The sequence below is a fragment of the Cobetia sp. 1CM21F genome (genome assembly GCF_023161745.1).
Classification (GTDB): Bacteria; Pseudomonadota; Gammaproteobacteria; order Pseudomonadales; family Halomonadaceae; genus Cobetia; species Cobetia amphilecti.
Map to the genome: position 1 here is coordinate 812232 of NZ_JALNTQ010000001.1, position 230686 is coordinate 1042917.

General features: G+C 61.8%; 166 protein-coding genes and 1 pseudogene (1 of these 167 running past the window's edge). 92 read left to right on the plus strand and 75 right to left on the minus strand.

The window, feature by feature from the left end; all coding sequences use genetic code 11:
* Positions 1-992 carry the 3' portion of an NAD(P)-binding domain-containing protein gene (locus tag MSG32_RS03350; RefSeq protein ID WP_248377632.1) on the plus strand. The gene continues 262 nt to the left of window position 1, outside the view, so the window shows 992 of its 1254 coding nt (coding positions 263-1254); the start codon falls outside the window, past its left edge; the stop codon is at positions 990-992.
* A gap of 157 nt (positions 993-1149) precedes the next feature.
* Here MSG32_RS03350 and MSG32_RS03355 read toward each other — a convergent pair whose 3' ends face one another.
* The 4 genes from MSG32_RS03355 to MSG32_RS03370 all read right to left on the minus strand — a co-directional run bounded on the left by MSG32_RS03355 (position 1150) and on the right by MSG32_RS03370 (position 5378).
* Positions 1150-2694 (minus strand): tripartite tricarboxylate transporter permease, encoded by a 1545-nt coding sequence (locus tag MSG32_RS03355; protein ID WP_192839310.1) that lies wholly within the window; start codon positions 2692-2694, stop codon positions 1150-1152.
* Positions 2695-2697: 3 nt separating this feature from the next.
* Positions 2698-3282, minus strand: a complete 585-nt coding sequence (locus tag MSG32_RS03360; RefSeq protein ID WP_248377634.1) for a tripartite tricarboxylate transporter TctB family protein — start codon at positions 3280-3282, stop codon at positions 2698-2700.
* Positions 3283-3395: 113 nt separating this feature from the next.
* Positions 3396-4502, minus strand: coding sequence for a tripartite tricarboxylate transporter substrate binding protein (locus MSG32_RS03365; protein ID WP_248377636.1), 1107 nt, complete (start codon positions 4500-4502; stop codon positions 3396-3398).
* Positions 4503-4631: 129 nt separating this feature from the next.
* On the minus strand, positions 4632-5378 hold the full coding sequence (locus tag MSG32_RS03370) for a ribonuclease activity regulator RraA (RefSeq protein ID WP_248377637.1): 747 nt from the start codon (positions 5376-5378) through the stop codon (positions 4632-4634).
* Positions 5379-5880: 502 nt separating this feature from the next.
* On the opposite strand from MSG32_RS03370, the gene uxuA reads away from it, so the two are divergent.
* Complete coding sequence (gene uxuA, locus MSG32_RS03375) at positions 5881-7056, plus strand: mannonate dehydratase (RefSeq protein WP_248377644.1); 1176 nt, start codon at positions 5881-5883, stop codon at positions 7054-7056.
* A 168-nt stretch (positions 7057-7224) separates the two neighbouring features.
* On the opposite strand, the gene MSG32_RS03380 is transcribed toward uxuA, so the two are convergent.
* From MSG32_RS03380 to MSG32_RS03420, 9 genes are all read right to left on the minus strand, one after another.
* A complete protein-coding gene (locus tag MSG32_RS03380; RefSeq protein ID WP_248377646.1) occupies positions 7225-8094 on the minus strand; it encodes a DUF4437 domain-containing protein in 870 nt (289 codons plus the stop codon).
* 415 nt (positions 8095-8509) lie between these two features.
* Positions 8510-9817 (minus strand): TRAP transporter large permease, encoded by a 1308-nt coding sequence (locus MSG32_RS03385; protein WP_054557135.1) that lies wholly within the window; start codon positions 9815-9817, stop codon positions 8510-8512.
* Positions 9814-10431, minus strand: a complete 618-nt coding sequence (locus MSG32_RS03390) for a TRAP transporter small permease (protein ID WP_248377649.1) — start codon at positions 10429-10431, stop codon at positions 9814-9816. Before MSG32_RS03390 ends, MSG32_RS03385 begins: the two co-directional genes overlap by 4 nt.
* 118 nt (positions 10432-10549) lie before the next feature.
* Complete coding sequence (locus MSG32_RS03395) at positions 10550-11650, minus strand: TRAP transporter substrate-binding protein (RefSeq protein WP_248377651.1); 1101 nt, start codon at positions 11648-11650, stop codon at positions 10550-10552.
* Between the two features lie 174 nt (positions 11651-11824).
* On the minus strand, positions 11825-12997 hold the full coding sequence (locus tag MSG32_RS03400; RefSeq protein WP_248377653.1) for a LacI family DNA-binding transcriptional regulator: 1173 nt from the start codon (positions 12995-12997) through the stop codon (positions 11825-11827).
* Positions 12998-13142: 145 nt separating this feature from the next.
* Complete coding sequence (locus MSG32_RS03405) at positions 13143-14195, minus strand: D-glycerate dehydrogenase (RefSeq protein WP_248377655.1); 1053 nt, start codon at positions 14193-14195, stop codon at positions 13143-13145.
* A 61-nt stretch (positions 14196-14256) separates the two neighbouring features.
* Positions 14257-15285, minus strand: coding sequence for a sugar kinase (locus MSG32_RS03410; RefSeq protein WP_248377657.1), 1029 nt, complete (start codon positions 15283-15285; stop codon positions 14257-14259).
* Between the two features lie 107 nt (positions 15286-15392).
* Complete coding sequence (locus MSG32_RS03415) at positions 15393-16985, minus strand: aldehyde dehydrogenase (NADP(+)) (RefSeq protein ID WP_248377659.1); 1593 nt, start codon at positions 16983-16985, stop codon at positions 15393-15395.
* A 208-nt stretch (positions 16986-17193) separates the two neighbouring features.
* On the minus strand, positions 17194-17970 hold the full coding sequence (locus MSG32_RS03420; RefSeq protein ID WP_107334523.1) for an SDR family oxidoreductase: 777 nt from the start codon (positions 17968-17970) through the stop codon (positions 17194-17196).
* Positions 17971-18618: 648 nt separating this feature from the next.
* On the opposite strand from MSG32_RS03420, the gene MSG32_RS03425 reads away from it, so the two are divergent.
* From MSG32_RS03425 to MSG32_RS03440, 4 genes are all read left to right on the plus strand, one after another.
* Positions 18619-19584, plus strand: coding sequence for a tripartite tricarboxylate transporter substrate binding protein (locus MSG32_RS03425; protein ID WP_043334189.1), 966 nt, complete (start codon positions 18619-18621; stop codon positions 19582-19584).
* Positions 19585-19643: 59 nt separating this feature from the next.
* Positions 19644-20114, plus strand: coding sequence for a tripartite tricarboxylate transporter TctB family protein (locus tag MSG32_RS03430; RefSeq protein WP_107334525.1), 471 nt, complete (start codon positions 19644-19646; stop codon positions 20112-20114).
* Positions 20114-21634: a tripartite tricarboxylate transporter permease gene (locus tag MSG32_RS03435; RefSeq protein WP_248377661.1), complete on the plus strand. Its 1521-nt coding sequence runs from the start codon at positions 20114-20116 to the stop codon at positions 21632-21634. The genes MSG32_RS03430 and MSG32_RS03435 overlap by 1 nt, the downstream gene beginning before the upstream one ends.
* 114 nt (positions 21635-21748) lie before the next feature.
* The gene (locus MSG32_RS03440; protein WP_043334187.1) at positions 21749-22450 is read left to right on the plus strand and encodes a FadR/GntR family transcriptional regulator; all 702 of its coding nucleotides are present in this window, start codon (positions 21749-21751) and stop codon (positions 22448-22450) included.
* A gap of 206 nt (positions 22451-22656) precedes the next feature.
* Here MSG32_RS03440 and dauA read toward each other — a convergent pair whose 3' ends face one another.
* Entirely contained in the window at positions 22657-24408 is a 1752-nt protein-coding gene (gene dauA / locus MSG32_RS03445) for a C4-dicarboxylic acid transporter DauA (protein ID WP_248377671.1), read from the minus strand.
* Positions 24409-24722: 314 nt separating this feature from the next.
* On the opposite strand from dauA, the gene MSG32_RS03450 reads away from it, so the two are divergent.
* Positions 24723-24911, plus strand: a complete 189-nt coding sequence (locus MSG32_RS03450; protein WP_248377673.1) for a ribbon-helix-helix domain-containing protein — start codon at positions 24723-24725, stop codon at positions 24909-24911.
* Between the two features lie 165 nt (positions 24912-25076).
* Here MSG32_RS03450 and MSG32_RS03455 read toward each other — a convergent pair whose 3' ends face one another.
* Both MSG32_RS03455 and MSG32_RS03460 read right to left on the minus strand, forming a co-directional pair.
* A complete protein-coding gene (locus tag MSG32_RS03455) occupies positions 25077-26363 on the minus strand; it encodes an FAD-binding oxidoreductase (protein ID WP_248377675.1) in 1287 nt (428 codons plus the stop codon).
* A gap of 256 nt (positions 26364-26619) precedes the next feature.
* On the minus strand, positions 26620-28047 hold the full coding sequence (locus MSG32_RS03460) for a sodium:solute symporter family protein (RefSeq protein ID WP_248377677.1): 1428 nt from the start codon (positions 28045-28047) through the stop codon (positions 26620-26622).
* Between the two features lie 220 nt (positions 28048-28267).
* Here MSG32_RS03460 and MSG32_RS03465 point away from each other — a divergent pair, with 220 nt between their 5' ends.
* Positions 28268-29206, plus strand: coding sequence for a LysR family transcriptional regulator (locus MSG32_RS03465; RefSeq protein WP_248377679.1), 939 nt, complete (start codon positions 28268-28270; stop codon positions 29204-29206).
* A 9-nt stretch (positions 29207-29215) separates the two neighbouring features.
* Here MSG32_RS03465 and MSG32_RS03470 read toward each other — a convergent pair whose 3' ends face one another.
* Together MSG32_RS03470 and MSG32_RS03475 are read right to left on the minus strand one after the other, a co-directional pair.
* The gene (locus MSG32_RS03470; RefSeq protein ID WP_248377687.1) at positions 29216-31276 is read right to left on the minus strand and encodes a CocE/NonD family hydrolase; all 2061 of its coding nucleotides are present in this window, start codon (positions 31274-31276) and stop codon (positions 29216-29218) included.
* A 283-nt stretch (positions 31277-31559) separates the two neighbouring features.
* Positions 31560-32789: an aromatic ring-hydroxylating dioxygenase subunit alpha gene (locus tag MSG32_RS03475; RefSeq protein ID WP_248377689.1), complete on the minus strand. Its 1230-nt coding sequence runs from the start codon at positions 32787-32789 to the stop codon at positions 31560-31562.
* Positions 32790-32935: 146 nt separating this feature from the next.
* Between MSG32_RS03475 and MSG32_RS03480 the strand changes: the two genes are divergently transcribed.
* Complete coding sequence (locus MSG32_RS03480) at positions 32936-33805, plus strand: LysR family transcriptional regulator (protein WP_192839284.1); 870 nt, start codon at positions 32936-32938, stop codon at positions 33803-33805.
* Between the two features lie 60 nt (positions 33806-33865).
* On the opposite strand, the gene MSG32_RS03485 is transcribed toward MSG32_RS03480, so the two are convergent.
* Together MSG32_RS03485 and MSG32_RS03490 are read right to left on the minus strand one after the other, a co-directional pair.
* Positions 33866-35431 carry an aldehyde dehydrogenase family protein gene (locus tag MSG32_RS03485; RefSeq protein WP_248377691.1) on the minus strand — a complete coding sequence of 522 codons (1566 nt, stop codon included), beginning with the start codon at positions 35429-35431 and terminating at the stop codon, positions 33866-33868.
* Positions 35432-35434: 3 nt separating this feature from the next.
* Positions 35435-36460, minus strand: coding sequence for an NAD(P)-dependent oxidoreductase (locus tag MSG32_RS03490; RefSeq protein WP_348983951.1), 1026 nt, complete (start codon positions 36458-36460; stop codon positions 35435-35437).
* Positions 36461-36495: 35 nt separating this feature from the next.
* Here MSG32_RS03490 and MSG32_RS03495 point away from each other — a divergent pair, with 35 nt between their 5' ends.
* On the plus strand, positions 36496-37515 hold the full coding sequence (locus MSG32_RS03495) for a LysR family transcriptional regulator (protein WP_248377695.1): 1020 nt from the start codon (positions 36496-36498) through the stop codon (positions 37513-37515).
* Here the strand turns inward: MSG32_RS03495 and MSG32_RS03500 are convergent.
* The gene (locus MSG32_RS03500) at positions 37495-38418 is read right to left on the minus strand and encodes a LysR substrate-binding domain-containing protein (protein ID WP_248377696.1); all 924 of its coding nucleotides are present in this window, start codon (positions 38416-38418) and stop codon (positions 37495-37497) included. The two genes, MSG32_RS03495 and MSG32_RS03500, sit on opposite strands and share 21 nt — an antisense overlap.
* A 133-nt stretch (positions 38419-38551) precedes the next feature.
* Between MSG32_RS03500 and MSG32_RS03505 the strand changes: the two genes are divergently transcribed.
* The 5 genes from MSG32_RS03505 (at position 38552) to MSG32_RS18065 (ending at position 43407) form a co-directional block, all read left to right on the plus strand.
* Positions 38552-39028 (plus strand): nuclear transport factor 2 family protein, encoded by a 477-nt coding sequence (locus tag MSG32_RS03505; protein WP_192839278.1) that lies wholly within the window; start codon positions 38552-38554, stop codon positions 39026-39028.
* Between the two features lie 94 nt (positions 39029-39122).
* On the plus strand, positions 39123-39764 hold the full coding sequence (locus tag MSG32_RS03510; protein WP_248377698.1) for a glutathione S-transferase: 642 nt from the start codon (positions 39123-39125) through the stop codon (positions 39762-39764).
* Positions 39765-39792: 28 nt separating this feature from the next.
* On the plus strand, positions 39793-41946 hold the full coding sequence (locus MSG32_RS03515; protein ID WP_248377700.1) for a pyridoxamine 5'-phosphate oxidase family protein: 2154 nt from the start codon (positions 39793-39795) through the stop codon (positions 41944-41946).
* Between the two features lie 238 nt (positions 41947-42184).
* Entirely contained in the window at positions 42185-42742 is a 558-nt protein-coding gene (locus MSG32_RS03520) for a DUF2628 domain-containing protein (RefSeq protein ID WP_248377702.1), read from the plus strand.
* Positions 42743-42768: 26 nt separating this feature from the next.
* The gene (locus tag MSG32_RS18065) at positions 42769-43407 is read left to right on the plus strand and encodes a cold shock and DUF1294 domain-containing protein (protein ID WP_348983952.1); all 639 of its coding nucleotides are present in this window, start codon (positions 42769-42771) and stop codon (positions 43405-43407) included.
* Between the two features lie 94 nt (positions 43408-43501).
* On the opposite strand, the gene MSG32_RS03535 is transcribed toward MSG32_RS18065, so the two are convergent.
* Positions 43502-44443: a 2OG-Fe(II) oxygenase gene (locus MSG32_RS03535; protein WP_248377704.1), complete on the minus strand. Its 942-nt coding sequence runs from the start codon at positions 44441-44443 to the stop codon at positions 43502-43504.
* Positions 44444-44640: 197 nt separating this feature from the next.
* On the minus strand, positions 44641-46335 hold the full coding sequence (locus MSG32_RS03540; RefSeq protein WP_248377706.1) for an L-lactate permease: 1695 nt from the start codon (positions 46333-46335) through the stop codon (positions 44641-44643).
* Between the two features lie 774 nt (positions 46336-47109).
* Between MSG32_RS03540 and MSG32_RS03545 the strand changes: the two genes are divergently transcribed.
* Positions 47110-48072 (plus strand): DMT family transporter, encoded by a 963-nt coding sequence (locus MSG32_RS03545; RefSeq protein ID WP_082388906.1) that lies wholly within the window; start codon positions 47110-47112, stop codon positions 48070-48072.
* A 212-nt stretch (positions 48073-48284) separates the two neighbouring features.
* On the opposite strand, the gene MSG32_RS03550 is transcribed toward MSG32_RS03545, so the two are convergent.
* The 4 genes from MSG32_RS03550 to MSG32_RS03565 form a co-directional block, all read right to left on the minus strand.
* Positions 48285-48968 carry a hypothetical protein gene (locus tag MSG32_RS03550; RefSeq protein ID WP_153636009.1) on the minus strand — a complete coding sequence of 228 codons (684 nt, stop codon included), beginning with the start codon at positions 48966-48968 and terminating at the stop codon, positions 48285-48287.
* A gap of 175 nt (positions 48969-49143) precedes the next feature.
* Positions 49144-49584, minus strand: a complete 441-nt coding sequence (locus MSG32_RS03555) for a YkvA family protein (RefSeq protein ID WP_248377708.1) — start codon at positions 49582-49584, stop codon at positions 49144-49146.
* A 293-nt stretch (positions 49585-49877) separates the two neighbouring features.
* A complete protein-coding gene (locus MSG32_RS03560; RefSeq protein WP_248377716.1) occupies positions 49878-50603 on the minus strand; it encodes a pirin family protein in 726 nt (241 codons plus the stop codon).
* Positions 50604-50664: 61 nt separating this feature from the next.
* Positions 50665-51117, minus strand: a complete 453-nt coding sequence (locus tag MSG32_RS03565; RefSeq protein WP_054557158.1) for a DoxX family protein — start codon at positions 51115-51117, stop codon at positions 50665-50667.
* Positions 51118-51248: 131 nt separating this feature from the next.
* Between MSG32_RS03565 and MSG32_RS03570 the strand changes: the two genes are divergently transcribed.
* Positions 51249-52190 (plus strand): LysR substrate-binding domain-containing protein, encoded by a 942-nt coding sequence (locus MSG32_RS03570; protein ID WP_248377718.1) that lies wholly within the window; start codon positions 51249-51251, stop codon positions 52188-52190.
* A 15-nt stretch (positions 52191-52205) separates the two neighbouring features.
* Here MSG32_RS03570 and tdh read toward each other — a convergent pair whose 3' ends face one another.
* The 9 genes from tdh to MSG32_RS03615 form a co-directional block, all read right to left on the minus strand.
* Positions 52206-53231, minus strand: coding sequence for an L-threonine 3-dehydrogenase (tdh, locus tag MSG32_RS03575; protein WP_248377720.1), 1026 nt, complete (start codon positions 53229-53231; stop codon positions 52206-52208).
* Entirely contained in the window at positions 53228-54466 is a 1239-nt protein-coding gene (locus tag MSG32_RS03580) for a glycine C-acetyltransferase (protein ID WP_248377722.1), read from the minus strand. The genes tdh and MSG32_RS03580 overlap by 4 nt, the downstream gene beginning before the upstream one ends.
* Before the next feature lie 311 nt (positions 54467-54777).
* Positions 54778-56136 (minus strand): restriction endonuclease subunit S, encoded by a 1359-nt coding sequence (locus tag MSG32_RS18070; protein WP_248377724.1) that lies wholly within the window; start codon positions 56134-56136, stop codon positions 54778-54780.
* A complete protein-coding gene (locus MSG32_RS03590; RefSeq protein ID WP_248377726.1) occupies positions 56133-57728 on the minus strand; it encodes an N-6 DNA methylase in 1596 nt (531 codons plus the stop codon). Before MSG32_RS03590 ends, MSG32_RS18070 begins: the two co-directional genes overlap by 4 nt.
* A 34-nt stretch (positions 57729-57762) precedes the next feature.
* Positions 57763-61266: a type I restriction-modification system endonuclease gene (gene hsdR / locus MSG32_RS03595; protein WP_248377728.1), complete on the minus strand. Its 3504-nt coding sequence runs from the start codon at positions 61264-61266 to the stop codon at positions 57763-57765.
* 156 nt (positions 61267-61422) lie between these two features.
* Entirely contained in the window at positions 61423-66900 is a 5478-nt protein-coding gene (gene hhe / locus MSG32_RS03600) for a DUF4011 domain-containing anti-phage protein Hhe (protein WP_248377730.1), read from the minus strand.
* Between the two features lie 611 nt (positions 66901-67511).
* Positions 67512-69020 carry a BCCT family transporter gene (locus tag MSG32_RS03605; RefSeq protein ID WP_248377732.1) on the minus strand — a complete coding sequence of 503 codons (1509 nt, stop codon included), beginning with the start codon at positions 69018-69020 and terminating at the stop codon, positions 67512-67514.
* Positions 69021-69384: 364 nt separating this feature from the next.
* Positions 69385-71082 (minus strand): BCCT family transporter, encoded by a 1698-nt coding sequence (locus tag MSG32_RS03610; protein WP_248377737.1) that lies wholly within the window; start codon positions 71080-71082, stop codon positions 69385-69387.
* A 657-nt stretch (positions 71083-71739) separates the two neighbouring features.
* The gene (locus tag MSG32_RS03615; protein WP_248377739.1) at positions 71740-73560 is read right to left on the minus strand and encodes a BCCT family transporter; all 1821 of its coding nucleotides are present in this window, start codon (positions 73558-73560) and stop codon (positions 71740-71742) included.
* Between the two features lie 539 nt (positions 73561-74099).
* Between MSG32_RS03615 and MSG32_RS03620 the strand changes: the two genes are divergently transcribed.
* From MSG32_RS03620 to MSG32_RS03655, 8 genes are all read left to right on the plus strand, one after another.
* Complete coding sequence (locus MSG32_RS03620; protein ID WP_054557162.1) at positions 74100-75056, plus strand: GlxA family transcriptional regulator; 957 nt, start codon at positions 74100-74102, stop codon at positions 75054-75056.
* Between the two features lie 333 nt (positions 75057-75389).
* Positions 75390-76433 (plus strand): YHYH protein, encoded by a 1044-nt coding sequence (locus MSG32_RS03625; RefSeq protein WP_248377741.1) that lies wholly within the window; start codon positions 75390-75392, stop codon positions 76431-76433.
* A gap of 149 nt (positions 76434-76582) precedes the next feature.
* Positions 76583-76933, plus strand: coding sequence for a hypothetical protein (locus MSG32_RS03630; protein WP_248377749.1), 351 nt, complete (start codon positions 76583-76585; stop codon positions 76931-76933).
* Between the two features lie 228 nt (positions 76934-77161).
* On the plus strand, positions 77162-78262 hold the full coding sequence (locus MSG32_RS03635) for a YHYH protein (protein WP_248377751.1): 1101 nt from the start codon (positions 77162-77164) through the stop codon (positions 78260-78262).
* Between the two features lie 194 nt (positions 78263-78456).
* Positions 78457-79077, plus strand: coding sequence for a HupE/UreJ family protein (locus MSG32_RS03640; RefSeq protein WP_248377753.1), 621 nt, complete (start codon positions 78457-78459; stop codon positions 79075-79077).
* Positions 79074-79625 (plus strand): hypothetical protein, encoded by a 552-nt coding sequence (locus tag MSG32_RS03645; protein ID WP_248377755.1) that lies wholly within the window; start codon positions 79074-79076, stop codon positions 79623-79625. The genes MSG32_RS03640 and MSG32_RS03645 overlap by 4 nt, the downstream gene beginning before the upstream one ends.
* Before the next feature lie 364 nt (positions 79626-79989).
* Positions 79990-80598 (plus strand): hypothetical protein, encoded by a 609-nt coding sequence (locus tag MSG32_RS03650; protein ID WP_248377757.1) that lies wholly within the window; start codon positions 79990-79992, stop codon positions 80596-80598.
* A gap of 163 nt (positions 80599-80761) precedes the next feature.
* A complete protein-coding gene (locus MSG32_RS03655; protein ID WP_248377759.1) occupies positions 80762-81667 on the plus strand; it encodes a hypothetical protein in 906 nt (301 codons plus the stop codon).
* 140 nt (positions 81668-81807) lie between these two features.
* Here MSG32_RS03655 and MSG32_RS03660 read toward each other — a convergent pair whose 3' ends face one another.
* From MSG32_RS03660 to kdgR, 6 genes are all read right to left on the minus strand, one after another.
* A complete protein-coding gene (locus tag MSG32_RS03660) occupies positions 81808-82854 on the minus strand; it encodes an alpha/beta hydrolase (RefSeq protein ID WP_248377761.1) in 1047 nt (348 codons plus the stop codon).
* Positions 82855-82974: 120 nt separating this feature from the next.
* Positions 82975-83442 carry a thioesterase family protein gene (locus tag MSG32_RS03665; RefSeq protein WP_248377763.1) on the minus strand — a complete coding sequence of 156 codons (468 nt, stop codon included), beginning with the start codon at positions 83440-83442 and terminating at the stop codon, positions 82975-82977.
* Positions 83442-84395, minus strand: coding sequence for an L-carnitine dehydrogenase (locus tag MSG32_RS03670; protein WP_248377770.1), 954 nt, complete (start codon positions 84393-84395; stop codon positions 83442-83444). The genes MSG32_RS03665 and MSG32_RS03670 overlap by 1 nt, the downstream gene beginning before the upstream one ends.
* Positions 84392-85327 (minus strand): 3-keto-5-aminohexanoate cleavage protein, encoded by a 936-nt coding sequence (locus MSG32_RS03675; RefSeq protein ID WP_131432243.1) that lies wholly within the window; start codon positions 85325-85327, stop codon positions 84392-84394. Before MSG32_RS03675 ends, MSG32_RS03670 begins: the two co-directional genes overlap by 4 nt.
* 526 nt (positions 85328-85853) lie before the next feature.
* Positions 85854-86882, minus strand: a complete 1029-nt coding sequence (locus MSG32_RS03680; RefSeq protein ID WP_248377772.1) for a polysaccharide lyase family 7 protein — start codon at positions 86880-86882, stop codon at positions 85854-85856.
* 433 nt (positions 86883-87315) lie between these two features.
* Complete coding sequence (gene kdgR / locus MSG32_RS03685; RefSeq protein WP_248377774.1) at positions 87316-88131, minus strand: DNA-binding transcriptional regulator KdgR; 816 nt, start codon at positions 88129-88131, stop codon at positions 87316-87318.
* 400 nt (positions 88132-88531) lie between these two features.
* Here kdgR and MSG32_RS03690 point away from each other — a divergent pair, with 400 nt between their 5' ends.
* The 7 genes from MSG32_RS03690 to MSG32_RS03720 all read left to right on the plus strand — a co-directional run bounded on the left by MSG32_RS03690 (position 88532) and on the right by MSG32_RS03720 (position 99414).
* Positions 88532-88876, plus strand: a complete 345-nt coding sequence (locus tag MSG32_RS03690) for a cupin domain-containing protein (protein WP_107334567.1) — start codon at positions 88532-88534, stop codon at positions 88874-88876.
* 151 nt (positions 88877-89027) lie between these two features.
* Complete coding sequence (locus MSG32_RS03695) at positions 89028-89801, plus strand: SDR family oxidoreductase (protein ID WP_248377775.1); 774 nt, start codon at positions 89028-89030, stop codon at positions 89799-89801.
* Positions 89802-89872: 71 nt separating this feature from the next.
* Complete coding sequence (locus tag MSG32_RS03700) at positions 89873-92050, plus strand: heparinase II/III family protein (protein ID WP_248377777.1); 2178 nt, start codon at positions 89873-89875, stop codon at positions 92048-92050.
* 251 nt (positions 92051-92301) lie between these two features.
* Positions 92302-94395: a heparinase II/III family protein gene (locus MSG32_RS03705; protein ID WP_248377779.1), complete on the plus strand. Its 2094-nt coding sequence runs from the start codon at positions 92302-92304 to the stop codon at positions 94393-94395.
* Positions 94396-94702: 307 nt separating this feature from the next.
* Positions 94703-96490, plus strand: a complete 1788-nt coding sequence (locus tag MSG32_RS03710; RefSeq protein WP_248377781.1) for a transporter — start codon at positions 94703-94705, stop codon at positions 96488-96490.
* Positions 96491-96851: 361 nt separating this feature from the next.
* Positions 96852-97544, plus strand: coding sequence for an oligogalacturonate-specific porin KdgM family protein (locus tag MSG32_RS03715; protein ID WP_248377790.1), 693 nt, complete (start codon positions 96852-96854; stop codon positions 97542-97544).
* A 154-nt stretch (positions 97545-97698) separates the two neighbouring features.
* On the plus strand, positions 97699-99414 hold the full coding sequence (locus tag MSG32_RS03720; RefSeq protein WP_248377792.1) for a hypothetical protein: 1716 nt from the start codon (positions 97699-97701) through the stop codon (positions 99412-99414).
* Between the two features lie 61 nt (positions 99415-99475).
* Here MSG32_RS03720 and MSG32_RS03725 read toward each other — a convergent pair whose 3' ends face one another.
* Positions 99476-100513, minus strand: coding sequence for a LacI family DNA-binding transcriptional regulator (locus MSG32_RS03725; RefSeq protein ID WP_248377794.1), 1038 nt, complete (start codon positions 100511-100513; stop codon positions 99476-99478).
* A gap of 162 nt (positions 100514-100675) precedes the next feature.
* Between MSG32_RS03725 and ltnD the strand changes: the two genes are divergently transcribed.
* The 12 genes from ltnD (at position 100676) to MSG32_RS03785 (ending at position 116870) form a co-directional block, all read left to right on the plus strand.
* On the plus strand, positions 100676-101614 hold the full coding sequence (ltnD, locus tag MSG32_RS03730) for an L-threonate dehydrogenase (protein WP_248377796.1): 939 nt from the start codon (positions 100676-100678) through the stop codon (positions 101612-101614).
* Positions 101614-102966, plus strand: coding sequence for a 3-oxo-tetronate kinase (otnK, locus tag MSG32_RS03735; protein ID WP_248377797.1), 1353 nt, complete (start codon positions 101614-101616; stop codon positions 102964-102966). The genes ltnD and otnK overlap by 1 nt, the downstream gene beginning before the upstream one ends.
* Complete coding sequence (gene otnC, locus MSG32_RS03740) at positions 102963-103616, plus strand: 3-oxo-tetronate 4-phosphate decarboxylase (RefSeq protein WP_248377799.1); 654 nt, start codon at positions 102963-102965, stop codon at positions 103614-103616. The genes otnK and otnC overlap by 4 nt, the downstream gene beginning before the upstream one ends.
* 38 nt (positions 103617-103654) lie before the next feature.
* Positions 103655-104449: a 2-oxo-tetronate isomerase gene (gene otnI / locus MSG32_RS03745; protein WP_248377801.1), complete on the plus strand. Its 795-nt coding sequence runs from the start codon at positions 103655-103657 to the stop codon at positions 104447-104449.
* A 314-nt stretch (positions 104450-104763) separates the two neighbouring features.
* Positions 104764-105759, plus strand: a complete 996-nt coding sequence (gene denD, locus MSG32_RS03750) for a D-erythronate dehydrogenase (protein WP_248377803.1) — start codon at positions 104764-104766, stop codon at positions 105757-105759.
* 163 nt (positions 105760-105922) lie between these two features.
* On the plus strand, positions 105923-107299 hold the full coding sequence (locus tag MSG32_RS03755) for a gluconate:H+ symporter (RefSeq protein WP_248377805.1): 1377 nt from the start codon (positions 105923-105925) through the stop codon (positions 107297-107299).
* Positions 107300-107597: 298 nt separating this feature from the next.
* Entirely contained in the window at positions 107598-108971 is a 1374-nt protein-coding gene (locus MSG32_RS03760) for a GGDEF domain-containing protein (RefSeq protein WP_248377807.1), read from the plus strand.
* Positions 108968-110212 (plus strand): GGDEF domain-containing protein, encoded by a 1245-nt coding sequence (locus MSG32_RS03765; RefSeq protein ID WP_248377809.1) that lies wholly within the window; start codon positions 108968-108970, stop codon positions 110210-110212. Before MSG32_RS03760 ends, MSG32_RS03765 begins: the two co-directional genes overlap by 4 nt.
* A 615-nt stretch (positions 110213-110827) precedes the next feature.
* Positions 110828-112234, plus strand: coding sequence for a cytochrome ubiquinol oxidase subunit I (locus tag MSG32_RS03770; protein ID WP_248377811.1), 1407 nt, complete (start codon positions 110828-110830; stop codon positions 112232-112234).
* A 4-nt stretch (positions 112235-112238) separates the two neighbouring features.
* Positions 112239-113237: a cytochrome d ubiquinol oxidase subunit II gene (cydB, locus tag MSG32_RS03775; protein WP_215822960.1), complete on the plus strand. Its 999-nt coding sequence runs from the start codon at positions 112239-112241 to the stop codon at positions 113235-113237.
* Positions 113224-115071, plus strand: coding sequence for a thiol reductant ABC exporter subunit CydD (gene cydD / locus MSG32_RS03780; protein ID WP_248377819.1), 1848 nt, complete (start codon positions 113224-113226; stop codon positions 115069-115071). Before cydB ends, cydD begins: the two co-directional genes overlap by 14 nt.
* Positions 115068-116870 carry an ATP-binding cassette domain-containing protein gene (locus MSG32_RS03785; protein ID WP_248377828.1) on the plus strand — a complete coding sequence of 601 codons (1803 nt, stop codon included), beginning with the start codon at positions 115068-115070 and terminating at the stop codon, positions 116868-116870. The genes cydD and MSG32_RS03785 overlap by 4 nt, the downstream gene beginning before the upstream one ends.
* A 121-nt stretch (positions 116871-116991) precedes the next feature.
* On the opposite strand, the gene dkgB is transcribed toward MSG32_RS03785, so the two are convergent.
* From dkgB to MSG32_RS03805, 4 genes are all read right to left on the minus strand, one after another.
* Positions 116992-117798 carry a 2,5-didehydrogluconate reductase DkgB gene (gene dkgB / locus MSG32_RS03790; protein WP_054557189.1) on the minus strand — a complete coding sequence of 269 codons (807 nt, stop codon included), beginning with the start codon at positions 117796-117798 and terminating at the stop codon, positions 116992-116994.
* Between the two features lie 157 nt (positions 117799-117955).
* A complete protein-coding gene (locus tag MSG32_RS03795; RefSeq protein ID WP_248377830.1) occupies positions 117956-118963 on the minus strand; it encodes an alcohol dehydrogenase catalytic domain-containing protein in 1008 nt (335 codons plus the stop codon).
* A gap of 120 nt (positions 118964-119083) precedes the next feature.
* Positions 119084-119998 (minus strand): TIGR03571 family LLM class oxidoreductase, encoded by a 915-nt coding sequence (locus MSG32_RS03800; protein WP_248377832.1) that lies wholly within the window; start codon positions 119996-119998, stop codon positions 119084-119086.
* Positions 119999-120106: 108 nt separating this feature from the next.
* Positions 120107-121288 (minus strand): MFS transporter, encoded by a 1182-nt coding sequence (locus tag MSG32_RS03805; RefSeq protein ID WP_248377834.1) that lies wholly within the window; start codon positions 121286-121288, stop codon positions 120107-120109.
* 435 nt (positions 121289-121723) lie between these two features.
* Here MSG32_RS03805 and MSG32_RS03810 point away from each other — a divergent pair, with 435 nt between their 5' ends.
* The 3 genes from MSG32_RS03810 (at position 121724) to MSG32_RS03820 (ending at position 124939) form a co-directional block, all read left to right on the plus strand.
* Entirely contained in the window at positions 121724-121996 is a 273-nt protein-coding gene (locus tag MSG32_RS03810; RefSeq protein ID WP_248377836.1) for a hypothetical protein, read from the plus strand.
* Between the two features lie 74 nt (positions 121997-122070).
* Positions 122071-123492, plus strand: a complete 1422-nt coding sequence (locus tag MSG32_RS03815; protein WP_248378419.1) for a sodium:solute symporter family protein — start codon at positions 122071-122073, stop codon at positions 123490-123492.
* 217 nt (positions 123493-123709) lie between these two features.
* Entirely contained in the window at positions 123710-124939 is a 1230-nt protein-coding gene (locus MSG32_RS03820) for a diguanylate cyclase (protein ID WP_248377838.1), read from the plus strand.
* Between the two features lie 62 nt (positions 124940-125001).
* Here MSG32_RS03820 and MSG32_RS03825 read toward each other — a convergent pair whose 3' ends face one another.
* Positions 125002-126003 carry a LysR substrate-binding domain-containing protein gene (locus MSG32_RS03825; protein WP_248377840.1) on the minus strand — a complete coding sequence of 334 codons (1002 nt, stop codon included), beginning with the start codon at positions 126001-126003 and terminating at the stop codon, positions 125002-125004.
* Positions 126004-126300: 297 nt separating this feature from the next.
* Between MSG32_RS03825 and MSG32_RS03830 the strand changes: the two genes are divergently transcribed.
* From MSG32_RS03830 to MSG32_RS03850, 5 genes and pseudogenes are all read left to right on the plus strand, one after another.
* Entirely contained in the window at positions 126301-127284 is a 984-nt protein-coding gene (locus MSG32_RS03830) for a DMT family transporter (protein WP_248377842.1), read from the plus strand.
* 365 nt (positions 127285-127649) lie between these two features.
* Complete coding sequence (locus MSG32_RS03835; protein ID WP_248377850.1) at positions 127650-128711, plus strand: helix-turn-helix domain-containing protein; 1062 nt, start codon at positions 127650-127652, stop codon at positions 128709-128711.
* A gap of 205 nt (positions 128712-128916) precedes the next feature.
* Positions 128917-129537, plus strand: a pseudogene (locus tag MSG32_RS03840) (trimeric intracellular cation channel family protein); the annotation flags it as partial.
* Positions 129538-129952: 415 nt separating this feature from the next.
* Positions 129953-130843 carry a LysR family transcriptional regulator gene (locus MSG32_RS03845; protein WP_107334606.1) on the plus strand — a complete coding sequence of 297 codons (891 nt, stop codon included), beginning with the start codon at positions 129953-129955 and terminating at the stop codon, positions 130841-130843.
* Between the two features lie 248 nt (positions 130844-131091).
* A complete protein-coding gene (locus MSG32_RS03850) occupies positions 131092-132513 on the plus strand; it encodes a nuclease-related domain-containing protein (protein ID WP_248377852.1) in 1422 nt (473 codons plus the stop codon).
* A 110-nt stretch (positions 132514-132623) separates the two neighbouring features.
* On the opposite strand, the gene MSG32_RS03855 is transcribed toward MSG32_RS03850, so the two are convergent.
* Both MSG32_RS03855 and trxA read right to left on the minus strand, forming a co-directional pair.
* Positions 132624-133445 (minus strand): major royal jelly family protein, encoded by an 822-nt coding sequence (locus MSG32_RS03855; protein ID WP_248377854.1) that lies wholly within the window; start codon positions 133443-133445, stop codon positions 132624-132626.
* Between the two features lie 500 nt (positions 133446-133945).
* Positions 133946-134269, minus strand: coding sequence for a thioredoxin (gene trxA, locus MSG32_RS03860; RefSeq protein ID WP_248377856.1), 324 nt, complete (start codon positions 134267-134269; stop codon positions 133946-133948).
* A gap of 540 nt (positions 134270-134809) precedes the next feature.
* Here trxA and MSG32_RS03865 point away from each other — a divergent pair.
* From MSG32_RS03865 to chrA, 4 genes are all read left to right on the plus strand, one after another.
* The gene (locus MSG32_RS03865; RefSeq protein WP_342357201.1) at positions 134810-135160 is read left to right on the plus strand and encodes a metalloregulator ArsR/SmtB family transcription factor; all 351 of its coding nucleotides are present in this window, start codon (positions 134810-134812) and stop codon (positions 135158-135160) included.
* Between the two features lie 114 nt (positions 135161-135274).
* Positions 135275-136324, plus strand: coding sequence for an ArsJ-associated glyceraldehyde-3-phosphate dehydrogenase (locus tag MSG32_RS03870; RefSeq protein WP_248378421.1), 1050 nt, complete (start codon positions 135275-135277; stop codon positions 136322-136324).
* Between the two features lies 1 nt (position 136325).
* Positions 136326-137645 carry an organoarsenical effux MFS transporter ArsJ gene (gene arsJ, locus MSG32_RS03875; protein WP_248377858.1) on the plus strand — a complete coding sequence of 440 codons (1320 nt, stop codon included), beginning with the start codon at positions 136326-136328 and terminating at the stop codon, positions 137643-137645.
* Positions 137646-137906: 261 nt separating this feature from the next.
* Complete coding sequence (gene chrA, locus MSG32_RS03880; RefSeq protein ID WP_248377860.1) at positions 137907-139184, plus strand: chromate efflux transporter; 1278 nt, start codon at positions 137907-137909, stop codon at positions 139182-139184.
* A 133-nt stretch (positions 139185-139317) separates the two neighbouring features.
* Here the strand turns inward: chrA and MSG32_RS03885 are convergent, their stop codons facing one another.
* From MSG32_RS03885 to MSG32_RS03915, 7 genes are all read right to left on the minus strand, one after another.
* Positions 139318-140523: a GAK system CofD-like protein gene (locus MSG32_RS03885; protein WP_248377862.1), complete on the minus strand. Its 1206-nt coding sequence runs from the start codon at positions 140521-140523 to the stop codon at positions 139318-139320.
* A 194-nt stretch (positions 140524-140717) separates the two neighbouring features.
* The gene (locus MSG32_RS03890; protein ID WP_248377864.1) at positions 140718-141392 is read right to left on the minus strand and encodes an HAD-IB family hydrolase; all 675 of its coding nucleotides are present in this window, start codon (positions 141390-141392) and stop codon (positions 140718-140720) included.
* Positions 141385-142572 carry an ABC transporter ATP-binding protein gene (locus MSG32_RS03895; protein ID WP_248377866.1) on the minus strand — a complete coding sequence of 396 codons (1188 nt, stop codon included), beginning with the start codon at positions 142570-142572 and terminating at the stop codon, positions 141385-141387. Before MSG32_RS03895 ends, MSG32_RS03890 begins: the two co-directional genes overlap by 8 nt.
* Positions 142572-143552, minus strand: coding sequence for an ABC transporter permease (locus MSG32_RS03900; RefSeq protein WP_248377868.1), 981 nt, complete (start codon positions 143550-143552; stop codon positions 142572-142574). The genes MSG32_RS03895 and MSG32_RS03900 overlap by 1 nt, the downstream gene beginning before the upstream one ends.
* Positions 143536-144384: an ABC transporter permease subunit gene (locus MSG32_RS03905; protein WP_248377870.1), complete on the minus strand. Its 849-nt coding sequence runs from the start codon at positions 144382-144384 to the stop codon at positions 143536-143538. The genes MSG32_RS03900 and MSG32_RS03905 overlap by 17 nt, the downstream gene beginning before the upstream one ends.
* Positions 144384-145217: an alkaline phosphatase family protein gene (locus tag MSG32_RS03910; RefSeq protein ID WP_248377879.1), complete on the minus strand. Its 834-nt coding sequence runs from the start codon at positions 145215-145217 to the stop codon at positions 144384-144386. The genes MSG32_RS03905 and MSG32_RS03910 overlap by 1 nt, the downstream gene beginning before the upstream one ends.
* 92 nt (positions 145218-145309) lie before the next feature.
* The gene (locus tag MSG32_RS03915; protein ID WP_225996643.1) at positions 145310-146398 is read right to left on the minus strand and encodes an extracellular solute-binding protein; all 1089 of its coding nucleotides are present in this window, start codon (positions 146396-146398) and stop codon (positions 145310-145312) included.
* Positions 146399-147026: 628 nt separating this feature from the next.
* On the opposite strand from MSG32_RS03915, the gene MSG32_RS03920 reads away from it, so the two are divergent.
* Complete coding sequence (locus tag MSG32_RS03920; protein ID WP_248377881.1) at positions 147027-147797, plus strand: UTRA domain-containing protein; 771 nt, start codon at positions 147027-147029, stop codon at positions 147795-147797.
* A 151-nt stretch (positions 147798-147948) separates the two neighbouring features.
* Here the strand turns inward: MSG32_RS03920 and MSG32_RS03925 are convergent, their stop codons facing one another.
* Positions 147949-148506: an NYN domain-containing protein gene (locus tag MSG32_RS03925; protein WP_248377883.1), complete on the minus strand. Its 558-nt coding sequence runs from the start codon at positions 148504-148506 to the stop codon at positions 147949-147951.
* Positions 148507-148711: 205 nt separating this feature from the next.
* A complete protein-coding gene (locus MSG32_RS03930; RefSeq protein WP_084589604.1) occupies positions 148712-148900 on the minus strand; it encodes a hypothetical protein in 189 nt (62 codons plus the stop codon).
* A 330-nt stretch (positions 148901-149230) separates the two neighbouring features.
* On the opposite strand from MSG32_RS03930, the gene MSG32_RS03935 reads away from it, so the two are divergent.
* The 5 genes from MSG32_RS03935 to MSG32_RS03955 all read left to right on the plus strand — a co-directional run bounded on the left by MSG32_RS03935 (position 149231) and on the right by MSG32_RS03955 (position 153910).
* Positions 149231-150316 carry an NAD(P)-dependent alcohol dehydrogenase gene (locus tag MSG32_RS03935; protein ID WP_248377885.1) on the plus strand — a complete coding sequence of 362 codons (1086 nt, stop codon included), beginning with the start codon at positions 149231-149233 and terminating at the stop codon, positions 150314-150316.
* Between the two features lie 148 nt (positions 150317-150464).
* A complete protein-coding gene (locus MSG32_RS03940; RefSeq protein WP_248377887.1) occupies positions 150465-151328 on the plus strand; it encodes a PA4780 family RIO1-like protein kinase in 864 nt (287 codons plus the stop codon).
* Between the two features lie 503 nt (positions 151329-151831).
* A complete protein-coding gene (locus tag MSG32_RS03945; protein WP_248377889.1) occupies positions 151832-152848 on the plus strand; it encodes a substrate-binding domain-containing protein in 1017 nt (338 codons plus the stop codon).
* A gap of 285 nt (positions 152849-153133) precedes the next feature.
* A complete protein-coding gene (locus MSG32_RS03950; RefSeq protein WP_131432205.1) occupies positions 153134-153547 on the plus strand; it encodes an arsenate reductase ArsC in 414 nt (137 codons plus the stop codon).
* Between the two features lie 27 nt (positions 153548-153574).
* Complete coding sequence (locus MSG32_RS03955) at positions 153575-153910, plus strand: metalloregulator ArsR/SmtB family transcription factor (RefSeq protein WP_279833316.1); 336 nt, start codon at positions 153575-153577, stop codon at positions 153908-153910.
* Between the two features lie 89 nt (positions 153911-153999).
* On the opposite strand, the gene MSG32_RS03960 is transcribed toward MSG32_RS03955, so the two are convergent.
* The 4 genes from MSG32_RS03960 to MSG32_RS03975 form a co-directional block, all read right to left on the minus strand.
* Positions 154000-154500, minus strand: coding sequence for a DUF1456 family protein (locus MSG32_RS03960; RefSeq protein WP_054557257.1), 501 nt, complete (start codon positions 154498-154500; stop codon positions 154000-154002).
* A gap of 116 nt (positions 154501-154616) precedes the next feature.
* Positions 154617-155381 carry a YiiX/YebB-like N1pC/P60 family cysteine hydrolase gene (locus MSG32_RS03965; RefSeq protein ID WP_248377891.1) on the minus strand — a complete coding sequence of 255 codons (765 nt, stop codon included), beginning with the start codon at positions 155379-155381 and terminating at the stop codon, positions 154617-154619.
* Between the two features lie 87 nt (positions 155382-155468).
* Positions 155469-156575, minus strand: a complete 1107-nt coding sequence (locus MSG32_RS03970) for an endonuclease/exonuclease/phosphatase family protein (RefSeq protein WP_248377893.1) — start codon at positions 156573-156575, stop codon at positions 155469-155471.
* A gap of 95 nt (positions 156576-156670) precedes the next feature.
* Complete coding sequence (locus tag MSG32_RS03975) at positions 156671-157600, minus strand: EamA family transporter (RefSeq protein ID WP_131432204.1); 930 nt, start codon at positions 157598-157600, stop codon at positions 156671-156673.
* Between the two features lie 229 nt (positions 157601-157829).
* On the opposite strand from MSG32_RS03975, the gene MSG32_RS03980 reads away from it, so the two are divergent.
* Both MSG32_RS03980 and MSG32_RS03985 read left to right on the plus strand, forming a co-directional pair.
* Positions 157830-158000 carry a hypothetical protein gene (locus MSG32_RS03980; RefSeq protein WP_248377895.1) on the plus strand — a complete coding sequence of 57 codons (171 nt, stop codon included), beginning with the start codon at positions 157830-157832 and terminating at the stop codon, positions 157998-158000.
* The gene (locus MSG32_RS03985; RefSeq protein ID WP_248377897.1) at positions 157997-158863 is read left to right on the plus strand and encodes a cation diffusion facilitator family transporter; all 867 of its coding nucleotides are present in this window, start codon (positions 157997-157999) and stop codon (positions 158861-158863) included. Before MSG32_RS03980 ends, MSG32_RS03985 begins: the two co-directional genes overlap by 4 nt.
* A gap of 251 nt (positions 158864-159114) precedes the next feature.
* On the opposite strand, the gene MSG32_RS03990 is transcribed toward MSG32_RS03985, so the two are convergent.
* Positions 159115-160497: an NAD-dependent succinate-semialdehyde dehydrogenase gene (locus MSG32_RS03990; protein WP_248377899.1), complete on the minus strand. Its 1383-nt coding sequence runs from the start codon at positions 160495-160497 to the stop codon at positions 159115-159117.
* Positions 160498-160859: 362 nt separating this feature from the next.
* Here MSG32_RS03990 and MSG32_RS03995 point away from each other — a divergent pair, with 362 nt between their 5' ends.
* The 6 genes from MSG32_RS03995 to MSG32_RS04020 all read left to right on the plus strand — a co-directional run bounded on the left by MSG32_RS03995 (position 160860) and on the right by MSG32_RS04020 (position 190076).
* Positions 160860-161300, plus strand: a complete 441-nt coding sequence (locus MSG32_RS03995; RefSeq protein WP_248377901.1) for a low molecular weight phosphotyrosine protein phosphatase — start codon at positions 160860-160862, stop codon at positions 161298-161300.
* A 285-nt stretch (positions 161301-161585) separates the two neighbouring features.
* A complete protein-coding gene (locus MSG32_RS04000; RefSeq protein WP_248377904.1) occupies positions 161586-183989 on the plus strand; it encodes a VCBS domain-containing protein in 22404 nt (7467 codons plus the stop codon).
* 126 nt (positions 183990-184115) lie between these two features.
* Positions 184116-185747, plus strand: a complete 1632-nt coding sequence (locus MSG32_RS04005; RefSeq protein ID WP_248377906.1) for a TolC family protein — start codon at positions 184116-184118, stop codon at positions 185745-185747.
* A 37-nt stretch (positions 185748-185784) separates the two neighbouring features.
* Positions 185785-186597: an efflux RND transporter periplasmic adaptor subunit gene (locus MSG32_RS04010; protein WP_248377908.1), complete on the plus strand. Its 813-nt coding sequence runs from the start codon at positions 185785-185787 to the stop codon at positions 186595-186597.
* A 74-nt stretch (positions 186598-186671) separates the two neighbouring features.
* A complete protein-coding gene (locus tag MSG32_RS04015) occupies positions 186672-187970 on the plus strand; it encodes an HlyD family efflux transporter periplasmic adaptor subunit (RefSeq protein WP_248377910.1) in 1299 nt (432 codons plus the stop codon).
* A 3-nt stretch (positions 187971-187973) separates the two neighbouring features.
* On the plus strand, positions 187974-190076 hold the full coding sequence (locus MSG32_RS04020; protein WP_248377912.1) for an HlyD family efflux transporter periplasmic adaptor subunit: 2103 nt from the start codon (positions 187974-187976) through the stop codon (positions 190074-190076).
* Positions 190077-190254: 178 nt separating this feature from the next.
* Here the strand turns inward: MSG32_RS04020 and MSG32_RS04025 are convergent, their stop codons facing one another.
* On the minus strand, positions 190255-193440 hold the full coding sequence (locus MSG32_RS04025) for an EAL domain-containing protein (RefSeq protein WP_248377914.1): 3186 nt from the start codon (positions 193438-193440) through the stop codon (positions 190255-190257).
* Positions 193441-193761: 321 nt separating this feature from the next.
* Between MSG32_RS04025 and MSG32_RS04030 the strand changes: the two genes are divergently transcribed.
* From MSG32_RS04030 to MSG32_RS04055, 6 genes are all read left to right on the plus strand, one after another.
* On the plus strand, positions 193762-194283 hold the full coding sequence (locus MSG32_RS04030) for a CidA/LrgA family protein (RefSeq protein WP_248377916.1): 522 nt from the start codon (positions 193762-193764) through the stop codon (positions 194281-194283).
* The gene (locus MSG32_RS04035; protein ID WP_248377918.1) at positions 194280-195008 is read left to right on the plus strand and encodes an LrgB family protein; all 729 of its coding nucleotides are present in this window, start codon (positions 194280-194282) and stop codon (positions 195006-195008) included. The genes MSG32_RS04030 and MSG32_RS04035 overlap by 4 nt, the downstream gene beginning before the upstream one ends.
* Positions 195009-195330: 322 nt before the next feature.
* A complete protein-coding gene (locus MSG32_RS04040) occupies positions 195331-196221 on the plus strand; it encodes a hypothetical protein (RefSeq protein WP_248377920.1) in 891 nt (296 codons plus the stop codon).
* A gap of 147 nt (positions 196222-196368) precedes the next feature.
* The gene (locus MSG32_RS04045) at positions 196369-197031 is read left to right on the plus strand and encodes a response regulator (protein ID WP_107334631.1); all 663 of its coding nucleotides are present in this window, start codon (positions 196369-196371) and stop codon (positions 197029-197031) included.
* A complete protein-coding gene (locus MSG32_RS18075; RefSeq protein WP_248377922.1) occupies positions 197028-198446 on the plus strand; it encodes an ATP-binding protein in 1419 nt (472 codons plus the stop codon). The genes MSG32_RS04045 and MSG32_RS18075 overlap by 4 nt, the downstream gene beginning before the upstream one ends.
* A gap of 224 nt (positions 198447-198670) precedes the next feature.
* Entirely contained in the window at positions 198671-199444 is a 774-nt protein-coding gene (locus tag MSG32_RS04055; RefSeq protein WP_248377924.1) for a 3-hydroxybutyrate dehydrogenase, read from the plus strand.
* Positions 199445-199596: 152 nt separating this feature from the next.
* On the opposite strand, the gene MSG32_RS04060 is transcribed toward MSG32_RS04055, so the two are convergent.
* The 5 genes from MSG32_RS04060 to MSG32_RS04075 all read right to left on the minus strand — a co-directional run bounded on the left by MSG32_RS04060 (position 199597) and on the right by MSG32_RS04075 (position 203945).
* Positions 199597-200133 carry a response regulator transcription factor gene (locus MSG32_RS04060; RefSeq protein WP_043336058.1) on the minus strand — a complete coding sequence of 179 codons (537 nt, stop codon included), beginning with the start codon at positions 200131-200133 and terminating at the stop codon, positions 199597-199599.
* 32 nt (positions 200134-200165) lie between these two features.
* Positions 200166-201437 carry an ATP-binding protein gene (locus tag MSG32_RS04065; protein ID WP_176677262.1) on the minus strand — a complete coding sequence of 424 codons (1272 nt, stop codon included), beginning with the start codon at positions 201435-201437 and terminating at the stop codon, positions 200166-200168.
* A 168-nt stretch (positions 201438-201605) separates the two neighbouring features.
* Positions 201606-203153 carry a DASH family cryptochrome gene (locus tag MSG32_RS04070; RefSeq protein WP_248377926.1) on the minus strand — a complete coding sequence of 516 codons (1548 nt, stop codon included), beginning with the start codon at positions 203151-203153 and terminating at the stop codon, positions 201606-201608.
* Entirely contained in the window at positions 203140-203307 is a 168-nt protein-coding gene (locus MSG32_RS17975) for a DUF2256 domain-containing protein (RefSeq protein WP_084589600.1), read from the minus strand. Before MSG32_RS17975 ends, MSG32_RS04070 begins: the two co-directional genes overlap by 14 nt.
* A gap of 119 nt (positions 203308-203426) precedes the next feature.
* Positions 203427-203945 (minus strand): MarR family winged helix-turn-helix transcriptional regulator, encoded by a 519-nt coding sequence (locus MSG32_RS04075; RefSeq protein ID WP_248377928.1) that lies wholly within the window; start codon positions 203943-203945, stop codon positions 203427-203429.
* 248 nt (positions 203946-204193) lie between these two features.
* Between MSG32_RS04075 and hmgA the strand changes: the two genes are divergently transcribed.
* From hmgA to maiA, 3 genes are all read left to right on the plus strand, one after another.
* The gene (gene hmgA / locus MSG32_RS04080) at positions 204194-205522 is read left to right on the plus strand and encodes a homogentisate 1,2-dioxygenase (protein WP_248377930.1); all 1329 of its coding nucleotides are present in this window, start codon (positions 204194-204196) and stop codon (positions 205520-205522) included.
* Positions 205523-205631: 109 nt separating this feature from the next.
* Positions 205632-206651 (plus strand): fumarylacetoacetate hydrolase family protein, encoded by a 1020-nt coding sequence (locus MSG32_RS04085; protein WP_248377931.1) that lies wholly within the window; start codon positions 205632-205634, stop codon positions 206649-206651.
* A 145-nt stretch (positions 206652-206796) separates the two neighbouring features.
* A complete protein-coding gene (gene maiA / locus MSG32_RS04090) occupies positions 206797-207447 on the plus strand; it encodes a maleylacetoacetate isomerase (protein ID WP_248378423.1) in 651 nt (216 codons plus the stop codon).
* Positions 207448-207506: 59 nt separating this feature from the next.
* Here maiA and MSG32_RS04095 read toward each other — a convergent pair whose 3' ends face one another.
* Complete coding sequence (locus MSG32_RS04095) at positions 207507-208496, minus strand: LysR family transcriptional regulator (protein ID WP_248377940.1); 990 nt, start codon at positions 208494-208496, stop codon at positions 207507-207509.
* On the opposite strand from MSG32_RS04095, the gene MSG32_RS04100 reads away from it, so the two are divergent.
* Genes MSG32_RS04100 through MSG32_RS04110 form a run of 3 tightly spaced genes read left to right on the plus strand, consistent with a single transcriptional unit; the run spans position 208495 to position 213072 of the window.
* On the plus strand, positions 208495-209514 hold the full coding sequence (locus MSG32_RS04100; RefSeq protein ID WP_248377942.1) for a TAXI family TRAP transporter solute-binding subunit: 1020 nt from the start codon (positions 208495-208497) through the stop codon (positions 209512-209514). The genes MSG32_RS04095 and MSG32_RS04100 overlap by 2 nt on opposite strands.
* Positions 209515-209574: 60 nt before the next feature.
* Positions 209575-211497, plus strand: coding sequence for a TRAP transporter fused permease subunit (locus MSG32_RS04105; protein ID WP_248377950.1), 1923 nt, complete (start codon positions 209575-209577; stop codon positions 211495-211497).
* A 3-nt stretch (positions 211498-211500) separates the two neighbouring features.
* The gene (locus MSG32_RS04110) at positions 211501-213072 is read left to right on the plus strand and encodes a sulfatase-like hydrolase/transferase (RefSeq protein WP_248377952.1); all 1572 of its coding nucleotides are present in this window, start codon (positions 211501-211503) and stop codon (positions 213070-213072) included.
* Between the two features lie 242 nt (positions 213073-213314).
* Here MSG32_RS04110 and MSG32_RS04115 read toward each other — a convergent pair whose 3' ends face one another.
* A complete protein-coding gene (locus tag MSG32_RS04115) occupies positions 213315-214094 on the minus strand; it encodes a cation diffusion facilitator family transporter (RefSeq protein WP_248377954.1) in 780 nt (259 codons plus the stop codon).
* A 167-nt stretch (positions 214095-214261) separates the two neighbouring features.
* Here MSG32_RS04115 and MSG32_RS04120 point away from each other — a divergent pair, with 167 nt between their 5' ends.
* A complete protein-coding gene (locus tag MSG32_RS04120) occupies positions 214262-214657 on the plus strand; it encodes a helix-turn-helix domain-containing protein (RefSeq protein WP_215822912.1) in 396 nt (131 codons plus the stop codon).
* A gap of 81 nt (positions 214658-214738) precedes the next feature.
* Here the strand turns inward: MSG32_RS04120 and MSG32_RS04125 are convergent, their stop codons facing one another.
* Together MSG32_RS04125 and MSG32_RS04130 are read right to left on the minus strand one after the other, a co-directional pair.
* Positions 214739-215470, minus strand: coding sequence for an aspartate/glutamate racemase family protein (locus MSG32_RS04125; protein ID WP_248377956.1), 732 nt, complete (start codon positions 215468-215470; stop codon positions 214739-214741).
* 107 nt (positions 215471-215577) lie between these two features.
* Positions 215578-217053, minus strand: coding sequence for a Na+/H+ antiporter NhaC family protein (locus MSG32_RS04130; protein WP_248377958.1), 1476 nt, complete (start codon positions 217051-217053; stop codon positions 215578-215580).
* A 205-nt stretch (positions 217054-217258) separates the two neighbouring features.
* Between MSG32_RS04130 and MSG32_RS04135 the strand changes: the two genes are divergently transcribed.
* From MSG32_RS04135 to MSG32_RS04155, 5 genes are all read left to right on the plus strand, one after another.
* Positions 217259-218089, plus strand: a complete 831-nt coding sequence (locus tag MSG32_RS04135) for a helix-turn-helix transcriptional regulator (protein ID WP_248377960.1) — start codon at positions 217259-217261, stop codon at positions 218087-218089.
* A 132-nt stretch (positions 218090-218221) separates the two neighbouring features.
* On the plus strand, positions 218222-219811 hold the full coding sequence (locus MSG32_RS04140) for a peptide chain release factor 3 (protein WP_153635928.1): 1590 nt from the start codon (positions 218222-218224) through the stop codon (positions 219809-219811).
* Between the two features lie 443 nt (positions 219812-220254).
* On the plus strand, positions 220255-220737 hold the full coding sequence (mscL, locus tag MSG32_RS04145) for a large conductance mechanosensitive channel protein MscL (protein ID WP_054557004.1): 483 nt from the start codon (positions 220255-220257) through the stop codon (positions 220735-220737).
* 139 nt (positions 220738-220876) lie between these two features.
* Positions 220877-221644, plus strand: a complete 768-nt coding sequence (locus tag MSG32_RS04150) for a TatD family hydrolase (protein ID WP_248377962.1) — start codon at positions 220877-220879, stop codon at positions 221642-221644.
* A 74-nt stretch (positions 221645-221718) separates the two neighbouring features.
* Positions 221719-224562, plus strand: a complete 2844-nt coding sequence (locus tag MSG32_RS04155) for an EAL domain-containing protein (protein ID WP_248377964.1) — start codon at positions 221719-221721, stop codon at positions 224560-224562.
* Between the two features lie 141 nt (positions 224563-224703).
* On the opposite strand, the gene MSG32_RS04160 is transcribed toward MSG32_RS04155, so the two are convergent.
* Positions 224704-225840, minus strand: coding sequence for a folate-binding protein (locus MSG32_RS04160; protein WP_248377966.1), 1137 nt, complete (start codon positions 225838-225840; stop codon positions 224704-224706).
* A gap of 284 nt (positions 225841-226124) precedes the next feature.
* Here MSG32_RS04160 and MSG32_RS04165 point away from each other — a divergent pair, with 284 nt between their 5' ends.
* From MSG32_RS04165 to MSG32_RS04180, 4 genes are all read left to right on the plus strand, one after another.
* Entirely contained in the window at positions 226125-226316 is a 192-nt protein-coding gene (locus MSG32_RS04165) for a hypothetical protein (RefSeq protein WP_054557000.1), read from the plus strand.
* Between the two features lie 87 nt (positions 226317-226403).
* Positions 226404-226838, plus strand: coding sequence for an OsmC family protein (locus tag MSG32_RS04170; protein WP_054556999.1), 435 nt, complete (start codon positions 226404-226406; stop codon positions 226836-226838).
* Between the two features lie 66 nt (positions 226839-226904).
* Positions 226905-228932: an excinuclease ABC subunit UvrB gene (gene uvrB / locus MSG32_RS04175; RefSeq protein ID WP_192838931.1), complete on the plus strand. Its 2028-nt coding sequence runs from the start codon at positions 226905-226907 to the stop codon at positions 228930-228932.
* 649 nt (positions 228933-229581) lie between these two features.
* Complete coding sequence (locus tag MSG32_RS04180; protein ID WP_131432181.1) at positions 229582-230685, plus strand: branched-chain amino acid ABC transporter substrate-binding protein; 1104 nt, start codon at positions 229582-229584, stop codon at positions 230683-230685.
* Position 230686: the final 1 nt, after the last annotated feature.

Sequence of the window (230686 nt, forward strand, 5' to 3'; positions counted from 1 at the left end):
AGTTTCTTGACCGCTATGTCGCACCGCTCGCCGCGCACCCGTCGATCAGCTCGCGGCTGCATGTCGATAGCCGCGTCACCCATGTCAGTCGACAACAGCATGATGTGCTGCGCAGTGGCGGTCGCGATGAGGCGCCCTTCGTGCTGCGCGTCGAGGGTCCTGACGGCCCGCGAGATGTGCTGGCCCGCGCGGTGATCGACGCCTCCGGCACCTACCAGACCCCCAACTGGATCGGCGCGCATGGCATTCCCGCCATTGGTGAGCAAGCGGCGGCCGAAGTCATCGCCTATGGCGTGCCGGACATCCGCGGCACACAAGCGGCTGAGTATGCCGGCAAGTCGGTACTCGTGATCGGCAGCGGCCATTCGGCGCTGAATGCGTTGCAGGACCTGATCGCGCTGGCAGACCACGAAGAGGGGATGCGAATCGTCTGGGGTGTGCGCTCCGCCAATATCGATGAAGTCATCCGCCCGGCGCCCAATGATGAGCTGGAGGAGCGCAAGGCGCTCGAACTGCGCATCAAGGCGCTGCTCGAGGAAGGCCGGATCGAGGTAGTGACCGGGCTGGCCGTCGAGGCGATCGATCATCAAGCGGGGCGCTGGGTCGTACAGAGTGGCGAACACCGGCTGCCAGCGGTGGATCGCATCATCGCGGCCACCGGTTTCCGTCCCTCTCTGGGGCTGCTGTCTGAATTGCGTGTCTCGCTGGACCCCGCGACGCAGAGCCCTATCAAGCTTGCGCCGCTGATCGACCCCAACCAGCACAGCTGCGGGTCGGTGCCGGAACACGGCGCGGCCGAACTGCTGCATGCCGAGCCAGACTTGTTCATCCTCGGCATCAAGAGTTACGGCAGAGCGCCGACCTTCCTGATGCGCACCGGCTATCAGGAGGTCAGATCCGTGGTGGCCGCGCTGGCAGACCCCGCCTCCATTCGCCCGGCGCCTGTCTGCAATGCGGCGGCTACCCGCAACGCCTGCTCTGCACCCGCCTGATCGAGTGGTGGTGATCGGTTGGTCCGCGCGTCAGAGAGAACATGAAATGCCCGTTACCTTTCGGCACCGGGCATTTTTCGTTCAGGCATGGGGCTTTTAGGTGGGCTTATTCTCGGGAGCTTATGGATAGGCTCGTTCCCGGGGCCTTGTGGGAGGCTCAGCCCGTCGAACCTGCCTTCGCAGGGGCCGCCTGCTTCAGCTGCACCGGCTTGCGAATGCCGAGGAAGTAGACGAAGACCACCGTCAACACGACGAAGAACAGGCTGTCCGGCGTGGTGATGAAGGTCATCGGGTTGCCGTTGGACAGCGTCAGCGCGCGACGCAGGAATTCTTCCAGATTCGGGCCGAGGATGAAGCCGAGCAGCAGCGTGATCACCGGGTAATCATGTTTGCGCATCAGGTAGGCGACGATGCCCAGCACCAGCGTCATCATCATCTGGAACACGGAGTAGGTGGCCACGAAGCTGCCGACCACGGCCAGCAGAGCGATGGCGCCATAGAGCACGTCCTTGCGGATCGTGACGATGCGCAGAAAGTAGGGGCCCATCAGGTAGAGCGTGAGAGGAATCAGGATCAGCGCGCTGAACAGCAGCGAGGCCAGCATCGGTGCGATCAGTCCGGATTGCGAGGCCATCAGCTGCGGCCCCGGCTGGATACCGTTGATCACCAGTACCCCCAGCACGATGGCCGTCACCGGGTCGCCCGGAATCCCGAAGGTCAGCATTGGCACCAGGGCGCCACCACAGACGGCATTGTTGGCGCTTTCGGCGGCGGCGATGCCTTGGGGGTTGCCCTTGCCGAAGCTCTCCGGCTTCTTCGAGGTGCGCACGGTTTCCACGTAGGCGAGAAAACCACCCATCGAGCCCCCCGCGCCGGGCAGGGTGCCGACCATATAGCCGATCAAGGTCGATTTCAGATAGCAACCGAGGCCGATCTCGCGAATGGCACTCAGCGGCGGAATGAAATCACGTCGCTTGAGCTGCTTGCTGGCCTTGAGTTGCTGGCGGATGGCGGCGTCCTTCTTGCGGTTGCCGACCTGGATCAACAGCTCGCTGATGGCGAAGGTACCGATAATGACCGGCATCAGATCGATCCCGGCGGTCAGCTCACTGATGCCGAAGGTGAAGCGGGCCAGCGGCTGCATGGCGTCCAGCCCGACGGTCGCGAGCATCAGGCCCAGGCAGGCGGTGATGCCGGCCTTGCGGATATTGCCGCGTTGGGCGACCACGATCACGATCAGCGCGAAGGCGATCAGCGCGCACTTGCCCGTCGTCTTGACCAGCAGTGAGGCCTCGGCGATGAAGGGGGCCAGCACGATCAACAGCAGCGCGCCGAGGCTGCCGCCGATCATCGAGCCGAAGGAGGCATGGCCCAGCGCCAGCGCGCCTTCGCCACGCTGCTGCATGGGGTAGCCTTCCAGCGCTGTCATCATCGAGGACGGCGCGCCGGGGATATTGATGGTGGTGGCCGTGATGCTGCCGCCACACATGCCGGCCATGTAGATGCTGGCACACGCCATCAGGGCGGTGGTGACATCGAGGCTGTAGGTCAGCGGCAGCAGCAGGGCGAGTGCCAGCGTCGCGGTCAGACCCGGAATGGCCGAGAAGATGGTGCCGATCACGAAGCCGGCGACCACGTAGAACAGGATGACGGGGTCGAGCAGCAGGGCGAAGCTCGAGAATACCTGGGCGATGAATTCCATGGGTCAGCTCCCGTTGCCCAGGCCGAGCGCTGACAGATCCAGCGCAGGGAGATGGACGTTGAACAGTTGCTCGAAGAGCCCATAGCCCAGCGCGGAAATGGCGCAGGCGATCACTGCCTTGCTGACCCACTTGTCACGCCCTGCGAACAGCAGCATCACGGCGAAGACATACAGCGCTGACGACAGCAGGTAACCCAGATGCGAGAACGCCAGGATATAGAGCGCGGTCACCAGCATCAGGCGCAGCGCCGGCGAGAAGAGAGGCGAGCTTGCGTCGCTGTCCGCGCTGGAGGCGTCATCGTTGGCGGTCTCGGTGCTGGTGGACTCAGCGCTGTCGGACTCGCTGCTGCGGGAGCCACGGCTCGCCCGGTGTTGGCTCACCAGCTGCGCCACGCAGAGCACGAGCGCGATGCTGCCGATCAGAGCGGGGAAGAAGGAGGCCGTCAGACGGCCATTGTCCAATGGCGGCGCCATCTGGAAGGCACTGATCAGATAGAGGGCGCTGATGGCGGTCATGGCCAGCGTCAGCGGTGTCGCCCCGCTGAGCAGCCAGTGACGCCGGACGGGAGGAGAGGCGGAAGGAGACATGACAGAATTCCCTGGCGGCGCCCGTGGCCGAGCGCCGCTTGACGATGGAAGTGAAGGAGGACGGGGAGACGTGGGATTGCAGCGGCACTCAGAGGTGCCGCCTGCCAGCGCGTCTACAGGCCGAGTTCATCCATGGCAGTGAAGGTCTTCTGTTGGTAGTCCTCGATCCAGGCGTTGACCTCATCGGCCCCCAGCCAGCTGGGCGTGACGCCGACTCCCGTGATCCACTTCTGGAATTCTGGTGTCTCGTAGGCGCTGTGGTAGGCGCTTTCCAGGGTGCTGACCACATCCTCCGGGGTGCCCTTGGGCACGGCCAGCACGATGAAGCTGCCGGTCTCGAGATTGCCGCCCAGTTCGCTCATCGGCGGCACTTCCGGGTAGGCCGGATTCTGCTCGGAGGAGAACTCGACGAGGCCGTGGGCATCGCCGGAATCCAGAATGCCGGAGAAGTCTCCCAGACTCGAGATGGCGCCGTCGATCTCACCGGAGAGCAGGGCCTCGGCCTCGGCGGTGGAAGAGCCCGGGTAGGTGATGACATTGAATTCGACGCCCGCTGCCGCTTCCAGGCGGCGTACCGCCAGATAAGGGCCAGAGCCTTTAGGAGCGACGCCGATCCTCACGGTGCCGGGGTTTGCGCGTGCGGCCTCGATCAGTTGCTCATAATTCTCGTAACCGGACTGCCTGGAGACCACGATGGCATCCGCTTCCTTGGTGATGCGGGCGAAGGGAATCATCCGGTCCAGCGAATAGCCGGGCACCAGGTTGCCGCGGGGCAGGGTGATGATGCTGTCATAGGTCAGTACGCCGACGGTATGGCCATCGGGACGCGCCTTGCTGAGCTGCATCAGGCCGGTGGCGGTGATGGCGCCGCCGATGTTCTCGACGTAGATCGATTTCGGCAGGTCCTGCTCGGCGAGGTTGCTGATCTTGCGGCTGATGGCGTCGGCACCACCGCCGGCCGGCCATGGCACGATCAGGCGAATGTCACGCACGGGATAGTCGGCCTGCACGCCGCTGCTGACGAAGGGCGAGGCCGCCACCATGCCGGACAGGGCCAGCGGCGCGAGCAAGGCCAGCAGCGGACGACTGCGGCGCTTGCGGTCTGCGCGGGATTGCTGACTAGCATCAGAGCTGGGGTGCATGTTGGCGTGCACGTTGGCCTGACGGCTGTTGAGAAGGCTATTCAGATGGCTATTGAGACGGCTGTTCAGACGGGTCATGGCATGACTCCAGTGTTGTTATGGTTGTGGTCACTCGAGGCGCATTGAGGCAGGAGGGATGGCGGACGACAGGTCGGCGTGGCCTGTCGTCCGTGGCCGCCGTGGACAAGACGGCGGCTGGCGAGCCGATTACTGCTTGGCGGCCATATAGCGTTCGAATTCTGCGCGTGCTTCGTCGGTCGGCGGATACAGGCCGATCACCGGCGTGCCGTTGCGTACCTTTTCCAGCACGTAATCCTCGAAATCTTCCATCTGGCTGGCTTCCTCGGCGATCTCGTCGGCCAGTTCCAGCGGCACGACCATGACACCATCGGCATCGCCGACCAGCACATCGCCCGGGAAGATAGGCACACCACCGCAACCGATCGGCACCTGCAGTTCTACCGCGTGATGCTTGGTCAGGTTGGTCGGCGCGCTCGGCTTGGCGCAGAAGATCGGCAGGTTCATCTCGGCGGCGGCGCCTGAATCACGAATGCCGGCATCGGAGACGAAGCCCGCGCACTGACGATACTCCAGACGCGTCAGCAGAATGCTGCCGGCGCTGGCGGCCGAGGCATCCTGGCGGCAGTCAGACACCATCACGTGACCGGCCGGGACGGTTTCCACCGCCAGACGCTGCGGGTGCTTGGGGTCGCGGAAGGCGGCGACGGTATCGATGTCTTCCCGCGCCGGGATGTAACGCAGCGTGAAGGCCTGGCCCACCATCTGGGTGGTCCTGTTGTTCATCTGCACCACGTTCTGGATGAAGGTGTTGCGCAGACCGCGCTTGAACAGCAGGGTGTGCAGGGAGGCGGTGGAGGCGCGCATCAAACGCTCGCGGGTCACGGAGGAGAGCTCGGCGTAGCTGGGATGCTCTGTGGAGGTAATGGCAGTCATATGGCGTCCGTCGTCAGTATAGGTAAGGAGTCTCGGCTCTCGGCAACGTGCCTGGCCCAAGTGATCAGTCGACACGTGCGTCTGATGTGCTTTCGAGACTCACTATAGGGGGGAAGGGATGACTGATCAAACAAATATTGACAACTTTTGATGAGCAATAAGTCTAGTGTCATGACCCGAAAAGCGCGTCTTGGTGGCCGCCAACAGACATGTCACGAAAGGGGTGTGGCAGCGATTGCGCAAAGAGGAATGATGGTTAGCTATTGAATGATGATAGCAAGCTACTGATTGTAAGGGGTTTTTTATGAGGTGTGAGCGCGATGGGTATCTGATCGGCCTGGTATCTCAAGACGCGATCAAGGGTTGAGCCCATCTTCAAAGGGAAGGGCGCCGGGAGAGCCGCTCGCCGGCAGCGACATAGGTCGCATGGCAGCACCTGACACAAGTTGTCATATTTTGTCGGCAGGTGGCATTTGCCCCCTTTGACCGTCAAGGAGATGACATGGAAGCGACATGGCGCTGGTTCGGTCCCGCGGACCCCATCACGCTCGAGGAAATTCGCCAGACCGGCGCGACAGGTATCGTGACGGCGCTGCATGAGATTCCCAATGGCGAGGTCTGGCCGCTTGAGGCCATTCGTGAGCGCAAGGCACTGATCGAGGCGGCCGGCCTCCGGTGGTCGGTGGTCGAGAGCATTCCGGTGCATGAGAGCATCAAGCAGGCGGCGCCCGGCAGTGATCGCCATATCGCCAACTATCAGCAGTCGCTGCGCCACCTGGCGGAATGCGGGATCGGCACCGTGTGCTACAACTTCATGCCGGTGCTGGACTGGACGCGCACCGACCTCGCCTGGCAGCTGCCGGAGGGCGGCACTGCGTTGCGTTTTGATCAGGATGCCTTCGCGGCCTTTGATCTCTATCTGCTGGAGCGCCCCGGCGCCGAGCACGAGTACAGCAGCGCAGAGCAGCAGGCCGCGCGCAGGCATCTGGCGTCGCTCGATGATGCCGGACGCGAGACGTTGATCCGCACCATCATCGCGGGGCTGCCGGGGGCGGAAGAAGGCTACACGCTGGCCCAGTTCCGAGCGGCGCTGGCGGCCTATGACGGTATCGATGCCGCGCGACTGCGCCAGCATCTGGCCACTTTCCTCAAGGCCATCGTGCCGGTGGCGGAAGAGGTCGGCATTCGACTGGCCATTCACCCTGATGATCCGCCGCGGCCGATGTTTGGCCTGCCGCGCGTGGTCTCGAGCATGGTGGATGCCGACTGGCTGCTGGGCGTCGTGCCCAGCCCCGCCAATGGCCTGACGTTCTGTACCGGCTCCTACGGGGCCAATCCGGAGATCGACCTGTGCATCATGGCGCGGCGCTTCGCCCCTCATATCCACTTTGCCCATCTGCGGGCCACCGGGCGTGACAGCGAGGACAAGCGCTCCTTCCATGAGGCTGAACATCTCGAGGGTGACCTGGACATGGTGGACATCATCAGCGTGCTGGTCGCGGAGGAGCGTCGTCGCCTGGTATCGGGCGGCGCGCCCTTGCCGATGCGCCCGGATCATGGCCACCACATTCTGGATGATGCCCGGCGCGAGACCCGCCCGGGGTACCCGCTGTATGGGCGCATGAAGGGGCTGGCGGAAATCCGTGGCCTCGAAATGGCGGTCCAAAGACTGGCCTGACGGCGTCGCCTGATGGCGGGTACGCATACCAACGCAACACAAACACGAACGGCCACCCGCGGTCTTGAGACCGGGGTGGCCGTTCATGTTTGCTGCAGGTCGCGATGTCTGCTGATTCAGGGCTAAGAGCCAAGATCTCAGAGCTAAGAGTTCAGGCGACCTCAGGTCTCAGTCTTCGACGATGTCGAAATCACCATTGGTGCGCACGTAGAGCAGAGTCTCGCCGTCGGCACCGGTGGTGATGTCATGGGTGATCTCGCCCTGAGAACCGAAGTAGCTGCCGGTCGCCAGGCTCTGGCTGTCGTCCTTGCCTTCGGTCTCGTGGGTCAGGTCGCCCTTGATGACCACGGCGCGGAATTCGTCGGCGTGGCTTTTGATCTCGCCGGAGAAGTCGGCCGGCAGTTTCACCAGGCGGCCGCTCAGCTGGCCGACGTCCGGGTTGCCCCACAGGAAGGCGGTCTTCGGGCCTTGCTCGGCGTCGTCGCTGCCCGGCAGGTTGATCCAGCGGATGTCATTGGCATCCAGCCATACCATGTTGTTCTCTGCGACATTCAGCGGCTCTTCATCGTTGTGGAAGGCCTCGGATTCCGGCTGTACCAGGTAGGGCCCTTCATTGATCTCGATGTAGGCCATGTTGACCTTGTCTCTGGCCGCGGTGATGTGCGATTCCCCTGCCGGCTGGATCCAGAACGAGCCTGCGGGCAGCCACTGCTCATCGGCGTTCTTGTCATCGTTGTGGACCTCGCCCTGGATGACCACGCCACGGTAGGTGATGTTGTGGATGTGGGGCGGTGAGGAGAAGCCTTCGTTGAACTTCACCAGGAAGCCCGAAGCGCCATCCTTGGTGCGGTCGCCCCACAGGTCGCCGGCCGCCGGGCTCTGGTCACCGCGCAGCGGGTTCAGGTAGCCCCAGTCGATGTCGGACTGCTGGACGACTTCACTGGACGGTGTGAGCGTGGAGTGGTCATCGGCGTGGGCGGTCATGCTGGCGAAGGCGACCGAGAGGCCGAGAAGAGCAAGGGAGAAGGGACGTTTCATGGTGGCTGCCTGTCTGGTCATGGGAAGAAGGGGGACAATGCCGATGCGCTGGCAATCGACGCAGTGAATCTTGGAACGGGCAGGCGGCGGGATATAGCGGCAGATGGCGTAAAGACTTTCAATCAAAGCATGATAATCGGCCGTTCATCTTGGGCGTGTTATCGGCGCAAAGGCTCAAGACGATGCCAAGACCTGTGGCGTGACGATCACCCTGAGTCGAGGAGGATTTCTCGACAGATCACGACGTTGGCGAGCTTTTGGCGCGTGTTCGTGCCGCTGGTGCGGCCCGGCCCGCCGGGATGAGGCGGTCAAAAATGAGCCGCCAGGGGGAGGCAGGGAAGTGTGCGAGGACGAGGAATTGGCAGTTCCGGACATTCCTCAAACAGTTTTCGGAATGTCCGGATAATGCATCGGGTCAGACGAAGTCAGGGGCGATGAGGCGCGGAATGGTCAGCACGAATTCCGGGAACAGGATCATCAACAGGATCACGGCCAGCATCACGCCCAGATACAGCATGGTGGTCGCCATGGCCTTGAGCAGAGGAATGCCGCCTATCTTGGCGGATATCATCAGACACAGGCCGTAGGGCGGCGTGATCAGGCCCAGACCCAGCGCCATCACGCCGATGACACCGAACTGCACGGGGTGCACGCCTGCCGACATCGCCAGCGGATAGAAGATGGGCGCCATGATCGCCATCGCGGGCAGGGCATCCATGAAGGTGCCGATCACCAGCAGCACGATGGTCATCACGATCAACAGCACCGTCGGGTCGGTGATGCTGACGCCCGCCATCAGCTTGGGCGGAATCTGATAGAAGCTGATCAGATAGCCGAAGATGGCCGCGCCCACCAGGCTGAACAGCGACAGCGAACACAGCCTGACGGTGTCGGTGGAAGCATTGAGCAACTTGGTGAGATCCAGCTCGCGATAGACCACGAAGCCCAGCGCCAGCGCATAGACCACCGCGATCACCGCGGCCTCGGTGGGGGTCACGATGCCCAGGGTGATGCCACCGATGATGACGATCGGAATCCCGGCGGCCAGCAGGCCATCCTTGCCGGAGCTGGCCAGCTCCTTGAGGGTGGCGCGCTTGCGCACCGGCACATCATAGCGGCGGACATAGCGGGTATTGAGCAGCAGCTGAGCCACGCCGATCATCACGCCGGGCAGGATACCGCCCAGAAACAGGCCGGCGATCGAGGTATTGGTCAGCGCGCCCCACACGATCATGTTGATCGACGGCGGGATGATGGTGCCCATCACGGAGGAGGCCGCGGTGACCGCGACGGCGAAGCTGACTGGATAGCCTTCGCGTTTCATGGCCGGAATCAGCACCGTGCCCACGCCGGCACTGTCGGCGGTGGAGGAGCCGGACACCCCGGCAAACAGCATGCTGACCAGTACATTGACGTGGGCCAGCGCGCCACGGAAGTGGCCGACCAGGCGCATGCACAGCGTGATCAGACGATCGGTGATCCTGGCGGCATTCATCAGGTTGCCGGCCAGCAGGAACAGCGGCACGGCCAGCAGCACGAAGGAATCCATGCCGTTGTACATGCGCTGGAACATGATCCAGTAGGTCAGACGCGGGTCGAGCAGAATCAGTGTCGTCGCCGTCAGCACCAGCGCCATGGCGATGGGGATGCCGATCACGATCAACACGCCCAGCACGCCGAACAGCAACCAGGGCATCAGGTACAGCCAGTCCATTGGCATCATGACAGGGGCCTCCGATCAGTCGCGCCATGCGCATGGCTGGCGATGGCGGGAGACAGAACCGCTGCCGTCTCCTCCGGTGTTGCCAGCGCTTCCGCCTCATTGGGCGTATTGAGCGCCTTCTCCATGGCCTGCATGCCGTGCAGCCAGGCATGCAGCAGCCGTTGCAGGCTGAACAGCACGATGAAGATGCCGCTGACGGTGAACACCGAGTAGACGTAGATCATCGACAGTCCCGAGGCCATGGCACTGCGGCGCAGACCGGAAAGGGCGAAGTCCTTGCCGTGCACGATGAACAGTACCCCCAGCAACAGGCAGGCGAGATCACGGATCCAGCGCGTGACGAGATCGGCACGGCTGCCACGCGCAAAGGCTTCCAGCACGAAGTGATCGGCGTGCAGTACCCCGACCGCGGTGCCCAGCATCACCATCCACTGGAAGGCGAAGCGGCTGAATTCCTCGGTCCAGAACAGGCGCGGCAGGAAGGCCAGATTGCGACTGGCGATCTGATAGATGATGAAGACGATGAAGCTTGCCAGCAGCGCCAGCAAGACGAGATAGAGCAGACGTTCGAGCGTCCGGTTCAGGCGCGAAAGCCCTGAGAGCACAGGATGCATGGCACTGTCCTCAAGAAGAGTGCGATGGGGGAGGAGCTCGACGCAAGGCGGCGAGATCATTCAAGCCAACCTGAAGGCGGGGCAGCCAGACGCTGCAGGGCTGCCCCCCAGGCGTGGCTTACTTGACCGCACGCACCTTGTCGTAGATTTCCTTGAGGCCCATCTCGGCGATCACTTCCTTGAGCGGTTCGGCCACGATTTCCTGCATGCGCTCACGGTCGATCTCATGCAGCTTGGCGCCCTGCTTCTCGAGCTCGGCGAGGGCTGCCGCGTCCTGCTCCAGCTGCACCTTGCGGGCATAGGCCGCCGCATCATGGGCCGACTCCATCAGGGTCTTCTGCTGCTGCTCATCCAGATTGTCCCAAGACATCTTGGACATGGTCAGCAGGCGCACGGTGATGTCGTGCTCGGACAGCGCGATATTGGGCGCAACTTCGTGGAAGCGCATGCGCAGGGTCCATTCCGGCTCGTTGAGCAGGCCGTGGATCGCGCCCAGCTGGATGGCGGTGTAGATCTCCTTCCAGGCCACCACGCTCGGTTCGACCCCGAGTGCCTGCCAGGCGACGATCAGCGGCTTGGTCGGGTTGGTACGCAGCTTGAGGCCCTTGAGGTCATCGAGTGAGGTAACCTCGCGCGAGCTGACGATATGCCGCTTGCCGCCCCCGAAGTAGGCCAGCACCTTCACATCAGTCTCGTCACTGATCTTCTGGGCGATCTGCTGGCCGACATCGCCATCCAGCACCTTCTGCCAGTGATCGACATCGCGATACAGGAAGGGAATCGTGAACACGTTGGCGGTGGGCGAGAAGTCGGTGATCAGCCCGGGGCTTACGATGGACATGTCCAGCGCGCCGGCCATCTGTTGCTCGAACATCTCGGTCTCATGGCCCAGCACCGAGTTGCCCATGATGGTCATGGTGATGTCGCCATCGGTCTTCTCGGCGAGCAGGTCGCGCAGCCGCTCGGCGCCGAGTTGATAGGCGGTATCTTCGGTGCCGGCGTGGCCGAAGCGTAGCTCCATCGCCTGAGCGCTGGCAGAGACACCGAGCGTGGCGCCCAGCAGGGTGCCGGTGGTGGCCGCGACGGCCAGGCTCTTGCCTAGCCCCTTGCTCAGCCGGGCGCTCAAACGGGAGCCCAGAGGTGAGCGCTGGGAGGGAGAGGTGGGAACAGAGGTAGAGGTAGAGATAGAGGTATTGGTTGGATTGATCCAATTCAGCATGATGGCGTTTTCCTTGGCGTTGTTTGTTGTTGTGCCTTGCATCTTCTGGTCTTGCAGTCTTGCCGTGTTGCGCTTGCCAGACCGACAGTCTCCAGACTGCCGGTCCATGCTCGGGTGCTGCGCGGCTTGTCGATGCTCACAAGGCATGACGTGCCGTTCAGCTGAAGCTTGGTATCAGTGCTGCGGGGGCGTCGCGACGCTGGCGTCGTCAGGACTCCCGCAGGAGCGGCGTATCTTGAGTTCCGGCGGCATGATGACGCTTTCTCGCTCGCCGCCGGGATTGGCGATCCGGCGCAAGGCCAGGCGCGCCGCCTGCTCCCCGATGGCGTAGGGGTGCGTGGCGATACTGGTCAGGGGCGGGTCACCCAGTTCGGCTTCCTCGACGTCATCGGTGCCGATCACGGCGCAGTCGCGGCCGGGCTCGAGCCCCATCTGGCGCAAGCCCAGCATGGCGCCGAAGGCCACCAGGTCGTTGTGGCAGACCACCGCCGTCGGGCGCGGGCTTTCCTGCATCAGACTCTTGATCAATTCATGACCGACGCGTCGGGTCACGCCGTTGCCACGCACCAGGCGGCGATAGGCCAGGCCGTGGCGGTCCAGCGCGGCCTGATAGCCCAGCCAGCGGTCATGGCTGACCGAGTGATCCGCGCCGCCGATGAAGGCGATGCGCTGATGGCCCAGGCCGACGAGATGATTGACGGCCATCTCGGCCACGCGCCGGAAATCGGTGCCGGCGTAATCGAAGGGCGGCGCGTCCAGATAGCGCATCACTTGAATGCAGGGCATGCCCCAGTCGGCCAGTTGATGGATCAGGTTGGGGTCTGTGTGTTCGGCGGGGCACAGCAGCAGACCATCGACGCGATGTTCACGCATGCGCTCGATGAAGCGCTGCTGGCGCTCGGGGGAATCCTCGCTGTTGGCCAGGAATGATACATAGCCTTCCTGGTGCAGGGCGGCATCGATCCCCGCGACCATGGAGCCGAAGAAGGGGTTGGCGATGTCATAGACCACCACGCCCAGGGTGGCGGTGCGGCTGCCACGCATGGCGGCGGCGCCACGGTTGTAGACATAGCCCAGCGCCTTGATGGAGGCCTGGACCTTCTCGCGGGTGCGCTTCGCCACCAGTGGGCTTTCGCGCAGCACCAGCGAGACCGTGCTGCGCGAGACCTTGGCGTGGGCCGCGATATCCTGAAGCGTGATGCTGCTCGAGGCGCTCTGAGCCGAGAGGCCCTGAGCTGACGAGCCCTGTGGTGATGAGCCTTGTGATGATGAGCCTTGTGATGATGAGCCCTGAGCTGACAGGGCGGCATCTTCCCGAGCAGGGGGTGGCGTGATGGGCGCTTTCATGGCGTCGTTCCTGGGCGTTTTCTTGTTGTCATCCCAAGCCTGGGCTGGGGCGCTGGCGTTTTGGATTGTTCCAATTCCTTGTCGTCAGCATAGAGCAATCCCTCGGCTATCCCTTCAGCACTTTGGTCTGGCAGGCGGGCCCGTGCTAACGGCGCGACCAGTGGGCTTCATTGACCGCGCTCAAGGGGGATTCGCCTGCCAGCGCCAGCAGCAGGTTGTCCAGCGCACGCTGCGCCATGGCGCGCCGGGTCTCATGGGTCGCCGAGCCGATATGCGGCAGCGCCACGACCTGAGGCAGGCGCGTCAGCGGCGAGCTTGCCGGCAGCGGTTCCTGCTCGAAGACATCCAGCCCCGCCCCACGAATGCCGTCGCGCTCGAGACACTCGATCAAGGCGCCTTCATCGATGACGCGCCCGCGGGCGATGTTGATCAGAAAGGCGCTGGCGGGCATCAACTCCATTTCGCGCCTGCCGATCAGGCGTTCGGTCTGCTCGCTGAGCGGGACGGTGACGCACACGAAGTCGCTGGTCTCGAGCAGTGAATCCAGTTCGACGCGGGTCGCGCCAAGCTCGCTTTCCAGCTCAGGCTTGGGGGAGGCGTTCGAGTACTGGATGCGCATGTTGAAGCCGAGCGCGCCGCGCCGTGCGATCGCCGCGCCGATGCGTCCCATGCCGATCATCCCCAGCGTCTTGCCGTGCACATCCGTGCCGAAGTGGGACGGTGTGAGGCTCTCTGTCCATTGGCCATCGCGAACCTTGCAGGCCAGCTCCACCGCGCGCCGCGCCGTGGCCATGATCAACAGGAAGCCGGTGTCCGCCGTGGTCTCGGTCAGTACATCCGGGGTGTTGCACAACAGGATGCCGCGCGCGTTCATCGCCTCCAGCGGGTAGTTGTCATAGCCCACCGAGACCGAGCAGATCACGCGCAGTACAGGGGCGGCGTCCAGCAGCGATTGCGTGATCACATGGCCTGAACTGATCAGGCCGTGGGCATCTCGCAGGGCAACGCGCAGCGCGTCTTCCCGTGCCTGTGCGGACAGGCCATCCGGCAACACCACGACATCATGATGCTCGCGCAGGGTGCTCATCTGGTCATCGTCGAGTGCCTTGAGCACGACGACCTTGCGGCGGGGCAGGGGGTTGGCCGCGTCGCTGGCCATCTGGCTGGCACCCTGGGGCGAGTAGTGCTGTGCGTGCATGGAGGACTCCTTGAGTTCATGAGCGTTCGCCACGAACGGATCGACAGGATCGGATCGCGACTCAGGACACGAGACTGGCGGCCTCTCCGTTCTCGATCGCCGTGAGTGTCTGGCGATCCGGCAGGCCCTCCATGTCACCGCGCACCTGCACCGCACGACTGCCCAGCAGGTTGGCGCGCAGCATGGCAGCTTCAGGTGACAGTCCATCGAGCAAGGCGCTGATGGCACCCACCGCAAAGGCATCGCCGGCACCGACGGTATCGACGACCTGATCGACGCGCTGGCCGGGGACATTGAAGGCGGCTTCCTGGCCGCCGATCAGCCCACGGTAATAGCTGCCCTCAGGGCCGAGCTTGATGATGACGGCCTTGGCACCTTGTTCGAGGTAGTGGCCCGCGATGGCCTCGGGGGTCTTGTGGCCGGTCAGACGTTCGCCTTCCGCCAGTCCCGGCAGCACCCAGTCAGCGCGGCTTGCCAGCTGATTGAGGGTGTCGCGCATCTCACGCTCGCTCGACCACAGGGTGGGGCGCAGATTGGGGTCGAACGAGATGCTGGCGCCTGAGGCGCGGGCCTGCTCGAAGAGGTGGAAGGACAGCTCGCGGCAGCTGGGGGAGATGGCCGGCGGAATGCCGGTGGCATGCAGGTGGCGCAGGGCGCTGAAATCGATGCCATCGGCATCGCGTGCATTCATGCGGCTGGCGGCGCTGCCCTGGCGGAAGTACTCGACATGCGGGTCTTCGCCCTGACTGGCGCGCGCCTTGAACATCAGGCCGGTGGGCGCCTCACTGTCCCGAGTCAGATGGCGACAGTCCAGGCCATTGTCTTGCAGGGTCTGGCGCAGATAGCACCCGAGACTGTCGTCACCCACGCGGCTCAGCCAGCCGACATGAAAGCCCAGGCGGGCGAGGCCGATGGCGACGTTGGTGTCGGCCCCGGCGATACGGCGCTCGTAATGTGAGACGTGCGCAAGATCTCCCTCGCTCTCGGCGACCAGCATGGCCATGGCTTCGCCGAAGGCGAGGATTTCCAGTGGCGAGGAAGAAGGGGAAGAGGTGGGCGTCGAAGACGCGCTGGCTTGCTCAGACATCATGGCGTGTCCTTTGTCCTGGAGACATTCCTTGTATTTGTCAGGCATGACGGCGCGGCTGGCGAAGCCGCGCCGTCATGGTAGTGCTGTACCGATAGTGCTGGTGCGACTCAGTGCTGGCGCTTGCCGTCCACCAGGCGTGGCAGGTCCGCGTTGTCACGCAGGGTCGGGCTCAGCAGTGCTTCGGGCAGGTCCTGGTAGCACACCGGACGCAGGAAGCGTTCGATCGCCGCGCTGCCCACCGAGGTGGTGCGGCTGTCGGAGGTGGCAGGCCAGGGGCCGCCGTGGACCATCGCCTGGCAGACCTCGACACCGGTCGGCCAGCCATTGGCGAGAATGCGCCCCGCGCGACGCTCCAGTACCGGCATCAGGCTGCGTGCGGCATCGATATCGGCATCGTCCAGATGCAGGGTGGCGGTCAGCTGGCCTTCCAGGTGCTCGCAGACCGCACGCATCTCTTCCAGATCGCGACAGGCGATGACCAGCGAGCTGGCACCGAAGACCTCTTCCTGCAATGCGGCTTCACTCAGGAAGTCGCTGCCGGTGGTGCGGAACAGCGCGGTCTGACACGGGCTTGCGTTGTCACCATCCAGCGCACCGCGCGCGACTTCCTGTACCTGAGGCAGGGCAGAGAGTTTCTCCACGCCACCGCGGTAGGCGTCGTGAATGCCCGGCGTCAGCATCGTCTGGCAGGCACTGGCCGCGACATTGTCGGCGGCGGTGTTGAGGAAGCGCTCCAGCGCCTCACCTTCCAGCGCCAGCACCAGCCCCGGGTTGGTGCAGAACTGGCCGGCACCCATGTTGAGCGAGGCGATGAAGGCCTGTCCCAGCGCTTCGGCGCGGGCTTCCAGCGCGGCCGGCATCAGCAGTACCGGGTTGATGCTGCTCATCTCGGCGTAGACCGGAATCGGTTGCGGGCGGGCCTGAGCCGTCTTGAGCAGTGCCGTGCCGCCACTGCGCGACCCGGTGAAGCCCACGGCCTGGATGCGCGGGTCATTGACCAGTGCCTGGCCCAGGGTGTTGCCGTTGCCGTAGAGCAGCGAGAAGACGCCTTCCGGCAGGTTGCAGCGTTTCACGGCACGCTGGATGGCGCCGCCGACCAGCTCGGACGTGCCCGGGTGAGCGGAATGCGCCTTGACGATGACCGGGCAGCCCGCCGCGAGGGCCGAGGCGGTATCGCCACCGGCCACCGAGAAGGCCAGCGGGAAGTTGCTGGCCCCGAACACCGCCACAGGGCCGAGACCGATACGCCGCTGACGCAGGTCGGCACGTGGCATCGGGCTGCGTTCCGGCATGGCCGGGTCGATGCGCACATCCAGCCATTCCCCGGCGCGTACGACACCGGCGAACAGACGCAGCTGACCGCAGGTGCGTCCGCGTTCGCCTTCCAGACGTGCACGCGGCAGGCCGGTTTCCTGAAGGGCGCGTTCGGTGATCTGCTCGCCGATGGCCTCGATTTCCTCGGCGATGGTCTCGAGGAAGCCGGCGCGGGTCTCGGCGTCCGTCTCCCGGAAGCTGTCGAAGGCGTCATGCGCCAGCTGGCAGGCCAGCTCCACCTCGCGGGCACCACCGGCCGGATAGGCGGGGTCCAGTCGTTCGCCATTGGCAGGATTGATGGCATGAACCGGCTTGCCGTCAGCCAGCAGGCTCTGCTGGCCGATGAGCTGATGGCCGCGCAGTGTCGTCTGATCGGAAGGTGACATGAGGCGTCTCTCTTTTCGTTGGGCGTGCTGTGCGTGGGACGTACGGTGCGTGGGGCCTGGGGTGCGTGGTAGGTGCTGTGCGTAGGACGCGCAGTAGGCCAGGGGGGCAGCCACCTCGACAGGCCAGGCCGGTCGAGGCGTCACCGCCTTGGGGGTTGCGCGTCACTTCACGTCATTCCACCGCGCTGAGGGTCACAGGCGACATGCCTTACGGGCACATCTGGCCGCCGTTGATGTCGATCACCTGACCGGTGATGTAGCCACTGGTGGCGTGCGAGGCGAGGAACAGGAAGGTCGGCGCACATTCTTCTGAGGTGCCGAAACGGCCCATGGCGATGCTGCCGGCGATCTTGGTGCGCAGCTCTTCGCTCTTGTCGGCATGGAAGACGGTATCGATGGTGCCCGGCGACACGATGTTGAAGCGCACGTTGTCCTTGGTGAATTCCTTCACCCAGTTGCGATGCAGGTTGTGCAGCATGGCCTTGGTGCCGCCGTACAGGGAGGCGCCCAGACCGCCGCCTTCGCGACCCGCGATGGAGCCGGTGCTGATGACGCTGGCGGTGGTGCCGGAGTCCTTGGCGGAGGCCTTCAGGTGCGGCATCGCGTACTTGGTGGTCATGATCGCGGAGCGCAGGTTCAGGTCCATCACCAGGTCGAAGGCGGCATCGTCCAGACTCTCGAGTCCTGCTCGCACGCCCAGGCCACCGGCGTTGTTGACCAGCACGTCCATGCCGCCGAAGGCCTTGGTGAAGTCTTCCACCAGTGCGGCGCAGCCTTCGCTGGTGGACAGGTCACGTGCGAAATATTCAAAGCGCGCCCCGGTGGCTTCCAGCTGGGCGATGGCGTCACGCGCGGCGTCATCCTGCTGGCGGCTGTTGATGCCGACCACGGCACCCTCACGGGCGAAGGCGACAGCGGCTGCCAGACCAATGCCCTTGGTAGAGCCGGTGATGAGAACTTTCTTCTGCTTGAGATCGGTGAACATGTGGGATTCCTGACGGTGGAAAGCCGTACGCTCTTGGAGGCGGCATGGCGAATGAAAGGTGGAGGGGCCTGCGGCGAGCATCGGCTCCCTCTCGGCACGAGTCACCTTAGCCCAGACAAACAGGATCGACAAACAAATAATGACAACTAGCGAATAGTGCTTTAGTGCAGTCCCGCCGATCAAATGACATGAGAAGGATGTCCTGAGGCCTGGTTCGCGCGGTGCTGAGCGGGGCTGTAGGGAGAGGGGGCTGTGCTTATCAGGCAAGAGACTGAGTTGTCGTGAAATTCCTGTTAAAACCCATAAATCAAGGGTTTGTGGCTATTCAGGCGATGCTGCTCGGCCGACGAGCCGCAAGGCGTTGCGGCCATTGGATAAGGGTCGCAGGGGCCGGGGTCGGCTATCCTAGGGGTTGATCCGGCCAGCCCGTCACGACCTGCAACCCCCGCTCCCTCCCTGCCGTCCATTTTTGGATTGGTCTAAAGTTCAAGTTGTCATAACTTGTAAAATTCGTGCATCCCGCTGACACTGATCTGCGTATTCGGGGCAGTCATCGCCAACCCTCAAAGCGGCTGCCCCACGCTGCAACGCCACAATCGACACAGCCACGCAACGCCTCCATAACAAGACAACGAGAGAGTCTTCGCCATGCGTAAATTGTCACAAGTCCTCTGCGCCTCCGTGCTGACCCTGTCCGCTTCCGCGGTGATGGCAGCCGACTATCCCTACAAGCCCATCACGCTGATCGTGCCCTGGTCTGCCGGTGGCGGTACCGATGCGGTCGGTCGTCAGCTGGCGGCGGGCCTGCAGGAAGAGCTCGGTCAGCCGGTCAATGTGGTCAACAAGACCGGCGGTTCCGGGGTGGTGGGGCACATGGCCATGAAGATGGCGCGTCCCGACGGCTATACCCTGGGGCTTGGCACGGCAGAGATCGCCACCTATCAGCATATCGGCACCGCGCAACTGTCCTATGAGGACTTCACGCCGATCGCGCTGCTCAACCTGGACTACGCCTCCTTCACGGTGAATGCCGATTCCGAATGGAAGACGCTGGATGATGCCCTGTCGGCGCTGAAGGCCAACCCCAGTGACTACACCGTGTCCGGTTCTGCGCCGGGGGCGGCCTACCATCTGTCCTTCGCGGGCTTCCTGGATCAGCAGGGCATCAACCCGAATGACGTGACGCTGGTACCCAGCGAAGGCGCGGCACCGGGCCTGCAGGAACTGGCCGCCGGTGGCGTGGATATCGTGTTCTCCTCGCTGCCGGAAATCGAATCCATGCGCCAGTCGGGTCGCGTCAAGGCGCTGGCGGTACTCGCCAATGAGCGTGTCGATTCCTTCGAGGACATTCCGTCTGCCAAGGAGCTGACCGGTTCCGAGTGGAGCCAGGGTTCCTGGCGTGGTCTGGTCGGCCCTGAGGGTCTGCCGGAAGAGGTCACCGCGCGTCTGTCTGAAGCGACCGAGAAGGTCTGGAAGTCCGAGCAGTTCCAGGACTTCATGGCCAGTCGCGGTTACGGCACCGTGTGGGAAGATGCCGAAGGGTTCCGTGCCTTCATGAAAGATCAGGACGAAAAGAACGCTGCCACCATCGAAAAGCTGGGGCTGGCCAACTGAGCACGTCGCATCGCTTGGTGTTCGAACGTTTCCTCCTGAGTCTTCATGAGTAACCGCACATGCGTACCAACGACAAGGTAACGGGTGTGGTGACGGCAGCCTTCGGGGCTGCCGTCATATATGCCTCCCTCGACCTGAAGAACCTGCCGCGCCAGGAATATGGGGCCGGTACCTTTCCCACCGTCATCGGCGCACTGCTGATACTGTTCGGGGCCATCCTGCTCGTCCGTGGGCTGCGCAATCGTGAAGTCTGGTTTGCCTGGCAGCACCCCGTGCCGCTGATCACCTTCATTCTGACGCTGGTGGCCATCTGTGCCTCCATCATCGCCTACATCTATCTCACCCCGGTGGTCGGCTTCCCCGTGGTGTCCTTCGTATTGCTCACCTTGCTGCTCTACACCTTCCATCATCGTCGCTGGATGCCCGCTGCCGGCATCGCGGTGACGGCGACAGGGGTGATCTGGGGCGTGTTCGGCCAGTTGCTGCACGTGCCGCTCGAGCTGGGACTGCTGGAAAAGGTGATCTACTGATGAGTGACTTACTGCAAGCCGCCACGATGGTCTTCACCTGGGAAGTGATGCTGATCATCCTGGCCGCCTCCCTGTTCGGGCTGTTCATGGGCGCGATTCCGGGCCTGACCGCCACCATGGCCACGGCCCTGCTGGTGCCGGTCACTTTCTTCATGGACCCGCTGCCGGCCATCGCCGCCATCGTGTCCGCCACGGCCATGGCAATCGTGGCCGGGGACATTCCCGGGGCGCTGTTGCGAATCCCCGGTACGCCAGCCTCGGCGGTCTATACCGAGGAAGCCTATGCCATGGGCAAGCAGGGCAAGGTGGGCCTGGCACTGGGTCTCAACGTGACCTGCTCGATGATCGGCGGCGTGATCGGGGTGCTGATCCTGGCCTTATTCGCACCGCGTATTGCCGAGTTCGCCATCCAGTTCACCAGCGATGAGTACTTCTGGCTGGCACTGCTGGGGCTGTCCTGCGCGATCCTCGTCTCGGGGCGTGATCCGCTCAAGGGCGGCATCTCGATGCTGGCGGGTCTGGTCATCGCGATGGTGGGCATGGACAGTGTCTCCGGCCAGATGCGTTTCACCTTCGGCAACTACGACCTGCTGGCCGGTATCTCCATCCTGCCGGTGCTGATCGGCCTGTTCGCGATCTCCGAGCTGATTCGCCGCATGCCCGAGACGCGCAATCCGGCGCCAATCGTGCCGCCGGTCATCAAGCGTCCCTTCGAGGGCGTCGGCTCGACCCTGTGGAAGTACAAGGGCGGCGTGCTGCGCGGCGGGGCACTGGGAACCGTGATCGGCTCTCTGCCCGGCGCCGGTGCCGACATCGCCTCCTGGATCAGCTATGCCGTCAGCCGCAAGTTCTCCCGAACGCCGGAGAAGTTCGGCAAGGGCCATCCCGAAGGCCTGGTGTCGGCCAGTTCCGCCAACAATGCGTCGCTCTCCGGTGCCTACATTCCGGCGCTGGTGTTCGGTATCCCGGGCGATACGGTGACGGCGATCATCATCGGCGTCCTGATGACCAAGGGCATCACGCCGGGGCCGGACGTCTTCACCGACCAGGCACCGCTGGTGAACGCCATCTTCATGGTCTTCGTGCTGGCCAACCTGTTGCTGTTGCCGCTGGGCTTCATGGCGATCCGTGGGGCGCGTCACATCCTGTCGATTCCCACCGGCATCCTGTTCCCGCTGATCCTGATGTTCTGCATCGTCGGTGCCTTCGCGGCCAACAATGCCATGTTCGATATCTGGATCATGCTCGGCATCGGCCTGATGGGCTTCTTCATGGCCGAGAACGACTTCCCGGTCGGGCCGATGATTCTGGCAGTGATTCTCGGGCCGATCGTCGAGAGCAACTTCATGCGTTCGATTCTCAAGTCCAATGGCGACCTGACCGCCTTCGTGGACCGTCCCATCGCCATGGTGCTGGCCATCGCCGCGGTGGCGGTGTGGAGCATGATCATCGTCAACGGGGTGAAGGCAGGGCGCAAGGCACCGCAGGCAGAGGAAGCGACTCAGCCCCAGGATGCCTGAGCGGGCGTCAGCCGCGCGGCCTTTCCTCAACTGGCAGGGTTTCCGGTAGAATTGCACACCATCCGACATGCCTGAAGGTGGACCAAGAGTGATGAGAAAGGGCGACATGACACGATGAGTGACGCAGCCAAGCATTCACTGGCGCTGGTGGTCTACGAGAAGATTCTGGCGGCCATCATCAGCGGTGATTACCCCGTCAACAAGAAGCTGCCCACCGAGGCGCGCCTGTGCGAGCTGTATGAGGTGTCGCGTCCGGTGCTGCGTGATGCGCTGGCGCGGCTGCGCGAGGACAATCTCGTCGTCTCGCGGCGGGGCTCGGGCAGCTTCGTCATCAATCGACCCGACAGCGCCGTGCTCGAATTCGCGCGTATCTCCAGCATCGCCGACATCCAGCGTTGCTTCGAGTTTCGCACCAATGTCGAGGCCAGTGCGGCGGGCCTTGCCGCACTGCGGCGCACCCCGGAGCAGCTGGAGCACATTCGCCAGCGCTTCGAAGCCATCAACCAGGCCAATCTCAACCATGATCGCGCCTCGGATGAAGACTTCGAGTTCCATCTGGCGATCACCGAAGCGGCCAGCAATCACTACTACGCCACCGTGCTGCGCTCGCTCAACCAGAGCATCAAGGAGGGGATGAACCTGACACGCGGCCTGTCACTGCGCGCCTCGGAGGAACGCCTGCGCATCGTTCAGGATGAGCATCAGGCGATCATCGATGCGATTGCCGACAAGGACGCCACGGCGGCCGAAAGCGCGATGCGGGCGCATCTCGAAGGCGCGCGCCGACGCATGTTCGAAGGCGTTCATGCGCCTTAGCCTCTCAAGAAGTAAGCCCCACAACAGGCAAGCCCCTCCAGAGGTTAGTCCCTCGACAGGTAAGCGTTCCGCCGACACGTCATGACCCACGACAATGCCTCTGATCGTCACCGATCAGAGGCATTGTCGTATCAGGAGACGTGAAAACGCGGCCTGCAGGCGCGCAAGCAGCTTGTGAAGATAGGCCGAGCACGATGCCCGCAAGGCTAGTGTTCGCCCAGCCAGCGACGTGCCACGGCGACGGCGCGTGGCAGGCTGCGGCACCAGCTGAGCTTGTGCGCACGCGTGCGAATGCCGGCCCGACGCAGCTTGACGATCAGATGGCTCGGCAGCCCCGCCAGAATCAGCGCCACTCGCTGGTGATGCATGTCATCGATCAGGGATTTCAGGGCCACGATGGCCGTGCCATCCATGCTCGGCACATCGCTCATGTCGAGAATCACGACCCGGACCCTGTCATCGACCAGGCGCAGTGAGGTCAGCGCCTTCTCGGCCACGCCGAAAAACAGGGGGCCATCGATGTCGTAGAGCGCGATGGCGCTGCTGTCGCTTCCCTCGCACGGTGTCTGGCGAAGCGCCTCGCCCTTTTGCGTGTCGGTGATCTGGCGGGTCTGCGTCAGCTGCATCATGCGGCGTATGAACAGCGCCGCCGCCAGTCCGACGCCGACTGCCACCGCCAGCACCATGTTGAACAGCACGGTGAGGCCGAAGCAGATCAACAGGATCGCCACATCGCCTCCCGGGGCGGAACGCAGGCTATGCACGAAGTGGCGAGCCTCACTCATGTTCCAGGCGACGATGAACAGCAACGCCGCCAATGTCGCCATCGGCACCTTGCCCAGCAGATCCGCCAGTGCGATCACCGCAAGCAGTACCACCGCGGAATGCACCACTGCCGCCAGTGGTGAACGGGCTCCGCAGCGAATGTTGGTGGCGGTGCGTGCGATGGCGGCAGTGGCCGTGATGCCCGCGAACAACGGCGCTATCAGATTGCCCAGCCCCTGGCCGATCAACTCCGCATCCGGGTCATGGCGCGTTCGCGTCAGTCCATCGGATACCACCGAGCACAGCAGGGATTCAATCGCCCCCAGCATGGCAATGGCGATGGCGGGCCCCATCAATGCACGGATCAGCTCGAAATCCAGTGTCAGCGGCTGACCATCCGCGCCGGGCAGCTGCCAGGGAGCCACCAGTGTTGGGGCGATGGGCGGAATGCCCGTGCCGCTGCTGCCCGCCGCTTCCCAGCTGAATCGGGAGGCGATGGTTTCCACCAGCGGGCCCTGGGTGTCACCGCCGAAGGCGAGTTCGAGCGCATGGGCCGCCAGTGCGCCGCCGATCAAGCCGACCAGTGGCGCGGGGACGGGCAGATGCAGGCGTGGCCACAGCAGCATGACGGTCAGTGAAAAGACCCCGATGGAGAGCTCATGAGGGTTCAGCGTCGGCAGGGCGGCCAGAATATGCCCGACATTCTCGACGAAGTGCTCGCTGAGCTGGCCGACACTCAGGCCCAGAAAGTCAGGCACCTGCAGGACGGCGATCACCACGGCGATGCCGGCGGTAAAGCCGAGCACGACCGGATAGGGCACGAACTGGATCAGCCGCCCCATGTGCGTCAGCCCCAGCAGTATCAGAATCGCCCCCGCCATCATGGTGGCGATCAACAGGCCGCCGAGTCCGTACTGCTGAACGATGGGGAACAGGATCACCACGAAGGCCGCGGTGGGCCCGGAGACGTTGACGCGTGAGCCGCCCGTCATGGCGATGATTGCCCCCGCGACGATGGCCGTATAGAGGCCATGCTGTGGCGCGACCCCGGCCGCGATGGCCAGTGCCATGGACAGCGGCACTGCCACGGTGCCGATGGTCAACCCGGCCAGAATATCCTGACGCAGATCGGTGAGGCCGTAGCCTGAGTGCCATGCACTGCGCAGGCCGGTGGCAATCGGGGGGAGGCGCATGGGAGAGCGCTTGGAGGTCATCGGGGCGGGTCCTCGCGGAGGGAATCTCGACGCTGAACCTGGTGCTGGCCGTATCAGGGCATGGCGTGGCATGTCCGAACATGACACTGCGCCAGGCGACAGCAGGCCAGCCGTCTGTGACGGACTGCCCTGTCATGATCATATGATAATCACATGGTAAAAACATTAACATGTAATTATCATGATCGTCATTCGCTTGCCCAGAGGTTCGGCGCGGGGTCACAAGGATTGGCTTGTCGGTATCGGCGTCCCGGCATTACCATCTGATGTTAATGATTTCGGGAGAGCTGAAGATGGAAAAGAAGACCGCACGCCTGACCCTGATGATTGACCCGCACAAGAAGCAGGCCTTCGAGCAGCTGTGTGCCTCGCAGGATCAGACGCCGTCTCAGGTCGTCCGTCAGTTGATCCGCGACTATCTGCAGGCGCATGGCGTCGAGTACGCGTCCCAGCCCGGGCGTCCACAACCCCCATCTTCCTGAACGAGCGGGTTGGGTGGGGCGCTCTGACAAGCCCTGCGCTGATTAGCCTGCTCTGACGCAAGAGACAAGAAGCCCCTGACAGGTTCGCCTGTCAGGGGCTTTCGTCTTCAGGGGCTTTCGTCTTCAGGAGCCAGGGTGCCGTCCTGCTTGCTCAGGGGAGCGGGATCATTGGCAGAACCTGGCGGGCGACAGGCTGCGCGCGTATTCCGGCAGGGGCTCGTGCGCCACTGTGCGTGCCACCAGATCGCCCGTCTCCGCCGAGAGTGTCAGGCCCAGGTGGCCATGCCCGTAGGCGAGCAGCAGGCCGGGGCAGCCGGGCATTTCGCCTACTACCGGCAGGCCATCGGGAGTGGAGTGGCGCACGCCCATCCAGTGGCGGGCGACGTCGAGCGGCTGACCGAAGAGTGTCTCGCCCCATTGCTTGAGGGCTTGCCAACGCTGCTGCGAGGCGGGGCGCGATGGCGCGCAGAATTCGGTGGTGCCCGCCAGGCGTATGCCTGCGGCCATGGGCGAGGCGTAGAAGTGATGCGCCAGCCAGCCCACCGGGCGTGAGAGTGGCAGCGAGGTGGCGAGCTCGATGTGATAGCCGCGCTCGCTGACCACCGGCAGTCGCTTGCCGAGTCCTGCCAGCAGCGTATTGCTGGCGATACCGGCGCAGATCACCACATGCGAGACCTCCTGCGAGGTGGTGGCGGTGTCGATGCGCCAACCACCACTGGAAAGCGGTGTGAGGGCATCGACCTGCTGCGCCGTCCACTCAAGGCCGCCTTCTTCGAGCTGTGCGAAGAGCTGGCGGCTGAGTGACAGCGGACTGGTGAGATGGCGGGTATCAGGGAAGTAGAGGCCACCTGTTAGTCCCTTCGAGTTGAGCGACGGTTCCAGATCCCGCAGCTGGTTCGCGCCCAGTGCCTGACATTCGACTCCGTCATGGCGTTTCGCCCGGGCCATCTTCTCCAGCGCTGCCGGGGTGATGGCGGTGTCGCGCTGGATCTGCAGGCAACCTGTCTGGCTGGCCAGTGCAGTGGGCGCTCTGGTCTGCAGATCATCGATCAGAGCATGCTGTCGTTCGACGGCATTGGCCAGCAGGGCGATCAGGTCCGCCTTGTGGCGCTGGAAATTGGAGGGCGTTGCCGCCTTGAGGAAGCGCCAGCCGAAGTCCGTAAGGGCTGGGGTGTGGCGCAGAGCGATGGCAAGGGAGGGTTGCCTGCTCAGCAGGTGGCCCGGCAGCTGACGCAGGGTATCGCCGCTGGCCATCGGTGAGGTGGCGTAGTTGGCGATGAGGCCGGCGTTGCCGAAGGAGGTGCCTTCGCCGATGGGATTCGGGTCATACAGTCGAACGTGATAGCCACGTGCCTGCAAGGCGCGGCAGGTCGCCAGACCGATGATGCCGGCGCCAATGACGGCAATGCTGTCGTGACTCGCCGCTTCGGCGGCGGAGGATTGCGGGGTCATCGCGCGTACTCTCTTTGCCGGTCATGCCGGGCGGATTGCCCGACATGATCGGCGTGATGAAGACGGTGGCAGGGCCATGACAGAGCCATGACGGGCCATGACAGAGCCTTGGAAGACTCATGGTCGAGTAGCACAGGCCCTGCCGATGGCTCAGTTGTCGCGGTAGAACTTCCAGGAGGCGATGGCGATGCCCACGGCGGTGAGGATGCTCAGCAGGCAGATCACATACAGGGTCAGTCCGAACATGGTCAGGTCCTCAGGAGTGGGTGGGCTGGGATGGGGCGTTCTTGCCGTTGTGGTCCGGCGCCGCGTTCAAGAACTGGTAGACGAGGGTGAAGACCACGATATTGGCGATGACGCCGGCGATCAGCGGCGTGATACCACTCAATGCCTCAAGCTCCAGGCCGCTCCATTTCCAGACGCTGGTGGCCAGTGCCCCGGCGAGCATCGCGGCGATGCCGGCCCGCTTGCAGCGAACCTTGAACAGCACGGCGAAGATGAACGGCAGCAGGATGGTCGGCGCCCACAGCGCGTAGCTCAGCAGCAGCGCATCGATGATCGAGGTGGCGTAAAGCGCGAAGACGATGGCGCCCAGCCCGATGGCCAGATTGACACCGCGCTCGATCCACAGCTGCTGCTTGCCGGACATGGCGGGATTGATGAAGGGCTTGTAGATGTCGGTCACGAAGATGACCGCTGCCGAGTTCAGGTAGGAATCCGCCGTCGACATCACCACGGCCAGCAGTGAGGCGAGCACCAGACCGGTCAGACCCAGCGGCAGGGCGTCACGAATCAGTTCCGGCATGGCTTGATCCGGCGAGATCTGCGGATAGAGCACCAGCGCGATCAGGCCGATGGTGGAGCTGACGGCATAGAACAGCAGACCGAAGCCGCCGGCCAGCGAGTAGCCGATCTTGGCATGACGTGAATCCGGTGCCGACAGGGCGCGCTGGGTGTAGGGCGGGACGAGGGTCTCGCCGAGCAGGAAGGCGATGAAGATGCTGATGAACATCAGCGGCGTGTAATCACCCATGATGCTGAAGTGCTCGGTGGGCAGCGCGGCGATCAGGGCATCGGGGCCACCGATCTTGTCGAGCCCGACGATCATGGTGATGGGCAGGAAGACCGCGAGCATCACGAACTGCACCACGTCGGTCTGGATCACGGCCCACATGCCACCGGCCGTGGAGTACACCAATACCACTGCCATGCCGATCAGGATACCGGTGCTGATCTCGATGCCCAGGATGGCATTGAAGACGGTGCCGATGGCCAGCGCCTGAGCGCCGAGGATGCCGACGCAGAAGATCAGCGAGAAGATGCCGGTCAGCAGGCGAGCGCTGCGACCATAGTGATGCGCCATGATGTCACCGACCGTCTGGGCGCCCGCATAGCGCTTGAGGCGCGGTGCGATGTAGAGGCCTGCGATGATGGTGGCGATGGGGAAGGCGGAGGCCGCGAACATGAAGGCGTAGCCCTCATCGAAGGCCTTGCCGGCGCGGCCCATCGAGGCGCCCCCGCCGAGGAAGGAAGCGGCGAGCGTGGCGAACAGCACCGGCCAGATGATCTTGTTGCCGGCGACGGCGAAGTCGGCACTGCTGGAGGTCTTCTTGGCACTGCGGTAGCCGATGTAGAGCAGTATCGCGAAATACAGCAATAGCCCCATGAGGTCGATCATATGCATTGTCTGTGGCCCTTTGTTGTTGGTTATGAGGGTCTGGTCAGCTTCCTCCCGCAGGGGGTATAAGCACAACTAAAGGCTGTCTATTAAGTCATAAGAACAATTTAGAGTCTGCCCGAGAAAGGCTAGTCTCGAGAATCCGGACATGAGTGCCCCGCCGCGAGAGCTTTGCCACAAGAGCTCTGCCACGAGAGCCCAGCCACGAGATGAGAGCCCAGCCGTCATGAAACTCAGACACAACCTGCGTCAATTGCAGATCTTTCAGGAAGTGGTACGCACGGGCAGTCTCTCCCAGGCAGCGCGTCGCCTGGCCATCACCCAACCCGCGGTAAGCACGGCGATCACCAATCTGGAAAGCGAAGTCGGCTTTCTGCTTTTTCGCCGCAACCACTACGGCACCCAGTTGACGCCGGAAGCCGTCCATCTGGCCGAGGGGGTCGACAAGGTGCTGGCCTCGGTGGGCCACCTTGATGAGCTGACCGATGGGCTGCGTGACGGCCATGCCGGCAAGCTCACCGTGGCCTCGATGCCGGGACTGTCTCCCACTGTGATGCCCCGAGTGATGGCGCGCTATCTGGTCGATTTTCCCGACAGCCGCCTGTCGTTGCAGACGTTCAGCTCGCGCAAGATCGCCGAGTGGGTTGCCGAGGGCCAGTTCGATCTCGGCGTCATCGAGTCGGACGCCGCCATCGAGGAGCTGGTGCTCGAGGAGTATCGGCTGTGCATGGCGCTTGCGGTCCCCGAAGGCAATCCTCTCGCCGAGAAGGCATCACTGAGCCCGGCGGATCTGGCCGGGGAGACCATCATCACGCTGGACCAGCATCACCAGAGCACTCTGAAACTCGCGGGTGCCTTCCAGCAGGTCGGCATGACCTTGCAGGCGAGCATCGAGACCCATCTGTTTCCCTCGGTCGCGATGCTCGTCAACGAAGGGCTGGGGATCGCCCTGATCGATCCGGTGACGGCGGAGGCGATGCTGGCACGCCGCGATTGCCATCTGCGCATTGTGCCCTTCACACCGACCATCACTCTGGATGTCGCGCTGGTCACCTCGCGCTTTCATCCCGTCTCGCGTCAGGGGCAGCGTTTCATGCCCTATCTGGCGGCAGAGCTGGCCGCCTGGCAGCAACGCTCGCAGGACAGATACGCGCCAGGCGCCTGAGCGGGCGCCTCAGACCGATGTTCTAGCCACTGTGCGCTGCCAGTCACGGCGGTGGACTTCCTCGTCATCTTGCCAGGCGATCTGCTCGGCTTCGAGATAGAAGTTCTCGGCGTCACAGCGCATGCGGTAGTGGCTCTCGACGCGGACGTCGAACTGGCCCGGGGTGGTCTCGCCAAGTGCACTGTCACGCCCGAGTTGATCGCGTCCGGCGTGGTAGTGCCAGACGATCTCGGCACGGGTGCGATCCGCATCTTGCGGGTGCGCGGTATAGCGCTCGGTACAGCGATACTCGACCCGCATGCCGGTGTCCTCGAGCGTCATCGCGCCCAGGTCATCCGCGACGATGGTGGTGACTTCGCCGCTGGCCGCATCTTCCACCACGCTGCGACTCGGCCTGGCGGCACGCTGTTCGCTGATGTTGGCCGGTGGGGCGGATTCCGGTGCCGCGAAGGGGGTGTCGACGGCCTCGCCGGTGAAGACCGGCAGCGCGAGTGATTGCAGGCCCGCTTGCAGAGTCAGAGCCGCTCGCTGGGGCGCCGGCCACACCATCGGGAAGTTGGCTGAGGCCAGTGCCACGCGCAGACGGTGGCCGGCCGGAATCCGATAGCCCGCCATGTCCAGTTCCAGCTCGATATTGACGGGCTCGCCCGGAATGAGAGGCTGCGGAGTGTCATGATCGCGCAGCGCGAGGTTGAGTACGCCGTAGGTGATGCGTGCGACCTGACCATCCGGCTGCACATCACTCAGGCGCACCGTCAGCTGGCCGCAGGTCTGGTCACTGGTCAGTGACAGCGTGAGCCTGGGCTTGCCGAGGATATCCAGCGGCGCGTCGAGCGGTTCACTGTCAAAGCACACGGCGAGTGCATCATCGAGCCGCTGATCCGCCGGCAGGTCAGGCCCGAACCAGATGGCGCAATACTCGCCCTGATGGCGACCAGCGGTCAGCGGTGAATCCACCACGACCGGCCTGGACAGTGCCTGCTGACCCTGACGCGCGTCGTCGCTCAGGCCTGATTCGCTCAGCGACATCTGGCGCATCTCGACATTGCTGGCGGGCCAGCCATCGGTCTGCACCCAGCGTCCCGGACGTTCGGCATACATCGTCTTCGGCGGCAGGGAGTCCTGCAAATAAAAGGTGGCGGACGGCTCATCCATCACGCCATTCTCCTCGCCTTTCAGCCAGTGGTCCCACCAGCGCAGCGCTTCCTGCAGGAAGCCGATGGCCGGATCGGGCACCGCGAAGTGCGGATACTTGTGGATCCACGGGCCGATCAGCGCCTTGCGCGGGCAAGTCAGATTTTCCATCATCCGCCCGACGGTGTTCTTGTAGGCATCGCCCCAGCCACCGATGGTATAGACCGCCGCTTCGACATCGGCGTAATTGGTGTTGATGGAGCCCTGCTTCCAGTAGGCATCGCGGTGCTGATGCGACAGCCAGGTCTCGGCCAGCAGCGGCATCTCGTCCAAACGCTCCTGCCACATGGCGCGCCATTCATCACCGACCAGACGCGGGTCCGGCGGTGCTGCGGAGAAACTCAGCATGGTGGCGGCCCAGGCCAGGTTCTCGTTGAGCAGGCAGCCACCCTTGTAGTGGATGTCATCCGTGTAGCGATCATCGGTGGAGCAGAGGGTGATGATGGCCTTGAGCGGTTCGGGCCGGTGCGCGGCCAGTTGCAGCGAATTGAAGCCACCCCAGGAGATGCCCATCATGCCGAGCTTGCCGCTGCACCATGGCTGATTGGCGATCCAGTCGATCACCTCCAGCGCATCGGACTGCTCCAGTGGCAGATATTCATCCTCCATCAGCCCCTGGGATTCGCCGTTGCCGCGCATGTCGACGCGAACTGACGCGTAGCCGTGGCCCGCGAAGTAGGGGTGGGTGAGGGCATCACGCGCGATGGTGCCGTCACTCTTGCGATAGGGCAGGTATTCGAGGATGGCCGGCACCGGTGCCTGTTCCGCGTCTTCCGGCAGCCAGATTCTGGCGGCCAGCTGGGTGCCGTCAGAGAGCGGAATCAGCGTGTGCTCGATCTCGCGGACGCGATGGGGGAAGTCGGTCTTGACGCGCATTCACGTATCCTTGTGTCGTCTGGGCGATGGATGCCTTGGCTCGGGAGTACTGCTTGTCACGGAAGTACTGCTTGTCACTGCCCGCGACGCCGGGGCTCGGAATTCGGAAATCAGAAGTCGGGAGTCGATGCTGGCGCATGCCGTCAAACGCCGCAAGGCGCCGTGGAGGGAAATCCACGGCGCCTTGCGGTGTCATGCGTGAGCCGTCCTGGCTGAGTCTTCAGGGCAGAGCTATCCTGGCTGAGTCGTCAGGGCAGAGCCGAACCGAGGCTCGGTGCCTGCGTCATGAAGCCACGGCGCGGAGGGGGATCAAGCGCGGGCCAAGAGTCTCGCAGTACCAATCCACGAAGCCCTGGACGCTGGCTTCATGCACCGGTGAATACGGGCCCGGCACATAGCCGCGTGAGTTCACTCCCTGTTGATTGTCCTCCACGACACGGCGATCTTCGCTGTTGGTATTGAGCCAGACCCGGGTCAGATGTTCGAGATCATAATCGACGCCCTCGACGGCATCCTTGTGCACCAGCCAGCAAGTGACCAGCTCCGTCTCGGTGGGGCTGATGGGCGTCACGCGAAACGTCATGCAGTGGTCGGGCAGGAAGTAAGCCCAGGTGCTGGGGTAGTGGAACTGGTTCAGCACGCCGGCATCTTCCTTGTGGACCTGACCGAGCCGTTTGCCGTGTACCCCGGAACTCCCGTCCAGGGTGAAGCTTTTCGCGCCTTCCACCAACGGCATGCGTGACAGGCGGAATTGCCCGTTCTGTGCCACGACATAGCGCGACGCCAGCCCTTCGGCCTCACAGGCCGCAAAATGGTCGGCGATGAAATCGGGGACTTCGTGCTCGCCGATGAAGGAAATGCGCGGATCTTCAGGGAAGGTGCGAATCAGGCTGGGGTGATTGGCGCAGCAGTGATAACACTCGCGATTGTTTTCCCAGACCAGCTTCCAGTTGCCGTTCTCGATCACCCGTGACTCGAACGCCACCTTGGCATTGTCGAGGTCATGCGCTGCCAGATAGGGCGTCGCGACCTCGATGTATGACGCGATATCGGGGGCCTCATCGGCAAGGCATACATGAATCAGGCCGGAGATCGTGCGGCAATGAACGGCGATCAAGCCGTGGTCCTCGAGCGCGAAGTCGGGCCCCATGTCGCGCGCCCACTGCAGGGTGCCGTCGAGGTCATAGGTCCATTGATGATAGGGGCACACCAGTTTCGGGGTCTTGCCCTTGTCGGTCTTGCACAGCACCGACCCTCTATGACGACAGGTATTGTGAAAGGCGCGGATCTCGTCGTCGTCGCCACGGATCACCACGATGTGGTACTCGCCGATCCGGTATGTCAGATAGCTGCCACGACCGGGCAGCTCACAGGCTGGCGCGACGAACAGCCATTCCTTGTAGTGGACCTGCTCCAGATCCTGTCTGAAGATCTCGAGGTCGGTGTAGAACGCTCTTTCCAGGGCGTGACCGGGTTGGCGGCGTGACAAGAGCTCAGTGGTCAATCGCGACATGAGACGCTCCTTTGTCAGGAATCATTGTTGTTATTGCCCTGCCGCGAGCGCATGTGAGCGCGTCAGCATCACGGGAAATGCTATTCAAGCGCAGAAAGTCATACAATCGATTGCACAGCCTTCATTGATCGGTTCTGGTGATTGAAATGGATATCAAGCTTGTCACGACGTTTCTGGATGTCTTCGAGAGCCGCAATTTCAATCGTACGGCTGATCGCCTTGAGCTGACGCAATCCAGCATCAGCGGGCGGATTCGCGCGCTGGAGGCAGAGGTCGGGGCACAGTTGTTCGAGAGGGGGCGTGCTGGCGCGACGCCAACGCCTGCCGGCATTCGGTTCGAGCCGCATGCCAGGCTTCTGGTCGCCACCTGGGACCAGGCGCGTCGCGACACGGGGGCGAGCGAGGAGCGCGATCGTCTGCTGCGTCTGGCCGGACAGTTCAGCTTGATGCGGCCCGTGCTCGTGGATTGGGTGATCAACATTCGTGCCCGCGATCAGCGCACCGCGGTCGATCTGCAGGCGGACTACTCGCTGCAGATCATCAAGGATGTGTCGCATGGCGCCATCGATATCGGCGTGCTGTATTCACCGCAGTATCTTCCTGATCTCGAGATTCAGCAGGTCGGGGAAGAGCGGTTCGTGATGGTATCGACGCATGGCCGCCATCTCGCCCAGATTCCCAAGGACACCTACCTCAATACCGACTACACCTCCTACTTTCGCCAGCGCCACCAGACGCTGTTGCCGGAGCTGGCCAACTCGGCCATTACGGTCAGTTTCGAAGGCATCGCCGTCGAGTTTCTGCGCAGAACGGGAGGGAGCACATACGTTCCTTCCCGTATCGTCGCGGACCTTGCCTCCACGATGGAGGGCCTGTGTGTCGTCGAGGATGCCCCGCAGATACTGCATCCGATCTTCACGGCTGTGCATCGTCGCCGCTGCCACTATCCGGATATCGTTCAGGCACTCACGGTGCTGAAGGAGACACTCGATACGGCAGGGGGAGCGGCCGAGTGACCCCGTCATCGACCGCTGCCTCGGGTGCTGTCCTCTGACAGGCAACACGATCACATCTGGCTACTCCAGACTCGCCCCATAGCCGAAGCTGGCGGCGGGCTCGGCTGCCGTCTCGACCCACACGCTCTTCACTTCGCTGTACTCTCGCAGCGCATCCAGCCCTGAGGAGCGGCCATAGCCGCTTTCACCGTAGCCACCAAAGGGCGAGCTGACGTGAATGGTCTTGTAGCCATTGACCCAGAAGGTGCCGGCACGCACCTGGCGTGCCACGCGGTGGGCGCGGCCGACGTCGCGCGTCCAGACGGCGCCGGCCAGCCCGAAGCGACTGTCGTTGGCGATGCGGATGGCGTCGGCTTCCTCCTCGAACGGTATGGCGACCACGACCGGGCCGAAGATCTCTTCCTGCGCGCAGGCCATGGCGTTGTCACCCAGCAGTACCGTCGGCGCGACATGATAGCCGCCGGTGTCTGGAATGGGCTCTGCTGAGCCATCGGCGAGACGCGCGCCGTCCTCGATGGCGCCGGCAAGCATCGACGTCACATGCTGGTATTGCTTCGCGTTGTTGATCGGGCCGATCTGGGTCGCCGGGTCCTGCGGGTCACCGAGGGTGAATTGCGTGGCGGCCTCGGCCAGCGCAGTGGTGAACTTGTCGAAGATCGAGGCCTGCACCAGCAGGCGTGAGCCGGACACGCAGCTCTGGCCGGCTCCAGAGAAGATGGCCGCCTGGGCGCCGCGCAGGGCCACCTCGAGATCGGCATCCTCGAACACGATGTTGGCGGACTTGCCGCCCAGCTCCAGCACGCAGGGAATGCAGCGCTGCGCCGCGGCGGTGGCGATGTGGCGGCCGGTGGCGGGCGATCCGACGAATACCACCTTGCGAATGTCGCCCTCGGCGATCAACGCCTGGCCGATGCTATGGCCGTAGCCGGCGATGACATTGACCAGCCCGCGCGGCACACCGGCGCGCTCGATCAACACGCCCAGCGCCAGCGAGGACAGCGCCGTCAGCTCCGAGGGTTTGAGAATCACCGCATTGCCGGCGGTGATGGCCGGGGCGATCTGCCAGCCGGCGGTGAAGATGGGGGCATTCCATGGCGTGATCTGCAGCACGGTGCCCAGCGGCTCGTAGGTGACGTAGTTGAGGTGCGAGGTCGGGACAGGAATCACCTCACCGTGCAACTTGTCGGCCCAGCCCGCGTAGTACTCGAACATCTCGGCGACCTTGGCCACCTCGACCCGCGCATCGCGAATCGGCTTGTTGGCGCTCAGCGCCTCCAGTTCGGCCAGGGTGTCGGCCTGCTCACGGACCAGACTGCCTATCCGGTAGATGGCGCGACCACGGGCCTGGGCGGTCAGGGCGGCCCATTGCTGTTGGGCCTCGCGGCTGGCGGCATTGGCAAGCGCGACCTGAGAGATGTCGGCATCCGGGAAGGACAGCATCAGGCTGTCATCCTGAGCATTGCGCACCTCGATGCGCTCACCGCTACCTTTGATGAACTCGCCACCGATCAGGCTGCTGACGACAAGAGTGTCGTCATGAGATTGGCTGCTGTCCTGAAAGGCCTGCATCAGTTCGGCGATACGCTGAGTCGTTGAGAATGCCGGGGTCATGTCGTGGGTCAGCATGGCTTATGCTCCGTGGCCGAAGAGAGTCGGGTCAGTGCGTTGCACGATGGCGCAGAAATCCTCGCGGTCATCCAGCGTCGCGCGGCTCTCGTTCCATAGCTGGGCGACGGCGTTGGCGAGGGGCAGTTCCATCCCGAGCTGTTGCGCCAGATCACTGGCCAGCCCGACATCCTTGCGCATCAGGCCCATGGTGAAGCCGGAATCGTAGGCCTTGTTGATCACCCAGTTGGGGAACATCACCTGACTCGCGCCACTGCGCCCGGAACCCGCATTCACGCCTTCCAGCAACTTCTCGGGGGAGACGCCCGCTCTGGCGGCCATGGCAACGGCTTCCGCCGTGCTGATCAGATGACAGGCCGCGAGCATGTTGTTGGCGATCTTGGCGACATTGCCCGCGCCACAGCGACCGACATGCACTCGGCTGCCGCTCATGGCCTCCAGTACCGGCATGGCGCGTGCCAGCACCTCATCCTCGGCGCCGATCACCATCGACATGCTGCCGCTCGCGGCGCCCTTGGGGCCGCCGGACACCGGGGCGTCGATGAAGTCGATACCGCGCGTCGCCAGCGCCGCCGCCACCTTGCGGCTGGTCTCGGGAGTCGAGGTGGTGGTGTCGATCACGATCAGTCCCGGCCTGGCCAGGGCCAGCAGGCTTTCGGCCTGGTGGTCGTCTGCTGCATCGCTGACTGGCGCATCTTCGCCGCCCAGACACAGGCGTTCGACATGCTCGGCCTTGGGCAGCGAGAGAATCACCACCTCAACCTTCGCGAGCAGCTCGGTGAGGGAATCGACCGGCGTGACGCCTGACGCAGCCGCCTTGTCACGCGCAGCCTGAGAGAGATCGAACCCGAATACGGGGAAGTCATGGCGGGCGAGAGTCGCGGCCATGCCGCCGCCCATGTTGCCCAGTCCGATGACACCGACGGTTGTTGTCATTGTGTGATTCCTGTCGTGGTGAAAGGGGGAGTAGCACCCGGTGACTCGAGTATGGACAGCGCTTCTGTGTTCCAGCAATAATCCAGAATTCACTTTAATGTTGCCTTCAGGGCAATGCTGGGGGCGTGATGAGTCTGGTGCAGGATCGACGTATCAGTCACTTCCATGAGGCGGCAAGACTCGGTAGCGTGCGCGCGGCGGCGGATTTCCTGAATGTGGCGCCTTCCGCGGTCAGTCGACAGATCACCCAGCTGGAGCATGAGCTGGGCATGCCGCTGCTTGAGCGCCATCGCCGCGGGGTCAAACCGACGGAGGCGGGCGAGCGGGTGCTGGAGTATTACCGGCAGCGTCTGGCGCAGCAGGAGGTTCTGCTCGAGTCGTTGCAGTCATTGAAGGGGCTGCAGAGCGGCTCGCTGGTATTGGCGATCGGTGAGGGCTTCATCGAGGGGCTGGCGGGGCCATTGAGTCGTTTCTCCGCGCGCTATCCGGGCATCGAACTCAAGGTGAATCTGTGCGGAACCAATGAAGTGATCCGTCAGGTGGTCGAGGATGAGGCGCATCTGGGACTGGTGTTTCACCCGACTCGCGATCCGAAGATTCGCACGCACGTTTCGCGGCCGCAGCCGGTGTGTGCGGTGGTCAATCCGCAGCATGCCTTGGCTCGGCAGTTTGAGGAGCAACCGTTCGGGGGGCAGCCGCTCGGGGGGCAACAGTTCGGGGCTCAGGAAGGCTCCAGGCGGGCGGCAGGCAAGGCCGAGCCACTGTCGCTGGCAGCGCTGGCCAGTCACTCCCTGGCCCTGCCGGAGGTGTCATTCGGCATCCGCCAGATCGTGGCCCAGGCCGAACATCAGGCCGGAGTGATGCTGAGTCCGACCCTGACCTGCAACGCCCTCGCCATGCTCAAGCAATTCGCGCTGCATGGCGGCGTGACCCTGCTGCCGGAATTCGTGGTCTCCGAGGAGGTCGCCGCTGGCCGCCTGTGTCGAATTCCGCTGCAGGAAGCCCAGTTCGTCACGCCGCATGTGCAGTTGATCAGCCGCCTGGGCCGTCTGTTGAGCGACGGCGCCAGTCGTCTGTCGAGCCTGCTGCAACAGGACATGACGGCCTTCAGCCCGTCGGAGGGGGGCTCAGTCGGTCAATCGCGCTGACGGTGAGGGATTCAGTACAGAATTGGCGCGCAGGCGTTCGGCGGCAAAATCCAGGAAGGTGCGGACCTTGGCCACCGCGCCGCGCCCCTCGCTGTGCAACAGGTGGATCGGCAGCGGCGGTGGCTCCAGCTCCTCCAGTACGGCCTGCAGGCGACCCGCGGCGAGATCCTCGCCGACCTGATAGGACAGCACGCGGGTGATGCCCCAGCCACTGCGGGCCGCCTCGATGCAGGCGGCAATGCTGCTCATCGTTAGCCGGGGGCTCACTCGTATGGCGTGTTCTCCTGCGTGGCCGAAGCGCCACTCCTTGCTGGCATTTAAGTTGCTTGAGGCAACGATGCGCAGTCCGGCCAAGGCCTCCAGCGAGTCCGGCGTGCCCTCGCGGGCGAAATAGCTCGGTGAGCCACACACCACGCGCCGCACGCTGCCGACTCTCAGTGCCGAAAGCCCCGAGGAGGGCAGGGAGCCGATACGCACGGCGATATCGAAGCCTTCCTCGATCATGTTGACCACGCGGTCCACCATGACCACCTCGGCGCGCATCTCGGGGTAGCGTTCGAGGTATTCCATCAGCAGTGGCATCACATGGAGACGGCCGAATTCGGTGGGACAGGTGATGCGCAATACGCCAGTGGGGCGTGTCGCGGCGCCGCTGACACCATCCTCCGCTGCCTGAAGCTCCGCCAGGATGCGCCGTGCATCCGCCAGATACCGCTCACCGATCTCGGTCAGGCGCACGCGACGTGTGGTGCGCGTGAACAGACGTGCGCCCAGGCGGGCTTCCAGGGCATTGATGCCGCGTGTCACCGAGGGGGCGCTCATGCCCAGCGCTCGGCTGCCTGCCGCGAAGCTTTCGGCATCCGCCACGGCCACGAAGACCTCCAGTGTCTGCAGTCGGTCCATCTATGGCTCCTCATGGCGTCGATTATTGTCATTATCTGGAATGATCAATTGTCTCTGCTGAGGATTCTAGCAGCCAGGTGAGGAGAGTAGTGTGGGGATGTGTTTGATCATCCCAACCGCTGGAGCCTCTTTCATGTCAGCCAATCTCCCCCGCCATCCCTTGCCACCGTTCACGCCAGACACTGCGGCACACAAGGTGCGTCTTGCCGAAGACGGCTGGAATAGCCGTGACCCCGAGAAGGTAGCGTTGGCGTATTCCCCGGACACCCGCTGGCGCAATCGCGCCGAATTCGTGACCGGCCGTGATGAGGTGGTGGCCTTCCTGACCCGCAAGTGGGCAAGCGAGCTCGACTATCGCCTGATCAAGGAGCTGTGGGCCAGCGCAGGGAATCGGATCGCCGTGCGTTACGCCTATGAATATCGCAATGACAGCGGGCAGTGGTTTCGCGCCTACGGCAATGAGAACTGGCAGTTTGATGAGCAGGGGTTGATGACCCATCGCCACGCCAGCATCAATGAGCACCCCATCGCGCAGAGCGAGCGCAAGTTCCATTGGCCATTGGGGCGCCGACCGGATGACCACCCCGGGTTGAGCGATTTCGGCTTCTGAGTCGTCATCGCCAGCCACGTTTCCTGCAGCGCACTGCGCTTTGCCGCTCTCGGCTCTTTCCTCTTTGCTTTTTCCTCACATTGTCAGGTGAATCATGAACCCACGCTTTGCTGCCGCGTCAGCGCCCATCCGTCTGTTCCGCAATCCGAAGTCCGGCCACTGTCACCGCGTCGAGCTGATGCTGGCGCTGCTGGACATTCCCTATGAGGCGGTGGATCTCGACATGGCCAACGGCGCGCACAAGGCGCCCGACTTCCTCAGGATCAGTCCGTTCGGGCAGGTGCCGGCCATCGAGGACAATGGCGTCTTCCTGAGTGATTCCAACGCCATCCTCGTCTATCTGGCCCAGCGCTATGACAGCGAGAGACGCTTCATGCCCGGCGACGCCCTGGCAGCGGCCCAAGTACAACGCTGGCTCTCGGTCGCGGCCGGTGAGATTGCCGCTGGCCCCTGCACGGCACGTCTGGTGACCGTCTTCGGTGCTCTCTTTGACCACGAGCAGGCCATCGCCCGCGCGCATGCCCTGTTCGCCGTCATGGAGTCCCATCTGGATCAGCGGCAATACCTGGTGGAGGAGCGCCTGACGTTGGCCGACATCGCGGGTTACAGCTACATCGCCCATGCCCCGGAGGGGGCTGTCAGCCTGAGTCCTTATCCCGCCATTCGTGGCTGGCTTGCGCGTATCGAAGCCGAGCCGGGCTTCGTGGGCATGGCGACGAGCCCGGTACTGGCCTGAGCCCCACCGTCATTCTGAGGGTTTGTCCATGAATGAGCATCGGCAGGTGTTTCATGCAGGTGAGCGACGTGTCCAGGCACGCGCAGGCGTGCCGGAGCATTATCTCGAGCAGGTCGCCCCCTACGTGCGCGACCGGATGCCTGAGCAGCATGTCGCGTTCTTCACGAGTCTGCCGGTGCTGTTCATGGGCGTGCCTGACAGCGACGGCTGGCCGTGGGCGGTGGTGAGCCTTGCGCCGCCCGGGCAGCTTTGCGATGCCACGCCCGGTGAGCTGCAGGTGCATGCACGACCGGCGCTGGGGAAATTGCTGGGGCTGGATTTCACTCCCGGTACCAGGGTCGGCGTGCTGGGGCTGGATCTGGCCAGTCGGCGGCGCAATCGCCTGAATGGCACCCTGCTTGCCCCTGAAGCGGTGGCGGGCATGGCGCCCGATGGGCTGCGGATCGGGGTCGATCAGAGCTACGGCAACTGTCCGCAATACATCCAGCAACGTGAGATCGACTGGGCTGCCGAGCAGGCGAAAGCGCTGGTCAGCCGCGAGGTGGCACTTAATAACGAGGCGACATGGAACGATGAAGAGGCGCGCGCCTTGCTGGCCCAGGCGGACACCTTCTTCATCGCGACCCGCGCAGGTGAGCTGGACGATGCTGCGCCCAACGGCGTGGATGTCTCGCATCGTGGCGGCAGGCCAGGCTTTCTGCACCTGAATGCCGATGGCAGCCTGTCGTTTCCCGATTTTGCCGGCAATCGCTTCTTCAACACCCTGGGCAATATCGAGCTGGATTCCCGCGTCAGCCTGTTGATTCCCGACTTCATCACGGGTGATGTGTTGGTGCTCAAGGGGCGTGCCCGGGTCGACTGGAACCCCCAGCGGGCAGCGCTGGTCGCGGGCGCCGAGCGCATCGTGGATGTGGTGCCAGAGCAGGTACTGCATGTCGAGCATGCCTTGCCGGCGCAGGGGCGTCTGATCGAACTCTCGCCGTCGCTTGAGCAGACCGGTGACTGGCCGGCCCCTGACGAGGCGCCCGTACCCTTGCGTCGTTTGCGCGTCATCGACAAGGTGCGCGAAAGTGACTCGATCACCTCCTTTTATCTGGCGCCATGGCCGCTAGCGGGGCAGGAGCGCGAACCGGCGGAAATCGCCGCCTATCACCCCGGCCAGTTTCTGACCCTGCGTCTGGCCTCCACGCCACAGCGGCCCTTGTCCTGCGGCGAGATCGCGGTGATGCGTAGCTACAGCATTTCGCAGGCCTGGCGGGCGGGGCAGAGTGCCTATCGCATCTCGGTACGCCGCGACCCCAAGGGACTTGCCTCACGCCTGTTGCATGATGAATTCGCGGTGGGCGATGTGCTGGAAGCGACACCCCCGGCGGGGGATTTCGTGTTGCAGGACTCGCCCGCACCTCGCGTACTGCTGTCATCCGGCGTCGGCATCACGCCGATGATCGCCATGCTGGAGGCCTTGATACAGCAGGCAGAAGCGGGGCATCCGCCGCTCGGTGAAGTGGTCTTCCTGCATGCCGCGCGTGATGGGCGTGAGCTGGCATTTCTCGACACGCTGGAGCGCTGGTCGCGCGCCCATGCGTGGCTGCATCTGCATATCGCCTTGTCGCGCCCGAGTGCGGCGGATCTCGTGGCCGGGCGGCATCAATCTGTGGGCAGATTGGAGCTGGTGAGTCTGGCGGGCAGCCTGCCGGACCTTGCCTCCAGCCATGTCTATCTGTGTGGTTCCGAGGGCTTCATGCGCGCGCAATATGCCGCCTTGCTGGCGCTGGGGTTACCGCGGGAGCAACTGCATCACGAATTCTTCGGGCGTGGTTCGCTGGAGAAGGGGGAGGCAACCGCGGTTGCGCTATCGGCAGACTTCCAGGCGAGCTTGCCGGAGCGTACTCGGGTCACCTTCACGCCTCGCGTGGCACCCGGGCAGCCATCGGCCAGCGACGTGGGAATCACACGACAGTGGACACCCCAACAGGGCAGTCTGCTTGAGCTGGCCGAGCAGTCAGGCGTGAATACCCTGTCCAGTTGCCGTGCCGGGCGCTGTGGCAGCTGCGCATTGCGACTGCTCGCGGGTGAGGTCAAGTATCCCGAGCCGCCACAGGCCGCCGTGGCTCAGGGACAGTTGCTGATGTGCTGTGCCTATCCGGCCAATGATCAGCCGCTGGTCATCCAGACGCTTTGAGCTGCGTCGTCGGGCGCGAATGGCTTGGTATGAATGGCTTGGTGTGAATGGCTCGGTGCGAATGGCTGGACATGAATGACTGGGCGCGGCTGACAAGCTTGAGGAGAATCAGTGAGATAGCGATAGATCAGTTCATGGTCCTGACAAGTGGCCGGCGGTATAGTACGAAGGGTGTGTCATTTATCCGAGCCTGTCGCAGCTTGTTGCCCGCTCGGCATCACAGACAAGGATTTTCACGATGGCTTCATTTCGTATTCTGACGCATCCCGAGCACGGGACGCGTGCCGTCAAGATCGGCTGGTCATGGCCGGCATTCTTCTTCGGCCTGTTCTGGGCGCTCTACAAGCGCATGTGGCTGCTGGCGGCCAGTCTGTTCGGCTTCATCGTGCTCAGCTCGGTCTTCATTCCGGCGACGCAGGGAGGGCAGCTGATCTCCAACATCCTGTTCCTGGGCCTCAATTTGACCATCAGCCTCAAGGGCAACCTGTGGTACGCGAGCCTGCTGGAAACCCAGGGCTATCAAGAGCAGGCCCAGGTCTCGGCGCGCAATCCCGATGATGCGCTGGCCGTGTACGCCAATTCGCAAAAGGCTTCTGCTGCCGATATCCGCGACCATGAACAAGGCGGCGCTGACTCGCGGGATCAGGACCCATGGGGCGATCAGCGTGACGAGCGGGAGCGCAAGGATGGCAGGGGTGACAGAGTTGAAAGAGATGAAAAAGATGACGACGACAACGACGATGGTGGCTCCGGCGGCAAGGGCGGCGGCAACGCCACGGGCACCTTCATCGGCTAAGGGCCTGCCCGGGAAGAGATGAGACGATGAACCTTCAAGGACGATTGACGCGCTGGAACGATGACAAGGGCTTTGGCTTCATTACCCCGGCGTCGGGTGGCAAGGATGTCTTTGCGCACATCAGCGCCTACCAGGGGCGCGGGCGACCCAAGGCCAGCGCGCAGGTGCACTATCAGTTGGGCATGGATGACAACAACCGCCCACGTGCCATCCGCTTTCGCACCCATGGGGCCGGAGCTTCCAGTACGTCCGCTGGTGTCATGTTCGCGTGGCTGATGGCGTTGGTCGTCGCGGTCGTTCTCGGGGTGGGATGGCAGCAAGGGCGTCTGCCATGGATGTTGCCTGCAGCGTATCTGGGCATGAGCCTGGTGGCGTACATGGCGTATCGGGTAGATAAACTGGCCGCTGCTGAGAGTGAACAGAGAGTCCGCGAGGATACCTTGCACTTCATGGAGCTGCTGTGTGGCTGGCCGGGCGCGCTGATCGCCCAGCAGAGCCTGCGTCACAAGACGCGCAAGACAAGTTATCAGTTCGTGTTCTGGTGTGCGGTACTGCTCAATATCGCGGCCGTGAGCTGGCTGACTCTCTCGCCGGATGCCGCGACCCTTCGTGATCTGCTTGGCTTTCCCATCATGGCAGGCGAGGCCATGATCAGGTGGTCATGAGCGGATGATTGAGCGGCGTTATCGAGCGCATGACAACGACAAAGGGGGCCTATCAAAGGCCCCCTTTGTCGTTTTTGCTCACTAGCGATAGCCATCAGAACGGTGCGAAATCATCCTGTTCGGCGCTCGAGGCGACCCAGCGGTCTCTGGCAGGTATCGTCCGACGTTGGGCGCCCTGTGGCGGTATCTGGCCTCGCTCACCATACAGCCACAGCACCAGGTTGGAGCGCTGGCCGCTGGTGATCGGCTGCGCGGCATGCGGCACATTACCGCGATGCAACATGGCCGAGCCGGGCGTGAACGAGAAGCGCACTGCGTCGCCGCTAGCGGCGTCCAGAACGTCCAGTTCAGAGCCCTCGAAGGTCTCGTCGGGCAGGTTCATGTTGATGTTGAGAGTCACGGACGAGGCGTCGGTATGCGGCCGAATCGAGGCGTCCGTGGTGGGCTGATAATGGATCGAGAAGCCGAAGGACTGGCTGTCGTAGCCGATGATTTCCGGGAACAGCAGCCGCGAGATCGGGCGCATGTAGGTGTCCAGCAGCTGCTGATAGAACGCCTGGAAACCCGGTGCCGCCAGATAGCCCTCTGAGCGACGGTCGAGCATGGCGCCGCGTCGATTGAGCACGATGCCGTAGGGCGGGCGCAGCGGAATGCCGGCGTCCCATGCCTGTTCCAGCATGTTGCGCAAATCAGCAATGCGCTCGACATCGAAGAGCTGGAACTGATAGACGTCAGTAGCGACTTCTGTCATCAGCGCCTTGACGTCCGTCTCGCGCTCGGGATTTTCCCACGCCTGCTTGACGGCAGTGCGCAGCGCCTCGTCGATCAATCCACTATCGAGGATGGCGAGGTCGTCTTGCTCGACGGCTTCCCATTCACGCCAGGCGTCACTCAGCAGCTGACGATGGCTGTCCCAGAATTGCTGGACGGAGGGGGCGCGCCGCAGCATGGCCTCGCGGGAAGGAAGTTCAAGCTCGCGGGCTTGCTGTAACCGGGCCTGCTGTAATCGGGTAGGGTGCAATACAGAATGGGTCATGGGATGTCTGCTCCAGAAACTTGCGACATGAGACTGCCGTTTCGGTGATGTTGGGCAATTTATTACGCCGTGCCTTGTTGATAAACAGGCCCCTGGAGTAAACACATTCAATATTCTGTTGATGATCTCCACACGACAGCAGGCCCGCACACAATGCGGGCCTGCTGTCGTTTGCCAGAGTGATACGAGGCGTGTTGTCAGCTCATCAAGCCGTCGATCACCCCCAGGCCGTGGAAGGCGATCATGCCGATGATGCCAGCGAAGATCACGTAGTAGAGGGTCGGCAGGATCGTCTTGCGAAGCGTGACGCCTTCGCGACCCAGGAGGCCGACGGTGGCCGAGGCGGCTACCACGTTGTGGATGGCGATCATGTTGCCGGCAGCCGCGCCGACCGCCTGGAGGGCGACCATCATGGCGCTGGAGATGCCCAGAGCCTGGGCGACGTTGAACTGGAAATCGGCCAGCATCAGGTTGGAGACGGTGTTGGAGCCGGCGATGAAGGCCCCGAGGGCGCCGACACTCGGCGCGAACAGCGGGTAGATATCGCCCACGCTATCGGCGATGAACTGCGCCATCGCCACCGGCATCGATACCAGATCCGCCTCGTTGACGCCGGAGTTGATCAGGATACGCACCATCGGGATCGTGAACAGCAGCACGAAGCCTGCGCCGAGGATGGTGCGGCTGGACTCGCTGACGGCAGCACTGACGTCTCGCATGCGCATGCGGTGCAGCACGATGGTCAGCAGTACCACGACCACCAGAATACCGCCGGGCAGGTACAAGGGCTGCAGACTGCCGGAGATGTCAGCCTCCCCGAGAATGCCGCTCCAGCCGAAGCTCCACGAGGTCAGCGCCTCCTTGATCGGCGCGATGACGCGCGACATCACCAGCAGCACCGCGAGCAGCACGTACGGCAGCCACCCCATGCCGACCGAGAGCGGCTTGCGACCCTCGACGGGCTCAAGTGTCATGTCCAGCTTGCCGATCCACTCCGCGGGCCAGCTGTCAGCGTTCGGGAAGTCCCAGGTCCGGCTGGGCAGCAGAAAGCCCTTGCGCGCTGCGGGTACCACGATGGCGAGCCCCATCATGGCGCCGATCATCGACGGGAATTCCGGCCCCAGCAGCATGCCCGCCAGTACGTAAGGCACCACGAAGCAGACACCGGCGAACAGCGCGAAGGGGGCGACTTCCAGCCCTTCACGCCAGGAGCGATTGGCACCGAAGAAGCGCACCATCACCGCAACCATGATCAACGGCATGCAGATCCCGATGATGCCGTGGGTGATGGCGACCTCAGAGGTCACCAGCTGGAAGTAGGCGTCCCAGCTCGAGCCATTCGCGGCCAGTGTCTCGCTGACACCGGCCTTGTCGAGGCCACCGGAGACCCCGACCACGATCGGCGTGCCGACCGCACCGAAGGAGACCGGCGTCGATTGCACCATCATGCCCACCACGACCGCCGCCAGGGCCGGGAAGCCCAGCGCCACCATCAAGGGGGCGGCGACGGCGGCAGGGGTGCCGAAGCCGGAGGCACCTTCGATGAAGCAGCCGAACAGCCAGGCGACGATGATGGCCTGCACGCGGCGGTCCGGGCTGATGCCGGAGAAGCCGTTGCGTATCGCGGCAATGCCGCCGGAATGCTTGAGGGTATTGAGCAGCAGCAGGGCGCCGAAGATGATCCACAGGATCGCGACCGTCAGTATCAGCCCTTGGAATGACGAGGCCAGGACACGAGTGAAGGTCATGTCCCAGGCCAGCAAGGCGATCAGTGCAGTGACCACGAAGACGATGGGCATGGCGAGGCGGGCGGCCATGCGAAAGCCGATCAACAGCACCCCGGCGAGCAGCAATGGCACAAAGGCCAATAGTGCCAATAGCGACTGATTCATGTGCAGCACTCTCCCTATGTTGCGTGGCGCCCCATGTTGCGTGGCGAACGTCGTTTTATAAGACTTTGTTGTTGGTGGGTGCGTGGTTATGTCGCACCTGACGCTAGCTCAAGGTAAGAGAGTCCATTTGTTTCTGCTACTTGAGGTCATCTGGTATTACCAGTGATGATCACGAGGTTTATTTGTGCCAACTCGTTGATAGTCAATGACTCTGTGAGGTGTCGCAGCCCACTCATCATGCGCAGCAGGTCAGTTTATTAGACTAAAAGGCGGCTGTTGACCGGGTGAGAGGCGTCTGCTTTCTGAGCGTGACAGGAAGGGGGCCGGCCAATGACATCTGCATGTCACGCGCTTCACGTGCCCAAAGCGCCCCAATAGAAGGAGGAATGGCGAACAAGAAGCTGGTCGAGTGGGGGTGTCTTGCGCGCCATAAGGGCGGACTCACGCCTTGCTGGCTTTCGTGACTTCCCTCTTTCTGGTGGTCGTCATTGTCTCGAGATGATGGGCGAAATGAAGCCCTGTTCAGGCAAGGATATATCCACTGATTATTCAAGAAGTCGCGCACGATTCAGTGACAAGTCACTAGTAGCCGTCATGTCTGTCATGCATTGGCGACAGGTATTCAAGTTTAACTTTCGTTGGCTGATTGAGAATAACAATTGGATACCATTTAAATAAAAGAAAGTACAAATAAGCCGGCTGTGTATATTTACAGGCTCCGGGCGTGTCTTGTTACGCTGTCTTTCCTCAATCAATCACGTCTATGGAGAGCGCATGGCACAATGGGGCACGTTATTGGTCATTCTGGCAGCCCTCCAGTGGGGGATTACCGGTGGGCTGGGAAGTCAGTTGATGTCGTGGGGCTGGCAGGCCGAAGTCATTTCGTTCTGGCGCGCCATGGTGGGGTTCATCTGCATGCTGGGCTGGATGTTTCTGCTGGGCTATCACAAGCGCCCGGCCGACTCCACGCGTGGTCTGTTGGGGTGGTCATTGCTGGCGGGGCTGGGTGTCGCCGGCAATTTCATGTTCTATTTCAAGAGCGTCAATGAAAGCAGCGTCGCGGTGGCTGCCACGCTGATGTACAGCGCGCCCATCTTTGTCTATATCGCCTCTTTCCTGGCGCGGGTCGAGAAACCGACGCCGGTCAAGTTGGGGTCGATCGTGGTGGTGATGATCGGCATCGTATTGCTGACAGGCGTGCTGCAATCCGGCTCTGCCTCTGTCACCCCATTGGGCATCGCCTTTGGCTTGTTGGCGGGCGTGTCTTATGCCGTGTTCATCTTTGCCTTCAAGTCCGCTTCGCGGCATGGCAGTGTGCCGGGCATCCTGGCCATCGCGCTGGGCTTGAGCACCTTGATCATGGTGCCGTTCACGGACATGGGACAGGCGATTGCGGTGCCCTTCGCCGATGAGTGGTGGGTCTTCATCCTGTTCGGGCTGGTGGGCGGTGGCCTGTCCTTCTATTGCTATATTGCCGGGCTGCGTCATAGCTTGCCCTCGGTCGCCTCCATCGTCGCCATGATCGAGCCGATCACTGCCACTCTCTACGGCCTGTTGATTCTGGGTCAGGGGCTGGATGCCATGCAGATAGGTGGCATGGTGCTGATTCTGCTCGCGATCACGGTGCTGAGCCTGGCGCAGAATCGCCCGGATGTGTTGCTGCGCATGCCACTCGGGCTGCGCAAGGACACCTCAAGAGACGCGCAGGCGAAGCAGACGGAACAGACAAGTCAATGACGCCTTTTGAGTCCTGAACTGATGTCTTCATTCTGCTCGCGATCGTGATGAATGCCGCGAGATACACGATGCGCAAGTCTCGATGGCAATAGCGAAGGGATGAAGGGGCCTGAAACACGACAACGCCTCGTCAGCTTGGCTGGCGAGGCGTTGTCGTGTTTACGGTTTTCATGAGCTGTGTCTTGCCAGTGCGTGCTTGATCTGCCTGGCCGTCAGCTATCGCTGAGCACGGCGGCAAGTTCAGGGCTCGGGCGACTGGCGTTGACGAAGAAGTCATTCATCGTCAGCAGCAGGTACTTCTTCATCATGTTCTGGGCCGGCAGGAAGATGCGATCACCGAAGTCGAAGTTGCCTGCCTGGTGCGGCACGGAGTCCTGAACGGCGTAATCCTTGCTGAACAGCAACTGCTCGTTCTTGTCGTAGAGACGATACTGGACATCGAAATCGGCAATGATATCGAAATCTTCATTGGCGACACCGAAGGTCAGCAGATTCTTGGTCAGGTTCTGGGCGATCAGGTAATCAAGATAGACAGGGCCACGATTCTCATGGGCCTGGATTTCCACCTGCAGGCGGTAGTCGCTGGCACGTGCATCATGCGTGATGCGCGAAGACGCGGGCAGTTGCTCACGCAGCAATTGATTGAAGTGGGTCATTGCCGGTGAACAGATGCGCGACAGCTTGATGTTGCCCAGTGGTTGCATGGCCTGTTGGGCTGCGCCGGAAAACAGGTTGGCCTGTGGCTGGCTGTAATAGACGTCGGAATAGAACACCTTGTGCTGGTAGGCCTGCGCCTCCACCGGCGTGACCTTCGGGACATCGATCTGCGCGCGCGACACGCAGCCGGCCAGCACCATGAGGGCAATGCCCGCGCTAGCGAGTTTCATCAATGGCATGGGCATTCGAGTGACGGGCATATGACGAATTCTCGGGCGTGGCGAAGTTGTCGCTCACCGTAACATGCGCATGTCACAAGGCTAAACACGGGCCAGACAACGCCTTTCAACCATTGTTAACTTTTGTTGAATATTGTTGCATTTGTATATGTGAAGAGTCGCAAGAGGCGCCAGCTCAATCGAACCAGCGCTTGAGCGTCGTCTCCGCGCGCGTGGAATGTTCCGGCTTGATATGCGCGGCGACGATGGCGACGGCGCCTGCCATCAGCGTCAGGTCATCGGTGTAGCCAAGCAGCGGTGTGAAGTCGGGCAGACCATCAATGGGCGAGATGAAATAGCCCAGCGCCCCATAGATGGTGGTGCGCGCCCAGAGAGGCGTATCGGGGTCCTGGGCGGCGAAATACATGCGAAATGCAGGATTGAGCACGCGCTTGCCGGCCTTTCTGGCGGCGCCGCTCACCTTGCGCCAGAAGCCGGCCTCCGAGTAGTCCTCGGCATGGGCGTCGAGGGCCTCCTGGTGGGGGCGACTGCCATCGCCCGCCTGCGCTACCTGATCCGGTGCTGGCAGCCTGAGTGTCTCAGGCGGCTCGGCGGCGATGATGGTCTCATTCGTCATGGCGCTGTCTCCGTCATCAGAAGGTGTCGGCAATGGCTGCCAGCTTCATACCCTGCGCTGTAAGCCTTACTCTACCATGTGACTTTGCGCGGGTTGCGTCGTTCCATGGTTCGCTCCGGGAATCGCTCCGTGAGTCACTCCGGTAATCGCTCCCTGTGTCGTGCTGTGGAGCGCTTCGTGAGCCGCTGCGTGCTGGCAATGACAGACAGAAAGACGCCGCTTCCTCACCCGTATCGATTGGGCAGGGAGGCGGCGTCATTTTTGGCGATCAGGCACAGATCAGCATCAACGGGTCAGGCGGGCAGGTCGAACAGCAGGGCATGCAGCCGGTGGGCATCGCTCAGCACGAGTTGTGATGTCTGATCCAGCGTCACGGCGTCGCCTGCGCCCAGCGAGACACTTTGCGCATCGTCCGCGCTCAAGCGCGTGGTCCCGTCGATCACGTGCAGATAGTAGCGGCGCTCGGTGTCCAGTGGCAGTTCCAGTGCTGCGCGCTGCTCGTCATCTCCTTGCGGGCCGATGCGATACATCCGGGCATCCTGATTGATGGTCAGCACCCCTAGCGCGGCTTGCGCCGGTGGTGCGATCAACAGGGTGAGACCGTCGCGGGCGGCGAAGGGCTGCTGCTGATAGCGCGGCGGCAGCCCCTTGGCCTGTGGCGTGATCCAGATCTGCAGAAAGTGCAGTGGCTCGCGGGACGAGGCGTTGTACTCACTGTGCTCGATGCCCGTCCCGGCACTCATCAGCTGGACTTCGCCCACCCCCAGGGTGTGCTTTGAGCCCATGCTGTCGCGGTGCTCGATGCTGCCTGACAGCACATAGCTGATGATTTCCATGTCGCTGTGCGAGTGCGGATCGAAACCTGCGCCCGGCGCCACGCGGTCATCGTTGATCACGCGCAGCACGGAGACGCCCATGTGAGCCGGGTCGTAGTAGCTGGCGAAGGAGAAACTGTGGCGGCTCTCCAGCCAGGCGAACCTGGCATGGCCGCGCGCATTGCCGGGACGTAACGTGAGCATGGCAACCTCCTGAGACTTTGCGGGCGCGCATTGAGTGATGAATAGCCAGCCTTCAGCAGGCTCATGAATCGTGCCTGGCCGGGCTCAGCAGACGGTCGAGTGACAGCTTGCCGCCGCCGGTGATCGCCAGGCTCGCCGCGATGGTCAGCAGTGCCAGTGCGTATTCGTAGCCGTTGTTGCTCGCGAACAGCCCATTGCCGATATGCACGGTCAGGATGGCGATCAGCATGGTGAAGGCCAGCACGGCAGCCGCCGGACGTGTCAGCAGGCCGATCAGGATCGCCAGTCCGCCGAAGAACTCGCCGCTGCCGGACAGCAGCGCCATCAGGTAGCCCGGCTCGATACCGATGGACGCCATCCACTGACCGGTGCCTTCCAGACCGTAGCCGCCGAAGGCGCCGAACAGTTTCTGTGAGCCGTGGGCCATGAAGATGATGCCGGTCGGGACACGCAGCACCAGGCTTGCGAGGCTGGAATCGGTGGTCATCAGGCGAGAGAGGGCGGACTTGAACATGTGTGGCTCCAGTGATCAGGGGATATGAGGTCTTTCAGATCAGTGTGTTTGATCGATGGAGCTACTATAGAATGAGGCTTATCAAAAAAATAACGGAGGATTCTGGTCTCAATGATCAGAATTTTTGAATCATGGTCTCACCCATCACACTCGACGCCCTGCGCGTGCTGGATGCCATCGAGCGGCGGGGCAGTTTCGCCGCGGCCGCCGAGACACTGCATCGCGTGCCCTCGGCGATTTCCTATTCGGTCCAGAAGCTGGAGGAAGAGCTGGGCGTGCCGCTGTTCGATCGCTCGCGTCGCAAGGCCGAGCTGACCGATGCGGGCCACCTGGTGCTGGCGCATGGGCGGCGCATTCTGCTGGCCACCGAGGAGATGACGGCGCTGGCGCGTCAGGCGGGAGCGGGCTGGGAGGTCGAACTGCGTATCTGCGTCGATACCATTCTTGACCCTGATGCGCTCTATCCGCTGTTGGAGGAATTCCAGGCCCTCCAGCCGCGCACGCGGGTGGTGTTGAGCGAGGAGGTGATGGCGGGTGCCTGGGATGCGCTGCATGACAATCGCTGTGATCTGGTGATCGGCGCGCCCGGCGAGCCACCGGTGTCGGGGCTTGCGTGCCGGCGGTTCGGCGCAATAGAACCGGTCTTCGCCGTGGCGGCAGATCATCCGCTGACCCGGCTGGCGCAGCCGATTGCCATCGAGGCGCTGCAGGAGTATCCCACCGTGATCGTGGCGGACAGTTCGCGCAGTCTGCCCGGCCATTCTTCCGGCTTGCTGGATGGCCGCAGCCAGATCATCGTCAAGACCACGGCGCAGAAGATCGAGGTCCAGCGCAAGGGGCTGGGAGTCGGCTATCTGCCGCGGCATCGGATCCATCGCCAGCTGGAGGAGGGCAGTCTGGCACTGCTGCAGTTGGAGACGGCGCGCGCGCCGATCGATCTCTCGCTCGCGTGGCGCAGTGGTCGTCAGGGCAAGGCGCTCAAATGGTTCCTCGAGCGCCTTGCCGCGCCCGGCATGGGCGAGGCCTTCGGGCTGTTGCCGCGCGAGGCGGCGACTGACTTGCGTGGAGACTGAACCGAGCAGACGCCCTCAGCCCCAGTCGAGCACCACCTTGCCCGACTGACCGGAGCCCATGATCTCGAAGCCCTGCTGGAAGTCTGCGACGCCCAGGCGATGGGTGATGATGGGCGAGAGATCCAGCCCTGACTGGATCAGGCTGGCCATCTTGTACCAGGTCTCGAACATCTCACGACCGTAGATGCCCTTGATGGTCAGCCCCTTGAAGATGACCTTGGTCCAGTCGATGGCCATCTCGCCGGGCGGAATGCCCAGCATGGCGATCTTGCCGCCATGATTGATGACATCGAGCATCTGCTCGACGGCGGAAGGCACGCCGGACATTTCCAGCACCACATCGAAGCCCTCATGCATGTCGAGCTCCGCCATCACCTCCTGCAGGGATTCGCGGCTGACATTGACGGTGCGGGTCGCGCCCATGCGCTCGGCCAGTGCCAGTCGATAGTCATTCACGTCGGTGATCACCACGTGGCGAGCCCCGATATGGCGGATGACCGCCGCCGCCATGATGCCGATGGGCCCGGCGCCGGTGATCAACACGTCCTCGCCGACCACATCGAACGCCAGCGCCGTATGCACGGCATTGCCGAAGGGGTCGAAGATGGCCGCCAGGTCATCGCTGATCTCATCCGGCAGCTTGAAGAGGTTGTAGGCGGGCAGGGCGAGGTATTCGGCGAAGGCGCCGGGGCGGTTGACGCCCACGCCCTCGGTATTGCGACACAGATGGCGACGCCCCGCGCGGCAGTTGCGGCAATGACCGCAGGTGATGTGCCCTTCGCCCGAGACACGGTCGCCGATCTCGTAGCCGCGCACCTCGCTGCCCAGCGCGACGATCTCCCCCGCATACTCATGACCGGTGATCATCGGCACCGGCACGGTCGCCTGCGACCACTCATCCCACTGATAGATGTGCATGTCCGTGCCGCAGATCGCGGTCTTGCGGATCTTGATCAGCACATCGTTGTGGCCGATTTCCGGCACGGCCGTCTCGGTCATCCAGATGCCGGGTTCGGCCTTGAGCTTGGCCAGCGCCTTCATGCATCACCTCCCGTCGTGGAGTCGATCACGCCCATCTCGCGGCCGATTCGCGTGAAGGCGGCAATGGCCGTCTCGATCTGCTCCGGGGTATGCGCCGCCGAGATCTGGGTGCGAATGCGCGCCTGTCCCTTGGGCACCACCGGATAGGAAAACCCGATCACGTAGATGCCGGCCTCCAGCAGGCGATTGGCGAAGTCGCCCGCCAGGCGTGCATCGCCGATCATCACCGGAATGATGGCGTGACCGGCACCCGCGAGGGTGAAGCCGGCCTCCTGCATGCCACGACGAAAGCGTTCGACGTTCTCCCACAGTTGATGGCGCGCCTCGGCGCTGTCCTCGACCTTGTCCAGCGCCTTGAGAGTCGCCGCCACGATGGCCGGCGCCAGCGAGTTGGAGAACAGATAAGGGCGCGAGCGCTGGCGCAGCCACTCGACGATGGGCCCGCGCGCTGCCGTCACCCCGCCCAAGGCCCCGCCCAGTGCCTTGCCGAAGGTGGTGGTGATGATGTCGATCTGATCCATCACGTCATGGTATTCGTGGCTGCCACGCCCGTTGGCCCCCACGAAGCCGGTGGCGTGGGAGTCATCCACCATCACCAGCGCATCGTAGCGTCTGGCGAGCTCGCAGATGCCCTTGAGGTTGGCGATCACGCCATCCATCGAGAAGACACCGTCGGTGGCGATCAGCTTGAAGCGTGCACCGGCGGCGTCCGCTTGCTGGAGGCGGGCCTCGAGTTCGCGCATGTCATTGTTGGCATAGCGATAGCGGCTGGCCTTGCACAGACGCACGCCATCGATGATGGAGGCGTGATTGAGCGCATCGGAAATGATGGCGTCTTCAGGGCCGAAGAGTGTCTCGAACAGGCCGCCATTGGCATCGAAACACGAGGAATAGAGGATGGCATCGTCCATGCCGAGAAAGGCCGCGAGGCGTTTTTCCAGCACGCGATGCTGATGGTGAGTGCCGCAGATGAAGCGCACCGAGGCCATGCCGAAGCCGTCACGCTCCAGCGCCTGTTGCGCGGCGGCAATCAGCTCGGGGCTATCGGCCAGGCCCAAATAGTTGTTGGCGCAGAAGTTGATCACCTCCGACCCTTGCCCCTCGCGTTCATCACCGCCCGCGACCCGCAGGCTGGCACCCTGGGGCGAGGTGATCTCGCGCTCCTGCTTGTAGAGACCTTCTTCATGCAGCTCATTGATCTGACGGCTGAGGTGGTCGTGGAAACTGGCTGGCATGCGTCGCTCCTGTGGTCCGTCACACTGTCGGGTGTCACCGCTGGGCTCGGTCTGCTTGAGCCGTCTTGTTCGCAGAGACTGTCAACCTGTTACTGACAGCATAGTGGTCTGCCAGAGCGTATGCCGACAAGGGGCGAGCGTCGGGGGAGGGAAAAGGTCTGCAGCAGACGTGACACGGCCCTGCACCTCTTGCGAGGGCAGGGCCGTGGGGTCTAGAGACATGAACACCGATGTCTTGGCTTGCTATCACGCATGGCGGGCGTTGGAAGTGATGCTGTCCTCACGTCAAGTGCCAATGGTGCGCATAGGCCTTATGCGCTGGCCTTATTCTTGCGAGTGCGCTTGACCGCTGCCTGAGCTGCGCGCTCGGCTTGTATGCGCGCCAGCAGGGCAGAAGCTGAGTTTTCACCACTGATCAACTCCGGGTGCTGCTCACGCCACTCGGCGGTCAGCTCGCCGCGAAATGCCTTGGCCAGAATCGACTGGGTCAGATTGTTCACTCGGCCTTGCGCCTCCTTCACCCGCTGCTCGACCTGATCGGCAAAGGTAAAGAGCTGATCAACCCGGCGGACAATTTCTGTCTGTTCTTCTATTGGTGGACAACTAAGTGGATATGCTCCAAGTTTTTTGGCATTAATATTTGATTGGCTTACTCCATCTGATTTTACAGCGTGACAGTATTGTCGTGCTGATGGGCTATTCAAGTGATAATTTAAAAAATCAGGCACTAATGTTTCTAAGCATCTGACTCTAATTAGGTAGCCCGCGTATATAGACTCTCTCTCGCCTTTAAATATAGATGTTTTACCAACAAGTTCAGGGCTATTTGTTCGGTTGAAAAGCACATCTCCATGTTCCAGGCGATATTTTTTAATTTCGGCATCATTTGATGTATAAGCGAGATCTTTCCAATCTAATTTACCATTCTGAAGGTTGCCCATACGCAGTACTGGCACTTTACCTTCTTTCTTTGATTTTGAAGATGTTCCATAACTAGGTTTATGAATAAAATCGTTCAGCTCCCCGTTTATCCAGCCTTCTAAGTGTTCAGTACCACGCCATTCCTCCGTCAGCTTGCCGCTGATGGCAGCAGCTAGCACTGACTGGCGGAAGCGCTTCAGAATGCCCGGCAGGGCGTCGAGGCGGCCCTTGAGCGTGTCCACCTGTGCTAGCAGAGTGTCCAGGCGGTCAGCGATTTCTCGCTGTTCGGCGAGGGGGGCTAGTATAAACGGGGCAGCTAAGCCATCTTTTGTCCCTAGTCGGGGCATATTCACGCCATAACCGACCTCAGTAACATATGCCAAAAATTTAGGATGTTTTAACCAATAAAAAAGGAATCGGTTATCTAAGTTTTTGGAGGCTTTTATAGGGACTATTTCGGTAGTGCTAACACCGTTGGAGTCCGCCAGTATTACTTTATTGAGATACGGGCGCAGTTTTCCATAAAGAACATCACCTGCTTCAAAGCGGTTCTTAGTGCTTTTTGATTTTCGTTCAGAAAACGTTAAGCGCTGAAGTAGTTTTGAGGAATCTTTCTCGATATCTTCAAGTTCCAGCACCCATGTATCATCAGTCAGATCGCAAGGTTCCGCTTTAAATGTTTTACCATAGTCAATAACGTCGCCTAATTTAAGATTGAGCCAAAGCGAAGGGGTTTTATCAGTAATCACGCTTTATCCCCCAGCCCCAATGCTTCACCCAGCAATTGCTTCTGAGTATCCGCCTCATCCCCCGCACCCAGTGTCTGCATCAGTTGATCCAGCTCGCGCAGGGCTTCGGTCAGTTCGCTCATGGCCTCGGCGGCCAGTACATCAGGCGCGGGTAGGTTGGCGGCATCGACGCTGTCGTGGTCTTTCAGCCAGCTGATATCCAAGGAGTCGCCCTTGGTATCGCGAATCCAGTCACGGCTGAAGCAGCGCCAGCGGCTGGTGGCGAGGTCTTGCGCGACATCCTGGTTTTCTGCGGTCTCGGTGACTTCAATCTGTTCAGCGCCAAAGCTCCAGTCGCCTTCTGTGCGGGGGCTGGTACCATCGGGCTGCTCGCCATACACGCCTTCAAACGGCTGCAGGTGTTTGGCAGTAAAGGGGCTGCGCTTGCCGAAGCTCGGCATATTGGTGCGCAGGTCATACACCCATACCTTCTGCGTGCAGTTTTCCTGCTGGCGCGGGTCAGTGGCGCTGCCTTTGGTAAAGAACAGTACGTTGGTCTTCACCCCCTGGGCGTAGAAGATGCCGGTGGGCAGGCGCAGGATGGTGTGCAGGTTGCACTTGTCCATCAGGTCGCGACGGATCTCGGTGCCGGCACCGGCCTCGAACAGCACGTTGTCGGGTAGTACCACGGCGGCGCGGCCACCGGGCTTGAGCCCACGATAGATATGCTGCAGGAAGGCCAGCTGCTTGTTGCTGGTAGGGTAGGTGAGGTCATCCCGGCTGATGCTGGCCTCGCCGCCCTTGGCGGTGCCGAACGGCGGGTTGGCCAGCATGATATCGGCATTGGGCAGCTGCATGCCCACCTGTCCCAGGCTGTTGCCCAGATGCACCACGCCTTCGTCATCGCCTTCCATGCCGTGCAGCAGGCAGTTCATCAGCGCCAGTCGGCGGGTGCCGGGCACCAGCTCGACGCCGATGAAGGCCTGATTGCGCTGAAATGCCTGGGCCTTGGCATCCAGATCGTAGAGGTCGTCGGTCTGGTCCTTGATGTAGCGGTCGGCGGCAATCAGGAAGCCGCCGGTCCCCGCAGCGGGGTCCTGTATCACTTCACCGGGCTGGGGCTTGAGGCAACGCACCATGCTGTCGATCAGGGCGCGAGGGGTAAAGTACTGGCCGGCACCGGACTTGGTTTCACCCGCATTCTTCTCCAGCAGGCCTTCATAGAGATCCCCCAGGCCATCGGCGCGGGCGCTGAACCAGTCGATGGCATCCAGGGTGGTGATCATCTGCTCCAGATGGCGAGGCTCGCGCAGCCGAGTCTGGGCATCGGCGTAAATGGCGGCAATCAGGCTGTCACGGCTCTTGGAGAGATCCAGCAATATCTGCTTGTAATCGTTGAGCAGGGGCAGGCCGCTCTGACTGGTGAGGTCCGGCCAGCGGCAGTATTCCGGCAGGGCATGCTTGCTGAGCAGGCCGGCCTCGGTGTTTTCGTGTTCCATCTTGATGAACAGCAGTAACACCAGCTCGGTGACATAGTCGCTGTAGTTGATGCCGTCATCACGCAGCACATCACACAGATTCCACAGCTTCTGGACAATTTCGTTATTGGTCATCGAGTTCTCAGTCTTGAATGATTCATGTTGACGTTCAGGCCACTTTCCACAGCTGCTCGGACAGCTCATCGAGCACGGTCGTCAGCTGATTGTCGAGCTGTTTGTCGAGCACCTTGGCCCCCCCATCACGGGCAAAGGCCTGATTGATGAACTGCTCATCAATCACCACCTCGTGAGTGAGCTGCTTGGCTAGCCGGTCAAGCCACTTGCGCTGCTTCGGGGTCCAGTCGTGGGTGCTATAGATATGCGCCATGGCCTGGTTCACGCGTTCGGCAAAGGGCACCAGCGCTTCGCGCATGGCCGCTCGGCGAATATGGCCGATGATGCTGGCGGCAATGTCCTGATTGCTGTTGTTGCTCCAGGCACTATTGAGGTTGGCCTCGCTGAAGCCGTTCTTGTCGAGCAGCAGTCGCACTTCCTTGAGTTGCTCGCGGGTCAGATCCTTTGGCCGGTTTACCACCACGCCCAGGGCGGCCGACTGGTTGAGCTGCTGGCGAATGAAGTCGTCAAAGCTATCCAGATAATCGGCGGGCTTTTCATGCAAGCCATAACTCTGAGTGCGGGATCTGAACTCATCAGCGCCTGAGTAGACAATCGGACTGCGCTCTGAGCCCAGCAGCATCTTGACTTCGGCCAGGCTATTGAGCAGGCCGCTGTGACGACGCATGAAACCTGCAGCACCGGTCGGGCCCAGCTCATGGAGGTGCTGGTGAAGTTTATCAGGTTGGGTGCCCCACTCGTCACCCAGTTCCATGAGCTTTTGCTTGAGTTCGGGCTGGGTTTCGGCCTTGCTGGTCGCCTTGCGAGTAATGCGCATCACCTTCTGACAGAGGGTGTTGAGCAGGTCATCGGCATGAGACTGGTCGGCCAGGGTGCCGGGGGCGCTCATGGCGTGTTCCATGACCTCATCATCCGTCAGTTCCATCACCAGCTGCTCCAGGCTGATATTGGGATTCTTGACCAAGGGCGTCATGGAATTCACGTCTTGCAGGGTGGCGTAGATGTCTACCGGGTCGTAGATCTTGAATACCGTCTTGCCGATATCATCGCAGCGGCGGGTGGCCCGCCCCATCATCTGCTCGAACAGAATGCGGCTTTTCACCCGGCGCAGGAACACCAGATGGCAGATGGGCGGCACATCGATGCCGGTAGTGAGCAGGTCCACGGTGATGGCGATGTTGGGAAAACGCTCATTCTTGTATTGGCGGATCAGAGTGCTGACCTTGTCGCTCTGGCCGGTGATCTTGCGAACGGCGGCCTCGTGGTAGGCATCGTCGTACTGCTCCTTGAATGCTTCATCAAGCAGCCGCTTGACCATGTCGGCATGCAGGTCGGTGGCACAGAAGATCATCGTCTTCTCGTCGCCCAGGGGGTCCAGCTCCTTGGCCAGTTGCTGGCAGATCACGCGATTGAAATCTTCCGTGATGACCCGGCGGTTGAAGGCCTCCACTTCAAAGTGTTGCTCATCTTCCAGTTCGGCCAGCTCCACCTCACCGGTGTGGGTGTTGATGACCTCCACTTGCTCGCCCTTGTCGATATGAATGCCTTGCTGGCTGAGCAAGGTTTCATAGCGAATGGGGGGCTCATGGTCGATCAGCCAGTCATCGGCCACCGCTTCCCGATAGGAATAGGTGTATACCGGGCGACCGAAGATGTCAGAGGTGTGCTTGGCTGGGGTGGCAGTCAGGCCGATGCGTACCGAGTCGAAGTAATCGAGCACTCGTCGATAGCTGGACAGATACTGGCTGGCATCTCGAGTGGCCAGCTCGCCTTCGCTCATTTCCTGGTCCAGGGTATAGCCGCGGTGGGCTTCGTCGATGATGATGCAGTCAAAGTCATCGATGGCCGGAGGAGTATCGGACTGAAATACCCGCTTCACCATGGCTTGCACCGTGGCAACCTGAATGCGGGTTTCGCTTGCGGCGGCCATGTCGCCCAGCTCGGCAACGTTATAGATCTTGTTCAGGGGGAAGTTCTGTTCCAGCGGCATGTCGTCAAAGGCGTTTTGCGCCTGCTCGCCCAGGGCGGTGCGATCCACCAGGAACAGAATCCGCTTGAAACGCTCTGCCTTCAGGAAGCGATACATCAAGCCAATGATGGTGCGGGTCTTGCCGGTACCGGTAGCCATGGCCAGCAGACACTGGCGCTGGCCGTGTGACAGAGCCTGCTCTACTGATTCAATGGCTTTTTGCTGGTAGTCGCGCAGCTTGAGGTAGCCATAGGGCTCCTGCTCCAGCCGGGCCTCGGCATCGCCCTTGCTGCGGGTAAGGTTGTCGAGCAACCCTTCTGGACTGTGGAATTGCTGCAGAGGGCGGGCCAGATTGGCCACGGCGCGTACATCGCGAAACCAGGTGCCGGACTTTTCTGCCAACTGCTTGACGAAAGGGCGGCCATTGCAGGAATACACGAAAGGCACCTGGAAAGTGCCTCCCTTGCCGTCATCCCAAGGCTTGTGCAGCTTCGCGATCGCCCAGGGAGACTCCCAGCCCTGATGCATGGATAGGCCACGGGAATAACGCTCAGCCTGGTGGATCTTGCCGGCCACATCGGTGTTCTTGCGCTTGGCTTCCACCACCGCGATCGGGGTCAAGCCCGCAAACAGCACATAGTCGGCTGCCTGCTTGCCTTGGGTAGGCCATTCGGCAATGGCCAGGTTCTTGCCCTTTTCCGGGCGAGTGCCGTTGCCCCAGGTCAAAAGCTCGGTGTCGGCTTCCCAGCCGGCCTCGATCAATTGCATATCGATCAGAATGCGGGTTTCTTCTTCGCTCAGGTTGAGCTGCTTGCTGGCTTGCTGGGTGCGGCGGGAAACTTCTGCCACAGCCTTGTGCTGCTCGGCCTGTTGTTGCAGCTCGGCCTTAAGCCTAGCCTCAAAGGCCGCCTGCTGGCGTGCCAGTTCCTGCTCGTGATGCTGAGCCAGCTCCGCCATGGATCTGGCTTCCTGGTCCATCAGGTTGGCAAGCTCAGCGTATTCGGCGCTTTCCTGGGCCTTCAGCTCAGCCAGCTGTTGCTGCTTTTCCGTTTCCTGCTGCTGATGCTCCAGCTGTTCGCTGGTGCCTTCAAGCTGGCTGTTCAACTGAGCAATCTGCACTGTCAGCTGGCGCAGCTCGGCGCTGGGGTCCTTGGGCGGTACAAAGGCACCGGGCTTGAATTCTTCGCCTTCGGTGCCAAATGCGCGATGGAACCAGACGGCCAGTTCACGGGCCAGCTTGAGTGCATCCATCGCCTCTTTGTGGCCGGTCTGAAACTCGTGGGTGGCGCGGTTACCTTCAATACGCAGCACATGAAACATCTGTCGCACGGACTGATCCAGCCCCAGCTCGCGAGAGAGTCGGTGCAGCAAGTCGGCCTGGGTGGTGCGTTCTTCCAGCTCCAGGCCGATTCGAGCAGCTATATGCTGAGCCAATGCCTCACCCAGCTGACGTAGCTTGATGAGTGTGGTGTTGGGGTCCCCGGCAAAGGTCTGCTCGGCGGCCCGTGCCAGATGAAAGAACAGCGGATCATGTTCACTGAGAAAATAGAAGTTGGAGTCGTGTTCCATGGGCTCCCTGCGAGGCTTGGCGTTATAACGTTGATTTATTGGATAATTTGATTTAGCTGACACGCATGTGAAGATAAATTATCCGGATTGTCAGAGAAGGGTGAAGCATCAGCAATACCATTGCAGGCCTGTCAGTGACAGGCCTGTCGTGTGGGTTTATTGCAGTACCTTCGTTCTTGCTTCCTTGCCTTCCAGTATCTCCAGAATACTATCGAGAAAACGATGTGCTTCCTTGGGCTCGGTAGCATCACGCAGATACTTGGGGATCATCTCGACAAACTCTGAACGTGAGCAGGGCTGGTGCTCGGCCAGCGCTTCTATCATTGCTGGTCTCAGCAGCCGGCGCTCGGCTGGTGTGTCTGGGAAAGCCTCTTCAATCACCTGTTCGGCGAAGCCCTTGAGACGCAGGCTCAAGGGCTGATCTCCTGAATCAACTGCTTGGGGCCCTGGACTTTGAGCAACTGCTTCGAGTTGCTCATTCACTTCAACTGCAACCGCTTCTTCGATAAAAGGCTGTTGTTCAGTTGCCGTTTTCAGTTGATTCAGCTCACGAATGATAGGGTCCAGCTCGCCATCCGGGTTACTGAACCAGTCGGTTGACCAGATGCGTCGAATTCGCCACCCCAGGCGCTCCAGGACTTCCTGGCGCAGGCGGTCTCGGTCTCTGGCTGACTTTGCTGAGTGGTAGGTCGCACCGTCGCATTCGATGCCCATGAGATAGCGCCCCGGGTTACCTGGGTCTCTGACCGCGATATCCACAAAGAACCCCGCTACGCCGACTTGAGGCTCGCAATGGAAGCCGGCGGCTTGCAGAGACTCCATGACTGCAATTTCGAAATCACTGTCAGGTGCCTTGCCGGTGGAATAGCTGATGCCTTCCATGTTCCCCTTTTCAGCAAAGTGCAGGAAACCACGCAAGGCACGTACACCGCTTTTGGTGGTTTCACTTACCAGAATGTCTTCAGACTTCATGGAGCTGAACACATGCATGCGCTTTTTCGAGCGAGTGAACAAGACATTCAGTCGACGCCAGCCAACATCGGAGTTGATCGGGCCAAAGCGTTGATAGACTCGTCCTCCAACTTCTCCCGGACCATAGGTGAAGGAGATGAAGATGACATCCCGCTCATCACCCTGAACATTTTCCAGGTTCTTGATGAATAGCCCATCCTCCTGATTGCGGAGAGCATCTATGGCGTTGCTGATCTCTGAGCTTGTCTTGCAGAGCTCATCCACCGCTCGCTCAATCTGCTCGCGCTGCTTGGAGTTCATGGCGACGATGCCCAGTGATTCATGTGCATTGTGCACCGCATGTCGGGCCACGGCTTCTGCCACGACTCGGGCTTCTTCGATGTTGTGCTGGTTGACGAACCGCCCCTGCTTTACAAGCGTAAACTTGACGCCGAAGTCTTCCGACTGCGCATGTGGGGAAGGGAATACCACCAGGTCACTGTCGTAAAAGTGGCGGTTGGAGTAAGCAATCAGGTGCTCATGCTGCGAGCGGTAATGCCAGCGCAAGCGCCGCATGGGGAACAAGGGTAGAGCAGCATCCAGAATACTGTCAGTTTGTACCATTGCCGCCACATCTTCTTCTTCACCTGAGACATCGGAGCGGTCGAAGAAACTGGTAGGCGGTAACTGTTTGGGGTCTCCCACGACCACCAACTGACTGCCTCGAGTAATGACCCCCAGGGCGTCTTCAGGTTTCACCTGAGAGGCTTCATCCATCACCACCAGATCAAATTGTATTTCACCCGGCTGCAGATAGTGCGCCGCAGACATGGGCCCCATCATGAAGCAAGGTTTGAGCTCTTGCAGAGCTCTACCGGCACGGTTGATCAACTGACGGATAGGAATATGCCGCGCCTTCTTGCCCAGCTCATGCTTGATCAATGCAAGCTCGGTATACTCCGACTTTCGTCCACCAGATACTCCTTCGGGAATCTTTCTCTGGGCGATGATGCTGGCGATACGCTTGCGCTGGAGCTTTTGAAGCTCCTTGTCGTAATGACGGAACGTTTTCTGGTCCTGATTTTTGCTGAGACCGGAGATTCTTGCCAGATGCGGTTTGGCCGCAATGATCTCTCTGGACAACTGATCATGTATTGCCAGTGACAGTCCTTCATCGACCTGATCGATGAGGATGTTGCCTGCCATGACTTCCTTCCAGATTCTCTCCAGGCCATTGGCGAACATCTCATGCTCTGAGCGAATAAAGTTGACCCAGCCATTCAGCCATCGAGGATTTGAGATAGCCCTGTCATTACGTTTCGTAATGCCAGTGAGGGTAAAGTCGGTTGACGCCACCCAGAGCTTGTTGTCAAGTTGAGTGGCCTCTGCATAAGTATGATAGGCCGATTTCTGCTGCTGCCATTGTTGTTTATATTCAAGTGCATCATGCCGTAACTGCTGGAAATCTTCGGTTGATTTCATCTCTTTAATGGACTTAGCCAGCGAGCTTACCGAAAGATGTTGCAGTTTTCTGGCAAAGGACAGGGTGCTTTGAATCGTGGTGAGAGCAGCTTGATTGTCCTTGCCCACCCCCCAGTACAATCGGGCTACGTCTCCAAATAGAGAGGAGACCAGCGGGTCATGGCTGAGGCGCTGTTGCAGCGAGGATAATTGCTCTAGCTGTGACACTCTTTGCTGCAGCTCTAGTAAAGAAATATCCTGTTTCAACACCCAGGTCAGAGTCGTTTCCAGCACTGTCGAAAGAGACATGATGACCTGTTGGATTTGCCCGGTGGCCCCTGTCAGCTGTTCCCTGTCACTGAATGATTGTTGCAGTTTTGGGTAGAGTCCCAACGTCTGCTCGAGCCCGGCCATGGTGTCACGAATGGAAGTGACGATATCTTGTTTATGAAGTTGCTGGATGCCCTTGATCAATTGAGCGTCAAGGTCGAGCAAAGCAGTCCCTGCTATGACTCTTGGGCCAAAGCCAATGCCATAAACCTCTCGAACTTGGCGATACCAACTTCTGAGCATCAGCAGTGATTCAATATCTGTATCCAGGCTGGCATAGAGTTCTCCTAGAAGCTTGCTGAAATTGCTTCTTTCCAGATGCCCGACCTGTTCAGAATATTTGATCAAGGTATCCAGCTTTTCGACCATTTCCGCTATTTTGGTGTCAGGGCTCTTCGCCATGCTCTTGAGATTTTTTCGAGCAGTACGCCAGTCACTATTGAACCACTTGAACATGCCTGCATTGGCAAGATGATGTTGTATGTTTTGCAAATCTTCATGTGGAAGCAGTGCGTCTAGACGATAAGTGTTGCGCAATGTAGCTCGTAGTGGGTGGAGCTCATGCAGTTGCTGCTTCAAATTGGCAAGAATCGCATCCATTTCATCATCGTCGAAACGACTTGACCGAAGTTTGACAAGCTCGCCTGGAAGTTCGTTGGTAAGCTCTATCAGTTCGATGAAAGCTGACAGTCCTTCCTTGCTGTTGGTCAGGAGAGCTGCAAGTGGCTCCGGCAGCGCAGTCTTCAACTCTTGTTGCTTGACAAGATATTCATCTAGTTCGTTTGAGGCTTTGGTCAGATGAATTACGGACTTCACTATATCCGATAGCAATGACTGCGTTGATGCTCCGAAAGCAGTTACAGGGTCAGTGAATACCGGTGGTATCTCCCCGTCCATAAGCAAAGTCAGTTTATCCCGAACCAGTTCTGGATCTAACTCTTCATACAGGCTTTGGAGAGTGATGAAGTCATTTATATTGCGCTCAACATCATCTATGGTTTCTTGATTCAGTCGTCTCAAGGCCGGGAAGTACTCTTGGCCTTTCAGCTCCGGCAATTTTGAAAAATCTTGATCAAGACAGTCAAGCTCTGGAAGCGTTTGTAGTGTATTCGAGTCAAGCTGCCAGCGTGATACAAAATGCTCAGTGGTGTCGATAAGCTGACCAAGCGTTTTCTGCCAGCTACTCAATAACAGGACTATTCTCTCGCTATCAAAGATCTGAATGTCGGTATTGGTGACGCCACTCCAAGGGTGATCATATATAGCTGAATTTTCACCGACCTGTTGGCGAACTTCAGCATAAATCCCCGTGAATGCTTTTATCTGATCGCGTAGCCTGAGTAGTTTGATCTCATCGAGGCTTTCCCCAGAAAGGCCAGTCACATGTAAGCGTGTAGGATCAATGGTCAGCTGGCGGCGGTAGCGTGAAGCCCCGCTGAAAATATCATGGATACTCTTGTTTGTGGCACCCCAGATCCCGTTTATTTCTTTGGTATAATCATTGAGTTGATTTTTCAGTTCTTCATAGCGAGCTACTTCGGCATCAATTTTTTGGGGGCTCTGTAGCTTTGACTGACCCACGATGCGAGAATTTATCTCCTCAAGGACTTTCCGCTTCTGCGACTTGTGGCTGTGAAGCTCCAGACAAAAATCGCCCAAGCCGGCTTTGTCGAGTCGGCGTTTGACGACTTCCAGTGCTGCCAGTTTTTCGGCAACAAATAATACTTTCTTGCCGCTTAGCATGGCGGCAGCAATCAGATTGGTAATGGTCTGCGATTTACCGGTGCCCGGTGGGCCTTCAATCACCAGGTTATGACCGTCCACAGCATCGATCAAAGCACTATGTTGTGAGCTGTCAGCATCATCAATAAGTGGGAAACGCTGATGAATGTCACCAAGTTCATCTATCTCATGCTCCAGCTCAGTGCCAACTCCACCCTCGTTGGCACTTGTCTCTACGCTGGTAAAGAACCGGGTTACCACTGGATGTTGAGTGATATTGCGACCGTCCAGAGGCCAGCGTGCCGGATCGAGATCCAGGTACATCAGCATCTTGCCAAAGTTGAGCAAAGCCAAGGAAGCATAACGCTTGACTGACCACCGAGGTTGAGTCTTTGAGATAATGTCTTCTACCCAAGAAAGATATTTCTCGGGTGGCATGTTTTCTTCAAGATCTGGTAAATCAATGCCAAAGTCATTGGCTAGCTTTACCTGCAATGACAAGTTGGGAATAATATCTTCGCCGGTATATTTTATCTGGTACCGGTACACCCCAGCGTTGGCATTCAGCTTTCCTCTTTCCAGCATCACTGGAATGGTAAACAACGGGGCGAGTCGACTCTTGTCGGAATTCGGTGATTCAAACCATTCCAGGAAACCCAGCGCAAGATACAGAATACCTGTACCGGTTTCTTCAATTGCAGTTTGGGACTTGTTTCGGATTCCACGTAGCCTGGATTCCATTTCCTGAGGAAACAACAGGATCTGGATGTCATTATCACAATGTTCAGGCTTGGTGTGATGCTCATCGGAGCGGGGTAGATCGTAGCTATTATCAATGCCCAATACCTTTGCCCACTCGCGTGCAGTCGGATCCGGCTTCAATCGCTTCTCGCTGCCGTCTTCCTCAGTCGTCAGGTATCCGTGTTCGAGCAGCTGTTTATATTGTGGGTCGGGTACAGCAGCGAACTGCATACCCTTTTCATCAATCAAGTTTTGATACAATTGATCTGGCAGCTCATTCACGACACGAAGTGAGCTACCTTTTTGATCAATTGGAAAGTTAAGCAGTCGATTCCTGCTGGTAATGTCTAGCAGCTTTCTGCGCATATTCTCGAGCGACTCGAGGACAAAAGGATCGACGTCTTGTGAAAATTTCTCGAATTGAGTCATTGTCATCTGCTCTACCATAAGTAGTTGACCGGGCCCGCTTACCACGGTTGGCAGCCATCTTCTTGGTGGCTGGATATGCGTCTTGTCGACCGCCGGCTTCTGCGAGCTAGCTTGAAGTGGGGATAACCATATGATTCTGAAAACTTTTGGTAATGGTTAGCGATGGTTGATAGTTGACTAACGATGTCACTGGACCAGGCAGCAGGCCTGCCTGCGCATGACAAAATGGAACAATACTAGCATATATTATAATTTGAGTATGATTGGATGAAACTTCTGAGCTAATACCGTGAGCGCAGTAGTAGCGGTTCCCTGGGGGCGTAAATTATTCCTTGGGAGCACCAGCACTGGACTCGTTTGCTGGGTGACTTTGCTCAGCTGCCTGGCGGCGATTTCATATCGTTCGCAGCTGGGATAGCTGGCTTGCTGGAAGCCCTTCCGGAGCTTGCAACGTGAGGGGGAGAGTGAAGAAGGAGGCGGGTAGTGCACAACCATTCTTCACTACTGCGTAATACACAACGGCCCTGCACCTCGTTAGAGGGCAGGGCCGTTGTGTTGGACAGATTGTATTGCGTCAGTACGCGCTGCGACGCCTCTCACGCCATGGCGGTTCAGCGCTGGGTGAGTGGCGCCGGTGCCGGGATGGCGCGGGTGGCGCGATCACGGCGTACGCGGATCACGAAGGCGATCACCAGCGCGAAGATACCGAAGGCGACGGGGATCGCGGCGACCGAGATCAGGCTCAGCAGTGTCTTGTAGACATCGCCGCCCAGCCAGCTGACCACGACAGCCAGGGCCGCCATGGAGACGATCCAGAAGGCGCGTGAGCGTTTGACGGTCAGCATCTCGCACACCAGGCCCGCGGAGTCAGCGCTGGTAATGAAGAACAGCAGGATGTTGAGCGTCAGGATGAGGGACAGCAGGCCGCTGCTGTCGATGGTGTCGATCAGCTTGAACACGTCATCGACGCCCAGGCTCAGGCTGCCGAGCCCGAAGACCACGAACCACAGGCACGAGAACAGGGTCGGCACCAGCATCACGCCCAGCACCATGCCGCGCAGGGTGTGGCCCTTGGAAATGCGGGCGATGAAGACACCGGTGAAGATGAACCAGCCATACCAGGCCGCCTCGAAGGCATACAGCCAGTCTGCCAGCCATGTCTTGCGCTCCGGATCGCCCAGGCCGATATCGGTGGCCATCGCGGGGTACTTGAGCAGGTATTCCGGCACCAGGCGCACGAAGGTGGAGAGGATGTCGCCGGGCACGGTCAGCACCAGCACGCCGAGCATCAGGATGATCGCGAACAGGGTGTTGTAGTTGCTCAGCCACTTGATGCCGCGCTTGAGGCCCGAGGCGGAGGAGATGATGGCGCATACGGCCAGTACGCAGATGATCAGGGTCGGGCTGAACTCGATGCCGACCAGCTTGACCAGCCCCTGCTGGATCGGGGTGGTCGCGTAGGTGAAGGACAGCGACAGACCGATGACGGTGGAAACGACGAGGCTTACCAGGTTCAGCTTGCTCCACAGGCCGTTGCCCAGCAGTTCTTCGGCGGGCTTGGCCATCTTCATGTTGTACATGGCGTGGGCGAAGAGCGCGCCGATGGCCAGATAACCGGCCCAGGCGAGCAGGCCCCAGTGATTGAAGGCGTTGAGCAGCGCCATGTCGGTACTCAGGCCGGCATCGGTGTGATATTTGGGTTCCAGCACGCCCCAGGTGAGCAGGCCGATGCCCATGCCGGTGGCGAACAGCATGCCCATCCAGCTCAGGGTATGGAATTCAGGGTCGCCTTCGCCGAAGCGCAGCTTGCCCAGCGGGGTAAAGCAGACCGCGACCAGCAGCAACGAGACGGCAAAGGCCGGCCAGGTGAACAGGAAGCCGAAGTTGCCGATCACCGAGCCCTTGATCAGGTCGAGACTGGCCAGAAATCCTTCGGGAAACAGGGCGGCGGCACCGATCAGCAGCGTGATCACGCAGACGGTCGCGATCGAGGTCAGGTATTGCTCCTTGCCACAGGCCGAGTTTCCCAGTCCGCAGATGTCGTCAGCGGAGTGCGCGTTCTGTTGTTCAGGCGCGGATTGATCAGAAGCAGGCTGTGCAGAGGGCGAGTGGTGGGTCATTGTGCGAGTCCTGATGTTGTTATTGTCGTGGCAGGCAACGTGATGCGGGGATGAGGTGACGCGTTGAAGAGGCCGATGCTGAGCTCCTGTGAATGGCAAGGACCTCATAAGACTATCCGTACTGGGTAAGCAGTTTTGGATATGCACGACAACTAATTGGCTTGTTGCGACATGAGGGCCCACTCCAGCGCGATATCGGCAGGCGCAAGCCACATGTGTTGCCCAACGCGACTCGCCGAGCCGTCCCTGTGACGGGATGGCTCGGCGAGTGGGGTTTGGCAGGACCGGTCTGGCAGAGCATGTCATGCCAGTGAGGCTTCATGTGGGGACTGACACAGGTTCAGGCTTACTCTCAGCCTCGAGCTCAGGCCTGGCCTCTGTCCGGCTTCGGCTTGCCGAGTTTCATGAGGGCGATGCCGGATTCCTGACATAGCGCCACCAGAAGGCCCAGTGTCATCGCCACGATCACGAAGCTCATCGGCAGGGCGGCGGCCATCAGGATGGTCTGCAGCGCCTTGAGTCCGCCCGCCATCAGCAGCGTACCGGCCACCAGCCCGATGCAGATGCCCCAGAAGATGCGGTGGCGTGCCAGTGGTTCTTCATCGCCCAGCGACAGGATGGTCGTGACCACCAGGGTGCTGGAATCCGAGCTGGTGACGAACCAGCTGATCAACAGGAAGATCAGCAGAGACGACAGGATGACGCTCAGCACGCTGTTGCCCGCCAGGGCATCGGCGGTGGCGAACAGCGCTTCGGGCAGGCTCCAGTTGCGCACCAGCGTCATCAGCTCGCCGCTGCCGGCACCCATGCTGGCCGTCAGCTCCTGATACAGGCCGGTACCGCCGAACAGCGCCTGCCAGATGAAGATGATCAGCGGCGGCGCGATCAGCACGCCCAGAATGAATTCCCGCAGGGTGCGGCCCTTGGAGATGCGGGCGATGAACAGCCCGATGAACGGCGCCCACGCCAGCCACCAGGCCCAGTAGAAGATGGTCCAGCCGACCTGCCAGCTGTTTTCTCCCGCGGTCTCGGCGACCCACAGCCCCATCGGCACCACATCGCGCAGATAGGCCAGCAGCGTCTCGCCGAACAGCGAGATCAGCCATAGCGTCGGGCCGCCGATCAGGAAGCTGCCGACCACGAGGACCGACACGCCGATGTTCAGCTCGGAGATGAAGCGAATCCCGCGCTTGATGCCTGAAACCGCCGAGGCGATCGAGATCGCACTGATCGCGACGATCAGCGCCAGCTGGGTGCCGATGCCGGCATCCAGACCGGTGAGGCGATTGAGACCCACCGCGATCTGGCTGACGCCCAGGCCCAGTGAGGTGGCGATACCGAACACGCAGCCCAGCACGCCCATGATGTCGACGGCATGGCCGATCGGGCCGTAGATGCGATCACCGATCAGCGGATAGAGCGCGGAACGCAGCGCCAGCGGCAGCTGCTTGCGATAGGCGAAGTAGGCCAGCGTCATGCCGACCATGCCGTAGATCGCCCAACCATGCAGCCCCCAGTGGAAGAAGGCCACCTTGAGCGCCTCGACGGCGCGCGCGTGATCCATGGCGGTCGCGCCGGCCAGATCCGCATGCGGGTTGTTCGGGTAGCCGAAGCCACCGGAATTGTCGAAATAGAACATCGGCTCCGCGACACCGAAGAACAGCACGCCGATGCCGACACCTGCCGAGAGCAACATCGAGATCCAGGTGAAGCGCGAGAATTCCGGGGCGCTGTCCTTGGGGCCGAGGCGCAGACTGCCCCACGGCGAGCACACCAGGACCAGCGACAGGGCGATCATCGCGACCACCAGCACCAGGTAGTAGGTGCCGAAGGTATGTTCGATCCAGCTGCGCGCGGCACCGAAGATGGTGGCCGCCCCATCGGGAGAGAGACCGGCCCCGACGACGAACGCCAGCAACAGGCCGGCCGAGGTCAGGGTCATGCCCTTGTGCATGCCCTTGAGCGGACCGCTGGTTTCCACCTGGATATGTGCCGTGAGGGCATTGTTCTGCGAAGGGTGTGGTGCGGGATCACCGAGTGGATCATGGTCTGTCGCTGCCATGAGAAGACTCCTGAATTGTTGTAGTTGTTGTGTGAGCTGTCGTTCTAATGCTGTTCGAGCTGTCGTTCTAATTGCTGTTTGAGCGTCACTCCTGCTGCGGCCTGAGTGTCTTGAGGCTGATTACATTGAAGCCCTGAGTGCGGAATCGATACGGGCAAGGCCGGAGGCTAAAGTGGGGGATGGTGTTCTCGTTCAGGCCAATGCCGGGGATGGCCAATCTCGAGAGCGCCAAGAGTGTCATACGTGCCTGGCTGGGCACTTTTGCTGTCAGTGTCCTGTCAGCAACGCAACCGACTGTCAGGCCGTGGGTTGCGCCTTTCCAGACTAGTCAGGTGCGGTGTGGTGACGTTGGAGGCAAGCGACGCCTGCTTGCCACAACACGACGTGAAGAGCATGCAAAAGACGCCAGAAATGACAATGCCCGCTCAGGTGTTGGCCTGAGCGGGCATTGGTGACGCGTGGGTGACACGATTGTGACGCTGTGGTCACACACATTCTGATGCTGTGATCACACACATTTTAATAAATGCGGGCCAATGAGCCTGTGATTCCGGTGCCTTTGTTGAGAGGGCCGCGGCGCTATTGCCGAGAGCGCCACGCTGCCCTCTCTACGCTCGCATCATGGAATCCTGCGTCACGAAATCACTGGCAGAGGCCTTAGCCCGCGTTGGTCTGGCTGACCGTTCGCGGCGTGGCTTGCGGGCCGGTCTTCGGCTGACGACGCGATGTGATCATGCTGCGTGATTCATCGACCAGCGCGACCAGCAGGCCAAGCGTCATGGCGAGGATCACGAAGCTGACCGGCAGGGCGGCAGCCATCAGGACCGTCTGCAGCGCCTTGAGCCCGCCTGCCATCAGCAGTACCGCCGCGACGGAGCCGATGCAGACACCCCAGAAGATGCGGTGACGCGGCAGCGGGTCTTCATCACCCATCGACAGGATGGTGGTGATGACCAGGGTGCTGGAGTCGGAGCTGGTCACGAACCAGCTGATCAGCAGGAAGATCAGCAGCGACGTCAGCACGGTGCTGAGAATGTCATTGCTCACCAGCGCATCGGCGGTGGCGAACAGTGCCTCTGGCAAATTCCAGTCGCGAATCATGCCCATCAGCTGGCCGGTGCCCGGGCCCATGGCCGCGTTCAGCTCCTGATGCAGGGCGGTGCCGCCGAACAGGGTCTGCCAGATGAAAATGATCAGCGGCGGGGCAATCAGCACGCCGAGGATGAACTCACGCAGGGTGCGGCCCTTGGAGATACGCGCGATGAACAGACCGATGAACGGCGCCCATGCCAGCCACCATGCCCAGTAGAAGATGGTCCAGGCATCCTGCCAGTCGCGCTCGACCGGCGTGCTCGCGACCCACAGCCCCATGGGGATGACGTCACGTACGTAGGAGACGACCGTCTCGCCAAACATGCTGATCAGCCATAGGGTCGGGCCACCGATCAGGAAGCTGCCGACCACGATGACGGACACGCCGACATTCAGCTCGGAAATGATGCGGATGCCGCGCTGGACGCCGGAGACCGCCGAGGCGATGGAGATGACGCTGATGATCGCGATCAGCACGACCTGGGTGCCGATACCCGAGTCGATACCGGTCAGGCGGTTGAGGCCGACGGCGATCTGACTGACACCCAGCCCCAGTGAGGTGGCGATACCGAACACGCAGCCCAGCACGCCCATGATGTCGACGGCATGGCCGATGGGGCCGTAGATGCGGTCACCGATCAGCGGATAGAGCGCGGAGCGCAGTGCCAGCGGCAGATTGCGGCGATAGGCGAAGTAGGCCAGCGTCATGCCGACGATGACATAGACCGCCCAGCCGTGCAGACCCCAGTGGAAGAAGGCCAGCTTGAGAGCGTCGACGGCGCGGGCGTGATCCATCGCCATATGGCCGGCGAGGTCAGCGTGCGGATTGTTGGGGTAGCCGAAGCCGCCGGAGTTGTCAAAGTAGAACATCGGTTCGGCGACGCCGAAGAACAGGATGCCGATCCCGACGCCTGCCGAGAGCAGCATCGAGATCCAGGTGAAGCGCGAGAATTCAGGGCGGCTATCCGGCGCGCCCAGGCGCAGCTTGCCCCAGGGGGAGAAGACGAGGGCAATGCACAGGCCGATCAGACCGACGATGGTCACCAGGTAATAGGTGCCGAAGGTGGATTCGATCCAGGCGCGCGCGGCGCCGAACAGGCTGGAGGACAGCTCGGGAGCCAGGCCGGTGGCGAGAACGAAAAGCAGCAGCAGGCCGGCGGAGGTCAGGGTCATGCCCTTGTGCATGCCCTTGAGCGGGCCGGAGGTCTCGACGCGCAGGCTCAGGTCCGGCGAATGGTAGCGCTGAGAACCGACGACTGCCGCGGCGCTGCCGTCAGAGGTAGTGGTGTTGTTAGAGGTGGTGTTGTTATCGGTGGCGTTTTTGGTACTGGCGTTTTTAGTACTGGCAATGTCAGGTGAGGCGGGGTCAGGCTGAGGTGGGGTCACGCAATATCTCCTGTTCGAGCTGGTCGTAGGGCCAGCGTTCCCTGTCGCGGTCACGGCGGAATGACCGTTCATCTGTCGCGAAAAATTGTTGTCGATAAGGCAACGAGATGAAGACGTGAATGCTTGTCGAGAGGCGCGGGATGACGCTAACTCCCTCAAAGCATTACAATATATTATGAATGGAATTGATTTTGATGGCTACAGCTTCTGGAAAATTGGCTGTGTCGCAAGAGCGCGTTCGCCAGCGGGCCCATTCGGTCACGCAGACGCATTGGCAAGGGCTATCGCGCAGGGGCGTCGTGGCTGTCCGAGAGGCAGAAATCATGCAATGATATTCTTGACGTGATGCGACTATTACTTGTCTGAATGCGACAATGTTGGCCATCTTTGGGACGCTTTCGGGATAACATTCCGGCGATGCAGGGGCGTGAGCGGAGCCTGCACCTCAGGCGCTTGCCCTCACGACGTCATTGACGCTGCTTGCGCTCAGCCGCCGGGCAGGGCGGATTCACCTTCTCACTCTCTGGAACCACTGCACGATGCGACTCGATTACATCGGCCCGCTACCGGAAACCATCGGGTTTCTCTTGCTGCCACGCTTCTCGATGATGGCGTTCTTCGCGGCCGTGGAGCCTCTGCGCATCGCCAATCGCATCAGTGGCAAGCCGCTGTTTCGCTGGTTGCTCATCAGTGAGGATGGCCAGCCGGTCACGTCTTCCAGTGGCATGACGCTGGTCGCCGACCACAGCATTCTCGATATTCGCTCCCTGCCTTCCTTGGCGGTATGCAGTGGTTTCGAGCCCGAGGCACACCTCAATCGCGCCTTGACGGGCTGGCTGCATCGTCTCGATGGCGGAGGCTGTGTGCTGGGCGGCCTGGATACCGGCTGTTTCCTGCTGGCGGCGGCAGGACTGCTGGACGGCGAGCGCGTCACGCTGCACTGGGAAAGTCTGCCGGCGTTTCGTGAGCGCTTCCCGACCATCAGCACCTCGGATGAGCTGTTCGAGCTGGGCGCGCGGCGTTTTTCCTGTGCCGGTGGGGCAGCCGCGATGGACATGGCGCTGGATGTGATTGCCCGCCGGCACGGCACGGCGCTGGCGGTGGATGTCTCGGAGCAGCTGGTACACGACCGCATGCGCACGCGGACGGACCAGCAGCGCATGACGTTGGCGCGCCGCCTGGGCACCCACAAGCGCCAGCTGGTGGATGCGGTGGCCCTGATGGAGCAGAACCTGGACACCCCCTTGTCGCTGGAGGAGCTGGCGAAGCGCTGTCGCGTCTCGCTGCGCCAGCTGCAGCGCCTGTTCGAGCAGGAGCTGTCGACCTCGCCGCGGGCCTGGTACCTGCGGCTGCGCCTGGAGCGGGCGCGGCATCTGCTCAAGGAAACCGACCTCGATATTCTCTCGGTCGGGCTGTCGAGCGGCTTTACCTCCAGCTCCAGCTTCTCGCGTGCCTACCGCAACCACTTCGGGCATTCCCCGCGCCAGACGCGCTGAGGTCTGGCCAAGGACGCTGCTTTCAACACAAGGGCGCTGCTTTCAACAATTGCTGCAAGTTCGTGCGCCACCTTGCCTGCGTCCGGCTCTCACCACTGGCTTTTGTCGGTGGTCCTCATGTTGCTGTCATACCCGCGTGTCAAAAACGTGATCTGATGGGAAAGGCTGACAGAACGCGGGTATCCACGCCTTGAGATGCCATGCTGTCGGGCAGGGTGCGTCTTGTGCTGGATGAAGGGCGAGGTTCCAGCCGGCGCTTGCCTCAACGAGTGACAGCTGCGTGTGGTGTGCAGAGGCATGAGAGCGACTTTCGCAATGACAAGGGGGTGGGGAATGAAGCATCTGACAAGCAAGCTGCTATTGGGGAGCGCCATCGCCTTGATGGCCTCCACGACCGCCGTGGCCCACGGCACCGACATGAGCGAGCGCCTGGCAACTATCAAGTCGATGTTCGATGCCGACAGCGTCGTGGCAGGCCCCGAGGTGGTGGATTGCACGCTTTCCGGGGGCACCGAGACCCAATGCTTCAGCATCACGCTCAAGAACTCGCTGGCTGCCGATGAGATGGGCCCCTGGTGCCCGGGCAATATCTCGGACACTGCTGATGAGGGCGGTATCTGGGTGCGCGACGGCACCCAATACGACGTCGATGGCGCCTTCATCGAGAATCTGGCCACCTTCTATGATGACCCCGAGTGGCAGCTGTTCGATGAGGACACCGGCAAGGTTCACGTCACCGATACCAGAATCGCGTGTGATCAGGCGGCGCGGCCGGATGTGGCCGAGGAGTACAACAACTACTGCGTGGAATGCCGCGCGGAATACATGGAAGAGGTCGTCGAGACCACCTATGTGCTGCCCTTGATGCCTGTCGCTCGTCAGGGTGAGGCGGCAGGGCGCACGCCAGGCCCGCGGGGCATCGCCTTCAATGGCGTCAGATTCGACGCCGCAGCGCCGCAGGATGCGATTCTCGCTGCCCATACTCTGGCCCCGTTCGACGATTGCGGGGGGCATGTGAATCTGCACGTGGGCTATCACTACCACGGTGCCAATGGCTGTAGCCCCAAGCAGGAGAAAGCGGAAGCGGATGCCCCGATGATCGGCTTCGCGATGGACGGTTACCCGATTCTGGCCAGGCTGACAGGTGATGACGCCGAAAAGGCCGAGCTGGATGCCTGCAGCGGTCACGTTGCCGCAGGGATCGGCTATCACTATCACGGCAACAGTGCCGAGAAGAACGAGATTCTGGGCTGCTTCAAGGGCGAGATCGGCTGTGCGCTCGACTCGCCGGATGCGGTCTGCAAGGCAGATGAACGCCCGGCAGGTGGGCCGCCCGAGGGCGGGCCTGCAGGGCAGAAGCCTCACGAAAAGGCGTGATGCCGAAGGCTTATCTCGTGTGCAGGGGGGAGCCCTTGTCAGTGCTGGGGTTGCCTCGGGTTGTCGGCGTGGTTGCGGCTTTCTGACATATTGCCTGCACACTCTGGCGGCACCCTTCGTTCATCCGCACGAATACACAAGGAACGAGCATGATGAAGCTTTCTGGTCTCTCTGGCGTGAGTCAGACCATCGCCCGCAGTGGCGCAATGTTTGCCATCACCGGCGCTCTGCTGGCAGTCAGTGCCGTGAGTGCGGCGCAGCAACCGCCGCGCGGCAAGCCGCCTCAGGAAGCGTTGGAGGCATGTATCGCCAAGCAGGTGGGAGACCAATGTCAGATTCAGGTGCAAGGGCAGCAGGATCTGATCCCCGGTCAGTGCATCGCTCCGCCCGAGGGCGGCCCTGGCCCGGGTGCATTAGGTGACGCGCCGGCCGATGGCGGTGAAGGTCTTGCCTGTCTGCCGGAGGGTGCCAAGCCGCCGGGTGGCCCAGCGGAACGCTGAGGCTGAAGGCGCCTGCGCCGCATGCACCGTGAATGCTTCGCCCGCCACTCTGATGATGTTGCATGGAATCAGAGGGCGGGCGTTGCTGTCTGTGGGCTGCCGGTAGTCAGTGCTGGCTTTTGGACTGAAGCGCTCTCTTTTGCATGCGTTCTGGTTGATTCACCCTTTCTGTCGCGGTGATATCTTGCGCTTACCGCGACGTCCAAGCGTCCTGTCAGGAGTCATTGAATGACCATCACACCTCCTCATCGTGCAACTGCCGTGCGGCACAAGGCACGCTTGCCCGCTGCTGTGCTGTCAGCCTCGGTCGCGATGCTGATGGCCGGCGCGGCTCATGCTGAAGTCGTGCCGAGCCAATTCTCCTCGGCCGCGCTGGTGAAAGCCCCTGAAACGGTGAGCTGTACGCTGGAAAATGGCACGCAGACCCAGTGCACCCGTCTGGTGGTCAAGTACAAGCCGGATGGCCTGAAAACCGGCCCGTTCTGTCCGCCATCTCTGGATGACGAGGGCGGTATCTGGGACTGGGATGGCGAGAACTCGGGCCTCTATCGGCTGGATCGCGCCTTCTTCGAGATGCTCGATACGCTCGGCTTCCATTTCCATGATGATGACGAAACGCTCCACATCATGACGGACCTGAGCAAGAGGCCGGTCGAGGCCAACAACTGCCTCAACGTGGCCGAGGATGAAAGCGTCAAGATGACCGTGCTGCTGCCCCTTGAGCCGGTCGAGGCTGACGAGCCCACACCGCTGGGCACCGTCGCCAAGATCGGTCTCGCCCTGGATGGCGTGCCGATCTTCGCTGACGCCCCGTCAGTGCTGGATACCGGCAACCTGCCGGCGCTGGATACCTGCGGCGGGCATGTCGATCCCGGTGGCTGGTATCACTGGCATGCCACGGCGACCGATATCGACACCCTCTATGACGAGCACGGTGTCGATGCCCACTGTCAGCTGCCACAGAGCCATACCGTCCAGTTCGCCTATGCCTTCGATGGCTATCCCATGTTCGGCACCCAGGACGCCGGCGGCAGCGTCCCGACGGACCTCGACAGCTGCAATGGTCACTTCGGCCCGACCGAGCGCCACCCCGAGGGCGAGTACCACTACCACGCCACCGACGAGTTCCCGAATCTGCCCAAGTGCCTCAAGGGCGTGGTCGCCAAGGACAACTTCGTGACCACGGCCAGCATGGGCATCGGCTCGCCGCGCATACCGGGCCAGGGCCCCGGCCTGGGTGGTCCGGGTGGGCCGGAGAAGGACGCGTCTGATCGCCCGGAGTCTGATCAGCCGTCAGAGCCCCCGTCTCAGGCATCCAGCGAGCAGTAGAGGCGGATGTTCATCAGGCTGTTGTGTGAAAGCCTGGGGCGGCAGCTTGGCGCGCCACCTTGCCGACACTCGCGCGGATTGTCTGAGCTCACGAGCTGTATGAAAGAGAGTGCTGTATGAAGAAGCCCTGCGGCCATGCGAGAGACCTGCATTGCCGCGGGGCTTCATGCTTTTCACCGAAGGATTGTTACCTCATGACGTTCACCCGCTTTTCGGCGCCGCGACTCACGCGGACAGCCATCTCTCGCCTGGGCCTGTTGCTGGTCATGTTTTCCGGGGCTGCGCATGCCCATGTCGATACCGATTCGGTCGGTGGCTTTGCCGCGGGCTTCCTGCATCCCCTGACCGGGCTTGATCACTTCACGGCCATGGTGGCGGTGGGCCTGTGGGGCGTGATTCTGGGGCGGCCCGCCACCTGGCTGTTGCCGGTCGTCTTCCCGATGATCATGGCGCTGGGCAGCGTGGTCGGCATCGTGGGCCTGGCGCTGCCGGACATCGAGATCGGTATCGCGCTTTCCGCACTGGTGCTCGGCGCCTTCATCGTGTGGCGGGTCGCGTTGCCGCTGTGGCTCGCCTGTCTGGTGGTCTCGGTGTTTGCGATCTGTCATGGCTACGCCCACGGGGCGGAATTGCCCCTGGCCTCTGATCCCTTCGCCTTCGCGATGGGCTTCATGTTGGCCACCGGCAGTCTGCATGCCGCCGGTATCGGCGTGGGCGTAGTGGCAGAGCGCTTTCGTCAGGGCGTGTTGCTGCGGGTACTGGGCGCAGTGACGGCGCTGTTGGGTGTCTACTTCTTGTTGGAGGCCCTGGCATGATGATGTGGGATCAATGGCTGTTGGGCGTTCGCGCCGCCACCGGAAGTCCGGTGATTCTGTATCTGCTGCTGACGGCCAGTCTGGTGGGCGTTGCCTGTCAGAGCCGCTTCACGACTGGCGAATGGCTGCGCGGTGTCCTGCGTCTGATCAATGCCATGGTGCTGGGAGTCGTGGTGGCGCTGTACGCGCCGGATTCGCTGGTGATGGCAGTGGTGGGTTTCGCGAGCGTCACGGCCTTGCTGGTGTCGATTCATCTACCACTGCGCACGCTGTGGGGCAGGGCGCTGACGGCGCGTGTCCCGGCAGCGTTGTCGGGGCTGGTGGTCGCCCTGCTGTTCGTCGGGCATGACGTGGCCACTACCCCAGTGGCAATACTGCTCGGCGTAATGACGGCCATACTACTCATCGTTGTCGCCGGCTGGGGGATTCTTGCCTTGGCCGGGCGCTTGCTCCCCGAGACGGCTTTCGTCATCGCCCAACGCGTGCTGGGCGCCTGGCTGGTCGCCATCGGCGTAATGACCCTGACCTTCATCGTGATGCAGTGGTGAGGTTGGCCTTTGGGTATCAGTACTTATCACTCTGATTTTTAAGTCGGGCCTAAGGTGAGTAGGCTGCTATAGGTTATAGTGGTCTACTCAATTCATTTTTATGGCTAATTTCTTTGTTCTCCTCTGTGTAAATGTTCCTACTAACTAGTAGTACAGACAATAGTTTGCTCTATTAAATTTTTAGATCTAATAACATTTAACTAACACTGGATAATGCCTAGCAGGGTTTCCTTATGCACCGTTGGCATCATTTGAGAATTTATGCCTTGAATTGAAGTTAGGGATTCAATATTATTGCGGTGTATATGCGATTTTTGTTTGTCGGGTAATTTCATAAAACAAGCGATAAACTTTTGGGGGAGCTATGTTTGAAACGATTGTAAAGGCCTTGAAAGAAGGTGAGTTTATCACCATGTTGATTGTTGTTTTACTTTCGCTTATTTTAAATATAAAAGTAATATATTCCTTTTTATATGAAAGAAGAAACGTTAGATCTAAGTTTTTGCAAGATGCCCTAAACTGTCCAGATCTTTCTGAAGAAACTTTATTTCTGTTGCAAAATGAGCTGGTATCAGAGAGGTTTAAGTTGGCCACAGGCTTGGAGGTCAAGAGAGGACTCAGAGAAGAGATAACCAAAATCTATGCTAATGCTAATGGGGAGCTAAGGTCGGAAGTCTTCAGGAGATCGATGCCTTTACTTAAATTTCGTGATGGAAAGCTACAAATCGTCGTAACGACGTTTGATTTAGTGAGCTTGTGGTATAATCGTATCGCAAGTGGTTTTCTAATTGTTTTTAGTATCTTTCTCCTTGCCTTTGCCTGGATCGTTGGGTTCGAGCACTTAACCCAAGTTATAAGTTTAATTATATTGTCTGTCCTATCTTTTTTTATGGCTTTTCTTCTTTTGAGAGAAACTGTAAGTTTTCATTTGGTCAAAGAAATAGAACCTTATCTGAATGATTATTACTCATAGTGGAGTGGCGCGTTATTCAATATGTAGTGTGAGAATTAGTGATGTAATTAGTTTTTATGCGTGCCTTTTTATTAATGTTTTACCTGTTATTCTCTTGAATTGTTCTTCAATCTGCCCCATTGCATGGGGATGCCCTCAGTAAGCCCCAAGGAACGGAGCGCGTATGCAGTTCATGAAATATGCCAGGCAGTTGGCGCGGAACCCGCTGGGGATCATCGCGTTGTTCATCTCGTTGATCTATGGCTTCGCGAGTCTGCTGCTGAATTCGGCGGCCGAGACGTTGACGGTGGCGGAGCGTTGGCCGTTGATCGGTTTCATCGTGGTGTTTCCGCTGCTGGTGCTGGCGGTGTTCTATCGACTCGTGACCCATCATCACGGCAAGTTGTATGCGCCGGGGGATTACGACAAGGACCGCTCCTTCATGCGCACGCTGTCGCCAGCCGAGCAGGAGCAGCGTCTGACTCGCGAGGTGCAGGAGTCGCTGGGGGAGAGTGGTTGGCAGCAGGGCGGAGTAGAAGCCGAGGCTCAGGTATCAGCCGCAGATGAGGATAGCGGGCAGGCCGTCGACGATGCCGATGTCGCGCAGCTGTTGAGCCCTCAGGACGGCGCCGACGAGAAGGCGCCGTTATCGCGTGCCGAGCATCTGGATCATCATCGCCAGCAGATGACCCAGCTGAAGGATGCGGTGCTGCGTCAGATGCAGGAATCCTCCACTGCGGGCGGTAGTGCGAGCGGCGCGATGACGCGGCATGTGCGTGTCGGCGAGACCGATGCCTGCTTCGATGCGCTGCTCGAGGGAGAAAGTGCCCCCTTCACGTTCATCGAAGTGAAGGTGCTCAAGCACTACGCCAGAGCGCAGACGGTGCTGCAAAGTCTGCTCTACGAGGCGCTGCTGGCGGACCGCACCCTGGAGGCCAATTTCAGACTGATCGTCGTGGTCGTGCTGACGGACGATTCGTCTCAGGAGATGACGCGGGAGCGGCTGGAGCAAGAGTGGCATCAGCGTATCCGTCAGTGCCCGGTTGCCATCGAGCTGCGCTTCATGTCACCGGCGAGTCTGAAGACTTGACCGACAGCTGACGCTCGAGCGGTGGTCATTGGGCTTTTCAGTCCTCGGTTAGATCTGTCATCCGCTATGACTGTCACCAGCAACACAAACGCCCAGTCACGATTCTCGTGGCTGGGCGTTTGTGCATGTGAGGGGCTGCGCTAGTCCAGGGCGCACAGGCGCCGATCGAGGGCTTCACAGAAGGCCTGCCAGGCGTGCTGCATCTCGGGGAGCGCATGATGTGCGTGCAGCGCCGCATGCACCATGCCGCTTGCACTGCGATAGCCGACATCGGCACCGCGCCAGCGCCAGACATCCACCGCTGCTTCCAGCGGTTGGGTCAGCGGGTCATGTTCGGCGGCCAGCACTTCGATCTGGCGTGCCGGCGGCTGCTGGGAATGGGCCGGCGAGGGTGAGTAGCTGGCGGAGCGGTCGCCCTCGGCGACGGTCAGCCACATGCTGACCACTTCATCGCGGCCGAGCAGCGGCGCATCCGAACCCAGCGCGAACTCGTTCTCCTTGGCCAGCACGAAGACCGGGTCCATCGGCGGGTAGATCAGCCCCAGCACATAGCCTGTGGGCTTGTCGGGGGCCGGATGCTCCTGATGGTGGGCCGTCTCCATTTTCGCGCCGTGGGTGCCGAGGCTCTGCATGCGCGTGCCCTGCAGGCCGATGTTGGGCATCTCGGTATCGAGTCGGCGCGCCACATCCATTGCCAGTCGAGCGCCGGCGCTGTCACCGACGATGGCCACCGGTTCGACAGTGGCGGAGAGGTGCTCGATGGTCGCCAGGCAATCCGCCAGTGCGTCCTGATAGTTGGCTTCCGGCAGCAGGCGATAATCGACACTGACCACCTCACGCCCCAGCTGGGCGGCCAGGCTGGAGGCGATGCCCTGATGGCTCTCCGGCGAGCCTATCTGCCAGGCCCCGCCGTGCAGAAATACCACCGGTGCCGGCAGGTTGCCGTCTGCCTTGCGTGCCACCTCCGGGATGAAGTGGCGCAGGCGCAGCGGCGTCGCGCGGCCAGCGACCTCGACGTGATTCTCGTGGGTCGTGACGCCCTCGGCGAGCGGTGCACCAAGTTGCTGGCACAGTTGTTCATAGCGCTTGCGGGCGTCTGCCAGCGGCATCTCTACCATTTCATCCATGCCGCGCGCGAAGTCATCGATGAAGGCGCGACAGGTGATGGGGGAAGGCGTCATGGTCATGAATCGGCTCTCGGCGGGTGTCCCAAGACAATAACACCCCGCCAGAAGACTGGCAGGGTGCGGGTTTTGACGCTAAATCAGCGACTTGTTATCCGAAGCGGACATCGGTTGTCACACGTCTCAGGCCGTCTTGCGGCGGATGGCGATACGACGACCGGCCGCCTTGGGCCAGTCCTCTTCGCCTGCCGGCTGGGGCAGGGCGGCAATGCGCTCCGCCACCAATTCCGGGCAGGGCGTCGGACGACCGCCACTGATGCTCATCGCCATCAGCATCTGCTCGCTGGTGGCGATCTCGCCGCCGTCGGCATCCGTCAGGGTGAACAGCACATGCTGGCGCTTGGCGTCATGGTCCAGCAGCAGCACCTTGACCTTGAGCGTCTGGCCTTCATGCGCTTCCGCCAGATAGCACAGATGCGTCTCCAGGGTATAGATGGTCAGGTCGTGTTCGCGACGCCCCTCGGCATCCAGCCCCACGTGCTCCATCAAGGCTTCGACCGCCATCGAGAAGGCACGCGCGTACTCGGCATCATTCATGTGGCCGTTATAGTCGACCCACTCATGCGGCACCGTGATCTCGAGCAGGTCCATCAGATACGTCCCTCGAGGCCTTCGGCTTCCGGCCAGTACTTGCGCGTCAGGCTCAAGAGCTCGACCAGGAAGTCATCGCGACGGCGGTCCAGCTCGGCGACCGGGCGGCCCGCTGCCTGGTATTCGCAGCCTTCCACGACCTTGTCGATCAGCTCGTCGGTCAGCTCCGGCGCTTCGAGTTTGGTCCACGGCAGTTTCAGTGCCGGGCCGAACTGCTCGAGCATGTGACGCATGCCCGGCTCGCCGCCTGCCAGGTGGAAGGTCAGGAAGGTGCCCATCAGCGACCAGCGCAGGCCACAGCCATAGACGACGGCAGCGTCGATCTCTTCGGTGGTGGCGACGCCGTCGTTGACCAGGTGCAGGGCTTCACGCCACAGCGCTTCCATCAGGCGGTCAGCGATGTGACCTTCGATCTCGCGACGTACGATCAGCGGACGCATCGCCAGCTTCTGGTAGTCATCGCGGGCGCCTTCCAGCAGTGCCGGTGAGGTGTGCTCGCCACCGACCAGCTCGACCAGCGGCAGCAGATAGACCGGGTTGAAGGGGTGAGCGACGATGACGCGGCCCGGTGCCTTCTTGCAGTCCTGTTGCAGATCGGTCGGCTTGAAGCCGGAGGTGGAAGAGCCGATCACGACGTGCTCTTCGGCCGCGGCATCGATGGCGCTGAGGATTTCCTGCTTGAGCGGCAGACGCTCCGGCACGTTTTCCTGGATCAGGTCGGCGCCGACCACGGCTTCCTCGAGGGTCGCGGCGAAGCGCAGACGATCGACGGAGGCACCCTCTGCCAGGCCATCCTTCTCAAGCGCATGCCAGGCATTCGCGACGAAGGCGCGAGTGCGGGCTTCGGCGTCCGGCGCCGGGTCAAAGGCGACCACATCCCAGCCATTGGCCAGTGCACGCGAGATCCAGCCATTGCCGATGACACCGGTTCCTACGACAGACAACTGGCTCATGCGACACCTCCAGCGGTTTCGAGTGCGGCGATATCGCCAGCGGTCTTGCCGGTGGACGGATCACGCAGCTTGAGGAATTCACGCGTCTCGGCCGGGGTCATCACGCTGGAACCCAGGTTCTCGATGATGCCGGAGGACTTCTCGACCAGCTGGGCATTGGTCGCCATCACGCCCTTGGACAGATAGAGGTTGTCTTCGAGACCGACGCGAGCGTGACCGCCCAGCAGCACGGCCTGTGCGACCATCGGCATCTGCATGCGGCCGATACCGAAGGCTGCCCAGTTGGAGTTGGTCGGCAGCTTGTTCTTCATGGTCAGCATGGTTTCGGTGTCGGCTTCTGCGCCCCACGGGATACCCAGGCACAGCTGGAACAGCAGGTCGTCGTCGAGCAGGCCTTCCTGCTGCAGCTGACGGGCGAACCAGACGTGGCCCAGATCGAAGCACTCGAGCTCCGGCTTGACGCCAGCGGCCTGCACCAGACGAGCGTGCTCGCGCAGCCAGTCAGCGGTGTTGATGTAGACCATGTCGCCGAAGTTCAGGCTGCCGCAGTCCAGGGTGCACAGTTCCGGCAGCAGTTCCTGGATCGGCGCGTGACGCTCGGCCGGGGTCTGGATATCGGTGCCCGGGCCACCACGAGTCGGGTCGTTGACGTCCGGAATCCAGTCGCCGCCGCCACCGGCAGTGATGTTCATGACGATGTCGGTGTCGGCGGAACGCACACGGTCCATGACTTCACGGAAGTGCTCGGTGGAGTGGCTGATGCCGCCGGTCTCCGGGTCACGCACGTGAATATGGGCCACGCTGGCACCGGCCTTGGCGGCCGCGATGCAGTCATCGGCGATCTGCTTCGGCGTCACCGGGACATTCGGGTTCTTGCTGGCGGTATCACCCGCGCCAGTGATGGCGCATGTCAGGATAGTCTTGCGATTCATCGTCGGGCCTCACGTGTCAGAACACTTGTCTGCGGTAAGTTGCAGCGGCCATGTCACCAGACGTCAACCTGCACGTCCCGGTCGCATCGCCTCTGCGCCTTTGTTGAACACAGTGTCGTGAAGTTGAGGGCAGCGAGATGATCAGAAGACGCCGGATACTTTGCGTTTTACGTCAATTTACCGCTCTCGGCAGATTGAGGGCGGTCACTGGCTCCCATTGCAGGCTCGTCGATGTCTTCCTCCGGCGGCCATGGCAAGGGGCACGATACTCTCAGGGCGTCGAGAAAAAGGTGAAAGAGAGCGAAGAGGGCGGGGTCATCGACAACGCAATTCCCCTAGGATTGGCAGAGATACGGCTTCTGACAATCCAAGGGGAAGGGGGGGATACGGCATTTATGTAGAGGAAGAGTGGCAGTCCTCTGTCCGAGATCTGTGATCTCACGCGGACTTCATCACTTCAGCTTCATTTCTTCAGTTCCATTTCTACAGCTTCAGCAGTGCAATATCACACTCGGACAGCTTGTCATCACTGAACCTTGCCGCTTTCAAGCTCGGTGAAGACCACCTTGGCATAATCGCCATTGGCTTCATCCTTGGCCCATTCGCCGGTGCCTTCACAGGCATTGGAGGAGGGCTTGGTGTTGCACTGGTTGTAGGAGCCCGCCTTGAAGTACATCCAGTCACCGGCATACCCCGCTGGCAGGTCATCCTGATCCACCTGGCCATTGGCATCGACATTGTCTGCCAGGTTGATCTCGAAGTTGCGCGTGGGGTGGCCTTTCGCATTGAAGGTCAGGTGCATGATGTCGCCCTTGACCACGACCTTGTAGCTGAAGGTCTCACCCAGCGAAATGCCTTCCTCGCCGGGGTCAGCGTTGCTGCTCCAGTCGTTGCCCCATACCGCGTAACTGACATCCGTGCGTCTGGGATCTTCCTTGGCGAGATTCTTCTCATAGTTCCAGAACACGGAGCCCGTGTCCTGATCCGGCAGTTTCTTGTAGAAGATCTTGAGCGGCTCATTGCCGTGACCGAAGCCCTCATCCTCTTCCATCAATGCCTTGTCCTTGCCGGCATGAATCTGCCCGACCACCACCGAATAGGCTGACTTGCGATCAGGCTTGCGGGAACGTTCCGCGACATGCTCCACCCGCAGTGTCGCTTCAAGGAAGCCGCCGACCTGAGCATATTGATCGGCATGCTTGTGGGAGGCGAGCGCGAAGTTGTTCTGAGGGTCGTGTGTGCCGATGCTGGTATCGGTTCCACGCAGCATCTGACGCAGTTCAGTCCGTGCATTGCTGGAATTTGGCGTCGTGAATGCCTTGTTGGGAGTCACGAATACCAGGTGGTCTTCATCGTCGAGATAGAAGTAATCCGCGTGTCGATAGGACTGAAGGTCGCTGACTTTTATCTCGTCGACCTTGCCATCACCGTCACCATCCATGGGAAGCGTCAGTTTCCAGGTGTCCAGGTTGAAAGCTTCGGCGGGTGGCTTGTCATTGGCCAGAGATGGCGCGGAAATGGCGACTGTTCCCAGGGCGAGAATCAGTGCATTCATGAGGGGCTGGCGTGCCCGATTGTGTTGCATAGCGTCCTGCCTTTTCTTGTGCTTTTGGGAGGGTTTCCGTTGCAGCAAGCGAAGGCTAGAGCCTGACAGTTCTGACTGTCAAGATATCAGTCAAGAATAATGAAATGTCGTTTCATATTTATTTTTATCGTTATGTCAATGGGTTGCAGGTTGTCTGTGCCTTTCTTCAAGCCCTGTGAAGGATGTTGCAGCGATGAGTGATCGATCTGCTATCCGCTTGAATAGACTGGATAAAATTGGATTACCTGTAAATCGTTGCTCAATGATCATTATCCATTGGTCTTGGGGTGGCAGCGTCAAGGTCGTCAGCAGTCCCGTCAGAAGCGCCGGCTTGTCGCTACCCATACCCTGCCTTCAGCCACGCGAGGGAAACTGACATCCGTGTCTGTTTTCCTCCGCGCCATCAGCCATGGGCGTGTTCATGAGATGGCTTCCAACCCAGGTTCGCGGAAATGTTCCGGCCGGATTCACACAGGATCTTCTTGTACTCGAGGGTCACATCCTGGTGATAACGAATCGTCGGGATCGACATGCTGAGCGCCGCAATGGCCTTGCCGGTGTGATCGAGAATCGGTGTCGCGAAACAGCATACCCCCGCGTCCATTTCCTCGAGGTCTTCTGCCAGACCGGACTGACGTGCTTGTGCGAGCTGCTCATCCAGTGCCTGGCGCGAGGTCAGCGTGCGCTCGGTACGCGGCTCCAGCGGCTGCAGGGTCAACAGGTGCTCCAGCTGGGCGTCACTCATGCATGACATCAGCGCCTTGCCCATGGCGGTGGTATGCGCGGGGCAACGGTCGCCGATGCGGGTGTTCATGCACAGGTTGAAGTGCGAGTTGTACTTGTGGACATAGACGATCTCCCCGGTGCTGGCATCGAGAGTGCCAAGATGAACCGCTTCTCGCGTCAACTGGGACAGCGCGGCCATGTCGGGGTCTGCCATCTTGATCAGGTCCATGTTGCCCAGCGCCGAGCTGCCCAGCACGAAGGCTTTCATGGTCAGGCGATATTTCTCGCTTTCGCTGTCCTGGGCGACGTAGCCGAGGTTCTTGAGTGTCTGGAGAAACCGGTAAGCAGTGCTTTTCGACATCATGGCGCGCTGCGAGAGTTCGGCAAGACTGGACTCATGGTCGATATCCAGCCCCTCCAGCACGGCCATCACCTTCATCACCGCAGTGACGTTGTCCACCTTGGCTTCGGCAGGCTTGGTTTCTGAAGACATGAGATCCCTTATTCTGAAATTAATGAAACTCGATTTTAGAGTACTCACCTTCGCTTTTACACTCTCAGCCGCGCTGCCACAACGCCTGGCGCCACTCTGGGCCTCATTCTTCGGCCATCGACGACGAAGCGTCCTTCAGGCTTGGAACGGTCTAAAAGTCTAATATGGAATGAAATGCTGTTTCAAAAATAAAAATCCCCTGCTACGTTTTCAAAACGCCATTTCAGATTGATGTCTCAATCGACGGTGTCCCTTCTGGCTTTGCTGTCTTTGTGCCTCTATCGCCAACTGAGGCCATCGCGGCAACAAAGGCTAAGCAGGCAGAGCAGGGTCAAGGGAGCGTCTCAAGGATGGGGCATGTACCGGTGACACAACGGGTACCCAGCAGGGAGTCATAGCGATGAACGCAGGCAGTTTCTTCATCAACGACGAACATGATTGGCAGGATGTCGAACCCGGTATCCAGCGCAAGATCGTCGCCCACACCCCGGACTTGATGGCGGTATGCGTCAAGTTCGATCGCGGTGCCGTCGGCACCCCACACCAGCATGAACGTCATGACCAGATCGGCTATGTCGTGCAGGGTGCTTTCGAGGTCGAGCTTGAGGGTGAAAAACGCCGGCTCTCGCCAGGCGATGCCTTCGTCGCTCCGCATCACACCTCGCATGGCGCCGTGGCGCTCGAGCCCGACAGTCTGGTGATCGACCTGTTCTCGCCCCGCCGCGATGACATGCTGACCCCATGATGTCATGCCGCTTCCAGGCTCAGGCCTGGGCAGCATTTTGACGCGCCAAATAATGCGAAATATCTAAAAAAGAAGTTGCTTATTTGTTGGTGGCGGTCGCGTCAGCGAGGCGCCTGATCACAAGAGTTCACCCGTTTCAGGAGTAGTCGTGATGTTTGATGATCTTCAAGGCAAGCGTGTACTGGTGACCGGTTCGACCGCGGGCATCGGTCTGGATGTGGCGCGCTCCCTGCTCAAGGCCGGGGCCAAGGTGGTCTTGCATGGAAGTCGCGGTCCTGCTGAGGCTGAGGCATTGCTTGCCGAGCTGGATGCACCGGGACGTTCCTTCTATCTGCAGGCAGATGTGCGTGATACCGCGCAGTGCGAGTCACTGGTGGCGCGTGCGGTAGATCAACTGGGGGGTCTGGATGTGTTGATCAACAATGCCGGCGGCCTGGGCGGGCGTCAGGGGCTGGAGAGCATCGATGATGCGTTCTTCGACAACGTCATCGATCTCAATATTCGCTCCGTGGTCATGGTGACGCGTTTCGCGATTGCGCATCTGCGTGAGTCTGCCCGGCAGAGTCAACAGACCAGCAGCGTGATCACCACCGGCTCCATCGCGGGGCGTGAGGGCGGCGGTATGGGCGCTAGCCTGTATGGCGGCAGCAAGGCGATGGTTCACAACCTGCATCGCAACTGGGTGAAGGAATTCACCAAGGACAACATCCGCTTCAACACCGTCGCTCCGGGCACCATCGATACGGCCTTCCATGAAGACAAGAGTGATGATCTCAAGCAGACCATCGCCGGCAGCATCGCCATGGGGCGCTTCGGGCAATGCCACGAGCTGGCACCGACCTACCTGTATCTGGCATCGCATGCGCTGAGCGGCTACATCACCGGGCAGGTGATCGACGTCAATGGCGGCCAGATGTGCCCCTGAATCGGGTCGGGCGCCCGTCAGGGCGCCCAACCGAAAACGCCACAGGTCATCACACAACGAGCGGTCACGTCATGGAACAGACATTGTTATTGGATCGTGCGGCCCTTGCCGGACTGCGCGCTGCCCACGAGGCACCGGATTCCTCACGCGTATTGTCAGAGCGGCTCGCGCTTGCAGAGCAGGACATGCGCTCGGTGCTGGCCGAGCCCCTGAGCATTCCCGGGCAAGGTGAGGCGGGCGGAGAAGAGCACGCGCGCCACAAGCTCAATTATCAGCATGTCAGCCTGGCCTCTCAGCTGTGGCTGGTGACGCATGATGAGCGCTATCTCGAATTCGTGCGTGGCCTGTTGCTGGGTTACTCGCAGATGTATGAAGCACTGCCGGCGCATGTCTCCAGGGACAGCAATCCTCCCGGCAAGCTGTTTCACCAATGCCTGAACGAAGGCATGTGGCTGTTATATGCCGCGGACGCCTACGGCAACATCAAGGCACAGCTGCCGGTCAGTGAGCGCGAGCAGATCGAACTGCACCTGTTGCGGCCGATGATCGACCTGCTGGTGGTACAGAACGCGCATGACTTCGATGTGGTGCATAACCATGGCATCTGGTCCGTGGCCGCAGCCGGCATTGCCGGGCTGGTGCTGGAAGATGAGGCACTGGTGGAGCAGGCATTGCTCGGCAATGCTCGCGATGGCGTCAGTGGGGGATTTCTCGCGCAGCTGGACCAGCTGTTCTCGCCGGACGGCTATTACCTGGAAGGCCCGTATTACCATCGCTTCGCGCTGCGCCCGATGGTGCTGTTTGCCGATGCGCTGATCAACAGCGGCGTGCGGCCGCGGATTCATGAACATCGTGACCAGATCATCCGCAAGGCCATTCTCTGTCTGCAACAGATGGCCTTCCCCGATGGGCGATTTCTGGCCCTGAATGACAGCTCGAAGACGATGGGGCTTGTTGATGAGGGCGCGATGCTGGGAGCGGCGTTCTTGCTGCAGCAGTATCGGGATACCCGCTTGAACCCGGCGGTAGCGGGGTTGATTCGCGACAAGGTACAGCGCTTGCCACTGTGTACGGGCTCTCTTGCATTGGCCGAGTTCGTAGAACAGGGGAGTCAATCAAGTGAGGCACGAGACAGTCGCTTCATCAGTGATGGCAGTGAAGGGGGTGCCGGCGGAATCGCCATTCTGCGTGCGCCGACCTCACGCGGTAGCGAGAGCATGCTCTACATGAGCTTCGGTCAGCATGGCAGCGATCCGACACTGCATTCCGCGCTGGATCACGGACATTTCGATGGCCTGCATTTCGGATACCACAATGGCCAGCATGAGGTGCTCACGGATTATGGCTTCAGCCGCTGGGTGAATATCGAACCCAAGTTCGGCGGGCGTTATACCCCGGAAAACCGCAGCTACGCCAAGCAGAGCGTGGCGCATAACACCCTGGTGGTGGATGAGACCTCGCATCATGGCCTGGACACCGCACGCGCCTGTCAGCATCACGGCACCCTGGTGTGTTTCGAGACCTCCCATCCGCAGGTTCAGCTCGCCAGTGCGCGTCTGGATGACTTCGTGCCCGGCGTCACTTTGCAGCGCAGCCTGATGCTGGTCACCTTGCCGGAGCTCGCCGAGCCACTGGTGATCGACCTGATGCGCGCCACCAGCGATACCCCCCATCACTATGATTATCCCCTGCACTATCAAGGCCAGTTGATGGTCGCCGAACCCGCCTTGCACCAGCAGACCTCGCCCACGGCATTGGGCGACGCCAATGGCTATCAGCATCTCTGGCAGATGAGCACCGGGGATGAGCTGCCCGCAGGTGCCGATCAGGCAGTCACCTGGCTGCAGGACGATCAGTTCGTCACGGCGCGCATGGTGTGCTCGTCGCCTGCCACCCTGGTGCAAGGCCTGATCGGCGCGAATGATCCCCAGAGCAATCTGCGCAATGAGCCCTATCTGATGCTGCGCTCCACCGGCAGTCGTCACACCGTTGCCAGCGTGATCGAGACACACGGTGTCTTCGATGAAGCTCGCGAGATCTCGCGTGACGCCCGCCCTCAGGTCAGCCGTTGCCAGTTGCTGCATGACAGTGACGAGACCTGCGTGCTGGAGCTTGCGACGCGCAGCGGCGCTCGACATCGTCTGGCCGTGGCATTGCGCCCCTCACAAGGGCAAGCGCCAGGCGAGCATAGGGTGGAAGTGGCAGGGGAGACCCTCTGCTGGCAAGGCTGGTGGACGCTGGAGCCATGACTCGACCACAAGCTTGTGCCATCGCGCTCGTCCGTGGCAATCGGCAGTAGCGCTCGCCCATTGTGAGGCAGCACGGGTTGTTGCCTCCTTCTTATCCCTATCGATGGTCGGTCGACAGCGCCAGGTGCAATGCGCTCGGTCGGCGGGGGTTGTCTCGGCCTGAATTTGCCCGACGACCCGCCATTCATCAGTGAGAAATCGTTATGTCTGCAAAGAGTGAGTATCTGTTGTGGTCATCCAGTGAGCTCGAAATGCTTCGTCGGCAATGCGAGGCAGATAGCTCACTGGGGCGCAGCTTGAAGGTGTTGGAGCAGCAGGTGGCTGCCAGCATCGCACGCGGCGTGGTGGTGCCTGGCCAGGGTGAGGCCGGGAGTTTCGAGCACAACACCCACAAGGAAAATGCCCGCCTGATAGAAGGTGCGGCGCTGTTGGGACGGCTCAACGATGATGAGGCGGCACTGGCGCACGCCCGGGAGTTGCTGGAATCCTACGCGGCCTACTATCGCGAGATGCCGTTTCAGGTCGCGCGCAATACCAACCCGCCGGGCAAGCTGTTTCACCAGATTCTCAACGAACATATCTGGTTGCTGCATGCCTCACTCGGCCTTGCCTTGCTCAAGCCGTCATTGAGCGATAGCCAGTATCGGGCGCTGCTGGAGGGCTTGTTCCTCCCGATGCTTGAGATGTTCACCGAGACCTATCGGCATGATTTCGATCGTATCCATAACCACGGGCTGTGGGCCGTGGCGGCGGTCGGGATCTGCGCGATGGTGCTCGAGAGTCCTGAGCATCTGGTGATCTCCATCGACGGACTGGATGGCAGCGGCGAGACCGGGGGCTTTCTCGCCCAGATAGCGCTGCTGTTCTCGCCGCAGGGCTATTACGTGGAAGGGCCGTATTACCACCGTTTCGCGATTCACCCACTGTGCCTGTTCGCCGAGGCCATCGAACGCCAGCAGCCCGAGCGCAATATCTTCGCGCATGCCGACGGACGTATCGGCAAGTCGCTGCATGTATTGCTCTCCACGGCCTATCCGGATGGACGCTTCCCGGCGCTGAATGACGCCTCGCGCAGCATGAACATCGACGACGAAGGCGCGCGCTGCGCCATGGCGCTGCTGGCGGCTCGCTACGAACCGGCCCCGGAACTGCTGACTCTCGCGCATCAGCAGCAAGGCAGCTGGTTGCATGCCAATGGCGTGGCGCTCAAGCAGGCCATGCAGCAGGTCGATGCTGATGTGCAGGCCACCAGCCAGCGCTTCAGCGATGGCCCCGAAGGCAACAGCGGGGCGCATGCTCACCTCAAGCACGGTTGCGGCGTGCAGGCACAGCATGTGGTGCTCACCGCGGGGCAGCATGGCATGGGGCATGGCCACTTTGACCAGCTGGGCATGACGTATTTCGCGCGTGGCAAGGAAGTGCTTGAGGAATACGGCTTCGCGCGCTGGGTCAATGTCGAGACCCAGTTCGGCGGGCGCTACCTCAAGGAAAACGAGGGCTACGCCAAGCAGAGCGTCGCGCACAACCTGGTGGTGGTCGACATGCAATCCCAGCATGGCGCTGACCACGGGCTGGCGGATGCGCACCACGCTGAACTCGAGCTGCTGGCGGGCAGTGATGCTGCGGCATGTGCCCGTTGTGACAACGCCTACGAGGGTGTGGGCATGCAAAGAAAGCTCGTGTTGCTGGCATCACGGCATACACAGACGCCGCTGCTGGTGGATATCTTCTCGCTGACCTCCGCAGAGCCCCACGTCTATGACTACACCTTCAATCACGGCGGCCAGGTGGTGCGGTGGTGGGAAACGGAATCGTCTCCGCAGCCTGTCTCCACCGCCCTGACGACACTTGAGGTACTGGGCGACAGCGCGGGCTATCAACACCTATGGAAGGTGGCCCAGCGTCCGGCAGACACCGCGCACTGCATGACCTGGCTTGCTGGCGACAGCTTCCATAGCTGGCACCAGATCACCCAGGCACCCGCCGAAGCCTATCAGTTGCGGGTCGGGGCCAACGACCCGGACCACAACCTGCGTCCTGACGCCAAGGTGATGACACGTCTGACCGCCACCTCTCAGACCTTCTATTCGCTGTTCGAGAGCCACGGGCATTTCGATGAATCCCTGGAGCAATGCAGTGGCGCACGCCCACAGGTGCTGAACCTGCGTGCGCTGGAAGCCTGCGAAGGGGCAGTAGCGGGTATCGAGGCCCTCGAGATCACCTTGCGTACCGGGCAGCTGCTGTTGGTGCTGGCCGAGGCGGAGGCCGTGCCGCCGGGGGGCAACATCACCCTGGGGGACCATGAATGTCGCATCCATGCCGGGGTGAATCTGATCGATTTCTGAGGCACGAGAAGGCCTTGAGCCGACGCCTTTCCCTGGATGAGAGCTCTTTGTGATGAAGGTTCTTTGAGGTGAGGTCTCCCTGAGCTGAAGGCACGTCTGTGGTGAGGGCACCGACGGTGCTGTTGTTGGAACGATCTAGTTGGATCGATCCAGCCGGAGCGATTCAAGTTCGAGCGATTCAAGTTCGAGCGATCGTCCCACCAGTCATCAGCAGAACCTCTGGCCCAGGGAAGGGGCCAGAGCCAGGCGCGCACTGCCGGGTGCGCAACAACAACGACAAGACAGATAAAGACAAGAGTGCATCGCCATGAATCTGGATCTGGATACTGCCGTCATCGGCATCTACTTTCTCTTTCTGATCGCCATAGGCTGGCTGTTCAGAACCTTTACCTCGAGCACCAGTGACTACTTCCGCGGTGGCGGCAAGATGCTGTGGTGGATGGTCGGCGCGACCTCCTTCATGACCCAGTTCAGTGCCTGGACCTTCACCGGTGCGGCGGGCAAGGCCTATAACGATGGCTTTGCCGTGGCGATCATCTTCATGGCCAATGCCTTCGGCTACCTGATGAACTACCTGTATTTCGCGCCGCGTTTCCGACAGCTGCGCGTCATCACCGTGATACAGGCGATCCGACAGCGCTTCGGTGCCGTCAACGAGCAGGTATTCACCTGGTCTTCCATGCCCACCAGCATCATCAATGCGGGTATCTGGCTCAACGGCCTCGCCATCGTGACCTCAGGTCTGTTCGGTTACGACATGGAAACCACCATCATCGTGACCGGGCTTGTCGTGCTGGTGATGTCGGTGACGGGCGGCTCCTGGGCGGTCATCGCGTCCGATTACATGCAGATGGTCATCATCATGGCCGTCACCATCACCTGCGCCATCGTAGCCGTGATTCATGCCGGCGGGCCGACCCAGGTCGTGGATGACTTCCCGGTCGACTTCCTGATCGGCGGTGACATGAACTATCTGTCGCTGTTCGCGTTATGGGGGGTCTTCATCTTCATCAAGCAGTTCAGCATCACCAACAACCTGCTCAATTCCTATCGCTATCTGGCGGCGAAAGACTCGAAGAATGCGCGCAAGGCCGGTCTGCTGGCCTGTGTCCTGATGACCATGGGGCCGTTCATCTGGTTCATGCCCAGCTGGTTCATGGCCAATGAAGGGGTGGACCTGTTCGCGATGTATCCCGAGGCAGGTGCCAAGGCGGCCGACTTTGCCTACATGAGCTTCGTCAGCCTCTATATGCCTGCCGGGATGCTGGGGCTGCTGGTGGCCGCGATGTTCGCCGCGACCATGTCCTCGATGGATTCCGGCTTGAATCGCAACTCCGGCATCTTCGTGAAGAATTTCTATGAGGTCGTGCTGCGTCCCAAGGCGTCTGAAAATGAACTGCTGCTGATGTCGCGTCTGTCTTCCACCGTCTTCGGCCTGGCGATCATCGGCTTCGCCCTGTTCATCAACTCCCTGAAAGGGTTGAGCCTGTTCGATGCCATGATGTACGTCGGCGCTTTGATCGGTCTGCCGATGACCATCCCCGGTCTGCTCGGCTTCTTCATTCGCAAGACACCGGACTGGGCAGCATGGGCCACCCTGGTGGTCGGTGGCCTGGTGTCCTATCTGGTCGGTTTCGTGATGACACCGGACTTCATCGTCGACACCTTCGGCCTGGAGGCGGGCCTGACCTCGCGTGAGTGGAGTGACATGAAGGTGGCGGTCGGCATCATGGCGCACACCGTGATCACGGCAGGCTTCTTCGTGATGACCACGCTGTTCTACCGCGGACTTTCGGCTGAACGCGAAGCGGAAGTCGCGACCTTCTTCACCAACCGTGACACGCCCGTCATCAGCGACGACGAGGAACACCGCAGCGTCGACAATCGCCAGCGCAACATTCTCGGCTACCTGATTCTGGTCGCTGGACTTGCCGTGATGCTGATGTTCCTGGTGCCCAATCCCTTCTGGGGACGCATGGTCTTCGTACTGTGTGGCGGCATCATCGTGGCAATCGGTCTGCTGCTGGTGACTTCCATTGACAGGAAGTCTCACCCCAAGGAAGAGAGCCTGGTCGGCGAAGGCAGCACGCGCTGAGACACCATGAGTGAGGGGGAGCGGCGCTGGCATCTGGTGCCACGTCGCTCCCTGACCTCGCACTCGTCTTCGTCACACCTTCGCCAGGCGCTTGCCACTCGCTTGCTGCCAATCTGGCACCCCGAACCCGAATCTCCCTCTCTGCTCGGTCAACGCCAATGACCACGTCAGCAGAGGAGTCGATGCGCCCTTTGCGCCATCGGCAGGGGATTCTGCGGCCTGCATCTGGCGTCTGGATCGATCCAGGACGCCGATGCCAACACAGGGCAACCCACGCGCTAGCCAATGCCGGGCTCGCGACAGGACGCAGGTTGCCTGCAAGTCAATTGACTGACTCCCCATAAAAACAAAGAGGTACGCCATGAAACACTACAACAAGATCTCCCTTTCGATTGCCGCACTGGTGTTCACTACCAGCGCCCAGGCTGTGACATTGGATATTCGTCATGAATACAAGCATCACGCCAAACAACATGCCACCCGAGTCAAGGTGAGTGATTCCATCGACAACTTCTATTATGGGCTGGAATCCAAGTTTGCCTCGGAAAAGCGCGACGATGGTTCGCAACCCGCGATGGGAAATCTGCAGCGCGGCGACAGCGAGATTGATTGGGGCTTCAAGTTCAAGCTGGACAAGAACTGGTATATCCAACCAGGCATGCCCATTGCCTTCGGGGACGGCAAGTACACGCTCAAGCCGCAACTGCGTGTCGGCTACAAGGCCAGCAGCATCCCGCTGACCACGGCGCTGCGCTACCGTCGTGAATATGCCAACTACAGTGAAGACTTCAATGACGATTATGAGCAGAACAAGATCACCTTCACCATGTCCTACAAGCACGGCAAGAATAAATATTGGCTGGAGGCCAATTATTATCGCAATGAAGACAAGGATATCTACAACAACACTCGCGAGAACTACGACTATATCCTGAGTGCCGGGCGGCGCATGGGGTCATGGTTCCCGTATATGGAGTTGGCGGATGTCAGTTCCAGCTCCAGTTCCGATACGCGTCAGCTCAAGACGCGTGTTGGCTTGAAATATTATTACTGATCATGAATTGCTAGACAGATGAGCGCGCAAGTCTTGCGCGCCCGGCGTCGGTATCACGCTTCATGATGAGGAAGGGCACTCTCGAGCCCCTGAATGCGCGGGTTCGAGAGTGCGGGAATGCGCGTTGGCACGGGTTTGAGCGGCAAGGAGCCACATGACACAGCTGGATAAAGTTGCACTGTTCTTCTCCGTTGTCCTGATCGTGCTGACCATTCTGGTCTATCGACGTCGCAGCCAGACCCCGGACAGCTTCATCCGGGGAGGTGGCAACGTGCCCTGGTGGATGGCGGGAAGTACCGCGTTCATGACGCAGTTCTCCGCCTGGACCTTCACCGGGGCCGCCCAGAAGGCCTACGAGGATGGCTTTGCCGTGCTGGTGATCTTCTGGGGCAATGCGCTGGGCTTTCTGCTGGCGGCGCTGTATTTCGCGCCGCGTTTTCGACGGCTGAGAGTCAGCACCTATTCCGACATTCTGGAGCTGCGTTACGGCAAGACGACGCAGCTCGTGTATGTCATCAGTCAGATCCTTCTGACGCTGATGACCGCCTCGATCGGTCTCTACGGCGTCTCACTGTTCCTGAGTGCGGTCTTCGGTCTCTCGGTGGTGAGCATCGCCGTGCTGATCGGCAGCCTCATCATCGCCATTACCCTGGTGGGCGGCGTGTGGATCGTCTCGGCTAACAATTTCATCCAGATGATGCAGTTGGCGATTCTCACCCTGGTCATCGGCGGCTTCTGCCTCACGCTGATATGGAGCGGATCGTTGAGCTTCCCGGAGTCGAACAGGGACTTCTGGATCGGCAGTTCTCACAACAGCCTGCTCATCATGGCTATCTGGTCACTGGCCATGCTGGTCAAGCAATGCATCAGCATCAACAACGCCACCTCCAGCTATCGCTTTCTGACCACGGCCGATGATGGCGAAGCGCGCAAGGCGGCAGGGCTCGCCTCGATCCTGTTCGTGGTCGGCCCCGTCACCTGGTTTCTGCCGCCCTGGTTGCTGGGCACGGCGGGCATCGACCTGGCGGCACGCTATCCCGAGCTTGGCAATGACGCGGCCAATGTGGCCTATGTCCATTTCATCATTCACTACCTGCCGTCGGGCGTGCTGGGGCTGGTGATCGCCGCCATGCTGGCGGTCACCATCGCGCCCATCACCACGGCTTTCAATCGTGACGCCGGCGTGATGATGCGACTCCTGATGCCCGTGCTCAAGCAGACCTCCAGCCTGGCGGCGCGACTGGTGCAGATCGGGCGGATGTTCGGAGTCGTCCAGGGCATCATCGTCATCCTGTTCGTCATCGGCCTGAGCCGGCTCGAGATGGTGAGCCTGTTCGACATCATGATCATGTTCGGCGTCCTGCTGCAGATGCCACTGGCGCTGCCGGCACTGATGGTGCTCTTCAGGACGGGAGCACCGGATTGGGCCGGGTGGGGCAGTGTCCTGATCGGGGTCACGGTCACGCTCGGCAGCTATCTCTGGCTCGATATGGCGACGCTGCAACGCCTGCCCTGGATTGCCGGCTTCCCGCCTGAACAGCTGGTCGATATCAAGCTGGCCATCTCGCTGGTCATCCAGATCGCGAGTGTCGTCGGCTTCCTGTTCCTCGCCCGCTATCTGTACGCGCCACGACGCCCGTTCTCGCGCGCGCGCCGGCTGGCGGAATTCTTCGCCAACCTCAAGCGCCCCGTCAGTCCTCCGCCCTCGGAAAGCGAATCCCGTCGTCGAATCAGTCTGCCATCGCGCCTGCTGTGTGTCGCGGCGTTGCTGTCGGCGGCGCTGGCCGTCTTCTCCTCCACGTTGGCGGGCCTGGCTGTCTTTCTCTGCGTCGCGCTGGGCCAGTTGATGATGGCGTGGCTGATGCGCTGACCTGTCGCGGTCTCAGGCCATGGTCAGCGAGATCAGCAGGTGTTGAGTGTGTGATCAGTGTTCAGGTGCTGCCACCGACCCGCAGCGTGAACCCCAGGTCGTGGCTCAGTTCTCCGACGGGTTCGCCATTAATGCGCGCCAGCAGCTTGCGCGCTGCCATGCGGCCGATCTGCTCCCGCGGTGAAACGATGGTGGTGAGGCGCGGCGTGACATGCTCCCCGATCGGCAGGCCATTGAAGCCGGCGATGGCGATGTCGTCCGGGATGCGTACGCCAAGCCGCGCGGCGGCGAGAATGGCGCCACAGGCCATGTCATCGTTGGCGAAGTGGATGGCGTCGCAGTCAGGGAATGTCGCTTTGATACGCTCAAGCGCCTGAGCACCGCTGGTCATCTGTTGCCGCACGGGCAGGTCGAGCAGGGGAGCCTCCTCGATGCCGGCTGCCGCCAGCGCCTCACGATGCCCGGCATAGCGCATCGCCGCGCGATAGTCGCGATCAAGCTCGGCACCGGCGAAGTGGACCGTGCGATACCCGCGTGCCAGCAGGTGCTCGGTCATGGCGCGTCCGGCGGCGACATGATCCATCCCCACGTTCAGATCCAAGCCTTCCCCCAGCTCCATGATCTCAACGATCGGCTGATTCCAGTTCTCCAGTATCTGGCGCGTCGCATCGTCATGGCGCAGTCCCGTCACCACCAGGCCCGCGGCCGACCAGCCCAGAAAGGTACGGATCAGCTGGGTTTCCCGAGCCAGATCGTAATCCGTCTTGCCCAGCAGCAGCTGATAGCCGTGTGCCTCGAATTCATCCTGCAGGCCCTTGATCACGTCGATGAACACCACGTTGGACAACGAGGGCACGATCACCGGAATCACGCGACTGGAGGCCGAGGCCAGGCTGCCGGCAATCATGTTGCGCACGTAGCCGACCTTCTCGATGGCCGCTTCGACCTTGATGCGGGTCGCTTCGCGCACGCTGTCGGGGCTATTGAAGTAGCGCGAGACGGTGATCGAGGAGACCCCGGCTTCCCGGGCCACGTCATTCAGGGTCGGCTGCATGGCACCCTTGCGGCTGCGGCGGGGAGATGATGGTGGATTAGACATATGTCGCGTTTTCTCATTTGCCGCTTGTCGTGGCTTGGAGCCTAATCTATTAATGATGTTAGCGCTAACATGGTAGCGCTAACATTCAGTGAAGTGCTGATCGGTGTGCCGCATGAGGTTGCCTTGATCATCACTTGAAACAGCTTCCGCGGGAGATGCGAGATGACAGCAGCAACGACTTCACCAGTGATCGGCCTTGTCGGCCTCGGCGCGATGGGAATGGGCAGTGCGCGCGCCATGCTGGAAGCAGGCCTGGACGTGATCGGCTGTGATATCTCGCCCGCCGCCTGTCAGGCCTTCGAAGCGGCGGGTGGCCGCGCCGTTGCCTCGCCGCTGGAACTGGCGGCCGAGTGTCAGGTGGTGGTGCTGGTCGTGGTGAATGCCGATCAGGTCGAGCAGGTGCTGTTCGGGGCGCAGGGTGAGGGCGGTCTGGCCGAGCGACTCGCGCCGGGTAGCCTGGTGATCCAGTGCGCCACCGTGGCGCCGAGCTTCGCGCGCGAACTCGAAACCCGCCTGAACGGCATGCAGCTGGAGCTGCTCGACGCCCCGATCAGCGGCGGCGCCGTCAAGGCACGCAGTGGTGAGCTGTCCGTGATGTCCTCCGGCAGTGAAGCGGCTTACGTCAAGGCGGAACGCGTGCTGGCGGCGATGGCGGCCAATGTCTATCGGCTGGGCGACTGCGCCGGCCCGGGCTCGAGCGTCAAGCTGGTCAACCAGCATCTCGCCGGCGTGCACATCGCGGCGGCGGCAGAAGCCATGGCGCTGGGCATGAGCATGGGGATCGACCCCGACACCCTGTATGACGTCATCACCCATTCCGCGGGCAATTCCTGGATGTTCGAGAATCGCGTGCCGCACATCCTCAAGGGCGATTACACGCCGCTGTCGGCCGTCGACATCTTCGTCAAGGACCTCAACATCGTGCACAGCACCGGGCGCGAGCTGAAGCTTGCCATGCCGGTGGCCGGCAGTGCCCTGCAGCAGTTCACCGCCGCCAGTGGCGCAGGTTTCGGGCGCGAGGATGACTCGGCCGTCATCAAGGTCTATCAGCGTCTCGGCAGCTTCAACCTGCCGGCCGCGAATGATGAAGGAGCGCAGTGATGCCGATCGTACTGGGCGGAATCGCCGATGACTTCACCGGCGCGACGGATCTTGCCAACAACCTGGTACGTGCCGGCATGCGTACCGTGCAGGTGATCGGGGTACCCCGGGATGCGCTGCAGGAAGGGGCGGCGAACGGGCTGGACCTGACTGAGGTCGACGCCGTGGTGGTCGCGCTCAAGTCGCGCAGCTGCCCGGTGGATCAGGCGATCAGTGAATCCCTCGCGGCGCTTGAATGGCTGAAAGCCCAGGGCGCGCGTCAGCTGTTCTTCAAGTACTGCTCGACGTTCGATTCCACGCCCGAGGGCAACATCGGGCCGGTCGCCGATGCCTTGCTGGAGGCCTTGTCTGCCACGCAGACGGCCTTCGTGCCGGCCTTCCCCATCAACGGGCGCAGTGTCTATCAGGGCCATCTGTTCGTCGGCGACCGCCTGCTCAATGACAGCGGCATGCAGCATCACCCTCTCAACCCGATGACCGATGCCGACATCGTGCGCGTGCTGTCACGCCAGACGCCGCATGGGGTGGGGCTGCTCGATCACGCCACTCTACGCCGCGGCGCGCAGGCGGCCCGTCAGCGTCTGGACGAGCTTGCCCATCAAGACGTGCGTCATGTGGTCTGTGACAGCCTCGATGAGCAGGATCTCGAGGTACTGGCTGAGGCGCTGGTGGATCACGCGCTGGTCACCGGTGGCTCTGGCCTCGCGCAGGCCTTGCCTGCCCAGTACCGACGGAAGGGCTGGCTTGAGCCGATCGATGATGCCGCGGTGCTGGCCCCGGCGCAGGGCGCCGCGATGGTGCTGTCCGGCAGTTGTTCTCGCATGACGCTCAAGCAGGTGGCGCACTTCAAGCAGCAGCATGCTGCCTTCGCGCTGGACCCCGTCAAGCTCAACGCGGGCGATGCCCACTTCGAGGCGGCGCTGGGCTTCGCCCGTGAGCAACTGGCGGCGACGGAGCCCCAACCATTTCTGATCTACGCCTCGGCCGAACCGGAAGGCGTCAAGGCGGCGCAGGCGTCACTGGGCGTCAAGCAGGCCGGTGAGCTCATCGAGTGCGCCCTGGCCAGTCTGGCCAGCACCCTGGTCGCGGAAGGCGTCGGGCGTCTGCTGGTGGCAGGGGGAGAGACCTCCGGCGCGGTGGTCTCGGCGCTCGACATCCGTGAGCTGCGTATCGGCGGTCAGATCGACCCCGGCGTGCCCTGGACACAGGCACCACACCCGGCCGCCGGCCCTTCGCAGCCGGAGGCGATGCTCTCGCTGACACTCAAGTCCGGCAACTTCGGGGGTGAAGACTTCTTTACCCGGGCATTCGACGTCCTGGATGCCATGAATCCTCGCGAGGAGAACGCATGAGTCAGTCACAGCACGACATCAACGTGTTGCGTGAGCAGATCGCCACCTACGGCAAGTCACTGTTCGACCGCGGCCTGACCATGGGCTCCAGCGGCAACATCAGTCAGCGGCTGGACGATGGCGGCTGGTTGATGACGCCGACCAATGCCTGCCTGGGGCGCCTGGACCCGGCGCGCATCTCGCGCCTGGATGCCCAGGGCGTATTGATCGATGGCGACGCGCCGACCAAGGAGCACTTCCTGCATCGCGCCATGTATGACGAGCGCCCGCAGTCGGGTGCCATCGTCCACCTGCATTCGGCCCACTCGGTGGCGGTGTCCTGCCTGCCGGACGTGAATCCCTGCGAGTGCATTCCTCCGCTGACGGCCTATTACGTGATGCGGGTCGGCAAGCTGCCGCTGGTGCCTTACTACATGCCGGGCGACCCCGCGTTGGGCGATGCCGTGCGTGGCCTGGCCGGCAAGCACTGCGCCGTGTTGCTGGCCAATCATGGCCCGGTAGTGGCCGGCAAGACGCTGGAAGCGGCGGTCTATGCCACGGAAGAGCTTGAGGAAACCGCCAAGCTGTTCCTGCTGCTGCAGGGCAAGAACCCACGTGGGCTGACCCCGGAACAGGTGGCGGAACTCGAAGCCAGGTTCGGGCGCCCCTGAGTGATGACGTCTTCGTCTGTGAAATCCAAGGATCTGACATGACCCGATTGGCTGCCAATCTCAGCATGCTGTTTACCGAGCATGACTTTCTCGATCGCTTCGCGGCTGCGGCCGAAAGCGGTTTTCGCGGGGTCGAATATCTCTTCCCCTATGCCTATTCCCCGCAAGAATTGCGCGCAAGGCTCGATGAGCACCAGCTGTCGCAGGTGCTGTTCAATCTGCCGCCGGGCGACTGGGAGGCCGGTGAGCGTGGCCTGGCCTGCCTGCCGGGGCGCGAGGAGGAGTTTCGGGCCTCGGTGGCCGAGGCGATCCGCTATGCCCAGGCGCTCGATTGTCCGCGCGTGCATGCCATGGCGGGCCTGGTGCCGCAGGGCGCGGATGACGCCATGCGCGCGCGCTGCACCGAGACCTATATCAGCAACTTGCGTTACGCCGCCGCCGAGCTTGAGAAGGTCGGCAAGACACTGCTGATCGAACCGATCAACCCGCGCGACATGCCCGGCTTCTATCTGAGCGGCCAGGCGCAGGCACGCGAGATTCTCGCCCAGGTCGGCGCCGCCAACCTCAAGGTGCAGTTCGATCTCTATCACTGCCAGATCGTCGAGGGCGATCTGATCCGCAACCTGGAAGCGCAGTTCGCGCATATGGGCCATGTGCAGATCGCCGGCGTGCCGGACCGTCACGAGCCGGATGTCGGGGAAGTGCATTATCCGGCGTTGTTCGACCGGCTGGAGAGCCTGGGATATGACGGCTGGATCGGCTGTGAATACCGTCCACGCGGTGAGACGCGCGCAGGCCTCGGCTGGGGTCGCGAGCATGGTCTGACGCCCTGAATCTGATCCAGAGGGCTCGCTCGGCGAAGACCAGGGTTTCGGGGCAGGTGACTGCGCCGGGCGAGCGTTCAAGGATCAGTAGCAAAAATGAGTGGTATGACTTTCAGACCAGAATGTGCAAGAAAGATGAAAAAAATGAGTGACTGACGCCCTTTTAGTCGCATATACCTTCTTCCCATTGCTGCTGAAGAGCGTGAAGCGCTATTTTCTCATCCCGTCTGGTCTGGTTGCTGTACCACTTGAGGGCTGCTGCTGAGTGATCTGCCCATGCGGCAAGCCTACCAACGCCAGAACACAAAAGTGGAGTCCACACGATGCACGTCATGATTACCGGCGCCGCCGGATTTCTCGGTCAGCGCCTGACCGAGGCCTTGATCGACAAGGGCAGCCTGAAGGGGCAGCCATTGTCACGCTTGACCCTGTTGGATCAGATCGAGGCGCCACGTCCCGAGGCGGCGTCATGTCTGGCAGTTGAACCGGCCACCTCGCTGGATATCGAGATCGTGGCAGGCGATATCGCCGATGCCGAGGTGCTTGATCGCTGCCTGGCGGGCGAGCCGCAGGTGATCTATCACCTGGCAGCCGTGGTCAGCTCGGCAGCCGAGGCGGACCTGGCGCTCGGCATGCGCGTCAACTTCGACGCGACTCGCCTGCTGCTGGAAGGCTGCGCGGCGCGTGGATTGAGCGACACCCGGCTGGTGATGGCCAGCTCGGTCGCCGCCTACGGAGGCGATCTCCCCGAGACGCTGAGCGACATGACCGCGCTGGTGCCGCAGAACTCCTACGGCACCCAGAAGGCGATGTCGGAACTGCTGATCAATGATTACAGCCGTCGCGGGCTGGTGGATGGCTGCGTGCTGCGCCTGCCCACCATCATCGTGCGCCCGGGGCGTCCCAATGCGGCAGCCTCGAGCTTCGCCTCCTCCATCCTGCGCGAACCGCTCAATGGCGAAACCGCCATCTGCCCGGTACCGAGCGAGCTCGAGATGTTCGTGATGTCGCCCCGTCGGGTGGTCGCGGCTCTGATCAAGGGCGCGGAGGTGCCGAGCGCGGACTTCGGCCTCTCTCGCTGCTTCATGCTGCCGGGCATCACCGTCAGCGTCGCGTCAATGCTCGCGGCGCTCAAGGATATCGCCGGTGAGCAGGCGCTGGCACTCGTCAAGCATGAGCCTGACCCGCGTATCACCGCCATCGTCGGCAGCTGGCCGGCACGCTTTGACACCCGCAAGGCGCGTTCGCTGGGCTTCGTCGGCGATGCCGACCTGCACGAGATTCTCGATGCGTATCGCGACGAGAGCGCCATCGCCTAGCCAGCGTCTGGGCATCTCATCCAGGACGAGCTCGCCAGACACCTTTGCCAGATCTGCTCGTCACATCAGTACGTCAATAACAACGATCGGCGTCATGCCAGCCGGCAGCGCCGACACCGCATACCTTGCGCCACACAATAACAAACTACAGGAGTAGCACCCCATGACAGACGCCGCCGTCGCGGGGCCACAGGTCATCATCGGCCTGGGCATCGCCATCTTCGTCATGATCTATCTGGTATTGAAAACCCGCGTGCATGCCTTGCTGGCCCTGATCATCGCCGCCTCGCTGGCGGGGTTGATCGGTGGCCTGCCGCCCAATGAGGTCATCAGTGCCATCACCACCGGTTTCGGCAAGACGCTTTCCACCATCGGCCTCGTGATCGGCTTCGGCGTGATGATGGGGCGTATCCTGGAGGTGACCGGTGCCGGGCAGCGCATGGCCTACGCCATCCTCAATCTTCTGGGCAAGAACAAGGAAGAGGCGGCGATGGCGCTGACGGGCTACATCGTCTCCATTCCGATCTTCTGTGATTCGGCCTACGTCATCCTCAACCCACTGGTGCGTTCACTGGCGCGCAACAGCGGACGTTCGGTGATCGGTCTGGGCATCGCGCTGGCGGCCGGCCTGATCATCACCCACTCGAGCGTGCCACCGACCCCGGGCCCGCTGGGCGTGGCCGGTATCTTCGGTGTCGACATCGGTCTGATGATCGGCTGGGGCCTGGTGATCACTGCGCCGGCGCTGATTGCACTGGTGATCTATGCCCGCCTGATGGGGCCGCGTATCGAGGCGATGCTGGAAGCCCAGCCGGGTGGTTTCGAAGGTAGCGTCAAGCATGACACCGACAGCATGATGCCTGAATCGGAGCTGCCGTCCCTGCTGATGTCCTGCATGCCGATCGGCCTGCCCATCGCGCTGATCTTCCTCAATACGCTGGTCAGTGCCGTGATGGGCGATACCAGCAACGCGTTTACCAGCACCATCGCCTTCGTCGGCAACCCGGTGATCGCCGTGGGCATCGGGGTGCTGGTCGCCATCTATGGTCTGATGCCAAAGACCCCCAAGCAGGAAGTGTTCGATCATCTGGAAAAGGGTGTCGAGACGGCGGGTATCATCCTGCTGGTCACCGGTGCCGGTGGTGCGCTGGGCTCGGTACTGCGTGCCAGTGGCGGCGGCGATTACATCGCCATGCAGGTGGCGGCTCTGGGGCTTCAGCCGCTGTTGATTCCGTTCATCATCGCCACCCTGGTGCGCTTCATCCAGGGGAGTGGCACGGTGTCGATGATTACCGCGGCCTCGATTTCCGCACCTATCCTGATGGGCATGCCGGACGTCAACATGGTGCTGGCCGCGCAGGCCGCCTGTATCGGCGCGATGTTCTTCAGCTACTTCAATGACAGCTATTTCTGGGTCGTCAATCGCATGCTTGGCGTCAAGAGCACCAAGCATCAGATGCTGGTGCTGACCCTGCCGACGACGCTGGCCTGGGCCATTTCCATCATCACCCTGTTGCTGCTCAACGCCATCGTCGGTTGAGTCAGCCAGAGCAGTCAGCTGCATCAAGAACGCCGGGCCTCATCGAGGCCCGGCTTTTCGTTGGATTTTCGTTCATGAGCAAGGTATCAACACGGACATGCGGCGCTTGAGCATTTCCGTCAGCGTGGCTTTCAACATCTGCGCATGTGATAAAGAAAGCAGGGCGATCGAAGGGAAATCAGACATGCCTTCACGAATGGCAATATTGGAGCAACACCTGAGTGCCACGACTCCTGCGAGGCTGAGCTTTGCCCCTGAACTCGAGAGGGACTTTGAACAGTTCGAGCATCGTCGGCGCATGAGTCGTGCCGTAATGGGTTGCTGGAGCCTGATCATCTTTCAGCTGATGTTCGTGCTCTATGACACCGTCTATGCGCCGGTCGCGATGCCGGTGACAGAGAATCTCGCCGTGATGCTGCGCCTTTATGTCTGCATCGCGCTCGCGATCCTCGTGCTGGTCCTCAAGAGCGAGGTCTGTCGCCCCGTCGGGCGCGAGGCGCTGCTGGTCGCGACCCTGTGGGGCGTGATCGGCCTGGCGGCGTGGCTGGCGGTGCGCGAGAACCACCTGCGCTGCTTCCTCGAACTCTATGCGCTGGGCGTGGTGCCACTGGTCGGTATCGTCCTGATGCAGCTGCGCTTCGTCGCGGCTCTGGTGCTGTCGGCAGGGGGGATGGCCATCGTGATCAGCGTGGCGCTAGGCGTAGCGATGCCCTATGCCCATATGGACTTCGCGATCGTCTTCGTCTTCATGGCGTTCTGCCTGTTTTCGCTGATTGCCAGCTTCCGCATCGAGTTCTCGGCCCGTCATGCCTATCTGATGACCTCCATCGATCAACTGCGCCTGCAGGATGTGGAGTCACGCAATGCCGAGCTGCAGGAAATGGCCTGTCTCGACCCGCTGACCCAGCTCTACAATCGCCGTCATCTGATCGAGGTGCTCAAGCAGCACCATGGCGATGCTCAGCAGGCGAAGAGCGGCGTGTCAGCGTCCCATCCGGTGCCACCGTTACCATGTCTGGCGCTGATGATGATGGATGTCGATCACTTCAAGGCTTTCAATGATCACTACGGGCATGTCGCGGGCGACAACTGCCTGTATCAGATCGCCCAGGCCTTGCAGGAAACATTGGACAGGGTAAAAGGCGCTGCCATCGCCGGCGCTCTCGAGGGGAATGAGGCTGCGTTGGCCAGCGTCATCCGCTTCGGTGGCGAGGAATTTACCGCCCTGGTGGCCGTGCGGGATCTCGAGCATGCGCGCAGCCTGGCCGAGGCAATGCGCTATGCCGTCAAGTCGCTCAAGCTGCCTCACCGCGAGTCGGAACTCGGCGTCGTCACCCTGAGTGTGGGGCTTTGCGTCATCCCCTTGTCGCGCCTGCTCGAGGGCGAGGGGATGGAGGATGAGATGACGCGTGACATGGCGGTCGAGATGCTGCTCAGCCGCTGGGTCGATCAGGCCGACAAGGGGCTCTATCGTGCCAAGCGCCATGGCCGCAACCGTACCTGCGTGCAACGTGGCAACGGCCATGGCAAGGCGCGCGCCCAGGCCAGTGATGACCTGCGTGATGATCTGCGTGATGGCCTTCATGATGAGCGGCAGAATGCGCAGCACGATGAACAGAAGGCTGAGTTGCCTGATCACAGGCCGCCGATGGGCGGAGCGGGCCTGTCATGAGAAGTCAAAAGCGACTCCCCGGCGCCGGCGAGGCGATGATGCCGGCGGCGGTGGCCGCCGAGCGCGGTGTCGTCGAGGGGCTGATCGACGGTCGCGGCGCGTCACGCTGGCGGCTCATGTTTCCTGACGCCCTCGAGACCCGGTATGTGGAAGAGACACGCGTCTCGCGCACGCGCGGCTTGCTGTATTCCGGCATCTTCGCCTTCGTGATGTATGCCACCTTCCTGATCAGTGACACCATTCATCGCAGTGAGGACCTGGCACTGGCCGCCATGCTGCGGCTGGGCGGTGTCTGCGTGGTGGCCATGCTGGTGCTGCCGCTGGTGCAGCGCGCGTCTTCCATGCGGCTCAAGGAATGGCTGATGACCGCGCTGGTGATCAACACCATGCTGGTCAGCGCCATCCTGTTGCAGCTGTCGCGCACCGAGCTTTCGCATGTCGATACGCTGTTGTTCGGCTTCTTTCCGATGGTCGGCAACATTCTCTTTCGGCTGCGCTTCCCCCAGGCACTGACGGCGTCGCTGACCTGCACGCTCATCATGGCCGGGGTGATCGCGTTGGAACCTGCCGGTCAGGAGGGGCTGGAGCTGCTGGCGATGGTGATCTTCGTCAGCACCACAGGACTCTCGCTATTGGCCAACCATCAGCTCGAGCACAATCAGCGTCAGGTGTGGTTGCTGCGCCAGCGTGAGCGACTGTTGCTGGAGGAGAAGCGGGCTGCCGGTCAACGTCTTACCCGAGAGGCCAACTGCGATGCGCTGACGGGCGTCTTCAACCGGCGCCATCTGGAGCGGGATCTGGCCCAGCGCTGGGCGGACCTGACCCGTGAGGACGGGCTGGCGATCCTGATGGTGGATGTTGATCACTTCAAGACCTACAACGACCATCATGGCCATGTGGAAGGGGATCATTGCCTGCAGCAGGTTGCCGAGGCGTTTCAGGCTGCCATCGGCCCGCAACCGGGCATGGTGGTGCGCTATGGCGGCGAGGAATTCCTGATTCTGCTGGAGTCAGTGACCGAGCGGCAATTGCGTGCCTGCGCCGAACGCATCCGCCGCAAGGTGCGTGCGCTCAAGCTGATCCACCCCGATAGCTCCGTGGCGAAAGTACTGACCGTCAGCGTCGGGGCGGTGAGCTACAAGGCCGAGCAGCACACCAATCTGACCGATCTGGTGCGTGCGGCGGATACGGCGCTCTATGACGCCAAGCATCAGGGGCGCGACTGCTGTGTCGTACGGTGAGTTTCTGACGCGAAGAAGCAGGGCAACAAGAAAAAGGATAGAGAGAAGAGAGAAGAGAGAAGGGTGAAGAGTAAAGAAAGGCAGAAATAGATAAAAGGGAAGAGATGGAGACAATCAGGCGCGTTCTCGAAAGGGGGCGCGCCTTGTCTTTTTGCCGCCATCAGGGCGCACATTCCTGGCCGGCTCAAGGTGCGCCGCACGGCAGAATTCAAGATAAACCGCGTCTGACGGCCCCTGGCATTGGTCGTATTCGAGGCTCGACGTGTGGTTATCTTGATGTACGTCAATAAAGGCGGATGTGCGGCGAAATATAGATGGCAAGCCTGAGCATACCGAGTGGAAAATACGTGGATGCTGTCATGCAATATGGCGGGCCTGATCGATCATCAACACGGCGATTGATCGGATGACTGGGCCTGCGGCAAAGCGTCATCGTGCACGATAGCCTGGTGTTTTCTATGCTCTTTGGGTCAGCTGGTAGAAAGATGACTGCCATGATCGATGGAGTTTGGTGGTATGCCTTGTCGTCACGGGCCTGACCGTGATATCGCTGCGACTGTGCGTCCCACAACGGGATGAACAGAGTGCAACCCCTGGAGTCCTGAGGAGTCGCCCATGGAACTGGATCCCGTGATCCTGTCACGCATACAGTTCGGATTTGTCGTGTCCTTTCATGCCGTCTTTCCGGTGTTCACCATCGGTCTGGCATCCTATGTGGCCTTGTTGCATGGCCTTTTCTACAAGACAGGCAATGCCGCCTGGGAACGTCTTGCGGCGTTCTGGGTGAAGGTATTCGCCGTGGTCTTCGCGATGGGCGTGGTCTCCGGCATCGTGATGGCCTTCCAGTTCGGCACCAACTGGAGCAACTTCAGTTATGCCACCTCCAACTTCATCGGCCCGATGCTCAGTTATGAGGTGGTGACTGCCTTCTTCCTCGAAGCCGGCTTCCTCGGCGTGCTGTTGTTCGGGCGTGGCAAGGTGCCGGAAGGCGTCCACCTGTTCGCGGCACTGATGGTGTCATTGGGCACCTTCATCTCCTCCTTCTGGATCCTGTCCTCCAACAGCTGGATGCAGACACCGGCGGGCGTCGACTTCATTGATGGCCACTTCTTCGTGAATGACTGGAGCGCGGCCATCTTCAATGCCTCCTTCCCGTATCGCTTCACGCACATGGCGATCGCCTCGTTCCTGACCGGCGGCTTCGTGGTGGCCGGGGTCAGTGCCTGGTATCTGCTGATCGGACGTGATGTCGAGGCCAACAAGCGCGCGCTGTCCATGTGCATGTGGCTGCTGCTGGTGCTGGCGCCGGCGCAGGCGGTGGTGGGTGACATGCACGGCATCAATACGCTGGAGCATCAGCCGACCAAGGTGGCGGCGATGGAAGGCAACTGGGAAACCCAGCCGGGCGCGCCCTTGCTCCTGTTCGCCTGGCCGGACAAGGAAGCCCAGATGAACCACTTCGAGATCGCGATCCCGAAGCTGGCCAGCCTGATCCTGACCCATGACCCCGATGGCGTGGTGCCGGGCCTCAAGGAGGTCGAGCCCGACATGCAGCCGCCGGTGTGGTTCGTGTTCTGGTCGTTCCGCGTGATGGTGGCGGTGGGGCTGGTGATGATCGCGGTGGCGTTCATCGGCCTGTTCCTGCGTCGCGATGGCAAGCTCTATCGCTCGCGCCCCTTCCTGCAGACGCTGCGTCTGATGTCGATCGCGCCATTTTTCGCCGTGCTGGCCGGGTGGTTCGTCACCGAGGCCGGGCGCTCTCCGTGGCTGGTCTACGAGATGATGACCCAGCAGGAGGCCGTCACGCCGTCACTGACCGGCTGGATGGTGCTTGCCACGCTGATCGGCTACTTCCTGGTCTATCTGGTGGTCTTCGTGACCGGCAGCTACTACCTGACGCGCGTCATCCGTGGCGGCATGCAGCCTGAGTTGCCGCATGACGATGTCGAAACCGCGATGCGCCCGCTGTCCGCCGCGCACGAGAGTCTCGATGATGATGCCAGCCGTACGGTAAGGAGTTGAGCACATGGAACTGATCAATCTGACCATGATCTGGGCGCTGATCATCGGCTTCGGCATCATGATGTACATCCTGATGGATGGCTTCGATCTCGGGGTCGGCATCCTCTATCCCTTCGCCCCGGATGAACACGCCCGTGACGTGATGATGAATTCGGTCGCGCCGGTCTGGGACGGCAATGAAACCTGGCTGGTGCTGGGCGGGGCCGGCTTGCTGGCGGCGTTTCCGGCGGTGTACTCGATTCTGCTGCCGGCGCTGTACCTGGGGGTCTTCCTGATGCTGGCCGGGCTGATCTTCCGCGGGATCGCCTTCGAGTTCCGCTTCAAGTCCACGCGCAATCGGCATTGGTGGAACGTCGCCTTCAGTGGTGGCTCCTACGTGGCCACCTTCTGCCAGGGTGTGGTGGTCGGGGCCTATATCCAGGGCTTTGCCACCGAAGGCCATATCTATGTCGGCGGCGCCTTTGACTGGCTGACCCCCTTCACGGTGATCACCGGGCTCGCGCTGGTGGCGGGTTACGCTCTGCTGGGCGCCACCTGGACCATCCTCAAGAGTGAAGGCGAAGTTCAGGCCTGGGCCTATCGCATCACGCCCAAGCTGCTGATTGCCGTGCTGGTCGGCTTCGGGGTCATCAGCCTCTACACGCCGTTCGTCGATGAATACGTGCGCGAGCGCTGGTTCAATCATATCGGCATGTTCTGGATCTTCCCGGTGCTGGCGCTGTGCTGTGCGGCCTTCATCTGGCGTGCCGTCAGCAAGCGCCTGGAGGGCCAGCCCTTCGTCGCGACCCTGGGGCTGTTCCTGTTCACCTATCTGGGGCTGATCTTCAGCAAGTGGCCGTATCTGGTGCCGCCGGACATCACCATCTGGGATGCGGCGTCAGACCCGGGCGCGCAGCTGTTCCTGCTGATCGGCGTACTGTTCGTGATTCCCATCGTGCTGGGCTATACCGCCTGGAGCTACTGGGTCTTCCGCGGCAAGGTGCAGGACGGTGGCTATCACTGATCTCACGCAAGGGGCTGTGCAGGGGGCAGAGCAGGGGGCAGCACAGGAGGCCCCGACCAGCGCCGCTGGCAATGACACGTCGCGCGCCAGCGTCAGCGACGCCAGTGTCATTGGCAAGGAGCGCGACAAGGCCAGACGCAAGGCTGCCGGCAAGTGGCTCACCCAACAGGCGACGCGCGAGCGTCGCCTGTTGGCTATGGCGGCGCTGTGCGGCGCCTTGGCGGGGCTGGCAACGGTGGCGCAACTGGTGCTGCTGGCCTGGCTGGTCACCCAGGTGATCGAGCAGCCCGAGGCGTTGACCCGCCTGTGGTGGCCGTTTGGCGGCCTGGTGGCGCTGCTGGCGGTGCGCGCCTTGCTGAGTGCCGCGCAGGAGCTATGCGCCCAGAAGGCCAGCCAGCGCCTGCGCCAGCGGGTGCGCCGAGAGATGCTGGATCACCTGCAGGCACTGGGCCCGGTGCGCGCCGCGCAGTTTCATGGCGCCGATGTGGCCCAGCGCTGGGTCGAGCAGGTCGAGGCGCTGGAAGGCTACTTCGCGCGTTTCCACGTTCAGCTGCGTCTGGTGTTGATCAGCCCGCTGGTGATCTTGGCCATCGTGGTCAGTCAGGACTGGCTGGCGGCGATTCTGCTCGCGCTGACCGCGCCGCTGATTCCGCTGTTCATGGCGCTGGTCGGCATGGGGGCCGAGTCGCTCAATCGCGAGCAGTTCGTCGCGGTCGCGCGCCTGTCGCGCCACTTCGTCGATCGGGTCCGCGGGATCACCACGCTGCGCCTGTTCGGCCTGGGCGAGCAGGCCACGCAGGAGGTCACGCTGGTCGCCGATGATTATCGCCGCCGCAGTCTACGCACGCTGCGCCTTGCCTTCCTCTCATCAGCGGTACTGGAGTTCTTCTCGTCGGTGTCGATCGCGGTGGTCGCGATCTATATCGGCTTCGGTCTGCTGGGCGACATTCCCTTCGGGCCCGCCCAGTCGCTGACCCTGTTCAGCGGGCTGCTGATCCTGCTGCTGGCGCCGGAGTTCTTCCAGCCGCTGCGCACCCTGTCTCAGCACTATCATGATCGCGCCTCGGCCTTGGCCGCCGCGGACTCGCTGCTGGAGCTGCTCGATACGTCCATCGCGCCGGCGCGTCAGGCCTCCACGACGGCGTCGGTCAGTGCCCCGTTGCCCAACGATGTGATGTTGCAATTGGAGGCCGTCACGCTGACGCATCCCGGGCGGGGCAGGGTGCTTGGCCCGCTGGATCTCACCTTGAAGGCCCACGAGGTGCTGGTGATCAGCGGCCCGTCCGGGGCCGGCAAGTCATCGCTGTTGCAACTGATGGCGGGATTCGTGGCCCCCGATGAATGCCAATGCCTACGCCGAGATACCACTCGCCTTGCCTGGATGGATCAACGCCCGCTGCTGATGCAGGGCAGTCTGGCCGACAACCTGCGTATCACCGCGCCAGACGCCAGTGATGACGCGATCGCGCAGGCGCTGACGCGCGCCGGCCTCGCCGAGGTGCTGGCCGCCTTGCCGCAGGGCATCGACAGTCCGTTGGGTGAAGGTGGGCACGGTCTGTCCGGCGGCCAGGCTCAGCGTCTGGCGTTGGCGCGGGTCTTCTTGAGCGATGCGCCGCTGGTGTTGCTCGACGAGCCGACCGCCAGTCTGGACGCCGAGACCGAACAGCGCCTGATCGCCGGTTTCCAGGCGTTGGCCGAAGAAGGCCGCACGTTGGTCATCGCCACCCACCATCCGGCCTTGAGGGCCATGGCGACGCGTCAGCTGCATCTGACCCGTGATGGGGTCGTTGGCACCACTGGAGAGACACAGGATGCTGGGGAGGGCGCATCATGACTGGACCCGCTCGCACTCTCGGTCCTGGCTCCACCCCCTCGACGCGCGAGGCACTGGCCGCGCTGGCGCCCTGGTGGCGGGTGCATGAGCGCTATCGGCGTCGACTGCTGCTGGGCGTGGTGCTGATGACACTGACCGCGCTGTCGGCACTCGGACTGCTGGCGGTCTCGGGGTGGTTCATCACGGCGTCGGCCCTGACGGGGGCGGCGCTGGCTGCCGGAGCCGTTGCGGTGCTGGATGTCTACACGCCGGGCAGCGCGATTCGCCTGTTTGCCGTTTCGCGCACCGTCTCGCGCTATCTGGAGCGTCTCTACAATCACGACACCATCCTGCGACTGCTGGCCAGCCTGCGCGGCAGTGCCTTTGCCTCGCTGGTCAGCATGGACCCCGCGCGGCTGGCTGCTCGGCGTTCCAGTGACTGGCTCAATCGTCTGACCGCGGATATCGACACCCTCGATGCGCTCTATCTGCGTCTGGCGGCGCCTCCGGTGATGGCCTTGCTGCTGATCGTGGCGCTGCTTGGCATCACGCTGGTGTGGCTGCCGGGCGCGACGCCGTGGCTGGCGCTCTTGCTGTTGACTGGCTGGGCGTGGCTGACACTCGGGCAGGCGCGCTGGGGCCTGGTGGCCAGCCGCCGGCGCGTGACCACTCTGGAGGCATTGCGCTCCAGCCTGATGGAGGCGCTGCGCGGGCATGCCGAACTCGAGGCCTACGCGGCGCTTGGCCATGTGCGTGAGCAGCTGGAGGCGGTGGAGGCGCGTCTGCTGGCGGACCAATGGCGGCTGGCGGTCATCAGTGCCGTCGGCAATGCGCTGGCTGTGCTGGTGATCGGACTCGCCTGGTTGCTGTTGCTGGCGATGGGCATGCTCGCCCTGCGCGATGGCCAGCTCAGCGGCCCGATGCTGGTGATGTTGCCGCTTGCGGCGATGGCGCTGGGCGAGGGACTGGCGGGGCTACCGGCGGCCTTCAGTCAGGCCGGGGCGACGCTTGGCGCTGCGGAGCGCCTCAATGATATCGAGCACGCCGCGGGTGTCGTGCATGGCGATGCTCGCCTGTCAGCAGGGCCGATCAGCGTCTCGCTGGAGCAGGTCAGCTACCGCTATCTGGGCGCCTTGTTCGAGGCATTTTCAAACGTCTCGCTCACTGTCGAGGCCGGTGAGCAGGTCGCGATCTGTGGTGCCTCCGGCGCTGGCAAGTCGACGCTGGCGGCGCTGCTGACCGGGCAGACCAGCCTGGCCTCCCGCGGCCTGCAGAGCAGACACAATGAACACCAGGGCGGGGGTACTGAAGAGAAGCAAGGTGAAGAGCAGAGCGGGCGAGTGTTGCTCAATGGCCGTGAGGTGCATCACTACGCGCCTCTGGCGATTGCCGATGGCGTCGGCTGTCTCACCCAGCAAGTCGATCTGTTCGATGCCAGTCTGGCTGACAACCTGCGACTGGGGGCCGCCGACGCCGATGATGCCGCGCTATGGCGGGTGCTGGCCGCGGTGGATCTCGCCGACTGGGTCGCGAGTCTGCCGCAGGGGCTGGCGACACGTGTCGGTGAGGGCGGTCGTCAGGTGTCGGGTGGCCAGGCACGGCGCATCAGTCTGGCGCGCCTGGCGCTGACCAACCCCGGCCTCGTGCTGTTGGATGAGCCCTTCTCGGGGCTGGATGCCACGACAGCGCAACGCGTCGCGCAGGGTCTCGCTGATTGGCTGGCGGGCAGAACGGTGATCTATCTGCTGCATGAGCATGATCTCGCGGCGCCACGCCCCGGTACCGAGGCCGTGACCCGCGTCTGCTGGCTGGATCGCTGAGCATCCATCGGGATCAAATCATGGCAGGGTAGAAATGCGAAAAAGCCTCCCGGGCAGGGTGCCCGGGAGGCTTTCTTGTCACTGTACCCGTCGATCAGGCCAGTCAGCTGGGCTCAGTCAATCAGTCCCAGTCGGGCGCGATGTCCGGATTGGCGATACGCTCGCCGCGGTCCAGCTCGGCGATCTTGGCCATGTCCTCGCCGGTCAGCGTCAGCGAGAAGGCCTCGATGTTGCTGCGGATGTTCTTGGGCTTGGTGGAGGACGGGAAGGTCACGATGTCCTGCATCTTCAGCCACGCCAGAGCGATCTGCGCCGGGCTGACGCCGTGGCGGTCCGCGATGATCTTGAGCGTCTCGTCATCCATCACCTTGCCGACGGCCAGCGGCATGAAGGCGCTGACTTCCAGCCCCAGCTCCTGACACTTGTCGAGCACCTTGCGGTTCTGCAGGAAGGGGTGCACCTCGACCTGATTGGTCAGCAGCTCATCACGCCCCAGAATGCCGACGGCGCGTTCCATCTGCTCGCAGGTGAAGTTGGAGATGCCGATATGGCGTGTCTTCTCCTCGGCCTTCATCTTGGCGAGCGCCGGCAGGTAGTCCTCCATGGCGACTTCGTCATTGGGTGACGGCCAGTGGATCAACAGCAGGTCGACGTAGTCCATCTGGAGCTTCTCGAGGCTTTCCTCGACGCTCTTCTCAAGATCACCGGGCTGGAGGCGGTCGTACCAGATCTTGGTGGTGACGAACAGCTCGCTGCGCGGGATGCCGCTGTCGGCGAGCACCTGTCCCACTTCGGCTTCGTTGCCGTAGAACTGGGCGGTATCGAAGTGACGATAACCGGCGTCCAGCGCCGCCTTCATGCTCTCACGCAGGGTGTCGCCTTCCAGACGGAAGGTGCCAAAGCCGGGATTCGGTAGGGTAGTCGACATGCGGTAACTCCTGTTGACGTTCCCGCCGGGTGCGGCGGGGACGTTTCCATGTGTTGTGTCATGTTTACTGGGGCTGTGAAACTGGCGCGACAATGGCGTGCCTACGCATCAGTCATGTGCCGGTTGCGCAACAATCCTGCGCCGCCCGCCATGCGCCTCATTCGTTGGCCGTGATCACGAATTTCAGGGCGCGACGCTCGCCACTCTTCAGTTCGGCGAGGCAGGACGGCAACGCCGTGAATGGCTCGATGCAGGGCGCCGGCTGGTTCATGGAGCCATCGGCGATCGCTTCGAGCAGACCTTCCCCCGCCTCGACCAGACGTGCCCAGTCCTCGTCGTCACCCGCCCAGTGCAGCGCACCCAGCGCGACTTCGTGCTGCGAGATGGCGCGATCGAAGGCCGGCGCGGCCGCCTGCTCCAGACGGTCCTGGATGCAGACGATGTGGCCATTGGCCCCCAGGTGGCGGGTCATCTTGTGGGCGTGATCACCATTGACGGTATCGATCACGGCGAAGACCGGCGCGTCCAGCTGCTCGGCGTCCGCAAGCGTCTCGTCGGCGCCCAGCGCCTTGAGGTCCGCGTGGCGCTTCTCGGAGGCAACACCAATGACGTGGAAGTTGCGCTGTCTGGCCAGCTGGATCAACCAGCGCCCCACGCTGCCGGAGGCGCCGGTGATCAGCAGGCGTCGCCCGGCCTTGATGGGCAGCTTGTCGATGGCAAGCCAGGCGGTCAGTGCCGGACACGGGAAGGCGGCAGCGTCATTGAAGCCCAGGGTGACGGGCAGGCGCATCACGGCGCGCGCCGGGACACGCAGGCGTTTGCTGAAGGTGCCCGGCCCCGCCAGGGTGGTGTGGACCGCGATGCGATCCCCCGGCGATACGTGACTGACATTGGCACCGCAGGCAATCACCTCGCCGGAGGCATCGACGCCGGGAATCTGGCCGGCTTGCCACAGCTCGCTGTCCATCGCCATGAACTTCCAGTCGACGGGATTGAGGCCGATGGCACGCGTGGCGACCAGTACCTCGTCGTCTCCCGGGGCGCCGATGTCCACCGCTGACTGCTCGAGCGCCTCAGGCTCGCCCGGGCCTTGCCATACCCAGGCGGGTGCCCGGGTGGCGCTGTGACTGATGTCTTGTGTGGTGGTCTCTGTGGAATCTGACATGGGATCTCCTTGCAGCGTGAACGGTGAATCCTTTCCGCCATGGCGGGGGCAGGTCGCGCGACCCGCCCGGCTTGCCAGTGCGCTCAGTCAGCCGGGCAGATCAGTGCAACCCTTGCGCCCTCATGAGAAGTGCGGCAGCACCTCACGGCCCAGTTCCTCGAGGGTTTCCGTGAGCGGGCGGCGATTGCGACGCAGGTGGAAGCCGATGTGATTCACCCCGGCATCCTGCATGGCCGACAGTTCTTCCATGAGGGCAAGGCGGCCACTCGACAACCCGAAGCGATGACGACGCACCGGGGCGTGCGGATCTTCTTCCAGATTGAGGTGGATGAAACTGACGTAGGGCTTGTCGCCGGCGACCTGACGCCAGAGCGCCACGCGGCGGATGTGATCCTCCGGCGTACCCGGGTAGGCCAGCCAGCCGTCCATCTCGCGACCGATCCACTCGGGCGTCTGCTGGGAGAGCCCGGCACTCAACAGCGGCGGACGCGTCGCGGCAGGCAGGATGGCCTGACCTTCGCTAAGAGCGTCGTCCGCCTGGCCCTTGATGACGTCCACCGCGTGACGGAAGGCGGCACCACGGGTCGCGAACTCCTCGCCGAACAGCGAGTATTCCGCCGGTCGGTCGCCACTGGCGACGCCAAGCAGCAGGCGGTCTTCGCTCAGGGCCTGCACGCTGGCGGCTGCCTTTCTCACCAGCCACGGCTGGCGCAGCGGCAGCACCGCGGCGGCGGTACCCAGCAGCAGGTTGTCGGTGTGACTGGCCAGATAGCCCAGGTAGGTGAACAGCTCGAAGACCTGACCGGCGTCGCCGAAGGCGGGGTCGAACAGCGGCACGTCACGCAACCAGGCGGCGCGGAAGCCGAGCTTGTCGACCTGGCCGATCAGCTCGGCATGGGCGCGCATGTCAGGCACGCCGAAGGGCGTGGAGGGGGCTCTGTCAGTGCGGACCCAGTCATTGTCGAGGGGCAGTTCGACGCCCAGGGTCAGGGGGCCTTGGGTGAGGCGATCCAGCGGACGGGTCGGGGAGATCATGGTGGACTCCTTCAGCAAGCAGGTGGGTAGACGACGGTGCCCCCGAGCCAGCAGGCTGAGCTGTCGGAATCGGGGGCACGTCATGATGGCGGGAGGCTTCGCGGCGGATCAGGCGGTCGCGATGGAAGACGCGTGACGCTTGTCGAGGCGACCGGCCAGCAGGGTCAGCAGCAGGGCGGCGGTGACGATCAGCGCGCCGATCCAGGCGGTGTCGGTCAGTGCCATCCCGGAGACCACCTGGCCACCGACGATGGAGCCCAGCGCGATGCCGATGTTGAAGGCGGCGATGTTGAGGCCGGAGGCCACGTCAACGGCCTGCGGCACGAAGCGTTCGGCCTGCTGCACGACGTAGACCTGCAGGCCCGGCACGTTGCCGAAGGCGAAGGCACCCCAGATCAGGATGGTGATCACGGCGGTGATCGGGTTGGCGGCAGTGAAGGTCAGCACGCCGAGGATGACGATCAGGCCACCGAAGATCAGGGTCAGAGCGCGAATCGGGCCCAAGCGGTCAGCCAGCTTGCCGCCCTGGATGTTGCCGATGGCGACCGAGATACCGTAGACCAGCATGATCAGACTGATGGCGCCTTCATTGAAGCCACTGACGTCCTGCAGCAGCGGGGCCAGATAAGTGAAGGCCGTGAAGGTGCCGCCGTAGCCGAGAATGGTGATCAGGTAGACCAGCAGCAGGCGCGGATGGGTCAGAACCTTGAGCTGTTGGGCGAAGGTGGCCGGTACGCTCTTCTTGAGATTGTTGGGCACCAGGATGGCGCTGCCGATCAATGCCAGCACGCCGAGGACCGAGACCACGAGGAAGGTGGCGCGCCAGCCGAAGTGCTGACCGATCCAGGTGCCCAGCGGCACGCCGGTGACCAGTGCCACGGTCAGGCCGGTGAACATGATGGCGATCGCACTGGCTTCCTTGTCCTTGCTCACCAGGCTTGTCGCGATGGTGGAGCCGATGGAGAAGAAGACCCCGTGGGCCAGGCCAGTCAGTATGCGCGCCGTGATCAGCGAGCTGTAGCTGGGTGCCTGCCAGGCCAGCAGGTTGCCGGCGATGAACAGTGCCATCAGTCCCAGCAGGACCAGCTTGCGATTGAAGCGGCCGGTCATGGCGGTCAGCACGGGGGCGCCGATGGCGACACCGACGGCATACAGGCTGACCAGCAGGCCAGCGGAAGGCAGAGAGACGCTCAGGTCCTGAGCGATGGTGGGTACCAGTCCGACGATCACGAACTCGGTGGTCCCGATGGCAAAGGCGCTCAATGTCAGCGCCAGCAGGGCAAGGGGCATGGCAGTTCTCCATCAGCAATGGGTGGGTCTTGGATGCTGTGCAGTCTGCCGTGAGTTACCTTTGTGATAAACGCACGAAATGATGAAAGACTTTTGCAGTTTTCGTAAAGATGTCCGGCGACGGCGTCCTTTATCCCATCCTTGCAGCGCCTTTCCCTGTCCCTGTCAGCTTGTATCGTCGTCTCGATCTCATGCCAGATGGCGCCACAGGGTGACTCAACAGCGTGATTCAACAGCGTGATTCAACAGGGGGACTCGAAGGGCGACTCAACAGCGGGATTCACCAGGGTGACTCCACAGGGCAGGGCGCAGCGGCTACACTGCGCGCCGAGAATTTTCATTCACTCCCTGTTCACATCGGAGATCGTCTTGGCCGCGCCTGACACCCCGTCTTCCTCTCAGCCTGATGCCCGGGCTGCAGAGACTCCCTGTTCCTTGCCGCGCCTCGTCGTGCCCTCGACCTGGCGGGGCTGGTGCCTGCTGGTGATCTTCCTGCTGCTGGTCGTGATGGGTATCTGGCCGGTGATCGGCTGGATCAATCAGCAGACCCTGTTGTGGGGCATGCCGTCCTTGATCATCTGGAGTTACCTGATCATCTTCGCCTGCAGTGGCGCGATGCTGTTGGGCAATTGCCTGTTGCGCCGTCGCCACGGCGCAGACCCGCTGTCGAAAGCGTCCGCTGGCGAAAGAGACGGAGGCGCCGCGTGATCGATCCGCATGCCTTTTCGTCCGTGCATGACAGCGTGCCCTTGCTGGTCACGCTGGGGTATGTCGTCCTCGCCATGGCCATCGGTCTCGGCGCGCGGGGTGGCCGCCGCATGGACACGCTGGAGCAGTGGGGAGTCGCCGGGCGCTCGATGGGGCCCGTGACGCTCTATCTGTTGATCGCCGCCGGCAGCGTCAGTGCCTACACCTTCATGGGCGCGCCGGGCTGGGCCTACAGCAAGGGCGTGCCGGTGTTCTATGTCGCCATCTATCTGGCCTATCTGGCGCTGGTGGCCTGGTACTTCGGCCCCAAGGTGTGGAAGTTCGGCGAGCAATTCGGGCATGTCACCCAGGCAAGCGCGATCGCGGACCGCTATCAGAGCCCTCTGCTGGGCGCGCTGTCGGCGCTGGTGATGTCGATTGCCTCCATCGCCTATGCGGTCCTGCAGACCATCGGCTCGGCCTACATCCTGTTGGTGATGAGCGGCGGGCGCATTCCGCTCTGGGCTGGCGTGTTGCTGGTGCTCAGCGCGATCGCCGTCTATCTGTTCGTCAGCGGCCAGCGCGCCATCGGGCGCACCAATGCCTTCCAGGGCGTGTTGATGCTGGTGGTTGCCTGGGCGATCGGCCTGTGGGCGGCCTATCTCTCCACCGGCGAATGGGGCTTCAGTGGCGTGTTCACGCGTCTTGAGGCCAGCCATCCGGAGTATCTGCGTCTGCCCGGCGCCGGCGGCGACATGAGCTTCAGCTTCTGGACCACCTCGATCATCGTCTCGATGCTGTCCTTCATGCCGCCGGTTTGGACCCAATGGATGAGCGCCGCCTCCGCCGGCACCATCCGCCGCAGTGCCAGCTGGCTGCCGACCTACTACGTGGTGATCCTGCCGCTGGTGGTGGTCGGCTTCATCGGTATCTACAGCCTGCCGGAGCTTGCGCGCGCCGACACCGTGGTGCTCGAATACGCGATGGCCAACATGCCGGTCTGGCTGGTGGGCCTGTTGGGCGCGGGCACGCTGGCGGCCTCGATGTCCTCCAGCGAACCCTTCATTCATTCGGTGGCCCTGAGCCTGAGTCGTGATGTGCTGCAACCGGGCCTCAAGCTTGATGACCAACGCGCTGGCAAGCTGGCGCGCTGGCTGATCTTCCCGGTGATGTTCCTGGTCGTGGCACCCCTGGCGATCTGGGAGCCGGGCAATCTGGTGATGATCCTCTTGATCGGACTGGGCTTTGCCTCTCAGGTATTGCCGGCATTTGTGGGCATGTTCTTCTGGCCGCGCGCCTCGGCGGCAGGTGTCATCAGCGGCATCAGTGCCGGCTTCGTGGTCACGGTGCTGTTTACCGTCGTATGGCCGCATCCGCTGGGCCTGCATGCCGGTTTCTGGGGGCTGATGCTCAACCTGCCTGTCTTCGTGCTGGTGTCATTGCTGACCCGGCCGGTGGATGAGGCGGTGACGTTGCGCTTCTTCCGCATCGCCGCCCCCTGGAGTCTCAAGCGCTGAGATTGCGCAGGGGAGATCGCGAGCGAAGTGCTGTCGGGGGCATCACTTCGCTTTGACAGTCGAGCGTTTGGCTCGACCAAACAGTTGTCTGAAATTTGGACAAGCGTTTGACAAGGTTGTGAACGATTGTCACGTTTGCGCCCGATCGCTTATTGATCCGTGTCGCCTTGTATAGAGTGAGATCATTGATTGGCTGTCCTCAAGGGAGGGGACGTGAATGAATGATCTGATGGTGCAGGTGGACAGACAGATACAGCGTGAGGGCGGTCTGGGAGTGCATTTCCCGGCCGAGATAGAAGCGCGCTTCGAGCACGATATCCATGTCGCGCGCAGCCACAAGCTTGCCTGCATGGGCGCGGTGGCGATCAGTATCTATGTGCTGTTTCTGCTCAATGACTGGCGCTTTCGCCCAGACCACATGCTGGAGGCCATCGTCATTCGCGTCGGGGTCATGACGCCCATCGCCCTGATCTGCATCTACATGCTCAAGCGGGGTGTCTCGCCGGTATTGCGTGAGATGTTGATGACCGCGCTGGTGTGCTTCGCGATGATCTTCACGGCCCTGTTGATCCAGTTGTCAGTCTCGCCACATTCCTTCCTCGACCTGTTCGCACTCGGGCTTATCGTGCTGGTGGGCAATGTCCTGTTTCAGCTGCGCTTCTGGTATGCCCTGTGCTCTTCGGCCTTCCATTTCGGCGTGATGCTGTATCTGGTCAATGCCCATCCTGCGCCCTATGCCTCGGCGGGTTTCATGGCGTTGATGGTGTTTCTGTCCATCACGCTGTTTTCGATCATTTCCAATCTGCGCAGCGAAAAGGCCGAGCGCCTTTCCTACCTGTTGTTGCTGCGTGAGCAGCTCAGGGTCGAAGAGTTCACCGAGAAGAATGAAGAGTTCCGACGCCTGGCCTCGATCGATCCCTTGACCGAAGTCTATAACCGGCGTCACTTCGACAGTCTCGTGAGTTCGCTGCTCGGCAAGCAGGTCGACAGCCGGCTTCAATACGGCGTGGCCATGATCGATGTCGACCATTTCAAGGCCTACAACGACCATTACGGCCACGTGAAAGGGGACCTGTGCCTCAAGCGTATCGCGACGGCCATCTTTGAAAGCGTGCACCCCGATGTCGATATCGTGGCGCGTTTCGGGGGCGAGGAGTTCGTGGTGCTGTTGCCATCCTGTACACCGCAACAGGCGTTGGCGCGCGCAGAAGAGATTCGCCGCCATGTTCGCGACCTGGCGCTACCGCATGCGGGGAGTTCACGCCATGGCATCGCCACCATCAGCATCGGGGTCTCTGCCGCCGGCACCGGTCAGGGCTGCAGCTTCGAGACCATTCTCAAGCAGGCGGATGAGGCGCTTTATCGCGCCAAGGCCTCGGGACGAGATCGCTGCGAGCTGTTTGCTCAGCAGGATCAGCAGACGCTGGGCCGAGCCTTCGCCGGCTAGCGTCGGGGTGTCGTCGTGGTGGTGTCACGGTGTCTGGGACAAGAGCCCAAGGGGGCGTGAGCTCACGTCTCGTGTGACAGCCCCAGCTGCTGGCGAAGCCACGGCAGCATGATCTGCTCTGCCTGATGCGCCCGCGCCCCGGGGTAGACCAGATAGAATCCCTGACCCTGATCCGGCAGTCCACACAGAGTGACCAGTTGCCCCTTCGCGATGCCTTCCGCCGCCATCAGGCGCGGTGTCAGTGCGATACCCTGATCCGCCAGAGCGGCATCGATCGCGAGACTGGTGTGATTGACCCAGAGGCGATCGGCCTTCTCAAGCCCCGAGAAGTGCGCCGCAAAGGTATGCCACCCCTGATGGCTGTCCTCGATCAATACGCACCCGCGCATATCGAGCCTATCCAGCCGTTCGCCCAGCTGTTCCCGATAGCCGGGACTGCAGACGGCGATACGCTCAAGCCCCGTCAACCATATCGCCTTGAGTCCGGCGTCATGCTGGCCATAGCCCTGGCGGATGGCGAGATCGATCCCGTCCTGATGCAGATTCGAAAGTCCCTCGCTCGCGTGTACCCGTAGTTGCCATTCGGGATGTGCGTGGCGAAAGCTTGCCAGCCGAGGCATCAGCCACTTGGCGGCAAAGGAGGGCGGTACGCTCAATGACAGGGTGGTGTCAGCGGGGTCATGGCTGGCATCGCGCACGGCCTTGTCGATATTGCCCAGCGCCAGGGCGATCTGCTCATGGAAGCGCTGGCCCGCGTGAGTCAATGCCAGACCACGCGGGAGACGATGGAAAAGCTTTATCCCAAGCTGTGTTTCCAGCTCGCGTACACGCTGCGCCACGGCGCTCTGGGTGAGCGACAGCTCTTGCGCCGCGCGGCGAAAGTTGAGATGGCGCGCTGCCGCATCAAAGGCCGGCAGCGCGCCCAGGCGCAGTTTCGTGCTCAGGTTCTTGCTCATGTTCTTGCTCACGTTCAGGGGCGTGCTCATGCTCAGAGCCATGCTCATGCTCATGCTCATGCTCATGCTCATGCTCATGCTCATGCTCATGCTCATGCTCATGCTCATGCTCATGCTCATGTCATGCTCAGAGCCATGGGCGCTTGGCCGGCCGAGGGCGACGATGCCCCTCCGGCGCCAGCACGCTATCTGAGCGGGAAGCCGGCGCACCGCGTGTGTCGCCTAATGGCACGAGAGTGAAGATTTTCTACAGAGTAATGCAAATAATGCCCGCTTGTCGCGACGCGGAGCACAGCCGAACATGGCGCTATCGCCCCCACATGGCGCTATCGACCTCACATGGCGCTATCGCTAAGGGCACCATGTGGTTGGCTCCCCAAGTATCCTCGCCACAAGGAGTACCCCATGCCTCGCTCACGATTCTCGGCACATCTTGCCTTTCTGGCGCTCGGAACCATCTGGGGCAGCAACTTCCTGTTCATGAAATGGGCGGCGGAGTGGATCACCCCGGGTCAGGTGACCCTGCTGCGTGTCGTGGCAGGCTTCATCCCCCTGGCCCTCTATGCTGCCTGCCAGGGCGTTCTGCACCGGGCGCACTGGCGCCATCTGCACCACTTCGTTGTCATGGCCCTGCTGGCGACGGCGCTGTACTACCTGGCATTCGCCTATGGCAGTTCGGTATTGCTGTCGAGTGTCGCGGGCATGCTCAGCGGCGCCATCCCGCTCTTCACCTTCGTGGCGGCGGCATTGTTCCTGCGCAACGAGCCGATCAATGCACGTTCGATCACCGCCACCTTGCTCGGCATCATCGGTATCGCGCTGATTGCTCGCCCATGGCAGGGCCTGCAGGCAGACGTCTCGTTGGCGGGCGTGGCCGCCATGCTCGGCGGCGCGATGTGTGTCGGCTTGTCATTCGTCTATGCCAAGCGCTTCGTGATGCCGTTGGCGATTCCCTCGCTGGCCCTGGCTACCTATCAGACGGGGATAGCCACTCTGCTGCTGCTCGCCGTCATCGATCTTGAGGGTATCCTGGCGCTGAGCAACGACGGCGTTGCCTTGACCGGGCTGGTAATCGGCCTCGGGGTGTTGGGAACCGGCGTGGCCTATGTGCTTTATTACTTCATCGTCGGCGAACTTGGCGCCATCAAGGCCTCTGGCGTGACCTATTTGCCCCCGGTAGTCGCCGTCATCATCGGAGTGCTGCTGATAGGGGAGCCCATCCGCGGGCTCGACCTGCTGGCAATGGCGATCATTCTGGCGGGTGTCATCCTGTTGCAATCCGCGCGTCAGAAGCAGGAGGTTGCGCCTCCCAAGCCAGACGGAAGCGAGACTGAACAGGTATTGCCTCGCTCAGGCGGCCTAGAGACCTCGAATCACTCGGTGCGCTGATCAACACTGGGAATCACGACTGAGGCCGCAGCAGAGAAGCACGACTGAGTATCGCAACTGCATCTCGCGATAGTGATGGGAAATGATCGAACGCCTGATGCTGCACCCTGCCTTTGAGCGGGGTGCAGCATCATGTTTCATCCAGTGTGACCTGTCTCAACCCTGTGCCACTTACCTCGAGTGCCTCACACGGGTAAGGTTGAGGCAAATGGCCACAGGTTGATGAAATTTGCCTCATGTCTGAACCGCAGCCCGTCCCCTCTGAATCCTCTGGGCTTTCAGTACGGTCTGAATTGTCAGAACCGTCTGAAGCGTCTGAAGCGTCTGAAGCGTCAGAAGTCGCTGAACAGCCCGCGCCATCCCGCATGCCTCCTCAAGCGTCGGCGACGGCGTCGGAGCCTCTCTCTGCGCCGTATCCGCGCCCGGATTCACCACCGCTGCTGGCGCCGGGGGCCGCCGAGCACACGCTGAATGTCTGGTTGGTGCCGCGCTTCTCGATGTTGACGTTGTTCTGCCTGCTGGAACCGCTAAGGGTCGCCAATCGCTTTGGACGGCCGCTGTTCGCCTGGCGTCTGCTGTCCAGTGATGGCGAGGCTGTCGTGGCCAGCAATGGCGTGCGCATCGACGTCGATGGCGCCTTGTCGTCTCTGGTCGATGAGCCGTCGTCCAGTGGCCAGGGTGGGACGCAGACGCGCTTGATGGTGGTGTCATCCTACGGGCCGGAAGTCAGCGTCGGCAGCCAGGCGCGTGGCGTGATTCGTCATCTGGCAGCCCACGGCGCCTGGCTGGGAGGGTTGGATACCGCCCCCTTCATTCTGGCGCGCGCCGGGGTGCTCGCCGGTCATCGGGTCGCCCTGCACTGGGAGAGCGTGCCAGCCTTTCGCGAGGAATTCCCTCAACTCGAGATCAGTCAGGCCGACTATGAATGGCAGGGCGAGCGGCTGACGGGGTCTGGCGGCGCGGCCAGTATCGACATGATGCTGGCGTGGATCGAGTTTCTGTACGGGCCGTCGTTGGCGGACGCCGTCGGGCGGCAGCTGGTGCATCAGCGCGGGCATCTGGCCACGCCTGCTGCTGCCAGCGCTCGAGACGATTCGCTGCCACGCAGTGTGGTCAAGGCGCTGGCCGTGATGGAGGCCAATCTTGCCCAGGTGCTGACGATCCCCGACATCTGCCGTCTGGTCGGCCAATCCCAGCGCCAGTTGACGCGCCTGTTCATGGCTCACTTCGAGGAAACGCCCAAGCAGCGCTATCTCGGCATGCGCCTGGATCATGCGCGGTGCGTATTGGCCGACAGCAGTCGCAGCGTCTCCCAGGCGGCCCTCGGCGTCGGATTCACGCATTTGGCGCACTTCTCGCGTGCCTATCGCCAACGATTCGGTGAGCCGCCCAGCGCGACCGCTCGCCGTGGTCAGACCACGCCCTGAGGCGGGTCATTATCCTCCGCCCCTCAAGGCGGCGCGGATGACGTCGAGGGCACAAAAAGAGCCGCAAAAGGGAGTATGATCGCGCCGCTGCACCGAAACGCCATCGCAGCAGACGACTTGGCAGAAGAGGCCATCAGGGTTCGCGACAAGCATATACGCCATTGTTTCATGCGCACGCCAGCGCACTGCAGGAGGCTTCACGAGAATGAACTGGATAACCTGGCTCGACCTGGCCGGTGTGATGATCTTTGCCCTGACCGGTGTCGTCGTGGCGTGCCGTTCACGCATGGACCCGATCGGTATGCTGGTGCTGGGCGCGGTGACTGGTATCGGCGGCGGTACGCTGCGTGATCTCGTGCTGGGAATCGGCCCGGTGTTCTGGGTCGAGCAGCCGATCTATCTGTGGGTCATCCTGTTGACGGTACTGGTGGCGACGCTCGGCTTTCATTATATCCACCGTCTGACGCGGGTTTTCCTGCCGGTCACCGATGCCTTCGGGTTGGCGCTGTTTACGGTATTGGGTGCGCACAAGGCGCGCATGCTGGGCGTGGATGGCATCGTGGCTGTCTTGATGGGCACCATGAGCGGCGTGGCGGGTGGCATGATCCGCGATGTGCTCGCACGTCGTGTGCCGATGGTGTTGCGTCAGGAAATCTATGCCTCGGCATCGCTGGCGGGTGGCATTCTCTATATCGCGCTTCTCGAGGCGGGTGTTGGCCTGGCGTGGGCCACTGGCGCTGCCATCTTGCTGATACTGGCGATTCGCCTGCCGGCGATCTATTGGCATCTGACCTTGCCGACCTTTGCCTGGGTGATCATTCCGCCCCCCCCGCTGGCTTCGCAAGACAGTGGTCAGAGGCATGATCAGGCCCCGTCGGGGGCAGCGGGCACGGGCGGGGAGAGTCGCGAGGGCGTGCACGCCACCCCAGATGGCAGACCTCGTCAGCGCTCGGAATTCGCGACGACGCTGGGCGGCTCGATCGGTGCCAGCGATGTCTCGCCCTCGGGTCAGCTGGAGACACCGCCGGCGCCTCCGTCATTGCCGCGGCGCACCCCCAAGGCACGGGTCAGGATGCTGCGCCCCGGCGAACGCCGCCGTGGTGGGCTCTAGACGACATCCTTTTGCTGAGTGATTTGATCGGCAAGCCATATTGCAGAAGCGATCATGATGCGCATCATTATTGTGATTTCTGCAAAGATGCATGGGACCATGCATCTTGCACTTCCAAGGAGAGCACAGCATGCGCAGCCGTTCGGATGACCTCGAGTTGCTACTGGCCGTGGTGGATAGCGGGGGCTTCAGCGCCGCCGCCAATCGATTGAACATACCGGTGGCCAAGGTATCGCGGGCCATCCAGCGCCTGGAAGGTGAGCTGGAAACGCCGCTGCTGAATCGCACCACACGCAGCGTGGCGCTGACCGATGAGGGGCGCGGCTTCGTCGAGCGCGTGCGCGAGGGCCTGTTGCTGCTCGGCAGTGCCGAAGAGGCCCTGTTGCAGCAGCGCGATCAGCCCAGTGGCCGGCTGCGTGTCGATGCCGCGAGCCCCTTCGTGCTGCATCAGCTGGTGCCGCTGGTCGCGGAATTCTCCCGCAGCTATCCCGGCATCGCGCTGGAGCTGTCAGCCGCCGATGACATCATCAACCTGCTGGAACAGCGTACCGATGTGGCCATCCGCATCGGCGAGCTGGATGACTCCACGCTGCACGCCAAGGTGCTGGGGCGCTCCACGCTGCATCTGGTCGCAAGCCCCGCCTATCTGGCCGAGCATGGCGTGCCGTCCAGTGTCGCGGCGCTGCAGACCCATCAGCTGCTGGGGTTCCTGCCCCCCAGTCGTCTCAATCGCTGGCCGCTCAAGGGGGCTCCACAGGGCTTTGACACGACACCTCATCTGCCGACCACCAGTGGCGAAGTCATGCGTCAGCTGTGCCTGGCGGGGCATGGTATCGCCCTTATCTCGCGCTTCATGCTGGGCAATGACCTCAAGACCGGCGCTCTGGTGGAAGTGTTGCCCGGCCAGATCCAGAGCCCCAATCCCCGCGAGCAGATCCAGGCGGTCTATTACCGCAACAGTACGCTGTCGCCGCGCATCAGCGCCTTCGTCGAGTTTCTCGCCACCCGCCTGACGCTGTGAGTGGCTGATGTCTGGCGCCCCAGATTTGCCCTGACAACAGCGGATAAAGGGGCGCTGATTTGTCCTGGCATAGAGTTTTAACGATTATCCCGCTCCTGAAGCATGGCAGTGGAGTCGGACTGATTTAAATAAAGTTTATAATATCTTGATGAAATCTGTTCATTGACGCATGTTGCATGGCGTATTTCACGGGCAATAGCGATATATTGGGCTGACAAGGATGTAATCAGCGCTTCAGGGACGAGCAGATGATAGCCAAGGAAAAAGAGGCCTACAGTGGCGACGATGAGCGCGCCAGGTATGGTCACCGCCAGGAAGAGGATGTGGCCTTCCATCTACGGCGTGCCTTCGGGGACGACCCCGAGGTCGTGATCTTCAATGATCTGCGACTGAAACATGGTGAGGAGAATGCCCAGATCGATCATCTGGTCATGCATCCCTTCGGCTTCATCATCATCGAGTCGAAAAGCATCACTGGTGAAGTCAGGGTCAATGCGGCAGGTGAATGGCAGCGCAGCTATCGGGGCAATTGGTCTGGGCTCAAGTCACCACTGCGTCAGGCGGAATTGCAGCAGGATATTCTCAAGCGCCTGTTGATCGAGCATCGCACTCGCTTGATGAACAAGACCCTGGGGCTGCAAGGCGGCTTTGCCGGTCGACAATGGAAAGTGCTGTGCGCCGTCTCGAGCAATGCCATCGTGCACCGTGACGATATGGCCAAGGGGGTCTCGGCTCAGGTGGTGAAGCCGGAGTTTCTTCACGAGCAGGTCAGTGGTCTGATCGGGGCGCGTTCGATGGTCAAGCGTGCCTTGCTGTTCGATACGCGTCCGGAGTTCACCAAGGATGAGCTTGAGCGTGTCAGCGAGTTTCTGCTCAAGCAGGACGCCCGTTCGCGTCGCGCGCATGCCGTCGAGAGCGTCCGTCGCGAGGTGAGTTGTCGCCCGCAGCCGGCAGCGAAGACGCCAGACGCCGCTGACAGTGCCGCGAGTCGATGGGCGGTCAATGAGGGTAGTCTCCGCGAATCTGACAGCAAAGCCCTCGCCAACAAAGCCCTCGCCAACAAAGATCTCGGTAACAATGGCGCGGGCTACAGTGCTCATGGCAGCAATGGCATTGGCGACAATGCGCCTGGCAGTCATGAGCTTGACGACCAGGAGCACCATAATAAGAAGCAGCGCGCCATGGCCAGGCAGGGAGGCGATTCGAGTGCAGTGGCAGTTGCCATCCCCGCCGCCGCGGCAGTCAATGAGGCGAAGGCAAGCGCCGAGAGCGTCGCTAAGCCCAAAGCTGAAACCAGAGCCGAAACACCAGCGCCGCCAACCGAGGCACCAGTCGGGTCGCCAGTGCCTGAAGCGTGCCTGGCCTCGCCCCAGTTGAGCGAGCATCTCGACAGAATCACCGCACGCCTGAAGGCTTCCGCCACCACGCAAGCGCCACCGCAAGTGCGTGTCCAGTGCCAGAAATGTCAGGAAAAAGATGCACTGCTGGGGCGTTATGGCCCCTACGGCTATTACGTCAAATGTCAGGTCTGCAACGCCAATACATCACTCAAGCAGGGCTGTCCGGCCTGCGAGAATCACAGCGTACGCCTTAGCAAGTCCGGGGCGGTCTACTCGGGGCATTGCCCGCAATGTGAGCACGAGTTCGTGATATTCCGACAGCCCGATTGATGTGGTGCCTTGCAGAAAGACAACGCCCGCATTCCTTTATCAGGAATGCGGGCGTTGTCGTTCAGAGGGCCGGCGCGACCGACCTCTCTATTGTCGACTCAATTATCGACTCAATTGTCGACGGGCCAGACCTTGAAGATACGGTACGGCGCCTGGCCGCTGTCCTTGCCGTCATTGAAGGGCGGCGTGCTGTCGAGCTGATTGACGGTGACATAGAGCCAGCCGTCGGCTGCCATACGCACGCCATCCGGCCAGTCGAGACGCTCATCGCGCACCAGCGGCGTCAGTTTGCCATCGGCGCCCAGCACATCCAGCCCATGCTGATTGAGGTTGGTGAAGTAGTGGGTGCCACCGGCGGTATCCGCGCCATCGGAAACGGGCTTGTCGCCGACGCGGGTGATGGCAGCGGCGATGGTGGCGTGATCGGCGCCTTCGCGCAGCAGTCTGGCCGGTACGCTGTACCAGCTGTGGCCGGTCATGGCGCCGAAGAAGACCGTCTCGCCATCGCCGGACAGGGTGATCGGGTCGACGCCGACCTTGGCAGGCTTGCCATTGAACTGGACGTCCTTGCCATCGATCTTGAGCGTGGCGCCGGGTTCTGCCTCAAGCGCCGGGTGCTCGCTGAAGCGGGTGGCCACGCCGCTCTCCAGGTCGACGGTGATCAAGCCCGGATTGGCGATGTCTGCCAGATAGGCCACGCCACGGCTGCGGTCCACTGCCAGGTCCTGCACGAAGCTGCCCTCGGGGGCGATATTCTCAGGCAAAGTCAGCTTGGTGATCAGCTTGCCCGAGGCAATATCGAAGCCCCACAGGCGGGTCTTGCCCAGATGCAGCCCCATGTCGGTGATCCACAGACCGCCCTGGCCATCCTGATAGATGCCCAGCGGGGAATCGATGGTGGCGTCGCTGTAGCGGCCGGCATGCGTCTGCAAGGCGGGGGGAGGGCCAGGCGCGGTAGCTGTTCTGACCGGTGATCTCGACCAGCTGCACGTCGTGATCCCCATCCATCGGGTGGATGGTGGCGAAGACCTGCCCATTGGGCGTCACCGCCACATTGCCGGGGCGAATCTGCATGACGGCGACAGAGCGCATTTCACCGTAGGCAGGCCCGGCCTTGAGCGCTGAGGTGGTGGCCGGCAGGGTCGTATGGCCGTTGGCGCAGCCCGTCAGCAGGCCGGTAAGCAGGGCGACCATGCCCAGATGTCGGGTCGAACGGACGGGGTCAGGCATCAATGTTTCCTTGTCGTGGTAATGCTGGTGTTACTGTCGCGATGAGCGATATCTTGAAGGCAGGGATTTCTCGATGACGATAATTGCCTGAAAAATCATGGGCATAGAGTAACCTAAAGCACCGTGCAGACCAAAAAAAACGCCCTCATGGAGGGCGTTTTTCATTGCAGCGTCAGTGCCTTGCGGCCAGCGGCCGATTCGATCAGGCGTGACGCGCGATCATGGCGTCGAAGTTTTCCTTCGGCTGGACACCGGTCAGGGCTTCGAGCTTCTCGCCGGACTTGAACAGCGCGATGGTCGGCAGGCCGCGGACGCCATTCTGGGCGGCGAGGTCCGGTGCATCATCGACATTGATGGCGACGACCTTGAGGGCATCACCCTGTTCTTCGGCGATGGATTCGACGATCGGGTCGAGCATCTTGCACGGGCCGCACCACGGTGCCCAGAACTTGACCAGTACCGGCTGCTCGCTCTCGATGACTTCCTGGGTGTAGTTGCTATCGACGACTTGTGCGAAATCCGCCATTTGTCTCTCCTGTGCATCACGAGGGATGCGTGATTCAAAAGGGCACTTGGTGTGCTTGATGGGCACACACTAACGCTGCTCGACTTTTGTTCGCAAGCGCATTCGCTTTTGAGGCCAGGCAACATATGCGTGCCGTTTGCGCAACAGTGGCGATGGTGTGACCGCCTACCCGCTGGTACACCGAGCCAAGCGACACTCTGATCGCGCTTCATTCGCCCTCCATTCAACCTCCATTCGCTCTCCATCGCTGCCATCGATTCCCGCGCCGGCTGTCATCCAACTGTCATGCATGTGTCACTTGATATATGGAAAAACACATATATGATATTTCGTATGTCACCGCGCTTCAGCCGGCTGGCAGGCAACCTGCCTTGCCATGCGTCAGGTGCCGGTAAGAGGGGGTCGGGAGAGGGAATCGGGAGAGGGAATCGGGTGGGGGAATCGAGAGAGGAGCAAGATGGCTCAGGCATACGCGAGGACATCGCCATGAAACCGTCAACCAATGACGTTATTGATGGAGTGGGAGACATGGCGGCCTGCCTGACACCGTTGCAGGTCTTCAAGTGCCTTGCCGAGGACACTCGCCTGACCGTCGTGCAGCTGTTGGCCCAGATGGAAGAGTTGTGTGTCTGTGAGCTTATCTGGCTGCTGGAGCAGCGCGCCATGCCCATCTCCCAACCCAAGGTCTCGCGGCATCTCGCCCAGCTGAGAGATGCTGGCCTGCTGACCAGTCAGCGGCGTGGCCAGTGGGTGCACTACCGCCTGGCACCTGACCTGCCGGCCTGGTGCCATCAGATACTCGCGACTCTCTGTCAGGCCAACGCCCGCGAGGTGTCGCGCTGGGTGGCGTGGCTGGAGACGATGCCCAACCGCCCTGTGCGCTGCTGCTGAGCGCACAGGCCGTAGAACGTTAGCCGAATCTTTTCGAACACTCTCAAGGAAATGCCCATGTGTCCTGCTCATAGCGCTCCGTCCTATTCCTCGTCCATCAGCGTGCCGGAGGGCATGCCGGCCCTGCGCGTCGGTATCAACGGCTTCGGGCGCATCGGTCGTCTCGCACTGCGCGCGCTGTGGAAGCTGCGCGAGGATATCGCGCTGGACGTGGTGCGCATCAATGACCCGGGTGGCGATGCCGCGACCTTCGCCCATCTGCTGGAATTCGATTCCGTGCATGGCCAGTGGTCGCCGGGCGCCGGTATCACCAGCGACGCGGATTCCATCACCCTCGATGGTCAGCGCACGGCATTCTCCAGCCAGCGTGAGATCGGTGACACCGACTGGTCGGGCTGCGATGTGGTGATCGAGGCCTCCGGCAAGAAGAAGAGCACCGAGGTGCTGAACGCCTATCTCGAGCAGGGCGTCGCGCGGGTCGTGGTCTCCGCGCCGGTCAAGGAAGAGGGCGTGCTCAACATCGTCATGGGCGTCAACGACCACCTCTACAACGCCGATGAGCATCGCATCGTGACGGCTGCCAGCTGCACCACCAACTGCCTGGCACCGGTGATCAAGGTGATTCAGGAGCAGTTCGGCATTCGTCATGGCTCCATGACCACCGTGCACGACATCACCAATACCCAGACGATTCTGGATGCGCCGCACAAGGACCTGCGCCGTGCGCGGGCCTGCGGCATGAGCCTGATTCCGACGACCACCGGTTCCGCCAAGGCGATCAGCGCCATCTTCCCGGAGCTGGAAGGCCGCTTGAACGGCCACGCCATTCGCGTGCCGCTGGCCAATGCCTCCCTGACCGACATGGTGTTCGAGCTCAACCGCGAAGTGACGGTGGATGAGGTCAATCAGGCGCTGCAGAGCGCGGCGGAAGGTGAACTGGCCGGCGTGCTGGGCTACGAGACACGTCCGCTGGTGTCGATCGATTTCCGTACCGATTCCCGCTCCAGCATCATCGATGCGCCCTCGACCATGGTCGTCGCGGGCACCCAGCTCAAGCTGTACGCCTGGTATGACAACGAGTGGGGCTATGCCAACCGCACCGCAGAGTTGGCGCTGAAAGTGGGCCTGGGTGGTCTGGCCGACGCCAGCACACAGGAGCGCTGAAATGCTTGCCCGCCTGCGAGAGCTGCCCCATGAGGTGCGCCAGTACCTGCTGGTGACGGGGAATTACTGGGCCTTCACGCTGACGGATGGCGCACTGCGCATGCTGGTGGTGCTGCATTTCCATTCACTGGGCTATTCTGCGCTGGACATCGCGCTGCTGTTCCTGTTCTACGAAGCCTTCGGTGTCGTCACCAACCTGGTCGGCGGCTGGCTGGGGGCGCGGCTCGGCCTCAATCGCACCATGAATGCGGGGCTTGCGATGCAGCTGGTGGCGCTCGGCATGCTGTTGGTACCGGAGCCCATGCTGACGGTGGTCTGGGTGATGATCGCCCAGGCGCTGTCGGGCATCGCCAAGGACCTCAACAAGATGAGCGCCAAGAGCGCCATCAAGGTGCTGGTGCCGAAGGGGCAGCAGGCGGCGCAGTCGCAGAGCTCACTGTATCGCTGGGTCGCGCTGCTGACCGGCTCCAAGAATGCCCTCAAGGGTCTGGGCTTCTTCCTCGGTGGCGCGGCGCTCAGCCTCATCGGCTTCCAGGGCACGGTATTGGCCATGTGGCTCATGCTGGCCGTGGTGCTGGTGCTGTCCCTGCGCAAGCTCTCGGCATCGCTGGGGCAGAGCAAGGCCAGCCGCAAGCCGGCGTTTCGTGAGATGTTCTCGACCTCGCGGGCGGTCAATGTGCTGTCAGCGGCGCGCATGTGCCTGTTCGCGGCACGCGATGTCTGGTTCGTGGTCGCCTTGCCGGTCTATCTGGCCGAGGTACATGGCTGGAACTTCTGGACAGTCGGTATCCTGATGGCCGCGTGGGTGATCGGTTACGGCGGGGTGCAGACCCAGGCCCCGCACATTACCGGGCCGATCGCGCGTCGCTTGAGCGGTGATGCGGGCGTGCGCTGGATGACCGTGCTGCTGGCCGGTGTGCTGGCGCTGTTGCCCGCGCTGATGGCGAGCATGTCGCTGGACGCCGAGCTGGGCGGCGACAGCAGTGCGGCCATCCTGCTGGGGCTGGCACCCCTCGAGTGGCTGATCATCGGTCTGCTGGTGTTCGGCGTCATCTTCGCCGTCAATTCCAGCTGGCACAGCTACTTGATCGTGCGCTTCGCGCGCAGTGAAGGCGTGTCGATGGATGTCGGCTTCTATTACATGGCCAACGCCATGGGCCGCCTGCTGGGCACGTTGCTGTCCGGTTGGCTCTATCAGGCTTATGGTCTGGAGGCCTGCCTGTGGTGGTCGGCGGCACTGGTGGCGGCGAGTGCCGTGATGGCCATCGCGTTGCCCTCGGACACGCAGCATGCCTCCACTCAGGAGACGTCGGCCAACTGAAGCCTTCGCCGGGCACCTGACGCCTAAGCCCTTATGCAGGAAGCCCTCATGCAGGAAGCCCGTCCCAACCATGGGGCGGGCTTCCTGTCATCTGGCGGCGATAGTCTGGTGGGTGATGCAAGTGACGAGAATCAGGTCATTGCGCATTCACCTGATGTCACCGTAGCGTCAGCAAGTGAAAATTCTTTCGTATAGCTCTTGCTAAGCCCCTCGCTGGATTTCTGGTCGTTATCCTTTCCTTTCCGCTCCAAGAGAAACGTCATGTCACATCCGGATGAAACTGCAAGGCGTGAGCGCGACCCTGCGACGCCTGATGCCCCGCTTGCGAGCGACAAGGCGCGGCGCAGTGAAGTGCTGCGCACCTTCTTCACCTTGGGGCTGACCAGCTTCGGCGGCCCGATTGCTCACCTGGGATACTTCCACGATGAGCTGGTACGCAGGCGAGGCTGGTTGAGTGACAAGGCCTACGCCGAGCTGGTCGCGCTCTGTCAGTTTCTGCCGGGGCCGGCCAGCAGCCAGGTCGGTTTCGCGCTGGGCATGGTGCGTGGCGGTGGCGTGATGGGCGGGATACTGGCGTGGATCGGCTTCACCTTGCCGTCTGCGCTGGCGTTGCTGGTATTGGCACTGGTGGCGGGCAGCCTCGAAGGGCCGCTGGCCTCCGGGGTGATCCATGGCTTGAAGCTGGTGGCGGTGGCCGTCGTCGCCCAGGCGATCTGGGGCATGGCACGCAAGCTGTGCCCGGACTTGCGGCGTACCTGTCTGGCGCTGTTGGCCATGCTGGGCCTGGCGCTGGCACAGAGCGCCTGGACGCAGGTCGCCTGGGCGCAGGTCGGGGTGATCGCGATGGGAGCAGTGCTCGGCAGCCTGCTGTGTCGTGATGACAAGGCGGCATCCGTGCGCCAGCAAGCCCAGGCCGCGGGGCTGTCACTGCCGGTCTCGACGCGCCTGGCGCGCTACTGCCTGATCGCGTTCTTCGTGCTGTTGATCGGCCTGCCGCTGGTGGCCTCCGGCAGCCTGGTCGATATCTTCTACCGTGCCGGGGCGCTGGTGTTCGGGGGTGGGCATGTGGTGCTGCCGCTGCTGGAGGCCTCCACCGTCGAGACGGGCCAGATCGCGGCCGATACCTTCCTCACCGGCTATGGCGCCGCCCAGGCGGTGCCGGGGCCGCTGTTTACCTTTGCCGCCTGGCTGGGGGCCGGCATGGCGCAGGTGGGCGGCGGTTCGGCATTGCTCGGTGCCGTCATTGCGCTGTTGAGCATCTTCCTGCCGGGGATTCTGCTGCTGATCGGTGTGGCGCCTTTGTGGGGGCGTCTGCGCGCCCGTGCCGGGGCGCGCGCTGCGCTCGCCGGCGCCAATGCGGCCGTGGTGGGCGTGCTGGGCATGGCGCTCTATGACCCGCTGTGGACCACCAGTGTGCTGAGCCGCACGGATCTGGTGATCGCGCTGGCCGCCTTCATCGCTCTGACACGTTTCTCGCTGGCACCCTGGAAGCTGGTGCTGGGGATGGTGATTCTCGGCGCGGTGCGTGGCGTGATCTAGGTCCCGACGTCGTATCTGGCAAAAGAACGCCCCCGTCTGCTGTTGGCAGGCGGGGGCGTGCTTTTTCTGCAGAGCAGTTCATGCATAGCAACTTCAGGCAGAGCAACTCATGCCGAGCAGCTCGCGGTCGGTGTCACACCAGTGACAGCAGCGCGGTGACCAGCAGCTCGTTGTCGTAGTAGGGCGCGCTCTGCTCGCTGATCAGGCGGGTGTCGATCACGGTGATGCCCATGCGCTCGAGCGCCTCGATGCAGGGGCCGCCGGGGTAGTCACCGCGCTGGCTATCGAGGAGCACGATGTTGAGCAGGTTCTCGGTGGGGCAGTCTTCCATGCGACCGGTCAGGTCGGCACACAGGGTGTCGAGCAATACGCTGACCAGCTCATCCATGCGCTTGCCGGTCTGCTCCGGGTCCGGGCAGCAGTTGGGGATATAGACCTTGGGGCAGGGGTTGGCCAGCACCGCGCGTCCGACGCCCTTGGGCAGCAGATTGGCGAGCACGCTGGAATAGAAGCTGCCGGGAGGGAAGCAGATCAGCTCGGCCGACTCGATCAACTGGCGATTGTTGGCGTGCAGCTCCGGCACCACGGGCACATGGTGGTCGCCCTCTGTCGCGGCCAGGCGCATGCGCGCGATGGGCGAATCGAGAGGGGCGACTTCCTTGCCGGTGATGCGGTGCTGGCCGATGATCTCGCGACCATCTTCCAGCGTCACCGCTAGATGGCAATCGGCATTGACCACGGCGCGCACCGTGCCGCGCACGTGTACCAGCTTGGAGAACAGGAAGATGATCTGATCCAGCTGCTGGTGATGGTTCAGATAGCCGCCGGCAATGATCAGATTGCCGATGCTGGCGCCGCGCAGATCGAAGCCTTCCGGCATGGCGTCGATGAGAAAGCCCAGCTGATGGCAGATCAGGGTGCGCATCGGTTCCGCGACCGCCATGGTCAATGGATGACGTCCGGCTGCCAGCTCGCGCAGCGTGGCGTGCAGCATCTCCGGGCGCGCTTCACGCGGCAGGCGGTGGGTAAACAGGCGATAGATATCGGGATGGCCCAGGACGCTGTCATCGGCCAGCGCCATCAGGCGTGAACGCAGATCGCCGATGGCGGGCATCGAGAAGGCGTCGCGCAGTTTGGCCGAGCTGCCACCGGAGTCGAACGGCGTCACCAGATGGATGCTGTGGTGGGTATAGCGGGTCAGGGTGCGCGAGACCCCGGTCAGCGCGGTACCGCCACTGAAGAACAGCACGCGTGGGCCGACTTCGGGGGCTTTCAGATAGCGCCTGACGCGCATGGGATCGGGTACACGTGCGGTCCGACTGACCCTGACCTTGGCCATTGCATGGCTTCCTTTATGCTTGCATTTCTGGCATAGAGTGCCTTTTTTTACGCCCAGCGTCGCCTGTTATGCACTTTCTCTCAATTCCAGCGCAGGGACTCTCGATTCCCGTCTCTCGATCCCAGTCCAGCGTTTCTTGTTGCCAGCGTCTCTTGCTGCCAGCCTGGCTTCCCTCATTGCCAACCCGGTTTCCTTCATTGCCAACGTAGTGTCTGCCAGGCGCGCTGTTGCGCCAGGCTGGCAAGGGTCGGGTCCGGGTGGACGGCGAAGGGGTGATCGACGAATTCCAGCAAGGCCAGATCATTGCGTGAATCCGAATAGCCCCAGCTGGGCACTCCAGTGCTGTGGCTGGCGTGTTGCTGTTGCCATGCCTTGAGTGCCGCGAGCTTGCCCTCGCGGAAGGTGCGAATGCCACGGGCTCGCCCGTTGTAGCAGCCTTGCTCGGTCTCAAGGGCCGTGGCCAGGGCCGCGTCCAGCGCCAGGCGCTCGGCGAGAGGGGCGACCAGATGCGCCGTCGAGGCCGAGATGATCACGACCTGATGGTTCTGCGCGCGGTGCCAGTGGATTCGCTCCAGCCCCTCACGATACAGGCGCGGCATCAGCTCGGCATCGAGAAAGCGTGCCACCTCGGCATCGACCTCACTGACGGCGCGACCCGCCAGCGGGGCGAGCAGGTGGGTCAGGTGGGTCTCCATGTCCAGCTCACCGGCCGCGTAGTCCAGCATCTGTTGTGCCCAGATCGCGCGATATTCCTCGCCATCGGCGATCCAGCCCCTTGCGATCAACCAGTCGGTCCAAAGCCCCGTGGCATCGCCCTCGAGCAAGGTGTCGTCGAGATCGAAGATGGCAAGCCCTGTGATGTCATCCATGGGACACCTGCGACGTGTCAGCGGTCTCGTGCCCGCCCAGCGCCTGAACCTCATCCAGATCGGCGTGCAGCATCACGCGCAGATGGCGCGGCAGTAGCTGCCGAGCACTGCGATTGAGGACATCGACATTCAGGCGCAGTCCCTGACAGTCCACCTCGTAGCGCACGATATTGCCGAGCAGCTGGTGGCGGCGAATCACGCCCGGGCAGCCGGGGCCGGCATTGTCCGGCAAGGGTTGGGTCGGGAAGTTGGCATATTCATCCTGCTGTCCCTGAGGGCTGGTATCCGGTTGCAGATACAGCGCTTCCGGACGCAGTGCCACGCGCGGGCTGTCACTCTCGTAGCCGAGCAGCGGGCGCGCCAGCTCGCGACCGATCAGATTGTAATGCCCCATGAAGCCTGCCGCCGTGGCATCCACCGGCCGGGTATACAGCGACTCGGCATTGCCCTGTTGCAGGATGCGCCCCTGATGCATCAGGAAGATGCGGTCCGACAGCAGCAGTGCCTCTTCCTGATCGTGGGTCACGAACAGGGTGGTCAGGCCGAGGCTCTTCTGGATGTCACGGATCTGATCACGCAGATGGCGGCGGATACGCGCATCCAGTGCCGACAGCGGCTCATCCAGCAACAGGATCTGCGGCTCGACCACCAGCGCGCGTGCCAGTGCCACACGCTGACGCTGGCCGCCGGACAATTGATGCGGGAAGCGCTGCGCCTGATCGGTCAGCTCCACCAGTCTGAGCACCTCGCTGACACGCCGCTCGCGTTCTTCCGGGCGCACCTTCTTCATACGCAGTCCGAAGGCCACGTTGTCCGCCACGCGCATGTTGGGGAACAGCGCATAGTGCTGGAAGACCATGCCGATGCCGCGACGCTGCGGCGGCAGCGACGTGATGTCGTGACCATCGACGATGATCTGGCCGGCATCGACATCATTGAGCCCGGCAATGGCGCGCAGCAGGGTCGACTTGCCGCAGCCGGAGGGGCCGAGCAGGGTGATGAATTCCCCGCGCGCGATCTCGGCCTCTATCTCGGCGAATACCTGAGTCTTGCCGAAGCTCTTGGCCAGGCCATTGAGCTTGAGGTAGTGCTGGTCGGCGGCGCGTTCGCGCAGGGCGCTGGTCAGAAGGCCGCCGGCGCTCTGGCTATCGAATGTGGTGGCGGTGTCGATGGCAAGCATCAGCGGTCCCCTCGGGGTGCGGAGTCTGGCGACTGGTGAGTGGTGTGGCGCGGCTCGGGGTCGGCGCTCGGCACCGGCCCGGGCAAGCCGTCGGTCATGGCGGTGGCCAGCGCCTCGTCGGGGTCATCTGCGGGCATCTCCTGCTCGGCGGGCTGACGATTGCCGAGCCAGGTCAGGATCAGGGTGAACACGAACAGGGTGATGACCAGGGCGCTGGTGAAGTGGCCGCTGGCGCCGCGGATATTGTTCAGATAGACCTGCAGGGTCTCGAAGCGGGTGCCGACCAGCATGTTGGCGAACACGAATTCGCCGGCCAGGAACGAGAAGGCCAGGAAGACGGCAATCTGGATGCCGACGCGAATATTGGGCAGCACGACCAGGAAGAACGCCTTGAGCGGACTCGCCCCCAGCAGTTGAGCGGCCTCCATCAGGGACGCCACGTCCAGTGCGCGCAGGCTGTTGGCCAGAGCGCGGTACATGAAGGGCAGCACGATGGTGAAGTAGGTGGGGATCAGGATCCACGGCGTGCCGACGATGGCCAGCGGGCCACCCGCGTAGAGCTGCAGCAGGCCGACCGATGACACGATGGGCGGCACGGCGAAGGGCAACAGGATCAGCCCATTCATCACGCTATCCAGGCGCGGATAGCGTGTGTGGGCGAGAAACACCACCGGCACGATCAGCAACAACGACAGCGCCAGCGCACCGACGGCGACCAGCAGCGAGCGCCCGAAAGCCGCCAGAAAACGCGGTGTGGTCCAGAGCTCCAGAAACCATTTCACGGTCAGGGCGTCGGGGGTCAGGCTGGCTCCCCAGCGTGTCGCCAGGGCGTAGAACAGCGTCGCGATCAGCGGCAGTGCCAGCAGCGCGAAGACGCTGGTGACGATGAAGGTGTAGATGTTCACGCGGCGCAGGCGCGCCATCAGGCTGGGCAGCAAGGGCTTGCCGTGGCGATAGGGCAGTTCAGCGGGAAGTGACATGGTAGCTCCTGCGCATGAGCCATTGCTGAATCAGCGTGACGATGACGAGAATGACGACCAGCACCAGGGCCAGTGCACTGGCCAGTTCCGGCTGCAGGAACAGGTCGCCGGAGACCAGATTGGCGATGCGGATGGTCATCAGGTTGTAGCTGGTGTTCACCAGCGCATAGACAGTGGCGTAGGCGCCCATGGCATTGGCGAAGAGTACGGTGAGCGTGCCTGCCAGTGACGGCCACAGCACCGGCAGGCCGATGTGCTGCCAGTAGGCGAGGCGATTGGCGCCCAGCAGGCTGGCGGCTTCACGCCACTCCGTCTTCAGGGTGCTGAAGGCGGGATACAGCAACAGGATGCCCAGCGGAATCTGGAACCAGGTGTAGATGACGATCAGGCCGGTGCGCGAGTAGAGATTGAAGTTCTCAAGCAGACCGAAGCGCTCCAGCATCAGGGTCAGCATGCCGTTGGCGCCCATCAGGATGATGAAGGCGAAGGCCAGCGGGACACCGGCGAAGTTGCTGGTCATGTTGGTGAAGGCGATCATCATGCGCGTCAGGCGCGGGCCGCAGCGGTGCATGCTGTGACAGGTCACGGCGGCGATCGCCAGTCCCAGCACGCTGGACATGAAGGAGATCTCGAGACTGCGCCAGATGGCCTGGCGGAAGAAGGCCGAGGAGGCGATCTCGTGAAAGTTGGCCAGCCCCCAGCCCGTTGGGGTCTTGAAGGCGCTGATCATCACCCACACCAGCGGCGCGATCTGGAAGGCGCCGAAGATCAGCGCAAACGGCAGCAGCCACATGACGGGGCTGGTCAGGCGGCGCTTCAAGGCGGCAGGCATCACTCGAGGCCTCGCGTGACAGCATGACTCGCCAGCAGCGACGGATTGCTCGCCTTGCTGTGTTCAAGTCCCAGCAGTGTGGCCAGGGTGCCGCAGAGCTCGCGTTGCTTGAGATCCGTCGCGGCGCCGTTGGCGAAGGCGGTGCCGAAGGTCCACAGCGGGACGCGACGCTCCTCTTCCAGCAGGCCGGAGTGTGAGCGGTCGGCATTCATGCCGTGATCGGCGGTGACCATCACCTGATAGCCGGCTTCCAGCCATGCCGGCAGGTAGTCGGCCAGGGCGACGTCGGCATGCCGCGCGGCGTTGCGGTACTGCGGCGTGTCGCCGCCATGACGATGGCCGGCATCGTCGATGTTCATGCTATGCACCAGCAGGAAATCCGGGGCGTGACGCAGGCGCAGCATTTCGGCGTCACTGAACAGATGGTCATCCGGATAATGATCCTGCCAGTAGAAGATGCCCGCCTGGATGGCGGATTCCGGGTTGTCGAGCCAGCGATGGCGGGCCGGCACGAAGGGGGCCGCGACATAGAGTTCGCTGACCCAATGATAGGCGGCGGCAGCCGTGCGCTTGCCCTGCTGGCTGGCAAGGTCGAACAGGCTGATGCCGCGTGAGCGGCGCACGATACCGTTGTTGACGATACCTGAGTCGACAGGCAGGTCGCCGGTCAGCAGGCATTCATAGAGCGGGCGCGACATGGCCGGCAGCTCGCAGTCCAGTGATTGATACTGGCCACGGCCGGCCTCGACCAGGGCACTCAGATAGCCCATGGCATGGTGACCCACGGCGTGGTTGAGGCCGTCGAGCACGACAAGAATGACACGCTGAGACATGGTGACTCCGTGAAGCTCAAGACGGCACCGCAAAGGCGATGCCGTCTGTCAGGATGGTGCGCGCTCTGCTCGCGTGAAGCAGAGGCCGGGGATCACTGCTGGTGGATCAGTACCTGGGACTGCCACTGGCGCGGCAGCTGCTTGGCACTGGCTTCCCAGCCCGCGAAGTCCTGGACCGGACGAGCATTGGCATACTGCTCGTTGGGCAGCAGCTTGGCGGCGATATCCTCGGGCAGGGTGAGGTGCTCGGCGCGGATCGGACGGGCATAGCCCTTGGCCAGATTCAGCTGACCGGCGTCGGAGAGGATGTACTCACGGGCCAGCTTGGCGGCATTCGGGTGCGCGGCATGCTTGTTGATGATGGTGGCGTAGCCGGAGGTGACGGAGGCATCAGACGGAATGACGACCTCGAAGGTGTCGCGGTTGATCTGATCGCGATAGTTCAGGGCATTGAAGTCCCACAGCAGGGCGACTTCGACTTCGCCTTTCTCCAGGTTGGCGATGCTCGGCTCTGCCAGTGACAGACGGCCCTGGCGCGCCAGTTCCGCGAAGACTTCCAGGCCCGGTGTCAGGTCGGATTCCTTGCCGCCATTGGCGAAGGCAGCGGCCAGAATGGCGTTGTTGGCCTGGGACGCCTTGCCGACGGCGCCGACGGACACCTTGTAGTCACCTTCGGCGAGATCGGCGAAGGAGGTCGGGCGCTCATCTTCACTGACCAGCGTCTTGTTGATCATGAAGGAAATGGTGCCGGTGTAGCCCAGTACCCAGTGGCCATCCTTGTCTTTGGCCCACTCCGGGATCTGCTCCCAGGTCGTGGTCTTGTAGGCCTGGGTCACGCCTTGCTGCACCGCGATCGGTCCGAAGGCGAAGCCCACGTCACCGATATCGGCGGTGGCGTTCTCACCCTCGGCCTTGAACTTGGCGACTTCCTCGGCGGAGCTCATGTCGGTATCGCTATGCGCGATGGAATACTTCGACTCGAGGTCTGCCCAGGTGTCCTTCCAGTTGGCCCAGCTGTCCGGCATGCCGACGCTATCGACACGGCCTTCGGACTGAGCGGCCTCGAGAAGGTCAGCCGGCATGTCGGCGGCACTGACAGAGGCACTGCCCAACAGGGCGGCCATGCAGGTGGAAACCAGCAGGCCGGTGGAGCGGGATGAGGTAGTGGCAATCGACTTCAAGGAGATTTCCCCAGTAGGTGATGAACAATCGCTGCGCTGAAGGTAAGGCGTGACGGGCATCAGGCACCCTGTCGACACGCTGAGAGCACGTCCGGGTGCTCAGGCCAGTTCTCGGATCATTGATCAGACCAGTGCTCTGCCAAGTGCTCAGGCAAGTGCCGAGACAACCGAGACTGTGTGGTCTAGTTCAGTTCGAAAGGCACGATCGACTCTAGCGCTCGCCTGTGACAGTTGCGTGTCGTCAACATGTCGTTGTCATGGCATGGGGTGGCGGCTCTGCCTCTGCCTCCTTCATACCTTCTTCGTGCCTTCTTCGTGCCTTGCCGCGGGCTTCAGTCCTCGCTATCTTCCACAGCCATGGGCGGACAAGGCATGAGTCAGCGCGTGATGGCTGAGCTGGCGTGGCAGCCAGAGCTGCGCTGTCACCGAGTTGTCACGCCAATGCCACTATTCTCCTCATGCGTGTCTCGACAAGCGTGTCTTGAAAAGTCGCACTGAGCTTTGTGGGTCATCTGAACTAGACCACAGAAATCGCTTCGCTCTGACCCTTTCCATCCTGGACGCCCTGGATGTCATGCAAGTGACTCGCCAGAAATTGCTGTCTTTCGTTATCTTTCAGGAACTTCGCATGCCTTCATCTTCGCTTGAGCCCCAGAGTGACGCCGCTTCATCGGCAACTCCTGACGCGGATGTCCCCGTGGCAGGGCTCAAGAGCAGGCTGCTGAACCATCTTGAGGCAGCGCCGCTGCGCGCTTCACAGCGCCTGCCTTCCGAGCGCGAGATGATCGAACGCTTTGCCACGACGCGGGTCACGCTGCGCGACACCTTGCTGCAGCTGGAGGCGGAGGGGCGTATCTATCGCGAGAATCGGCGGGGCTGGTTCGTCTCGCCGCCACGGCTGCGCTATGACTTGCTGGCGTGCCTGCCATTTCGCGACATGGTCGAGTCACAGCAGCGGGTGGCCAGCACCGAGGTACTGGCGGCAGGAGAGGTCGCTGCCAACGCGGTGATCGCGCGGCGACTGGGGATTGCGGAGGGCTCAGTGGTCTATCGCATCACTCGCGTGCGGCGTATCGACGGGCGGCGCGTGCTGCATGTCTGCCATCACCTGCGACGTGACTGCTTCCCGGGCATCCTCGATTTCGACCTCGCTGCCCACTCCCTGACCGACCTCTACCGGCACGAATACGCCATTCGTGTCAGCCGCGTCAGCTTCGAGCTGGCCTCCACGGTGTTTGACGCTGAGGCCGCCGCCGCACTGAACGCTGCGCAGGGCAGCCCCGCGCAGCGCATCACCCGCATCAACTTCGATCAGAATGGCCGCGCGGTGGACTGCGATGATGAACACTGGCGCCACGACGCCATCGAATTGACGCTGAGTGCCGCACCACAGAGCTAGTCGGCAAGTTCGCGGCGAAGCCTGAATGCCTGGCAGGCCGCTGGTAGCCCAGACGAAAACACCCGCACACCTCTCTGTCAGTAGAGGCCGTGCGGGTGTTTCTTGTGCGACAGACAGGATTCGAGCGCGGTTGAGACGCGATCGATCGGTATCAGCGCATCAGCAGGCTTTCATCGACTTCGCGAAAGTGATGGGCGCTTTTCATCAGGGCGAGGGCGGTGAGGGCTTCGACGCCATAGACGCGGGTGGTGATGGCGTGGCGGGTGGCGACATGGTCCAGCAGCAGGGCGAAGTCGCCATCGCCGGAGGCGAGGATGATTTCATCGACCTCGGGGACGGCTTCCATCACGTCGATGGTGATGCCGACATCCCAGTCGCCCTTGGCCGAGCCGTCGCCGCGCTGGATGAAGGGCTTGAGTTTGACCTCAAAGCCTATCTCGCGCAGGCGCTGCTGGAATTGCTGCTGCTTGGGGTCGCCACGGTCGATCGCGTAGGCGTAGGCATGCTGGATCGAGCCGAGGCGCTCGAGCTCTGCCCACAGGCGGCGATAATCGAACTGCCGACCGAAGGTGTCGCGGGTGGTGTAGTAGATGTTCTGCACATCAATGAAGACGGCCAGGCGTGTGCGTGCCCCATCCGCGTCGCGAGTGCCATGCACACTGTGCTGGCGGGAGTCGAGGGTGCTGTCGCACGAAGAGGATGCTGGCATGGGCGTCGCCGTGGCGGGAGGAGCAAGGGCAGGCAAGAGGTGATTTTCCTCTCCCCAGAAAGAAGCCGGCCGCTACCTGATGATGCAGGGCAGCGGCTGGAGGTCTAGCGATGAACAACGCTCTCACCGGTCAGTGACTCGATGGCAGACGCCAGTTGAGTGAGGCGAGCAGCGCGTTCGGGCACCAAGGCTTGATGGGCAAGCCTCAGCTCTTGGCAGCAGGGTTTGACGGCTTGGTCGGCTTGACGCCAATGACCTGGCCGCTGACACCGGATTCAATCACATCCACCTTGCCACCACGGTCCAGGAAGGCCTGCATCTGAGCTTCAAGCGAGGCTGAGGTTTCGACAGCAGCCGGTGCTTTTTTCTTTGCAGCAGTACGAGTATTCGCCATGCGGGACTCCGTTCCAAGACGTGAGGGGTGAAGGTGCATGATAACACAGTGGCAACTTTGCTGCTTGATGGCGTCAATTTGGAATCAGAAGCCTGATGTTTTGCGTCGCTTTTCCTTGTGTCTGCAAGCCTCGCGCAGCTTGGTGGGCCGCTGTTGCGATCTGACCAACACAGTGATGCAGGGCAGCCAAGCCATTGAAAAGTCGGGCTGTCGGCAAGAGGTCAGTGGGCATGATCGCGATTGCCGCATGGCATGCGAATCCTTTTATGGGCGCTGAATCATCTTTGATGACCAGGCTCCCCGACGCTCAGCCAAGCAAGGAGAGACTCCATGACAAGCCCTTCCAACGGTGGTTTTGACGGACAGACTCGCGCTTATGCGGTGGCATCCGAAACGGCAGACCTGGCGCCCTGGAACTTCGAGCGTCGCCAGCCGCGTCCGGATGACGTGGCCATCGAGATTCTCTACTGCGGTGTCTGCCACTCGGATCTGCACGTCGGGCGCAATGACTGGGGCTTTTCTCAGTATCCGCTGGTCCCGGGGCACGAGATCGTGGGTCGGGTGACCCAGGTGGGCAATGACGTCAGTCAGTACAAGGTGGGCGATATGGTCGGCGTCGGCTGCATGGTGGATTCCTGCCGTGAATGCAGCGCCTGTCAGAAGGGGCTCGAGCAATACTGCCTCGACGGCATGACCATGACCTACGGCAGCCCGGACCGTCACGATGGCAGCCTCACCCAGGGCGGCTATTCCGACAAGATCGTCGTCAGCGAGCGCTTCGTGGTCTCCATCCCGGACAAGCTCGACCCGGCAGTGGCCGCGCCGCTGCTGTGCGCGGGTGTCACGACCTATTCGCCGCTGCGTCACTATGGCGTGAAGTCCGGTGACAAGGTCGGGGTGATCGGCATGGGCGGCCTGGGTCACATGGGCATCAAGTTCGCCAAGGCGATGGGCTGTGAAGTGACGCTCTTCACCCGCAGCGAGAGCAAGGTCGAGGAAGCGCGCGAGAATGGTGTCGATCATGTGATCGTCTCGACGGATGACGAGCAGATGGCAGGTGCCACCGAGACCTTCGACTTCCTGCTCGACACGGTGCCGGTGCCGCATGATCTCAACCCTTACCTCAATACCCTGAAGTACGACGGCACGCATATCCTCGTCGGCCTGGTGCAGGAAGTGGACCCCGCGCTGCAGGGCGGCAACCTGGTCATGAAGCGCCGTGTACTGGCGGGCTCGTTGATCGGTGGCATGCCGGAGACCCAGGAAGTGCTCGACTACTGCGCCGAGCACGACATTGGCTGCGATATCGAGATGATCGACATCGACACCATCAATGATGCCTGGAAGCGCATGCAGGAAGGCAAGGTCAAGTATCGTTTCGTGATTGACATGCAGAGCCTCAAGAACGCCCAATAAGCGCTGGCGCTGCTGCCGACGAGGCAGTCTGTCAGTGAATGCTGAAACCCCCGCCAATGACGCATTGGCGGGGGTTTTGTCGTAAGGTATGTCACAAAATTGCTACAGGGTGATTCCCGATGTATCGCAAAACGCGTATAAGAACGCGATGAAAACGCCAAAGAGAATCCAGCCGCTCATAGATGACGGTCTGGTCGATGAAGTGCTCCGCCCCTTGATGAGTGGCAAGGAAGCCTCGGTTTACGTCGTGCGCTGCGGAGAAGAGATTCGCTGTGCCAAGGTCTACAAGGATGCTGCCCAGCGCAGCTTCAAGCAGGCTGTGCTGTATCAGGAAGGCCGCAAGGTGCGTAACAGTCGCCGTCAACGGGCGATGGAGAAGGGCTCCGGCTTCGGACGCAACCAGCAGGAAGCCGCCTGGCAGAATGCCGAGGTCGATGCGCTGTATCGTCTGGCCGATGCCGGTGTACGCGTGCCGCAGCCGTTCGGCTGCTTCGATGGCGTGCTGCTGATGGAGCTGGTCACTGATGACGACGGCAATGTGGCACCGCGCCTGAATGATGTCTCGATGTCCGCCGAGCAGGCGCGGGAAGACCATGCGCTGATGATGCAGTACATCGTGCGCATGCTGCATGCCGGCCTGGTGCATGGCGATCTGTCCGAGTTCAACGTGCTGGTCGATGACTATGGCCCGGTGATCATTGATCTGCCCCAAGCGGTCGATGCCGCGGCCAACAACAATGCCAAGAGCATGTTGGCGCGTGATGTCGCCAATATCACCGCCTACTACGCGATGTTCGCGCCTGAACTGGCACAGACACGCTACGCCGACGAGATCTGGGCATTGTTCGAGGCCGGCGACATGGACCCGGATGTCGAGCTGACAGGCCTTTATGAGGACGACGCCGAAGCGCCGGACGTGGATGCGCTGCTCGAGAACATCATGGCGGCCATGGAAGAAGAGCAGGAGCGCAAGGCGCGCCAGAAGAGTGCCGAAGAGGGCGATGATGAATAGCAGGAATCTTTGGTTGCTAACTGCTGGCCGCTAGCTGCTTGCCAGGACTCGGGCTTTCGCCAGAAGCGCTGAGTAGGGGCTCGCCAGTGGCAAGCGAGTGATGCCCTGTCACGCACGCTGCCGATTCGATGGCCTGATCTTCCCACGAGTGTCTGGGGAGATCAGGCCATTTCTGTTGGGGCCTTGTCTCGGCCGAAGGTAAAGCAGAGAGGCGACAGGGGAAGGGATAGAGAAAGGGGAAGGGATAGAGAGGCACGGCAGCCCGCGGCAGGATCCTCAGCGGAGATGTCACGCGACTGCAATAAAATGATGCTCATATATGCCTATGCGTATTTATCGACATGCCTGTTATCGAGATACGTGTTCAGCATGCCGAGGGTGATTTTCATCACTGGCATGTGGCGATTGGCGAGGTGTCGCGCCAATCGGGTTAGCGGAGTCGTGAGGGATTCCGCCACCAAATATATGCTTATTCATATAAATCAATGCATCGGAGCACCGCAATGAATCGCCCTCTCAAGCAGCTCGCTTTCGTGATCGCCTCTGCGGCTATCGTGTCCAGTGCACAAGCACGTGACCAGGTTCGCATCGTCGGTTCCAGCACCGTCTATCCCTTCTCGAGCTATGTGGCGGAAGAGTTCGGTGTCACCACGGATCATCCCACACCGGTCATCGAAGCCACGGGTTCCGGTGGCGGCATGAAGCTCTTCTGTGAAGGTGCCGGCAGCAACACCCCGGATATCACCAACGCCTCGCGCCGCATGAAGGCCTCCGAATTCGAGCGCTGTCAGGAAAATGGCGTGACCGACATCACCGAAGCCTTCATCGGTTATGACGGCATCGCCTTCGCGCAGTCCAACACCAACGACCCTGCTGCCTTCACGCTGGAGCAGATCGCGCTGGCGGTCGCGGCCCAGGTGCCGGTCGATGGCAAGCTGGTGGCCAACCCCTATACCCGCTGGAACCAGATCGATTCCAGCCTGCCTGACCGCAAGATCACCATCTATGGGCCGCCCAGCACTTCCGGGACGCGCGATTCCTTTGAGGAGCTGGTGCTGGAAGCCGCCACCGAAGAGATGGACGGCTATGGTGGCGAAGGCTACTCCAAGGTGCGCAACGATGGCGTCTTCGTGCCGGCCGGCGAGAACGACAACCTGATCGTGCAGAAGCTGTCGGAAGACACCGAGGCCTTCGGCGTCTTCGGCTATTCCTTCCTCGAGGAGAACGAAGACTCGCTGAGCGGCGCGACCATCGACGGCATCGCCCCGTCTCCCGAGGCCATCTCGGAAGAGACCTACCCGGTCGCACGTACCATGTTCTTTTACATCAAGAATCAGCACGCGGAAGAAGCCCCGGTCATGTATGACTACGCGGACCTGTTCATGAGCGAGAAGATGGTGGGCAACCTGGGCTACCTGAAAGGCATCGGCCTGATTCCGGCGCACGAAGAAGCGCGCAAGGCGGCGCGTCAAGCCGTCGCCGACAGGAAGCCCCTGACGCTTTCGGACCTGCAGGGCTGATGACGTGAGCCACGCGGTGCGGCGGTCGAGCGCATCGTGAACGCAGCGAGTGGCGATCTTCGCGGGCTGGCGTGGTGTGTCTGGCAGTTGCCGGTCACTGCGCTGGCCCGTTCGCGTCTGTTGCAGGCTCTGTTGCAGGTGTTGTTGCAGGGTTTGTTGCAGAAAGTGATCTGAAGGTGGGGCGCCGAGGCCTGAAAGGCTACTGACATCAGTTTGTTATACAAGCGCGGTACTTCTGATATGCGACCCTATGGTAAGGTAAAATTGCAGCTCTGGAGATGAGTCATGTCCAAACAGCGAGTGCTTTTTCTGTGCAATGCCAATTCTGCCCGCTCCCTGATGGGGGAGGCATTGCTGCGTAACATGGCGGGGGACGAGTTTGACGCCTTCAGTGCCGGTGTCGCGCCTGATGCCCCGCAACAGCATGCGTTGGACGCTCTGGCGCGCGCCGGGGTGGATAATTCAGGTCTGGCGAGCGAGTCGATCGATCGCTACCGCTCTCAGTCCTTCGATGCCGTCATCGTGCTGTGTCAGAAGGCGCAGCAGCAGTGTCGCCAGTGGGATGGCCAGACCGATGAGCTGTTGTTCTGGGATATCGAAGACCCGCGCAATGAGGATACTGCGGTGTCCTATGGGCGCGCCTTGAACGAAATTCGCACGCGCTTGCAGCTGTGGTTGGCGGCACGCTCACATCATTGAATCAGGTGGAATTCTGCATTGTCTCTTCTGACCCCGACACGTCTTTTCAAATGCCTCAGCGACGATACGCGCCTTGTGCTGATGTTGCTTATCCATGCAGAAGGCGAGCTTTGCGTATGCGAGATGACCTACGTGTTGCAGGAGTCGCAGCCCAAGGTATCGCGCCATCTGGCCCAGTTGCGCAATTGCGGTCTGCTGCTGGACCGCCGCCAGGGACAATGGGTCTACTACCGTCTGATGCCTGACCTGCCGTCCTGGGTATTGCCGGCGCTGGTCGCGGCGGCGGAAGGGAGTCAGCACCGCATGGCGCCGTTGCTGGCGCGCCTGGCCACCATGGAAGGGCGCCCCAACCGCGAATGCTGAGCCGCTGTTGGTACCGCCATTGCCGTCATGCAACAACGCCGCCCCGGATTCCGGGGCGGCGTTGTTGTTGAGAGCACATCAGGGGCTGATCAAACCGGATCGACGGCGTGCTGCTCGGTCTCGGGGTCATGGCGACGATGGCGCAGTTCGATGCCCTTGAGCAGGTTGCGCAGGATCTGGTCCTTGCACTCGCGGTAGTGGCGATGATCGGGCTTGCGGAAGAAGGCAGACAGCTCGGACTTGGTGATCAGCTCGAAACCGGCCAGTGCCAGCAGCTCGAGCATGTCGTCATCCTTGAGCTCGAAGGCGATCTTGAGCTTGCGTAGAATCACGTTGTTGTCGAGACGCTTTTCAGGCGCCGGCTGGGCGCCTTCGCGCTTGCCGCGACGCACGTTGATCAGGCCATTGAGGAACCTGGCCAGGTCGATGTCCTTGATGCGCTGCTGAGCCTCATCATCATCGCGCTTGAGCCAATCGCTGATCTGGGCGCGTGAGACCTCGTGGTCCGCGGCAGCGAAGGTGTTGATCATGTCGGTGTCGGAGAGATTCAGCGCGTAGCGCAGGCGACGGATGATGTCGTTATTGGTCACGGGCGTGGTTCCGGTCGTGAAGAGTGTCAAAGGGCGGCAGGCGGCTCAGTCGGCACAGGAGAGCTGATGCCCAGGTGCCGGCCAGCAAGGCCGCGGATGGCGCGCAGCATACCAGATCAGGCGGGCGGTTCGCTCCACTGCAGGCGATGGGGATCGAATCCGGCGCACAGGGTCGGCTTGATGATGTCGAAGTAGGGCGAGATATCGAAGTCGCAGGGCGCAAACAGGCTGTGATGGCGGATATGCAGCAACTCCTCATAGCAGTGCAGGCATGCCGGGTCGCTGGAGGGCAGGACGTCACTGTCTGGCAGGATGGGATAGCGCACGGCCTGGAAGGCTTCGGCGATCAGCGATGAGCAGATCGCGCGGGTCGGGTCGCCGCTGCCCAGTGCCAGCATGCGGCGTCGATAGCGGCTTGGCACCGGTGGTGTGCGAATCAGATAGCGAGCCAGATCGACGATGTTGCGCAGGTCATATTGATGGCCCAGCCGCGCCTCGACGTGGGCGATCAACGCGCTGATCTCCTCCTCCGTGAGTCCGACCGGGCGGCAGATGCGCGTGTGCTGATGCCAGTAATGGTTGAGGGGGGCGCGGCGCACCCCGGCGGTGACGTCCGCTTCCAACAGGCAGTCGCCCCTGACCGGGCGACCTTTGCTGTCCAGCGGCGTGCGCACGCAGAGCGCGGCGTGAGACCAGGTCGATTGAGTGAGGTAGCGAATGGCGGTGCTGATACGCGAGGAGCCCTCGATCAGCAGGACATCGCCGCGCCGCAGGGTGGCAGCCAGCTTTTCCGGTGATGACGTGGCGCGATGCGCCGGCAGCTTGCCCGGCGCCGTGAGATGACGCGCCAGCCGCGTGCCCAGCCAGTCGAGTCCTCGCATGCCTGCCTCCCGTATGGCTCAACCCTCATCAGCCAGTCTGGGACCTTTTGGAGAATTCATCCAAATGCCACCTCAGGCATGTCGTTTTCAGCGACCCGGCTTGGGCACGTCCTGCTGGCTGACATTCTCGTCGTTGGCGGTCTCGCTGGCCTCGGCCTGGTCCTCGGCGTCCGGCTCCGGGGCATCGAGTGTCTCGTCGGTGTCCTGGGCGGGCGTAAGCGCCAGTTCGGTGAGCAGCGGGAAGTGATCGGAGCCGAAGGCTTCCATGCGCGCCACGCGCACCACACTGAAATGCTCGCTATGGAAGAGGTGATCCAGCGGCCAGCGCAGCAGGGGAATGTTGGCATGGAAGGTGTTGAACATGCCGCGGCCGACGCGGGGGTCCAGCAGGCCGGACAGCTTGCGGAACAGGCGCGTGGTGCGAGACCAGGCCACGTCGTTGAGGTCACCGGTCACGATCACCGGCTGCTGGCTGTCGGCGACGCTGCGCGCCACGATGATCAGCTCGGCATCCCGCTCGGATGACTCGTCATTCTCGGTCGGGCTGGGCGGCGCCGGGTGCAGGAAGTGCACCCGCACGCGATCACCGCTGGCCAGCTCCAGTTGCGCATGCATCGACGGCACATCCTCTTCGACCAGGTAGTCGATGCTGGCGTCATGCAGTGGCAGGCGTGAATAGACATGCATGCCGTAGAGGTTGTCCAGCGGGCATTTGAGGGTATGCGTATAGCCGTATTGCTTGCTATCCGCCTCGAGCACGTCGAGCCGTTGCTGCCACCAGTCATCGGATTCCAGCGTCACCAGCACGTCGGGCTGTTCGCGTTCGACGATGGCCAGCAGCTTGTCACTGTCGTGGTTGCTGGTCAGGACGTTGGCGGTGAGCAGGCGGACCTGACGCTGCCGGTCGTGCTGTCTGGTGCGCGCGGACTCGCAGGGAAAGAGGCGGGTATAGGGCACGATCCAGTGTGCCTGATAGACAAGCCCGGCCACGGCGATCACGGCCAGTGACACCCTGAGCCCGAAGGAGAGCTCGGACACCGCGAGGTCGGCGATCAACAGCATCGCCCACAAGGCGGCCAGCTGCAGACGGGGGAAATCCATGATGCGCACCGACCAATGGCGAATACGCGTCAGTGGCAGCAGGGTGAAGGCTGCCATCAGCAGCGTCAGTACGCCGAGTAGCGTGGGGATCATGGTGGCTCCGGTGGCAGAGAATGGGGCGGGAAGTCGAACGCTCAAGCGTCAGACATGGTGGCGACATGCCTGACACTCAAGTCAGGACGCTGTTCTCACGAGGCAACCCGCCGCTGACGCCACAGGCGTGAGATCCACTGCCAGCGATTGATCAACAGGGCGGTGAAGATGAGGCCGCAGCCGGTCATCTGGATCAGGGTCATGCGCTCACCGAACCAGGCGGCCGACATCAGGGCGGCCCAGACCGCTTCCAGCATCAGGATGACCGAGGCATGGCTGGGCGTGGTCAGGCCCTGTGCGTAGATCTGCAGGAAGAAACGCAGCGTGCTGGCGATCAGGGTACTGGCCAGGAACCAGCTCAGGATGTCGAGACTGATGCCGGCGGGCCAGCTCTCGCTGAGCGCCGAGAGTATCAGGCAGGTGACGCCGGTGGTCATCAGCTGGATGGCCGTCAGCGGCAGGGCCGGGATATTGCGCACCAGGCGTGAATTGAAGTTGAACACCAGAGCGAACAGGCAGGCGGCGCCGAAAATGAGCCATTGAGCGGGCTCGATGGTAAAGCCATCGGTCGCGCCGGGCTGCCCCATGCCGAGCAGGGCGAAGCCGAGCAGGGCGGTGGGCAGTGCGATCCAGGTGCTCAGCGGCGGTCTGTCCTTGAACAGCAGTCGTGCGAGCACCGGCACCAGCAGGATGCCGAAGCTGTTGATGAAGGCGATCACGCCCAGCTGATCAGACAGTGCGACCCCCAGTGACCAGCAGGCCATGGCGCCACCGAACAGGACACCGACGCCGCTGGCACGCAGCTTGCGCGCGGTGGACAGCTGTCCCAGTGAGCGCGCATCGAAGATGGCCAGAATGAGCCCCGCAAGCAGGAAGCGACTGCCGATGAACAGCAGAGGGGGCATGCCGGCCATTGCCTCCTTGGAGAAGATCCAGCCGGCGGCGGCGATGATGGTGACCAGCAGGAGCAGCAGATCGGCCTTGAGGGGCGAGCGGGAGGGGGTGGTCTCGGAGGAGAGGCTCATGGGGAAGGCGGGAATCCTTTATTCGTTGCTTCGCAAGTGATAACTATCCTATCAAGCTGGCGCAGTGGCTGCTGGCCTTTATCGGAACGCGAAAATCCGCCAATGCGTCTTGAAAGCCGCGCGACTTTCGACGTTACGCTGCGCATCATGCAGACACGTTTCTTTTTTCATTGGATGGCCGGAGGTTGAATGGCATCGACACCACAAGATGAGGTTCGCGATTCCTCGCATGAGCCTTCCGGGCAGCACGCTCACGATCATTCCCATGGCTCCGACGCTTCAGATGGTCACGCGCATGGCGATTCACACGGCCACTCACATCATCATTCTCACGGTCACTCACATGATCATTCGCACGGTCATTCACACGGGCACCACCATGATCATGCGCCTGAGGTGACCGCCGACAGCGAGCGACGCGTCAAGCTGGCCATGTATCTGACGGGCGGCTTCATGCTGGCGGAGGTGGTCGGCGGGCTGGTCGCGGGCTCACTGGCCCTCTTGGCGGATGCCGGGCACATGCTCAGTGATACCGTGTCGCTGGCATTGGCCTGGGGCGCGTTTCGCCTCGGGCATCGGGCGGCGACCCGCAAGCTGACCTTCGGCTATGCGCGCTTTCAGGTGCTGGCCGCGTTCGTCAATGGCCTGACCCTGCTGGTGATCGGGGCGGCGATCGTGGTGGCCGCCATCAAACGGCTCTGGCTGCCCTCCGAAGTACTGGCGGGGCCGATGCTGGCCATCGCCGTGCTCGGACTTGTCGTCAATATCGCGGCATTTCGTATCCTGCATCAGGGCGATCAGGACAACCTCAATCTGCGCGGCGCGGTATTGCACGTGATGGGGGACCTGCTCGGCTCGGTGGCGGCCATCGTCGCCTCGCTGATCATCATGACCACCGGCTGGAATCAGGCTGACCCGCTGTTGTCAGTGCTCGCGGCGGTACTGATATTGCGCGGTGCCTGGTCGTTGGTGAAGCGGTCGGCGCACACCTTGCTGGAAGGCACGCCTGAGCAGCTCGATCACGCCGATATCCAGGCGGGCGTCCTGGCGCTTGAGGGCGTGGAGAGCGTACATGACCTGCATCTCTGGGGGCTGACGCCTCAGTCGCCGATTGCCAGCCTGCACGTCGTCGTGGCCGCCACCAGCGTACCCGGCGATGTGCTGGAGCGTGTTCAGGCCTATCTGCGCGACGACCATGACATCTCGCACGTCACGGTTCAGCTGGAAGGTGAGGCATGCCTGCAGGGCTGCGTGACGCGCTGATGTGATGAGTGCGATCAGCGCGCTGGTTGAGGAAGGGGGATATCGCAAGGCAAAGCATGCGCATCCCTGACGCAAAACGCCCCGCTCAGAAGCGGGGCGTTTTGCGTTGCAGCGAAGGGACTGGAGTGAATCATCCGCTACAGTCTCTTCAGCTCTTCAGCTCTTCAGCTCTTCAGCCTCTTTAGCTGTTCAGCGTCGCGTTGCACCTCAACGCTCAGCGGTCAGTGCTTGGCGAGTCAGGACTGAGCCTCTCAGTGCTCAGCGACATAGACGGTGCGGATGTTCATGAAGGCACCGAAGCCATATTCGCTCTGCTCACGGCCATAGCCACTGCCTTTGACGCCGCCGAAGGGCAGCTGGGCGAAGGGCGTGGTCGGGCGGTTGACGAAGCTCATGCCGGCCTGCAGCTGACGAGAGACGCGTTCACCCCGTTCGTCGTCCTTGGCCACCACGGTGCTGCCCAGGCCATAGGGGCAGTCGTTGGCAAGCTCAATGGCATGTGCTTCGTTGTCGGCGACCACCACGGAGGCGACCGGACCGAACAGTTCTTCATTGAAGGCCGGATTGCCCTGGGTGACATTGGTCAGCACCGTCGGCGGATACCAGGCGCCGTCACGATCCGGAATCTCACCACCGCATTCAAGCTTGGCGCCTGCCTTGATGGCGCGCTGGACCTGGTCATGCAGGTCATCGCGCAGGTCCTTGCGAGACATCGGGCCGATATCGACCCCTTCGCTCATTGGGTCATCCATGCGCATGTCCTTGACCTTCTCGATCAGGCGCTTGGAGAAGTCTTCGGCGAGGGACTTGTCGACGATCAGGCGCTTGGACGCGGCGCAGCTCTGGCCGGTGTTGTCGAAACGCCCGGCGATGGCGAGATCCACCGCACGCTCGATGTCGGCATCATCCAGCACGATCAGCGGATCGATACCACCCAGTTCCAGCACGCTTGGCTTGAGCGCCGCGCCTGCCTGCTCGGCAACCTTGCGACCCGCCTCTTCACTGCCTGTCAGGGTGACGCCCTGCACGACGGGATCATTGATGATGTCTTCGATCATCTCCGAGCCCACCGGCAACCAGGTGAAGATACCCTCTTCAAAGTCGGCCTTGTGGAACAGCTGAGTGATCAGATCGGCACAGCCCGGGACATTGGAGGCGTGCTTCATCAGGCAGACATTGCCGCCCGCCAGGGCCGGAGCCGCGAAACGGATGACCTGATAGAGCGGATAGTTCCACGGCATCACGCCGAGGACGGCGCCGATGGGGTCCTTGACGATCCTGGCACGCACGGCGCCGTCGACATCACGCTGCTCGGTTTCCATCAGCTTGGGCAGGTTGTCGGCATAGAAGCGTGCGATGCTTGAAGAAATCTGCGTCTCGCTGATGCCCTGATCATAGGGCTTGCCCATCTCATGGGCGATCTGTGTGGCGATTTCCTTCTGATGCTCATCGATCAAGTCCGCCAGAACGGTGAGGCGCTGCGCACGATCCTGCACGGTGGTCTGGCTGAAGCTCGAGTACGCCTTGCGCGTCTGCTCCAGTTTCTGCTGAACCTCTTCCTTGCTCAGCGTGGCGTATTCCTTGAGAACCTTGTCATTGGCCGGATTGGACGCGGTCAGTGTCTTGTTGCTCATCTTGCCTCCCTGGTGGGTGCTGGTTCAGCAAGTGACTGAATGGGGATCGCGAGGGGTCGAGATCGGCCCTTGAGTCAGTCACTTCATTGGCTACACATCAGGACTTGGAGATATTGCCTGAGGTCTTCAAGGGGCAGGGGGCTATTGCGTCGGGTCACCTCAGTGTTGCCATATGAGCACGCTTCTGGCCCTTGAAAAGCCAAAGGTGTCATCAGTGCTCGATCGCGAAGCGGTCAAATGTGAACCTGCCGAACAGGCTGCCAGCATGCGACAATGGGCGTATGACGTCCGTGCGGGGCCAAGCTTGCCGCGCGCCGGGCCATCAACATGAGTGCAAGCGTCACAAGGAAGAGGAAGTCAGCGTGTTCAACAATATTCTGGTGGTGTGTACCGGCAATATCTGTCGCAGTCCGGTCGGCGAGTCACTGCTGAAGCAGGCGTTGCCTGGCAAGATGGTGCACTCGGCGGGCGTGGGCGCACTGGTCGATCACCCGGTCGAGCCCACGGCAGCACGCTTCGCCGTCGAGTCAGGGCTCGAGGTAGATGAGCATCGTGCGCGCCAGGTGTCGGTCGAGATGCTGACGGCTGCAGACCTGATTCTGGTCATGAGCGATGGCCATCGCCGCGCCATCAATCAGATGGCACCGCAGGTCAGTGGCAAGACGATGCTGTTCGGTCGCTGGCTGGCGGGCGGCCAGGGGGAAGAGATCCCTGATCCCTATCGCAAGAGCGAAGAGGCCTTCCGCCATGCGCACCAGAAGCTGGTGGAAGCGGCTGCGCTGTGGGTCAAGAAACTGATGTAACCGATATCTAGCATTTGACTAAGTTTTAACAAGTTGCTGTATAGCTTTTACGAAGAGATTGATTGCCATGCAATCAGTCTCTTTTTTTGTAGTTATCTAATCGATCGTGTATTAATAAAGTAGTTTTTTAGTATGCAAGTGTCTGTATTTTCTTGGCTCTCCCTGCGGCCCATCTGCGCTGGGTGGAATAAGCGTGAATTTTTGTCAAATTTGATCTTGTGTAGGTCGTAACGTATCTTTGTGTAACCATAGGTTTCGTTAAATTTACAATGGTGCCCTCTCCCCATGCGCGAACTCGATCTCCAGGCTCTTGAGCCCCGTCTGCTGTTGGATGCCGCTGCTGCCGTGACCATTGCCGAGGGCGCCGATAGCAACGGCGATACGGTGTCGGCCACCAATACTGGTGCTTCGCTGTCGGGTACCGAAGATACGCAATTCTCGCTTTCGAGCCTGAGTGTCACGGACAGTGGCAACGTGGATGATGAGGGCAACGCCACGGATGAGTACTCGCTGACACTGAATCTGGATCAGGCAGCCGCCGATGCCGGAGCGGAGTTCAGTAGCGGCGGCAGCAGCGCGACCCTGACGGGCACAGCCCAGGAGATCACCGATGAGCTTGCCGGCCTCGTGGTCACCCCGGGGGACGATTACACCGCCGATATCACCTTGAGCCTGAGCCTCACCGAAACCACAGACGGGGTGGTGGATACCGACCGAGGCAGCCTCGATTTCGTCGCCACTCTGACGCCTGTCAACGATGACCCGGTGTTCGGGGACAGCGGAGCGACGGTCATCGAGGCGGGCAGTTTCACCTTCTCCATTGAGGCGCTGGGTCTGAGTGATCCGGATATTGCCAGTGGCGAGCAGGATACCGACCAGCTGATCATCGAGATCGACAGCCTGCCGACGGGAGGCTCGCTGACCTTCAATGGATCTCCGGTGGCAATTGGCTCGAGTTTCGATGCAGACCAGCTCAGCAAGCTGGTCTATACCCATGGCGGCAGCGATGTGGCCGTCGGAGACAATGACAGCTTCGCCATCACGGTGGTGGATGGCGCGGGTGGTGAGGCCTCCAATACCCTCAATATCGAGCTGATCCCTGACAATGCCGCGCCGACTATCACGGGCGACCCGCAGCAGTTCGAGGGCGAAAATACCTCGCTGGGCCTGAGCTACACCGATGAAGAGTCCGGGCATGCCGATGCGGCGGCCAATGCAACGGTGGAAATCACGGATCTGGGCAATCTCTCGGAGCGTGGCACCCTCTATCTGGATCTCAACCAGGACGGTATCGCAGACACTGATGAGATCATCTCCGACACGTCGGATGCGGCTGCCAGTTTCACGGCAGACAAGCTCCAATATCTGTCCTTCGCCCATGATGGGGACGAGCCGATTGTCGATGACTTGCCCAGTTTCACCATCAAGGTGACCGACGCCGGTGGCGGTGAAGGGGCGGGGAATGAGCTTTTCAGTGAGCGTACCGTCGAGATCAGCATCCTCGAGAATGACGATGACCCGACGCTGACGCCCACCACAGAGGTGCTGGACGCTACTGATGGGGCGGTCCTGATTGATGCATCTGCCCTGAACGCGATAGACCCGGACAGCACCGATGATCAGCTGAGCTACAAGATCGACACCTTGCCGAGCTTTGGTGAGATCCAGATTCTCAATGGGACTGAATGGGTCAAGCTGCCGGTGGGTGGCACCTTCTCGCAGGCGCAGGTCACGGCGGGCGAAGTCCGCTATCAACAGACCCTCGTGGATGGCACTGGTGGCACGGCGGACGACTTCACTTTCACGTTGGTGGATTCCGAATTCAAGGCATTTGAAGAGGCAGGAGACGCAGGGACCTGGGGCGGCGAGGATTCACCGACCGTCGGTACGCTGAATTTCCTGATTGACAATGTGGCCGGTGGCCCCGGGGAGCAGCAACAGGAAACCATCTACGCCGAGCAAGTGAACAATACCGGCGTTATCGTGAGTGAAAGCACGTCCGATCCTGCTTCCTCCGCGGTGGTCATCACAGACGATATGCTCAAGTATGGCGCCGAGCTGGACGGCTACGTACTGCCTGCGACCCAGATCGTCTACACCGTGACGAACATTCCGACCAACGGAACGCTATTCCTGGATGGTCAGCCGATTGCCGACTTCGGCAGCTTCACCCAGGAAGACATCGATAACGGGCTGGTCACCTTCCTGCACGATGGCAGCGAAGATCATGAGTCCAGCTTCACGTTCACCATTCTGCCGACGGACATCGACAAGGATCCGGACACGCTCGACCCCATTACCGCTGTCTTCACCATTGACGCAACACCCGTCAATGATGCTCCCGTCGCAGGTAACTCGAGTGTCAATCTGCTCGAGCAGACCGATACGACCGACGGCATCGTTCGTATCACCAATCTGGTGATGTCGGATGTGGACGGCAGTCTGGAGAATCTGGACGGCGAGGGGGAAAGTGATGACCTCTGGTTCCAGATCACCAGCACCGAGCTGAGCGGTGGATCACTCGAAGTCTGGGATGGCGACAGCTGGGAGGCAGCCTCCACCGATGTCTGGTACTCCCAGGCGATTCTGACCGCACAAGCGGATGGTCAGACGGGGGGATTGCGCTACGTTCACGACGGTGGTGAAAGTGTCGACTCCCTGAACGATAGCTTCACTTTCATCGTGCGCGATGATCTGACAGCGCCGTCAGATTCCTTCGCGACGGATTCTTCTACTCCGGTAGACAATGGGAACGATACCAGTGTTGTCTCCAATGTCGGCAACGTCACTATCGAAGTAACGCCCTTCAATGATGCCCCTCTGATTCCGCTGACCTCCGATGCTGCGGATCAGACGGTCATTGATGCCCTGGATCAGTCGTCCACTTCCGCCAACAACGTACTGACCCTTGGGGAAGGGGAATCGGCAGTCATCGACAATAGCCTGCTGCAGGCCGTGGACAGCGACAACACCACGCGTCAGTCGACCTTCGTGATCACGAGCCTGCCGGAAAACGGCACCCTGACGGTGAATGGCAAGGTTCTGCGCGTCGGTAGCTCCTTCACCCAGGCCGACATCGACAGTGGGGCACTGTCCTATGAGCATGATGGCGGGGAAATCCACTCTGATGCTTTCACCTTTACTGTCAGTGATGGTCCGCTGACGACCGACGTTGCGACGTTCAGTATTGATATTACCCCGTTGGATGATTCGCCGGAAATCACGGCAACCCAGCCAGAAGACAGACTGATCCCGGCTTCCACAGCACTTTCAGCATTGGACCTTGGTGATGCCTTTGTCATTGGTGATGTCGATATTCTGGATCTCGACTCCAGCTCGGGTATTGATGCTGGTGAGACGGATAGCATCAAGGTATCGCTCTCACTCCAGGATGAAGATGGAGTCGTTGTTCCATTTACTACCGCTGTATTGACGGCTCTGCCGAGTGGGACAGATTCCACGGTCACCACTGATGCCAATACCCTGGTAATTGAAGGTACCTTGACGGCTGTTCAGGCATCCTTGGAGACGCTGAGTGTCCAGATGGTTCTGGATCCTATCACTGGCGAAGCAGACCCTGACGCTCGTTGGAGCCTCGAGGCTGTCGTCGATGATCGCCTCTCTGATGGCACCTTGAATGGGGGGGATGCCAATCAGGATGGCGAGGCAATTGGGGAAGATTTCAATACAGCGACGGCAAGCATAGAGCTGTGGGCATCGACCGAGAACGATGCCCCAGCCGTGACGCTGCCGGATGCGAGCCAACTTGTCGTAACAGAAGATGGTGGCTATCGAGATATCGGCACCATCACGGTGACGGACGCTGACAGCTTCGATACCGATATCACCGTCGTACTGAGCGTTCCAAATGGCACGCTGCAGATCAGTGATGCCGGTGATGCGGACATCAGTGGTGACGGTACTGCAAGTATAGAGTTGGTAGGCACTCAGGAAGAGCTTGCGACGGCATTGGCAAACGTCCAGTACCAACCGGATGCCAATGACAATGGTGCCGTCGAGCTGACCATCACGGCGACGGATACTGACTTGCACGGGACCGATACCGCCATTGAAACTGTCGTGAAGGAAGACATCACCGTGACAGCGGTCAATGACCAGCCGGTCTTGACGGTGCCCGGCACGACCTTCGTGATCAATAACAATGGTTCTCAGACGATTGCCATCACTGGTGTATCGGTCGCGGATGTCAATGATGTTGGCCAGAGTGTCTATCAGGATGTACAGACCATCACGGTCAGTGTTGATGGCGGTGGTGCTGCCGGTACTCTGAGCATGGCGGGTGCCACCGCCAGTAATGGTGATACGCAAGTCACGCTGACAGGCACCCTGGCGCAGATCAATATTGCTCTGGGAACACTCGAGTTTACCGCGACAAATGTCGATGCCGATGATACAGCCACGCTGAATATCGTATTCGATGATGATGCCAATGGTGATCAGACATTCGATGTTCTGACAGCCCTGACCGCCACTGCAGCTGTCAATATCAACATCTCTGCGGCCAATGATGCGCCGGCCATATCCGCGCCTTCAGGGACTACCACGCTGGTCGAAGATGGCAGTCTCACGCTGTCAGCGCTCGGGGTGACGCTTGATGATGCCGATGATTTCGGAGCCAATAATCTGTCGCTGACATTGACCGTGGATCACGGCACCTTCAGCAATGGCAGCAGCACCATCACTTTTACTGGGACTGTCGCTCAACTGCAATCTGCATTGGATGCTGAAACCTATTCGCCTGACACCCATTTCTATGGTCAGGACAGCCTCAGCATCGAGTTCAACGATGGCGGCAATACCGGTGTCGGTGGAAACCAGATCACGACGCGAACCATTGCGTTGACCGTCACCCCGGTCAATGACCGTCCGCTTGCCGCCGGTACAGCAGAAACAGTGGTCTCCGTTGCAGAAGACACCGCGGCAGATGATATCGCCGGCACGGATCTCTATACGCTGCTGGTCGATCAGTACGATGACACCACCGATGATCAGACCGATGAGAATGGCAATACCGCTGCCACCACCGAGACTGATCTCACCTATGTTGCCATCGTCGGGAATACGTCTACCGACGCGCAAGGGGAGTGGGAGTACAGCACTGACGGTGGTAGCACCTGGGAGCAGATCCTAGGCAATCTGCGTAACAATAATGCCCTCATATTGCCTGCTGATGCCGACATTCGCTTTGTTCCTGCCGACGACTTCAATGGTGAGCCTGGTGCTCTGACCGTACGTCTGGGTGATGACAGCGCAGCACTGGTTACCAGTACCGATGCCGATGATCTTCGTGATCTGAATCAAACTGCCAATGGTGACCGCGATCTGGCGACTGGCGTCTGGTCAAGCCGCACCATTGCCATCAATACCAGCATCACTGCCGTCAATGATGCCCCGACGACACCTGATGACAGTGTGACTCTCGCGGCCATCAATGAAGACGACACCGATCCGGCTGGCGCGACCGTCGCGGAGCTGGTGGGCGTTAATTTCAACGATGTCGCTGCTGACGACCAGACCCAAGAGGCTGTTTCGGGGGGCAGTTCTGCCAACGTGTTGGCAGGTATCGCCATTACCTCCAATCCCTCCGATGACAGCGAAGGGACCTGGCAGTACTCCACTGACGGCGGCGATTCCTGGATCGATGTCCCTGCTGATGTCAGTGACAGCAATGCGTTGGTGCTGTCGACGACTGACTCAGTGCGCTTCCTGCCGGCGGAGAACTACCACGGTGATCCGGCTGGCCTGACCTACGTCGTGGCGGATGACAGTAGCGGAGCCGTGACGTCTGAAACCACCGTGGATGTCTCCACCTTTGACGAGACCGGTATCTGGTCAAGCGTGGCCGATGCCGATACCCTCAACACGACGGTCAATGCGATCAATGATGCACCGGTACTCTCCGGTGGCACGGCTGCGCAAGCCTTCCCCATTTCAGCTGTCGAGGCTGGCGGTGAAGGCACCGGAACCAACGAAGTTTCGCTGGTTTCCGGGGCCTCGCTTGCCGATGTCGACACTGCACTGGTCGGTGACAACTTCGGTGGTGGCACCATCACGGTTTCCATCGATGCCGCGACGGCTGCCGATGTATTTGCCGTCGATGACTCTCTGGCGGGCTTCGCCGGTGCTTCTCTTGCAGACGGCACCCTGACGGTGACGCTGAGCTCCGGCGCGACGGCGGCTCAGGTCTCGGCACTGATTGACTCGCTGACCTATCAGAACACCAGCGATGACCCGGACACCGATACGCGTGCCTACACCGTAGTCGTCAATGACGGCAACAATGACGGTCTGGCCGAAATCGATGGTGTCGGGCTGGATAGCAATGTCCTGACCGGCTATCTGCAAGTCGTGGATACCAATGACGGCCCTGTCGCGAATGATGATGCCGATGCCACCGACGAAGGCGTGGCGCTGACCACCGCTGACACCCCCAATCTGTTCGACAACGATACGGATCTGGATACCCCCACTGATGACTTCACCATCACCCAGGTGAATGGCAATGCTGGCGGGGTAGGCAGCGCGGTCTCGGGCAGCGAGGGCGGCTCCTTCACGGTCAATTCCGAGGGCACCTGGAGCTTTGATCCGGGCGCTGATTTCGACGGCCTCACCAATGGTGAGAGCGCGGTTACCACCATTACCTATCAGGTCAGTGATGGCGAGGGCGGCGTCTCGACCGCCACCGTCAGCGTGACCGTCAATGGTGTCGATGACACCCCGACGCTGATCCCGGACACCGGTAATGTCATCGAAGATACCAATGTCACCTCCGACAACCTGACCACCAGCGGTACGCTTGACGCGGGCACTGGCGGCGACACCGGGGAAGACAAGTTCACGGCTGAGACAGTCACGGGCTCCTATGGGGCGCTGGTGGTCGATGCCGATGGCAACTGGTCCTACAGTGCCGACAATACTCAGGACGTCATTCAGCAGCTCAATCAGGGCGCCACGCTGACGGATATTCTGACCGTCACCAATGCTGATGGTGTCACCCAGACCACCGTCAGCATCACCCTCACCGGTGTCAATGATGCGCCGGTCGCTGTCGCCGATACCGGCGAGACTGCGGAAAACCTCGATCTGAGCGTCGCGGCTGCGGATGGCGTACTGGCCAATGACACGGATATCGATACCGGCTCCACCAAGGCGGTTAGCCAGGTGGCTGGCGCGGGGACGGGCGTTGGGGCAGCGGTCGCCATGGCAGGGGGCGGTACTGTCACCATTGCCGCGGATGGCAGCTATGTCTTCGCGCCGGGGACTGACTTCGATTATCTCGCCGAGGGTGAGACCGCGACCACCACCGTTGCCTATACGGTCATTGATGACAATGGCGCCGAGTCGAGCAATACGCTGACGATTACCGTGACCGGCACCAATGATGCGCCGACTGTGGTGGAGACCCAGGCTGCTCAAGACAGCGTCGATGGTCAGGCCATCACGCCCTTTGATGTGGTGGATCTGTTCGCGGATGCCGATGACGGTGCGGTGCTGACCTACTCGGCAACGGACCTGCCGGACGGGCTGAGCATCGACCCGGATACCGGTGTGATCAGTGGCACGCTGACCAGTGATGCCTCCCAGGGCGGTAACGGGGGCGTTCACACCGTCACGCTGACGGCGACGGATGAAAACAACGCGCCTGTCACCTCGACTTTCACGTGGACCGTGGCCAATGTGGACCCCGTTGCGCAGGACAATAGCGACGATATCTCTGAAGGACTTGCCACTGATTCCGTCAGTACGACTGCCGGCAATGTCATGTCTGACGCCGGTACCGATAGTGACGGTGGCAATGACAACGATGCCATCGTCGTCAGCGGTGTCGGGGTGGGCGCCAATCAGGCCACGGATGTTGCGGCCGGTACGCCGGTCGAAGGTGACTACGGCAGCGTGACCATCGACGAGGATGGTAGCTACACCTATACGCTCGATAACACCGATACCGTCATCCAGGCGCTGGATGTTGGCGACAGTCTCACCGACACCTTCACCTACGAGATTTCCGATGGCCAGGGTGGCACCGATACAGCGCTGCTGACGATCACCATCAATGGCGCCAACGATGCTCCGGTCGCGACCGATGATGCCTCAACCACTGGTGAAGACACTGCGCTGGCCACGGCCGACACGACCAATGTGCTGGTCAATGACATTGATGTGGACGCTGACTCCGCGCTTGTCGTCAGTCAGGTCAATGGCAGTGGTGCGAATGTCGGTCAGCCGGTTACCGGCAGTGAGGGTGGTGATTTCACCCTGAATGCTGACGGCAGCTGGAGTTTCGATCCCAGCGGCGATTTCGAAGCGCTGAAGGGCGGCGAAAGCGCTGTCACCACCCTGACATATCAGGTCAGCGATGGCCTGGGCGGTGTCTCCACCGCCACGGTCAGCGTGATCATCAATGGCGTTGACGATGTGCCGACTCTGACGCCGGCCACTGGCGACGTCACGGAAGACACTGCGGTCAATGGAGAGGGAGACCTCGTGGCTGCCGGCACTCTGGCGGCAGGTAGCGGCGGTGATGCAGGCGAAGACAAGTTCACCGCCGCTACCCTCACCGGGGAGTATGGCGAGCTGACGGTCGATGCCGACGGCAATTGGGCCTATAGCGCAGACAATGCGCAAGATGCCGTGCAGCAGCTCAACCAGGGCGTTGAGCTGACCGATACCTTCACGGTCACCAACGCCGATGGCGTGACCACCACGATGGTCACTATCACCCTCACCGGCGTGAACGATGCGCCGGTGGCCGAAGCGGATACCGGCACCACGGCCGAAAATGCCAACCTGGTGGTGGACGCCGTCGAGGGTGTGCTCAGCAATGACACCGATATCGACATAGGCTCCACAAGCGTCGTCAGTCAGGTCGCGGGCACCGCCGCCGGCGTGGATGCCGCGGTCGACATGACCGGGGGCGGCAGCATCACCATCGCTGAGGATGGCAGCTACACCTTCGCGCCGGGGACCGATTTCGACACCCTGGCTGTCGGCGAGAGCGCCACCACCACCATCGCCTACACGGTGCAGGATGATAACGGTGCCGAATCCAGCAGCACCTTGACGATCACCGTGACTGGCACCAATGATGCCCCGACCGTCGTCGCGACCCAGGGTGACCAGGCCCATGAAGATGGCGAGGCGATTACCGAGTTCTCGGTGGCCGACCTGTTCGAGGATGTCGATAACGGTGCCGAGCTCACCTACACCGCCGCACAGTTGCCGGACGGCCTGAACCTGGACCCGCAGACGGGTGTCATCAGCGGCACCTTGAGCAGCGATGCCTCTCAGGGCGGTACTGAGGGTGATGGGGTACATACCGTCGTGCTCACTGCGGACGATGGCAACGGTGGGGTGATCACCACATCCTTCACCTGGACCGTGGCCAACGTGGTGCCGGTGGCAGAGGACAACAGCGATTCTCTCGATGAAGGCGTGGCAGACACCAGCGTCAGCCAGGCTCAGGGGAACGTGATCAACGACGCCGGCACGGACAGTGATGGCGGCAACGACAACGATGACATCGTCGTCAGCGGTGTCGGGTTCGGCGAGAACGTCGCCACGGGGTCTGCAGCTGATACCGAGGTGCCCGGCACCTATGGCGCCGTCGTGATCGAAGCGGACGGCAGCTACACCTATACGCTGGACAACAGCAACGCAGCGGTTCAGGCGCTGGATATCGGCGACAGTCTGGTCGAGACCTTCACCTACGAGATCTCCGATGGCCAGGGTGGCGTTGCGACTGCTCTGCTGACACTCACCATCAACGGCACCAATGATGCCCCGGTATTAGTGGACAACGCTCAACCCGTCGAGCAGAACGATGCGGATGGCGATGAAGTGACGCCGGTGGATGTCTCCACCGCCTTCGCGGATGTCGATGGCGATGCCGTGCTGACCTATAGCGCAGCGAACCTGCCGGACGGCCTGAGCATCGATCCGGATACCGGTGTGATCAGCGGAACGCTGACCAGCGATGCCTCCCAGGGCGGCACCGACGGCGCACATTCCGTGACGGTCACGGCGACCGATGATCAGAACGCGACCGTCACCACCACCTTCGTGTGGAATGTGGACAACGTGGCACCGGTAGCGCAGGACAACATCGCGAGTGTGTCGGAAGGGCTCGACACTACCAGCACCAGTGCGACAGGCGGCAATGTCCTGACTGACGCAGCGCTGGATGCCAGTGTTGATGCGGACGGAGGAAATGATACCGATACCCTGAGTGTCAGCGGTGTCGGGGCGGGTCAGACCGTGGTGGACGCGGCGACAACTGCCGAGGGCACCTACGGCAGTATCTCACTCGATAGTGCCGGCGATTACGACTACACCCTCGATAACACCAATCCGGACGTTCAGGCACTGGCAGTGGGGGAAAGTGTCACCGAGACCTTCACCTACGCGATTTCCGATGGCCAGGGCGGCTCGGATACCGCCGAGCTGACCATCACCATCAACGGAACCAACGATGCGCCGGCCATCACGATTGCGGCCGGTGACAGCATCAGCGCCGCGCTTTCAGAGTCGAATAGCGGCTTGAGCGCGGATGGCACCCTGACGGTCACCGATGTCGATACCTCCGACAGCGTGACGCCCACGGTCGAGGCGGTGGTCGCCGACGGGGACGTCAATGGCCTGTCGGATGCCGCTCTGCTTGCGATGTTCAGCGTGGATGGTGGCGCCATCATCGACGGCACTGCCAACGACGGCACTGCCAACGACGGCACCCTGAATTGGGGCTTCGACAGCAGCGCGCTTCCCGAAGCCTTTGATCATCTCGAGCAGGGGGAAGTGCTGACCCTGACGTATCAGGTCGATGTCGCGGATGGTAACGGCGGCACCGACACTCAGGACATCACGCTGACCATTACCGGCACCAATGATGCGCCGGTGTTGGTCGCAGGCGCTCAGCCGCAATATCAGTCTGACAATGACGGCGATGCGATCACGCCGTTCAGCGTCGCGGATGCCTTCGCTGACGTCGACAACGAGGCAGTGTTGAGCTTCGCCGCTGACAATCTGCCCCCGGGCCTGGTGATCGATGCCGACTCCGGCGAGATCAGCGGCACCCTGTCACCGGATGCCTCCATCGGCGGAGACGACGGTGTCTATACCGTCACCCTGACGGCCACGGATGAAAACGGTGCCGAGTTCACGACGACCTTCACCTGGAGCGTGGCCAACGTCGACCCGCAAGCCGAGAACGATGCTGCCTTCGTGACGGAAGGACTTGATGCCGGTGACAGCAGTGACGTCAGTGGCAATGTCCTTGCCGCTGCGGGTGCCGGTGTCAATGACCAGGCAGACAGTGATGGCGGCAACGACTCGGATACGCTCGTCGTCAGTGGCCTGGCCTTCGGGGCGGTCCCGAGCGCCTTCACCGCCGCCGGCAGTGACGTCGAGGGCAATTATGGCGCCGTCACCATCAATGAAGACGGCACCTATACCTATGTCCTGAACAATGCCCATGAAGATGTCCAGGCATTGGCAGAGGGTGAGGTGCTCAGCGAAACCTTCACCTACCAGATCTCCGATGGTCAGGGCGGCACGGATACCGCACTGCTCACCATCACCATCAATGGCAGCAATGATGCTCCGGTCATCGCGATTGAAGGCGATGACAGCGCGGCCGAAACGCTGACCGAGACTGACGACGCGCTTGCCACTGCTGGCACGTTGTCCGTCAGCGATCTGGATACCTCGGATAGCGTCACGCCCAGTATTGATTCCGTGACCGCCACAGGCGACACCGACGGCCTGAGCAATGCCGAGCTGCTGGGCATGCTCTCCGTCGATGCCGACGCGATCATAGATAGTGCCAACAACGACGGCACCCTGAACTGGACCTTCGACAGCAACAGTGTCGCCGGTGAGGCGTTTGACCATCTCGCCGTCGGCGAAAGCCTGGTGCTCGACTACACCGTGGTCGTTACCGACAGCCAGGGCGCGACCGCCGAGCAGGTCGTCTCGATCAACATCAACGGCACCAACGATGTACCTGTCATTGCCGTTGAAGGCGACGACAGCGACAGCGCCGACCTGACCGAGACCAACGCACCGCTGTCCGCCGACGGCACCCTGTCCGTCAGTGATCTCGACACCACCGATGACGTCACTCCGAGCGTCACGGCTGTCGCTGCTGATGGCGACACCGACGGCCTGAGCAATGCTGAGCTGCTGAGCATGCTGAGTGTGGATGCCGACGCGATCATCGCCAACACCGAGAACGACGGTACCCTGAACTGGACATTTGACAGCGCGAACCTGCCGGAAGCGTTTGATCATCTGGCACTGGATGAGACGCTGGTGCTGGATTACACCGTGCAGGTGACTGACAGCGAGGGAGCGACAGCGGAGCAGGTGGTGACCATCACCATCACCGGCACCAATGATGCACCGGTACTGGTTGCCGGCGAGCAGCCCGCTGATCAGACCGACAATGATGGCGACCCCATCACGCCGTTCAGCGTCGCGGATGCCTTCACGGACATCGACAATGATGCCGTGCTAAGTTTCTCGGCTGACAACCTGCCGGACGGGATCGAGATTGATCCGACCAGTGGTGAAATCAGTGGCACCTTGTCGCCGGATGCCTCCATCGGCGGTGACAACGATGACGGCACCTACACCGTCATCCTGACCGCGACCGACGAGAATGGCGCCACTGTCACCACGTCCTTCACCTGGACCGTGGCCAACGTCGCGCCCGAGGCCTTCGACAACACTGCCGAGTTGGATGAGGGCGTCGCTACCGGCGATACCAGCACTGCCACAGGCAATGTCCTCGATGATGCGCAACCGAATGCCGACACCGATGGCGGCAATGACAGCGATGCACTGATCGTCAGTGGTATCGGTGCTGGCACCAACGCCGGTACGGCAAGTGCGGTCGATACTGACGTGACCGGCACCTATGGCAGCATCACCGTCGCGGAAGATGGCAGCTACACCTACACCCTGGACAACACCAATCCTGACGTTCAGGCACTGGCTGTCGGGGAAAGCCTCAACGAGACCTTTACCTATCAGATCTCCGATGGCCAGGGTGGTGTCGATACGGCACTGCTCACCATCACCATCAACAGCACCAATGATGCGCCTGTCATCGACATTGATGGCGATGACAGCGCGGCTGCGATTCTGACGGAAACAGATGCAACCCTGAGTGCCGCCGGTACCTTGTCGGTCAGTGATATCGACACCACCGATGAAGTGACGCCGAGCGTCACCGCAGTGGACGCCACAGGCGACACCGACGGCCTGAGCAATGCCGAGCTGCTGGGCATGCTCTCCGTTGATGCCGACGCGATCATCGATGGTGCCAACAATGACGGCACGCTGAACTGGACCTTCGACAGCGCAAGCGTCGCCGGTGAAGCCTTCGATCACCTCGCAGTGGGCGAAAGCCTGGTGCTCGACTACACCGTGGTCGTCACCGACAGCCAGGGTGCCACTGCCGAGCAGGTCGTCTCGATCACCATCAACGGCACCAATGACACGCCGGTCATTGCCATCGAAGGTGACGACAGTGCCGCCGAGTCACTGACAGAAACTGACGCACCGCTGACCACCACCGGCACGCTCTACGTCAGCGATCTGGACACCACCGACGAAGTGACACCGAGCGTCACGGCCGTAGTCGCCACCGGCGACACCGATGGCCTGAGCAATGCCGAGCTGCTGGGTATGCTCTCTGTCGATGCTGACGCGATCATCGATGGTGCCAACAATGACGGCACTCTGAACTGGACCTTCGATAGCAACAGTGTCGCCGGTGAAGCCTTCGATCATCTGGCGGTGGGTGAGAGCCTGGTGCTCGACTACACCGTGGTCGTCACCGACAGCCAGGGCGCGACCGCCGAGCAGGTCGTCTCGATCACCATCAACGGCACCAACGATGCGCCTGTCATTGCCATCGAAGGCGATGACAGCGCGGCGAAATCTCTCACGGAAACCGACGCACCGCTGTCTACCACCGGTACGCTCTCCGTCAGCGATCTGGACACCACCGACGAAGTCACTCCGAGCGTCACCGCAGTGAACGCCACTGGTGACACCGATGGCCTGAGCATTGCCGAGCTGCTGGGCATGCTCTCCGTCGATGCCGACGCCATCATCGACGGTATCAGCAACGACGGTACCCTGAACTGGACCTTCGACAGCAACAGCGTCGCCGGTGAAGCCTTCGATCATCTGGCGGTGGGCGAGAGCCTGGTGCTGGATTACACCGTGGTCGTCACTGACAGCCAGGGCGTGACCGCCGAGCAAGTCGTCTCGATCACCATCAACGGCACCAATGATGTGCCGGTCATTGCCATCGAAGGCGACGACAGCGCGGCGGAATCTCTCACGGAAACCGACGCGCCGCTGTCGACCACCGGTACGCTCTCCGTCAGCGATCTGGATACCACCGACGAAGTCACGCCGAGCGTCACGGCCGTGACTGCGACTGGCGACACCGACGGCCTGAGCAATGCCGAGCTGCTGGGCATGCTCTCCGTCGATGCCGACGCGATCATCGACGGTGTCAGCAACGACGGCACTCTGAACTGGACCTTCGACAGCAACAGTGTCGCCGGTGAAGCCTTCGATCATCTGGCGGTGAGTGAGAGCCTGGTGCTTGACTACACCGTGGTCGTCACCGACACCCAGGGCGCCACTGCCGAACAGGTCGTCTCGATTACCATCAACGGCACCAACGATGCGCCGGTCATTGCCATCGAAGGCGACGACAGCGCGGCCGAGTCACTGACAGAAACCGATGCGCCGCTGTCGACCACCGGTACGCTCTCCATCAGCGATCTGGACACCACCGACGAAGTCACCCCGAGCGTCACCGCAGTGAACGCCACTGGTGATACCGATGGCCTGAGCAATGCCGAGCTGCTGGGCATGCTCACCGTCGATGCCGACGCGATCATCGATAGTGCCAACAACGACGGCACTCTTAACTGGACCTTCGACAGCAACAGTGTCGCCGGTGAAGCCTTCGATCATCTGGCGGTGGGTGAGAGCCTGGTGCTCGACTACACCGTGGTCGTCACCGACAGCCAGGGCGCCACTGCCGAGCAGGTTGTCTCGATCACCATCAACGGCACCAATGACACGCCTGTCATTGCCATCGAAGGTGACGACAGCGCGGCGGGATCTCTCACGGAAACCGACGCACCGCTGTCTACCGGTGGCACGCTCTCCATCAGCGATCTGGACACCACCGACGAAGTCACCCCGAGCGTCACGGCCGTGACTGCGACTGGTGATACCGATGGCCTGACCAACGCCGAGCTGCTGGGTATGCTCTCCGTCGATGCCGATGCCATCATCGACGGTGCCAACAACGACGGCACTCTTAACTGGACCTTCGACAGCAACAGCGTCGCCGGTGAAGCCTTCGATCATCTGGCGGTGGGCGAGAGCCTGGTGCTGGATTACACCGTGGTCGTCACTGACAGCCAGGGCGTGACCGCCGAGCAAGTCGTCTCGATCACCATCAACGGCACCAATGATGTCCCGGTCATTGCCATTGAAGGCGACGACAGCGTGGCGGAATCTCTCACGGAAACCGACGCACCGCTGACCACCGCCGGTACGCTCTCCGTCAGCGATCTGGACACCACCGACGAAGTCACTCCGAGCGTCACGGCCGTGACTGCGACTGGTGATACCGATGGCCTGACCAACGCCGAGCTGCTGGGTATGCTCTCCGTCGATGCCGATGCGATCATCGATGGTGTCAGCAACGACGGCACGCTGAACTGGACCTTCGACAGTTCAAGCGTTGCTGGTGAAGCCTTCGATCACCTCGCCGTCGGCGAAAGCCTGGTGCTGGATTACACCGTGGTCGTCACCGACAGCCAGGGCGTGACCGCCGAGCAGGTCGTCTCAATCACCATCAACGGCACCAATGATGTGCCGGTCATTGCCATCGAAGGTGATGACAGCGCCGCCGAGTCACTGACAGAAACCGACGCACCACTGTCTACCACCGGCACGCTCTCCGTCAGTGATCTGGACACCACCGACGAAGTGACGCCGAGCGTCACCGCAGTGGACGCCACAGGCGACACCGATGGCCTGAGCAATGCCGAGCTGCTGGGCATGCTCTCCGTCGATGCCGACGCCATCATCGACGGTATCAGCAACGACGGTACCCTGAACTGGACCTTCGACAGCAACAGCGTCGCCGGTGAAGCCTTCGATCATCTGGCGGTGGGCGAGAGCCTGGTGCTCGACTACACCGTGGTCGTCACTGACAGCCAGGGCGTGACCGCTGAGCAGGTCGTCCAGATCACCATCAACGGCACCAATGATGTGCCGGTCATTGCCATCGAAGGTGACGACAGCGCCGCCGAGTCACTGACAGAAACCGACGCACCGCTGACCACCGCTGGCACGCTCTCCATCAGCGATCTGGACACCACCGACGAAGTCACCCCGAGCGTCACGGCCGTGACTGCGACTGGTGATACCGATGGCCTGACCAACGCCGAGCTGCTGGGTATGCTCTCCGTCGATGCCGATGCCATCATCGACGGTGCCAACAACGACGGCACTCTTAACTGGACCTTCGACAGCAACAGTGTCGCCGGTGAAGCCTTCGATCATCTGGCGGTGGGTGAGAGCCTGGTGCTCGACTACACCGTGGGCGTCACCGACAGCCAGGGCGCCACTGCCGAGCAGGTCGTCTCGATCACCATCAACGGCACCAATGACACGCCTGTCATTGCCATCGAAGGCGACGACAGCGCGGCCGAGTCACTGACAGAAACCGATGCGCCGCTGTCGACCACCGGTACGCTCTCCATCAGCGATCTGGACACCACCGACGAAGTCACCCCGAGCGTCACCGCCGTGACTGCGACTGGTGATACCGATGGCCTGACCAACGCCGAGCTGCTGGGCATGCTCACCGTCGATGCCGATGCCATCATCGATAGTGCCAACAACGACGGCACTCTTAACTGGACCTTCGACAGCAACAGTGTCGCCGGTGAAGCCTTCGATCATCTGGCGGTGGGTGAGAGCCTGGTGCTCGACTACACCGTGGTCGTCACCGACAGCCAGGGCGCCACTGCCGAGCAGGTCGTCCAGATCACCATCAACGGCACCAATGATGCGCCTGTCATTGCCATCGAAGGCGACGACAGTGCCGCCGAGTCACTGACAGAAACCGACGCACCGCTGTCTACCACCGGCACGCTCTCCGTCAGCGACCTGGATACCACCGATGAAGTCACGCCGAGCGTCACCGCAGTGAACGCCACCGGCGACACCGACGGCCTGAGCAATGCCGAGCTGCTGGGCATGCTCTCCGTCGATGCCGACGCGATAATAGATAGTGCCAACAACGGCGGCACCCTGAACTGGGCCTTCGACAGTTCAAGCGTTGCTGGTGAAGCCTTCGATCACCTCGCCGTCGGCGAAAGCCTGGTGCTGGATTACACCGTGGTCGTCACCGACAGCCAGGGCGCCACTGCCGAGCAGGTCGTCTCAATCACCATCAACGGCACCAATGATGTGCCGGTCATTGCCATCGAAGGTGATGACAGCGCCGCCGAGTCACTGACAGAAACCGACGCACCACTGTCTACCACCGGCACGCTCTCCGTTAGTGATCTGGACACCACCGACGAAGTGACGCCGAGCGTCACCGCAGTGGACGCCACAGGCGACACCGATGGCCTGAGCAATGCCGAGCTGCTGGGCATGCTCTCCGTCGATGCCGACGCCATCATCGACGGTGTCAGCAACGACGGCACCCTGAACTGGACCTTCGACAGCGCAAGCGTCGCCGGTGAAGCCTTCGATCACCTCGCAGTGGGCGAAAGCCTGGTGCTCGACTACACCGTGGTGGTCACCGACAGCCAGGGCGCCACTGCCGAGCAGGTCGTCTCAATCACCATCAACGGCAGCAACGACGCGCCGGTCATCGCCATCGAAGGCGACGACAGCGCCGCCGAGTCACTGACAGAAACCGATGCACCGCTGTCCACCGCCGGCACGCTCTCCATCAGCGATCTGGACACCACCGACGAAGTCACGCCGAGCGTCACCGCAGTGAACGCCACAGGCGACACCGATGGCCTGAGCAATGCCGAGCTGCTGGGCATGCTCTCCGTCGATGCCGACGCGATCATCGCCAACGCCGAGAACGATGGCACTTTGAACTGGACCTTCGACAGCAACAGCGTCGAAGGCGAGGCGTTTGACCACCTCGCCGTTGGCGAGAGCCTGGTGCTCGACTACACCGTGGTCGTCACCGACAGCCAGGGCGCGACTGCCGAGCAGGTCGTCTCGATCACCATCAACGGCACCAATGATGCCCCGGTCATTGCCATTGAAGGCGACGACAGCGCGGCGGAATCTCTCACGGAAACCGACGCACCGCTGACCACCACCGGTACGCTCTCCGTCAGCGATCTGGGCACCACCGACGAAGTGACGCCGAGCGTCACCGCAGTGGCCGCCACTGGTGACACCGATGGCCTGAGCAATGCCGAGCTGCTGGGCATGCTCTCCGTCGATGCCGACGCGATCATCGATGGTGCCAACAATGACGGCACCCTGAACTGGACCTTCGACAGCAACAGTGTCGCCGGTGAAGCCTTCGATCATCTGGCGGTGGGTGAGAGCCTGGTGCTCGACTACACCGTGGTCGTCACCGACAGCCAGGGCGCGACCGCAGAGCAGGTCGTCTCGATCACCATCAACGGCACCAACGATGCGCCGGTCATTGCCATCGAAGGCGACGACAGCGCCGCCGAGTCACTGACAGAAACCGATGCACCGCTGTCCACCGCCGGCACGCTCTCCATCAGCGATCTGGACACCACCGACGAAGTCACTCCGAGCGTCACCGCAGTGAACGCCACTGGTGACACCGATGGTCTGACTAATGCCGAGCTGCTGGGCATGCTCTCCGTCGATGCCGACGCGATCATCGATGGCGCCAACAATGACGGCACCCTGAACTGGACCTTCGACAGCAACAGCGTCGCCGGTGAAGCCTTCGATCATCTGGCGGTGGGTGAGAGCCTGGTGCTCGACTACACCGTGGTCGTCACCGACAGCCAGGGCGCGACCGCAGAGCAGGTCGTCTCGATCACCATCAACGGCACCAACGATGCGCCGGTGCTGGTCGATGGGGCACAGCCGGTTGATCAAAACGGTAACGATGGTGACCCCATCACGCCGTTCAGCGTCGCTGATGCCTTCACCGACGTCGACAACGGCGCGGAGCTGAGCTTCTCGGCTGACAATCTGCCGGACGGCCTGGTGATTGACCCGACCACCGGCGAGATCAGCGGCACCCTGTCACCGGATGCCTCCACCGGCGGTGATAACAACGACGGCATTTACACCGTTACGCTGATCGGCACCGACGAGAATGGCTTGGATGTCACCACGACCTTCACCTGGACCGTGGCCAACGTCGCGCCGGAAGCCTTCGACAACACTGCCGAGCTGGATGAGGGCGTCGCCACCAGCGACACCAGCACCACGACCGGCAACGTGCTCAGCGATGCGCAGCCCGATACCGACACTGATGGCGGCAACGACAGCGATGTGCTGATCGTCAGTGGCATCGGTGCTGGTGCCAATGCCGGTACTGACACCGCCGCGGGTACGCCGGTCACTGGCACCTACGGCAGCGTCACCATCGCCGAAGACGGCAGCTACACCTACGCGCTGGATAACAGCAACGCGGCGGTGCAGGCGCTGGCCGAAGGCGAGGTGATCACCGAGACCTTCACCTACGAGATCTCCGACGGCCAGGGCGGCACCGACACGGCACTGCTCACCGTCACCATCAACGGCACCAATGATGCGCCGGTGCTGGTGGATGGGGCGCAGCCGGTTGACCAAAACGGTAACGATGGTGACCCCATCACGCCGTTCAGCGTCGCTGATGCCTTCACCGACGTCGACAACGGCGCAGAGCTGAGCTTCTCGGCTGACAATCTGCCGGACGGCCTGGTGATTGACCCGACTACCGGCGAGATCAGCGGCACGTTGTCACCGGATGCCTCTACCGGCGGTGACAACAATGACGGCATCTATACCGTCACGCTGACGGGTACTGACGAGAATGGCTTGGATGTCACCACGACCTTCACCTGGACCGTGGCCAACGTCGCCCCCGAGGCCTTCGACAATACAGCCGAGCTGGATGAGGGCGTCGCCACCAGCGATACCAGCACCACAACCGGCAACGTGCTCAGCGATGCGCAGCCCGATACCGACACCGATGGTGGCAACGACAACGATGCGCTGATTGTCAGTGGCATCGGTGCTGGTGCCAACGCTGGGACTGACACCACCGCGGGTACGCCGGTCACCGGCATCTACGGCAGCGTCACCATCTCTGAAGACGGCAGCTACACCTACGCGCTGGATAACAGCAACGCGGCGCTGCAGGCGCTGGCCGAAGGCGAGGTGATCACCGAGACCTTCACCTACGAGATCTCCGATGGTCAGGGTGGCACCGACACGGCGCTGCTCACCGTCACCATCAACGGCACCAATGATGCGCCAATCGCGACTCTTCGAGCTCCGCAGGTGGAGACGGGAAGTGACGGGGAAGAGATTGCACCGATCAGCCTTCAGGATGCCTTCCAGGATGTCGATAGCGGCGCTCAGCTGAGCTATACGGCCGAGAACCTGCCAGGTGGTCTGGTCATTGATCCGGTGACGGGCGTCATCAGCGGCACACTTGCTGACGATGCCTCTCAGTCAGGCAACACCACGACGGACGGTCGCTACACCGTGACCGTGACAGCCACGGATGAGCAAGGCCAATCGGCTGACGTCACGTTGAACTTCTTTGTCGCCAACGTGGCACCGGAAGCCTTCGACAACACTGCCGAGCTGGACGAGGGCGTCGCCACCAGCGATACCAGCACCACGACCGGCAATGTGCTCAGTGACGCGCAGCCCGATACCGACACCGATGGTGGTAACGACACGGATGCCCTGATCGTCAGTGGCATCGGTGCTGGCGCCAATGCCGGCACTGACACCGCCGCGGGTACGCCGGTCACCGGCGCCTACGGCAGCGTCACCATCGCTGAAGACGGCAGCTACACCTACGCGCTGGATAACAGCAACGCGGCAGTGCAGGCGCTGGCCGAAGGCGAGGTGGTCACCGAGACCTTCACCTATGAGATCTCTGATGGCCAGGGCGGCACCGACACGGCGCTGCTCACCGTCACCATCAACGGCACCAATGACACGCCGGTGCTGGTCGATGGGGCGCAGCCGGGCGATCAGACTGCCAATGATGGTGACGCGATCACACCGTTCACCATTGCCGACGCCTTCACCGATGTCGACGAAGGTGCGGAGCTGACCTACAGCGTCGACAACCTGCCGGACGGCCTGGTGATTGACCCGACTACCGGCGAGATCAGCGGCACCCTGTCACCGGATGCCTCCACCGGCGGTGATAACAACGACGGCATCTACACCGTCACGCTGACCGGCACCGACGAGAATGGCTTGGATGTCACCACGACCTTCACCTTCGAGGTAGGGAATCCGGCGCCGCAGGCCTTGGATCAGAGCGCGGACGTCTCCGAGGACGGAGTGACAACGGCTGAGGGCAGCCTGCTGGTCGATGCTGATGGCGAGCCGGTGACTGTTGATGGCGATGGCGATTCACTGCTCATTGCGAGCGTCAATGGTCAGGCCGTCGCTGACAGCGACACCGTGATCCAGGGCACTTACGGTCAGTTGATCATCGCTGCTGATGGCACCTGGAACTATGTGCTGGACAACGACAGTGATGCCGTCCAGTCCCTCGACGATGGTCAGCAGGTGACGGATGACTTCAGCTTCGTGGTCAGTGATGGAGAAGGGGGCACGGCAGTCGGTGAGTTGACGGTCCGGGTGGCTGGTCTCAGCGACAACGTTGTTCCGGAACCCGTGGTGCCGGTGACGCCAGTCGAAGGCTCTTCTGGTAATGGTTCCCCGGCGGGCGGAGCGAATGCTGGATCTGATGAGGGCGAATCAACCTTCCTTCCGGAGTCTGATGGAGAGCTCTTCCAACCGCTCAGCGATTCCACCTTGCTGGATATTCCGAGCATTCAGCCGGTGCAGTTGACCATCATCCTGCGTGACGTCGTGGCCAATGAAGCCGTGTATGAATTTGCGCTGCCGGCGGGCGCATTTGAAAGCACCAACAATGAAGAGATCAAGGTTGAAGCGACGAGAACCGATGGGTCGCCGTTGCCCGACTATGTCGCTTTCGACAGTGATTCCCTCAACTTCCGTGTCAATCGGGCGCTGGCCTTGTCTCTCGGCGTTGAGCGAGTCGACGTCAAGGTCATCGGTCGCGACGAGTCCGGCAACGAGGCCAGTACCACCTTCGTCATCTACCTGACGCCTGAGCAGGAAGAGGAAGAGAGCCTCGAGTATTACCGCAACCTCGCCAACGACGGTGAAGAGCAGCCGCCGGCAGAAGAGCAGCAGGAAAACGAAGCCGAGCCGAGCACTGAAGTCACTGGCACATCTGATCTCGAAAACGGTGAGGATCAGGCCAGCGTACCTGGTGCCGTGCCACTCTCCGAGATGCTCAAGGTGGCCGGACGTGACGGGTTCAGTCACGACCATGCAGATGTGCTGGCCGATTTGATGGCGTTGTTAAGCGATGATTCAGAAATTTCTTGATTATCGTTAATAGAATAAACCGCAACGAGCTCTCCATAGCGCGAAAGTGAGCTTATCCAATACAAGGTGTCCGCCTGCCCCATACCAAGGGGCGGGTGAACAAGAGCAAGGGAACGAGGCGATATCATGTCGGGAAACGAAAAAACGGAAACCGCCCGGGCGTTGCCTGAATCACGCGGGCGGGGTCGTCTCAAGACTCTGGCGACGATGGTTGCCATCAGCGCGGCGGGTATTGCCTTGTCGGCATGCGGCACCGTGCAACCTGAGCCTCTGGATCGTCAGGATATCGCGGCCGCCATCCAGAGCGATGAGACGCTCTTCGAGCAGATGACACCGGCCATCACCGAGCCGCTGGATCTGAACCATGCGATGGCGCGCGCGCTGAAGTACAACCTCGACAATCGCGTCAAGTTGATGGAGCAGGCGTTGGCCGAGCAGAGCTTCAATCTGGCCAAGATGGACATGCTGCCGGTATTGGCGGCAAATGCCGGTTTCACCAGCCGTAACAATGAAGATGCCTCCTCGAGCGAGAACGTGCGTACCGGCGTGCAGAGCCTTGCCCAGTCGACCTCTGTCGACAAGGACCGCACCGATGCCGATCTGCGCCTTTCCTGGAACGTGCTGGATTTCGGTGTCAGCTACCTGAAGGCCAAGCAGGAAGCGGACCGCTTCCTGATCGTCAAGAACGCCCGGCGTGACATCATGGCCAAGCTGCTTCAGCAGACGCGCAGCGCCTATTGGAAGGCTGCGGTGACGCAGAAGTTGAAGCCGCGCATCGATGCCTTGCTGATAGACACCGAAAAGGCGCTCGCGCAGCTGGATCAGATCCAGCGCGAACGACTGCGGGCGCCGTTGGATGTCCTGCAGGAGCAGCGCCAGCTGCTCTCCATCATGCGCAATCTCAAGAGCTTGCAGCGTTCTGTCGAGACCTCCCAGATCGAACTGGCGAGCCTGATCAATCAGGCCCCCAATGTCGAGATCCCCTTGCAGGCGCCGAGTGAGTTGCCGGAACTTCCTCCGTTGCCCTCCAACGACCTGGATGTGCTGGAGCGTGTCGCGCTGGCCAACAGCGGGGAATACGTCGGTCAGCTCTACAATGCGCGCATCGCGCAACGTGAAGCGCGCAAGAGCATGGTGCGACTGTTGCCGGGGCTGGAGTTCTCCTACAGCGCCAATTACGACAGCAACAGCTATCTGTACAACGACACTTGGGCACAGGCGGGTGTGCGAGTCAGCTGGAATATCTTCCGCCTGTTCGCGATCGATGAGATCAAGGCTCAGAATGAAGCGCGTGACCAGATGGTCGAAGCGCGTCGTCTCGCCAGCAACATGGCGACGCTGGCACGGGTGAATCTGGGCTGGCAGCAGTACCACAACTCATTGGATAGCCTGGCGATCGCACAGCGCTTCCAGGCATTGGATGAGCAGATCGCGGACTTCAGCAAGCAGGCGCGGGCAAGCCGTGCGATCTCGGGGACGCAATCCCTGCTCAACCAGGCCAAGGCCTTGAACTCCGTGCTGAGCAATTCATTGGCCTACGCCGATGCACAGGACGCCTATGGTGGCTTCCTGTTCAGCCTGGGCTTCAATCCGGTCCCCGAGGATTATCAGCGTTACGACGTCGATACGCTGGCCAGCAACCTGGATGCCTCATTCCGTCAGTGGTCTGGCGGCAGCCTGCCATTGCAGGACCCGGCACTCTGGCTGGAAGCCCAGTCCGAGACAACCCAAGCACAGGACGGTCAGGCCAGTCTGTAAGCTAGCCTCCCGCCATATTTCAACAGGGATGCTGACGATGATGATCGCTGGTAAAGGTATCAATCGCCGCATGGCGAGGTTGGGGGGAACCCTGCTGGTCGCCATGCTGCCCGGGCTGATGAATACTGCTCACGGGGCGGATCAACCGACCGTTCGCGGTCAGGTCAGTGCTGTCAATTCCACCATTCTGGCGGCGCCCCTGTCGGGGCGCCTGCTGGAAGTCAATCGGCGTTTCGGGGAAGAGGTCAACAAGGGCGATGTGCTGGTGCGCTTCGATTGCCGTTCGCTGAAGGCGGAACGGGCAGTCGCGAGTGCGCGTCTGTCCGGTGCAAGCTCCCAGTACAAGGTCAACAAGCAGCTGGCGCGCTATGACAATGTCAGCCAGCTGGACGTGGATCTGTCGCGAGCGGCGGTCAATGAGGCCAGTTCCTCGGTCAAGCTGTCGGATGTCTATCTAAGCGATTGCACCATCACGGCACCCTTCGACGCGGAAGTGGTCTCGCGTGCGGTCAATCCTCATCAGTTCGTCTCCAATGGCGAGCCGATGCTGGAGCTGGTGAGTTCCGACGAGCTCGAGATCGAGGCCGTCATTCCCGCCATGTGGCTGGGGCAGGTCGGCGCGGACACCCCGATGACCTTCACCGCAGATGCCACGGGGGCGGAACTTGCCGGCAAGATCGTGCGCGTCGTCGACAATATCGACCCGGTCAGCCAGACCCTCAAGGTGATCGCGCGGCCGGATGCCAAGCCGGATGGCGGCATCAAGCCCGGCATGAGTGGCGAGGTCCGTTTTCCCTCTCTGAGTCCTTCCACCCTCGAGGATGTGGATAGTGGAGAGGCGGCACAATGAATCGGCGGGTCGAAATGCCAGGCAATGTCACGACAGATCGCCTGGCGGGCCTCATCACCTTGCAGAAGCGTTTGATGAGCGCCAAGGGGCGCAAGGAAGCAGAGTATGTGCTGGTCAATGACACAGGCTACCTCTTTCCCGCGCGCCAGATGTTGCTGGTCAGCAATGGCAAGCTCTCGTCACATTCCGGCGCCACCGATGTCGAGCAGCAGAGCCCCTATCTGCACTGGGCAAGACGCGTCATCAAGGCGTTTGATCTCGATCGTCTGGTCGTCTCCGACAAGGCAGGTGACTCCCGGGCGGCCAAGCCCGAGCAGGTCATGTCACTGACGCCGGAGCGTCTCAAGGAACGCGATGCGTCTCTTGCCGAAGACTGGAGTGAGTACTGGCCGCGTGAAGGACTCTGGGTGCCCATGGTATGGCGAGGCCGTATCGAGGGTGGCTTGCTGTTGTTGCGCGAAAAACCCTGGAATGAAGCCGAACAACGCCTGCTGACCCATTGGGTGCAAGGTGCCGAGAACGTGCTGGCACGTCATTCGGGTCGCAGGCGCCAGCCGGTGGGCAAGCGCCTGCTGTGGGGCGCGGCCTTGGTGGTGATCGGTCTGCTGATGTTGGTGCCGGTACGCCTTTCCGTGCTGGGGCAGGCGGAAGTGGTGCCGGAGGTCAGCAGTATCATCCGCTCACCCCTGGATGGCGTGCTCAAGGACTTGTCCGTGGCGCCCAATCAGGTGGTGGAGAAGGGCCAGTTGCTGGCGAGTCTCGATGATGCCGAGCTCAAGGGGCGGCTGGCCGAAGCCAATCAGGCTCTGGCGGTAGCGCAGGCGGAATATGCGCGTGCCCGGCAGCGCTCCTTCACCGAGCGTGAGGCCAGTGCCGAGGTGCCGCTGTTGAGGGCACGGGTGGACCAGGCGCGTGCCGACGTCGATTTCCTTGAAACACAGCTGACGCGTGTGCGCGTCGAAGCACCGCGTGAGGGTGTCGCGATCCTCGGCGATACCAGCGATTGGGCAGGGCGTCCGGTCAGGCTTGGCGAGCGTCTGCTGGAAGTGGCCGACACTCGGGGCGCCGAGGTGGAAATCTGGCTGCCGAGTGCCGACAACATCCCGCTGCCGGAAGGCGCCGAGGTCTCGTTGTTCTTGAATGTGGACCCTTCCCAGGTTCGTGAAGCACGACTGACGCACGTCAATTATCGGGCCGAGCTGGCGCCGGCTGGCGAGCTCGCCTACCGCGCGCACGCCGTGTTGAGCGATACCGAGAACCTGCCGCGCGTCGGCTGGCGTGGTACGGCCAAGGTCGAGGGGGAACAGGTCACGCTGGGTTATTACCTGTTCCGTCGCCCGTGGGCCACGCTGCGCAGCTGGACCGGGTGGTAAGGCATGATTTCACAGACTCCCCCGTTGGCCGTGCTGCGCGAAGACCTCAAGTTGCACCCCGTCGAGCAGGATCGCGATGGCAAGCGGCGCTGGTTGCTGCATGACCCGGTCGCCCAGCGCTTCTATCGACTGGGCGAGGCCGCCATCGAATTGCTGCCCTTCATTCGCGGTGGTCAGGAAGCGGCAGCCGCCAAACAGGCGAGTGCCAGTCTCGGTCGTGAAGTGCCTGGCGAGCAGTTGCGCGCCCTGTCGGAATTTCTGCGTCAGCATGATCTGGTGCGCGGGGATCCCGGGCAGCAGGAACGCTACCAACGCCGTCTTGAGTCGCGCCCCACCGGGCTCAAGTGGTTGATGCATCACTATCTCTTCGTGCGCATTCCGCTGGCCAATCCGGATCGCTGGCTGAGCCGGCACGTCAACAAGGTACGCTGGCTGGGTAGCCGGGGCTTCTTCTGGAGCCTGGCGGTCATGTTTCTGGTGGGCCTATGGCTGACGGTACGCCAGCTGGATACCTTCATCGCGAGCTTCGCGGCACTGGGCGCTGTCGGCGGCTGGCTGACGCTGGGGCTGGCGCTGGTCTTCGTCAAGATACTGCATGAGCTGGGGCACGCCTTCGTCGCCAAGGCCAAGGGCGCGCGCGTCCCGACCATCGGGGTGGCCTTCATCGTCGGCTGGCCGGTGCTCTACACCGATACCAGTGATGCCTGGCGACTCACCGAGGCCCGGGACAGAGTTGGCGTCGATATCGCGGGTGTCGCGGTCGAGCTCTCGATCGCGGTACTGGCGTTACTGTGCTGGCATCTGTTGCCGGAAGGCTTGCTGCGCACCCTGTGTTTCTGGCTGGCGACGACGACCTGGATCATGTCGGCGCTGGTCAACTTCAATCCTCTGATGCGCTTCGATGGCTATTACCTGCTGTCGGATGCCTGGCGACAGCCCAACCTTGAACCGCGCTCCCAGGCGCTGGCGCGTTGGCAGCTGCGTGAATGGCTGTTCGCCTTCAAGGAAGCGCCGCCTGAGCGTCCGCAGCGTGCCCTGGTGCTGTTCGCGGTCGGCGTCTGGGTGTATCGCCTGCTGCTGTTTCTCGGGATCGCCCTGGCGGTCTATCACTTCTTCTTCAAGCTTCTCGGCATCGTGCTGTTCGCCGTCGAGATCTGGTACTTCATCATGCGGCCAATCGTGAATGAAATTCGGCGCTGGTTCAGTGAAGGTCGCAAGCCACGCGCCAATCTGGCTCTGTTGCGTACCGGGATGATCATCGTGGCGCTGGGGGCCTTGCTGGTCTGGCCCTGGCAGAGCGAGCTGCGCCTGCCGGGGTGGTTGGAGCAACCCTCGGCTCGTCTCGAAGCCCCCTTCGGTGGCCGACTGAGTCTCGATGTCGCCCAGGGTGACGAGGTGAGCGCCGGTCAAGCGCTGGCGACCATCAGTGCCCCGGAAGTCGCCCAGCGGCTTGCCAGTGCCGAGCGTCGCGTGGAGCAGCTGGACTGGCGTCGCTCCGCCAGTGGTCTGGATCGCAGGCTGCTGCAGGATAGCCCGGTGGTGCAGGCTGATCTGGACGTGCAGCGCCAACGGGTCAGCGCGCTGCAAGCCGAGCAGGCGACCGGTCAGCTGGAGGCGGCATTCGCCGGCAAGGTGCACTCGCTCAATCCTGCCTTGCGAGAAGGGGGCTGGGTCGGTGAAGGGGAGTGGGTGATGACGCTGCGCAATCCCCGGCAGGTGACCCTGACGGCCTGGGTGGAAGAGGAAGAGGTGCTGCGCGTCGATGAAGGCGCCACTGCCTGGTTCTATCCGCTGGCGCCGGTAGGCAAGCCGCTGGAAATGCGCGTGGTCAGCATCGAACCTCAGGCAGTGGCAGTGCTTGAGCAGCCGGAAATGGCCGCGCCCTACGGAGGGGAGTTGAAGGTTCGCGAGGGCGAGGAAGGGCAGCTGGAACTGATGCGCAGCCTCTATCGGGTCACGCTTGAGCCAGTGGACTTCTCGCAGGCCTTGTCACTCTCGATGCCTGGCCGGCGCGGCATGGTCAACGTCGAGACTGAGCCGCGCAGCCTGTTGAGCCGAACCTGGCGTGAAGTGGTGGGGGTCTGGCGTCGCGAATCCGGTTTCTGATACCGCTATTCTTCCTCCTGCACTCTGCATTCTGCATCCTGCACTCTGAATAAGAGCACAGAAGCCCAGCTTACGAGTGGCGTTTGCCGCTCGGAGGCTGGGCTTCTCTTGTGTGGTCTTGAGGAAATGCCGCGCTCTGCTCTATGGTGCGCTCCGCCTTGATTCGGCAAGCCCTGATTCAGCCGGCCTTAGGAGCAAGAGGCTGCGCCACGCGAGCGTCATTGACCCGTGAGATCGGGCTGGAGTCCGTGTCGCCGGTATGCCCCTTGCCGTGGCCGTCATCGGTATTGGAGCAGATGGCGATTGTCTCGAGTGGCTCCGGCATGCCCAGCGCATAGCCCTGCACATAGTCGGCGCCGATGGTGGCGACGGAGGCGAGCACTTGCGTACTCCCCACGAATTCCGCCACGGTCTTCATGCCCATTTCTCGCGCGACCTCGGCAATGGCGCGAGCGATGGAGTAGGAGACGCGGTTGGTGTCCATGTCGCGAATGAAGGCGCCATCGATCTTGAGGAAGTCGACGGGCAGGTTCTTCAGGTAGCCGAAGGAGGACACGCCACTCCCGAAGTCATCCAGCGCGAAGGAACAGCCGAGTGCGCCGAGTGCCTCGAAGAAGGCGCGAGCGTCGCCCAGCCGCGTGATGGCGACGGATTCGGTGATCTCGAAACACAGCTTGTCACCCGGGATGCCACTGTCGCGGACCAGCGTGACCAGCAGGTCGCGAAAGCTCGGGCTGCTGATGGAGTGCCCGGAGAGATTGAGTGACACCATGGTCAGTCGCTGGGCATGCGCAGGGTGCGCTGCCAGCCAGCTCAGGTACTGGCGAATGACATGTTCATCGATGGCGGCTGACAGGCCATAACGCTCCGCCGCAGGCAGGAAGGCGCCCGGCGCAATGATGGTGCCGTCCCGGCCTTTCAAGCGCACCAGCACTTCGTAATGTAGCTCGCTGAGCGGCTCGCAGTGCGGGTCGTTGCCAGGCTCTGCGTTGCCAGCTTGTGCAGTGGCGAGGGTGCTGACAATCGGCTGTTGGTAAAGCACCAGGCGCTGTTCTTCGATGGCCGCGGTGATTTCTGTCAGCCAGTGCATCTCCTGCATGCGCCGAGCTACCTCGTCACCGGATTCACTGTGGCGATGGATGCGGTTGCGCCCGGCATCCTTGGCTTCATAGCAGGCAGCGTCGGCGGCACTCAGCAGCTGGTGCGGGTCGTTGTGATTGCTGTCGATGCTCACCAGGCCAATGCTGGTACTGATGGTGAACAGCTTGTCTTCCCACATGAATCGGAAATTGGTGACGGACTGGCGCATCTCTTCGAGCAGTGCCTCGGCGGCGTCCAGCGACATGTCGGGCATCAGCAAGCCGAATTCATCCCCTCCCAGGCGTGCGAGACGATCCTGCTTGCGCAAGCCGGCGGCAATGACGTCGACCAGCTGGATCAATAGCGCATCGCCGGCCGAGTGGCCGCAGGTGTCATTGACGACCTTGAACTGGTCCAGGTCTATGTAGGTGAGACAATGCAGTGTGCGAGTGGCGCGTGCATCATCGCAAAGTGTCGTCAGTTCACGCTTGAAGGCGCCGCGATTGAGCAAGCCCGTCAGGCTGTCGTGATTGGCCTCGTGAGCCATGCGCTGCGACATGGTGTGATTGAGCGTATTGTCGATCAGCGCCAGCAGCGTATAGCCATCCTGGTCTGGCGTCGCCTCGACCGCAGAGACACTGATCTCTGCATGCACCGAGTTGCCGGAGGCATGGATGAAGCGGCATTGCTGGGTAAAGAAGTCCTTGCGCTGCTCGATCAGGGCCTGATGTTGCTGCAGGAAGCTTTCCAGGTCTTCCGGCTCGATCAGTTCGCGTATCACACTCTGCGACAAGGTGGCGGCGGTGTAGCCCAAGATGCCCTCGAGTCGTTGATTGACGCGCAACAGCTGGCCACTGGTGCTCAGGTGCGCCATGCCGACAGCGGAATGCTCGAAGGTGGCGCGGTAGCGCCGCTCGCTGGCACGCAGGCGTTTCTGAGAGGCCTGTTGCTCGAATTCGGTCATGAGCTGTGAGACGTGATCCGCCACCGAGGCCAGAAACGCCTGCTCATCATCTGCCCATTCGCGTGGGGCATTGCTTTCCGTACAGCAGATGACGGCCACCACCTGGCCCGCCACACGGATCGGACTGTCGATGATGGCTTTCACGCTGCAGCGGAAGGTGCCATCAAACAGCAATTCCTGATTGGCCTTGGTCACGTCGGCCAGGGCGAGAGCATGACCGGCATCCAGAGCCTCGAAATAGACCCGGTTCTGGGTGCGGGTAAGGCGAGTGGGGACTGTGCTATGCGTGGCATCGTGCGGCGGGGGGACCCACGCATCATGGACATGGGCCAGCGACAGGCAGTCGCGGTCTTCATTCATGTACCAGAAGCTTACCTTGCGAATCTGCAGGCCCTTGGCGACTTGCTCACATAACCACGGCAGCAGGCTGTCGAGCTGCGCGTTCTCATCGTGGCGGGTGTTGCCGAGCTCGATCAAGGCCGCCTGCTGACGTTCATAGCGGCGCAGCTTGTCGGCCTGGGCATCCTTGGCCAGATGCTGCTGATGGATATCCAGCAATGAGCCGATGAAGCGGTAGGGCGCGCCGTTTCTGACCTCGAATTGAGCGCGCAGCTCAAACCAGCGATGATCTCCCTGCTGGGTGCGGATCAGCAACTCGCAATTGAAAGGCATCCCGCTCAGTCGCTTGGCGTTGATCAAGGCCTTGAAGTCATCACGCATGTCGGGCGCGACTCTCTCATGCAGTGCCTCGAGTGCGGTGTCGAGTGTGCCGGCTTCATACCCCAACTGGTTTTCCAGGCGGGTAGAGATGGTCAGTCTCTCGTTGCCTGTTTTCCACTCGATGATGCCATCGGAAATGCTGCGCAATATCCAGCTGGCGCGCGACTGACTGTCTGCGAACTCTGCATTGAGGTAGCTTTGATTGACCTGACGTTTCAGCGCCTCGGTCGCCAGGCTCGCGAGCTTGTCCAGCCGGACGAGGACGTCCGGGCTGGGCAATTGTTGACGCGGCTCAGCGTCCGCCAGGCTCATGCAGCCGATTATCTCGCCATTGTCTGCCTTGAGGGGCAGGCCGATGTAATAACGAATTCCGTCGGCAAGAACCGAACTGCAACCGGCGAGTTCCGGTTGTCGACGGGCGTCACACGTGATGAGGGGACTGGCTTGCAGTACCGCTGCGCCACACAGCGCATCGTTGATGGGGACGGACTCGTGCACGTTGTCGTCCAGACTCAACCAGCGCTTGAGCTGCTCGCCATCACGCAGGTTGATCATCGCAATGGGAGCGCCAGCCAGGTCGGCAGCCAGTTCAAGGATCATCAGGGCCTGATGATCCTCTTCATGCCGCAATGTCTTGATCCAATTGGGAATAATGGATGTATCAAGCCCGAGAGAATCTGGCATCGTGTCGCAGCCTTCCCTGTCTGTAACGGTGATGGGGGTCAAGATCGCAGACTATCACAGTAAAGCGTTGCCTCACCGTTGTTGGGGTTGAGAGCACTGAGAGCACTGAGGGCAGTAAGGGCGCTGGGGTCATGAGGATGCCGGGAGGGAGAGGCAAGGGCGCCAGGGATGGCTGTGACATAATTGTCAGCATGGCGGCCTGACGGGCTGACACGGTCAAGAGGAGTCTGTAAGGAAATGGCGTTGATCAAGGGGTTCTGCATCTTGCTGCTTTGCCAGTTTCTCGGCGAGGTGACGGGGCGTGCGTTGTTGCTTCCGGTGCCGGGGCCAGTACTGGGAATGTTGTTCCTGTTGCTGGGGTTGATGTTGCGAGGGCGGCTGCGCAAACGGTTGTTGCCTGCCCCGGACAGAGAGGGGGAAGGAGTGCTGCGTGTTGACGAGAATGCGGGTCGAGACCTCGGTCAACGTCAGCTGGCCCGAGCGCTGCTGCGGGAACGTGTGCCTGCCAGTCTCAGGCTTGCCAGCAATGGCCTGCTCTCGCATCTGTCGCTGCTGTTCGTGCCTGCGGGCGTTGGCGTGATGGTCCATTTCGAGCTCATCGCACGCGATCTCACCGCCATCGCCATCACGCTGGTCGCGTCGATCGCGGTTACCCAGTTCGTCACGGCCTGGCTGTTGCAGCGCTTGATCGATCGAGGTTCTGCGACACCGAGTGGAGCAGGGGGCAAGTCACCCAGCGCCGATGAGGTGTCCTCATGAATCTGGCCCCGCTTGACGCCCTGTGGGTGTACCTGAGCGCTTCTCCATTGCTGCATCTGCTGCTGACGCTGGTGGCCTTTCTGCTGGCGACGGCGATCAATCGTCTGGCCCGGGGCGCATCGCTGGCGCATCCGGTACTGGTCTCCATCGCGCTGATCATCGGGTTTCTGTGGCTGACGGACACCGACTATCCCACCTACTTCGAAGGGGCCCAGTTCATTCACTTCCTGCTCGGGCCAGCCACCGTCGCATTGGCGGTACCGCTGTTTGATCATCTCGATCGGGTCAAGCAGATGCTGTGGCCACTGTTGACGGCCTGTTGCGTCGGTATCGTCACCGCCGTGACCACCACCCTGGGGCTGGCGCTGGCACTGGGGGCACATACCCAGGTGGCCTTGAGCCTGGCGCCCAAATCCGTCACATCGCCGATCGCGATGGGGATCGCCGAAAAACTGGGCGGTATTCCCTCGCTGACGGCAGGGCTGGTACTGCTGACCGGCACCCTGGGCTGTGTGGTAGGCCCCGTAGTCATGCGACTGGCAGGGGCGCGAGACGATACCGTCACGGGCTTCACCATGGGCTTGTCGGCGCATGGTATCGGTACCGCCTTCTGCTTCTCGTCGGTGAGCACGCTGGCGGGTGCCTTCGCTGGCATGTCGATGGGGCTGACCGGTCTGCTGACCGCCTTCATCGTGCCGCCTATCGTCAGGCTGTTCGGCTTCTAAGCATGAGGGGCATTGGTGGAGAGTCGAGCTGGAGGTGAGCAGGCGGCGAGCTTGAAGCAGGAAGGCCAGCGTTATCGTGGCATCGTCTGTGAGAGCTTAAGTTTGCGTTAAGCGCAGCCATTCATGCTGGTGATCACTCCATGGTTCAGCTCAGCGCTTGCGTGTTGGCCATGGCAATCGCCAGCACGTCTTGTGGAGATGTCACCTCGTTGCCACATGTCTGTCAGTGAGCTGATCGATCATGCTCCTACGCAGGTCCACAAGGCGTGGCATCCACTCGCGCCTCTGTGTCTGGCAATGCCTCGACCCAAGGAAAGCCCTCATGTTCACTTCTCTTGCACGCACAGTTCTTGAACGCACTGGTCTTGCCCGCATTGGTCTTGCCCGCACCGCTGCAAAGCTCAAGCCCGCTGGCCTTGCCGGGCATCGTGTACTGGTCGAGGCGCCGATGGCCTCCAGCTGTCGAGAGCTCTGTTGGCAGCTGGCAGCGGCAGGGGCTGCATTGATTCTGGTCGAGCGAGAGGGGGATGACCTTGCCTTGCTGTGCAGGTTGTTGCCCACCCCGAGTGGCCAGCAACACCGCCGCCTGTCACTGACGCACGCAGATGTGAGGGGTGACGCACTATGCACGCAACTGCACAACATCCCGGCTTCGGAGCGCCCCGATACCTTGCTGAGCCTGCCGGGCGATGGCCGCTGGCATCTGGAGAGTGGCCGCGCCTGGCATGTGCTCGAGCGTGGGGGTTGGCCGGCCGAGGTGCGCGCCAAGGTACTGGAGTGTCTTGAGCTGCATGGCTCGGCGGATGGCCGACGCCCGCTGCTGGAGCTGATCGTGCAGGCAGATGGCGACTTTTTCGTTCCGCTACCGACAGCGAAGCACTCACGTATCAGGTTGCATACCCCGGCGCTGATCACCGGTGAAGAGGACCCTCTGTTGATGCGCCTGGCGCGTCATCAGGGCAATCATCCTGTCAGCGTGGGGCGTCAGGCGCGCAAGCTGATCTTCCGGCTGCGGCTGGCGCGAGCCAGGCACCCGCTCGCGTATGGCTGGTTGATGGCGGGTGAGGCGTTGAGGCGGGTCATCGGCGGGCCGCGCCGCATGCTGGAGCGTGGCGCGCTCGGGCTGCGCGAGCAGAGGATGCTGCTGAAGGCGCGTCTGGCCAGATGGCGCCATGCTCGACACCAGGGGCGTCGCGCACGCAGCGGTGTGTGATGGCTAGCTGAGCTGTCGACGCAGGCGATGTGCTATCCCGCAGTATGCTTGCAACGTCCGTCACCTTTCGGTGGCGGACGTCTTGTCTCATGTCCCCTCATGTCCCGATATGACATGGCAGAATCAGAACGATTTCAAGGAGTCCAGATGCGAGTTCTGCTCGTCGAAGATGATCCGTTGTTGGGCGAGGGGGTCAACCATACCCTGCGCCGCGAAGGCATGAGCACTGAATGGTTGAAGGAGGGCGCCAACGTTGCCGCCACGCTCAAGCATTCGCCCTTTGATGTGCTGGTGCTGGACCTTGGCCTGCCGGATCTCGACGGTCTGCAGGTCTTGAGTCACCTGCGCCGTCAGGGCCAGACGTTGCCGGTATTGATCCTGACGGCACGTGATGACATCAGCGACCGGGTACGTGGTCTGGACGGCGGGGCGGATGACTATCTGGTCAAGCCGTTCGACATTGCCGAGCTGGTGGCGCGTCTGCGTGCGTTGGTGAGGCGCCATGCCGGGCAGGCCAGCGGTTGCCTGCAGCTGGGGCCGTTGCGCATTGATCAGGCTGGCCGCACTGTCACGCTCTCCGGTAGTGAGGTCGCGCTGGGGCGGCGCGAGTTCGATCTGCTGGAGTTCCTGCTGCTGCACCCCAGTCGTGTCTTCAGCCGGGATCAGCTCGTCGAGCAGCTCTATGGCTGGGATGGCGATGTCGAGAGCAATGTCATCGAGGTACATGTGCACCATCTGCGCCGCAAGTTCGGCACCGGGGTGGTCAAGACCGTGCGCGGTGTGGGCTATCGGCTGGGGGAACTCACGTGAAATCCATCCGCAGTTTCCTGCGGCGCAACCTGATCGGTGGCGTCGTGGTCGTGCTGGGGACGGCCGCCGCCTGGAGCTACTTCGATTCCCGCGAGCAGATTGATGAGCTGTTCGATGCTGAGCTGGCCCAGAATGCACGCATGCTGGGGCGACTCTATCAGTCCCGACTCGCGTCGTTGACACCGGTCGAGCGTCAGGAAACGTTGCAGCAGATGACATCGGGCCAGTTCAGCCTGCGTCCGCCCTCCTTGAGCTTTGCCGATGGCCATGAGAAATCCCCGCTGGGACATGTCTATGAAGACAAGCTGGTCTTCCAGATGTGGGATGCGCTGGGCCAGCCGTTGCTTGGCCTCTCGTCACGCTCCGTGGCGCTCGATTACCTGCCGGTGCCCGGCTATGGCAGGCAGCATGACAATCACCATGACTGGTTCACCTTCACGCTGTATTTCCCCGAGAGTGGCATCTGGGTCACGGCGGCCCAGCGTGAAGATGTGCGCGATGAACTGACCGGCCAGATTGCGTTGCACAACGTGCTGGCGCTGGTGGTCGGGCTGCTCGTGATCGCCTTGCTGATCGGTGTGGCGGTCTCGCGGGGTTTTCGTCCCGTCTTGCGCATCAGTCATCAGATCACGGCCCGTCAACCCGGGTACCTTGAGCCGTTGGATGCCAGCGAGGCGCCGGACGAGATACGCGGCATGGTGGATGCCCTCAATGGACTGCTGGCGCGCCTGGCGGACACCCTCGACAAGGAGCGGCGCTTCACGGCCAATGCCGCCCATGAATTGCGGACTCCCCTGGCGGGCATCAAGGTGCATGCCCAGAATCTGGAGGCCGATGCCAGGGATGAGGCCTCGCGGCGCTCGGCACGCATGATCGTGGATGGCGTCAATCGCATGACGCGGGTAGTGGAGCAGCTGTTGACCCTGTCACGGCTGGAAAGCGGTGCAGAGGCACCGCGTCGTCCGGTCGATCTCGCCCAGCTGACCCATGAGCTGGCGCGGGACCTGGGCCCCATGGCACGTCAGCGAGGCATCAAGCTGCATATCGAGGTTGCACCCGGCGCGCAGCTGGTCAGTCACGAGAACGGCCTCTACGTGCTGCTGCGCAATCTGCTCGACAATGCGCTGCGCTATACGCCAGAAGACGGAGAGGTGCGTCTGGATATCCGCCGCGACGACACTGGATGGCGCATGGAAGTGGCCGATACGGGCCCCGGAATTCCGCTGCGTGAACGCGAGCGCGTCTTTGAACGCTTCGTGCGTCTGGCCGGCCAGAAGACTCAAGGTTCCGGGCTGGGCCTTTCCATCGTGCGCGAGCTCGCCGGGCGACTAGGCGCAGCGCTGGCGCTGAAGGAGAGCCCCTTGGGAACGCCGCAGGCGCCGGGGCTGCTGGTGCAGGTTCGCTTCCCGTCATAGCAGGTTCGCGTTACGTCTACGACAGCGCCTGGCAGCCGGGTTGCGTCAGCGGAGGCCAATGATTGCGTCGAATGCATCATGCGGCTGTGATGCTGGCTGGCGCTCGATAATGCCAGCGGGGAGTGCAACTCGGCGATGGTCGGGTGGCAAAGACGGCTAGATTAGCGCTATCTTCATTATATGTTGCAGAGCAGCATGACATTCCCCTCTGTCAGGAGATTCGCATGAGTGAACAACAGTCTTCCCCTGTCCGTGTTGCACTGGTGACCGGCACCGCCAGTGGTATCGGCGCCGCCATCATGCAAGCGATGTGCGATGCCGGGCATCAGGTGCTGGCGGTCGATTTCAGTGATGAGGGGGCAGAAGTCGCCGACAAGGCAGGGGCTGCCTTCTTCAAGGCCGACCTGACGGACGCCGAGCAATGTCGCGCGGCGGTGGAAGAAGCCGTGTCCCGTTTCGGGCGTCTCGATATCCTGGTCAACAATGCCGGCATCCAGCATGTCGAGCGCATCAAGGACTTCCCCGAAGCCAAGTGGAATCAGATCATCGCCTTGATGCTGAGTGCGCCATTCACGCTGATCCAGGCGGCCTGGCCGCACATGGAGAAGAATGGCTATGGGCGCATCGTCAACATGGCGTCCATCCACGCCCATGTCGCCTCGCCGGGCAAGGCAGCCTACGTCAGTGCCAAGCACGGCTTGATGGGGCTGACCAGAACCGCTGCGCTGGAAGGGGGTGAAAGTGGCATCACCGCCAATGCCATCTGCCCGGCCTATGTGCGCACGCCGCTGGTCGACAAGCAGATCGCCGAGCAGGCCAAGCTCAATGACATGCCCGAGGATGAAGTGATCGAGAAGATCATGCTCAAGGGCGCGGCGATCAAGCACATGATCGATCCCTCCGAGGTGGCGGACATGGCGGTGTGGCTGGCCTCCGACAAGGCAGGCTCAGTGACCGGCTCCAGCTTCAACATGGACCTGGGGTGGACGGCGCAGTAACGGCGTACCCTTGAGCAACGGCTCATTCCAGGCAGTGCAGAGACACGAAGCCCTCACCATCGATTCGCGCTTGCGAGCGAGGATGGTGAGGGCTTTTGCTTGGCCGGCAGCGAAGTGTCGCCTGGGATGCAGACTACGGCAGCGCCGATGTCTCAGCGCTTGACCGGACGCTTCTGCAGCTTTCGTTGCAAGGTACGGCGGTGCATGCCCAGGGCGCGGGCGGTGGAGGAGATGTTGCCATCGTGCTCGTTGAGCACCTTCTGGATGTGCTCCCAGGTCAGGCGGTTGACCGACGGCGGGTTGTCGGAGATCTCGGCGGCAGGGTCGCCGCCTTCGCGGTTGAAGGCGTTGAGAATCTCGTCGGCATCGGCGGGCTTGCACAGGTAGTTGACCGCGCCGAGCTTGATGGCTTCCACCGCGGTGGCGATGCTGGAATAGCCGGTCAGCACCACGATACGCGTGTCAGGCAGCAGGGCGATCAGCTCGGGCAGCAGCTTGAGGCCGGAGCTCTGCTCGAGCTTCAGGTCGAGCGTGATCAACTCCGGGCGGTGGCTGCGTGCCACGCTGAGTGCCTGGGCTTCATCACGGGCCACTTCCACTTCATAGCCGCGGCGCGTCATGGCGCGCGCCGTGACCTGGCAGAAGAATTCATCATCGTCGATGATCAGCAGTCGGGTTGCATCGCTCATCAGGGTTCTCGCTTGGGCGGTCTTTGCCGCCATCATGTCAGATGAAGGGGGAGGCGCACTTCCGTCAAGGTGCCGCCATCTTCGTGGTTGTACAGACTGACGCCGCCACCGAACCGATTGATGGTGGCATGCGTGAGGAACAGGCCGATGCCCATGCCCTTGGATTTGGTGGAGATGAAGGTCTCGCCGAGCTGATCCGCCACCGCCATGGGCACACCATCGCCATGATCGCGGATGTCGATCAGCACTTCCTGATCGCGTTGCTCCAGGGTGATCTCGATATCATCCGGGCAGGCGTCGGCGGCATTGTTGAGCAGGTTCATCAGCGCCTGCTCAAGCGTGGTATCCACCAGCATGGAGGCCTGTTCAGCGCCGGGCGTCACCTCGACGCTATGCTGCACGTCCGGGCGTACCACCAGCCAGCGCTGCACGATTTCCTCCAGCCACTGGGCAGCATTGATGGGTTGGGGCTGCTCCATGCGGCGGCGATCGGCCGCGGCTACCATCGCCTGCAGGCGTTGCTTGCAGGTGTCGACCTGACTGCGCAGCAGGGCAAGATCATCCTCCAGCTGGGGGTCATTCCTGTCCTTGGCATCCTCGCGCATCTCGCTCAGCAGCACCGCCATGGTGGAGAGAGGGGTGCCCAGCTCATGCGCGGTGCCGGCGGCCTGACTGGCCACCGCCAATACCTGCTCGCTGCGCAGGGCGGCCTCACGCGTGGTGGACAGCGCCTGATCCCGGGTGCGCAGGGCATGGGCCATCTTGTAGATGAAGTAGGTCACCAGCGACGCCGACAGGCCGAAGTTCAGCCACATGCCGATGACATGCAGGCTGATGCGTCCGCCCAGTTCATAGGTCGCCAGCTGCGGCACCGGCTCATAGAACACCATCAGGAAGCTGTAACAGCCCATGCCGACCGCGGCAATCACCCAGGCATAACGCCACGGGAGCGTTGCGGCCGCCATGGTCACCGGCACCAGATAATAGGGCACGAAGGGGTTGGTGGAGCCACCGGTATGGAAGAACAGCATCGTCAGGCCGGCGATATCCACCAGCAGGTGAATCAGGTTCTCGGTGTCGGTGACGGGATGCGACTGCCCGAGGCGCCACCAGGTCGCGACATTGACCAGCCCCATCGCGATGATGATCGAGATGACGGGCAGCACATTGAGCTGAAAGCCGATGATCTCGAGCCCGAAGATGATCAGGATGAGAAAGCCGGTCCAGGTGATGCCGCGCGCGATGGTCAGACGAATGAGATTGCGGTGCGGCGTGGACAGTGGTGGCGGTAGCGGCTGATTCATGACGACTCCTGCGAGGAATGCGGCCATGATAGTGAATAAGGCTCATAAAGTGCAGCCCTGACGGCCAGTTAGCGCCAAGGCGCCATGCAATCCCCTGCGTTGCTTTCTCTTCGTTGCACCCTCTTCGTTGCACCCGCTTTGTGGCGCTCTCTTCGTGGTTCAAAGTTATCAGCCTCGCTCGAAGGAGCCACTCAGCCAGGGCGTCACGCGTGTCGGTGTGATGTCGGCCAGATGGGCCTCCCAGCCCTCGACATGCGTGAGAGGCTGGCGCGGGTAGCTTCCTGCTGATCTGTCGCGGCCGGTGCTGCTTGACCAGGCGAGCCAGGGCGCATGGCGCTGCATGCCGGCGGGCAGTGTCGCAAGCTCCGGTATCCAGCGGCTGACGTAATGGGCGAGAGGATCATGCTGGCGTGACTGCTTCATCATGTTGAAGTGGCGATCCCCGCGCGGATCACGTCCGATACCCGCCAGATAGCGCCAGTTGCCCCAGTTGGAGGCGACGTCGTGATCCAGTAGCTGATGCTCGAACCAGGCTGCTCCCTGGCGCCAGTCCACGCCAAGGTCCTTGACCAGAAAGCTCGCCACGTTCTGGCGCATGCGGTTGCTTAGCCAGCCGGTAGCCGCCAGTTCACGCATGCCGGCATCGACCCACGGTATCCCGGTCATTCCGGTCTGCCAGCGTTCAAGCGCTTCCGGCGTCTGCGCATGGCTTTGCGGCTGAGCCGCGTAGTGGCCTGGGGACTCGCCCGTGAAGGTGTGTCTGCCCAGCCGCCGTGCATCCCAGTGGAAGTACTCGCGCCATAAAAGCTCGACGCGGATCCAGTCGCTGTCCTTGAAGGCAGCCTGCGGATGTTCACAGTGCTCGGGCAGTGTGGTCTGAAAACGGTGCAGCGCGTCCAGTATCCGCCGCGGCGACAGACAGCCCAGTGCCAGCCACACGGAGAAGCGGGTCGAGAAATCCGCGCCGCTGAGGCGATTGCGAGTGGTCTTGTACTGGCCGGCGAAGGCCGGGCTCAGGTAATCCTGCAGGCGCTGCAAGCCGGCGGGCTCTCCGGGGGCAAAGGTGTATTCGCCACGGGTGTCGGCCTGCCATTGGCGAGCCTTGAGCAGGAGTCTGGCCGTGCCCTGAAAGCCACGAGGGGCGGCCTCTGGCCAACCGGGGAGCCGGGATGGCGCGTCCAGCGGGGCAGGCATGTCGGTGAGGCTCGGGCGGGCCTTCTCCAGCTTGCGCCGGAAGGCACTGAAGCTCTCGGGGAGTGCGGCGAGTGGTTCCGGCAGCTCGTCTTCGTCCAGCAGCAAACCACTGTTCAATTGCCGCAGGCGACACTGGCTTGCCACCGCGCGTTGTTGGCGTCGTTCCACCACGCCCGTGGCTCGGCGCGTGATGACGCCCCGGCAGCCATATTGCCTTGCCAGTTGCGCAATCAGCTGTGCCGCGTCACCGTGGAGGATCAGCAGATCACTGCCCAGTGCCTGAAGACGCGTGCGCAGCGATTCCAGGCTCCCGAGCAGGGCATGTTGCCGTCCCGTGCTGAGCGGCTGCAGGCGTGGCTCCCCGGGGCTGACGCTGCCGAAGGGCTGAAAGGTCGTCTCCGCCACCACATGCACGACCAGCAGGTGCGAGGCTTGCTCCTCGAGCGCGGCTTGCCACAACGGGTTGTCATCCAGGCGCAGGTCCTCGTTCAACCATACCAGCCAGGGGTCAGTGGACGTCATCGCGCGCCTCCCGTGCCAGCTGGCGTGCGTTGCGACGACAGCGTTGACTGCAATGGCGTACGTCGTCCCAACAGTCCTGCCACTTCTTGCGCCACGTGAAGGGGCGCTGGCAGGTCTGGCACAGTTTGCTGGGCAGGTGCGGTTTGCGATGCATGCTGGCAAGGCTCCTTAAAACAGTACGCAACCTATACCATAATTGTACGTCACACGAAATGGCGGCCAGGAACCCCCCCCTGTCGTTCAGTTGATGAGTGCCTTGCGTGCCTGCCTGCCTCAGTCGCCGCCCGGCAATTGATCCAGTTGTCGCTCCAGAGTCTGCATGGTGAGCAGCAGATCACGGTATTGGCGTGCATTGACGGCGCCGAGCAGCTCATCCTCGAAACGCCGCGCTTCGGGAATCAGTTCGGCGAGCATGGCCTTGCCCTCGGCGGTGAGAACGAGCAGCTGCGCACGCTGGTCCTGCTCGCTCGGACGACGCAGGATCAGTTCACGGCCTTCCAGTGATTTGACGGCGCGCGAGACGCGTACCTTGTCCATGTGGGTGCGCAGACTGATTTCCCGCGCGGTCAGCGGCACGCCGCGGCTCAACCAGGCCAGCAGACGCCACTCGGCGACATTGATGGCGAAGCGCTCGCCATAGCGGGCGAACATCGCCTCACTGGTGCGCTCGGCCAGTCGGTTGAGGCGATAGGGCAGGAACTGGTCAAGATCCAGCTCGCAGCGGGGCGTCTCCTGTGAGGCTTCCCCATCAAGGGCATCGCGTGCTTCGGGAGTGTCATCAGTGCGTTGCATCGAGAGTTACCTGTCTCGGTGAGAGGGCTGACCAGCGTTGTCACGACAGTGCATGGCGGTCGGATCAGGTTACCGATGTTACCACTTTCGACAGCTAGCAAGACAAAAGTCGAGCACTTGAGCGATTGCCAAGGTATGAATCTGTCTATATGGTTTCATATGTAACTATTTAAGGGCGGTGGCGGCATGTCGTGCCGTGGATGCCCCAGGTCATCAGGAGCCGCGAGCCCACAAGGAGATGAATCGTCATGCGCGAGCGCAATGCTGAGTGTCATTATCACGCCGGTTTTCGAAATCATGTCTCCAGCGAGGCGTTGCCTGGCGCCTTGCCGCAGGGCCAGAACTCTCCCCAGCGTTGCCCCTATGGCCTGTACGCGGAGCAGTTGAGTGGCTCGGCCTTCACCGCGCCGCGTAGCCACAATCTGCGCAGCTGGCTTTACCGCATTCGGCCCTCGGTGGTGCAGGGCGCCTATCAGCCCATGGAGATGCCGCAGGTCGCCACCGCACCGCTGGCCGAGAGAATGCCGGATCCCAACCCGATGCGCTGGGACCCCATCGCGTTCTGCGCCGGCGATTTTCTGGAAGGCCTGATCACGCTGGCGGTCAATGGGGATGCCCAGGCGCAGCAGGGCTGTGCCACGCATCTCTACGCCTTCTCTCGCGGCATGCAGCAGCGCTTTTTCTACAATGCTGACGGCGAATTGCTGATCGTGCCGCAGCAGGGTGCCATCGAGGTGCGCAGCGAGCTGGGCCTGCTGGAAGTCGCCAGCGGCGAGATCGTCGTGATTCCGCGTGGTATCAAGTTCCAGCTCAATCCGCTGGCGGGACACGCAAAGGGCTGTCGAGGCTATGTGGCCGAGAACTATGGCGCGCCTCTCGAGCTGCCCTCGCTGGGGCCCATCGGCAGCAATGGACTGGCCAATCCGCGTGACTTCCTCGCGCCATCGGCGCGTTTCGAGGACGAAGCCGGTGACTTCACGCTGGTGGCCAAGTTCGGCGGGCGTTTCTGGCGCGCGAGCCTGGATCATTCGCCGCTGGATGTCGTGGCCTGGCACGGCAACTACGCGCCCTACAAATATGATCTGGCGACCTTCAATACCATCAATACGGTCAGCTTCGATCATCCTGACCCCTCGATCTTCACCGTGCTGACATCACCGTCGGACACCGCCGGGGTCGCCAATCTCGACTTCGTGATCTTCCCGCCGCGCTGGATGGTCGCCGAGAACACCTTCCGGCCGCCGTATTTCCATCGCAACCTGATGAGCGAGCTGATGGGGCTGATCCATGGCGAATATGACGCCAAGCGCGAAGGCTTCCGTCCGGGCGGCGCGAGTCTGCACAACGCCATGACCCCGCATGGCCCCGACGCTGCCACCTTCGAGGCCGCCAGTCAGGCGGAACTTGCCCCCCGCTATCAGGGCAATACGCTCGCCTTCATGTTCGAGAGTCGCTATCTGTTCCAGCCCACCCCACAGGCCCTGTCGTCGAGCGCTCGGCAGCGCGACTACGGCTCGGTCTGGCAGGGGCTCGCGTCTCACTTCACGCCTCACACCAGTCCACAATTCACCCCTTGATTCACTCCTTAATTCACCCTGCATCGGCGATGACCTTTGACTGTTCATCGTCATCCGACCCCAGGCAATTCCTGCATTATTGCTCACGTTGCTCTTCAAGGAGGCACCCATGAAATTCGCTACCTACCAGGATGGTTCCCGTGATGGAACGCTGCTGCTGGTCTCCCGTGACCTGACCCGCGCCGTCAAGGTCGCGGATGTCGCAACGACGCTGCAGGCGCTGCTGGAAGACTGGACGTCGCTGGCGCCCGGGCTCGAGCAACGCTACGCGGCGCTCAATGATGGCACGCTGACGGACGCCTTTGCGCTGGAAAGTCAGGCGCTGCATTCCCCGCTGCCGCGCAGTTATCAGTGGGCAGACGGCTCGGCGTATCTGAACCATGTCCAGCTGGTGCGTCAGGCGCGTGGCGCCGAGATGCCCGAGACCTTCTGGCATGACCCGCTGATGTATCAGGGCGGCAGCGACAGCTTCCTGGCCCCCAGCGCCGATATCGTATGTGCCAGTGAGGAGCATGGCATCGATTTCGAAGGCGAGATCGCCGTCATCACCGATGATGTGCCGATGCACGTCAGTCCGGAGCAGGCCGAGGACCACATTCGCCTGTTGATGCTGGTCAATGACGTCAGTCTGCGTGGGCTGATCCCCGGCGAGCTGGCCAAGGGCTTCGGCTTCTTCCAGGCCAAGCCGTCGTCAAGCTTCTCGCCCATCGCCGTGACGCCGGACGAGCTGGGGGATGCCTGGCAGCAGGGTCGCGTACATCTGCCGCTGAGCGTGCATCTCAATGGTGAGAAGTTCGGTGAGCCAGAGTCCGGGCCAGACATGATCTTCAGCTTCCCGCAGCTGGTGGCGCACGCCGCGAAGACTCGCCCCCTGGGCGCCGGTGCGATCATCGGCTCAGGTACCGTGTCCAATCCCGGCAAGGATGGCGGCCCCGGCAAACCGATCAGCGAAGGGGGCGTGGGCTACAGCTGTCTGGCCGAAGTGCGCATGGTCGAGAAGATCCTGTTTGATGAGATTCGCACGCCCTTCATGCGTTTCGGTGATCGCATCCGCATCGAGATGTTCGATCGCGATGGCCAGAGCATCTTCGGCGCCATTGATCAGCAGGTGACGCAGTTGGACGCCTGAGGGCGGCGTCGTGAGGCAGAGCTTCTCAGAGACACGTCTCGGGAAGACGTCGTGTGCCGGTAAGCCTCAAGCCAACTGGGTGCGAGGCAGTGCGAAGGGGCGGCCGGCATTCAACCGTGTCACAGGGGAGTGCAGCATGAGTTCAATGAGCCTGTATGGCTATTACCGTTCATCTACCAGCTATCGGGTAAGAATCGCGCTGGCGCTCAAGGGGATAGAGGTCGCTCAGGTGCCGGTCAATCTGCTCAAGGGCGAACAGCGCAGCGAGGACTATCTGGCCATCAATCCCCAGGGACTGGTGCCGACCCTGATGGTGGGAGATACCCCAGCATCTGTGGCCCTGACCCAGTCACTCGCGATCATGGAATATCTGGAGGAGCGCTGGCCCACCCCGGCGCTGTTGCCCTCAGCGCCGGAAGCGCGTGCGAAGGTGCGCTCACTGTGCCAGTTCATGGCCTGTGAGATGCATCCGCTCAACAATCCGCGCGTGCTCAATTATCTGACCGATCGGCTTGAGGTCACCCAGCAGCAGCGCCTTGAGTGGTACCGACACTGGGTCGCCGAGGGCTTCGCGCGTCTGGAAGTGATGCTGGCGGAAAGTGCGGGACGTTTCTGTCATGGCGATAGCCCGGGCATGGCGGATGCCTGCCTGATGCCCCAGCTCTACAATGCGCGCCGCTTCGAGTGTGAACTCAAGGACTACCCGAGGATTCTGGCCATCGAGGCGGCCTGTCAGTCACTGGAAGCCTTCCAGCAGGCCCACCCCGAGCGTCAGCCAGATTGTCCGGCGTCCTGACGCGCATGGCTTCAAGGCAGCAAGCAGCGCCCCACCCGAAGCGGTGGGGCGCTGTCGTTTCAGGTGACCCCTCGACATCTGAATCTGTCTATCAACCATTTGGCGCCTTCATCGAGCTGAGCATTGCGTCGTGTCGATAAACCGATGGGGCGATGAAATAGTGGGTGGTCAAATTCAAGGAATTTCAAGCGATCTTCGAGATGCGGGAGCGTCATCTTGACCGGCATTGCCGTCAAAAGATCGGTCGAACTGACGATCTCGAGCGCGGCGCTGATCGCGCCTACTTCACAGACGATATCCAGTTTCTCTACACCGGATTCCAGTAATGCCATTTCCGTCTGTTGTCGCAACAGACTGTCGCGAGAATGTGCCAGCCAGGAGTGAGACTGAAGGTGTTTCGGTGAGACTTTCGTCTGGTGAACCAAGGGATGATTTGCCCGGCAGAGTATTCCTATCCTGTCCTCCACCAATGGGGAAAACGTGATCCCCGTATCGGCATTCATCACATCACGCGGGCCAATCACGATATCGACTCTTCCTCGCGACAACATGGAACGCAACTCAGGGACCAGTCCCACTTTCAGGTCGACGCGCCAGCCGGGTTTTTCCTCCAGAAACTGAATCAGAATCTGCGTCAGATAGCGCCCAGCCACGATGGGAGGGGCGCCAATGCGCACGATGCCGCGCTTGCCTTCGGCCATCAGGCTGGCATCCATCTCGGCCTCGGCCTGTGCCGCGCGAACCGCCATCCCTGTCCTGGCCAGGCGTTTTGCCAGTGCCGTCGGCAGGGAACGCTTGCCTGAACGTTCGAAGAGTGGTGACCCGAGTCTTGCTTCCAGTCCGCGCATGTTTCGACTTATGGCGGGTTGTGTCAGCCCCATTCTTTCGGCAGCCAGTTGGAAGGATTCTTCTTCCACGATGGCTGAAAGTTGAGCCAGATGGCGCGGATCGATATTCATATCAACCTGGTATGCAAAATGTCGGAATTGATATTTTTCATCATAAGACAACGAGGCTAATCTGACGTTACAACAATAGGAGTACGCCATGAAAACCCATGCTAAACGTGCAAGTTTCCTTGCCGTTACGTTGCTTTTCGCAACCTTTCTTTCGCCGGGGTTCGCCGAGGCCAAGGTCTACAAGGGAGAAACCGCCGGGGCGGGAGATTCCGTGCACACCATGTTCGTATCATTCGTCAATCAAGCACGATTGGCCGATGTGAATATTCAGGTCAATGCCGGTCAGACGCTGACAAAATCCATGCTCAATGGGGCGCGCGGCAGAGTGGATTTCTTTTCATCCGTCCCCTCGCTGGTCGACATGATGTCAAAGGGGGGCGGGATGTATCAGCCCATCACGAATGCGCCGGAGCTTTCGACTCATCTGCGCGCCATTCTCGGCTTTCAGAGTGGTGTCTATCACCCCGTGACACTGGAAGGCTCGGGGATCACACGCTGGGAAGACATCGCGGGGAAGACAGTCTTCACCGGCCCGCCTGCGGGCTCGGCCGCTGCTACCTCAGAAGCCCTCATACGCGGTATCACCGGCTATGAGCCGGGAGAGGATTACACCGCCGTCCGTCTGAGCTGGGGTGAGGCCTACGAAGCGCTGGCGGATGGCAAGATCGACATGATGATTCGTCCCGCGGAAGTCGGTTCCGCCAATATCGAGCGTTTCGGACTCACCGATGAATTCAGGATCCTCTCCATTCCTGACAGCGCCATTGCCTCCCACCGGCTGGATGGCCTCATCGGCCAGGCAGGGCGAGGCACGACGAGCTTTGACGGCAGTCTCTACGACGGGCAGTTGACCCAGGGCAAGGTCACGGCCCTCGCGTACTACCAGTTCATCGGTACCAACGACAGCATGTCTGAAGACGTGGTGTATCAGGCTACCAAGGCCTTCTGGGAAAACCTGGCCAGCGTGCAGAGCAGCGCCTCATTCCTGAAGGCCGTCACGCCGGGCACGGCGTTTGCCGGCATCAATGTGCCGCTGCATCCCGGTGCACTGCGCTACTACCGGGAGCAGGGCTACGACATCCCCGCCACCTTGAAAGTCACACAATAACAATCGCCTGGAACGGCCACATACATGTGACCGTTTGCCTGACTGTAGAAGGAACTCGCCATGAACGAACAGGCCACGGTGTCACATCCATTATTACGTATGTTGTTCTTCGCCTCCGTCGCGTGCTGCGGAGTGATCGGGGCGATGTCGCTCTACTCGGCCGGTATCGGTCTGATTGATCCCACATGGCACCGCACCCTGGGGTTTGGCCTGGCGCTCGTGATCGGCGTTGCCGCTGCGCGCCGCAAGCAGCTCTCCGCTGCGCCGCAAGGCTCGGGTTACGGCATCCGTCATATCGCGGTGGACCTGCTGTTGCTCGGCGCCGGTTGCTGGGCGATCGTCAGCTTCTTCGTGGTCCAGAGTGAAATGCAGGTAGTGCTCTACGACGTGACCCGCCAGGATGCCTGGCCGGCGCTGGCCGGGTTGTGCGTATTTCTCGAGCTGTGTCGGCGCCTCTGGGGCTGGGGGCTCTTCGCTGTCGGGGCGCTTGCCGTGCTCTATCTGCTGTTCGGTCAGGGCCTGCCCGGCATTCTGGAACATGCGGGCTTCACGCTTGCAGAAGTGGCCGAGAACCTCTGGTACAACACCAACAAGGGCGTGTTCGGCTCCATCACCAATATCGTGCTGGGTACCGTCTTCATCTTCATCATCTTCGGTGTGCTGCTGGAAGGCACCGGTGCCGGGGATACGCTGCTCAAGTTCGCCTTCCTCGCCACTCGTCGCTCGCGTGGTGGGCCTGCGCACGCCGCCATCCTGGCGTCTTCGCTGTTCGGCACTATGTCAGGCTCCACGGTCGCGAACATCGTCGGAACCGGCACCTTCACCATTCCGATGATCAATAAGCGTGGTTTCACGCCTGCCTTCGCCGCGGGTGTCGAGGCAACAGCCTCCACCGGCGGGCAGATCATGCCGCCGATCATGGGGGCTGCCGCACTGGTCATGGCTGACCTGACAGGTATGGGCTATCTGAACATCGCCATCGCGGCACTGGTGCCGGCACTCTTCTATTACTTCAGTCTGTTCACCGCGGTCACCATCGAGGCACGTCGTCAGGGCGTCCAGGTGCAACCGCTGGAGGTAAAGGACAAGATCACTCGGCTGGATATCTTCAACTCGATCCTGTTCGTCGGGCCTATCCTGACGGTCATCGTCTCGCTGGTCATGGGCGCCTCCACCTCGGCATCCGGCTTCTATGCCACGCTGGTACTGGTCCTGCTCTCCGTCATCAACCCTGAGGTTCGTCGTGATCCCATGCGGCTGGTGCGTTCCTTCATCACCGGGAGTGCCAGCGGCGCCTCTCTGCTGATCGCGATCGCGGCCATCGGGATTCTGGTCGGTGCATTGGATTCCACCGGTCTGGGGCTCAAGCTGGCCAACGTGATCTCGATGCTGCGCGGCGAGAGCCTGTTCTCGGCGCTTTTCGTCGCCATGATGGGAGCACTGGTGCTGGGGATGGGCATGCCGACCCTGCCAGCCTATCTGATCATCGTGCTGGTGATGGGGCCTGCCATCCAGGCGCTCGGGCTGTCGCTGCTGACGGCGCATATGTTCGTCTTCTACTACGGGGTCGCCTCGTCCCTGACGCCGCCAGTCGCGATCGCCGCCTATGCCGCCGCCCCCATCGCGGGCGCAAACCCGCTCAAGACCTCGCTGGTGGCGTTCCGCCTGGGGCTGGCGCAATTCATCATCCCCTTCATCTTCGTCTACTACCCGTCGCTGCTGATCGTCGAGGACTTTTCCCTGTCGTCCTTCCTGTGGATCGCGGCGCGCACCGCCTTCTGCATCTGGCTGTTCTGCTCGGCCATGGCGGCCTTCGATCGGGAGCGCCTCTCCATCGCCGAAGTCGTGCTGCGTTTCCTGGTGGCATTCCTGTGTCTGGTGCCGGATCCGCTGATCCACCTTCCTGCTGTTGCCATGGGTGCCTTGCTGGTGGCCTTCCATCTGCGCCGTACTCATCCAATCGCCAATGTGACCGGAGCCTGAATCATGACTGCACGTCCGAACTTTCTCTTCATCATCACCGATCAACAGCGTGCCGATCATCTGGGATGCTATGGCAATGGCGTCGTCAAGACGCCCAACATCGATCAGCTGGCGGCGAAGGGGACACGTTTCGAGCGCTTCTACGTCGCCAACCCGATCTGCATGCCCAACCGTGCCTCGATCATGACCGGACGGATGAGTTCATTGCATGGTGCTCGTCACAACGGCATTCCTCTCTCGCGTAACCACACCACCTTCGTGGAGCTGCTCAAGGATGCAGGCTATCGCACCGCGCTGATCGGCAAGTCCCACCTGCAGAGCTTCACGGGGCTGCCTGCCACCAATGTCTTCAAGGCCGAAGAGGGCAAACAGGCGCCGTCCGCCTCGCTACGTGATGCCTTCAAGGACAATCGACACACCGATGACTATGAGCTGGAGAATACCCGGCATTGGGAAACGCCTGTCGCGGAGCGGCTCGCAGGAGATTTCTACGGGTTCGAGCATGTCGAGATCGCCGCAGGGCATGCTGATGAGGCCAGCGGTGACTATCTGTTGTGGGCCCGTCAGCAGCGGGCTGATTTCGACGACCTGGTCGGGCCGAAGAACGCCTTGCCGGATCAACGCTACCAGGCGCCACAGGCATGGCGCACCGCCGTGCCGGAGGAGCTTTATTCCACCAGCTGGATTGCAGAGCGAAGCCAGGCATGGCTGGAGGAGCAGGCCGCTGGCGACCAGCCATTCTTCCTGCAGATGTCGTTCCCGGACCCGCATCACCCCTTCACTCCGCCAGGCAAGTACTGGGGCATGTACAGCCCTTCCGATATCGACCTGCCTGCAAGCTTCGGCAAGGGAGAGTTGCCGCCGCTCCTGGCGATGCGCAAGGCGTTGGAAGAGGGAACCGACCCGCGAGACAACCAGAATCCCTTTGCGGTGACCGAGGATGAGGCACGGTCAATCACCGCGCTGACCTACGGCATGATTCACATGATCGACGATGCCATCGGGCGAGTGATGGCGTCCCTGGAATCGCTGGGTCTGGCGGAGAATACCGTGGTCGTATTCACCTCCGATCACGGCGATTACATGGGCGATCATGGCTTGATGTTGAAGCTTCTGCTGCACTATCAGGGGCTGGTGCGTACCCCCTTCATCTGGCACGACCCCCAGCGGCCCCAGGACGCTGCCTGTTCCACCGGGCTTGCCTCTTCAGTGGATATCGCCTCGACGATACTCGCCAGAGCCGGGATTCAGGAGTTCAACGGCATGCAGGGGCGCGACCTGCTGTCGACATCGGCACCCGAGGCTGTCCTCGTCGAGGAAGACAGTCAGCGCACGATGACGGGATTCGATCGACCGCAGCGGGTGCGGACGGTGATTACCGAGCGCTATCGCATGTCGATCCGTCATGGAGAGGACTGGGGCGAGCTCTATGACTTGGAGAATGACCCCGATGAGCTGGTGAACCTGCACGATGACCCCGGTCACGCGGCGGTGCGGGCCGAGCTGACCGATATCATGCTGCGACGCATGATCGAACTTCAGGATCGCGCGCCGCTACCGGCCTATCGTGCCTGAAGGCTCTCGGCGCTAAAGCCACTCTGTGCTGAAGGCCCTCATGACGGGAGGCCTTCAGTACTCAAGGTCAGCGATGCCCTGTCTGTCAGCTTGGCTTTCTGGCATAAGGCATGCGGCGCTTGATGACCGCGTAGCGTCGCCTCAATGACACAGGAACGCCCCATCCGACTCGGTGGGGCGTTCCTGTGTCAGGCCGATAGCGGGATATTCGGCATGCGCAGGCACTACTCAGCGAGCGAGGTTCAACGACAGCACTTGCTGGAGCCGCCGCTGGCGGGTGTCTGCTCGACCACCACGGCAGACGTGGGTGGGGCGCAACAACTGCGGGTGGCGCAGGATGATGGCGGAGCGTCAGGGGCTTGGGAGCTTGCGTCTTGCTCATGCACAGCTTTCGCGCTTTCGGCTTGCTTGGACTCGCCAAGCTCAACTCGCGCGTCGCGAATCACCTGCCAGGCGGACTGCAGGAAGAGTGCGGCAATCGCCGCCCCCAGCATGACATCCGGCCAGCGGGAACCTGTCCAGCCCACCAGTAGTGCGGCACCGAAGACCGAGGCATTAGCGATGATGTCATTGCGTGAACACAGCCAGGTGGAGCGCATGTTCAGATCATCCGACTTGAAGCGCCACAGCAGGCCGAAGCAGACCAGATTGACGGCCAGTGCCAGCAGGGCGAAGGCACCCATGCCGTGTGCGGCGGGGGCGACGCCATGGAGGGCCTGATAGCCCGCCTCGCCAAGGACGATCACGCCCAGCGCCAGCATCACGATGCCTTTCACCAGCGCGCTCAACGCACGTTCACGCACGCTGCGGTGCAGGACGTAGAGGGTCAGGGCGTAGACGCTGGCATCGCCGAACATGTCGAGGGAATCCCCCAGCAGCGCGGTGGAGCCCAGCCACCAGGCCGCGATGAATTCGATGAAGAACATGCTGGCATTCAGTGCCAAAAGGATCTTGAGCACCTTGCCCTGAGAGGCTCTGAGCTCTGCCAGATCGCCGGACTTGCTTTCGCAACAGCTTTTCATAAGGGGTCTTGGCCTCCTGTCGTATTGCTGACAGCATGGAGGTTATAGTCACTATAAGGTCAAGTCTCATGACACAAGGAACCGAGCGCGAGCCGGGGACAGCAGCGCAAGACCCGCAAAGATCAGCGGCTTGCACAGGGTCTGACACAGAGGCTGTCACAGGGGCGATGAGCATCGGCCAGCTGGCCAAGGCCTCAGACGTCCAGGCGGTGACGATCCGCTACTACGAGAAGCAGGGTCTGTTGGCCCCGCTGCGGCGTGCGGCCAACGGCTATCGTGAATATGGCAATGCACAACTGCGCCGGTTGACCTTCATCCGCCGTTGTCGACGTCTGGGTTTCTCGCTGGATGATATCCGCGCCTTGCTGGGGCTGGCGGATCAGCAGGCGTTGCCGTGCGATCAGATAGATGCGCGTATCGAGGCGCAGCTGGCCGAGGTGCGCAAGCGTCAGCGCGATCTCGCCGTCATGGAGGAGGAGTTGCAGCGCCTGACACATTGCTGCGCCGGCGGGGTGGTGGCGCAGTGCCGTATCGTCGAGTCACTGTCCGAGAGCGAGGAGTAAGGCCCTGGCAGGCAGTTAACTGTTGCCAGGGCTGGGTCAAGGAGGGGGAGGCCAGGCGGGGACAGGCAGTGCCAAGCGGGGTCAGACGCCGCAGGACTTGCGGGCGAGTTCCTCCGCGACCAGTTCCGTGACATCGATCAGTGTCTTGGCGGGGGCTGCGTCGTTGCCTGACGAGCTGACGGGAATCAGTGGCAGTTCGGTACAGGCCAGCAGCACGGTGTCTGCCGACAGGCTCTCCAGCAGCGCATGAAAGCGCTGGACCACGCTCGGGTCATCGCCGCCATGCGCCTTCACGTCATAGATGATCTGATGCAGCAGGTGCGGGTCGGCGGGTACCTCGACTTCCACCACCTCCGCCAGTGCCCGGTAGGGTGACCAGTCCCCCATGTCCGTCACGGACTTCGCGCCCAGCAGCGCCACCTTGCTCAAGCCGTCGCGCCGCACCCTGTCGATGACGACATCGCTGAACGACACCAGCTGGGCATCCAGCGCCAGAGCCTCCAGCTGGGGCTGATAGTAGTTCAGCGTATTGCAGGCGATGGCGTAGTAGTCGACATGCTCGGCGAGCTTGTGGGCGCTGTCGGCCAGTGCCTCCCACACCTGTTGGTCATGGGTCTCGAGCTCCATGGACAGCCCGAGCGCCGGCTGGGAGATCAGATGGACGTGCGGGGCATCCAGATCTCCCCGATAGCCGGGCCCGATGCGGGCCTTGTTGGCGATCAGCAGCTTGTTCCAGAGATCCAGTCCGGCATCCGGGCCGGAGCCGGTGAGGATGCCGATCACGTTGCGTTGGCGCAGCTCAGTATCTTGCATGGCGGTGTCCGTCGTCTTGTTGCGGGGCAGGCGGTGAAGGTTCAGTCGAGGGCAGCTCAGTCAAGAGCAGCTCAGTCAGGGGCAGACCAGTTGGCCGAGCTTGAGATTTAACTTGAGACTGAGTTTGAGGCTGACGCTGACAGTGAGGGGCGCACAGCGGGCGTGTCGCCGGTAGCTTCGTCCTGAGCGCTCGCCTGGCCTGCCGGGCTGAAACGACGGCCCCAGCCGGTGGCGATGGAGACACTCATCACGGCCAGCAGGACCCAGGCGTAGAGCACCCAGGGCGTCAGATCGAGCGGCATCAGGGCCGGCACGCCGGGGAAGGTCTCGGCGGCTTTCACGGACAGCCCGGAGGCGAACAGCAGCGCGGCGGACCAGGGCAGCGAATAGACCAGGGTGCAGGACATGCTGTCGATGATGTTGGCGCGACGGTAAGGGCTCAGGCCGAAGCGTTCACCGACCGGTTTGGCGTAGGACAGGCCGACCGCGAGGATAGCGGGGGCATTGATGCTCATCAGCGAGGACATCAGCAGCGAGAGCCCAGCGGAGGAGGCTTCCGCGCCACGCGGTGTGCGCACGACACCCTTGAGCGCATTGATCAACCTCTCACTGCCACCGCCATCGAGCATCAGGCGAATGCCCGCCGACAGCAGGATCACCAGAATCGACAGGTCTGCCATCCAGCCGGCCACGCCATTGATCAGCGCGCCATTCTCGACCGACACGAAACCGCTCAGGGTGTTGAGGCCGGTGAGCATCGCCACCAGCATGCCGGACAGAATCCCCACGGTGGTGGCGAAGATCACATCGCCTTTCTTCATGGCCACGTAGATGGCGGCCAGGGCGGGCAGCAACATCACCAGGCCCTTGGGGTCCATGTGCTCGGCCAGCTGTTCATGCGCGACGACCAGTGGCGTCGTTTGCTGCGTCAGACTGATCAGCACCATCACCACGAGCGTGATGCTGCCGGCCACCAGCGTGAAGGGCAGTCGGGAGCGAACCACGCCGCCGATGTCAGCGCCCTGACTCGCCGCCGAGGAAATGGTGGTATCGGAGATGGGCGCCAGATTGTCGCCGAAGGCGCCGCCGCCCACGATGGCCCCTGCCAGCAGCAGCGGGTCGGCTCCCAGCATGACGCCTGCGGGATAGAGCACGCCCATGCCCGCGGCGATGGTGCCGAAGCCGGTGCCTGCCGCGGTGGCGAACAGGGCGCAGGCGAGGAAGGTCACGACGAGGAAGGCCGTGCCGGTGGCGCCGGTGTGATAGGCCGCCCACAGGATGCCGTCCACCAGTCCCGAGGAGCGCAGTACAGTGGCGAAGATGCCGGCAAAGATCCACGCCGCCACCGGGGCGATGGCCACCTTGCTGGCCATGCCCTTCATGATGGTGTCGCTGTAGACGGACTTGTCACGGGCAAACAGGAAGGTGACCAGCAGGCCGGCGAGAATGCCGACCCACATGCCCTGGATGGTTGGCTCCTCCAGGCTGGTGGCCACATGGATGGCCGTGGTGATGAAGCACAGGATGGGCAGGAACGAGACCCAGGGCCCGCCGTGGAACGTGAGTTTGGATGCAGGAGTCATGCGATAGCCTCTTTTATGGTTATTACTATCTGCGTGTGAGGGACTTCTGCATTGCATCACTCACACGTGAGGCGCGGAATTTGACGACCTGACTCAAGGTGGCGCACTCAGACGCACTATCTGATTCAGACTGCGCCTGACGCACTCTGGGTCATGGCGGGGGAGCGGCGTAGACTGAGGCTCTATCCCGGCGCGAGACAGACCCATGAACGAAGACCTGGCCCTCAATCTGCGGCTGCTGTGCAGCTACTACCGATCCATCGCCGAGGTGAGTCGGCGGCTCGAGATCAGTCGGCCACAGTTCAATCGATATCTGAGCGGTCAGTACCGGCCCGCCGCGCATACGCTGCGGCGGATCTGCGAGTTCTTCGGGGTGGAGGAGCACGAGATCCTGCTGCCCAATCGTCAGTTCCAGCGTCTGGTGCAGGTGCGTCCCAAGCCGCGCGAGAGTCACGCCACGAGTGTGGAGAGCGAGCCGCTGGCGCAGCTGAGACGCTCGGGCGCCTCCGAGCTGAGCCGCTATGTGGGCCACTACTATGAGTACTATCTGTCGATGTCGTCGCCGGGGCGGATACTGCGGGGGCTGGTGTCCATCATCCAGCGCGAGGATGGCGTCTATTACCAGCGTCTTGAGCGCCTGGTCGAGCGCGAGTCGTCCGGCATCGGCGTGTCACACTGCAAGTATCAGGGGATGGCGTTCTATCTGAGCGATCGCATCTTCATGACCGACTACGAGTCGATGACCGGCAATGAGATCACCCAGACCATCCTCTACCCGACCTTCACCAGCCGTGTGTCGCGCCTCAAGGGGCTGCGGATCGGGGTATCGGCAAGTGGTGACCGCACGCCGGCCAGCGCTCGCGTGCTGCTCGAATATCTCGGGCGTGACATCCGGGTTCGCTGCGCGCTGAAGCAATGCGGCCTCTATCCCCTGGGCAGCGACGAGATCGAGGATGCCATCCGCCACGAGATCCTCAATGATCAGGCGCCGGTGGGCGAGGGGCCCTGGCATTTTCGCGCGCGCAAGGATGACTGAAGGCCGCTGATCGCGCTCGCCTCTGTTGCCGCGCCGCGCCAGCCGCTACAATGCGCGCCATTCGTCTCGTTCTGCTATTCACCCAACAGTGCGCGCGGCGTGCCTCACGTCGGGCCGGATGCCTTTCAGCTCATGTCAGATTCCCAGATTGCCAAGGCGGCGGATGTGCGCCGTACATTCGCCATCATCTCTCACCCGGATGCCGGTAAGACCACCATTACCGAGAAGCTGCTGCTGTTCGGGAATGCCATCCAGATGGCCGGCTCGGTCAAGAGCAAGCGGGCCGATCGCCACGCGACCTCTGACTGGATGAAGATGGAGCAGGAGCGTGGCATCTCCGTGACCACCTCCGTGATGCAGTTCCCCTACAAGGACCGCATGGTCAACCTGCTGGATACCCCCGGGCACGAGGACTTCTCCGAAGATACCTACCGGACGCTGACCGCTGTCGACTCGGCGCTGATGGTCATCGATGGTGCCAAGGGTGTCGAGGACCGCACCATCAAGCTGATGGAAGTCTGCCGCCTGCGCACCACGCCGATCCTGACCTTCGTCAACAAGATGGACCGCGAGACGCGTGACCCCATCGAGGTGATGGACGAAGTCGAGACGGTGCTCAACATCCAGTGTGCGCCGATGACCTGGCCGATCGGCGTCGGCAAGGGCTTCAAGGGCGTCTATCACCTGCTCAATGACGAGATCCATCTCTACAAGCAGGGCCAGGGTAACCGCATCCCCGATGACGTGCGCATCAAGGGCCTCGACAGCCCCGAAGCCATCGAAGTGCTGGGCGAGGACCTGATCGAAGAGCTGAGCATGGAAGTCGAGCTGGTGCGCGGCGCCTCTCACGAGTTCGATCTCGAGGCCTATCGTCGCGGTGAGCTGACGCCGGTCTACTTCGGTACCGCCATGGGCAACTTCGGCGTGCGCGAGATGCTCGACGGCTTCGTCGAATATGCACCGCCGCCCCAGCCGCGTGATACCGATACCCGCGAAGTCACGGCCCACGATGAGCGCTTCACCGGCTTCGTGTTCAAGATCCAGGCCAACATGGACCCGAAACACCGTGACCGCGTCGCCTTCCTGCGTGTCTGCTCCGGCAAGTACGAGAAGAACATGAAGATGCGCCACGTGCGCATCAACAAGGACGTCAAGATTCCTGATGCCCTGACCTTCATGGCGGCGGACCGCTCCCACGTGGAAGAGGCCTGGCCGGGCGATATCATCGGCCTGCACAACCACGGCACCATCCAGATCGGTGACACCTTCACCATCGGCGAGGACATGCGCTTCACCGGCATTCCGCACTTCGCGCCGGAACTGTTCAAGCGCGTGCGCCTGAAGGACCCGCTGAAGATGAAGGCGCTGCAGAAAGGTCTGCAGCAGCTCTCCGAAGAGGGCGCGACCCAGGTCTTCCAGCCGTTCGACAACAACGACCTGATCGTCGGTGCCGTCGGTACGCTGCAGTTTGACGTGGTCGCTCACCGCCTGAAGGAAGAGTACAAGGTCGAGTGCATCTATGAGGCGATCAACGTGCAGACCGCGCGCTGGATCTACTGCGATGACACCAAGATGCTGGAGGACTTCAAGCGCAAGGCCAGTGCCAACCTGGCCTATGATGGCGGCGGCTGGCTGACCTACATCGCGCCGACCCGCGTCAACCTGCAGCTGACCCAGGAACGCTGGCCGGACATCACCTTCCGCGCGACCCGTGAGCACTGAGACAGTTGCCACAACGGCGTTGCCGCAGCGGCAATGTTGTAATGGCGCTGCCATAGCGGCGATGTCGTAATGGCGCTGCCACAGCGGCGATGTCGTAATGGCGCTGCCACAGCGACGCTGCGATAGCGAGGCTGTCGATCACGCCATGAAGAACGCCACCCCTCGGGGTGGCGTTTTTTTATGCCCGGATAAAGGTGGCGTTTTTCGTGGCCAGACATGCGTGTAACCCTACGTTTACACAGCCAACCCATGGCGCGGCATCAGCACGGCATAATGTCCGGGTCATGTTGTCTTGCTGGCATCCGTGTGATGAAGCTTGCTGGGGCGAAGGTCGGTAGGGCGCAGACAATGACAACAACAATGGCGTGGGATGTGTCTCAGTGCGGGCCATGCATGATGCGTGGCAATCCACCGGATGGTTAGCGAGTGACAGGAGATGACAGATGTCCGGATTCATGCAGGAATTTCGTGATTTTGCCGTCAAGGGAAGCGTCGTCGACATGGCGGTCGGCATCATCATCGGCGGGGCATTCACACTGATCGTCAAGAGTCTGGTCGGTGACATGCTCAACCCGCTGATCGGGCTACTGATCGGGGGAGTCGATTTCGCCAACTTCTTTGTCGTCCTCAAGGAAGGCGCTCAGGCCGCGCCCTATGCCAGTCTCGAGGCCGCCAAGGAAGCGGGAGCCGTCACGCTGAACTATGGCTTGTTCATCAATGCCATCATCAGCTTTGCCCTGGTGGCGCTGGCGGTATTCGTGTTGATCCGCCAGATCAACAAGCTCAAGAAGGAAGCCGAGGAAGCGCCGGAAGAGGTCACCGACAAGGATTGCCCGTATTGCCTTTCCAAGGTGCCGCTGGCGGCGACCCGTTGTGGTCATTGCACCTCCGAGCTGGCGCCGGCAGCGCCGGTGGAGGCGGCCTAGGCCATCTGCGTCGGTCACGACTACTGACAAGCAATATCGACACTCGTCCTCAAGGGACCGGCCACCAGGCCGGTCCCTTCGTTTGTCTGACACACGCTGATATAGCACGATGGCTGTACGGCCATTACCGGGAGATTCCATGCTGATCGACAGTCATTGTCATCTGGATTTCGCTGACTTCACGCCGGATCGTGAGGCGGTCATCGCGCGTGCCGAGCAGGACGATGTCTCGGCCTTCGTGGTGCCCGCCACCACGGTGGCAAGCTTTTCGGCAGTGCTGGCGCTGGCGGATTCATCAGCGCGTATCTTCGCTGCCCTGGGACTGCATCCCTATTTTCTGTCCGAGCATGGCGATGACGCGCTGGCGGCGCTTCATCAGGCTCTCGACCAGCATGCCGGCCAGATCGTCGCGTTGGGCGAATGTGGCTTCGATGCGCGACTGGCCGATCATGACGCCCAATGGCAGCTGTTCGAGGCCCAGCTGAGCATGGCACGCGAATTCTCCTTGCCTGTCATCGTGCACTGCGTGCGCGCCAATGACGAAGTCGCCAAGCGTATCAAGCAGGCACGACTCACCCGTGGCGGCATCATCCACGCCTTCGCGGGCAGTCAGGTGCAGGCGGAGCGCTTTCTCGAGCTTGGCTTCGTGCTGGGGCTGGGCGGCAGCGTGACCTACCCGCGTGCCAACAAGCTGCGCGGAGTGGTGGCGTCACTGCCCGACAATGGCTTCGTGCTGGAAACCGATAGCCCCGACATGCCGCTGTGCGGATTTCAGGGCCAGCGCAATGAGCCATCGCGAGTGGCGAAGGTTGCGGACGTGGTGGCGGAACTCCGTTCGAGCAGTCGCTACGATATCGCGTTATCCACCACGACGAATGTGCAGCGTATTCTTCAACTGAACGTCTGATCTAGACTGACCTCAAAGGCCAGGCGACAGCCTGCCGACCCGGTTCAGGAGGTCGCCTCATCATCGGTAAATCAATGTCAGATTCTTCAGCATCGCGTTCCTCCTCTCGTGTGCCGGCACACGAGTCTTCTGCTGTCTTCGCGCACGCCTCCCTGCCTGCTGGCCCCCGCTATCGGATGTATCTGCTGCCGCTGCTGTTGCTGGCGGCATTGCTGGCCACCGCCTGGTTGACGGCCAGCCAGATCACGCAATCCCGCGAGGCGGATCGTGAGTCCGACAGGCAGCGGCTGGCCTTGTGGGTCCAGAGTGAGCAGCGCCTGCTCGCGGGACAGTTGCAGGAAAACGGCTACTGGGAAGAAGCCGTGACCAGGTTTCTGCGCGAGCCCGAGCTCGACACGACCTGGCTCGAGTACATGTATGGCCCCGAGTTCGCCATCAACACCGGCATACATCTGATCTCTGCGGTGCGTGGCGATGGGCAGGTGGCCGCCTGGGTGCAGCACAACGCCGGGTCGCCGGGGGCCGACTGGCTGGGCAAGCAGCCGGTGAGCTGGCGACGTGCGCTCGCCCCCGTCATGCAGGCGGCCCGCCAGTCACCGACACAACCTCAGCTGGCCTGGTTGATCGTCGACAACCAGCCATGGCTGATCGGCATGCAGGGGCTCTACGAGGATGAGGAGGCCTTGCCACCGCGAGACGAGCAGGGGCTGTTGATTCTGGGCATGCCGCTCACGGCAGACCTGCTGGACGAGCAGGCGGCCGTGCTGGGCTTGAAGGGTCTGCAGGTGGTCAGCAACGCCATGCCACAGCCCATCGCGACGCAGCAGGTCTGCGTGGCCTTGCCCGCGTCCGGTCGTGCCGATCGCTACAACCATGCCAAGGCCTGCTGGCAGGATGAAAATCGCGTCGCTCAGTTGCTGCAGGAGATGGGCACTCCGCTGGCGGTACTGCTGTTGATCATTTTGCTGGCGGGCATGGGCACCATCGGCATGCTGGTGCGCGACAGTCGGCGCCGCAGGGCGAGTCGGGCCTATGGCACCTATCTCGAGCATCAATACCAGCGCCACAGCATTCTCAACCAGCAATTCCTGAGCGTCCCCTATGAAACCCACACGCCGCAGAATGCGCGTGCGTCTCTCACCCGCTACCTGCAGCGCGTGCGCGAGATGCTGGGGGCAGAGATCATCATCTATCGGCGTGAGGTGGGAAATCCCAACGCCGGCTACCTCATTCTGCAGAGTCACGATGAGCGTGAGTGGTTGAGTGAGGCATCGTTGCGGCGTGATCCTCTCTGGCGCCTGCCGGTGGGGCGCGTGTGCGTGTCAGCCGGTGATCGCTCGCGACGCGATGGCGATGGGAGCGCCGACAAAAGTGTCGATGAGCAGGAAGATCGCGCGCTGCTGCTGTGCCAGCGACTGGGCGCCAGCCAGCTGATGGGCTATTCGGTCTCGCCGCATCCCGGGCGCAGCGAATTGCTGCTGGTGGCCAGTCGCGGCCATCGACTCAACGCCACCGAGATGATGCCGTTGCTGGACATGACCCTCGATACGCTGGTGGTACGAGGGCTGGAGCAGGAACGCGTGCTGCTCCAGCACCAGTTGCTCGAGGAGCGCGAGACGGATCTCGATACCGGTCTGCTCAGTCGTGAAGGCATGCTGCGCCTGATCAAGGTGCGGATTGACCAGCTGGGCGAGGTCGCGCCGATGGAGGGCTTCGTGCTGATGGCGCTTAGGATCGGCGGCTTGCAGGTGCTCTACGATCATGCCGGCGCCGAGCCGGGCAATCACCAGCTGGAGCAGGTCCAGAAGCGTATCGCTCCCTTGCTGGGCAATTCCGGCGATGTGGCGCGCCTCGAGACCGACAGGCTGCTGATCATGGTCCAGCGCCGGCTGCTGGAAGCGACGCGAGGCGGTATCAGCGGCTGGCTGGACAACCTGCTGAATGCCGTGCGCGACAAGGTCACGCTCAATGATGAGGTGATCTATCTGCAGCCGAGCCTGGGCATCACGCGCTATCCCGAGGATGGCCATCAGGTGGATGCGCTGGTCTATCGCGCCGAACGTGCCCTGCACGATACCCAGCAGTGCCAACGCGAGTGGCATTTCTTCGATGAGGAGGCGGAGCGTGAGTTGCGTCGCCTCAAGCAGCTGGAGGCCGAGTTCACCGTCGCGCTGCGCGAGGATCAGCTCAGGCTCTTCGTGCAGCCGATCGTCGACGGGCGTACCGGCCGTTTGCAGCTGTCGGAGGCGCTGATTCGCTGGCAGCACCCGGAACATGGCTTGATGGGCTCGGCGGACTTCATGGCCATCGTCGAGTCCGCCCGCCTGGATGTCGCGCTGGGGCGCTGGGTGCTCAAGGAGAGCATCGCGACCCTGATGCGCGTCCACGAGAGCGGCCATGAGCTGCATCTGAGCGTCAACGTGACCGTGCGCCACATGATGGACAAGCGCTTCCTGTCAGACTTGGAAATGTTGTTCCGGCATCCGGAGCTGTGTGAGCGCCTGACGCTTGAACTGGTCGAGAGCCAGCTGCCGGATGACATCCAGGCCCTGGCCGTGCTGTTCCAGACCATCCGGGCTCACGGCGTGGCGTTGGCACTGGACGATTTCGGCACGGGCTACTCCTCGCTGTCACAGTTGCAGCGGTTGCCGTTCGACAAGCTCAAGATCGATCGACAGTTCGTGACGGCGCTGGGCTCCAGCAAGGGGCAGGCCATGATCGAAGCGATGCTGGGGCTGGCGGAGGCCTTCCATCTTGCGGTGGTGGCCGAAGGCATCGAGACGCCGGAGCAGCGAGCCGAATTGCTCGCGCATGGCTGCTCGCTGCATCAGGGCTATCTCTATGCACGACCGATGCCGGTGCAGGAGCTGATCGAGCACCTGATCGCAGGAGATGGCTGGCTGCCGGAAGGGCTGTAAGGGCTGGGAGCCCCGGCAGGCGCCTGAAATCATCAATCCGTGACAGACAAAAGCCCCGCACCTTGGCACGTGCGGGGCTTTCCTGTGGCGGCTTTCAAGCGATCAGTCCTTCAGGACGATCAGCCTTTCAATCCGTACCCTTCAGCCCTTGAGCTGCTCCGGGTCGCGACGCTCGACGGCATAGGGCAGCGCGCTGCGCTCAAGCTGGGTGCCATCTTCCAATGCCAATGCGATCTCTTCATCGCGCAGGCTGATCACGGCCAGCAGCTCCAGACGTCCCTGTTCATCATGGGCTGCCTGCAGCACTTCGCCGAGGGACTTGCCGTCGGGGCTTGTGACCTTGCTCCCCACCACCGGCAAGTCGGCCGGCTGCGCCGTCGTCAGGCGTTGCAGGCGCTTCTTGACCTGGCCGCGGAAGTGGGCGCGGGCCACGACTTCCTGACCGGTGTAGCAGCCCTTCTTGAAGCTGATCGCGGCGAGGGCTTCCAGATTGAGCATCTGCGGCAGCCAGCTGTCAGTCTGCGCGGAAGTGACCCACTGCAGACCGGCGCGGATATCTTCCAGGCACCAGCGGGTGTCGTCGCTGGCGGCCACATCGCGTGCGAAAAGCGCCGTCGCGAGGTCTGCCAGGGCGGCATGCGGGCCGACCAGTATCGCGCGCGGGGTATTGCCTGACGGCTGGCGTGCCAGCGCGCAGGTCTGCGGTTCTTCTTCCTCGCTCGACTGCTGGGGCGACGGAAGGACCGAGCGCATGGCCAGGTCATGCTCGGCCAGCGCAGGTGCCGCCAGGGCGTCGGCACAGGCCGCCAGAGTCTGCTCGCCGAGCAGGCCGAGCACGCTCAACTCACTCGACACCTCCAGCGTCACCTTGTAGAAGGGCGCGAACTTGGCCAGATGGGCACGCAGCGGTTCGGCGGTGCCAGCCGGCATCACCAGCCACAGACGCTCTTCGCTGACGCGCAGCAGCTGAGCCATGGCCAGAATGCGTCCCTTCGGGGTGCAGAAGGTCGTCAGCGGCGCCAGCTCGCCATCGACCAGACTCAGCTGCTGTGAGGTCTGTCCCTGCAGAAAGCGTTCGCCATCCTTGCCGCAGACCTCGAGTACCTCGAAATTGCCCAGCGGGGTCAGTGCATTCTCGGCCAAGGCACGGTCGGCTACGCAAGCGTGAGGCATGTCAGCGAGTGGCATGGAGGCGTCGGCTGGCTCACCCAGCGTCAGGCGGCCGTCCTCGCCGAGCTGGTAGCCGTGGTCTTGCATCAGGGTCTTCAAGGGATTCATCTACCATCATCCTGTTGCGAAGGAGTGAACTGCCGGTGGCGCACTGGCAACCATGCGGCATGTCGGATGCCCGCATTGTCACGCGCCAGCTGGCGGCTGTCAGCCCCTTGTGCCACATGTGGCCTCAAAAGAACGGGCAAATCAGTGTTCCCGTCCTGCCAGGCGTTTCTCGGGCCTGGCTCGCGACGAGTCTGATGGGCGCTGACCGCCAGGCAACCGTGCTATTCTTGACGGCTGCAATGCGCTGCGGCGCCCCTTTTTTACTGCATGACAGGAATGACACGATGGCCAGCTTTTCTCTTACTCTGATCGGCGTCGAGAGCGTCAAGGATGTCAACAAGGTCACCACGGCGCTGATGATGATGGATGGCGTCAAGGAAGCCGAGGTCGGACGTGGCTTTGCCGAAGTCGACGGTCAGGTGCGTTATGACGCGCTGGTCAAGACGGTCGAGAAGGCCGGTTACAAGGTCAAGTGACCGCAGTGCGGTGACGCTGGACAGGCGGCGAGCAGGCAACGTCTCACGAGCGGGATCACGGACAGATCAGCGACAGGGAGGTGACGAATGAGCATCGAGGTAATTAGCCGTCGGTCAGGCAGCTTCGTGCAACGGGTACAGGTCGCAAGCTTTGATGAGTTGCTGGTCGATGTGCCGGCGGTGGTCGGTGGCGACGAGAGCGCCCCGGACCCGCATGACTACTTCGACCTGTCGCTGGGGGCCTGCAAGTCGATCACCGTGCAGATGTACGCCCGGCGCAAGGGCTTGCCGCTGGCGGGGATCATCACCACGGTAGACCGGGACGACAGCGACGAGCGCCGTGGCAGCAACAGCGAATATCGTCTCACGGTCAGCATGCAGTTCCTGGCCGAGGAGGGTCATGAGCTGGACGCCGAGACCCGCGCGCGCCTGATCGAGATCTCCGAGCGTTGCCCCATCCATCGCCTGATGACCAGCACCCGGGTCTCGGTGACCAGTCGAGAAGCGCCCGCGAGCGAATGATGCCGCCGGGCAATCATCTGCCTGTCGTCAGTTGAAGACCCGACTGACTGCCACCATTGAGAGCGCATGAGCAAACCATTTCGCATCGATTCCAAGTTTCAGCCGGCCGGTGACCAACCGGCGGCCATCGAGAAGCTGATCACCGGCCTGGACGCGGGCCTGGCGCATCAGACCCTTCTGGGCGTGACCGGCTCCGGCAAGACCTTCACGGTGGCCAACATCGTGGAGCGCCTGCAGCGTCCGGCCATCGTCATGGCCCCCAACAAGACGCTGGCGGCGCAGCTGTACGGCGAGTTCAAGTCGTTCTTCCCCGACAACGCCGTCGAATATTTCGTCTCCTATTACGATTACTACCAGCCCGAAGCCTACGTCGCCTCCTCGGACACCTTCATCGAGAAGGATGCCTCGATCAACGACCACATCGAGCAGATGCGTCTGTCGGCGACCAAGGCGCTGCTGGAGCGCCGCGATGCGATCATCGTGGTCTCCGTCTCGGCCATCTACGGCCTGGGTGACCCGGATCAATACCTCAAGATGCGCCTGCACTTCAATCGTGGCGAGCAGATCGATCAGCGCGGTTTCCTCCGGCGTCTGGCGGAGCTGCAGTACACCCGCAACGACATGGATTTCCGGCGCGGTACCTATCGGGTGCGCGGCGACGTGATCGACATCTTCCCGGCCGACTCCGAAGAGCAGGCGGTGCGTGTCGAGCTGTTCGATGACGAGATCGATTCCATCCGGCTGTTCGATCCGCTGACCGGTGAAGTGGCCGAGTCGGTGCCGCGCATGACCATCTATCCCAAGAGTCACTACGTGACACCGCGCGAGACCATCGTCGCTGCGGTCGATCACATCAAGGAAGAGCTGGTCGAGCGCCTCGATTACCTGCGCAAGCACGACAAGCTGGTCGAGGCCCAGCGCCTGGAGCAGCGCACCCTCTATGACATCGAGATGATGATGGAGCTGGGCTACTGCAACGGCATCGAGAACTACTCGCGCTATCTGTCGGGGCGTGATCCCGGCAACGCGCCGCCGACCTTCTTCGACTACCTGCCCAAGGACGCGCTGGTCTTCATCGATGAGTCCCACGTCAGCGTGCCGCAGGTCGGCGGCATGTATCGCGGTGACCGTTCGCGCAAGGAAACGCTGGTGGAGTACGGCTTCCGCCTGCCGTCGGCCCTCGACAACCGCCCGATGAAATTCGAGGAGTGGGAGAGCATCCTGCCGCAGACCGTATTCGTCTCGGCGACGCCTGGCCCCTATGAGGAAGAGCATGCCGGCCAGGTGGTGGAGCAGGTGGTACGTCCCACCGGGCTGCTCGACCCGGTCATCGAGGTGCGTTCGGCCTCGACCCAGGTGGATGACGTCCTCTCGGAGATTCGCGCGCGCACCAAGGTCGGCGAGCGCGTGCTGATCACCACGCTGACCAAGCGCATGTCGGAAGACCTGACCGAATATCTGGGCGAGCACGACGTGCGGGTACGCTATCTGCACTCCGACATCGACACCGTCGAGCGGGTCGAGATCATTCGTGACCTGCGTCTGGGCAAGTTCGATGTGCTGGTCGGCATCAACCTGCTGCGTGAGGGCCTCGATATTCCGGAGGTCTCGCTAGTGGCGATCCTGGATGCCGACAAGGAGGGCTTCCTGCGCTCGGAACGCTCCCTGATCCAGACCATCGGTCGCGCGGCGCGTAATGCCAACGGCAAGGCCATTCTGTACGGGGATCGCATCACCGATTCCATGCAGCGGGCCATTGCCGAGACTGAACGCCGTCGCGAGAAGCAGATGGCCTTCAATGATGAGCACGGCATCACGCCGCGCACCATCACCAAGTCGGTGGCGGATATCATGGAAGGCGCCCAGGCGCCGGGCCGCAAGAGCAGCCGTCGCAAGGGCAGCGAGCGTCAGGTGGCGGAAGAGACGCCGGACTACGCCGCGCTGGCGGCCGAAGGGCCTCAGGCGCTCGAGAAGGAGATCAGCCGTCTCGAAGATGCCATGTTTGCCGCGGCCAAGAACCTCGAATTCGAGGAAGCCGGTCGACTGCGCGACCAGATCAACGATGTCCGCAATCGCCTGATCGCGCTGGGCTGACGCTACTCTCCATTCCCCAGCATTCGCGTTGCTTAAGGCATGACCCTGCGCGCCCGACGATGTCACCCATCGTCGGGCGCGTGGCGTTCAGGGCTGGCAGGTAACTGACGGGGAAGTGTCATCGGCAAGTTATACCGTTATCTTGCCTGTTGCGTCGCAAATCATCACATTGCAGCTCAGTGCATGGCTCAGGGGCAACCGGTTGCTCGGGGAGGGCGGCAGGATTGCTTCTCTTACAACCTTGGGCGTAGCCGGGCAGGGGGCTGCGGTGCGTCCTGATGGTGCGAGAGGAGAGGGAAAACCTGTTATCCGCGTGTTGGCATGTGCCAATAACTGGCTTTGATCAGGTTTTCCGAGGATTGTCTGGTCACATGGGAAAGCGTGGTGCTTTTCGCTATTGGCAGGCTGTCGAGCCGCATTCATGAGCGGCCAAACGGTCACTTTACATGCGTATTCGCTGCTGCCAATAATGCTTTCAAGGCATTCCTGACGTGTCGATCCCCTGCCTGCAGGCTGGCAGCGGCGCACAAGGTCAGCGAATGACAGACACTGTCGCCAGCCCTTTTCGGTCAGCCCAGCGCTGCCACCAGGCGTCAGTCAGGTCTGCCCGGCCGTAGTACAACAATAATCGGGAACAGGAATTCTCATCATGATGCGCAGGTCTCTTCTCGCTCTCGGTATCGCCGCGGCGATGTCCACTCAGGCTCAGGCCGATATCACCATCGCCATGGCAGGCCCGGTCACGGGGCCGGTCGCCCAGTACGGTGACATGCAGTTCATCGGTGCCGAGATGGCCATCGAGCGGATCAATGCCGCCGGTGGCGTCGACGGCGAGATGCTCAAGGGCGTCAAATACGACGACGCCTGTGATCCCAAGCAGGCGGTGGCGGTGGCCAACCAGATCGTCAATGACGGTGTCCAGTACGTGATCGGCCACCTGTGCTCCAGCGCGACCCAGCCGGCCTCGGACATCTACGCCGAGGAAGGCGTGATGATGATCACGGCGGCGTCCACCAGCCCGACCATCACCGAGCAGGGCTATGAGCTGGTCTTCCGCACCATCGGTCTGGATTCCCTGCAGGGGCCGGTCGCCGGGCGCTATATCGCCGAGACGATCAAGCCCAAGCACATGGCCGTGATCCACGACAAGCAGCAGTACGGGGAAGGCATCGCCACCGGCGTGCGCGACACCGTCGAGGAGGCGGGCATCGATGTGGTGCTGTTCGAGGGCATCACGGCGGGCGACAAGGATTTCTCGGCGCTGATCTCCAAGCTCAAGAAGGAGAACGTCGACTTCGTCTACTACGGCGGCTATCACCCGGAACTGGGCCTCTTGCTGCGTCAGTCGCGTGAGCTGGGCTTCGATGCCCCCTTCATGGGCCCGGAAGGGGTCGGCAACCCGGACATTTCCAAGATCGCCGGTCAGGCCTCCGAAGGGCTTTATGTGACGCTGCCGCCGGCCTTCGAGACAGACCCGAAGAACGCCGATCTGGTCGCGGCCTTCAAGGACAAGGATCAGGACCCCTCCGGCCCGTTCGTCATGCCGGCCTACACCGCGGTGGAGCTGATCGCCGATGGCATCAAGGGCGCCGATTCCACCGACCCGTATGACGTCGCCGAATATCTGCGCGCCAACAGCTTCGACACGCCCATCGGCAAGGTCGAATACGACGAGAAGGGCGACCTGAAGGACTTCAACTTCGTCGTCTACAACTGGCACGCCGACGGAACCAAGAGCGAAGCGGCACATTGAT

Excerpts from the sequence above, each read along its gene's own strand:
- MSG32_RS03805 (WP_248377834.1), bottom strand. The coding sequence starts at position 121,288 with ATGCCCCTTGCCCTGCTGGCGCTGACATTGAGCGCCTTTGCCATCGGG.
- otnK (WP_248377797.1), top strand. The coding sequence starts at position 101,614 with ATGCCGATCGTACTGGGCGGAATCGCCGATGACTTCACCGGCGCGACG.
- MSG32_RS04020 (WP_248377912.1), top strand. The coding sequence starts at position 187,974 with ATGATTTCACAGACTCCCCCGTTGGCCGTGCTGCGCGAAGACCTCAAG.
- MSG32_RS03520 (WP_248377702.1), top strand. The coding sequence starts at position 42,185 with ATGGCTTCATTTCGTATTCTGACGCATCCCGAGCACGGGACGCGTGCC.
- MSG32_RS03710 (WP_248377781.1), top strand. The coding sequence starts at position 94,703 with ATGAATCTGGATCTGGATACTGCCGTCATCGGCATCTACTTTCTCTTT.
- MSG32_RS04010 (WP_248377908.1), top strand. The coding sequence starts at position 185,785 with ATGATGATCGCTGGTAAAGGTATCAATCGCCGCATGGCGAGGTTGGGG.
- MSG32_RS03630 (WP_248377749.1), top strand. The coding sequence starts at position 76,583 with ATGATGAAGCTTTCTGGTCTCTCTGGCGTGAGTCAGACCATCGCCCGC.
- MSG32_RS03365 (WP_248377636.1), bottom strand. The coding sequence starts at position 4,502 with ATGACCCGTCTGAACAGCCGTCTCAATAGCCATCTGAATAGCCTTCTC.
- MSG32_RS03980 (WP_248377895.1), top strand. The coding sequence starts at position 157,830 with ATGAGCCTTCCGGGCAGCACGCTCACGATCATTCCCATGGCTCCGACG.
- MSG32_RS04085 (WP_248377931.1), top strand. The coding sequence starts at position 205,632 with ATGAAATTCGCTACCTACCAGGATGGTTCCCGTGATGGAACGCTGCTG.
- dkgB (WP_054557189.1), bottom strand. The coding sequence starts at position 117,798 with ATGTCGACTACCCTACCGAATCCCGGCTTTGGCACCTTCCGTCTGGAA.
- MSG32_RS03555 (WP_248377708.1), bottom strand. The coding sequence starts at position 49,584 with ATGACGAATGAGACCATCATCGCCGCCGAGCCGCCTGAGACACTCAGG.
- MSG32_RS03440 (WP_043334187.1), top strand. The coding sequence starts at position 21,749 with ATGAGTGACGCAGCCAAGCATTCACTGGCGCTGGTGGTCTACGAGAAG.
- maiA (WP_248378423.1), top strand. The coding sequence starts at position 206,797 with ATGAGCCTGTATGGCTATTACCGTTCATCTACCAGCTATCGGGTAAGA.
- MSG32_RS03965 (WP_248377891.1), bottom strand. The coding sequence starts at position 155,381 with ATGCGAGGACTCGACTGGCTGGGCACGCGGCTGGCGCGTCATCTCACG.
- MSG32_RS03485 (WP_248377691.1), bottom strand. The coding sequence starts at position 35,431 with ATGCTGACCCACGACATGACCCCGGCATTCTCAACGACTCAGCGTATC.
- MSG32_RS04125 (WP_248377956.1), bottom strand. The coding sequence starts at position 215,470 with ATGCAAGATACTGAGCTGCGCCAACGCAACGTGATCGGCATCCTCACC.
- MSG32_RS03845 (WP_107334606.1), top strand. The coding sequence starts at position 129,953 with ATGCGCAGCCGTTCGGATGACCTCGAGTTGCTACTGGCCGTGGTGGAT.
- ltnD (WP_248377796.1), top strand. The coding sequence starts at position 100,676 with ATGACAGCAGCAACGACTTCACCAGTGATCGGCCTTGTCGGCCTCGGC.
- MSG32_RS04105 (WP_248377950.1), top strand. The coding sequence starts at position 209,575 with ATGAACGAACAGGCCACGGTGTCACATCCATTATTACGTATGTTGTTC.
- MSG32_RS03385 (WP_054557135.1), bottom strand. The coding sequence starts at position 9,817 with ATGATGCCAATGGACTGGCTGTACCTGATGCCCTGGTTGCTGTTCGGC.
- MSG32_RS04005 (WP_248377906.1), top strand. The coding sequence starts at position 184,116 with ATGTCGGGAAACGAAAAAACGGAAACCGCCCGGGCGTTGCCTGAATCA.
- MSG32_RS03360 (WP_248377634.1), bottom strand. The coding sequence starts at position 3,282 with ATGTCTCCTTCCGCCTCTCCTCCCGTCCGGCGTCACTGGCTGCTCAGC.
- MSG32_RS03480 (WP_192839284.1), top strand. The coding sequence starts at position 32,936 with ATGGATATCAAGCTTGTCACGACGTTTCTGGATGTCTTCGAGAGCCGC.
- hsdR (WP_248377728.1), bottom strand. The coding sequence starts at position 61,266 with ATGGAACACGACTCCAACTTCTATTTTCTCAGTGAACATGATCCGCTG.
- MSG32_RS03720 (WP_248377792.1), top strand. The coding sequence starts at position 97,699 with ATGACACAGCTGGATAAAGTTGCACTGTTCTTCTCCGTTGTCCTGATC.
- MSG32_RS03580 (WP_248377722.1), bottom strand. The coding sequence starts at position 54,466 with ATGCCAGCCAGTTTCCACGACCACCTCAGCCGTCAGATCAATGAGCTG.
- MSG32_RS03885 (WP_248377862.1), bottom strand. The coding sequence starts at position 140,523 with ATGGCCAAGGTCAGGGTCAGTCGGACCGCACGTGTACCCGATCCCATG.
- MSG32_RS03650 (WP_248377757.1), top strand. The coding sequence starts at position 79,990 with ATGTTTGAAACGATTGTAAAGGCCTTGAAAGAAGGTGAGTTTATCACC.
- MSG32_RS03925 (WP_248377883.1), bottom strand. The coding sequence starts at position 148,506 with ATGCCAGCATCCTCTTCGTGCGACAGCACCCTCGACTCCCGCCAGCAC.
- MSG32_RS03680 (WP_248377772.1), bottom strand. The coding sequence starts at position 86,882 with ATGAATGCACTGATTCTCGCCCTGGGAACAGTCGCCATTTCCGCGCCA.
- MSG32_RS03905 (WP_248377870.1), bottom strand. The coding sequence starts at position 144,384 with ATGCCTGCCGCCTTGAAGCGCCGCCTGACCAGCCCCGTCATGTGGCTG.
- MSG32_RS04160 (WP_248377966.1), bottom strand. The coding sequence starts at position 225,840 with ATGAATCCCTTGAAGACCCTGATGCAAGACCACGGCTACCAGCTCGGC.
- trxA (WP_248377856.1), bottom strand. The coding sequence starts at position 134,269 with ATGGCGGATTTCGCACAAGTCGTCGATAGCAACTACACCCAGGAAGTC.
- MSG32_RS03825 (WP_248377840.1), bottom strand. The coding sequence starts at position 126,003 with ATGAGCATGAGCATGAGCATGAGCATGAGCATGAGCATGAGCATGAGC.
- MSG32_RS03715 (WP_248377790.1), top strand. The coding sequence starts at position 96,852 with ATGAAACACTACAACAAGATCTCCCTTTCGATTGCCGCACTGGTGTTC.
- MSG32_RS03640 (WP_248377753.1), top strand. The coding sequence starts at position 78,457 with ATGACGTTCACCCGCTTTTCGGCGCCGCGACTCACGCGGACAGCCATC.
- dauA (WP_248377671.1), bottom strand. The coding sequence starts at position 24,408 with ATGCGCCTCCCCCCGATTGCCACCGGCCTGCGCAGTGCATGGCACTCA.
- MSG32_RS03950 (WP_131432205.1), top strand. The coding sequence starts at position 153,134 with ATGTCCAAACAGCGAGTGCTTTTTCTGTGCAATGCCAATTCTGCCCGC.
- MSG32_RS04025 (WP_248377914.1), bottom strand. The coding sequence starts at position 193,440 with ATGATCCTTGAACTGGCTGCCGACCTGGCTGGCGCTCCCATTGCGATG.
- MSG32_RS03475 (WP_248377689.1), bottom strand. The coding sequence starts at position 32,789 with ATGTCGCGATTGACCACTGAGCTCTTGTCACGCCGCCAACCCGGTCAC.
- MSG32_RS03470 (WP_248377687.1), bottom strand. The coding sequence starts at position 31,276 with ATGCGCGTCAAGACCGACTTCCCCCATCGCGTCCGCGAGATCGAGCAC.
- MSG32_RS04000 (WP_248377904.1), top strand. The coding sequence starts at position 161,586 with ATGCGCGAACTCGATCTCCAGGCTCTTGAGCCCCGTCTGCTGTTGGAT.
- MSG32_RS04035 (WP_248377918.1), top strand. The coding sequence starts at position 194,280 with ATGAATCTGGCCCCGCTTGACGCCCTGTGGGTGTACCTGAGCGCTTCT.
- MSG32_RS03625 (WP_248377741.1), top strand. The coding sequence starts at position 75,390 with ATGAAGCATCTGACAAGCAAGCTGCTATTGGGGAGCGCCATCGCCTTG.
- MSG32_RS04095 (WP_248377940.1), bottom strand. The coding sequence starts at position 208,496 with ATGGCGTACTCCTATTGTTGTAACGTCAGATTAGCCTCGTTGTCTTAT.
- MSG32_RS03605 (WP_248377732.1), bottom strand. The coding sequence starts at position 69,020 with ATGACCCACCACTCGCCCTCTGCACAGCCTGCTTCTGATCAATCCGCG.
- hmgA (WP_248377930.1), top strand. The coding sequence starts at position 204,194 with ATGCGCGAGCGCAATGCTGAGTGTCATTATCACGCCGGTTTTCGAAAT.
- MSG32_RS03770 (WP_248377811.1), top strand. The coding sequence starts at position 110,828 with ATGGAACTGGATCCCGTGATCCTGTCACGCATACAGTTCGGATTTGTC.
- MSG32_RS03450 (WP_248377673.1), top strand. The coding sequence starts at position 24,723 with ATGGAAAAGAAGACCGCACGCCTGACCCTGATGATTGACCCGCACAAG.
- MSG32_RS03755 (WP_248377805.1), top strand. The coding sequence starts at position 105,923 with ATGACAGACGCCGCCGTCGCGGGGCCACAGGTCATCATCGGCCTGGGC.
- MSG32_RS04040 (WP_248377920.1), top strand. The coding sequence starts at position 195,331 with ATGTTCACTTCTCTTGCACGCACAGTTCTTGAACGCACTGGTCTTGCC.
- MSG32_RS04130 (WP_248377958.1), bottom strand. The coding sequence starts at position 217,053 with ATGACTCCTGCATCCAAACTCACGTTCCACGGCGGGCCCTGGGTCTCG.
- MSG32_RS03920 (WP_248377881.1), top strand. The coding sequence starts at position 147,027 with ATGCCTTCATCTTCGCTTGAGCCCCAGAGTGACGCCGCTTCATCGGCA.
- chrA (WP_248377860.1), top strand. The coding sequence starts at position 137,907 with ATGTCACATCCGGATGAAACTGCAAGGCGTGAGCGCGACCCTGCGACG.
- cydB (WP_215822960.1), top strand. The coding sequence starts at position 112,239 with ATGGAACTGATCAATCTGACCATGATCTGGGCGCTGATCATCGGCTTC.
- MSG32_RS03655 (WP_248377759.1), top strand. The coding sequence starts at position 80,762 with ATGCAGTTCATGAAATATGCCAGGCAGTTGGCGCGGAACCCGCTGGGG.
- MSG32_RS04030 (WP_248377916.1), top strand. The coding sequence starts at position 193,762 with ATGGCGTTGATCAAGGGGTTCTGCATCTTGCTGCTTTGCCAGTTTCTC.
- MSG32_RS04070 (WP_248377926.1), bottom strand. The coding sequence starts at position 203,153 with ATGACGTCCACTGACCCCTGGCTGGTATGGTTGAACGAGGACCTGCGC.
- MSG32_RS04115 (WP_248377954.1), bottom strand. The coding sequence starts at position 214,094 with ATGAAAAGCTGTTGCGAAAGCAAGTCCGGCGATCTGGCAGAGCTCAGA.
- MSG32_RS03800 (WP_248377832.1), bottom strand. The coding sequence starts at position 119,998 with ATGATCTCCCCGACCCGTCCGCTGGATCGCCTCACCCAAGGCCCCCTG.
- MSG32_RS03610 (WP_248377737.1), bottom strand. The coding sequence starts at position 71,082 with ATGGCAGCGACAGACCATGATCCACTCGGTGATCCCGCACCACACCCT.
- kdgR (WP_248377774.1), bottom strand. The coding sequence starts at position 88,131 with ATGTCTTCAGAAACCAAGCCTGCCGAAGCCAAGGTGGACAACGTCACT.
- uxuA (WP_248377644.1), top strand. The coding sequence starts at position 5,881 with ATGGAAGCGACATGGCGCTGGTTCGGTCCCGCGGACCCCATCACGCTC.
- MSG32_RS03405 (WP_248377655.1), bottom strand. The coding sequence starts at position 14,195 with ATGCACGCACAGCACTACTCGCCCCAGGGTGCCAGCCAGATGGCCAGC.
- MSG32_RS17975 (WP_084589600.1), bottom strand. The coding sequence starts at position 203,307 with ATGCATCGCAAACCGCACCTGCCCAGCAAACTGTGCCAGACCTGCCAG.
- MSG32_RS03380 (WP_248377646.1), bottom strand. The coding sequence starts at position 8,094 with ATGAAACGTCCCTTCTCCCTTGCTCTTCTCGGCCTCTCGGTCGCCTTC.
- uvrB (WP_192838931.1), top strand. The coding sequence starts at position 226,905 with ATGAGCAAACCATTTCGCATCGATTCCAAGTTTCAGCCGGCCGGTGAC.
- mscL (WP_054557004.1), top strand. The coding sequence starts at position 220,255 with ATGTCCGGATTCATGCAGGAATTTCGTGATTTTGCCGTCAAGGGAAGC.
- MSG32_RS03675 (WP_131432243.1), bottom strand. The coding sequence starts at position 85,327 with ATGAATCGCAAGACTATCCTGACATGCGCCATCACTGGCGCGGGTGAT.
- MSG32_RS03785 (WP_248377828.1), top strand. The coding sequence starts at position 115,068 with ATGACTGGACCCGCTCGCACTCTCGGTCCTGGCTCCACCCCCTCGACG.
- MSG32_RS03975 (WP_131432204.1), bottom strand. The coding sequence starts at position 157,600 with ATGAGCCTCTCCTCCGAGACCACCCCCTCCCGCTCGCCCCTCAAGGCC.
- MSG32_RS03760 (WP_248377807.1), top strand. The coding sequence starts at position 107,598 with ATGAGTCGTGCCGTAATGGGTTGCTGGAGCCTGATCATCTTTCAGCTG.
- MSG32_RS03890 (WP_248377864.1), bottom strand. The coding sequence starts at position 141,392 with ATGGATGACATCACAGGGCTTGCCATCTTCGATCTCGACGACACCTTG.
- MSG32_RS04120 (WP_215822912.1), top strand. The coding sequence starts at position 214,262 with ATGAGCATCGGCCAGCTGGCCAAGGCCTCAGACGTCCAGGCGGTGACG.
- MSG32_RS03410 (WP_248377657.1), bottom strand. The coding sequence starts at position 15,285 with ATGATGTCTGAGCAAGCCAGCGCGTCTTCGACGCCCACCTCTTCCCCT.
- MSG32_RS03660 (WP_248377761.1), bottom strand. The coding sequence starts at position 82,854 with ATGACCATGACGCCTTCCCCCATCACCTGTCGCGCCTTCATCGATGAC.
- MSG32_RS03705 (WP_248377779.1), top strand. The coding sequence starts at position 92,302 with ATGCTTCGTCGGCAATGCGAGGCAGATAGCTCACTGGGGCGCAGCTTG.
- MSG32_RS04045 (WP_107334631.1), top strand. The coding sequence starts at position 196,369 with ATGCGAGTTCTGCTCGTCGAAGATGATCCGTTGTTGGGCGAGGGGGTC.
- MSG32_RS04140 (WP_153635928.1), top strand. The coding sequence starts at position 218,222 with ATGTCAGATTCCCAGATTGCCAAGGCGGCGGATGTGCGCCGTACATTC.
- MSG32_RS04110 (WP_248377952.1), top strand. The coding sequence starts at position 211,501 with ATGACTGCACGTCCGAACTTTCTCTTCATCATCACCGATCAACAGCGT.
- MSG32_RS04065 (WP_176677262.1), bottom strand. The coding sequence starts at position 201,437 with ATGAATCAGCCGCTACCGCCACCACTGTCCACGCCGCACCGCAATCTC.
- MSG32_RS03635 (WP_248377751.1), top strand. The coding sequence starts at position 77,162 with ATGACCATCACACCTCCTCATCGTGCAACTGCCGTGCGGCACAAGGCA.
- MSG32_RS03645 (WP_248377755.1), top strand. The coding sequence starts at position 79,074 with ATGATGATGTGGGATCAATGGCTGTTGGGCGTTCGCGCCGCCACCGGA.
- MSG32_RS04165 (WP_054557000.1), top strand. The coding sequence starts at position 226,125 with ATGGCCAGCTTTTCTCTTACTCTGATCGGCGTCGAGAGCGTCAAGGAT.
- denD (WP_248377803.1), top strand. The coding sequence starts at position 104,764 with ATGCACGTCATGATTACCGGCGCCGCCGGATTTCTCGGTCAGCGCCTG.
- MSG32_RS03670 (WP_248377770.1), bottom strand. The coding sequence starts at position 84,395 with ATGAGCCAGTTGTCTGTCGTAGGAACCGGTGTCATCGGCAATGGCTGG.
- MSG32_RS03415 (WP_248377659.1), bottom strand. The coding sequence starts at position 16,985 with ATGTCACCTTCCGATCAGACGACACTGCGCGGCCATCAGCTCATCGGC.
- arsJ (WP_248377858.1), top strand. The coding sequence starts at position 136,326 with ATGCTTGCCCGCCTGCGAGAGCTGCCCCATGAGGTGCGCCAGTACCTG.
- MSG32_RS03545 (WP_082388906.1), top strand. The coding sequence starts at position 47,110 with ATGGCACAATGGGGCACGTTATTGGTCATTCTGGCAGCCCTCCAGTGG.
- MSG32_RS04060 (WP_043336058.1), bottom strand. The coding sequence starts at position 200,133 with ATGAGCGATGCAACCCGACTGCTGATCATCGACGATGATGAATTCTTC.
- tdh (WP_248377720.1), bottom strand. The coding sequence starts at position 53,231 with ATGAAGGCGCTGGCCAAGCTCAAGGCCGAACCCGGCATCTGGATGACC.
- MSG32_RS03505 (WP_192839278.1), top strand. The coding sequence starts at position 38,552 with ATGTCAGCCAATCTCCCCCGCCATCCCTTGCCACCGTTCACGCCAGAC.
- MSG32_RS03895 (WP_248377866.1), bottom strand. The coding sequence starts at position 142,572 with ATGCTTGCCATCGACACCGCCACCACATTCGATAGCCAGAGCGCCGGC.
- MSG32_RS03815 (WP_248378419.1), top strand. The coding sequence starts at position 122,071 with ATGGCCATCGGTCTCGGCGCGCGGGGTGGCCGCCGCATGGACACGCTG.
- MSG32_RS03565 (WP_054557158.1), bottom strand. The coding sequence starts at position 51,117 with ATGTTCAAGTCCGCCCTCTCTCGCCTGATGACCACCGATTCCAGCCTC.
- MSG32_RS03465 (WP_248377679.1), top strand. The coding sequence starts at position 28,268 with ATGAAACTCAGACACAACCTGCGTCAATTGCAGATCTTTCAGGAAGTG.
- MSG32_RS03665 (WP_248377763.1), bottom strand. The coding sequence starts at position 83,442 with ATGGACCTGCTCGAGATCACGGTGCCGCATGAGTGGGTCGACTATAAC.
- MSG32_RS03435 (WP_248377661.1), top strand. The coding sequence starts at position 20,114 with ATGAGTGACTTACTGCAAGCCGCCACGATGGTCTTCACCTGGGAAGTG.
- MSG32_RS04155 (WP_248377964.1), top strand. The coding sequence starts at position 221,719 with ATGTCAGATTCTTCAGCATCGCGTTCCTCCTCTCGTGTGCCGGCACAC.
- MSG32_RS03900 (WP_248377868.1), bottom strand. The coding sequence starts at position 143,552 with ATGTCACTTCCCGCTGAACTGCCCTATCGCCACGGCAAGCCCTTGCTG.
- MSG32_RS03430 (WP_107334525.1), top strand. The coding sequence starts at position 19,644 with ATGCGTACCAACGACAAGGTAACGGGTGTGGTGACGGCAGCCTTCGGG.
- MSG32_RS03935 (WP_248377885.1), top strand. The coding sequence starts at position 149,231 with ATGACAAGCCCTTCCAACGGTGGTTTTGACGGACAGACTCGCGCTTAT.
- MSG32_RS04135 (WP_248377960.1), top strand. The coding sequence starts at position 217,259 with ATGAACGAAGACCTGGCCCTCAATCTGCGGCTGCTGTGCAGCTACTAC.
- MSG32_RS03455 (WP_248377675.1), bottom strand. The coding sequence starts at position 26,363 with ATGACCCCGCAATCCTCCGCCGCCGAAGCGGCGAGTCACGACAGCATT.
- MSG32_RS03460 (WP_248377677.1), bottom strand. The coding sequence starts at position 28,047 with ATGCATATGATCGACCTCATGGGGCTATTGCTGTATTTCGCGATACTG.
- MSG32_RS03390 (WP_248377649.1), bottom strand. The coding sequence starts at position 10,431 with ATGCATCCTGTGCTCTCAGGGCTTTCGCGCCTGAACCGGACGCTCGAA.
- MSG32_RS03940 (WP_248377887.1), top strand. The coding sequence starts at position 150,465 with ATGAAAACGCCAAAGAGAATCCAGCCGCTCATAGATGACGGTCTGGTC.
- MSG32_RS03990 (WP_248377899.1), bottom strand. The coding sequence starts at position 160,497 with ATGAGCAACAAGACACTGACCGCGTCCAATCCGGCCAATGACAAGGTT.
- MSG32_RS03570 (WP_248377718.1), top strand. The coding sequence starts at position 51,249 with ATGGTCTCACCCATCACACTCGACGCCCTGCGCGTGCTGGATGCCATC.
- MSG32_RS03725 (WP_248377794.1), bottom strand. The coding sequence starts at position 100,513 with ATGTCTAATCCACCATCATCTCCCCGCCGCAGCCGCAAGGGTGCCATG.
- MSG32_RS03870 (WP_248378421.1), top strand. The coding sequence starts at position 135,275 with ATGCCGGCCCTGCGCGTCGGTATCAACGGCTTCGGGCGCATCGGTCGT.
- MSG32_RS03550 (WP_153636009.1), bottom strand. The coding sequence starts at position 48,968 with ATGCCATTGATGAAACTCGCTAGCGCGGGCATTGCCCTCATGGTGCTG.
- MSG32_RS03795 (WP_248377830.1), bottom strand. The coding sequence starts at position 118,963 with ATGTCAGATTCCACAGAGACCACCACACAAGACATCAGTCACAGCGCC.
- hhe (WP_248377730.1), bottom strand. The coding sequence starts at position 66,900 with ATGACTCAATTCGAGAAATTTTCACAAGACGTCGATCCTTTTGTCCTC.
- MSG32_RS03695 (WP_248377775.1), top strand. The coding sequence starts at position 89,028 with ATGTTTGATGATCTTCAAGGCAAGCGTGTACTGGTGACCGGTTCGACC.
- MSG32_RS03395 (WP_248377651.1), bottom strand. The coding sequence starts at position 11,650 with ATGCTGAATTGGATCAATCCAACCAATACCTCTATCTCTACCTCTACC.
- MSG32_RS04055 (WP_248377924.1), top strand. The coding sequence starts at position 198,671 with ATGAGTGAACAACAGTCTTCCCCTGTCCGTGTTGCACTGGTGACCGGC.
- MSG32_RS03850 (WP_248377852.1), top strand. The coding sequence starts at position 131,092 with ATGATAGCCAAGGAAAAAGAGGCCTACAGTGGCGACGATGAGCGCGCC.
- MSG32_RS03495 (WP_248377695.1), top strand. The coding sequence starts at position 36,496 with ATGAGTCTGGTGCAGGATCGACGTATCAGTCACTTCCATGAGGCGGCA.
- MSG32_RS03425 (WP_043334189.1), top strand. The coding sequence starts at position 18,619 with ATGCGTAAATTGTCACAAGTCCTCTGCGCCTCCGTGCTGACCCTGTCC.
- MSG32_RS03700 (WP_248377777.1), top strand. The coding sequence starts at position 89,873 with ATGGAACAGACATTGTTATTGGATCGTGCGGCCCTTGCCGGACTGCGC.
- MSG32_RS04015 (WP_248377910.1), top strand. The coding sequence starts at position 186,672 with ATGAGCGCCAAGGGGCGCAAGGAAGCAGAGTATGTGCTGGTCAATGAC.
- MSG32_RS03930 (WP_084589604.1), bottom strand. The coding sequence starts at position 148,900 with ATGGCGAATACTCGTACTGCTGCAAAGAAAAAAGCACCGGCTGCTGTC.
- MSG32_RS03590 (WP_248377726.1), bottom strand. The coding sequence starts at position 57,728 with ATGACCAATAACGAAATTGTCCAGAAGCTGTGGAATCTGTGTGATGTG.
- MSG32_RS03540 (WP_248377706.1), bottom strand. The coding sequence starts at position 46,335 with ATGAATCAGTCGCTATTGGCACTATTGGCCTTTGTGCCATTGCTGCTC.
- MSG32_RS18065 (WP_348983952.1), top strand. The coding sequence starts at position 42,769 with ATGAACCTTCAAGGACGATTGACGCGCTGGAACGATGACAAGGGCTTT.
- MSG32_RS04180 (WP_131432181.1), top strand. The coding sequence starts at position 229,582 with ATGATGCGCAGGTCTCTTCTCGCTCTCGGTATCGCCGCGGCGATGTCC.
- MSG32_RS03835 (WP_248377850.1), top strand. The coding sequence starts at position 127,650 with ATGCCTCCTCAAGCGTCGGCGACGGCGTCGGAGCCTCTCTCTGCGCCG.
- MSG32_RS03420 (WP_107334523.1), bottom strand. The coding sequence starts at position 17,970 with ATGTTCACCGATCTCAAGCAGAAGAAAGTTCTCATCACCGGCTCTACC.
- MSG32_RS03820 (WP_248377838.1), top strand. The coding sequence starts at position 123,710 with ATGAATGATCTGATGGTGCAGGTGGACAGACAGATACAGCGTGAGGGC.
- MSG32_RS03945 (WP_248377889.1), top strand. The coding sequence starts at position 151,832 with ATGAATCGCCCTCTCAAGCAGCTCGCTTTCGTGATCGCCTCTGCGGCT.
- MSG32_RS03370 (WP_248377637.1), bottom strand. The coding sequence starts at position 5,378 with ATGACTGCCATTACCTCCACAGAGCATCCCAGCTACGCCGAGCTCTCC.
- MSG32_RS04170 (WP_054556999.1), top strand. The coding sequence starts at position 226,404 with ATGAGCATCGAGGTAATTAGCCGTCGGTCAGGCAGCTTCGTGCAACGG.
- MSG32_RS03355 (WP_192839310.1), bottom strand. The coding sequence starts at position 2,694 with ATGGAATTCATCGCCCAGGTATTCTCGAGCTTCGCCCTGCTGCTCGAC.
- MSG32_RS03560 (WP_248377716.1), bottom strand. The coding sequence starts at position 50,603 with ATGCTCACGTTACGTCCCGGCAATGCGCGCGGCCATGCCAGGTTCGCC.
- MSG32_RS03400 (WP_248377653.1), bottom strand. The coding sequence starts at position 12,997 with ATGAAAGCGCCCATCACGCCACCCCCTGCTCGGGAAGATGCCGCCCTG.
- otnI (WP_248377801.1), top strand. The coding sequence starts at position 103,655 with ATGACCCGATTGGCTGCCAATCTCAGCATGCTGTTTACCGAGCATGAC.
- MSG32_RS04150 (WP_248377962.1), top strand. The coding sequence starts at position 220,877 with ATGCTGATCGACAGTCATTGTCATCTGGATTTCGCTGACTTCACGCCG.
- MSG32_RS03970 (WP_248377893.1), bottom strand. The coding sequence starts at position 156,575 with ATGATCCCCACGCTACTCGGCGTACTGACGCTGCTGATGGCAGCCTTC.
- MSG32_RS03535 (WP_248377704.1), bottom strand. The coding sequence starts at position 44,443 with ATGACCCATTCTGTATTGCACCCTACCCGATTACAGCAGGCCCGGTTA.
- MSG32_RS03830 (WP_248377842.1), top strand. The coding sequence starts at position 126,301 with ATGCCTCGCTCACGATTCTCGGCACATCTTGCCTTTCTGGCGCTCGGA.
- MSG32_RS03515 (WP_248377700.1), top strand. The coding sequence starts at position 39,793 with ATGAATGAGCATCGGCAGGTGTTTCATGCAGGTGAGCGACGTGTCCAG.
- MSG32_RS04100 (WP_248377942.1), top strand. The coding sequence starts at position 208,495 with ATGAAAACCCATGCTAAACGTGCAAGTTTCCTTGCCGTTACGTTGCTT.
- MSG32_RS03510 (WP_248377698.1), top strand. The coding sequence starts at position 39,123 with ATGAACCCACGCTTTGCTGCCGCGTCAGCGCCCATCCGTCTGTTCCGC.
- MSG32_RS03620 (WP_054557162.1), top strand. The coding sequence starts at position 74,100 with ATGCGACTCGATTACATCGGCCCGCTACCGGAAACCATCGGGTTTCTC.
- MSG32_RS03500 (WP_248377696.1), bottom strand. The coding sequence starts at position 38,418 with ATGGACCGACTGCAGACACTGGAGGTCTTCGTGGCCGTGGCGGATGCC.
- MSG32_RS03765 (WP_248377809.1), top strand. The coding sequence starts at position 108,968 with ATGAGAAGTCAAAAGCGACTCCCCGGCGCCGGCGAGGCGATGATGCCG.
- MSG32_RS04075 (WP_248377928.1), bottom strand. The coding sequence starts at position 203,945 with ATGCAACGCACTGATGACACTCCCGAAGCACGCGATGCCCTTGATGGG.
- otnC (WP_248377799.1), top strand. The coding sequence starts at position 102,963 with ATGAGTCAGTCACAGCACGACATCAACGTGTTGCGTGAGCAGATCGCC.
- MSG32_RS03690 (WP_107334567.1), top strand. The coding sequence starts at position 88,532 with ATGAACGCAGGCAGTTTCTTCATCAACGACGAACATGATTGGCAGGAT.
- MSG32_RS03910 (WP_248377879.1), bottom strand. The coding sequence starts at position 145,217 with ATGTCTCAGCGTGTCATTCTTGTCGTGCTCGACGGCCTCAACCACGCC.